The 226,795-nt window shown below is 57.2% G+C and carries 211 protein-coding genes, 8 tRNA genes, 10 pseudogenes and 1 riboswitch (2 of these 230 running past the window's edge); of the genes and pseudogenes, 94 read left to right on the forward strand and 135 right to left on the reverse strand.

Features of this window, described 5'->3' with window-relative positions:
- Positions 1 to 535 carry the 5' end (the start) of an MFS transporter gene (locus tag SPE70_RS16100; RefSeq protein WP_044650293.1) on the reverse strand. 761 nt of this gene lie to the left of the window's left edge, so the window shows 535 of its 1,296 coding nt (coding positions 1-535); the start codon lies at positions 533 to 535; the stop codon falls past the left edge of the window.
- A 305-nt stretch (positions 536 to 840) separates the two neighbouring features.
- Positions 841 to 1,773 carry a LysR family transcriptional regulator gene (locus tag SPE70_RS16105; RefSeq protein ID WP_012541307.1) on the reverse strand — a complete coding sequence of 311 codons (933 nt, stop codon included), beginning with the start codon at positions 1,771 to 1,773 and terminating at the stop codon, positions 841 to 843.
- A 98-nt stretch (positions 1,774 to 1,871) separates the two neighbouring features.
- On the opposite strand from SPE70_RS16105, the gene SPE70_RS16110 reads away from it, so the two are divergent.
- A complete protein-coding gene (locus SPE70_RS16110; protein WP_012541306.1) occupies positions 1,872 to 2,348 on the forward strand; it encodes a GNAT family N-acetyltransferase in 477 nt (158 codons plus the stop codon).
- Positions 2,349 to 2,397: 49 nt separating this feature from the next.
- Here SPE70_RS16110 and pckA read toward each other — a convergent pair whose 3' ends face one another.
- A complete protein-coding gene (pckA, locus tag SPE70_RS16115; protein WP_044614093.1) occupies positions 2,398 to 4,041 on the reverse strand; it encodes a phosphoenolpyruvate carboxykinase (ATP) in 1,644 nt (547 codons plus the stop codon).
- Positions 4,042 to 4,324: 283 nt separating this feature from the next.
- On the opposite strand from pckA, the gene SPE70_RS16120 reads away from it, so the two are divergent.
- Positions 4,325 to 5,218, forward strand: a complete 894-nt coding sequence (locus SPE70_RS16120; RefSeq protein ID WP_008804342.1) for a LysR substrate-binding domain-containing protein — start codon at positions 4,325 to 4,327, stop codon at positions 5,216 to 5,218.
- Positions 5,219 to 5,223: 5 nt separating this feature from the next.
- Here SPE70_RS16120 and SPE70_RS16125 read toward each other — a convergent pair whose 3' ends face one another.
- From SPE70_RS16125 to SPE70_RS16145, 5 genes are all read right to left on the reverse strand, one after another.
- Complete coding sequence (locus SPE70_RS16125) at positions 5,224 to 5,943, reverse strand: ABC transporter ATP-binding protein (protein ID WP_008804341.1); 720 nt, start codon at positions 5,941 to 5,943, stop codon at positions 5,224 to 5,226.
- Positions 5,940 to 6,815 carry an ABC transporter ATP-binding protein gene (locus SPE70_RS16130; RefSeq protein WP_004148803.1) on the reverse strand — a complete coding sequence of 292 codons (876 nt, stop codon included), beginning with the start codon at positions 6,813 to 6,815 and terminating at the stop codon, positions 5,940 to 5,942. Before SPE70_RS16130 ends, SPE70_RS16125 begins: the two co-directional genes overlap by 4 nt.
- Complete coding sequence (gene livM, locus SPE70_RS16135; RefSeq protein WP_012967797.1) at positions 6,812 to 8,098, reverse strand: high-affinity branched-chain amino acid ABC transporter permease LivM; 1,287 nt, start codon at positions 8,096 to 8,098, stop codon at positions 6,812 to 6,814. Before livM ends, SPE70_RS16130 begins: the two co-directional genes overlap by 4 nt.
- Positions 8,099 to 8,107: 9 nt before the next feature.
- On the reverse strand, positions 8,108 to 9,022 hold the full coding sequence (locus SPE70_RS16140; protein WP_008804338.1) for an ABC transporter permease subunit: 915 nt from the start codon (positions 9,020 to 9,022) through the stop codon (positions 8,108 to 8,110).
- A gap of 109 nt (positions 9,023 to 9,131) precedes the next feature.
- Positions 9,132 to 10,190: a branched-chain amino acid ABC transporter substrate-binding protein gene (locus SPE70_RS16145; RefSeq protein ID WP_168443344.1), complete on the reverse strand. Its 1,059-nt coding sequence runs from the start codon at positions 10,188 to 10,190 to the stop codon at positions 9,132 to 9,134.
- 289 nt (positions 10,191 to 10,479) lie between these two features.
- Between SPE70_RS16145 and SPE70_RS16150 the strand changes: the two genes are divergently transcribed.
- Positions 10,480 to 10,626 (forward strand): hypothetical protein, encoded by a 147-nt coding sequence (locus tag SPE70_RS16150; RefSeq protein WP_004225356.1) that lies wholly within the window; start codon positions 10,480 to 10,482, stop codon positions 10,624 to 10,626.
- Positions 10,627 to 10,677: 51 nt separating this feature from the next.
- On the opposite strand, the gene pflB is transcribed toward SPE70_RS16150, so the two are convergent.
- The 5 genes from pflB to tdcA all read right to left on the reverse strand — a co-directional run bounded on the left by pflB (position 10,678) and on the right by tdcA (position 17,612).
- Positions 10,678 to 12,972 (reverse strand): formate C-acetyltransferase, encoded by a 2,295-nt coding sequence (gene pflB / locus SPE70_RS16155; protein ID WP_064170587.1) that lies wholly within the window; start codon positions 12,970 to 12,972, stop codon positions 10,678 to 10,680.
- A gap of 28 nt (positions 12,973 to 13,000) precedes the next feature.
- A complete protein-coding gene (gene tdcD / locus SPE70_RS16160; protein ID WP_136047327.1) occupies positions 13,001 to 14,206 on the reverse strand; it encodes a propionate kinase in 1,206 nt (401 codons plus the stop codon).
- A gap of 27 nt (positions 14,207 to 14,233) precedes the next feature.
- A complete protein-coding gene (tdcC, locus tag SPE70_RS16165; protein WP_004200322.1) occupies positions 14,234 to 15,565 on the reverse strand; it encodes a threonine/serine transporter TdcC in 1,332 nt (443 codons plus the stop codon).
- Between the two features lie 25 nt (positions 15,566 to 15,590).
- On the reverse strand, positions 15,591 to 16,580 hold the full coding sequence (gene tdcB, locus SPE70_RS16170) for a bifunctional threonine ammonia-lyase/L-serine ammonia-lyase TdcB (RefSeq protein ID WP_002910762.1): 990 nt from the start codon (positions 16,578 to 16,580) through the stop codon (positions 15,591 to 15,593).
- Positions 16,581 to 16,673: 93 nt separating this feature from the next.
- Positions 16,674 to 17,612: a transcriptional regulator TdcA gene (gene tdcA, locus SPE70_RS16175; RefSeq protein ID WP_008804334.1), complete on the reverse strand. Its 939-nt coding sequence runs from the start codon at positions 17,610 to 17,612 to the stop codon at positions 16,674 to 16,676.
- Between the two features lie 179 nt (positions 17,613 to 17,791).
- Between tdcA and SPE70_RS16180 the strand changes: the two genes are divergently transcribed.
- The 6 genes from SPE70_RS16180 to SPE70_RS16205 all read left to right on the forward strand — a co-directional run bounded on the left by SPE70_RS16180 (position 17,792) and on the right by SPE70_RS16205 (position 23,083).
- Entirely contained in the window at positions 17,792 to 17,932 is a 141-nt protein-coding gene (locus SPE70_RS16180; protein ID WP_162494490.1) for a hypothetical protein, read from the forward strand.
- Between the two features lie 437 nt (positions 17,933 to 18,369).
- Positions 18,370 to 19,458 (forward strand): ABC transporter ATP-binding protein, encoded by a 1,089-nt coding sequence (locus SPE70_RS16185; protein WP_324726347.1) that lies wholly within the window; start codon positions 18,370 to 18,372, stop codon positions 19,456 to 19,458.
- On the forward strand, positions 19,451 to 20,080 hold the full coding sequence (locus SPE70_RS16190) for an ABC transporter permease (RefSeq protein WP_012967792.1): 630 nt from the start codon (positions 19,451 to 19,453) through the stop codon (positions 20,078 to 20,080). The genes SPE70_RS16185 and SPE70_RS16190 overlap by 8 nt, the downstream gene beginning before the upstream one ends.
- A complete protein-coding gene (locus SPE70_RS16195) occupies positions 20,080 to 20,748 on the forward strand; it encodes an ABC transporter permease (protein ID WP_004203269.1) in 669 nt (222 codons plus the stop codon). Before SPE70_RS16190 ends, SPE70_RS16195 begins: the two co-directional genes overlap by 1 nt.
- Before the next feature lie 60 nt (positions 20,749 to 20,808).
- Positions 20,809 to 21,708: an ABC transporter substrate-binding protein gene (locus SPE70_RS16200; protein ID WP_064170575.1), complete on the forward strand. Its 900-nt coding sequence runs from the start codon at positions 20,809 to 20,811 to the stop codon at positions 21,706 to 21,708.
- A gap of 58 nt (positions 21,709 to 21,766) precedes the next feature.
- Positions 21,767 to 23,083 carry an NtaA/DmoA family FMN-dependent monooxygenase gene (locus tag SPE70_RS16205; RefSeq protein ID WP_226544863.1) on the forward strand — a complete coding sequence of 439 codons (1,317 nt, stop codon included), beginning with the start codon at positions 21,767 to 21,769 and terminating at the stop codon, positions 23,081 to 23,083.
- 47 nt (positions 23,084 to 23,130) lie between these two features.
- Here the strand turns inward: SPE70_RS16205 and SPE70_RS16210 are convergent, their stop codons facing one another.
- From SPE70_RS16210 to SPE70_RS16220, 3 genes are all read right to left on the reverse strand, one after another.
- Entirely contained in the window at positions 23,131 to 23,931 is an 801-nt protein-coding gene (locus SPE70_RS16210) for a phosphate/phosphite/phosphonate ABC transporter substrate-binding protein (protein WP_064170577.1), read from the reverse strand.
- Positions 23,924 to 24,910: a fatty acid desaturase gene (locus SPE70_RS16215; protein ID WP_168443339.1), complete on the reverse strand. Its 987-nt coding sequence runs from the start codon at positions 24,908 to 24,910 to the stop codon at positions 23,924 to 23,926. The genes SPE70_RS16210 and SPE70_RS16215 overlap by 8 nt, the downstream gene beginning before the upstream one ends.
- 74 nt (positions 24,911 to 24,984) lie before the next feature.
- Positions 24,985 to 26,193 carry an ROK family transcriptional regulator gene (locus SPE70_RS16220; RefSeq protein WP_008804326.1) on the reverse strand — a complete coding sequence of 403 codons (1,209 nt, stop codon included), beginning with the start codon at positions 26,191 to 26,193 and terminating at the stop codon, positions 24,985 to 24,987.
- A gap of 214 nt (positions 26,194 to 26,407) precedes the next feature.
- On the opposite strand from SPE70_RS16220, the gene SPE70_RS16225 reads away from it, so the two are divergent.
- From SPE70_RS16225 to SPE70_RS16245, 5 genes are read left to right on the forward strand one after another with little or no spacing between them, the layout of a single operon-like run.
- Complete coding sequence (locus SPE70_RS16225) at positions 26,408 to 27,652, forward strand: extracellular solute-binding protein (protein ID WP_008804325.1); 1,245 nt, start codon at positions 26,408 to 26,410, stop codon at positions 27,650 to 27,652.
- A 9-nt stretch (positions 27,653 to 27,661) separates the two neighbouring features.
- On the forward strand, positions 27,662 to 28,570 hold the full coding sequence (locus tag SPE70_RS16230) for a carbohydrate ABC transporter permease (protein WP_012541290.1): 909 nt from the start codon (positions 27,662 to 27,664) through the stop codon (positions 28,568 to 28,570).
- A complete protein-coding gene (locus SPE70_RS16235) occupies positions 28,560 to 29,399 on the forward strand; it encodes a carbohydrate ABC transporter permease (protein WP_008804323.1) in 840 nt (279 codons plus the stop codon). The genes SPE70_RS16230 and SPE70_RS16235 overlap by 11 nt, the downstream gene beginning before the upstream one ends.
- Positions 29,400 to 29,401: 2 nt before the next feature.
- On the forward strand, positions 29,402 to 30,364 hold the full coding sequence (locus tag SPE70_RS16240) for a carbohydrate kinase family protein (protein WP_046620929.1): 963 nt from the start codon (positions 29,402 to 29,404) through the stop codon (positions 30,362 to 30,364).
- Positions 30,351 to 31,436: an ABC transporter ATP-binding protein gene (locus tag SPE70_RS16245; protein ID WP_008804321.1), complete on the forward strand. Its 1,086-nt coding sequence runs from the start codon at positions 30,351 to 30,353 to the stop codon at positions 31,434 to 31,436. Before SPE70_RS16240 ends, SPE70_RS16245 begins: the two co-directional genes overlap by 14 nt.
- 61 nt (positions 31,437 to 31,497) lie before the next feature.
- Here the strand turns inward: SPE70_RS16245 and SPE70_RS16250 are convergent, their stop codons facing one another.
- The 5 genes from SPE70_RS16250 to SPE70_RS16270 form a co-directional block, all read right to left on the reverse strand.
- Entirely contained in the window at positions 31,498 to 32,244 is a 747-nt protein-coding gene (locus SPE70_RS16250; RefSeq protein ID WP_008804320.1) for a proteasome-type protease, read from the reverse strand.
- 16 nt (positions 32,245 to 32,260) lie between these two features.
- Positions 32,261 to 33,076 (reverse strand): transglutaminase family protein, encoded by an 816-nt coding sequence (locus SPE70_RS16255; RefSeq protein ID WP_008804319.1) that lies wholly within the window; start codon positions 33,074 to 33,076, stop codon positions 32,261 to 32,263.
- Positions 33,073 to 34,002 (reverse strand): alpha-E domain-containing protein, encoded by a 930-nt coding sequence (locus SPE70_RS16260; RefSeq protein WP_002910835.1) that lies wholly within the window; start codon positions 34,000 to 34,002, stop codon positions 33,073 to 33,075. The genes SPE70_RS16255 and SPE70_RS16260 overlap by 4 nt, the downstream gene beginning before the upstream one ends.
- Complete coding sequence (locus SPE70_RS16265) at positions 33,996 to 35,435, reverse strand: circularly permuted type 2 ATP-grasp protein (RefSeq protein WP_004180417.1); 1,440 nt, start codon at positions 35,433 to 35,435, stop codon at positions 33,996 to 33,998. Before SPE70_RS16265 ends, SPE70_RS16260 begins: the two co-directional genes overlap by 7 nt.
- 182 nt (positions 35,436 to 35,617) lie before the next feature.
- Positions 35,618 to 36,532 carry an alpha/beta hydrolase gene (locus tag SPE70_RS16270; protein ID WP_044649605.1) on the reverse strand — a complete coding sequence of 305 codons (915 nt, stop codon included), beginning with the start codon at positions 36,530 to 36,532 and terminating at the stop codon, positions 35,618 to 35,620.
- Positions 36,533 to 36,729: 197 nt separating this feature from the next.
- Between SPE70_RS16270 and SPE70_RS16275 the strand changes: the two genes are divergently transcribed.
- The 4 genes from SPE70_RS16275 (at position 36,730) to SPE70_RS16290 (ending at position 42,712) form a co-directional block, all read left to right on the forward strand.
- The gene (locus tag SPE70_RS16275) at positions 36,730 to 38,463 is read left to right on the forward strand and encodes an alpha,alpha-trehalase (RefSeq protein ID WP_023340388.1); all 1,734 of its coding nucleotides are present in this window, start codon (positions 36,730 to 36,732) and stop codon (positions 38,461 to 38,463) included.
- Positions 38,464 to 38,723: 260 nt separating this feature from the next.
- Complete coding sequence (locus tag SPE70_RS16280) at positions 38,724 to 40,844, forward strand: TonB-dependent siderophore receptor (protein ID WP_008804316.1); 2,121 nt, start codon at positions 38,724 to 38,726, stop codon at positions 40,842 to 40,844.
- A gap of 179 nt (positions 40,845 to 41,023) precedes the next feature.
- Entirely contained in the window at positions 41,024 to 41,875 is an 852-nt protein-coding gene (locus SPE70_RS16285) for a DUF2207 domain-containing protein (RefSeq protein ID WP_012541282.1), read from the forward strand.
- A gap of 12 nt (positions 41,876 to 41,887) precedes the next feature.
- A complete protein-coding gene (locus SPE70_RS16290; RefSeq protein ID WP_023297865.1) occupies positions 41,888 to 42,712 on the forward strand; it encodes a TIGR04222 domain-containing membrane protein in 825 nt (274 codons plus the stop codon).
- Positions 42,713 to 42,760: 48 nt separating this feature from the next.
- On the opposite strand, the gene emtA is transcribed toward SPE70_RS16290, so the two are convergent.
- The gene (gene emtA / locus SPE70_RS16295) at positions 42,761 to 43,372 is read right to left on the reverse strand and encodes a membrane-bound lytic murein transglycosylase EmtA (protein ID WP_008804313.1); all 612 of its coding nucleotides are present in this window, start codon (positions 43,370 to 43,372) and stop codon (positions 42,761 to 42,763) included.
- Between the two features lie 175 nt (positions 43,373 to 43,547).
- On the opposite strand from emtA, the gene ldcA reads away from it, so the two are divergent.
- Both ldcA and SPE70_RS16305 read left to right on the forward strand, forming a co-directional pair.
- Positions 43,548 to 44,462, forward strand: a complete 915-nt coding sequence (ldcA, locus tag SPE70_RS16300) for a muramoyltetrapeptide carboxypeptidase (protein WP_008804312.1) — start codon at positions 43,548 to 43,550, stop codon at positions 44,460 to 44,462.
- A gap of 92 nt (positions 44,463 to 44,554) precedes the next feature.
- Positions 44,555 to 46,222 (forward strand): annotated as a pseudogene (locus SPE70_RS16305) (potassium/proton antiporter); the annotation flags it as partial.
- Between the two features lie 82 nt (positions 46,223 to 46,304).
- Here the strand turns inward: SPE70_RS16305 and dadX are convergent.
- The 3 genes and pseudogenes from dadX to SPE70_RS16320 all read right to left on the reverse strand — a co-directional run.
- Positions 46,305 to 47,375 (reverse strand): catabolic alanine racemase DadX, encoded by a 1,071-nt coding sequence (gene dadX, locus SPE70_RS16310; RefSeq protein ID WP_049140007.1) that lies wholly within the window; start codon positions 47,373 to 47,375, stop codon positions 46,305 to 46,307.
- A 9-nt stretch (positions 47,376 to 47,384) separates the two neighbouring features.
- Entirely contained in the window at positions 47,385 to 48,683 is a 1,299-nt protein-coding gene (locus tag SPE70_RS16315) for a D-amino acid dehydrogenase (protein ID WP_008804309.1), read from the reverse strand.
- A 98-nt stretch (positions 48,684 to 48,781) separates the two neighbouring features.
- Positions 48,782 to 48,916: pseudogene (locus SPE70_RS16320) on the reverse strand (hypothetical protein); the annotation flags it as partial.
- 88 nt (positions 48,917 to 49,004) lie between these two features.
- Between SPE70_RS16320 and SPE70_RS16325 the strand changes: the two are divergent.
- Positions 49,005 to 50,537 carry a SpoVR family protein gene (locus SPE70_RS16325; RefSeq protein ID WP_004203310.1) on the forward strand — a complete coding sequence of 511 codons (1,533 nt, stop codon included), beginning with the start codon at positions 49,005 to 49,007 and terminating at the stop codon, positions 50,535 to 50,537.
- 74 nt (positions 50,538 to 50,611) lie between these two features.
- Here SPE70_RS16325 and fadR read toward each other — a convergent pair whose 3' ends face one another.
- A complete protein-coding gene (fadR, locus tag SPE70_RS16330) occupies positions 50,612 to 51,331 on the reverse strand; it encodes a fatty acid metabolism transcriptional regulator FadR (RefSeq protein ID WP_012541278.1) in 720 nt (239 codons plus the stop codon).
- Positions 51,332 to 51,579: 248 nt separating this feature from the next.
- Between fadR and nhaB the strand changes: the two genes are divergently transcribed.
- From nhaB to SPE70_RS16345, 3 genes are all read left to right on the forward strand, one after another.
- Positions 51,580 to 53,130, forward strand: a complete 1,551-nt coding sequence (nhaB, locus tag SPE70_RS16335; RefSeq protein ID WP_022065916.1) for a sodium/proton antiporter NhaB — start codon at positions 51,580 to 51,582, stop codon at positions 53,128 to 53,130.
- Positions 53,131 to 53,258: 128 nt separating this feature from the next.
- A complete protein-coding gene (gene dsbB / locus SPE70_RS16340; protein ID WP_008804305.1) occupies positions 53,259 to 53,789 on the forward strand; it encodes a disulfide bond formation protein DsbB in 531 nt (176 codons plus the stop codon).
- Positions 53,790 to 53,939: 150 nt separating this feature from the next.
- Positions 53,940 to 54,284, forward strand: a complete 345-nt coding sequence (locus SPE70_RS16345; RefSeq protein ID WP_022065914.1) for a TehB family protein — start codon at positions 53,940 to 53,942, stop codon at positions 54,282 to 54,284.
- 8 nt (positions 54,285 to 54,292) lie between these two features.
- On the opposite strand, the gene SPE70_RS16350 is transcribed toward SPE70_RS16345, so the two are convergent.
- The 3 genes from SPE70_RS16350 to SPE70_RS16360 all read right to left on the reverse strand — a co-directional run bounded on the left by SPE70_RS16350 (position 54,293) and on the right by SPE70_RS16360 (position 55,791).
- The gene (locus SPE70_RS16350; protein WP_008804304.1) at positions 54,293 to 54,739 is read right to left on the reverse strand and encodes a YcgN family cysteine cluster protein; all 447 of its coding nucleotides are present in this window, start codon (positions 54,737 to 54,739) and stop codon (positions 54,293 to 54,295) included.
- Positions 54,740 to 54,833: 94 nt separating this feature from the next.
- On the reverse strand, positions 54,834 to 55,493 hold the full coding sequence (locus tag SPE70_RS16355) for a fumarylacetoacetate hydrolase family protein (RefSeq protein ID WP_063105819.1): 660 nt from the start codon (positions 55,491 to 55,493) through the stop codon (positions 54,834 to 54,836).
- A 16-nt stretch (positions 55,494 to 55,509) separates the two neighbouring features.
- Entirely contained in the window at positions 55,510 to 55,791 is a 282-nt protein-coding gene (locus tag SPE70_RS16360) for a YcgL domain-containing protein (protein ID WP_004203320.1), read from the reverse strand.
- A gap of 126 nt (positions 55,792 to 55,917) precedes the next feature.
- Between SPE70_RS16360 and minC the strand changes: the two genes are divergently transcribed.
- The 3 genes from minC to minE are packed head-to-tail and all read left to right on the forward strand — an operon-like array spanning position 55,918 to position 57,728.
- Entirely contained in the window at positions 55,918 to 56,619 is a 702-nt protein-coding gene (minC, locus tag SPE70_RS16365; protein WP_008804301.1) for a septum site-determining protein MinC, read from the forward strand.
- 23 nt (positions 56,620 to 56,642) lie between these two features.
- Positions 56,643 to 57,455 carry a septum site-determining protein MinD gene (minD, locus tag SPE70_RS16370; protein ID WP_008804300.1) on the forward strand — a complete coding sequence of 271 codons (813 nt, stop codon included), beginning with the start codon at positions 56,643 to 56,645 and terminating at the stop codon, positions 57,453 to 57,455.
- A 3-nt stretch (positions 57,456 to 57,458) separates the two neighbouring features.
- A complete protein-coding gene (gene minE / locus SPE70_RS16375; RefSeq protein WP_004103270.1) occupies positions 57,459 to 57,728 on the forward strand; it encodes a cell division topological specificity factor MinE in 270 nt (89 codons plus the stop codon).
- 77 nt (positions 57,729 to 57,805) lie between these two features.
- Here the strand turns inward: minE and rnd are convergent, their stop codons facing one another.
- The 5 genes from rnd to SPE70_RS16400 form a co-directional block, all read right to left on the reverse strand.
- Positions 57,806 to 58,921: a ribonuclease D gene (gene rnd, locus SPE70_RS16380; RefSeq protein ID WP_023297868.1), complete on the reverse strand. Its 1,116-nt coding sequence runs from the start codon at positions 58,919 to 58,921 to the stop codon at positions 57,806 to 57,808.
- Positions 58,922 to 59,002: 81 nt separating this feature from the next.
- Positions 59,003 to 60,688 (reverse strand): long-chain-fatty-acid--CoA ligase FadD, encoded by a 1,686-nt coding sequence (gene fadD, locus SPE70_RS16385; protein WP_025999236.1) that lies wholly within the window; start codon positions 60,686 to 60,688, stop codon positions 59,003 to 59,005.
- Positions 60,689 to 60,893: 205 nt separating this feature from the next.
- Positions 60,894 to 61,475 carry a Slp family lipoprotein gene (locus SPE70_RS16390; RefSeq protein ID WP_008804297.1) on the reverse strand — a complete coding sequence of 194 codons (582 nt, stop codon included), beginning with the start codon at positions 61,473 to 61,475 and terminating at the stop codon, positions 60,894 to 60,896.
- Positions 61,476 to 61,513: 38 nt separating this feature from the next.
- Positions 61,514 to 62,209: a tRNA (adenosine(37)-N6)-threonylcarbamoyltransferase complex dimerization subunit type 1 TsaB gene (gene tsaB / locus SPE70_RS16395; protein WP_016161378.1), complete on the reverse strand. Its 696-nt coding sequence runs from the start codon at positions 62,207 to 62,209 to the stop codon at positions 61,514 to 61,516.
- A gap of 144 nt (positions 62,210 to 62,353) precedes the next feature.
- On the reverse strand, positions 62,354 to 64,264 hold the full coding sequence (locus tag SPE70_RS16400; RefSeq protein WP_008804295.1) for an ATP-dependent DNA helicase: 1,911 nt from the start codon (positions 64,262 to 64,264) through the stop codon (positions 62,354 to 62,356).
- Positions 64,265 to 64,395: 131 nt separating this feature from the next.
- On the opposite strand from SPE70_RS16400, the gene SPE70_RS16405 reads away from it, so the two are divergent.
- Positions 64,396 to 64,740: a RidA family protein gene (locus SPE70_RS16405; protein ID WP_002910910.1), complete on the forward strand. Its 345-nt coding sequence runs from the start codon at positions 64,396 to 64,398 to the stop codon at positions 64,738 to 64,740.
- Here the strand turns inward: SPE70_RS16405 and SPE70_RS16410 are convergent, their stop codons facing one another.
- Positions 64,741 to 64,944, reverse strand: a complete 204-nt coding sequence (locus SPE70_RS16410) for a YoaH family protein (protein WP_008804294.1) — start codon at positions 64,942 to 64,944, stop codon at positions 64,741 to 64,743.
- Positions 64,945 to 65,032: 88 nt separating this feature from the next.
- Between SPE70_RS16410 and pabB the strand changes: the two genes are divergently transcribed.
- The 4 genes from pabB (at position 65,033) to SPE70_RS16430 (ending at position 70,251) form a co-directional block, all read left to right on the forward strand.
- Positions 65,033 to 66,388 (forward strand): aminodeoxychorismate synthase component 1, encoded by a 1,356-nt coding sequence (gene pabB / locus SPE70_RS16415; protein WP_012541273.1) that lies wholly within the window; start codon positions 65,033 to 65,035, stop codon positions 66,386 to 66,388.
- Positions 66,389 to 66,391: 3 nt separating this feature from the next.
- Positions 66,392 to 66,970 carry a CoA pyrophosphatase gene (locus tag SPE70_RS16420; protein WP_008804292.1) on the forward strand — a complete coding sequence of 193 codons (579 nt, stop codon included), beginning with the start codon at positions 66,392 to 66,394 and terminating at the stop codon, positions 66,968 to 66,970.
- Positions 66,971 to 67,132: 162 nt separating this feature from the next.
- The gene (gene sdaA / locus SPE70_RS16425; RefSeq protein ID WP_004151445.1) at positions 67,133 to 68,497 is read left to right on the forward strand and encodes an L-serine ammonia-lyase; all 1,365 of its coding nucleotides are present in this window, start codon (positions 67,133 to 67,135) and stop codon (positions 68,495 to 68,497) included.
- Between the two features lie 182 nt (positions 68,498 to 68,679).
- Positions 68,680 to 70,251 carry an EAL domain-containing protein gene (locus SPE70_RS16430; RefSeq protein WP_012967761.1) on the forward strand — a complete coding sequence of 524 codons (1,572 nt, stop codon included), beginning with the start codon at positions 68,680 to 68,682 and terminating at the stop codon, positions 70,249 to 70,251.
- Positions 70,252 to 70,284: 33 nt separating this feature from the next.
- On the opposite strand, the gene yoaE is transcribed toward SPE70_RS16430, so the two are convergent.
- Positions 70,285 to 71,844, reverse strand: a complete 1,560-nt coding sequence (gene yoaE, locus SPE70_RS16435) for a CNNM family cation transport protein YoaE (protein ID WP_008804290.1) — start codon at positions 71,842 to 71,844, stop codon at positions 70,285 to 70,287.
- Positions 71,845 to 72,290: 446 nt separating this feature from the next.
- Between yoaE and manX the strand changes: the two genes are divergently transcribed.
- The 5 genes from manX (at position 72,291) to mntP (ending at position 76,490) form a co-directional block, all read left to right on the forward strand.
- Positions 72,291 to 73,262, forward strand: a complete 972-nt coding sequence (manX, locus tag SPE70_RS16440) for a PTS mannose transporter subunit IIAB (protein WP_008804289.1) — start codon at positions 72,291 to 72,293, stop codon at positions 73,260 to 73,262.
- A gap of 56 nt (positions 73,263 to 73,318) precedes the next feature.
- Positions 73,319 to 74,119 (forward strand): PTS mannose/fructose/sorbose transporter subunit IIC, encoded by an 801-nt coding sequence (locus SPE70_RS16445; protein WP_004203359.1) that lies wholly within the window; start codon positions 73,319 to 73,321, stop codon positions 74,117 to 74,119.
- A 12-nt stretch (positions 74,120 to 74,131) separates the two neighbouring features.
- Positions 74,132 to 74,983, forward strand: coding sequence for a PTS mannose transporter subunit IID (locus SPE70_RS16450; protein ID WP_004145526.1), 852 nt, complete (start codon positions 74,132 to 74,134; stop codon positions 74,981 to 74,983).
- Between the two features lie 62 nt (positions 74,984 to 75,045).
- Entirely contained in the window at positions 75,046 to 75,504 is a 459-nt protein-coding gene (locus SPE70_RS16455; protein WP_064170580.1) for a DUF986 family protein, read from the forward strand.
- A gap of 199 nt (positions 75,505 to 75,703) precedes the next feature.
- A riboswitch (yybP-ykoY riboswitch) is annotated at positions 75,704 to 75,806 on the forward strand.
- A 117-nt stretch (positions 75,807 to 75,923) separates the two neighbouring features.
- Positions 75,924 to 76,490: a manganese efflux pump MntP gene (gene mntP / locus SPE70_RS16460; protein ID WP_008804287.1), complete on the forward strand. Its 567-nt coding sequence runs from the start codon at positions 75,924 to 75,926 to the stop codon at positions 76,488 to 76,490.
- A 3-nt stretch (positions 76,491 to 76,493) separates the two neighbouring features.
- On the opposite strand, the gene rlmA is transcribed toward mntP, so the two are convergent.
- The 7 genes and pseudogenes from rlmA to mgrB form a co-directional block, all read right to left on the reverse strand.
- Positions 76,494 to 77,288 (reverse strand): 23S rRNA (guanine(745)-N(1))-methyltransferase, encoded by a 795-nt coding sequence (rlmA, locus tag SPE70_RS16465; RefSeq protein ID WP_008804286.1) that lies wholly within the window; start codon positions 77,286 to 77,288, stop codon positions 76,494 to 76,496.
- A 60-nt stretch (positions 77,289 to 77,348) separates the two neighbouring features.
- Positions 77,349 to 79,097 carry a peptidoglycan glycosyltransferase FtsI gene (gene ftsI / locus SPE70_RS16470; protein WP_008804285.1) on the reverse strand — a complete coding sequence of 583 codons (1,749 nt, stop codon included), beginning with the start codon at positions 79,095 to 79,097 and terminating at the stop codon, positions 77,349 to 77,351.
- A gap of 187 nt (positions 79,098 to 79,284) precedes the next feature.
- Entirely contained in the window at positions 79,285 to 79,494 is a 210-nt protein-coding gene (gene cspE / locus SPE70_RS16475) for a transcription antiterminator/RNA stability regulator CspE (protein WP_001062678.1), read from the reverse strand.
- A gap of 85 nt (positions 79,495 to 79,579) precedes the next feature.
- Positions 79,580 to 79,651 (reverse strand): annotated as a pseudogene (locus SPE70_RS16480) (DUF2627 domain-containing protein); the annotation flags it as partial.
- Between the two features lie 97 nt (positions 79,652 to 79,748).
- Entirely contained in the window at positions 79,749 to 79,958 is a 210-nt protein-coding gene (locus SPE70_RS16485; protein ID WP_153242727.1) for a hypothetical protein, read from the reverse strand.
- 284 nt (positions 79,959 to 80,242) lie between these two features.
- Entirely contained in the window at positions 80,243 to 80,533 is a 291-nt protein-coding gene (locus SPE70_RS16490; RefSeq protein ID WP_002911374.1) for a YebO family protein, read from the reverse strand.
- 74 nt (positions 80,534 to 80,607) lie between these two features.
- Positions 80,608 to 80,751, reverse strand: a complete 144-nt coding sequence (gene mgrB, locus SPE70_RS16495; protein WP_002911375.1) for a PhoP/PhoQ regulatory lipoprotein MgrB — start codon at positions 80,749 to 80,751, stop codon at positions 80,608 to 80,610.
- A gap of 159 nt (positions 80,752 to 80,910) precedes the next feature.
- Here mgrB and SPE70_RS16500 point away from each other — a divergent pair, with 159 nt between their 5' ends.
- Complete coding sequence (locus tag SPE70_RS16500; RefSeq protein ID WP_008804283.1) at positions 80,911 to 81,150, forward strand: YobH family protein; 240 nt, start codon at positions 80,911 to 80,913, stop codon at positions 81,148 to 81,150.
- Positions 81,151 to 81,208: 58 nt separating this feature from the next.
- Here SPE70_RS16500 and kdgR read toward each other — a convergent pair whose 3' ends face one another.
- On the reverse strand, positions 81,209 to 82,000 hold the full coding sequence (kdgR, locus tag SPE70_RS16505; protein WP_008804282.1) for a DNA-binding transcriptional regulator KdgR: 792 nt from the start codon (positions 81,998 to 82,000) through the stop codon (positions 81,209 to 81,211).
- 177 nt (positions 82,001 to 82,177) lie between these two features.
- On the opposite strand from kdgR, the gene SPE70_RS16510 reads away from it, so the two are divergent.
- The gene (locus tag SPE70_RS16510) at positions 82,178 to 83,548 is read left to right on the forward strand and encodes an MFS transporter (protein WP_032731027.1); all 1,371 of its coding nucleotides are present in this window, start codon (positions 82,178 to 82,180) and stop codon (positions 83,546 to 83,548) included.
- A 69-nt stretch (positions 83,549 to 83,617) separates the two neighbouring features.
- Here SPE70_RS16510 and htpX read toward each other — a convergent pair whose 3' ends face one another.
- From htpX to SPE70_RS16530, 4 genes and pseudogenes are all read right to left on the reverse strand, one after another.
- The gene (gene htpX / locus SPE70_RS16515; RefSeq protein WP_008804280.1) at positions 83,618 to 84,502 is read right to left on the reverse strand and encodes a protease HtpX; all 885 of its coding nucleotides are present in this window, start codon (positions 84,500 to 84,502) and stop codon (positions 83,618 to 83,620) included.
- 235 nt (positions 84,503 to 84,737) lie between these two features.
- Positions 84,738 to 86,786 carry a carboxy terminal-processing peptidase gene (gene prc / locus SPE70_RS16520; RefSeq protein WP_008804279.1) on the reverse strand — a complete coding sequence of 683 codons (2,049 nt, stop codon included), beginning with the start codon at positions 86,784 to 86,786 and terminating at the stop codon, positions 84,738 to 84,740.
- A gap of 19 nt (positions 86,787 to 86,805) precedes the next feature.
- Complete coding sequence (gene proQ / locus SPE70_RS16525; protein WP_022066247.1) at positions 86,806 to 87,483, reverse strand: RNA chaperone ProQ; 678 nt, start codon at positions 87,481 to 87,483, stop codon at positions 86,806 to 86,808.
- Between the two features lie 81 nt (positions 87,484 to 87,564).
- Positions 87,565 to 88,078: pseudogene (locus SPE70_RS16530) on the reverse strand (GAF domain-containing protein).
- Between the two features lie 132 nt (positions 88,079 to 88,210).
- Here SPE70_RS16530 and yebS point away from each other — a divergent pair.
- From yebS to SPE70_RS16555, 5 genes are all read left to right on the forward strand, one after another.
- Positions 88,211 to 89,494: a membrane integrity lipid transport subunit YebS gene (yebS, locus tag SPE70_RS16535; protein ID WP_039103966.1), complete on the forward strand. Its 1,284-nt coding sequence runs from the start codon at positions 88,211 to 88,213 to the stop codon at positions 89,492 to 89,494.
- Entirely contained in the window at positions 89,463 to 92,096 is a 2,634-nt protein-coding gene (locus SPE70_RS16540) for a PqiB family protein (RefSeq protein ID WP_016161386.1), read from the forward strand. Before yebS ends, SPE70_RS16540 begins: the two co-directional genes overlap by 32 nt.
- Before the next feature lie 129 nt (positions 92,097 to 92,225).
- Positions 92,226 to 93,659, forward strand: coding sequence for a 16S rRNA (cytosine(1407)-C(5))-methyltransferase RsmF (gene rsmF, locus SPE70_RS16545; RefSeq protein ID WP_008804274.1), 1,434 nt, complete (start codon positions 92,226 to 92,228; stop codon positions 93,657 to 93,659).
- 115 nt (positions 93,660 to 93,774) lie between these two features.
- Positions 93,775 to 94,014, forward strand: coding sequence for a YebV family protein (locus SPE70_RS16550; RefSeq protein WP_002911393.1), 240 nt, complete (start codon positions 93,775 to 93,777; stop codon positions 94,012 to 94,014).
- Positions 94,015 to 94,111: 97 nt separating this feature from the next.
- Positions 94,112 to 94,303 (forward strand): YdfD/YebW family protein, encoded by a 192-nt coding sequence (locus tag SPE70_RS16555; RefSeq protein WP_002911395.1) that lies wholly within the window; start codon positions 94,112 to 94,114, stop codon positions 94,301 to 94,303.
- On the opposite strand, the gene pphA is transcribed toward SPE70_RS16555, so the two are convergent.
- Positions 94,300 to 94,953 (reverse strand): protein-serine/threonine phosphatase, encoded by a 654-nt coding sequence (pphA, locus tag SPE70_RS16560; RefSeq protein ID WP_008804273.1) that lies wholly within the window; start codon positions 94,951 to 94,953, stop codon positions 94,300 to 94,302. The two genes, SPE70_RS16555 and pphA, sit on opposite strands and share 4 nt — an antisense overlap.
- Positions 94,954 to 95,108: 155 nt before the next feature.
- Here pphA and SPE70_RS16565 point away from each other — a divergent pair, with 155 nt between their 5' ends.
- Both SPE70_RS16565 and SPE70_RS16570 read left to right on the forward strand, forming a co-directional pair.
- Positions 95,109 to 96,077: a VirK/YbjX family protein gene (locus SPE70_RS16565; RefSeq protein ID WP_162493241.1), complete on the forward strand. Its 969-nt coding sequence runs from the start codon at positions 95,109 to 95,111 to the stop codon at positions 96,075 to 96,077.
- Positions 96,078 to 96,180: 103 nt separating this feature from the next.
- Positions 96,181 to 96,324, forward strand: coding sequence for an Ecr family regulatory small membrane protein (locus SPE70_RS16570; RefSeq protein ID WP_048268691.1), 144 nt, complete (start codon positions 96,181 to 96,183; stop codon positions 96,322 to 96,324).
- A 644-nt stretch (positions 96,325 to 96,968) separates the two neighbouring features.
- Here SPE70_RS16570 and SPE70_RS16575 read toward each other — a convergent pair.
- The 3 genes from SPE70_RS16575 to yobA are packed head-to-tail and all read right to left on the reverse strand — an operon-like array spanning position 96,969 to position 98,571.
- The gene (locus SPE70_RS16575; RefSeq protein ID WP_008804271.1) at positions 96,969 to 97,307 is read right to left on the reverse strand and encodes a YebY family protein; all 339 of its coding nucleotides are present in this window, start codon (positions 97,305 to 97,307) and stop codon (positions 96,969 to 96,971) included.
- 16 nt (positions 97,308 to 97,323) lie between these two features.
- On the reverse strand, positions 97,324 to 98,193 hold the full coding sequence (gene copD / locus SPE70_RS16580) for a copper homeostasis membrane protein CopD (RefSeq protein WP_060619401.1): 870 nt from the start codon (positions 98,191 to 98,193) through the stop codon (positions 97,324 to 97,326).
- A gap of 3 nt (positions 98,194 to 98,196) precedes the next feature.
- On the reverse strand, positions 98,197 to 98,571 hold the full coding sequence (yobA, locus tag SPE70_RS16585; protein WP_012541261.1) for a CopC domain-containing protein YobA: 375 nt from the start codon (positions 98,569 to 98,571) through the stop codon (positions 98,197 to 98,199).
- Between the two features lie 113 nt (positions 98,572 to 98,684).
- Here yobA and SPE70_RS16590 point away from each other — a divergent pair, with 113 nt between their 5' ends.
- Together SPE70_RS16590 and exoX are read left to right on the forward strand one after the other, a co-directional pair.
- Positions 98,685 to 98,915: a DNA polymerase III subunit theta gene (locus SPE70_RS16590; RefSeq protein WP_012541260.1), complete on the forward strand. Its 231-nt coding sequence runs from the start codon at positions 98,685 to 98,687 to the stop codon at positions 98,913 to 98,915.
- A gap of 78 nt (positions 98,916 to 98,993) precedes the next feature.
- Positions 98,994 to 99,653, forward strand: a complete 660-nt coding sequence (exoX, locus tag SPE70_RS16595) for an exodeoxyribonuclease X (protein WP_012541259.1) — start codon at positions 98,994 to 98,996, stop codon at positions 99,651 to 99,653.
- Between the two features lie 3 nt (positions 99,654 to 99,656).
- Here the strand turns inward: exoX and ptrB are convergent, their stop codons facing one another.
- From ptrB to SPE70_RS16610, 3 genes are all read right to left on the reverse strand, one after another.
- Positions 99,657 to 101,717 (reverse strand): oligopeptidase B, encoded by a 2,061-nt coding sequence (gene ptrB, locus SPE70_RS16600; RefSeq protein WP_012541258.1) that lies wholly within the window; start codon positions 101,715 to 101,717, stop codon positions 99,657 to 99,659.
- A gap of 120 nt (positions 101,718 to 101,837) precedes the next feature.
- Positions 101,838 to 102,500 (reverse strand): tellurite resistance TerB family protein, encoded by a 663-nt coding sequence (locus SPE70_RS16605; protein ID WP_012541257.1) that lies wholly within the window; start codon positions 102,498 to 102,500, stop codon positions 101,838 to 101,840.
- Between the two features lie 141 nt (positions 102,501 to 102,641).
- Entirely contained in the window at positions 102,642 to 102,989 is a 348-nt protein-coding gene (locus tag SPE70_RS16610; RefSeq protein ID WP_012967680.1) for a YebG family protein, read from the reverse strand.
- Between the two features lie 135 nt (positions 102,990 to 103,124).
- Between SPE70_RS16610 and purT the strand changes: the two genes are divergently transcribed.
- Complete coding sequence (gene purT / locus SPE70_RS16615) at positions 103,125 to 104,303, forward strand: formate-dependent phosphoribosylglycinamide formyltransferase (protein ID WP_064170581.1); 1,179 nt, start codon at positions 103,125 to 103,127, stop codon at positions 104,301 to 104,303.
- Between the two features lie 57 nt (positions 104,304 to 104,360).
- Here purT and SPE70_RS16620 read toward each other — a convergent pair whose 3' ends face one another.
- The 4 genes from SPE70_RS16620 to SPE70_RS16635 form a co-directional block, all read right to left on the reverse strand.
- Positions 104,361 to 105,002 (reverse strand): bifunctional 4-hydroxy-2-oxoglutarate aldolase/2-dehydro-3-deoxy-phosphogluconate aldolase, encoded by a 642-nt coding sequence (locus SPE70_RS16620; protein ID WP_002911423.1) that lies wholly within the window; start codon positions 105,000 to 105,002, stop codon positions 104,361 to 104,363.
- Between the two features lie 38 nt (positions 105,003 to 105,040).
- A complete protein-coding gene (gene edd, locus SPE70_RS16625; protein WP_008804261.1) occupies positions 105,041 to 106,852 on the reverse strand; it encodes a phosphogluconate dehydratase in 1,812 nt (603 codons plus the stop codon).
- A gap of 222 nt (positions 106,853 to 107,074) precedes the next feature.
- On the reverse strand, positions 107,075 to 108,550 hold the full coding sequence (gene zwf, locus SPE70_RS16630) for a glucose-6-phosphate dehydrogenase (RefSeq protein ID WP_008804260.1): 1,476 nt from the start codon (positions 108,548 to 108,550) through the stop codon (positions 107,075 to 107,077).
- Between the two features lie 10 nt (positions 108,551 to 108,560).
- Positions 108,561 to 108,710, reverse strand: a complete 150-nt coding sequence (locus tag SPE70_RS16635) for a hypothetical protein (protein WP_004145554.1) — start codon at positions 108,708 to 108,710, stop codon at positions 108,561 to 108,563.
- Positions 108,711 to 108,869: 159 nt separating this feature from the next.
- On the opposite strand from SPE70_RS16635, the gene SPE70_RS16640 reads away from it, so the two are divergent.
- Both SPE70_RS16640 and pyk read left to right on the forward strand, forming a co-directional pair.
- Positions 108,870 to 109,775 (forward strand): MurR/RpiR family transcriptional regulator, encoded by a 906-nt coding sequence (locus SPE70_RS16640; protein WP_162493240.1) that lies wholly within the window; start codon positions 108,870 to 108,872, stop codon positions 109,773 to 109,775.
- A 125-nt stretch (positions 109,776 to 109,900) separates the two neighbouring features.
- The gene (gene pyk, locus SPE70_RS16645) at positions 109,901 to 111,343 is read left to right on the forward strand and encodes a pyruvate kinase (RefSeq protein WP_002911440.1); all 1,443 of its coding nucleotides are present in this window, start codon (positions 109,901 to 109,903) and stop codon (positions 111,341 to 111,343) included.
- A gap of 61 nt (positions 111,344 to 111,404) precedes the next feature.
- Here pyk and SPE70_RS16650 read toward each other — a convergent pair whose 3' ends face one another.
- On the reverse strand, positions 111,405 to 112,739 hold the full coding sequence (locus tag SPE70_RS16650) for a 2-hydroxycarboxylate transporter family protein (protein WP_012967679.1): 1,335 nt from the start codon (positions 112,737 to 112,739) through the stop codon (positions 111,405 to 111,407).
- 419 nt (positions 112,740 to 113,158) lie between these two features.
- Between SPE70_RS16650 and SPE70_RS16655 the strand changes: the two genes are divergently transcribed.
- The 3 genes from SPE70_RS16655 to dcuR all read left to right on the forward strand — a co-directional run bounded on the left by SPE70_RS16655 (position 113,159) and on the right by dcuR (position 116,635).
- Positions 113,159 to 114,106, forward strand: coding sequence for an AEC family transporter (locus SPE70_RS16655; protein WP_049009880.1), 948 nt, complete (start codon positions 113,159 to 113,161; stop codon positions 114,104 to 114,106).
- Positions 114,107 to 114,168: 62 nt separating this feature from the next.
- Positions 114,169 to 115,854, forward strand: coding sequence for an NAD-dependent malic enzyme (locus SPE70_RS16660; protein ID WP_012541252.1), 1,686 nt, complete (start codon positions 114,169 to 114,171; stop codon positions 115,852 to 115,854).
- Between the two features lie 64 nt (positions 115,855 to 115,918).
- Complete coding sequence (gene dcuR, locus SPE70_RS16665) at positions 115,919 to 116,635, forward strand: two-component system response regulator DcuR (RefSeq protein ID WP_008804254.1); 717 nt, start codon at positions 115,919 to 115,921, stop codon at positions 116,633 to 116,635.
- A gap of 30 nt (positions 116,636 to 116,665) precedes the next feature.
- On the opposite strand, the gene lpxM is transcribed toward dcuR, so the two are convergent.
- The 3 genes from lpxM to znuA all read right to left on the reverse strand — a co-directional run bounded on the left by lpxM (position 116,666) and on the right by znuA (position 120,034).
- Positions 116,666 to 117,637 (reverse strand): lauroyl-Kdo(2)-lipid IV(A) myristoyltransferase, encoded by a 972-nt coding sequence (lpxM, locus tag SPE70_RS16670; RefSeq protein WP_060876355.1) that lies wholly within the window; start codon positions 117,635 to 117,637, stop codon positions 116,666 to 116,668.
- Positions 117,638 to 117,754: 117 nt separating this feature from the next.
- On the reverse strand, positions 117,755 to 119,074 hold the full coding sequence (gene mepM / locus SPE70_RS16675) for a murein DD-endopeptidase MepM (RefSeq protein WP_064170582.1): 1,320 nt from the start codon (positions 119,072 to 119,074) through the stop codon (positions 117,755 to 117,757).
- A gap of 15 nt (positions 119,075 to 119,089) precedes the next feature.
- A complete protein-coding gene (gene znuA / locus SPE70_RS16680; RefSeq protein WP_008804251.1) occupies positions 119,090 to 120,034 on the reverse strand; it encodes a zinc ABC transporter substrate-binding protein ZnuA in 945 nt (314 codons plus the stop codon).
- A 110-nt stretch (positions 120,035 to 120,144) separates the two neighbouring features.
- On the opposite strand from znuA, the gene znuC reads away from it, so the two are divergent.
- Positions 120,145 to 120,864 (forward strand): zinc ABC transporter ATP-binding protein ZnuC, encoded by a 720-nt coding sequence (gene znuC, locus SPE70_RS16685; protein WP_229531798.1) that lies wholly within the window; start codon positions 120,145 to 120,147, stop codon positions 120,862 to 120,864.
- On the forward strand, positions 120,864 to 121,649 hold the full coding sequence (znuB, locus tag SPE70_RS16690) for a zinc ABC transporter permease subunit ZnuB (protein ID WP_008804249.1): 786 nt from the start codon (positions 120,864 to 120,866) through the stop codon (positions 121,647 to 121,649). The genes znuC and znuB overlap by 1 nt, the downstream gene beginning before the upstream one ends.
- 63 nt (positions 121,650 to 121,712) lie before the next feature.
- On the opposite strand, the gene ruvB is transcribed toward znuB, so the two are convergent.
- The 6 genes from ruvB to aspS all read right to left on the reverse strand — a co-directional run bounded on the left by ruvB (position 121,713) and on the right by aspS (position 126,979).
- On the reverse strand, positions 121,713 to 122,723 hold the full coding sequence (ruvB, locus tag SPE70_RS16695; RefSeq protein WP_012541250.1) for a Holliday junction branch migration DNA helicase RuvB: 1,011 nt from the start codon (positions 122,721 to 122,723) through the stop codon (positions 121,713 to 121,715).
- An 8-nt stretch (positions 122,724 to 122,731) separates the two neighbouring features.
- Positions 122,732 to 123,343, reverse strand: coding sequence for a Holliday junction branch migration protein RuvA (gene ruvA / locus SPE70_RS16700; RefSeq protein ID WP_002911454.1), 612 nt, complete (start codon positions 123,341 to 123,343; stop codon positions 122,732 to 122,734).
- Between the two features lie 79 nt (positions 123,344 to 123,422).
- On the reverse strand, positions 123,423 to 123,944 hold the full coding sequence (ruvC, locus tag SPE70_RS16705) for a crossover junction endodeoxyribonuclease RuvC (protein WP_008804247.1): 522 nt from the start codon (positions 123,942 to 123,944) through the stop codon (positions 123,423 to 123,425).
- Positions 123,945 to 123,978: 34 nt separating this feature from the next.
- Complete coding sequence (locus tag SPE70_RS16710) at positions 123,979 to 124,719, reverse strand: YebC/PmpR family DNA-binding transcriptional regulator (protein WP_002911459.1); 741 nt, start codon at positions 124,717 to 124,719, stop codon at positions 123,979 to 123,981.
- Between the two features lie 27 nt (positions 124,720 to 124,746).
- The gene (gene nudB, locus SPE70_RS16715; protein ID WP_002911477.1) at positions 124,747 to 125,190 is read right to left on the reverse strand and encodes a dihydroneopterin triphosphate diphosphatase; all 444 of its coding nucleotides are present in this window, start codon (positions 125,188 to 125,190) and stop codon (positions 124,747 to 124,749) included.
- Between the two features lies 1 nt (position 125,191).
- A complete protein-coding gene (gene aspS, locus SPE70_RS16720; RefSeq protein ID WP_008804246.1) occupies positions 125,192 to 126,979 on the reverse strand; it encodes an aspartate--tRNA ligase in 1,788 nt (595 codons plus the stop codon).
- A gap of 267 nt (positions 126,980 to 127,246) precedes the next feature.
- Here aspS and SPE70_RS16725 point away from each other — a divergent pair, with 267 nt between their 5' ends.
- The 5 genes from SPE70_RS16725 to cmoB are packed head-to-tail and all read left to right on the forward strand — an operon-like array spanning position 127,247 to position 130,860.
- Positions 127,247 to 127,813: a hydrolase gene (locus SPE70_RS16725; protein WP_008804245.1), complete on the forward strand. Its 567-nt coding sequence runs from the start codon at positions 127,247 to 127,249 to the stop codon at positions 127,811 to 127,813.
- A complete protein-coding gene (locus SPE70_RS16730; RefSeq protein ID WP_008804244.1) occupies positions 127,810 to 128,628 on the forward strand; it encodes a DUF72 domain-containing protein in 819 nt (272 codons plus the stop codon). Before SPE70_RS16725 ends, SPE70_RS16730 begins: the two co-directional genes overlap by 4 nt.
- Positions 128,629 to 128,680: 52 nt before the next feature.
- A complete protein-coding gene (locus SPE70_RS16735) occupies positions 128,681 to 129,076 on the forward strand; it encodes an MAPEG family protein (RefSeq protein WP_008804243.1) in 396 nt (131 codons plus the stop codon).
- Positions 129,077 to 129,115: 39 nt separating this feature from the next.
- Positions 129,116 to 129,859 carry a carboxy-S-adenosyl-L-methionine synthase CmoA gene (gene cmoA / locus SPE70_RS16740; protein ID WP_008804242.1) on the forward strand — a complete coding sequence of 248 codons (744 nt, stop codon included), beginning with the start codon at positions 129,116 to 129,118 and terminating at the stop codon, positions 129,857 to 129,859.
- Positions 129,856 to 130,860, forward strand: coding sequence for a tRNA 5-methoxyuridine(34)/uridine 5-oxyacetic acid(34) synthase CmoB (gene cmoB, locus SPE70_RS16745; protein ID WP_008804241.1), 1,005 nt, complete (start codon positions 129,856 to 129,858; stop codon positions 130,858 to 130,860). Before cmoA ends, cmoB begins: the two co-directional genes overlap by 4 nt.
- Before the next feature lie 81 nt (positions 130,861 to 130,941).
- Here the strand turns inward: cmoB and cutC are convergent, their stop codons facing one another.
- Both cutC and SPE70_RS16755 read right to left on the reverse strand, forming a co-directional pair.
- Complete coding sequence (gene cutC / locus SPE70_RS16750) at positions 130,942 to 131,685, reverse strand: copper homeostasis protein CutC (RefSeq protein WP_032730726.1); 744 nt, start codon at positions 131,683 to 131,685, stop codon at positions 130,942 to 130,944.
- 76 nt (positions 131,686 to 131,761) lie between these two features.
- Positions 131,762 to 132,331 (reverse strand): VOC family protein, encoded by a 570-nt coding sequence (locus tag SPE70_RS16755; RefSeq protein WP_008804239.1) that lies wholly within the window; start codon positions 132,329 to 132,331, stop codon positions 131,762 to 131,764.
- A gap of 235 nt (positions 132,332 to 132,566) precedes the next feature.
- Between SPE70_RS16755 and argS the strand changes: the two genes are divergently transcribed.
- The gene (gene argS / locus SPE70_RS16760) at positions 132,567 to 134,300 is read left to right on the forward strand and encodes an arginine--tRNA ligase (RefSeq protein WP_012541245.1); all 1,734 of its coding nucleotides are present in this window, start codon (positions 132,567 to 132,569) and stop codon (positions 134,298 to 134,300) included.
- Positions 134,301 to 134,360: 60 nt separating this feature from the next.
- Here the strand turns inward: argS and SPE70_RS16765 are convergent, their stop codons facing one another.
- Positions 134,361 to 135,500: a beta-galactosidase BglB gene (locus SPE70_RS16765; RefSeq protein ID WP_032730728.1), complete on the reverse strand. Its 1,140-nt coding sequence runs from the start codon at positions 135,498 to 135,500 to the stop codon at positions 134,361 to 134,363.
- 4 nt (positions 135,501 to 135,504) lie between these two features.
- Positions 135,505 to 137,088, reverse strand: a complete 1,584-nt coding sequence (locus tag SPE70_RS16770; RefSeq protein ID WP_008804236.1) for an MFS transporter — start codon at positions 137,086 to 137,088, stop codon at positions 135,505 to 135,507.
- Between the two features lie 352 nt (positions 137,089 to 137,440).
- Between SPE70_RS16770 and uspC the strand changes: the two genes are divergently transcribed.
- Positions 137,441 to 137,869: a universal stress protein UspC gene (uspC, locus tag SPE70_RS16775; RefSeq protein ID WP_008804235.1), complete on the forward strand. Its 429-nt coding sequence runs from the start codon at positions 137,441 to 137,443 to the stop codon at positions 137,867 to 137,869.
- A 23-nt stretch (positions 137,870 to 137,892) separates the two neighbouring features.
- Here uspC and otsA read toward each other — a convergent pair whose 3' ends face one another.
- The 5 genes from otsA to SPE70_RS16800 form a co-directional block, all read right to left on the reverse strand.
- A complete protein-coding gene (gene otsA, locus SPE70_RS16780; RefSeq protein ID WP_012967674.1) occupies positions 137,893 to 139,317 on the reverse strand; it encodes an alpha,alpha-trehalose-phosphate synthase in 1,425 nt (474 codons plus the stop codon).
- Positions 139,292 to 140,080 carry a trehalose-phosphatase gene (gene otsB, locus SPE70_RS16785; protein ID WP_008804233.1) on the reverse strand — a complete coding sequence of 263 codons (789 nt, stop codon included), beginning with the start codon at positions 140,078 to 140,080 and terminating at the stop codon, positions 139,292 to 139,294. The genes otsA and otsB overlap by 26 nt, the downstream gene beginning before the upstream one ends.
- A 161-nt stretch (positions 140,081 to 140,241) precedes the next feature.
- Positions 140,242 to 141,222 carry an L-arabinose ABC transporter permease AraH gene (araH, locus tag SPE70_RS16790; protein ID WP_004203438.1) on the reverse strand — a complete coding sequence of 327 codons (981 nt, stop codon included), beginning with the start codon at positions 141,220 to 141,222 and terminating at the stop codon, positions 140,242 to 140,244.
- Between the two features lie 14 nt (positions 141,223 to 141,236).
- Entirely contained in the window at positions 141,237 to 142,751 is a 1,515-nt protein-coding gene (gene araG, locus SPE70_RS16795; protein WP_008804232.1) for an L-arabinose ABC transporter ATP-binding protein AraG, read from the reverse strand.
- A gap of 60 nt (positions 142,752 to 142,811) precedes the next feature.
- A complete protein-coding gene (locus SPE70_RS16800; protein ID WP_002911518.1) occupies positions 142,812 to 143,792 on the reverse strand; it encodes an arabinose ABC transporter substrate-binding protein in 981 nt (326 codons plus the stop codon).
- 889 nt (positions 143,793 to 144,681) lie between these two features.
- On the opposite strand from SPE70_RS16800, the gene SPE70_RS16810 reads away from it, so the two are divergent.
- Positions 144,682 to 145,191: a non-heme ferritin-like protein gene (locus tag SPE70_RS16810; protein WP_012541238.1), complete on the forward strand. Its 510-nt coding sequence runs from the start codon at positions 144,682 to 144,684 to the stop codon at positions 145,189 to 145,191.
- A gap of 64 nt (positions 145,192 to 145,255) precedes the next feature.
- Here the strand turns inward: SPE70_RS16810 and SPE70_RS26445 are convergent.
- Positions 145,256 to 145,420: pseudogene (locus tag SPE70_RS26445) on the reverse strand (succinate dehydrogenase).
- Positions 145,421 to 145,485: 65 nt separating this feature from the next.
- Here SPE70_RS26445 and SPE70_RS16815 point away from each other — a divergent pair.
- Positions 145,486 to 146,997: an MFS transporter gene (locus tag SPE70_RS16815; protein WP_012541237.1), complete on the forward strand. Its 1,512-nt coding sequence runs from the start codon at positions 145,486 to 145,488 to the stop codon at positions 146,995 to 146,997.
- A gap of 37 nt (positions 146,998 to 147,034) precedes the next feature.
- On the opposite strand, the gene SPE70_RS16820 is transcribed toward SPE70_RS16815, so the two are convergent.
- Positions 147,035 to 147,286 (reverse strand): DUF2766 family protein, encoded by a 252-nt coding sequence (locus SPE70_RS16820; protein WP_002911524.1) that lies wholly within the window; start codon positions 147,284 to 147,286, stop codon positions 147,035 to 147,037.
- A gap of 150 nt (positions 147,287 to 147,436) precedes the next feature.
- Between SPE70_RS16820 and SPE70_RS16825 the strand changes: the two genes are divergently transcribed.
- Positions 147,437 to 148,858 carry an MFS transporter gene (locus SPE70_RS16825; protein WP_012541236.1) on the forward strand — a complete coding sequence of 474 codons (1,422 nt, stop codon included), beginning with the start codon at positions 147,437 to 147,439 and terminating at the stop codon, positions 148,856 to 148,858.
- Between the two features lie 36 nt (positions 148,859 to 148,894).
- Here the strand turns inward: SPE70_RS16825 and SPE70_RS16830 are convergent, their stop codons facing one another.
- Positions 148,895 to 149,533 (reverse strand): RpiB/LacA/LacB family sugar-phosphate isomerase, encoded by a 639-nt coding sequence (locus tag SPE70_RS16830; protein ID WP_012967669.1) that lies wholly within the window; start codon positions 149,531 to 149,533, stop codon positions 148,895 to 148,897.
- A 243-nt stretch (positions 149,534 to 149,776) separates the two neighbouring features.
- On the opposite strand from SPE70_RS16830, the pseudogene SPE70_RS16835 reads away from it, so the two are divergent.
- A pseudogene (locus SPE70_RS16835) lies at positions 149,777 to 149,887 on the forward strand (hypothetical protein); the annotation flags it as partial.
- Positions 149,888 to 149,944: 57 nt separating this feature from the next.
- Positions 149,945 to 150,442 (forward strand): non-heme ferritin, encoded by a 498-nt coding sequence (ftnA, locus tag SPE70_RS16840; protein ID WP_049009895.1) that lies wholly within the window; start codon positions 149,945 to 149,947, stop codon positions 150,440 to 150,442.
- Positions 150,443 to 150,478: 36 nt separating this feature from the next.
- On the opposite strand, the gene SPE70_RS16845 is transcribed toward ftnA, so the two are convergent.
- A complete protein-coding gene (locus SPE70_RS16845) occupies positions 150,479 to 150,718 on the reverse strand; it encodes a YecH family metal-binding protein (protein ID WP_064170583.1) in 240 nt (79 codons plus the stop codon).
- A gap of 190 nt (positions 150,719 to 150,908) precedes the next feature.
- Between SPE70_RS16845 and tyrP the strand changes: the two genes are divergently transcribed.
- Positions 150,909 to 152,120, forward strand: a complete 1,212-nt coding sequence (tyrP, locus tag SPE70_RS16850; RefSeq protein ID WP_064170584.1) for a tyrosine transporter TyrP — start codon at positions 150,909 to 150,911, stop codon at positions 152,118 to 152,120.
- 25 nt (positions 152,121 to 152,145) lie between these two features.
- Here tyrP and SPE70_RS16855 read toward each other — a convergent pair whose 3' ends face one another.
- Together SPE70_RS16855 and SPE70_RS16860 are read right to left on the reverse strand one after the other, a co-directional pair.
- Positions 152,146 to 152,814 (reverse strand): YecA/YgfB family protein, encoded by a 669-nt coding sequence (locus SPE70_RS16855; RefSeq protein ID WP_008804222.1) that lies wholly within the window; start codon positions 152,812 to 152,814, stop codon positions 152,146 to 152,148.
- Positions 152,815 to 152,904: 90 nt separating this feature from the next.
- Entirely contained in the window at positions 152,905 to 153,786 is an 882-nt protein-coding gene (locus tag SPE70_RS16860; protein WP_012541232.1) for a dihydrodipicolinate synthase family protein, read from the reverse strand.
- A 329-nt stretch (positions 153,787 to 154,115) separates the two neighbouring features.
- Here SPE70_RS16860 and SPE70_RS16865 point away from each other — a divergent pair, with 329 nt between their 5' ends.
- On the forward strand, positions 154,116 to 154,901 hold the full coding sequence (locus SPE70_RS16865) for a DUF1796 family putative cysteine peptidase (RefSeq protein WP_226544861.1): 786 nt from the start codon (positions 154,116 to 154,118) through the stop codon (positions 154,899 to 154,901).
- A gap of 369 nt (positions 154,902 to 155,270) precedes the next feature.
- On the opposite strand, the gene SPE70_RS16870 is transcribed toward SPE70_RS16865, so the two are convergent.
- From SPE70_RS16870 to uvrY, 6 genes are all read right to left on the reverse strand, one after another.
- Positions 155,271 to 155,357: transfer RNA gene (locus SPE70_RS16870), tRNA-Leu, on the reverse strand.
- Between the two features lie 13 nt (positions 155,358 to 155,370).
- A tRNA-Cys gene (locus tag SPE70_RS16875) sits at positions 155,371 to 155,444 on the reverse strand.
- 40 nt (positions 155,445 to 155,484) lie between these two features.
- Positions 155,485 to 155,560: transfer RNA gene (locus SPE70_RS16880), tRNA-Gly, on the reverse strand.
- 150 nt (positions 155,561 to 155,710) lie between these two features.
- Positions 155,711 to 156,259, reverse strand: coding sequence for a CDP-diacylglycerol--glycerol-3-phosphate 3-phosphatidyltransferase (gene pgsA, locus SPE70_RS16885; protein ID WP_008804219.1), 549 nt, complete (start codon positions 156,257 to 156,259; stop codon positions 155,711 to 155,713).
- Between the two features lie 57 nt (positions 156,260 to 156,316).
- Entirely contained in the window at positions 156,317 to 158,149 is a 1,833-nt protein-coding gene (uvrC, locus tag SPE70_RS16890; protein ID WP_016161402.1) for an excinuclease ABC subunit UvrC, read from the reverse strand.
- The gene (uvrY, locus tag SPE70_RS16895) at positions 158,146 to 158,802 is read right to left on the reverse strand and encodes a UvrY/SirA/GacA family response regulator transcription factor (protein WP_002911539.1); all 657 of its coding nucleotides are present in this window, start codon (positions 158,800 to 158,802) and stop codon (positions 158,146 to 158,148) included. Before uvrY ends, uvrC begins: the two co-directional genes overlap by 4 nt.
- Positions 158,803 to 159,263: 461 nt before the next feature.
- Between uvrY and SPE70_RS16900 the strand changes: the two genes are divergently transcribed.
- Entirely contained in the window at positions 159,264 to 159,488 is a 225-nt protein-coding gene (locus tag SPE70_RS16900) for a DUF2594 family protein (protein WP_004122104.1), read from the forward strand.
- Between the two features lie 67 nt (positions 159,489 to 159,555).
- Here the strand turns inward: SPE70_RS16900 and sdiA are convergent, their stop codons facing one another.
- From sdiA to tcyJ, 5 genes are all read right to left on the reverse strand, one after another.
- Positions 159,556 to 160,278: a transcriptional regulator SdiA gene (sdiA, locus tag SPE70_RS16905; RefSeq protein WP_008804217.1), complete on the reverse strand. Its 723-nt coding sequence runs from the start codon at positions 160,276 to 160,278 to the stop codon at positions 159,556 to 159,558.
- A gap of 318 nt (positions 160,279 to 160,596) precedes the next feature.
- Positions 160,597 to 161,349 carry an L-cystine ABC transporter ATP-binding protein TcyN gene (tcyN, locus tag SPE70_RS16910; RefSeq protein ID WP_008804216.1) on the reverse strand — a complete coding sequence of 251 codons (753 nt, stop codon included), beginning with the start codon at positions 161,347 to 161,349 and terminating at the stop codon, positions 160,597 to 160,599.
- Positions 161,346 to 162,014 (reverse strand): cystine ABC transporter permease, encoded by a 669-nt coding sequence (gene tcyL, locus SPE70_RS16915; protein ID WP_008804215.1) that lies wholly within the window; start codon positions 162,012 to 162,014, stop codon positions 161,346 to 161,348. Before tcyL ends, tcyN begins: the two co-directional genes overlap by 4 nt.
- A 15-nt stretch (positions 162,015 to 162,029) precedes the next feature.
- Complete coding sequence (gene dcyD / locus SPE70_RS16920; protein WP_324726348.1) at positions 162,030 to 163,016, reverse strand: D-cysteine desulfhydrase; 987 nt, start codon at positions 163,014 to 163,016, stop codon at positions 162,030 to 162,032.
- A gap of 95 nt (positions 163,017 to 163,111) precedes the next feature.
- Positions 163,112 to 163,912 (reverse strand): cystine ABC transporter substrate-binding protein, encoded by an 801-nt coding sequence (gene tcyJ, locus SPE70_RS16925; RefSeq protein WP_008804213.1) that lies wholly within the window; start codon positions 163,910 to 163,912, stop codon positions 163,112 to 163,114.
- A 200-nt stretch (positions 163,913 to 164,112) separates the two neighbouring features.
- On the opposite strand from tcyJ, the gene amyA reads away from it, so the two are divergent.
- Positions 164,113 to 165,600 carry an alpha-amylase gene (gene amyA / locus SPE70_RS16930; protein WP_008804212.1) on the forward strand — a complete coding sequence of 496 codons (1,488 nt, stop codon included), beginning with the start codon at positions 164,113 to 164,115 and terminating at the stop codon, positions 165,598 to 165,600.
- Positions 165,601 to 165,646: 46 nt separating this feature from the next.
- Here the strand turns inward: amyA and yedD are convergent, their stop codons facing one another.
- Positions 165,647 to 166,081, reverse strand: a complete 435-nt coding sequence (yedD, locus tag SPE70_RS16935) for a lipoprotein YedD (RefSeq protein WP_074423851.1) — start codon at positions 166,079 to 166,081, stop codon at positions 165,647 to 165,649.
- 371 nt (positions 166,082 to 166,452) lie between these two features.
- On the opposite strand from yedD, the gene rcsA reads away from it, so the two are divergent.
- Positions 166,453 to 167,076 carry a transcriptional regulator RcsA gene (gene rcsA / locus SPE70_RS16940; RefSeq protein ID WP_008804210.1) on the forward strand — a complete coding sequence of 208 codons (624 nt, stop codon included), beginning with the start codon at positions 166,453 to 166,455 and terminating at the stop codon, positions 167,074 to 167,076.
- 32 nt (positions 167,077 to 167,108) lie between these two features.
- On the opposite strand, the gene dsrB is transcribed toward rcsA, so the two are convergent.
- Entirely contained in the window at positions 167,109 to 167,300 is a 192-nt protein-coding gene (gene dsrB, locus SPE70_RS16945; RefSeq protein WP_012541227.1) for a protein DsrB, read from the reverse strand.
- Between the two features lie 133 nt (positions 167,301 to 167,433).
- Between dsrB and SPE70_RS16950 the strand changes: the two genes are divergently transcribed.
- A complete protein-coding gene (locus tag SPE70_RS16950) occupies positions 167,434 to 167,655 on the forward strand; it encodes a YodD family protein (RefSeq protein ID WP_032691215.1) in 222 nt (73 codons plus the stop codon).
- Positions 167,656 to 167,954: 299 nt separating this feature from the next.
- Here SPE70_RS16950 and dgcQ read toward each other — a convergent pair whose 3' ends face one another.
- Together dgcQ and SPE70_RS16960 are read right to left on the reverse strand one after the other, a co-directional pair.
- A complete protein-coding gene (gene dgcQ / locus SPE70_RS16955) occupies positions 167,955 to 169,634 on the reverse strand; it encodes a cellulose biosynthesis regulator diguanylate cyclase DgcQ (protein ID WP_064170588.1) in 1,680 nt (559 codons plus the stop codon).
- Between the two features lie 115 nt (positions 169,635 to 169,749).
- Positions 169,750 to 170,661 (reverse strand): DUF808 domain-containing protein, encoded by a 912-nt coding sequence (locus SPE70_RS16960; protein WP_008804206.1) that lies wholly within the window; start codon positions 170,659 to 170,661, stop codon positions 169,750 to 169,752.
- A 182-nt stretch (positions 170,662 to 170,843) separates the two neighbouring features.
- On the opposite strand from SPE70_RS16960, the gene yedA reads away from it, so the two are divergent.
- A complete protein-coding gene (gene yedA, locus SPE70_RS16965) occupies positions 170,844 to 171,755 on the forward strand; it encodes a drug/metabolite exporter YedA (protein WP_048964990.1) in 912 nt (303 codons plus the stop codon).
- Here the strand turns inward: yedA and SPE70_RS16970 are convergent.
- The 4 genes from SPE70_RS16970 to drpB all read right to left on the reverse strand — a co-directional run bounded on the left by SPE70_RS16970 (position 171,730) and on the right by drpB (position 174,713).
- Positions 171,730 to 172,224: a very short patch repair endonuclease gene (locus SPE70_RS16970; RefSeq protein ID WP_023340419.1), complete on the reverse strand. Its 495-nt coding sequence runs from the start codon at positions 172,222 to 172,224 to the stop codon at positions 171,730 to 171,732. The two genes, yedA and SPE70_RS16970, sit on opposite strands and share 26 nt — an antisense overlap.
- The gene (locus SPE70_RS16975; RefSeq protein ID WP_012967658.1) at positions 172,205 to 173,605 is read right to left on the reverse strand and encodes a DNA cytosine methyltransferase; all 1,401 of its coding nucleotides are present in this window, start codon (positions 173,603 to 173,605) and stop codon (positions 172,205 to 172,207) included. The genes SPE70_RS16970 and SPE70_RS16975 overlap by 20 nt, the downstream gene beginning before the upstream one ends.
- A 76-nt stretch (positions 173,606 to 173,681) precedes the next feature.
- Positions 173,682 to 174,389 (reverse strand): phosphohydrolase, encoded by a 708-nt coding sequence (locus SPE70_RS16980; protein WP_022065155.1) that lies wholly within the window; start codon positions 174,387 to 174,389, stop codon positions 173,682 to 173,684.
- 42 nt (positions 174,390 to 174,431) lie between these two features.
- Entirely contained in the window at positions 174,432 to 174,713 is a 282-nt protein-coding gene (drpB, locus tag SPE70_RS16985; RefSeq protein WP_008804201.1) for a cell division protein DrpB, read from the reverse strand.
- Between the two features lie 538 nt (positions 174,714 to 175,251).
- Between drpB and ompC the strand changes: the two genes are divergently transcribed.
- Complete coding sequence (gene ompC / locus SPE70_RS16990; protein WP_032733299.1) at positions 175,252 to 176,397, forward strand: porin OmpC; 1,146 nt, start codon at positions 175,252 to 175,254, stop codon at positions 176,395 to 176,397.
- A gap of 274 nt (positions 176,398 to 176,671) precedes the next feature.
- Here ompC and SPE70_RS16995 read toward each other — a convergent pair.
- A tRNA-Ser gene (locus SPE70_RS16995) sits at positions 176,672 to 176,761 on the reverse strand.
- Positions 176,762 to 176,851: 90 nt separating this feature from the next.
- Here SPE70_RS16995 and mtfA point away from each other — a divergent pair.
- Both mtfA and SPE70_RS17005 read left to right on the forward strand, forming a co-directional pair.
- The gene (gene mtfA, locus SPE70_RS17000) at positions 176,852 to 177,652 is read left to right on the forward strand and encodes a DgsA anti-repressor MtfA (RefSeq protein ID WP_008804199.1); all 801 of its coding nucleotides are present in this window, start codon (positions 176,852 to 176,854) and stop codon (positions 177,650 to 177,652) included.
- Positions 177,653 to 177,752: 100 nt separating this feature from the next.
- A tRNA-Asn gene (locus tag SPE70_RS17005) sits at positions 177,753 to 177,828 on the forward strand.
- A gap of 90 nt (positions 177,829 to 177,918) precedes the next feature.
- Here the strand turns inward: SPE70_RS17005 and SPE70_RS17010 are convergent.
- The 8 genes from SPE70_RS17010 to SPE70_RS17045 are packed head-to-tail and all read right to left on the reverse strand — an operon-like array spanning position 177,919 to position 185,686.
- Positions 177,919 to 179,109: an ABC transporter substrate-binding protein gene (locus SPE70_RS17010; protein ID WP_022065157.1), complete on the reverse strand. Its 1,191-nt coding sequence runs from the start codon at positions 179,107 to 179,109 to the stop codon at positions 177,919 to 177,921.
- Between the two features lie 4 nt (positions 179,110 to 179,113).
- Entirely contained in the window at positions 179,114 to 180,136 is a 1,023-nt protein-coding gene (locus SPE70_RS17015; RefSeq protein ID WP_032733301.1) for a CobW family GTP-binding protein, read from the reverse strand.
- Positions 180,126 to 180,437 (reverse strand): hypothetical protein, encoded by a 312-nt coding sequence (locus tag SPE70_RS17020; protein WP_016161414.1) that lies wholly within the window; start codon positions 180,435 to 180,437, stop codon positions 180,126 to 180,128. The genes SPE70_RS17015 and SPE70_RS17020 overlap by 11 nt, the downstream gene beginning before the upstream one ends.
- 10 nt (positions 180,438 to 180,447) lie before the next feature.
- On the reverse strand, positions 180,448 to 181,194 hold the full coding sequence (locus tag SPE70_RS17025) for an SDR family NAD(P)-dependent oxidoreductase (protein WP_022065159.1): 747 nt from the start codon (positions 181,192 to 181,194) through the stop codon (positions 180,448 to 180,450).
- 9 nt (positions 181,195 to 181,203) lie between these two features.
- Complete coding sequence (locus tag SPE70_RS17030; RefSeq protein ID WP_016161416.1) at positions 181,204 to 181,980, reverse strand: SDR family NAD(P)-dependent oxidoreductase; 777 nt, start codon at positions 181,978 to 181,980, stop codon at positions 181,204 to 181,206.
- A 9-nt stretch (positions 181,981 to 181,989) separates the two neighbouring features.
- The gene (locus SPE70_RS17035) at positions 181,990 to 183,363 is read right to left on the reverse strand and encodes an MFS transporter (RefSeq protein ID WP_022065160.1); all 1,374 of its coding nucleotides are present in this window, start codon (positions 183,361 to 183,363) and stop codon (positions 181,990 to 181,992) included.
- Between the two features lie 32 nt (positions 183,364 to 183,395).
- Positions 183,396 to 184,277 carry a polysaccharide deacetylase family protein gene (locus SPE70_RS17040; protein WP_016161418.1) on the reverse strand — a complete coding sequence of 294 codons (882 nt, stop codon included), beginning with the start codon at positions 184,275 to 184,277 and terminating at the stop codon, positions 183,396 to 183,398.
- Positions 184,278 to 184,279: 2 nt separating this feature from the next.
- Positions 184,280 to 185,686 (reverse strand): amidase family protein, encoded by a 1,407-nt coding sequence (locus SPE70_RS17045; protein WP_136047321.1) that lies wholly within the window; start codon positions 185,684 to 185,686, stop codon positions 184,280 to 184,282.
- A 319-nt stretch (positions 185,687 to 186,005) separates the two neighbouring features.
- Here SPE70_RS17045 and SPE70_RS17050 point away from each other — a divergent pair, with 319 nt between their 5' ends.
- Positions 186,006 to 187,016 carry a GntR family transcriptional regulator gene (locus SPE70_RS17050; protein WP_016161421.1) on the forward strand — a complete coding sequence of 337 codons (1,011 nt, stop codon included), beginning with the start codon at positions 186,006 to 186,008 and terminating at the stop codon, positions 187,014 to 187,016.
- A 44-nt stretch (positions 187,017 to 187,060) separates the two neighbouring features.
- Here SPE70_RS17050 and ldtA read toward each other — a convergent pair whose 3' ends face one another.
- From ldtA to nac, 3 genes are all read right to left on the reverse strand, one after another.
- Positions 187,061 to 188,002, reverse strand: coding sequence for a L,D-transpeptidase (ldtA, locus tag SPE70_RS17055; protein ID WP_032733302.1), 942 nt, complete (start codon positions 188,000 to 188,002; stop codon positions 187,061 to 187,063).
- A 77-nt stretch (positions 188,003 to 188,079) separates the two neighbouring features.
- A complete protein-coding gene (gene cbl, locus SPE70_RS17060) occupies positions 188,080 to 189,030 on the reverse strand; it encodes an HTH-type transcriptional regulator Cbl (protein ID WP_004180456.1) in 951 nt (316 codons plus the stop codon).
- 106 nt (positions 189,031 to 189,136) lie between these two features.
- Complete coding sequence (gene nac, locus SPE70_RS17065) at positions 189,137 to 190,054, reverse strand: nitrogen assimilation transcriptional regulator NAC (RefSeq protein ID WP_002911729.1); 918 nt, start codon at positions 190,052 to 190,054, stop codon at positions 189,137 to 189,139.
- Positions 190,055 to 190,384: 330 nt separating this feature from the next.
- On the opposite strand from nac, the gene SPE70_RS17070 reads away from it, so the two are divergent.
- Both SPE70_RS17070 and SPE70_RS17075 read left to right on the forward strand, forming a co-directional pair.
- Positions 190,385 to 190,460, forward strand: a tRNA-Asn gene (locus tag SPE70_RS17070).
- 142 nt (positions 190,461 to 190,602) lie between these two features.
- A pseudogene (locus SPE70_RS17075) lies at positions 190,603 to 190,941 on the forward strand (Arm DNA-binding domain-containing protein); the annotation flags it as partial.
- Between the two features lie 119 nt (positions 190,942 to 191,060).
- Here SPE70_RS17075 and SPE70_RS17080 read toward each other — a convergent pair.
- The 11 genes and pseudogenes from SPE70_RS17080 to SPE70_RS17130 form a co-directional block, all read right to left on the reverse strand.
- Complete coding sequence (locus tag SPE70_RS17080) at positions 191,061 to 192,224, reverse strand: hypothetical protein (RefSeq protein ID WP_136047319.1); 1,164 nt, start codon at positions 192,222 to 192,224, stop codon at positions 191,061 to 191,063.
- A complete protein-coding gene (locus SPE70_RS17085; protein WP_064169395.1) occupies positions 192,175 to 193,587 on the reverse strand; it encodes an alkaline phosphatase D family protein in 1,413 nt (470 codons plus the stop codon). Before SPE70_RS17085 ends, SPE70_RS17080 begins: the two co-directional genes overlap by 50 nt.
- Positions 193,588 to 193,757: 170 nt before the next feature.
- Positions 193,758 to 194,847, reverse strand: a pseudogene (locus SPE70_RS17090) (IS3 family transposase).
- Between the two features lie 192 nt (positions 194,848 to 195,039).
- Positions 195,040 to 196,530: a cysteine desulfurase gene (locus SPE70_RS17095; RefSeq protein ID WP_048330523.1), complete on the reverse strand. Its 1,491-nt coding sequence runs from the start codon at positions 196,528 to 196,530 to the stop codon at positions 195,040 to 195,042.
- Positions 196,517 to 197,461, reverse strand: a complete 945-nt coding sequence (locus tag SPE70_RS17100) for a family 2A encapsulin nanocompartment shell protein (protein WP_008804182.1) — start codon at positions 197,459 to 197,461, stop codon at positions 196,517 to 196,519. The genes SPE70_RS17095 and SPE70_RS17100 overlap by 14 nt, the downstream gene beginning before the upstream one ends.
- Positions 197,462 to 197,498: 37 nt before the next feature.
- Entirely contained in the window at positions 197,499 to 198,674 is a 1,176-nt protein-coding gene (gene moeB / locus SPE70_RS17105; RefSeq protein WP_022065165.1) for a molybdopterin-synthase adenylyltransferase MoeB, read from the reverse strand.
- Positions 198,671 to 198,961: a MoaD/ThiS family protein gene (locus tag SPE70_RS17110; RefSeq protein WP_008804180.1), complete on the reverse strand. Its 291-nt coding sequence runs from the start codon at positions 198,959 to 198,961 to the stop codon at positions 198,671 to 198,673. The genes moeB and SPE70_RS17110 overlap by 4 nt, the downstream gene beginning before the upstream one ends.
- Before the next feature lie 59 nt (positions 198,962 to 199,020).
- Positions 199,021 to 199,449, reverse strand: coding sequence for a M67 family metallopeptidase (locus tag SPE70_RS17115; protein WP_012541140.1), 429 nt, complete (start codon positions 199,447 to 199,449; stop codon positions 199,021 to 199,023).
- Complete coding sequence (locus tag SPE70_RS17120) at positions 199,442 to 200,347, reverse strand: PLP-dependent cysteine synthase family protein (RefSeq protein WP_012967642.1); 906 nt, start codon at positions 200,345 to 200,347, stop codon at positions 199,442 to 199,444. Before SPE70_RS17120 ends, SPE70_RS17115 begins: the two co-directional genes overlap by 8 nt.
- A gap of 63 nt (positions 200,348 to 200,410) precedes the next feature.
- Positions 200,411 to 201,340, reverse strand: a complete 930-nt coding sequence (epsC, locus tag SPE70_RS17125; RefSeq protein ID WP_407045599.1) for a serine O-acetyltransferase EpsC — start codon at positions 201,338 to 201,340, stop codon at positions 200,411 to 200,413.
- Positions 201,341 to 201,795: 455 nt separating this feature from the next.
- Positions 201,796 to 203,430 carry a Na+/H+ antiporter gene (locus SPE70_RS17130; protein ID WP_012541138.1) on the reverse strand — a complete coding sequence of 545 codons (1,635 nt, stop codon included), beginning with the start codon at positions 203,428 to 203,430 and terminating at the stop codon, positions 201,796 to 201,798.
- A 559-nt stretch (positions 203,431 to 203,989) separates the two neighbouring features.
- On the opposite strand from SPE70_RS17130, the pseudogene SPE70_RS17135 reads away from it, so the two are divergent.
- The 3 genes and pseudogenes from SPE70_RS17135 (at position 203,990) to SPE70_RS17145 (ending at position 206,718) form a co-directional block, all read left to right on the forward strand.
- Positions 203,990 to 204,815: pseudogene (locus SPE70_RS17135) on the forward strand (TetR family transcriptional regulator C-terminal domain-containing protein).
- Positions 204,748 to 205,668 carry an MDR family oxidoreductase gene (locus SPE70_RS17140; protein WP_231669024.1) on the forward strand — a complete coding sequence of 307 codons (921 nt, stop codon included), beginning with the start codon at positions 204,748 to 204,750 and terminating at the stop codon, positions 205,666 to 205,668. The pseudogene SPE70_RS17135 and the gene SPE70_RS17140 overlap by 68 nt, the downstream one beginning before the upstream one ends.
- A 117-nt stretch (positions 205,669 to 205,785) precedes the next feature.
- On the forward strand, positions 205,786 to 206,718 hold the full coding sequence (locus tag SPE70_RS17145; protein ID WP_040968705.1) for a nucleoside recognition domain-containing protein: 933 nt from the start codon (positions 205,786 to 205,788) through the stop codon (positions 206,716 to 206,718).
- Here the strand turns inward: SPE70_RS17145 and SPE70_RS17150 are convergent.
- Positions 206,629 to 208,251 carry an alpha/beta hydrolase gene (locus tag SPE70_RS17150; RefSeq protein WP_136047316.1) on the reverse strand — a complete coding sequence of 541 codons (1,623 nt, stop codon included), beginning with the start codon at positions 208,249 to 208,251 and terminating at the stop codon, positions 206,629 to 206,631. The genes SPE70_RS17145 and SPE70_RS17150 overlap by 90 nt on opposite strands.
- Before the next feature lie 270 nt (positions 208,252 to 208,521).
- Here SPE70_RS17150 and pmrD point away from each other — a divergent pair, with 270 nt between their 5' ends.
- A complete protein-coding gene (gene pmrD, locus SPE70_RS17155) occupies positions 208,522 to 208,767 on the forward strand; it encodes a signal transduction protein PmrD (RefSeq protein ID WP_008804171.1) in 246 nt (81 codons plus the stop codon).
- A 130-nt stretch (positions 208,768 to 208,897) separates the two neighbouring features.
- Positions 208,898 to 210,352: an AMP nucleosidase gene (locus SPE70_RS17160; RefSeq protein ID WP_008804170.1), complete on the forward strand. Its 1,455-nt coding sequence runs from the start codon at positions 208,898 to 208,900 to the stop codon at positions 210,350 to 210,352.
- 168 nt (positions 210,353 to 210,520) lie between these two features.
- On the opposite strand, the gene SPE70_RS17165 is transcribed toward SPE70_RS17160, so the two are convergent.
- The 3 genes from SPE70_RS17165 to SPE70_RS26450 form a co-directional block, all read right to left on the reverse strand.
- Positions 210,521 to 210,596 (reverse strand) — tRNA-Asn (locus tag SPE70_RS17165).
- A 128-nt stretch (positions 210,597 to 210,724) separates the two neighbouring features.
- On the reverse strand, positions 210,725 to 212,161 hold the full coding sequence (locus tag SPE70_RS17170) for an EmmdR/YeeO family multidrug/toxin efflux MATE transporter (protein WP_016161429.1): 1,437 nt from the start codon (positions 212,159 to 212,161) through the stop codon (positions 210,725 to 210,727).
- Positions 212,162 to 212,169: 8 nt separating this feature from the next.
- Positions 212,170 to 212,349 (reverse strand): DUF5951 family protein, encoded by a 180-nt coding sequence (locus tag SPE70_RS26450; RefSeq protein ID WP_219163281.1) that lies wholly within the window; start codon positions 212,347 to 212,349, stop codon positions 212,170 to 212,172.
- Between the two features lie 5 nt (positions 212,350 to 212,354).
- On the opposite strand from SPE70_RS26450, the gene SPE70_RS17175 reads away from it, so the two are divergent.
- Together SPE70_RS17175 and SPE70_RS17180 are read left to right on the forward strand one after the other, a co-directional pair.
- Positions 212,355 to 212,430 (forward strand) — tRNA-Asn (locus SPE70_RS17175).
- A 161-nt stretch (positions 212,431 to 212,591) separates the two neighbouring features.
- Complete coding sequence (locus tag SPE70_RS17180; protein WP_324726349.1) at positions 212,592 to 213,860, forward strand: tyrosine-type recombinase/integrase; 1,269 nt, start codon at positions 212,592 to 212,594, stop codon at positions 213,858 to 213,860.
- 321 nt (positions 213,861 to 214,181) lie between these two features.
- Here the strand turns inward: SPE70_RS17180 and SPE70_RS17185 are convergent, their stop codons facing one another.
- From SPE70_RS17185 to SPE70_RS17200, 4 genes are all read right to left on the reverse strand, one after another.
- Positions 214,182 to 215,420 (reverse strand): multidrug effflux MFS transporter, encoded by a 1,239-nt coding sequence (locus tag SPE70_RS17185; RefSeq protein ID WP_324726350.1) that lies wholly within the window; start codon positions 215,418 to 215,420, stop codon positions 214,182 to 214,184.
- 206 nt (positions 215,421 to 215,626) lie between these two features.
- Complete coding sequence (locus tag SPE70_RS17190) at positions 215,627 to 218,740, reverse strand: efflux RND transporter permease subunit (protein ID WP_324726351.1); 3,114 nt, start codon at positions 218,738 to 218,740, stop codon at positions 215,627 to 215,629.
- Entirely contained in the window at positions 218,737 to 219,846 is a 1,110-nt protein-coding gene (locus SPE70_RS17195; protein ID WP_324726352.1) for an efflux RND transporter periplasmic adaptor subunit, read from the reverse strand. The genes SPE70_RS17190 and SPE70_RS17195 overlap by 4 nt, the downstream gene beginning before the upstream one ends.
- A 75-nt stretch (positions 219,847 to 219,921) precedes the next feature.
- Positions 219,922 to 220,536, reverse strand: coding sequence for a TetR/AcrR family transcriptional regulator (locus tag SPE70_RS17200; RefSeq protein WP_324726353.1), 615 nt, complete (start codon positions 220,534 to 220,536; stop codon positions 219,922 to 219,924).
- A gap of 89 nt (positions 220,537 to 220,625) precedes the next feature.
- Between SPE70_RS17200 and SPE70_RS17205 the strand changes: the two genes are divergently transcribed.
- The 4 genes and pseudogenes from SPE70_RS17205 to SPE70_RS26455 all read left to right on the forward strand — a co-directional run bounded on the left by SPE70_RS17205 (position 220,626) and on the right by SPE70_RS26455 (position 224,128).
- Positions 220,626 to 222,083 carry an efflux transporter outer membrane subunit gene (locus SPE70_RS17205; protein WP_324726354.1) on the forward strand — a complete coding sequence of 486 codons (1,458 nt, stop codon included), beginning with the start codon at positions 220,626 to 220,628 and terminating at the stop codon, positions 222,081 to 222,083.
- 91 nt (positions 222,084 to 222,174) lie between these two features.
- A complete protein-coding gene (locus SPE70_RS17210; RefSeq protein ID WP_324726355.1) occupies positions 222,175 to 222,660 on the forward strand; it encodes an NAD(P)-binding domain-containing protein in 486 nt (161 codons plus the stop codon).
- Between the two features lie 441 nt (positions 222,661 to 223,101).
- Positions 223,102 to 223,769 (forward strand): annotated as a pseudogene (locus SPE70_RS17215) (beta-ketoacyl-ACP synthase II); the annotation flags it as partial.
- A 299-nt stretch (positions 223,770 to 224,068) separates the two neighbouring features.
- Complete coding sequence (locus tag SPE70_RS26455) at positions 224,069 to 224,128, forward strand: hypothetical protein (RefSeq protein WP_420715783.1); 60 nt, start codon at positions 224,069 to 224,071, stop codon at positions 224,126 to 224,128.
- Positions 224,129 to 224,528: 400 nt separating this feature from the next.
- Here the strand turns inward: SPE70_RS26455 and SPE70_RS17220 are convergent, their stop codons facing one another.
- A complete protein-coding gene (locus tag SPE70_RS17220; RefSeq protein WP_324726356.1) occupies positions 224,529 to 225,092 on the reverse strand; it encodes a TetR/AcrR family transcriptional regulator in 564 nt (187 codons plus the stop codon).
- A gap of 252 nt (positions 225,093 to 225,344) precedes the next feature.
- Between SPE70_RS17220 and SPE70_RS17225 the strand changes: the two genes are divergently transcribed.
- Together SPE70_RS17225 and SPE70_RS17230 are read left to right on the forward strand one after the other, a co-directional pair.
- On the forward strand, positions 225,345 to 226,061 hold the full coding sequence (locus SPE70_RS17225) for an SDR family oxidoreductase (protein WP_324726357.1): 717 nt from the start codon (positions 225,345 to 225,347) through the stop codon (positions 226,059 to 226,061).
- Positions 226,062 to 226,194: 133 nt separating this feature from the next.
- Positions 226,195 to 226,795, forward strand: partial view of an oxidoreductase gene (locus SPE70_RS17230; RefSeq protein WP_324726715.1) — the 5' portion only. 158 nt of this gene lie beyond the right edge of the window; the window shows 601 of its 759 coding nt (coding positions 1-601); its start codon is at positions 226,195 to 226,197; its stop codon lies beyond the right edge, outside the window.

Genomic DNA, 226,795 nt, shown 5'->3' on the forward strand with positions numbered 1-226,795 from the left:
CCGCGTTGAGGGCAAAGCCCATCGCGGCCGCCACCATGATGGCAACCTGCTGACTGCCCGACTGCCAGCTGGTGTAAAAGCCTTTGCGACCCGGTGTGGCGATCTCGGCCAGATAGACCGACACCCCGCCCAGCTCGGCGCCAGCGGAAAAGCCCTGCAGCAGACGGCCGATCAGCACCAGCAGCGGCGCCCACAGGCCAATGGTCTGGTAAGAGGGGATCAGCACGATCAGGAAGGTGCCGGTGGCCATGATCGACAGGGTGACGATCAGCCCCTTGCGCCGCCCCACCTTGTCGATGTAGGCGCCAAGCACGATGGCGCCGATGGGGCGCATCAAAAAGCCGGCGCCAAAGACCGCGAAGGTCATCATCAGCGAGGCGAATTCACTGCTCGCCGGAAAAAAGGTATGTGCGATGTAGGTGGCATAAAACCCGAACAGGAAAAAGTCGAACTGTTCGAGAAAGTTACCGGACGTGACGCGCAGGATGGCGCCGATCCGGTCACGGGTACTCATCAGTGAGGTTGTTGAATGCATGCAGGTCTCCAGTTTGTTATCCACGCGTTGTCGCGCGCCTGTTGCTGAAGACTGAAACAGAACCGGGAACGAAATAAGCGTAATAAACGCATCCATTAATGCATTTTACGCATGAATAACATTTAACTAATTAACATTACTTTTGCATACAATCATTTAACACATACCGTGCTAACCACGCTGCGGGTGACGGCGAAAAAGTCAGTTTTCCGTTTTGTGACCGAGGCCAGGGTACGTCGCCGTGGGTTGACGGCATAAAAACCCTGGCCTGGGGTGAGGATACACGCTGCCGGCCGCAAAGCGCGTCAGGAAGCGGAAGCGGCGGACTCCCCCACCAGCGTCTGCAACAGAGCGATCAGCCAGCGGGTAGCCTCGCGTTTCCCGCTGCGTTGGTGGGCGTAAATCTTGACGTCAAACGGCGGAACCGGAAACGGCAGCGGGAAAATGGTCAGCCGGGCGGCGCGGGCCATCGTCTCCGCCGCTCGCCGGGGCAGCGCCATCAACAGGTCGCTCTGCTCAATAATGAAGGGCGCGCTCAGCATCGAGGGGGTTTTCATCGCCACCTGCCGCGAATAGCCCTGCCGCTCCAGCTCACAGTCCAGCACCCCCTGCTGCTCATTCCACGGGGTCACCACCAGATGACGGGCAGCAAGGTAGGCGTCCAGGGTCAGCGCCGTCCGGTCGGCCTGGCTGATGACCACATATTCGTCCCGCAGCCAGTTAATCTCCTCAAGATCGGGATGGGCTGGCTCGTCAGGGGTATTGAACCCGAGGGCCAGGTCGACCTCGCCCGCCAGCAGCTCGGTCAGCGCCGGGCTGTGGGGCAGATAACGGAGTTCAAACCGCAGCCCGGGCGCCTCACGCTGCAGGTGGTGCATCAGCGTCGGAAAGACGCAGAACGCGGTGAAATCGGTGATCGCAATCTGCATGCAGTCGGTGCTGGCGGCCGGCACAAACGCCGCCGGCGGCGTCAGCTCCTGGTTGAGAAACTTCAGCGCCGAAGCAATAGAGGGCGCCAGCTGGCTGGCATAGACGCTGGGGCACATCCGATGCCCTTCGCGATAGAACAGCGGATCGTTGAGGGCGCTGCGCAGCCGGGAAAGCGCATGGCTCAGCGCCGAGGTGCTCATTGCCAGCTCTTCCGCCGCCAGGCGCACCGAGCGGGAGCGATAGACCGCGTCAAAGACTGGCAGCAGGTTGAGGTCAATCCGGCGCAGGACAGGATGCATAATATTCATCGTTTGCTGATTTCATTGCACTTAATTCTTTTCACAATACCGCTTATCCTCAGGGTCAGCAATTTTGCTCTCTTTTGACTATTGATACAGGACGCCCCATGAGCATCACGATCCGCCAGGCCACCCCGGACGACGCCACCGCTATTTACGACATGATTTATGAACTCGCGGTCTACGAGAAAGCCCCTGAAGAGGTGGTGACGACGGCAGAGGAGATCAGAGAGACGCTGTTTGCCAGCGGCAGCAAAACCGAAGCGCTGATCTGCGAGGTGGCGGGCAAAGCGGTGGGCTACGCGGTGTTCTTCACCAGCTATTCCACCTGGCTTGGACGCAATGGTATCTATATGGAGGATCTGTACGTCACCCCCGACTTTCGCGGGATAGGCGCCGGAAAAGCGCTGCTGAAAACCATCGCGCAATATGCTGTACAGCGTCAGTGCGGGCGTCTGGAGTGGAGCGTGCTCGACTGGAACCAGCCGGCGATTGATTTCTATCTGAGCATTGGCGCGCAGCCGCAGGATGAGTGGGTGCGTTATCGCCTCACGGGCGATGCGCTGCGGGCCTTTGCGGAGTAAAGCGGCTCGCCAGCAGGTCGGCGCAAGGCGTCGACCTGCTGGCCGCGGATCAGGCTTCGACCGCGCTATTCTGCAGCTGCGGACCGGCCAGCGCCAGACGCGCGCCCGCTTCGGTATCGCTGTACTGCTTAAAGTTATCCATAAACAGCTGAGCCAGGCTCTCGGCCTTCTCCTGCCACTTATCCGCTGAGCTCCAGCCATTACGCGGATCCAGCACCGCGCTGTCTACCCCTGGAATGCTCTGCGGGATCGCAAGACCGAACACCGGGATGGTCTCATCGCGCAGCGGGCCGGTAGTGCCGTTGAGGATCGCGCTAATGATGCTGCGGGTATCGCGCAGCGACAGGCGTTTGCCCTCGCCGTTCCAGCCGGTGTTGACCAGCCAGGCTTCCGCACCGGATTCCGCCATCTTCGCCGCCAGGACGCTGGCGTACTGGGTTGGGTGAAGCAGCAGGAACGCCGCGCCATAGCAGGCGGAGAAGGTCGGCGTCGGCTGGGTAATGCCGCGCTCGGTACCCGCCAGCTTCGAGGTGAAACCCGACAGGAAATGGTACTGCATCTGCTCGGTGGTCAGACGGGAGACCGGCGGCAGGACGCCAAACGCGTCGGCGGCAAGGAAAATCACCTTCGACGGATGGCCCGCACGGGACACCGGCTTGACGATATTGTCGATATGCGACAGCGGATAGGAGACGCGGGTGTTTTCGGTTTTGCTGCCGTCGGCATAATCCACGCTGCCGTCAGCGCGCACCACCACGTTTTCCAGCAGCGCATTGCGGCGGATGGCGCCATAAATCTCCGGCTCCGCCTGCGGGTCGAGATTGATGGTCTTGGCGTAGCAGCCGCCTTCAAAGTTAAACACGCCGTCATCGTCCCAGCCGTGCTCGTCATCGCCAATCAGCTGACGATGCGGATCGGTCGACAGGGTGGTTTTGCCGGTCCCGGAGAGGCCGAAGAACAGCGCCACGTCCCCTGCTTCGCCACGGTTGGCCGAGCAGTGCATCGACGCGATGCCTTTCTGCGGCAGCAGGTAGTTCATGACCGAGAACAGCCCTTTCTTCATTTCGCCGCCGTACCAGGTGCCGCCGATGAGCTGAATACGCTCGCTGAGATTAAAGGCGACGAAGTTCTCGGAGTTCATCCCCTGCGCCTGCCAGTTGGCATTGGTGCAGCCTGCGCCGTTGAGCACCACGAAGTCTGGCGTAAAGCTGGCCAGCTCGTCGGCGCTCGGCACGATAAACATGTTTTTGACAAAGTGGGCCTGCCACGCCACCTCGGTGACGAAGCGTACGCCAAGACGGGTGTCCGGGCTGGCGCCGCACCAGGCGTCGATGACGTACAGTTTTTTGCCGCTCAGCTGGCCCGCGACCAGGCTTTTCAGGCTGCGCCACACGTCTGGCGATAACGGTTTGTTGTCATTGCGGCCGAGGCCTGAGTCTGCCCACCAGACGGTATCACGCGTCTGTTCGTCGCGGACGATGTATTTATCGCGCGGTGAACGGCCGGTGAAGATCCCGGTATCAACAGCCACAGCCCCAGACTCGGTCATCACGCCGCGGGCCGCGCCGGTCAGTTCAGGAGCGGTTTCATGTGCAATAAGCAAATCGTAATCAGGGTTGTAAAAGAATTCGCCGCTTGCATTAATCCCCAGCTCCTGCAGAGCCATTTTAACTGATTCAATTTGTTGTGACATGGAACTCCTGACAAACTATTTAAGGTAAGAGGCCTGGGTTATTCATTGCTTTCGTCATCGTCGCCGGCGATTTAATAAGATAAGTCCTGGACAATAAAATAAAGCAATAAATAACCGTGAGTCGCGATTTCATATCGTGCTCATGTAGGGTCGCCGATATGCATTCATAAATCTCAACTTTCCAAAAAATGTTAACACCTGTCGATAATTATGTTAATTGCATAGTTTCTATGCGCTATGCTAAAATTGCATAGCCTTTATTGCGTTTTTGAGGACTGGATCGGTGTTGGCAAATCTGGAAGTAAAATGGCTGTATGATGTGATTGCCCTTGAGGAGTCGCGCAGCTTTACCCTGGCGGCCAAAGCCCGCAACATCTCTCAGTCCTCGTTCAGTCGACGCATCCAGTCGCTGGAGGCCTCCCTCGGATTCAGCATCTTCGATCGTAGCGCCAACCCCCTGCAATTGACCAACCGCGGGAAAATTTTTGTCGGCTATGCGCGAAATATGCTCGATGACATGGATTTTCAGATCAGTCGTATTAAGGGTTTAAATAACACGACCCAGAAAATAAGAATCGACGCGGCCCCTTCGCTGTCGGTGTTATTACTGCCGGAAATCATCGCCGGTTACACCGACCGTAAAAATAAGACTTTTCATGTTGAATCGATTAACGTCAACGACGCCGTATTTAACCTGAAAGAGGGAAAAAGCGATTTTATCCTCTCCTTCTATAATGAAGAATTAATGAACTATCCGTTTATTAATCATAAAATTTTTGATTCTTACCTGCACCTGGTCTCCCCCTGCGACGAACATGGCCGCCCGCTGTTTCATTTACATCGCGGCGTGCTGCCGCTGATGAAATACGCCAACGACAGCTATATGGGGCGCCAGGTGAACCAGGTGATCGACCGTACGCCGGAGATCACCTTCTCCCTTACGTTTGTCTCTTCCATGAGCGAGTTGCTCAAGCGCATGATCCTCAATGGCGACGGCGTGGGCTGGCTGCCGCAATACTCTATTCAGCGCGAGCTGGACGAAGGCCGACTGACGATCCTCGATGACCGCCTGTCGCTGCCGATCGGCGCCTGGCTCTACCGCTCCGGCTCGCGGCTTAACCAGGCCGCCGAACGTTTCTGGCAGCACATTAAAACCCGTAACGAACCGCGGGAATAACCCCCTCAGCCGCTGATCCCCAGATATGCCTTACGCACCTCCGGGTCGTTGAGCAGCGCCTGGCCGCTGCCGCTCAGGCGGATCTGGCCGTTCACCATCACATAGGCGCGGTCCGACAGGTTAAGGGCATGGCGGGCATTCTGCTCCACCAGAAACAGCGTCATCCCCTGGGCCGTCAGCTCGCGCAGGATCTGAAAAATCTGCTTCACCACCAGCGGCGCCAGCCCCAGGCTTGGCTCATCCAGCAGCAGCAGGCGCGGTCGGCTCATCAGCGCCCGGGCGATGGCCAGCATCTGCTGCTCGCCGCCGGAGAGGGTCATCGCCCGCTGTCCCCGCCGTTCTTCCAGCCGGGGGAACAGCTGATACATCCGCGCCTTGTCTTCGGCCTGATAGCGGTTGCCAATAGCAATGGTCCCCATCAGCAGGTTCTCCTCGACGGTCATATCGGGAAAGATGCGCCGCCCTTCCGGGGCCTGGGCGATGCCGTTACTGGCGATAAAGTGGGTCGATTTCCGGCTGATCGCCTCCCCGCGATAGAAAATCTCCCCGCCGGCAATGCGCGGCTGGCCGAAGACCGACATCAGCAGCGTTGATTTACCGGCGCCGTTGGCGCCGATCAGCGCCACCGTCTCTCCCTCGTTGACGGTGAGGGAGACCTGCTTCAGGGCCTGGATCGGCCCGTAGAAGACATCCACCTCATTAAAGGCAAGCAATGGCTGGCTCATCGGCGCGTCTCCTCTTCCTCAGCGCCAAGATAGGCGGCAATCACGCTGGCGTTGGCCTGGATCGCCTGCGGCGCGCCGCGGGCGATGACGTCCCCGTGATCGAGGACGATAATATGATCCGAAATCTCCATCACCATCCCCATATCATGCTCGATCAGTAGTACCGTGATGCCGTGCTGCTGGCGCAGAAAGCGAATAATCCGGCTCAGCGCCTGGGTTTCCACCGGGTTGAGACCGGCGGCCGGCTCGTCCAGACAGATCATCTCCGGGCGGGTACACATGGCGCGGGCGATCTCCAGCCGCCGCTGCTGTCCATAGGAGAGGGTCCCCGCCAGACGGTTGGCGCAGTCCACCATCTCCACCACCTCCAGCCAGTAAAAAGCGCGATCCAGCGCCTGACTCTCCGCCTGCCGATACCCACGAGTATTGAGGATCCCGGCCAGCAGATGGCGGTTAACCTGGGTATGCTGGGCCACCAGCAGGTTCTCAATCACCGACATCTCGCGGAATAAACGTATATTCTGGAAGGTGCGCGCCAGGCCAGCGCGGTTCACCAGATGGGTGCCACCGAACATCTTGTAATAGATCCGCCGCCCCAGCTGCGCCGGGTGGAGAAAATCGTCCGGGTGAAGCTTCTGCCCCAGCACCTGAATGACATCGGTAACCTTTTCCCGCGCCCGCAGCACGATGCTCCCCCCCGTCGCCCGGTAAAAACCGGTCAGGCAGTTAAACACCGTGGTCTTGCCCGCGCCGTTGGGGCCGATCAGGGCGGTGATCGACCCCCGCTCCACCTCCAGATTGACATCATTCAGCGCTTTGATGCCGCCGAAATGCATCATCAGATGCTCAACGCGTAAGATGCTGTCGGTCATGGCGCGACTCCTTTTCGCAACGCAACCCCGCTGCGGCTGGTGCGCACCAGGCCGCGCGGCCGCCAGATCATCATCACCACCATCAGCACGCCGAACAGCAGCACCCGATATTCGTCAAAACCGCGCAGCAGCTCCGGGGTGACCGTCAGGACAAACGCCGCCAGCACCACTCCCAGGGTGGAGCCCATTCCCCCGAGCACCACAATCGCCAGGATCAGCGCCGACTCAAAAAAGGTGAACGACGTCGGGTTAACAAACCCCTGATAGCTGGCGAAGAACACCCCGGCGATGCCGGCGGTCGACGCGCCGAGCATAAACGCCGAGAGCTTCACCAGCACGTGGTTGAGCCCCATCGCCCGACAGGCGATCTCATCCTCGCGCAGCGCCTCCCAGGCGCGGCCGATGGGCATCCGCGTCAGACGATGTTTCACCAGCAGCACCAGCATCACCACCAGGCACAGCACGGCGTAGAGAAAGATGAATTTCAGGTTGGGGTTGTAGCTGACGTGGAAAAACTCATGGATGGGGATGCCGCCATCCCTGGCCCGGCGGGTAAACTCGAGGCCAAACAGCGTGGGCGACGGCACCGGTACGCCGTTGGGCCCCCCGGTGAAGCTCACCCAGTTGTTAAGCACCAGGCGAATGATTTCGCCAAAGCCGAGGGTGACGATGGCCAGGTAGTCGCCATGCATGCGCAGCACCGGAAAGCCCAGCAACGCCCCGGCGAGGGCCGCCATCACCGCCCCCAGCGGCAGCATCGCCCAGAAGCCGAGGCCCAGGTACTGGTAGCCCAGCGCCAGGCCGTAGGCGCCGATGGCGTAGAACGCCACATAGCCCAGATCGAGCAGGCCCGCGAGGCCCACCACAATGTTCAGCCCCAGGCCGAGCAGAACGTAGATCAGGCCGAGGATCGCCACGGTCAGCAGGTATTTGCTGGCGAGAAATGGAAAGGCAATGGCCAGGACCGCCAGCAGCGGCATTATCCAGCGCAGCCGCGAGCGGTATCCCGGCGGCCGGACGTACACCCCGTCATCCGCCCCCTCAAAGCGGGCAATAAAGGCTTTTCCCCGACGGCTCTGCAGCAGCAGGCTGAGCGCCAGCCTGCCGGCCATCACCACCGCCACGAGGATCGCCACCCGCGCGGGCGCGAGGGTAAAACCATACCCTTTGAGCACCACGCCGACGATCGGGCCAAAGACAATTAACGCGCAAAGACCGGCCAGCACGCTGTCGATCAGCGCGCTTTTGATATCCCGCGCAGGCTGGCGCGTAAATTCACCCATAAAGCCTCCTTAGACCTTGGCCACCAGCGGACGTCCCAGCAGCCCCTGCGGGCGAAAAATCAGGATCGCCACCAGCAGCGCAAAGGAAAAGACATCTTTGTAATCCGAATTCACCAGCCCGGCGAACTGGGCTTCGGCCACCCCGAGCAGCAGTCCGCCCAGCATCGCGCCAGGCAGCGAGCCGATCCCGCCCAGCACCGCGGCGGTAAAGGCTTTGATGCCGATAATAAATCCGATATAGAAGTCGAAGGTGCCGTAGTTCATGGTCACCAGCACCCCGGCCAGACCGGCCATCGCCGCACCGATGACAAACACCAGAGAGATCACCCGGTCGGTATTGATGCCTAGGATTGCCGCCATACGCCGGTCCTGCTGGGTAGCGCGACAGATGCGCCCCAGCCGGGTGTACTGGATAATCCAGGTCAGGGTCAGCATCCCCACCAGCGCCGCGACGAGAATAAACACCTTGGTCCAGGTGATCTGCACCACCCCATCGCCCACCGTCATGCGCAGCGCGCCGCTGAGCAGCGTCGGGATCCCCTGCTGGTTCGGCCCCTGGCTCAGCTGGACATAGTTCTGCAGGATCAGCGACATCCCGATAGCCGAGATCAGCGGCGCCAGTCGCGTCGAGTTGCGCAGCGGCCGGTAGGCGATGCGCTCGATCGCCCAGCCGTATACGCCAGTGACCACGATGGTGAACACCAGGGTGGCGAAAATCAGCAGCGGAAAGGAGTGGATCCCGAAGAAAGAGAGCAGCGCCAGGCCGATGGCGCACAGATAGGCGGAGACCATATACACCTCGCCGTGGGCGAAGTTGATCATGCCGATGATCCCATACACCATGGTGTAGCCGATGGCGATTAAGCCGTACACTGCGCCCAGCGTCAGCCCATTGATCAGTTGTTGCAGAAAAAACGCCGTCATAGCCCCTCCAGCCGCCAGGCAGACGGCCGCCGGGTTCCGTTCCCGGTCGACCGCCGTGATGTGACGATTCGCAAGTCAAAAGGACAGAGCGTCCTCAGGTCGTGGCCGATCAGAGCTGATGATATTTGCCCTTGTCGTCCCACTGATAGACCACGTAGTCGGACACCTTGAGGTCGCCTTTGCCATCCCAGGCTTTCTTGCCGATCACCGTATCGACGTCGTGGCTCTTCAGCCAGTCGCTGGCTTTGGCGTTATCGGTACCGACGGCGTTCCAGGCCGCGGCAATGGCCTGAATGGAGGCGTAGGCGTAGAGGGTATAGCCTTCTGGTTCAAAGCCGCTGGCGCGGAACTTCTCGATCACCGCTTTGCCTTCCGGGAGGGTGCGCGGGTCCTGACCAAAGGTCATCAGCACGCCGTTGGTGAACTGCGGCCCGCCGGCGGCCGTCACCAGCTCCTCGGTGACGATACAGTCGCCGGAGAAGAATTTGGCCTGCACCCCCTGCTCGCGCATCTGACGCACCAGCGGGCCCGCTTCCGGATGACAGCCGCCAAAGTAGACCACGTCCGGCTTGAGGGCGCCGATCTTGGTCACCAGGGCGTTAAAGTCTTTTTCACCGCGGGAGAGGCCTTCGTACAACACTTCTTTGGTGCCCCGCTTCGCCAGCGCCGCGCGGGTGGCATCGGCCAGCCCCTGACCATAGGTGTCTTTATCGTGGATGACGGCAATTTTCTTCGCCTTCAGCACGTCCAGCATATAGTTGGCGGCAATCGCCCCCTGCTGATCGTCACGACCACACATGCGGAAAAGGTCCTTCATGCCGCGCTCGGTGATCTGCGGGTTGGTCGAGCCGGGGGTAATGGTCAGGATCCCGGCTTCGTCATATACCTCGGAGGCCGGCATCGTTGAGGAAGAGCAAAAGTGCCCCACCACGGCGGAGACTTTCGCTTCATCCACCAGCCGGTTGGCCACCGCCACCGCCTGCTTCGGTTCGCACGCGTCATCCCCCTGCACCAGCACAATCTTTTCGCCTTTGATACCGCCGGCGGCATTGATATCGGCCACCGCCTGTGAAGCCCCTTTCCAGTACTGGGCGCCGTAGGTGGCGTTGGGTCCGGTAAAGGGCCCGGCGACGCCGATCTTCACGTCTGCCTGGGCGTAAAAGGCCATGCTCATACAACCTGCTATCACAACATGAAGCGTCATTGTTTTCAGTTTCAAAGCCATTCGGATATTCCTCAGCGATGTAAAGCCTGGCGTCATGGAATGACGCAGAAAATATCACTTACCGTGTGGTGCCGACGTTGGCGCAGCGCCAGGACGGCCAGGGTGGAAGAAGCAAAAATCCCGCCAGGTAGAGAGGTCGCGCCGGAGCGCGGACGCCCCGGTCAGTGCGCACGCGACGGCAACCCGTGCCGCATCCGGCAAGGGCGCATTCCCTTTCAGGTCAGGAGATCGGTTGCCATCACGTGGCGAGCCGGACAACGCGGTATCCGTACCGGCCCGTGAGCTAAACATAGATGCAGTTAGCGGTCGCTGCGCGCCAGCGTGGTGCAAAAATGCGAATATGATCAACAGTGGTGATTATTTTGTTGCGGTAATGTGAAGATGATAACAGGAGAGCCCGTTAAAGGCTCTCCTGTGGCCTGGCGGCCGCTCAGAGTTGACTGGTGAACGTTCGGGAGATCACATCCTGCTGCTGCTCGCGGGTCAGCGCGTTAAAGCAGACCGCATAGCCGGAGACGCGGATCGTCAGATTCGGATACTGCTCCGGGTGTTCTATCGCATCGAGCAGCTTTTCCCGGTTCAGCACATTGACGTTAAGATGCTGTCCCCCCTCCACCGTCTCCTCGTGGTGGAAGTAGCCGTCCAGCAGCCCCACCAGGTTGTTTTCCTGCGCCGACGGGGCTTTGCCGAGAGCCGCCGGCACGATGGAGAAGGTATACGAGATGCCATCTTTGGCGTAGGTAAACGGCAGTTTCGCCACCGAAGTCAGCGACGCCACCGCCCCTTTGCGGTCGCGGCCATGCATCGGATTGGCCCCCGGGGCGAACGGCGTCCCCGCCCGACGTCCGTCCGGCGTGTTGCCTGTTTTCTGCCCGTACACCACGTTGGAGGTGATGGTCAGGATCGACTGGGTCGGCACCGCCTGACGCCAGGTGGGGAGCGCCTGAATTTTGCGCATAAAGCGCTCCACCAGGTCGCAGGCGATGGCATCGACCCGATCGTCGTTGTTGCCGTACTGCGGATAGTCGCCTTCAATGACAAAGTCCACCGCCAGCCCGTGGTGATCGCGCACCGGCTTCACCCGGGCGTACTTTATCGCCGACAGCGAATCCGCCGCCACCGACAGGCCGGCGATGCCGCAGGCCATCGTGCGGTAGACGTCGCGGTCGTGCAGGGCCATCAGCGCCGCCTCGTAGCTGTACTTATCATGCATACAATGGATGATGTTCAGCGCGCTGATGTACTGCACCGCTAGCCAGTCCATAAAGTGGTCGAGGCTCGCCATCACGGTGTCATAGTCCAGCACCTCATCACGCAGAGGGTCGGTTTTCGGCCCCACCTGGATCTTCAGTTTCTCATCCACCCCGCCGTTAATCGCGTAGAGCAGCGTTTTGGCGAGATTGGCGCGGGCGCCGAAGAACTGCATCTGCTTGCCGATCACCATCGGGCTAACGCAGCAGGCGATGGCGTAGTCGTCGCTGTGAAAATCGCTGCGCATCAGATCGTCGTTCTCATACTGCAGCGACGAGGTGGCGATAGAGACCCGGGCGGCATATTTTTTAAACGCCACCGGCAGCGCCTGCGACCAGAGCACGGTCAGGTTCGGCTCCGGCGCCGGCCCCATGGTGTGCAGGGTATGCAGGTAACGGAAGGTGGTTTTACTGACCAGGGTGCGGCCATCCAGCCCCATACCGCCCAGCACCTCCGTCGCCCAGATGGGATCCCCGGAGAACAGCGTGTCAAATTCCGGGGTGCGCAGGAAACGCACCATGCGGATCTTCATGATGAAGTGGTCAATGAGCTCCTGGGCCTGCTGTTCATTGAGCCGACCCGCCCGCAGATCGCGTTCGATATAGATGTCGAGGAAGGTGGCCGTGCGCCCCAGCGACATGGCACCGCCGTTCTGCGACTTCACCGCCGCCAGGTAGGCGAAGTACAGCCACTGCACCGCCTCCCGGGCAGTGCGCGCCGGGTGGGCGATATCGCAGCCGTAGCGGGCCGCCATCTCCTGCATCTGCTGCAGCGCGCGCCGCTGTTCGGCCAGCTCTTCGCGCAGGCGCAGGGTGGCCTCCAGCGCCTCGCCGCGCTCAAGGGCTGGCTGCAGGTCGGCAAACTGCAGCTCACGTTCGCGAACCAGATAGCGGATACCGTACAGCGCGACGCGGCGGTAATCACCAATGATCCGTCCGCGGCCATAGCCGTCCGGCAGCCCGGTCAGCACCCCCGACTTGCGACAGCGCAGCATATCCGGGGAATAGACGTCAAATACCCCCTGATTGTGGGTCTTGCGCAGCGCCGTAAACTGATACTCAAAGGCGGGATCCATTTCGCGGCCATAGGCCTCGAAGGCGCTTTTGATCATATTGATGCCGCCAAAAGGATGCAGGGCGCGCTTCAGCGGCTGGTCCGTTTGCAGGCCGACGATCTTTTCCAGCGGCTGGTTGATATAGCCCGCCGCGTGGGCGGTGATGGAGGTGGCGACATTGGTGTCGAAATCCACCGGCGCATGGGTGGCGTTCTCGACGCGGATCCCGGCCATCACCTGCTCCCAGAGGGCGGTGGTCGCTGGCGTCGCGTCGGCGAGGAAAGACTCATCGCCCTCGTAAGGGGTGTAGTTATGCTGAATAAAGTCGCGGACGTCGATCTGCGTTTGCCACGCCGTACCGCGAAAGCCCTGCCAGGCCTCGGCGTATCGTACATCCTGGGTATCGATATCTACTTTCATTAACATCGTCTCTCTACAGAATAAAAAGTCAGGCCAGCGCCGCCGTGTGGATCCGCCCTAAGCGGATCGCATCGAGGGCAATCATGCGCTCTTCATTGGTAGGTATAACCGCGCAGCGCACCCGGCTGGCGTCGGCGGAGATCAGGCGTTCGCCGACCGAATTCAGCTGTTGGTTGCGGGCGACGTCCATCTCAAGGCCAAAGACCGCCAGCCGCTCGCTCACCAGCCGACGGATTAGCACCGAGTTCTCGCCAATCCCGCCGGTGAAAATAATGCCGTCGAGACGCTGCAGCGCCGCGGCGTGACCGGCAATATGACGGGCGATGCGATGGACAAAGGTTTTAATCGCCAGGCGGGCGCGGGCATGGCCCTCATGCCACGCCTGCTCCAGCACCCGCAGGTCGGAGGAAAGGCCGGAGATCCCCAGCAGGCCGGAGGCGGTGTTGGCCACCCGCTCCAGGTCGCTGAGGGTCTGCCGGGTCTCCCCGGCAATCCACGCCATGGCGCCGAAGTCGACATCGCCGCTGCGGGTGCCCATCATCAGCCCCTCCAGCGGCGTCATTCCCATCGAGGTGTCCACGCTGCGGCCGTTGCGCACCGCGCAGATCGAGGCGCCATTGCCCAGGTGGGCGATCGCCAGGCCGCTCTCCTGCTCCGGCAACCCGAGCAGCGCCAGGGCGCGCCGGGACACATAGCGGTGCGAGGTGCCGTGGAAACCGTAGCGGCGTACCCCGAGGTTCTGGTAATACTCCCACGGCAGACCATAGAGAAAGGCTTCCGGGGCCAGGGTCTGGTGAAAGCTGGTATCAAAGACCGCCACCTGCATCACTTGCGGGAACAGCCGCTGCGCCGAGGCGATGCCGCGGAGACTGGCGTAGTTATGCAGCGGGGCCAGGGACGATACCTGGCGAATGTTATTGATAACCTCCTCGCTAATAATGACCGACTCGGTGAAGAGGTCGCCGCCGTGGGCAACGCGGTGGCCAATCAGGGCCACGCTGTCGATGAGGTCGCGTTGGGCTAATGCCCCGGCAATCGCCTGCAGGGCGCCTTCATAGCCGCGCTGCGCCAGCGCCACCGGCTCGCCGCCGTTGAGCGAGAGAAACGCCCGTTCCGCGTTGATGCCCTCGGCCACGCCGTTCAGCAGGCAGTCGCAGCTGGCGGCGTCCAGGACGGAAAATTTGATCGACGACGAGCCGCAGTTGATCACCAGTACTACCGGAAATTCAGTCATGTTGTACTCCGCGTGGCCTGAGCCGGATTAGAACAGTTTGTAAACGATATTGAGGATGGTCAGCAGACCAATGGCGGTCACAAAGAGGTTGTCGAGACGGCCACGGTATTTGGCCAGCGAAGGCGCTTTACGAATGGCGTACATCGGCAGCAGGCACAGCAGCGAGGCGATAATCGGCGCGCCCATGGCCTCAATCAGGTCGAGGATATTGGGGTTGGCATACGCCACCACCCAGGTCGAGCCCATGATGAACACCATGCTCAGGGTATTGAGCTTGCCGCTGGAGACCCGGGTTTTATCCCCTTTATAGCCGAAGCGCAGGATCAACCCGTTCAGCCCCTCGAGGGTGCCGAGATAGTGGCCGAAAAACGATTTGAAGATGGCCACCAGGGCGATGATCGACGCGCCATACTCCAGCAGGGTGGCAAAGGTGGATTTGGTGCCCGACATCGAGGCAAAGTGGTTCGCCAGATAGGAGAGCACCGGGATATTTTGCGCCTTGGCGTCCGCCATGTTCTGCGGCGAGAGGGTAAACAGGCAGCTGAAGGCGAAGAACATCACCACCGCCACCATCAGCATGCTGGCCCGGGAGATGATCTGTGAGCATTTGCGTTCGGTATACTCCCGGCCAAACTGCGCTTCATACTCTTCGCGTTTGGAGACCACAAATGAGGAGACGATCGGCGAGAAGTTAAAGGAGAACACCATGATGGAGATGCCCAGCCATACCGTCACCAGAATGCCGTCGTGACCGGTTAAGGCGATATCGCTGAGGTTGACCTGGTCAATCACCGCGCTATTCCAGTAAGGGATCAGGGACAGGGAGATCACCACCAGGCTGGCGATAAACGGCCACACCAGATAGCTCATCACCTTGACCATCAGGTCTTTACCAAACCAGATGACAAACGCCATCAGCAGCAGCAGGAGCAGCGCCACCACCCCACGGTTGAGGGCCGGCATCTGCAGCTGGTTCTCCCAGAAGGTCATAAAGGTATTGGTGATCGTGACGCCATAAATCCACAGCAGCGGGCAAATGGCGAAGAAGTACAGAAAGGTGATCACCACCCCGCCGGTTTTGCCAAAATGCTCTTCCACCGTTTCGGTGATATTGCCGGAGGGGTTAGCCCCCGACAGGCATAGCCGGGCCAGCGCCCGATGGCAATAAAAGGCGATGGGATAGGCCAGCACCAGCATCACCAGGATCGGGATCAGCCCGCCGAAGCCAGCGCGAATCGGGAAAAACAGCACCCCGGCGCCGATAGCGGTGCCAAACAGGCCCAGGGTCCAGGTGGTGTCAGATTTACGCCAGGACGAAAGGCTTGTCTGGCTGGATGCAATGCTCTCAGTCGTACTCATATCCTGTCCTCACTTATGTATTGAATTAAGCGTCAACAAAACCCGTAATTTGCGATACCCGCGAGAGATCGATATTGCCCCCGGAAATCAGGCTGACCGTTTTGCGGTTCTGGATATAGCTGTCTAGTTTGCCGCTTAATAACGCGGCGCAGGCCAACGCCCCGGCCCCTTCGGTGATCACTTTATTGCGCTGAATTAAGGCGACCATGCTCTGGCGAATGTCGTCCTCACTGACCAGGACGATGTCATCCACCAGCTGGCGGGCGATTTCATAAGTCAGTTTCCCTGGCCGGGCGACATCGCAACCATCGGCTAAGGTGCCGGCGTGGCGATGGCTGGTGATCTCCCCGGCATACCAGGAGGCGGCCATCCCGTGAACATTTTCTGACTGCACGCCAATAATGCGGATCGTCGGGTTAATGGATTTAATCGCAATCGCGATGCCGGCAATTAATCCCCCGCCGCCAATCGGCACGATGACATTATCCACGTCATACAGATCTTCTAATATTTCGAGACCAATCGTTCCCTGCCCGGCAATAACCTGCGGGTCGTCATAGGGGGGAATAAAAATACGGCCCTCAAGTTCAACGATATCGCTGGCTTTGGCGAGGGTATCGTTAAAGTTATCGCCATGCAGGACTACCTCTGCCGAATAATCGCAGGTGGCGGCGACTTTCGATTTCGGCGCCCCTTTCGGCATCACCACTTTCCCGTCAATGCCGAGCATGGCGCAGGAGAGCGAGACCCCCTGCGCATGGTTGCCCGCCGAACAGGCCACCACCCCTTTGCGTTTTTCCGCCGCGGTTAAACCGCAGAGCTTATTAAACGCGCCGCGAATTTTAAATGAGCCCGTGCGCTGCATATTTTCGAATTTAAGGAATATTTCCCCCTGGCAGCGTTCGCTAAAATAATTCGAGCGGGGCATGCCCGTTTTATATATTTTTCCCGCCAGGCGTTGCTTCGCCTCGAGAATATCGTCAATGGATACCGGAAGATCGTAGGTAATATGCATGATGGCCTCTGTATCTTAATATAAAGTCAATGACCGGGCGTCATCCTGCTGATAACAGCGAGGACGTGTGTTGGGTTATTTAATCAATATCAGTCAGGCAATTTCTATTGGCTGCCAGTGGCGGTTTCCCTGCCCCGAAGAGTACTGTTTCGCCATCTCCACCAGCGACGCCGCCGCGGTTTTAAGCCGGTAATTCTTCGACCATACCGCCGCATAGCGCGCCACCGGCAAGGCCTCTTTAATGGGGATGGTGACAAACTGGCTCGAGCCGAACGGCGTGGTCATGTCGCAGGGGATCACCGTCAGAAAATCGGCATTGAGTACCAGGTTATAGATCGTCACCACCGAATCGGTATTGACGATATTTTCGCGGCGGATGCCGCTGCGCTGCAGGGTGGCCAGCAGTTCGCTGTAATAGCCCATATTGGTCTCCGGCAGCACCCACTGCTCATGCTGGAGCGAGGCCAGACGGACGGTGCCGTTGCCGATCCGCGCCCGGTTCGCCACCAGCACAAACTCAGACTCAAACAGCGGCTCGACGTGCAGGTCCTGCAGTTTCATCTCATCGCTCAGCGTCCCGATGGCGAAGTCGAGACGCCCGTCGCGGATCGCCGGTAAAAAAGCGGAGAGCTGCGCTTCATACATCGATACCCGCGCCTTCGGGAAGGTCATTTTAAACTGATGCACCATCTCCGACATAAAGGTAAACCCGACCAGCGAAGGGAAACCAAAGGAGACATCCACCACCGCGCTGTTGGTCAGAGCATTCATTTCATTGACCATATTTTTCATTTCACGGGTGATCGCTTCTGACCAGTTGAGAAATACCTGCCCGGCCTCGGTGAGCGAGACGCCGGTATTTCGCCGGACGATTAATTCGCTGCCAAAATAACTTTCCATGTCACCAATGATTTTACTGACCGCCGGCTGAGTGAGTCCTAACGCTTTTGCTCCGGCCCCGATTGACCCGCTGCGGATCACTTCCTGGAAAACCACCAGATGCTGTGTTTTAGGCAGAGAAAAAGTATTCATCGCGTCTCACTTTCATTCCTTTGTTGACGGCGGAAAGTGTAACAAATCGCGATCACCGGGTTATGTGAGAGCTCTCACAAAGGCTCCGCCGCGGAGGATAAGCAGGAGCCACGAGTCAGAATAAGTAAATTAAAATCAACAAATTACAAGCATCATAAACGCTATTTGCGCGCCTTTTACTGTGGTCGAATGCGGGGATAAAAATAATTGATGGCGATAACATCGACAGCGAAATGGCGATAAAAAATACGCCTTTTGTACGTTATTCGACCCGCGCTATCAGGGTGAGAAGAAAGCCGAAAATTAAATTAATGCTGTAAACAATAAAAAGCAGACGTAATAAACGCCGTTATTTAACGACAAGCCGGTCGGGCATCACATTTTATCCCCGGCGGTTGGGCAAAATGCGCGGTCATTATTTACACGATAGAAACATTAAATTCACAATCTTGTTGTTGTTTTGCGGCGGACGGCGCTGCTTTTTCCGCCATATCGCAGGCGGTCATACTTTGATTAAAATCAACCCTGGTAATTTATCTTTTACGGTGGCCGCTTGAGAGTCATTTGTGTTGCCGATCACAAATCCATAAAACAACTTCCCGGCCTCTCTTCCATAGCAACTGATTAACCAGCTTTTCACTATGCAAATGCAAATAACGTATTTGCCCTCCCCGCAGGCGCTCTGTAGTTTGAGCCAGGATTCCGGCGCCACTTTATCCGGGTCAGGACTTTATTATTCAGAGTGTTGAATTCCGCCATGATTAAATTAACGCATCTTTTTAAAACCTATCCAGGCAGCGCCCAGCCGGCCATTCGCGACCTCAGTCTGGATATTGATCATGGCGAATTCTGCACCTTCGTCGGCCCGAGCGGCTGCGGAAAAACGACTATCCTGCGGATGATTAACCAGCTGGATATTCCCGACAGCGGCGACGTCTATATTCAGGGGGTCCGCCTCGCTGACGCTGATATTATCCAGATCCGCCGCCAGATCGGCTTCGTGATGCAAAGCGCTGCGCTCTTTCCCCATCGTACCGTGGCGCAAAATATCGCGACCGTGCCGCGGCTGGCGGGCTGGAGCAAAGCACGGATCCGCGCGCGGATTGACGAACTGGTGGCGCTGATGTCGCTCGATAGTCATCTGCTGCACCGCTATCCGCATCAGCTCTCCGGCGGCCAGCAGGGTCGCGTGGCCATCGCCCGAGCCATCGCCGCCGATCCGCCCATTTTACTGATGGATGAGCCTTTCGCCGCCATCGACCCGGTGGTCCGCGAACGCCTCCAGGATGAGCTCTTGCTCCTGCAGCAGCGGCTGCAGAAAACCATTGTATTAGTGACCCACGATATCAATGAAGCGATCCGTCTCGGCGATAAAATCGCCATTTTCCAGGAAGGCGGCGTGCTGGCGCAGTTTGATACACCCGACCGTATTCTGGCCCACCCGGCGAGCGAGTTCGTGCGCCGCTTTATCGGCCCGGAGCCCAATCTGAAGCGGCTGGGCATGATACAGGTCGGCCAGCTGCCGCGTCACGATGTCCCCCTGCTCGACGAAGCGCTGACACCGATCGTCAGTACCCATCCACCGCTGGCCAGCCCGCTGCGTCTGGTGCTTGACCGCCAGCGACGCCCGCTGCACTGGTTCGATCCGCAGCGGGGCCTCACCCTGCCGGTGGAGCGCCCACTCGCCAGCAGCCACAGCCTGCGTTTTGCCTACAGCGCGCTGCTCGACGTGGCGACCGGCGTGCTGGTGCATGTGGATGACGAAGGCCAATACCAGGGGGCGGTATCCCACACCCTGCTGCAGCAGGTGCTCGACGGCGCGGTGGGGGTGCGATCTCATGATTGACTGGAGCTGGGTTATCGATAACCACGCGATGATCGGCGATCTGCTCTGGCAGCATGCGCGGATGGTCCTGCTGGCCCTGCTGTTCGGCTCCCTGCTCACCGGCGGCCTGTTAGCGGTGACCTTACGCTGGCCCGCGACGGCGCAGCCGCTCATCACCCTGTGCGGTGTGCTCTTTACCATTCCCTCGCTGGCGCTGTTTATTTTATTGCTGCCGTTTACCGGGCTGTCGCTGACCACCTCGCTGATTGGCCTGACGCTGTACTCCCTGCTGATCCTGCTGCGCAACGTGCTGGCTGGCATGGAGAAGCTGCCGCAGGCGGCGCTGGAGTCCGCGCGGGCGCTCGGCTACACCCGCGGGTTCCGCTTCTTCGATATCGAGCTGTGGCTGCTACTGCCCTCTCTGTTTGCCGGGCTGCGCATTGCCTCGGTGACGCTGGTCGGCCTGGTCACCGTCACTGCGCTGATCGGCCAGGGCGGGCTGGGGCAGCTACTGCTGGCGGGTTTTAATCAGGACTTTCTGACGCCGATAGTCGTTAGCCTGGTCCTGAGCCTGCTCCTGTCGCTGGTCTTTGACGGGCTGATTGCCCGTCTCGGCGACTGGCTAGCGCCGTGGACGGAATGATGACCCTGCTTCTTGCTACTTTTCACTGGCTAACCCAGCCGGAGCACTGGCTGGGTGACGAGGGCATCTTGCTGCGCCTGGGCCAACACCTTTATTACGTGCTGGTCAGTATGGCCGTGGCCTGCGCCATTGCCCTGCCGCTCGGCATCGCGCTGGGCTACTGGCGCAAAGGCGCCTTCGTGGTGATTAACCTGTTTAATCTTGGCCGCGCCATCCCTTCGTTAGGGCTGATTTTATTATGCATCATCGTTTTTGGCTTTAACGATATCCCGGTGCTGGCGGCGCTTATTGCGCTCTCGATCCCGCCCATCCTCACTAACACCTGGGTGGGGATTTATCACGCCGATCGCCCGCTGTGCGATGCGGCCATCGCGCTGGGCATGACCCCCTGGCAAAGCCTGTGGCAGGTGCGGATCCCCCTGGCGGCGCCGCTGATCCTCGCCGGTGTGCGCACGGCGCTGGTTCAGCTTATCGCCACGGCGGTGGTCGCGGCCTATGCCGGTCTGGGCGGGCTGGGACGTTTTCTGATCGACGGCCTCGGGCAGCGGGATATCCCGCAGGTGATCGGCGGCTCGCTGGTGGTTTCCCTGCTGGCGATAGGCGGTGAACTGCTTTTCGCCCGCTGCGCCGGCCGCCTGGTTCATCGCCGTATTGCCGCGCCTTATTAGCGTGAAACTGACATGACCCCAGCGCCTGGGGCTGATTAACCTGAAAATAAAAGAGGTATTATGAAGCAATTATTTGGCAAGGCCGTCACCGCCCGTCGATTTCGTCTCTCGCTGCTGGCCGCCGGGCTCTTCAGCCTGAGCGTTAGCACCTTTGCCGCCAGCGTCACGGTGGGCGGGGCCAATTTTACCGAAAGCTCCATTCTCGCCAACATCTACGCCAGCGCGTTAAAGAAAAACCATATCGAGGCCAACACCCGTCTCAACCTTGGCAACCGGGAAATTATTATTCCGGCGCTGCAGAGCGGTGAGATCGATATCGTTCCGGAATATCTTGGCGCCCTGCTCAATTTCTATAACGGCAAGACCGAGGCCACCAGCCAGCAGGCCGTTAGCGCTGAGCTGGCCCAGGCCCTGCCCGCCGATTTCACCCTGTTGAACCCGGCCCCGGCCACCTCGATCACCGCCTGGGCGGTACGTGCCGAGACCGCGGAGAAATACCATCTGCGCACCCTCTCCGACCTGAAGCCCGTCGCCCCGCAGTTGGTGATCGGCGGACCACCGGAGCTGGCGGTACGCGCCCTGGGCCTGCCGGGGCTGAAGCGCGTCTATGGCCTTGAGTTCAAAGCGGTGAAATCGCTGGACATGGGCGGGCCGCTGACCCGGCTGGCGCTCAATTCGGGCAAAATCGACGTCGCGACGGTCGTCTCCACCCAGGGCAACCTGGCGAAGGAGAAATGGGTGGTCCTCGAGGATGATAAACATGAACAACCGAGTCAGAACGTGGTGCCGCTGGTGAGCAAAGCCAGTCTGACGCCGGAGATCAGCGCCGTGCTCAATGAGGTTTCCGGCAAGCTGGACAATGCCACGCTGATTGCCCTCAACCAGCAGGTGGATCTCCAGCATAAAGATCCGGCAGCCGTCGCCGAGCAATGGGTTAATGCCAACCTCCCCCAACACTGACCGTCACCCCGCCACGGATGGCGTTCAGCCGCGAGTCCACGCTATGTCTACCCGACACATGATCCTGAACCTGTTCTTTTATAACCCGCAGGGGGATTACCGTTTCTCCTGGCGTCACCCTGACGCACCAGAAGCGGAAATATTTACCCTCAACTATTACGCCAGTCTGGCGCGCAAGGCCGAAGCGGCGACCCTCGACGCTATCTTTGTCGCCGACCATATCGCGGTGTGGGATACGGTGCCCAGCGGCCTGACCCACTATGCCAACGCCCGGCTTGAACCCCTGACGCTGCTCTCCGCCCTCGCCGCGGTGACGGAGCATATCGGTCTGATGGCCACCGCGTCGACCTCCTATAACGAACCCTATAACCTGGCGCGCTACTTTGCCTCGCTGGATTTCCTCAGCAATGGCCGGGCCAGCTGGAATGTGGTGACATCGTGGCTGGAAGAAGAGGCGGCAAACTTCGGTCTGGAGCAGCTTCCCCGCCACGGCACCCGCTACCAGCGGGCCAGTGAATTCATCGACGTGGTCACTCGCCTGTGGGATTCCTGGGAAGATGGCGCGGCGATCTTCGATAAAGCGCACGGAGTATTCGCCGATGCCGGCAAGGTGCATCACCTCGACTATCAGGGCGAGTACTTTCGCGTGCGCGGCCCGCTCAACGTCCCTCGCCCGCCGCAGGGCCATCCGCTGCTGGTGCAGGCCGGCTCTTCAGAGGCGGGAAAAGCGCTGGCCGCCGCCTGGTCTGATATGCACTTCGTGTTTATTCACTCGATCGCCGAAGGGCTGGCCTATCGCGAAGAGATGAACCAGCGGCTGCGCCAGCACGGGCGCGATCCGGCCAATTTCAAAATTATCGCCGGGGTCCTGCCGGTGGTGGTGAACTCCAGCGAGGAAAAGGCGGCCCGCCAGCAGCTTAACGAGCAGCTGATGAGCGACCAGATGGCTATCGACCTGCTCTCCTCTTATCTTCGGATGGATCTCAGCACCCTGCCACGGGACCAACCCCTGCCGCCGCTCCCCGATGAAGAGAGCTTTGATGGCATCCGCACGGCGCTGAAGCTTATCCGCCAGTACGATCCGCGGCTCACCCTGCTGGAGTTGGGGAAATTGTTATTACAGAGTTCCGATAGCTGGCTGCTGCTGGGCAGCGCCGAGGAGATTGCCGCCGCCTTAACGGAGACCTGGCAGGCGGGCGCCGCCGATGGGTTCAACCTGATGTTCCCGCTGCTGCCGGGAGACTTTGACCGCTTTGTTGACCAGGTGGTGCCGATTCTGCAGCGTAACGGCGTCATGCGCGATCGCTACCCGCCCGGCACCCTGCGTGAAAAGCTCGGTCTGCCCGCGGTGGAAAACCGCTTCACCGCGCCGTAGCCCGACGTGGCCCGCCCCGGCACAGACCGCTGGCCGGGGCATTTTACCTATAGCTGGCTGACTCCCAGCGCCGCGGCCTCATCCCGCCACGCCAGCAGCGGCGCATAGGCCTCCCGCGGCATATCGCTATAGCCGCAGATCAGCAAGGCATCGCACAGGGGACGATAGCGCGCATCGCTCACTAACTGCTGGAGCGCCTCGCGCAGGCTATTCAGCGTCGCCGCCGGAGTGGCGCCGGCGGTGATCAGCGGCAGCCCTGGCGCGGCCGGGCTCCAGCCGATCGCCACCAGGCCTGCCAGGGCCTGCGGCTGATGGCGCTGCAGCAGCGCGTAGGTCACGCAGTCGATGGCGGCGATATCGGCGTTTTCCTGCTGCAGCTCGCGCAGCGACTGCCGATGGCTGCCGCTGAACACCACCTCCGAAAAAAATCGCCCCTCCCGGGAGAGCGGCGCGACCATTTTACGCAGCACGTTGTAGCCGGACTGCGAGTGCTCGGCATTGCACGCGGCCCGACGGCCAAAAAAGTCCCCCAGCATCCGATGACTATCCGCTTCGCGGGCCACCAACAGGCTGCGGTAGCGGCGCCCTTCACAACCGGGCGCGGCGTAGTGGAAACAGCCCACCGTCTGCACCTCCGGCAGCTGGGTCACCAGCGGGTAGCCGCAGGTCTGGCTCAGCAACAGCGTCGGCTGGCGCCAGTGGTCCAGCAGATCCTCGGGGTCAGCCGTCGGAGGATCTCCCGTCACGGTCACGCCGCGTTCGGCCAGCAGCGACTGCACCGCCTGCCACAGGGCCTGGGTCTGTTGACGGTGGATGGCATACATCGGAAAGGTCATGCGTTCAGCCATGTTCTCCTCCCGCTTGCGCCTGCTCGCCAAAGCCCGGATGGGCGTTCACCGCCACCGCCCGGCGGCCAAAATGGCGTCGCCACTCGCCGTACCCACGCACCAGGAATCCCTGATTACGCTGCAGATAAGCCGTCTGGCGATGCAGATACAGCTGACGTAAAGCGTACCAGGGGACCCCTGGCAGGTCATGATGCACCGCATGGTAGTTGAGATTGAGGAACAGCACCCGCCAGGGGAGCCCGGCCTCGTTGATCACCGAGCGGGCCAGCGGGTCATCCGCGGCGCGGTGTTCGAGAAAAGAGCGCACTTTGGTCAGGGCCAGCGCCGGGTAGCTCACCGCCAGCACAAACCACAGTGGGGAAAAACCCTGCGCCGCCATCCAGGTCAGCAGGCCCGTCAGCAGCAACAGATGCAGACTCCACATGGCGATAGCGCGGCGGTCGCCCTCGCGGAAAGCCCGCAGCGCGCTGTTCAGGGTGTGAATAATATCCATCAGCGGCGCCAGCAGCAGACGCCCCCAGAAGGTGTTGCGCAGGTGGATAAGACGGCGCTGCCAGGCTGAGAAGCGCTGCCAGCTTTCCGCCGTCACATAGTACGATTCGGGGTCGTCCTCGGGGTGCGTCAGCAGATGGTTGCGATGGTGCGCCAGGTGGCTGTCGCGGTAGATGTCATAGGGATACCAGACCGCCAGCGGCAGCGTCCCCAACAGCTGGTTAAACCATGCCAGCCGGGTGGGATGCCCATGGATAAGCTCGTGCTGTAAGGACATATACCAGGTGGTAAACCAGATCAGCAGCAGCGTGGCCGGCATCAAACCCAGCGTCTGCCAGCCCGCCACGCAGGCAAACCAGCCGCCGTAAACCGTCACAATCAGCAGCCATGTCGGCAGCTCGCTGCGCCACAGCCAGCTGCGCGCCAGCTGGCGGATCAGGATGCGCTGTTGATCATCCACATAGACAGCCGTCTTCTTTTCCGTCACTTCCGATACCTTGCCGTGTTGCCTCATTCCCTCCGAAGATGTGAGATAACACGTTAAATAACAAAGTATTTAATTTACTTAGCTTTGCCAAAAAGCGCGTTTGTATTCACCGCTTTCATCAACACCTGAAACTGCGGATTAAATTCATCAAAGATTGGCAGCGCAGCGGCGCCCAGCGCGGCGGTATCGGTGCCGGTCATCCCCATTTTGACACGCTGCGCCGGCAGGTAACGCCCGCGCACAGACTGATACAGCGGCGGCAGCCGCGCCAGCACTTTCTCCAGCAAGGGGGCGGGCATCATACCGCCCACCACCACCGTCTCGGCATCGAAGACGCACTCCAGCAAATTGATCGCCTGACGCAACGGCGCCAGGATGCTGGTGATCCACTGGTCGAAAAGCGCAGCGTCCACCGACAGCAGATCTTCCGGCAGCGCGCGATAGGGGTCGAGGCCGCAAAACTCATAGGCCGCCTGCAGCGAAACATAGCGCTCAAGGCATCCCTCATTCCCGCAATAGCAAGGGCGACCGTTCGGCGCGACCACAATATGCCCGACCTCACCGGCGTTATGGGCATGGCCGGTATACACATGACCATCGGTAAAAATACCGGCGCCCAGACCGGTGCCAATATAGAGATAGACAAAAGAGTTGAGCTGCCGCGCCACGCCGTGAAAGCGTTCGCCAATGGCGGCCACCGTGGCGTCGTTTTCGAGAGTCACCGGCAGGCCGCTGAGTCGCCCGAGCTCCGCCGCTACATCGACCCCTTCCCAGCCGTTGAGCGTCGTGGGCCCCGTCGACGAGATCCCTTCCACGCCAAAGGGCCCCGGCATCACGACCCCCATCCCCAGCACCCGCGACCAGTCCAGCGTCGGCAGCGCACGGATCTCATTCAGCACCTCAGCGAGGCGGGCAAAGGTCGCACCAGGCTGGGGCTTTTGCACCAGAATGAGTCGGCGAAAATGGACCTCGCCGGCCAGATCCACCAGCACCACAATCAGCGTCTGATGATCAAGATGGATGCCAATTGACCAGGCGCTGGCGGGATTGAGGCTCACCGGCACCGCTGGCTGTCCACGGCCGCTGGCGCGCCGCGGTTGGTGGCTGGTCAGGAGATCCATCTGCTCCAGCTCCGCCACAATATTCGACACGGTCTGCGGGGTCAGCGCGGTCAGCCGCGCCAGCTCGGCGCGGGTCAGCTCGCCATGTAAACGCACCGCCTCAATGATCACCCGGCGGTTATGCACCCGGGCATGTTCAAGGTTTGTACCTGATGTTTTCATCGTTTCCCTTCCAGGCTGGACTGGTGAAATTTTAGCCGGCATCACAGATCTGACAACGACCCGCGCAGGCGGGTCTTCGCGATGGCATACCCTTTGCTACGCTTAGTGCTGGGGCCCCTCGGGAGATGTCGCCGATATTGTCGCCCTGATTAAATCAATCAAATTGATTTAATAAATCATAACCCCTTTCAGTACAGCACAGCGGAGAGCAAAGATGAAATACCACAGCGCACTACGGGTCAACGCCTGTCTGCTGGCGATGCTCGTTATCAGCGGGAGCGTCAGCGCAGCGACCCAGATTAATGCCCTGTTCATGACCCAGGCGGCCTATAGCGAAAACGACATTCGCGCGATGACCAGTGACTTCGAAAAGCAACACCCTGACGTGAAGGTCAATCTCGAATTCGTCCCCTATGAAGCGCTGCACGACAAGATCGTCGCCGCCCGCGGCGCAGGGGGTAACGGCTACGACGTGGTGCTGTTCGACGCGATCTGGCCGGCGGAGTTTAGCCGCTTCGATCTGCTGCAGGATGTCTCCTCACGGATTGCCGCCGACGAGCGCGAGAAGATTTTCCCCGGGGCGATGAATACCGTGGTGTATCAAGGCAAAACCCTCGGCATGCCGTGGATCCTCGACACCAAATATCTGTATTACAACAAAGCCATGCTGGACAAAGCGGGGATCAAAACGCCGCCTGCCAGCTGGCAGCAGGTAATGGACGACGCCAAAGTGCTTAAGGACAAAGGGATTGTTAAATATCCTCTGGTCTGGAGCTGGTCGCAAGCGGAAGCGCTGGTCTGTGATTACACCACCCTCGTCTCCGGCTTCGGCGGGAGCTTCTACCAGAACGGCAAGCTCGATTTTTCGACGCCCGCCTCGCTGAAAGCGGTCACGCTGATGAAAACCTCGCTCGATCAGGGGCTGAGCAACCCGGCATCACGTGAATATCTTGAGGAGGATGTGCGTAAGGCTTTCTCCAATGGCGACGCCGCCTTTGCGCTCAACTGGACCTATATGTACAACATGGCCAACGATCCGAAACAGAGTAAAGTCGCAGGTGATGTTGGCATTGTCCCCGCCCCAGGCGATACCCCGGATAAACCCGGCGCCGTCAACGGTTCTATGGGGCTGGGCATCGCCAAAGCCAGTCAGCATCCGGAAGAGGCCTGGCAGTATATTCACTATCTGACCTCCCAGCCGGTACAGGACAAGTATGCCAAACTGAGCTTGCCGGTGTGGAAAGCCTCGTACCAGGATCCTGCCGTTGCCAAAGGCCAGGAGAGCCTGATCGCCGCCGCCGACAAGTCGTTGAACGTGATGCTCTCTCGTCCCGAAACGGCAGATTACTCGCGCCTGTCAAACACCCTGCAACAGCAGCTTCAGTCGGTACTGCAGGGTAAAGCCACGCCCGACGTCGCCCTCAAGGCGGTCGACACCAGCGCGGCCCGTCTGCGTTAAGGAGGCATGATGCTGAGTCTGCAACGACGCGAGCATCGTCAGGCATGGGTACTGTTAGCGCCCATGCTTATCGCGATGTTTATCCTCACCGCATGGCCGCTGGCGCGCACGCTGTGGCTGAGTTTTACCGATACCGCGCTGGCGGGAAGCGGCGAGGCGACCCACTACGTCTGGCTGGATAATTATCTTTATGCCCTGACCGACCCGGACTTTCGTGCGGCCTTCGCGCGAACGCTCTATTTCACCGTGGTCTCGGTGGCGATTGAGGGGGCGATCGGCGTACTGGTGGCGCTGTTGTTGAATCAGCGTTTTGTCGGGCGAAATGTCCTGCGGGTGCTGGTGATCCTGCCGTGGGCGTTGCCAACTATCGTCAACGCCATGATGTGGCGGCTTAACTTTAATCCCGACTACGGCAGCGTTAATGCTCTGCTCAGCCAGCTGGGGCTGATTGACAGCTATCGCAGCTGGCTGGGCTCGCCGGATTCCGCGCTGCACGCGGTGATGCTGGCGGATATCTGGAAAAACTACCCGCTGGTCACCCTGCTGGTGCTGGCCGCCCTGCAGTCTGTTCCCGACGATCTGTACGAGGCGGCGCGGCTCGACGGCGCCTCGGCCTGGCGGCGTTTTCGCGCCATTACCTTTCCGGCCATTGTGGGTCCCCTTGGCGTCGCGCTGGTGCTACGCACCATCGATGCCTTCAAAGTGTTCGACATTATCTATGTTATGACCCGCGGCGGCCCGCTCGACAGTACCAAAACGTTGAGCTTTTTTGTCTATCAGGAGTCCTTCAGCTACCTGCGCGCCGGCAGCGGCGCGGCCTACGCCATGCTGATGAGCCTGATGTGCGCCGTGCTGATAGCCCTGTATCTGTTTTTGCTGCTGCGTCAGCGGCGCCGGAGTGTTGATGATGAAGCGTAAAGGGTACATCGTACTGCGTTACCTGGCGGCGCTGGCGGTGGCGATCTCGATCCTCGCCCCGATGCTGTGGCTGTTTTTGATGAGCGTCAGCACCACCGCGGACCTCACCCGCGTCCCGCTGGAGTGGCTCCCGCGGCAGTGGGACTTCAGCCGATATGGCCATCTGCTGTCGCTGGCCCCTGGCGAACCCGGGGCGCTGTTTCTTCCCGCGCTGGGCAACAGCCTGCTGGTGGCCGCCGGGGCGACGCTGGTGTCGTTGTTGCTGGCGATCCCCGCCGCCTTCAGCTTTTCGCGTTATCCCGGCCGCGACGGCTGGCTGTACGCCGGCCTCGGCATCTATATGGTGCCGCCCGTGGCCTTTGTGCTGCCGCTCTATTTTATTCTTGAACACTTTGGCCTGCTCAACACCCGCAGCGGGCTGGTGCTGGTCTACTGCTCGCTGATCGTGCCGTTTCTGACGTGGATGGTCAAAAACCAGTTCGATACCCTGCCGCAGGATATCGAACAGGCGGCCCGGCTTGACGGTCTGCGCATCTGGCAGGTCCTGCTGCGTATCACTCTGCCGCTGGCGAAACCGATGCTTGGCGCCGCCGCGCTGTTCGGCTGGCTGCTGGCGTGGGACGAGTTTTTCTATGCGCTACTGTTCACCAGCAACCTCGCCGCCCAAACGCTGCCGGTGACCATCGCCGGCTTCACCGCTGGCCGCGCCACCGATGACGGGCTGGTGGCGGCGGTCGGCATACTGGCCTCAGTCCCTCCGCTGTTGATTGCTATCTGGTTGCAAAAATCGCTGGTCAGCGGCCTCACCAACGGGGGAAGTAAAGGATAACTATGAATAACACCAGGACACCTGTGCTCTATATCGTGGGCAATTACAATATTGATTTAGTGATGGGAACCCTGACCCACTGGCCTGCCCAGGGGACTGAGATGATGCTCGAGCACAGCGCTCTGCGGCCCGGCGGCTCTGCCGGCAACTGCGCGCTGGCCGCCGCCGCCATGCAGCTTCCGCACTGCACGGTCGGCTGTCAGGGCGACGACGCGTTTACTCCGTGGCTGGCGGCACAGTTTCCCGGCGGCAGCGCACGCTGGCCGCAGTATCCCTGTGAAACTTCGCTGACGGTGGCGATCACCCATCCCAACAAAGAGCGCTCCTTCCTCAGCAACCACGGACATATTACCCGCCTGACCGCCGGGGATGTGTTGAGCCAGCTGCCGGCCGCCGCTGGCGAGGGCGATATCGTGTTGCTCTGCGGTACCTTTCTCTGTACCGGGCTGCTGTCCGACTATCCGCAGCTGCTCGCCACGCTCCGCCAGCGCGGTTTTGCCCTTGCCGTCGATACCGGCTGGCCGCCTCAGGGCTGGAGCGACCCGCTGCGTCATGAGGTCGACCGCTGGCTGGGCGACTGCGACTGGCTGTTGCTCAACGACGTTGAAACCCTGCAGCTGGCCGGCCACCCGACCCTCGCCGAAGCCGCCGCAGCCCTGGCGGCACGGCTCAGCGGCCGCGGCGGGTGCGTGGTAAAGCGCGGCGCCGACGGCGCGGACTGCTGGACGACCGACGGCCATCACCATGCGCCGACCCGGCCAGTCACCGTGATCGATACCATCGGCGCTGGCGACAGCTTTAACGCAGGATTCCTTGCCGCGCTGCTGAGCGGTAAACCTGCGGCAGCCGCGCTGCGCTGGGGAAATACCGTCGCCGCGCAGGCGATCGGCACCTCCCCGCGCCGCTATCCCGACTGGCATACCCTGCAACATCACCTTGAGGAGGCCACCGATGGCCAGTGTTGAACTGATCGATGTCGCCAAGCGCTACGGCAAACAGACGGTGCTCCAGCCGCTGGACCTCACCATCCCCGACGGCAGCTTTACCGTACTGGTGGGCCCTTCCGGCTGCGGCAAGTCGACCCTGCTGCGCCTGCTGGCCGGTCTCGAAACGCTTTCCGGCGGCACCATTCTGATGAACAAGCGGCCGGTCAACGATCTGGATCCGGCCGACCGCGATGTGGCGATGGTCTTTCAGAGCTACGCGCTCTACCCCCACCTGACGGTGGCGGAAAATCTCGCCTTTCATATGCAGGTCAAAAAGGTGGATAAGCAGTTACAGAAAAGCAAAGTGCAGCAGGTCGCCAGCCTGCTGGGGATTGATAAACTGCTGGCTCGCTATCCGCGAGCGCTCTCCGGCGGCCAGCGCCAGCGGGTGGCGATGGGCCGGGCCATGGTCAGAAACCCCCAGGTTTTCCTGTTCGATGAGCCGCTGTCGAACCTTGACGCCCAGCTGCGGATGGAGCTGCGCGCGGAGATCAAATCCCTTCACCAGCGCATCAATACCACCATGATCTATGTCACCCATGACCAGGTGGAGGCGATGACTCTGGCCGATCAGATTGTGGTGATGCGCGACGGGCAGATCGTCCAGCAGGGGGCGCCGCTGGCCATTTACGACCAGCCCTGCAATACCTTCGTCGCCCGCTTTATCGGCTCCCCGCCGATGAATCTCCTGCCCGGTCAGCGCGCCGTGCGCGACGGCCAGCCCGGCGTCGCCTGCGGCGCGCTGTGGTTTCCGCTGGCCGAACGCTGGCATCAGGCCGTGGCGCAGCAGGGCGATGCCCCGCTGATTGTCGGTCTGCGCCCGCAGGATATTCTGCCGGATGCGCATGGCGCGCCGGCAACGGTAAACATCATGGAGGTGACGGGGGAATCCACCCTGCTGCATCTCGACTGGCAGGGTTTTCCGGTGCATGTGCAGGTTGCCGGCAGGGTGGCGGTCGCGGCGCAGCAGACGCTGGGGCTGACTCTCCGCCGCGAAAACCTGCATCTGTTTGATGCCGCCAGCGGCGAGCGGCTGGCGGAGACGCGCTAAGGGCGAAGGGAGCCGGTCATCATCCGTGTGGCCGGGCTCCGGGCGAGGTCGTGTTCCAGGGCTACTCCTCTTCCCGCTCCGCTGGGGTCCAGGTCGGCAGCGTCTGGAAGGTGTGCAACAGCCCTTCGGACCACGCCTTGCGGATGCGGTTGAAGTAGGGATCGCTGTCGGTGATGCGATGCTGCCCGGCACTGCTCAGGCTGCCGCTGCGGTAGAGCAGCGTATCCAGCGGCAGGCCGACGGACAGATTACTGCGCAGCGTCGAGTCAATGGAGATCAACGCGCAGCACATCGCCTGCTCCAGCGGCGTATCGATGGTCAGCACCCGATCGATGATCGGCTTGCCGTACTTGCTTTCACCAATCTGGAAATAAGGTGTGTCGCGGGTGGCTTCAATAAAGTTGCCCTCCGGATAAATATGGAACAGACGATGGGTTTCGCCGGCGATCTGGCCGCCAAGCAGCAGGTTGCAGTTGAAGTTGGTGTTACTGCAGTTCTGCTGGTTGCTGCTGTCGCGCTGGATCACCTCCAGCAGCGTTTTACCGATCAGCATCGCGGCGTCGTAGAGGGAGGTGACCTGCATCAGATTCGGCTCCTGCTGGGTACGGATGCGCGCGCTGAGCAGGCTTATCACGCTCTGGGTGGTGGCCAGGTTGCCAGCGGATTGCAGCACCAGTACCCGTTCCCCCTCCTGATGGAAAACGTGCAGCTTTTTAAAAGTGGCAATATGGTCGACGCCCGCGTTGGTGCGGGAGTCGGAAGCAAACACCAGTCCATCCGCCAGGCACATGGCCACACAGTAGGTCATTGCGGTTTTTCCCGTATTATTGCTGCTGCGCCTGCTGGCTGTGTTCGCGCACTTCAGCGTTGGTTAACATAATCTCCCCGCCGCCGCCCAGCCGGGTGCCCCGTACCGGGCAGGCGTCGAGATAATCCAGCCCGGTCGCCAGCCGCAAATGCTGATTCAGGCGACGGGTATTATTGGTGATATCAAACGACAGCCAGCGGCCGTCGAGCCAGACTTCCGCCCAGGCGTGCATCGCCACATGCTGAGCGTTATCGCTGTAAACATAGCCGCTGACGTAGCGCGCCGGGATCTCCAGCGCGCGGCAGCAGGCCAGAAAAACATGGGTATGATCCTGGCACACCCCCTTCGCGCGGGCGAAGGCGTCGGCGGCGGAGTCCTGCACCTGGGTCGCGCCGGGGGAGTATGGCATTCTTAACAGCAGATCCGCCATCAGTTGATTCAGACTTTCTTCCGCCGCATCGGGACGATAGAGGCGCTGGGCAAACTCACGGATCGCCGTATCGGCGCGGGTTAACGGCGTACAGCGCAGAAAAACCAGCGGCGACAGCAGCTCGGCCTCTTCATCACGCGTCTCTTCCCCTTCGTCGGCGATATCGACAATCCCGCTGGCGCGGATAGTGATCTCCTTGTGCGGGTTATCCAGCGTCAGCACATGCAGCACATTGCCCCAGCCGTCGGTAGTGGTCACCGCCGCCCCGTCCGGAAGGGTCAGCGTCCAGGCGGTGATGGTCTGCCGGCCGGTACTGCGCGGAGTCAGGCGCAGATACTGGGTGGAAAACTTCACTTCTTCATCGTAGCCATAGCGGGTGAGATGATCGATGACCAGTTTCATAAGGCCTCCAGATAGGTTTGTCTGATGCTGTCGGACAGCGCGTTAATTCTCGCCAGCAGGCCGTTAAGGGTGGTCTGCAGGTCCGCCTGCGCCAGGTCGTCGCGGGTGCTGAAGCGCAGGTCAACGTTGAGCTGATGGGCCAGGCGCAGCGGTTGATAGGAGCGATCGTTGGCGATCTTCTCCAGCTCGCCGACCAGATCGGCAATGCTGGCGCGCAGCGAACGCGGAATATCGTTACGCAGGATCAGCAGCTCCATCACCGTTTCGCGACTGACTGGCTGGCGATAGAGGCTGTTGTAGGCTTCGCGGGCGCTGACCGCATTGAGCAAGGTATCCAGTCGATAGTATTCCCGCACCGGATCCGGGTCGTTGGTCAGTTGTTGATCCTTAATCAGCAGCAGCTGGGTGGTGGCGAAGGCGCGCTCTATCAGCGTGCCGATGCCGATAAAGCTCAGCGCGTCGTTGCGCAGCAGCGTGCCAATCACCGCCCCGCGAAACAGATGCACCCGCTCTTTCACCCACTCGAAAAAGCCGTCGCTGCCGAGTTCGCCCAGCCCCTGCTGGCGCAGGGTTCGCAGCTCGATGCGGGTGGCGTTGATGCTCTCCCACACCTCGGCCGACAGACTGCCGCGCACCGCGTGCGCATTGTTCCACGCCATCTCCACGCAGCTGTAAATACTGCAGGGGTTGTTGCCATCGAGGGCAAAAAAGTTGAGCAGGTTGCTCATGGTAAAGCGGGCATGGCGCGCCTGAAACAGCTCGTGGGTCATCGACAAATTCAGCGGCAGCGCCAGATCCCGCGACTGCTGGCTGTGCCGGGGGATCATCGATAATTTCCAGGTCACGTCCAGTACCCTGGCGTAGCTTTCCGCCCGCTCGAGATAGCGGGCCATCCAGAACAATTCACTCGCCGTACGACTTAGCATGATGCGTCATCCTCCATCACCCAGGTATCCTTGGTTCCGCCGCCCTGCGACGAATTGACCACCAGCGACCCTTCGGTCAGCGCCACGCGGGTCAGGCCGCCGGGCACCAGCCGCATCTCCTGCCCGGACAGCACGTAGGGCCGTAAATCGATATGTCGCGGCGACAGACCTTCATCAACGAAGGTGGGGCAGGTCGACAGCGCGAGGGTGTCCTGGGCGATATAGTTGGCCGGATTGGCCAGCAGGCGCTGGCGGAAGGCCTCTCGCTCCTCTTTAGTCGAACGCGGGCCAACCAGCATGCCGTAACCCCCGGCGCCATGGACCTCCTTGACCACCATCAGCTCAAGGTTACTCAGCACATAGCGCAGGTCCTCTGCTTTCCGGCACTGCCAGGTGGGGATATTGCTGAGGATCGGCTGTTCGCCGAGGTAAAAGCGGATCATCTCCGGAACGTACGGGTAGATTGATTTGTCGTCGGCGACGCCGGTGCCGATAGCGTTGGCCAGCACCACGCCGCCGGCGCGATAGACTGACAGCAGCCCCGGTACGCCGAGCATGGAATCGGCGCGGAAGGCCAGCGGGTCGAGCCAGGCGTCGTCGATGCGGCGATAAATCACATCCACTCGCCGCGGCCCCTCGGTGGTCCGCATATACACCGCGCCGTTCTTAATGAACAGGTCGGCGCTCTCCACCAGCTCGACCCCCATCTGCTGCGCCAGGAAGCTGTGCTCAAAGTAGGCGCTGTTGAAGCGCCCCGGGGTCATCACCACGACGCAAGGGTCATCCACCAGCGAGCTTTCGCGCAGGGTCTGCAGGAGGTAGCTCGGGTAACGCTCCACTGGCGCAATGTGATGCTGCTCGAACATCTCCGGATAGAGGCGCATCATCATCTTACGGTTTTCGAGCATGTAGGAGACGCCGGACGGCGTACGCAGGTTATCCTCCAGCACGTAGTATTGACCGTCGTTATTGCGCACCATATCGACGCCGGTGATATGGGCATAGGTGTTGTTTGGCAGGTTGATGCCCTGCATGCATGGCTGATACTGCTCGTTGGCCAGCACCTGCTCGGCCGGGATCAGCCCCGCGCGCAGAATATTCTGCTCATGATAGATGTCATAGAGGAAGGCGTTGAGCGCTTTCACCCGCTGGCGAATGCCGCGGTCAATGCGCTGCCACTCCCCGGCGGGTATGATCCGCGGCACGCTATCAAACGGGATCAGCCGCTCGGTTCCCTCATCCTCGCCGTACACGTTAAAGGTGATGCCGATACGGTGAAAAAGCAGTTCCGCTTGCGCTTTTTTCTGCCGGATAGAGAATTGATCGGTGTTGCGAAACCATTGCCACCAGGCATTATAGTGCGGCCGCTGTTCACCCTGCGCGGTCAGCATCTCGTCATAATAATGCCCGTCAGGTAGCGTAATTTTAATCATGGCTATCCCCTCCGGTTGTACTCACTTTGTGGTAATCCCGGTAAGAGATAAGCATTAATTATGCCAGGTCATCCACCGCCGCGGCGTTGTGCAAATCTGTTCTGACCCGCCGTCTGATTGTGCAAAAAATCGCCAGAACAGCCGCCCGCGCCCGGCTGCGGTTGCACCGTCGTGAGGCAGCGCTACGATTTTTGCGCCATCGTGGACGCCAGCGCCTTCAGCCAGGCGGCATAGGCCGTGGGCCAGGCGGTCGTCGGCGTTCCCGGGCGCCCCATACCAAAGCCATGGCCACCGCGGGTATAGCGGAAAAGCTGCACAGGAACCTGATGCTGGCGGCAGGCGTTAGCCATCAACAGCGTATTGTGCGGATCGGAAATCGGATCGTCCTGCGCCTGTACCAGAAAACAGGGCGGTGTGGCCGTTGTCACCCAGGTTTGTACCGACCAGGCGCGGTCGGCCGCCTCGCTCGCCTGCGGCCCCACCAGCAGACGATGGGTCGCCGTATGGCTCCAGGGCGGCAGGAGCGTGATCACCGGATAGATCAGCGCGGCGCCGTCGGCGGTGGCGGGCTGGTGGTCCAGCGCATCCTCCGGCGGGTAGCTGGTAAACGCCGGCCGACAGGCGGCCATCCCCAGCAGATGTCCCCCCGCCGAAAAACCGAGCACGCTGACCTGCGATTCCCGGGCGCGGATCAGCCGCAGGGCCCGCTGCGCATCCTGCAGCGGCGCCAGCGCACCGGCCTGCCAGCCCTCCCCCGGCAAGCGGTAGCTCAGGACATAGGCGGTATAGCCGTGCGCCGTCAGCCAGTGCGCCGCAGGCCAGGCCTCACTGCCCATCTCGATCCGCTGGTATCCGCCGCCGGCCGCCACCAGCACTCCGTGGCCAGTGGCCCGGGCGGGTTGCCAGACCGTCAGCACAGGACGAGGGATATGGCTCAGCGCGCCGCGGGCGGATAACCGAGCCTCGCCCCCCGGCCCGCCTCCCCCCGGCGGTTGATCCGGCCACAGCGGCAGCGTCAGCGCCGGAGCAGTGGCCGCCGCGCCCCGCACCGCAGACAGCGCAGCGGCGCTAAACAGCAGAAATTGACGTCGATTCATGACTGGCTCCCGGGCGCGTTGGCTTGCCTGTAAACCAAACCGCTTTGCTGGTGGTTATATCAGAAAACCTGGCAGGTAAATCCTCTGTTTTCGCGCAAAATGTTACCCCTGACACGCGCAGCGGCAGATATTCGTCTAAGGTTTCTGGATGGCCAAACGTCGTGGCCCGCAGTCGATAATGATAAGGAGAACTCCCCATGACGAGTACTGATGCACATCGTCCCGCTGCTTTGCCCTGTACCCTGCGCCTGGCGATCGGCGGCGCCCTGCTCGCCCTGATGAGCCTGAATGTCCAGGCGGAAGACGGCAAAACCGCGCCGCCCCCCTCGCCGGATATTCTGCTGGGCCCGTTGTTCAATGATGTCCAGAGCGCGAAGCTCTTTGCCGATCAAAAAACCTTCGCCGACGCGATCCCTAACAGCGATCCGCTGATGATCCTTGCCGATTACCGGATGCAGAAAAACCAGGCCAGCTTTGACCTGCGCCACTTCGTCGAGCTGAACTTCACGCTGCCGAAAGAAAATGACACCTATGTGCCGCCTAAAGGGCAAACCCTGCGTCAACATATCGATGGCCTGTGGCCGGTCCTGACCCGCAGCACCGTCGAGGTGGAAAAATGGGACTCGCTGCTGCCGCTGCCTAAGCCCTACGTGGTCCCCGGAGGACGCTTTCGCGAAGTCTATTACTGGGACAGCTATTTCACCATGCTGGGTCTTGCCGAAAGCGGTCACTGGGATAAAGTCGAAGATATGGTCGCCAACTTCGCCGCGGAAATTGACACCTGGGGCCATATCCCCAACGGCAACCGCACCTATTACCTCAGCCGTTCGCAGCCCCCCTTCTTCTCCTTTATGGTGAGCCTGCTGGCGACGCACGATGGCGACCAGGTACTGAAAACCTACCAGCCGCAGCTGGAGAAGGAGTATCGCTACTGGATGGCCGGAGCGGACGCGCTGGCCCCCGGCAGCGCCGACAAACGGGCGGTGCGGATGGCGGACGGCGCGCTGCTCAACCGCTACTGGGACGATAACGACACCCCGCGCCCCGAGTCCTGGCTTGACGACGTCAAAACCGCCAAAAGCAACCCGAATCGTCCGGCAACCGAGATCTATCGCGACCTGCGCTCCGCCGCCGCCTCCGGCTGGGATTTCAGCTCCCGCTGGATGGATAATCCGCAGCAGCTCGCCACCATTCGCACCACCTCGATTGTCCCGGTCGATCTCAATGCCCTGATGTTCCATCTGGAGAAAACCCTCGCCCGCGCCAGCAAGGCATCCGGGGACAGCGCCGGCGCTACGCAGTACGATGCGCTGGCTAATGCCCGCCAGCAGGCCATCGAGAAATATCTGTGGAATGATAAAGAGGGATGGTACGCCGATTACGATCTGAAAACCCGCAAGGTGCGCAATCAGCTGACCGCGGCGGCGCTGTTCCCGCTGTACGTCAATGCGGCGTCACGCGAGCGGGCGACGAAAGTGGCCGCCGCCGCTGAGTCGCGGCTGCTCAAACCCGGCGGGCTGACCACCACCACCGTCAACAGCGGTCAGCAGTGGGACGCCCCGAACGGCTGGGCGCCGCTGCAGTGGGTGGCGGTCGAGGGCCTGCAAAACTACGGCCAACAAAAGATCGCCATGGAGGTCAGCTGGCGCTTCCTGAGCAACGTTCAGCATACCTATGACAGCAAGCAAAAGCTGGTGGAGAAGTATGACGTAAGCTCGACCGGGACCGGCGGCGGCGGTGGCGAATATCCGCTACAGGATGGCTTTGGCTGGACCAACGGTGTCACCCTGAAGATGCTGGATCTGATCTGCCCGCAGGAGAAACCCTGCGATGCCCTGCCCGCCACGCGCCCGGCGGCGGCCCCTTCCGCGCAGAGCAAGCCAGCCGCCAACGACCCCGCACCGGCGGCAGCGCAAAAAACCGGCGCCTGACGCTTTTCCGGCCCGTCCCTCCCCCTACCAAAATCAGTAGGGGGAGTTATCTCCCTGCTGACAACGTCCCCGTGCAGCCCCGCTCTGCGGCCCGCGGGAAGCACGTCACTCCCCCCATCGCCCTGAACCGGTCACCTTTCGCTTGATCACATAAATACAAACAATAATAATTCGCATTACTTTTTAACGAACAATGACAGATTCGTTTTTCCCGCGGCGGCGTACAGGAGTACCAGACCGCGTTGGTTCAGGATGATCTTATGAACGTGGCTATTTCCCGAAAACGCCCGAGGCTGCTGTACGCCCTCGTGGTCGCCCTTCCCCTCACCGCGCAAGCTGAAGAGACCGTGGTGGTCACTGCCAGCCCGCCGGCGTCCGCCAGCGCGCCGACTGAAGGCTACAGCGCCAGCACTTCGCTCGGGGCGACGAAAACCGACCAGCCGTTAATCACCACCGCCCAGTCGGTATCGGTGGTCACCCGCCAGCAGATGGCGGACCAGGGGGCGAATACCATCAGCCAGGCGCTGGAATATACCCCGGGGGTCTACTCCAGCTTCGGCGGCGGCGCGACCCGGTTCGACGCTATCTCCCTGCGCGGCTACCACGGCGGCGACGTCGATAACCTGTTCCTCGACGGTATGCGCCTGATGAGCGACGGCGGCAGTCATAACGTTGTGCAAATCGACCCGTGGTTTATCGAACGCGTCGATGTGATCCGCGGCCCCTCCTCCGCGCTCTACGGGCAGAGCGTGCCGGGCGGCGTGGTCAACCTGACCTCCAAACGCCCGCAGTTTAGCCAGCAGGGCCACGTCCGCCTGACCGGCGGTACGCAAAATACCAAAGGCGCGGCCTTCGATTACACCGACGCCATCAACGAGCAGTGGGCATGGCGGCTGATCGGGATGACCCGCAGCAGCGACACGCAGTATGACCATACCCGCGAAGAGCGCTACGCGATTTCGCCTTCCCTGCTGTGGCAGCCGGACAGCGACACCTCGCTGCTGCTGCGCGCCTATCTGCAAAAAGATCCTTCCGGCGGCTACCACGGCTCTTTGCCGCTGGACGGCACCCGCTACGCGCATAATGGTCGTAAGCTCTCCCCCAGCACCAACGAGGGCGATCCGGGAGATGGCTATCAGCGCCGCCAGCAGATCTACAGCTATGAGTTTGACCACCAGTTCACCGACGTCTGGTCGGTCTATTCCGCCGGGAGCTACACCCACACCAACGTCTCCCTCGATCAGGTCTACCAGGTCGGCTGGATAGATGACAGCGACATGCTGGCCCGCGGCTACAGCGGTTCGCGCGGTTCGCTGGACGGCTGGTCGACCGATAACCGCCTGCGCGCCGATTTCAATACTGGCGACCTGGCGCATACCCTGATCCTCGGCGCCGAATATCATCGCTTCCGCAACGATCTGTGGACCGGCGCCGGCGGTGCGGCGCCGCTAAACCCGTTTACCGGCTATACCGCGCAGACCGGGCATACCGTCACCTACAGCGATGACAATCATCGCCGCTACTACCAGACCGGGCTGTATCTGCAGGATGAGATGGTCTGGAACCGCTGGCATGTGGATGTTTCCGCACGCTACGACCGCATCGTTTCCCAGCAGGTCAGCGATACCTTCGGCACCTCAAACCGCCGTTCAGACGACCATATCAGCGGCCGCGCCTCGCTGTTGTACGCCCTGGATAATGGCCTTTCGCCTTATCTGAGCTACAGCCAGGCGATCACCCCGGCGATGCTGCCGGGCGCGGACGGCAAACCGCTGAAACCGACCACCGCCGAGCAGGTCGAAGCCGGTCTGAAGTTCCAGCCGCCGGGCAGCCGCGACCTCTATAGCATTGCAATTTACGACCTGACGCAAAAGGATGTCGCCACCCGCGACCCGAACATCGCCACCGCCACCTATATTCCGGCGGGTAAGGTCCATTCCCAGGGCGTTGAGCTGGAAGCACACCACCAGATCACCCCGCAGCTGAGTACTATCGCCTCGTATACCTGGAATCGTCTGCGCTTCCAGGACACCAGGGACGGTACCGATAACAACACGCCGCAGCTGACCCCGGATCAGATGGCCTCCTTCTGGGCGCGCTATCAGTTCCCGGCGGGGATCTCGGTGGGCGCTGGCGTCCGCTACATCGGCAAACAGTGGGCGGATGATGCCAACACCGCGCGGCTGCCGTCGGTCACGCTGATGGATGCCATGATGCGGGCCGACCTCGGTGTCTGGTCGCCAACGCTGAAAGGCGCTTATGTGCAGGTTAACGCCAACAATATCGGCGACCGCGAGTATATTTCCGGCTGCTACGGCACCGGCAACTGCTACTGGGGAGCAGAGCGCAGCGTCATGGCCACCGTGGGCTACGACTTTTAACTGACCGCAGCAATATAAGCCTCCGGCCATGACGGCGGAGGCTTTCATGAAGACTTTTGTCTCGCTTTTATTGCTGAAATTAACTTAAAAATGCCACCCCATTATTTCACTTGCCCCCCGTGGATGAGAAAGCTTACTATGCTGGCGCAAACCGGTTATAGCGCTCACAAGGAATAAAAGTGAACCCCGTCATTAGCTATATCGCCAATTTACACCCGTTATCATTTATGGGTTATTATGTATTATCCACCACAGTGATATATATTCTGCTGAATATGATTATTGTGAAGACCCGCCCCGCTAAAAATACCACCGCCGTTCCGGCGCCCTATTCTATCTCCCCCTCTTTTTTAGCCTGGCTACGTCATCGCGCCACCCGCGTCATTCAGCTGGCCATGTTCCGGCTGTTAAGAAAAAACTATGTCACCCTCATCCATTCTGCTGAAGATATTCAGCTCTGCGCCAATCAGCAGTATGCCGAATGCAAAATGACCTGCGTGGAAAAAATACTGTTTGACCATTTCGCTACGCCAAAATCCTGTCACCAGGATCTCCCGCTTTCTCTGCACGTCGCTGAACAAAACCACTGGGCTACCGATCCCCACTGCAGTGGGCTACGGCTAAGCCCAACGCACCAAACGTGGAACATGATAGTGATTGCCGCCCCCTCCCTGCTGTTAATCGCTGTGCTCGTCTGGAAAACACTATTTGATCATCAGGCGATAATTCACTCCAGCGTATTGAGCTGGCTGGTGATGTTTATGGTTTCCGGACTGTGGTGGCTGTGGCTATTATGCATCACCTTAAATGCCACCCGGCTCGACCGGGAGGGGATCGCTATTAATATTCTTCACCACTATATTGATACCCTGAAAGAGACGCTTATTGCTGACGCAGATACCCTGACCGATGAAAACGCCGATTATTGCGTGGCGATTGGTACAACCACCCTGCTTCCCGAAAGATTTGCTGAATATGTAAAAATCATCAACCTTATTCAGTATCCCTTTTGTCTGCAGCGCCTGGATTAACGAGGGGACAGTATGTGGAATTTTATGATGCATCTGCATCCACTGCTGTTTCTTGGCGGATTTATGTTTATCGTCCCGGGTATCTATATTGCTATCGGTACGACGATCGTCGTGACACGGCCAGCGGCTCAGCCCCAGCCGCACGCGACGGAGGTCAGTCCATGGCTGCTGGCCTGGCTGACCGGAGAAGGGACCCGGGTGATCCAGCTGGCGATGTTCAGCTTACTCAGTAAAAAGTATCTGTGGATCCCGGAGGCCGGGCAGGTTTTGGCCAACGGACGCTATGCAAACCAGGAAATGAACGTCATTGAAAGAATACTGTTTGACCATTTTGAGGTGCGAAAGCCGTGTCATGAAGATCTGCCCTGCAGCCTGAGTATTGCCGGACGTAACCTCTGGCAGGAACAGATAGCGAGCGCGGGCTTAGCCTTAAGTCCGCTGCGCCGCGGGTGTAATATGCTGGCCATCAGCATCCCTTCGCTCGCCCTCGGCATTATCGTTTTCAGTAAGACCTTTATCTGGCTCGACTTCACCGCGTACAGCATCTTTAGTTGCCTGCTCATGCCCACGGGTTGCGTTTTGTGGGGCGGGTTATGGATAGAAGCCATTAGCAAAACCATTCGTCTCGATATCTGCGGCATCTCACATCATGACGCCCATGCCTGCATCGATGCGTTACGAGAAGCGTTAGCGCTGAAAGGCGATCAGGAAGATGACGCGACAGCCATGCTCTGCGTGGCGGTGAACGGCCCAGGATCCCTTCCCGAGCGCTACCGGGACTATAAAACGCTCATTGCGCCGATGAGCGCTATCTCCTCGCTGCGTACCGAGGATTAGGCGAGTGAGAAGCACTCACCCCGCCAGGTCAGCGGGGTGAGCGTAGGCCTACATGGCGTCCAGCGCTTTCTGCAGTTTCCAGATATAGCGCGGCGCCTGCGGTGCCGGGTGTTTTTTCACCACATGCTCGAAGAACTCATCGGCGTCGAGATCGTTAATCTCATCGATGGCGTCCTGGCGATCCGACGAGAAGGTGCGCAGCAGGGCGCCGGCACCGTTGGCATAGGAGACCACCACCGCGTAGCGCATCACCTGCGGGTCTTTGATCCCCGCCAGCGGACCGTTCTCCAGAATGCTCAGATAGGCGGCCCCCATCGAGATATTACGTTCCGGGTTTTTCAGCTCACTGACCGACGGCTCGCCGCGCCAGCCCATCCGCCGGTAGACATCGCGTCCGGAGGTCGACGGCTTGAGCTGCATCAGCCCGACGGCGCCGGATTTACTCACCACCGCAGGATTACCGCCCGACTCGATGGCGATGATCGCCGTGATCAGCTGCGGGTCCACGCCCCAGGCGGCGCCGGCTTTTTCACTGATCGGCATCCACTGCATCGCCCGCTTCACCGGGACCTCGGGGTTCCACGGCGGGTTAGTGTAATCATGTTTCGAACTACAACCGGCCAGAAAAACGACTAAAATAAGCAACCATCTCAATTTCACACATCTATCCTTATCTACCCAAACGCCATCATGCTGCAGAACGACGGCAGCGGTACGTCCCCCGCCGGCCGACAACCTGAAGGATGACGGGTGCGGACTGAAGTTAGCCACCTGGAGATGACAATCGCCATTCCAGGCGGCATCATAACCCTTTCATTCATAGCAAGGAATTATCATGTCTCAGTTTTATCTGGTCGCGCCTTCGGGTTATTGCATTAACCAGCAGGCGGCAGCCCGCGGCGTCGAGCGTCTGCAGCAGGCCGGACATGAGGTGGCCCACCAGCAGGTCATTCCCCGCCGGCAGCAGCGTTTCGCCGGGACTGAACAGGAGCGCCTGGCCGATATTAACCAGCTGGCCCAGCTGCCCGGGCGCAACCGTATCGTCCTCGCGGTGCGCGGCGGCTACGGCGCCAGTCGCCTGCTGCCGCATATCGACTGGCAGGGACTGATTGCCCGCCAGCAGCGCGACCCGCTGCTGATTTGCGGCCACAGCGATTTCACTGCTATCCAGTCGGGCCTGCTGGCTACGGGCAACGTCATCACCTTCAGCGGGCCAATGCTCGCGGGCAACTTCGGCGCGGAGACCCTCGATCCGTTTACCGAGCACCATTTCTGGCAGGCGCTACGCCAGGCGGAATTTACCCTCGAATGGCCGGGCGAAGGGCCGAACTGCCAGGTAGAAGGCACCCTGTGGGGGGGAAATCTGGCGATGCTGACCTCGCTTATCGGCACGCCGTGGCTACCGGCGATCCGCGACGGCATCCTGGTGGTGGAGGATATCAACGAGCACCCGTTCCGCGTCGAGCGCATGCTGCTTCAGCTGTTGCACAGCGGCGTGCTGGCGGCGCAGAAAGCAGTGATCTTCGGCAGCTTCACCGGCAGCGCGCCAAACGACTATGACGCGGGGTACGATTTGCCGCAGGTCTTTGATTACCTGCGCCAGCAGCTCTCCCTGCCGTTGATTAGCGGACTGGAGTTTGGCCACGAGCAGCGCACGGTGACCCTGCCGCTGGGCGCCCGCGCGCGACTGGTGAATCAGGCAGCTACCACCACTCTGACGATCAGCGGCCACCCGGTGCTGACAGAATAAATTTCCCGGACGCATAGGCGGATCCCCTGCGAATTGTTAAAATAGTGTCACTTTTAGCCATTTTTTCACGCCAGTCAGGGAGTACGTGAACATTGGACGCCGCTGCGGTCATTAGTCTGTTTATTCTGGGTTCTGTTTTAGTAACCTGCAGTATCTTATTGAGCTCCTTTTCTTCGCGCCTTGGCATCCCGATTCTGGTCATCTTTCTGGCCATCGGGATGCTGGCAGGCATTGACGGCATCGGTGGCATCCCCTTCGACAACTACCCCTTCGCCTATATGGTGAGTAACCTGGCGCTGGCGGTGATCCTGCTGGACGGCGGGATGCGCACCCAGGCCAGCTCCTTTCGCGTCGCACTATGGCCTGCGCTGTCGCTGGCGACGGTCGGGGTGCTGATCACCTCGGCGCTGACCGGGATGATGGCTGCCTGGCTGTTCAAGCTGGATATGATCGAAGGCCTGCTGATCGGCGCCATTGTCGGCTCCACCGACGCTGCGGCGGTTTTCTCGCTGCTCGGCGGCAAGGGGCTCAACGAGCGCGTCGGCTCAACGCTGGAGATTGAGTCAGGCAGTAACGACCCGATGGCCGTCTTCCTGACCATCACCCTGATCGAAATGATCCAGCAGCACCAGACCGGCCTCAGCTGGATGTTCGCCGTGCATATCATCCAGCAGTTTGGTCTCGGGATCGCCATCGGCCTCGGCGGCGGCTACCTGCTGCTGCAGATGATCAACCGTATCGTGCTGCCCGCCGGGCTCTATCCACTGCTGGCGCTGAGCGGCGGGATCATGATTTTTGCCGTCACCACCACCCTCGACGGCAGCGGTATCCTTGCCGTCTATCTCTGCGGCTTTCTGCTGGGCAACCGGCCGATCCGCAACCGACACGGTATCCTGCAGAACTTCGACGGCCTGGCGTGGCTGGCGCAGATCGCCATGTTCCTGGTGCTGGGCCTGCTGGTGACGCCCTCCGACCTGCTGCCGATCGCCATCCCGGCGCTGCTGCTGTCGATGTGGATGATTTTCATTGCCCGCCCGCTGTCGGTGTTTGCCGGCCTGCTGCCGTTTCGCGGCTTTAACCTGCGCGAACGGGTGTTTATCAGCTGGGTTGGCCTGCGCGGCGCGGTGCCCATCATTCTCGCGGTGTTCCCGATGATGGCCGGGCTGGACAACGCCCGCTTGTTCTTCAATGTCGCCTTCTTCGTGGTGCTGGTGTCGCTGCTGCTGCAGGGCACTTCGCTGTCGTGGGCGGCGAAGAAAGCCAAAGTGGTGGTGCCGCCCATCAGCTGGCCCATCTCCCGCGTCGGGCTGGATATTCACCCGGAAAACCCGTGGGAGCAGTTTGTCTATCAGCTGGGCGCCGATAAGTGGTGCATCGGCGCGGCGCTGCGCGATCTGCATATGCCGCCGGAGACGCGGATTGCGGCGCTGTTTCGCAACAATGCCCTGCTGCACCCCACCGGCAGCACCCGCCTGCGGGAAGGCGATATCCTGTGCGTCATTGGTCGCGAGCACGACCTGCCGGCACTGGGCAAAATGTTCAGCCAGTCGCCGCCGGTGGCGCTCGATCAGCGCTTTTTCGGCGACTTCATTCTTGATGCCGAGGCCCGCTTCGCCGATGTGGCGCAAATCTACGGCCTCGACGGCGGAGAGGAGTTCCGCGAGCATCAGCAGTCGCTCGGGGAAGTGGTGCAGCAGCTGCTGGGCGCGGCGCCGGTGGTGGGGGACCAGGTGGAGTTCGCCGGGATGGTGTGGACGGTGGCGGAAAAAGAGAACGATCACGTGCTGAAGGTTGGGGTGCGGGTCGCGGAAGACGAGGCGGAGTGATCCGCCCCGGAATAGGTTACAGAGTCACAACCGGCACCCGCGACGCCAGGGCGCACATCAGCTCATAGCCGACGGTGCCGCTGCTGGCCGCCACGTCGTCGATTTTAATCTCTTTGCCCCACAGCTCGACCGGCGCGCCGATCCCGGCCTGCGGACAAGGCGTTAAATCGACCGCCAGCATATCCATCGATACGCGTCCAACGGTAGTGGTGCGTACGCCATCCACCAGCACCGGCGTGCCGCTCGGCGCCACCCGCGGATAGCCATCGGCATAGCCGCAGGCGACGATGCCGATCCGCTGCTCCTGGCTGGTGCGGTACAGGCCGCCATAGCCAATCGCCTCGCCGGGGCGCAGGTTCTGCACGCCGATGATTTCGCTGCGCAGCGTCATGACCGGCTTCAGCCCGGTGTTCGCGATGTCCTGCCACTGCCCGGAAGGCGACGCGCCATACAGCACGATGCCCGGACGCACCCAGTCAAAATGCGCTTCCGGATGCCAGAGGGTCGCCGCCGAGTTGGCCAGCGAGCGCGGGCAATCCAGCCCCTCCGCCGCCTGTTCGATACGGCGCATCGGCTCGACAATCCCCTGCGGGTTCTCCGCCTCCGCGAAGTGCGACATCAGCGTCATTTCGCCGACGTTGCTTATCGCCCGCAGCTGCTGCCAGACGGTATGCACCCGCTCCGGCATAAAGCCCAGCCGGTTCATACCGCTGTTCACCTTGAGATAGATATCCAGCGGCGCGCGCAGCTTCGCCTGCTGCAGCGCCTTAATCTGCCAGTTGCTGTGGACGCTGGTGGTTAAGCGATATTGATCGAGCACCGCCAGCTCATCGGCATGGAAGAAGCCCTCCAGCAGCAGGATCGGACCTTTCCAGCCCTGCTCGCGCAGCAGGATCGCCTCTTCCAGGTTGAGCAAGGCGAAACCATCCGCCCCGCTTAACGCACTCCATACGCGCGCCACGCCGTGGCCGTAGGCGTTGGCTTTGACCACCGCCCACAGGCGCGACCCAGGGGCCGCGCGACGCACTATCTGTAAATTCTGCCGCAAGGCCAGCAGGTCGATGCTGGCCACTACCGGACGGGTCATGCAAGCTCCTTAGTTGTGTGCGCCATGCAGATGCTGCGGACGCGCCGGGGTGAACCCGGGGCTGTAGCGGGCGACCGCCAGATCGTCGTAAGGGATCGCCGGCGTGCGCCCGGAGATCAGATCGCTGATAAGCTGCCCGGAGCCGCAGGCCATGGTCCAGCCAAGCGTGCCGTGGCCGGTGTTGAGCCACAGATTTTTATACGCCGTGCGGCCGACCACCGGCGTGCCGTCCGGTGTCATCGGCCGCAGGCCGGTCCAGAACGTCGCCTGCTCCACGTGGCCGCCGCGCGGGAACAGATCGCGCACCACCATCTCCAGGGTTTCGCGACGCGGCTGCAGCAGCGCTTTGTTAAAACCGACGATCTCGGCCATGCCGCCGACGCGAATGCGCTGATCGAAGCGGGTAATAGCGATTTTGTATGTTTCATCAAGGATAGTGGAAACCGGCGCGCCGTCCTCCTGGGCAATCGGAATGGTCAATGAGTAGCCTTTCAGGGGATAGACCGGTATATCCACCAGCCCTTTAAGCATCGCCGTTGAGTAGGAGCCGAAGGCCATCACATAGGCATCGCCCTTGATAATCTCATCGCCGCATTTCACCCCGGCAATGCGATCGCCCTCCTGTAGCAGGGCGTCCACTGCGGTGTTGAAGCGGAAAGTGACCCCGGCCTGTTCCGCCATTGCCGCCAGCCGGGTGGTAAACAGCTGGCAGTCGCCGGTTTCATCATTGGGCAGGCGCAGGCCGCCGGTCAGTTTATGGCTGACTTCCGCCAGCGCCGGCTCCACCTCCGCCAGCCGCTTCGCTTCCAGCAGCTGGTACGGCACGCCGGCGTCTTCCAGCACCGCGATGTCGCGGGTGGCATTTTCATACTGTTTGGCGGTCCGGAACAGCTGCAGCGTCCCGCCCTGACGCCCTTCATACTGAATGCCGGTGGTGTCGCGCAGCGCTTTCAGGCAGTCGCGGCTGTACTCCGCCAGGCGCACCATACGGCCTTTGTTCTCCATATAGTGGCGGGTGTCGCAGTTACGCAGCATCTGCCACATCCACTTCAGCTGGAACGACGTGCCGTCAAGACCGATCGCCAGCGGCGCATGGCGCTGAAACATCCATTTGATCGCCTTCAGCGGCACCCCCGGCGCCGCCCAGGGCGCCGCATAGCCGGGAGAAATCTGCCCGGCGTTGGCCGCGCTGGTCTCCTCTGCCGGACCAGGCTGACGGTCGATAACCGTCACCTCATGACCCGCCTGACTCAAATACCACGCGCTGGCTACCCCAACCACCCCACTTCCCAGTATGACGACACGCATAGCGACTCCGTAACAGTTAAAGAACAATCATCTAATTACAAATTGATAACTCAGTTGAAAATATTATTCAACATACGCTTTATTTATGGTGACTTAACTCACAGCAAACCGCACCAGCCCTGCGCTGCGAGATTTACGATCTCATGCTGCGCTTTATTTTTACCCAGCATTAAATTCTGTAAATAAGCGCAAAAAACGGCTTTGAGATGGGGAAATCGCGAAGAAAAGAAATTGTCTGACGATACAGTTTGCCATCCGGTGTTCTATGCTTGTTTAGAGGTTTTCCGTTCAGAGAAAACCAACAACAACGAGGGCGCGCTAATGGCTACGATTGACTCCATGAACAGGGACACCACCCGTTTAAGCGATGGACCCGACTGGACGTTCGAGTTACTGGAGACCTACCTGGCCGAAGTGGACCGGGTCGCCAAGCTCTATCGTCTTGATACCTACCCGCACCAGATCGAAGTCATTACTTCCGAGCAGATGATGGACGCCTACTCCAGCGTCGGCATGCCCATCAACTATCCGCACTGGTCGTTCGGCAAGAAATTCATTGAGACCGAGCAGGCCTATAAGCACGGCCAGCAGGGCCTGGCGTATGAGATAGTCATCAACTCCAACCCCTGTATCGCCTACCTGATGGAAGAAAACACCATCACCATGCAGGCGCTGGTCATGGCGCACGCCTGCTATGGGCACAACTCATTCTTTAAAAATAACTATCTGTTTCGCAGCTGGACCGACGCCAGCTCGATCATCGATTACCTGATCTTCGCCCGCAAATACATTACCGAGTGTGAAGAGCGCTATGGTGTCGACGAAGTGGAGAAACTCCTCGACTCCTGCCACGCGCTGATGAACTACGGCGTCGACCGCTATAAACGTCCGCAAAAAATCTCCTTGCAGGAGGAGAAAGCGCGGCAGAAAAGCCGGGAAGAGTATCTGCAAAGCCAGGTGAATATGCTGTGGCGCACCCTGCCGAAGCGCGAGGAAGAAAAAGCGATTGAGTCCGCCCGTCGCTACCCTTCCGAACCGCAGGAGAACCTGCTGTACTTTATGGAGAAGAACGCCCCGCTGCTCGAATCGTGGCAGCGCGAGATCCTGCGCATCGTGCGTAAAGTCAGCCAGTATTTCTACCCGCAGAAACAGACCCAGGTGATGAACGAGGGGTGGGCGACCTTCTGGCACTACACCATCCTCAACCATCTCTATGATGAAGGGAAAGTGACGGAGCGCTTTATGCTGGAGTTTCTCCATAGTCACACTAACGTGGTGTTCCAGCCGCCGTACAACAGTCCGTGGTATAGCGGGATTAACCCCTACGCGCTGGGCTTCGCCATGTTCCAGGACATCAAGCGCATCTGTCAGTCGCCAACCGAAGAGGACAAGTACTGGTTCCCGGATATCGCCGGTTCTGACTGGCTGGAAACATTGCATTTCGCGATGCGTGATTTCAAGGACGAGAGCTTTATCAGCCAGTTCCTGTCGCCGAAGATCATGCGCGATTTCCGCTTCTTTACCGTGCTCGACGACGATCACAACAATTATCTTGAGATCTCAGCGATTCACAACGAAGAGGGCTATCGCGAGATCCGCAACAAGCTCTCGGCGCAGTATAACCTCAGCAATCTTGAGCCGAACATCCAGGTGTGGAACGTTGACCTGCGCGGCGACCGCTCGCTGACATTGCGCTATGTGCCGCACAATCGCGTCCCACTGGACAAAGGCCGGCGCGAAGTGCTGAAACATGTGCATCGTCTGTGGGGATTCGATGTGCTGCTGGAGCAGCAGAACGCCGACGGCAGCATTGAGCTGCTGGACCGCTGCCCGGCGCGCCCGAACGCGCTATAACATTGCGGGACGATGAAAACGACGAAGGGGGCCACTGGCCCCCTTATTGTGTTTATCGATCGCCAATATCCGGCTTAACGCATATTCATGGCTAAATCGCCGGGCAGCGATTTCTGCATCCGATGCCAGATCTCCCCGCTGTCATGGCCGTAGCGACGGACCAGCTCGTACACCTGATCGTGCAGGCCGCCTTCGCACACCTTCGCCAGCTGATGATAAAAGCCCAGCGCGAGGCTGCGCGCTTCCGGGCTGGAGAAATAGTGGCGGCCGATGCGGGTATACAGCCCCTTCATGCCGTTGAGGATCAGGCCGTAAATCGGGTTGCCGGAGGCAAACGCCAGACCGCGGAAGATATTGTAATCGAGGTCGGCAAAGGCGTCGGCGTGATCTTCCACTTCCCGGGCGCTGTCCAGTACCGCCAGCGCTTTATCCGGATGCTGACGGAACGCGGTGCGAATAAAAATCGTGGAAATATTGGTGCGTACGGAGAGCAGGTTATCAATCAGCTGCGGCACGCTGTCGTGATCGAGGCGCGCCAGCGTTTCGAGAATATTCAGCCCGGAGGTCTCCCAGAAGTTATTCACTTTGGTAGGCTTGCCATGCTGAATGGTCAACCAGCCGTCACGCGCCAGACGCTGCAACACTTCGCGCAGAGTGGTGCGGGTGACACCGATCAGCTCAGAAAGCTCGCGTTCAGCGGGGAGAATCGATCCAGGTGGGAAGCGGTTATTCCAGATGCTCTCAATGATATACTCTTCCGCGAAACCCGCAGGGCTCTGCGCCTTAATGACCATAATAATATTTCCATTACACATTGTTGCAATTGCACTCATCATACCAGAGCCGCTATAGCGCAGATAGCATCGCAAGTGAATTAAAAAGGGATCGCCGTTTCATTTTCCGTTTTTACTTTGCGCTTTTCCTTATCACCCGTCACCGCCGCCGCGGTGCGAAGAAAGTTGCTTCTCATTTTGCTCAACTGATACTCTTGCCAATAGTTACGCACAAAATCATGTACTAATTGACGGGGAAGGATTCTGTCGTGGAAATTTCATATGGCCGCGCGCTGTGGCGCAATTTTCTTGGCCAGTCGCCGGACTGGTACAAGCTGGCATTAATCATTTTCTTAATCGTAAACCCGCTGGTGTTTGCCGTGGCGCCGTTTGTCGCCGGCTGGCTGCTGGTGGTTGAGTTTATCTTTACCCTCGCCATGGCGCTGAAGTGCTATCCGCTGCTGCCGGGCGGCCTGCTGGCCATTGAGGCGCTGCTGATCGGCATGACCAGCCCGGCGCATGTGCGGGAAGAGATCGCCGGCAACCTTGAAGTGCTGCTCCTGCTGATCTTCATGGTCGCGGGCATCTACTTTATGAAACAACTGCTGCTGTTCGTCTTCACGCGCCTGCTGCTGGGGATCCGCAGCAAGATGCTGCTGTCGCTGGCCTTCTGCCTGGCGGCCGCCTTCCTCTCCGCCTTTCTCGATGCGCTTACCGTGGTGGCGGTGGTGATTAGCGTCGCCGTTGGGTTCTACGGCATCTACCACCGCGTCGCTTCAGCTCGCCCTGATGATAACGATCTGCTGGACGACAGCCATATCGAGCAGCACTACCGCGAGGTGCTGGAGCAATTCCGCGGCTTTCTGCGCAGCCTGATGATGCACGCCGGCGTCGGGACCGCCCTCGGCGGAGTCATGACCATGGTTGGCGAACCGCAAAATCTGATTATCGCCAAAGCGGCGGGCTGGCATTTTGGCGAGTTCTTTATCCGCATGGCGCCCGTCACCGTGCCGGTGATGGTGTGTGGGCTGTTGACCTGCCTGCTGGTCGAAAAGTATCGCCTGTTTGGCTACGGCGAACCGCTGCCGCCCACGGTACGGAAGGTGCTGCAGGACTTTGACGACCGCAGCCGCGCCCAGCGCAGCCGTCAGGAGCAGCTGCGGCTGCTGGCCCAGGCGGTGATTGGTGTCTGGCTGATCGTCGCCCTCGCCTTTCATCTGGCCGAAGTCGGGCTCATTGGCCTGTCGGTGATCATCCTCGCCACCACGTTTTCCGGGGTGACCGATGAGCACGCCATTGGCAAGGCGTTCACCGAGGCGCTGCCCTTCACCGCGCTGCTGACGGTGTTCTTTGCCATTGTGGCGGTGATCATCGACCAGCGGCTGTTCACCCCGGTCATTGAATTTGTGCTGCAGGCCTCGCCGCACGCGCAGCTGTCGCTCTTTTACCTGTTTAACGGCCTGCTGTCGTCCATTTCGGATAACGTTTTTGTCGGCACGGTCTACATTAACGAAGCGAAAACCGCCCTCGAACATGGCGTTATCAGCCTGCCGCAGTTTGAGATGCTGGCGGTGGCGATCAATACCGGCACCAACCTGCCGTCGGTCGCCACCCCCAACGGCCAGGCGGCATTCCTGTTCCTGCTGACCTCTGCGCTGGCGCCGCTTATCCGACTCTCCTATGGCCGCATGGTATGGATGGCGCTGCCCTACACTCTCGTACTGACGCTGGTCGGCCTGCTGTGCGTCGAGTTCACCTTGATGCCGGTCACCAACTGGCTACTGGCGCACGGCTGGGTGACCACGCCCACGCTGCCCTGACCCGATCCTGGCCCGGATTCATCCGGGCCATTCAATAACCCGTTACGTAATATTTTCTGCCGGGCCGCTGGCGTCGGTTCGGTTTTCGTTTACACTGCCATGATTTAGCATCTTCCAGGGAAATGATTATGTTGCAATATTTAAACCAGTGCTCAAGGGGACGCGGTGCCTGGCTCCTGATGGCATTAACCGCTTTTATTCTCGAACTCGTTGCGCTGTGGTTCCAGCATGTGATGCTGCTGCAGCCGTGTGTGATGTGTATTTACGAACGCTGCGCGCTGTTCGGCATCATGGGCGCGGGGCTGGTCGGCGCCATCGCCCCCAAAACGCCGCTGCGCTATGTCGCCATGGTGATCTGGTTGTACAGCGCAATACGTGGACTGCAGCTGGCGTGGGAGCATACGATGATCCAGCTGCACCCTTCGCCGTTCCAGACCTGTGATTTCGCCGCCCGCTTCCCAACCTGGCTGCCGCTGGATAAATGGCTGCCGCAGGTTTTCGTCGCGTCCGGCGACTGTTCAGTGCGTCAGTGGCAATTTCTGTCGCTGGAGATGCCGCAATGGCTGGTCGGTATTTTTGCTGCCTATCTGCTGGTCGCCATCCTGGTGATCATTGCTCAGCCTTTCAAAGCGAAAAAACGCGATCTGTTTGGCCGCTAAGCCGCTGCGAGTACCGCACACAATGAAACGCCCTGCGGGGCGTTTTTTTATGTCTGCTGCGCATCGTTGCATCGTTTCCTGCCTGTGGTTGACCACAGCCCCTAAAAGGTGCATATTAAATACATCTTTTAAGGCCCCACAGGAGCTCACATGTCATCTTTACTGATCCCCGCAGACTGGAAAGTTAAACGCTCCACCCCGTTCTTTACTAAAGAGAATGTCCCCGCCGCCCTGCTGAGCCATCACAACACCGCGGCCGGCGTCTTCGGTCAGCTGTGCGTCATGGAGGGAACGGTCACCTATTACGGTTTTGCCGATGAGCAGGCGACGGAGCCGGAAAAGAAAGTGGTCATTCATGCCGGACAGTTTGCCACCAGTCCGCCGCAGTACTGGCACCGCGTCGAACTCAGTGACGACGCCCGCTTCAATATTCACTTCTGGGTGGCCGAAGAAACCGACGGTGAAAACGGGCTGTTTCACGCGAAGAAAGCGTGATCCGGCGCTTAACGCGCCCTGTCAGGCAGATTGAGGATATGATCCTGCCAGTCGACGACGGTGGACTCGGGCACCGCAATATGGCGAACAGAGATGCGTTCGCCATGCATCGCCGCTTTTGAGCCGGTCAGCAGCGGATGCCAGGCCGGCAGCGATTTGCCCTCCGCCAGCAGGCGATAGGCGCAGGTCGGCGGCAGCCATTCGAAGGTTGGCAGGTTTTCGCGGGTAAGCTTGATGCAGTCTGGCTCGTACTCGAAGCGACGTTCGTAGTTACGGCACTGGCAGGTTTTGATATTAAGCTGACGGCAGGCGACGTTGGTGAAGTAGATCTCATCGGTGTCTTCATCCATCAGCTTGTGCAGGCAACACTGGCCGCAGCCGTCACACAGCGATTCCCACTCCGCGTCGGTCATTTCATCCAGTGTTTTTTGTTGCCAGAAAGGTTGTTCGCTCATCGGAGTGTCCGTCGTTGCCAGTTAAGGGTGCACCTTATAACCAGTCTGGCACGCCGATGCAAGTTTTGCCGCCCCAAAAGGCGGCAAGCAGCGCTTACAGCACGCGGGTGGTGAGCGACAGGCCGTTGAAGCCAACTTCCAGTTCGTCAGCGCTGTGCAGCGGCCCCACCCCTTCCGGGGTGCCGGTGAGGATCACATCCCCGGCTTTGAGGGTAAAGAAGCGCGACATATAGGCGATCAGCGGCACAATCTTATGGATCATGTCGGCTGTGGTTCCCTGCTGGCGCACTTCACCGTTAATCTTCAGGCTTAACGGCGTATTCTGTGGGTCGCCGTGGAACTCAGCGGCCGGGATAAAGCCGGAGATTGGACTGGCGTTATCGAAGCCTTTCGCCTTCTCCCACGGTTGCCCGGCCTTTTTCATCTTAGCCTGCAGGTCGCGCAGGGTGAGATCCAGCGCGACGCCATAGCCGGCGATCCCTTTCTGCACATGCTCTTCCGTCGCCTGACGCAGCGTGCTGCCGATCAGCACCGCCAGCTCGACTTCGTGGTGCACTGAGCCCAGCCCTTCAGGAAGCACCAACGGCTGACGGAGATCGCACAGCGCGGTCTCAGGTTTAATAAACAGCACCGGCTCTTCCGGCGTCGCACTGCCCATTTCCTTGATGTGTTTTGCATAATTACTGCCGACGCAAACCACTTTGCTCACTGGATAATCCAGAAGCGCACCCTGCCAGTTATGATGTTGGTACATTATTTTCCCTCGTGGGTTAATCGGATTGTTTCCCCTGTTCCGCCAGGTGTTTCTTTAGTAGATTTTCAGATGGCGGGGGAAGTTGCAGGTAATAGCCCTGCTCGCTCAACGCCTGTTTCACTTTTTCCAGGTCGGCGTTAACCAGCTTTTTGCGCCCATCCAGCGGCAGCAGCATCGCCATTTGCGGCGTGCCGAAGCCGCGCATTAGCTCGTCAGGAACGCGTGAGAAATCGTCTTTTTTTTCGACGTATAAATAGGTTTGTTCACGTTTAGTACTTCGATAGATCACACAAAACATAGTTTTACTCGGAATTAGACCCGTGGTCACTTGCCTCAATATATGAGTGACTATAACATGCCTTTTAGTCTTCGGAATATCACCGCACTTCTGCGGTTGATAAACAGCAAATTGAGTAAGGCCAGGATGTCAAATACGCCAATCGAACTTAAAGGCAGTAGCTTCACGTTATCTGTCGTTCATTTGCACGATGCAAATCCCGAGGTTATTCGTCAGGCGTTAGAAGACAAAATCGCCCAGGCTCCCGCCTTTTTACGCCATGCGCCGGTGGTGGTGAATATCGCCAGCGTGGAGGAGGAGGTCGAATGGCGCGCCATTAACGAGGCCATCGCCGCGACCGGTTTACGCATTATGGGCGTCAGCGGATGCAAAATCCCGCGCCTGAAAACCGAAATCGATCGCGCCGGGATCCCGTTATTAACCGAAGGGAAAGAGAAAGCCCCTCGTCCGGCACCGTCCGAACCCACCCCTCCGCCGCCGCCAGTTGCTAACCAGATCACAAAAACGCGTTTGATTGATCAGCCGGTACGTTCCGGTCAGCGCATTTATGCGCCACACTGTGATCTTATTGTTACAAATCATGTGAGTGCCGGTGCGGAACTTATCGCTGACGGCAATATCCATGTATATGGCATGATGCGAGGACGCGCGCTGGCAGGCGCCGGTGGCGACAGAGACGCCCAGATATTTTGTACCCACCTTGCGGCGGAGCTGGTCTCCATCGCCGGGGAATATTGGCTGAGCGATAACATCCCGGCCGAATTTTATGGCAAAGCGGCACGCCTGCGTTTAGGTGAAAGCGCTTTGACAGTTCAACCGTTGAATTAATCCCTTTTTAACAAGGAATTTCTATGGCACGCATTATTGTTGTGACTTCGGGTAAAGGGGGCGTTGGCAAGACCACCTCCAGCGCGGCCATCGCTACAGGTTTGGCCCAGAAGGGAAAGAAAACCGTCGTTATCGACTTCGACATCGGCCTGCGTAACCTCGATCTGATTATGGGCTGCGAACGTCGCGTCGTTTATGATTTCGTCAACGTCATCCAGGGCGATGCCACGTTGAACCAGGCGCTGATCAAAGATAAGCGCACGGAAAATCTCTACATTCTCCCGGCCTCTCAGACCCGGGATAAAGACGCCCTGACCCGCGAAGGCGTCGACAAAGTTCTCGAAGAACTGAAGAAAATGGACTTCGATTTCATCGTCTGTGATTCACCGGCAGGTATCGAAACCGGTGCGCTGATGGCGCTCTATTTTGCTGATGAAGCCATCATCACCACCAACCCGGAAGTCTCCTCCGTTCGCGACTCCGACCGTATCCTTGGCATTCTCGCTTCGAAATCCCGTCGTGCGGAAAATGGCGAAGAGCCGATCAAAGAGCACTTACTGCTGACCCGCTACAATCCAGGCCGCGTCAATAAAGGCGATATGCTGAGCATGGAAGACGTGCTGGAAATTCTGCGCATTAATCTGGTGGGCGTGATCCCGGAAGACCAGTCAGTTCTGCGCGCATCCAACCAGGGTGAGCCCGTGATTCTGGATGCCGCGTCGGACGCAGGCAAAGCCTATGCCGATACCGTTGAACGTCTGCTCGGAGAAGAACGCCCTTTCCGCTTCATTGAAGAAGAGAAGAAAGGATTCCTCAAACGCCTGTTCGGAGGATAAATTATGGCTTTACTCGACTTTTTTCTCTCGCGAAAAAAGAACACGGCTAATATTGCGAAAGAACGCCTGCAAATCATCGTCGCCGAGCGTCGCCGCGGCGACGCGGAGCCGCACTACCTGCCGCAGTTGCGCAAAGATATTCTGGAAGTGATCTGTAAATACGTGCAGATCGACCCGGAGATGGTCAGCGTGCAGCTGGAGCAGCGGGATGGTGATATTTCGATTCTTGAGCTGAACGTGACCCTACCCGAAACGGAAGAGTCGAAACCCTGACCTGCTGTTCCATCCCGAAAAAAAACCGGCTACGCCCTGCGCTGCCGGTTTTTTAATGGCCTGAACCAGACCGCCCGCTAGCGCGGATAGTCGTTTAACAGCGACTTCAGCCGCCCGGCCATCAGTTCGCCACGCCAGCCGGAAATCAGCTCAGGCTCACCGGCTTGCGTTTTCAACTGCCAGTGCCAGTTCAGCAACTGGTTGATCTGCCGACGCGAGGCCAGCAGTTCCGCGCTCACGCCCTTATCGGCGCTCACTTCCTGCACCAGCGCTTTAATATCTTTAAAGGCTTTACGGTAACCCGGCATGTCAATGAGGTTCTGCAGCGGCGCCGGCAGGGCCGACTCCGGCAGCGCCTGGGCTTTCTCGACCAGGCTAATCAACGTTTTGCCGTGGAAGCGAATTTCACTGCCGGACAACCCGAGGCTGTCGAGCTCGCCGAGGCTGGTGGGCATATAGCGCGCCACGCTCCACAGATGCTCTTCCCGCACCACAAAGTTCACCGCCAGGTCGCGCTCACGCGCTTTGCGCAGACGCCACTCTGCCAGCAGCTGCAGGCAGCCCAGCTGGCGGGTACGCAGCTGCCAGGCGTTGCCGATGTCGCGCCAGGCCTCGGCCGGGTCGACCACCTCCTGACGACGCTGCTGCATCAGACGACATTCGTCCAGCGCCGCCGATAGCCAGCCTGCGCGGTCGGTCTCCGCCATTAATTGGCTGGCGATCGGCAACAGGTACCAGACGTCAGCTGCGGCGTATTCACACTGACGCTCGGTCAGCGGGCGCGCCAGCCAGTCGGTGCGGGATTCACTTTTATCCAGCGCCACTCCGGAATATTCTTCCACCATAGAGGCAAAGCCCCAGGACATCGGGCGGCCGCAGAACGCCGCCAGGATCTGGGTGTCAATCAGCGGCTGCGGCATCAGGCTGAACGCGTTGAGGAAGACTTCTAAATCTTCGCTGCCGGCATGCAGGTATTTAGTCACATCCTGGTTGAGCAGCAGCTCGCGCATCGGCGCCCAGTCGCTAATCGTCAAGGGATCGATCAGAGAGACCTGGGTGCCGTCGAACAGCTGCAGCAGGCCCAGCTGCGGATAGTAGGTACGGGTACGGACAAATTCCGTATCCAGAGCGACGGCGGAGGCCGCGCTTGCCGCTTCGCAGACAGCGCGCAGGCCATCATCGGTGGTGATCATCTGATAGTTCAAAGCATACTCTCTTAACTTGCGCCCATAAAAAACGCCGGCGTAGCCGGCGTCAGGCGACTCATTCGTTACTTAGCCTTTATTGTCCACTTTAGCGCGCGCTTCGTCACGCAGTTCTCGCCGCAAAATTTTCCCGACGTTGGATTTCGGCAGTTCGTCACGGAATTCCACCAGCTTCGGCACTTTGTAGCCGGTGAGATGGCGGCGGCAGAACGTAATCAGCGCCTCTTCGGTTAATGCGGCATCTTTCTTGACCACGAAAATCTTCACCGCTTCACCGCTGCTGCCGGACGGCACGCCGATGGCCGCCACTTCGAGGACGCCGCTGTGCTGCATAACCACATCTTCGATTTCATTCGGATAGACGTTAAACCCCGACACCAGGATCATATCTTTTTTCCGGTCAACGATGCGCAGGAATCCCTCTTCATCCATCACCGCGATGTCCCCGGTGTGCAACCAGCCGTCTTTGATAATCTCATCCGTCGCGTCAGGACGCTGCCAGTAGCCCAGCATCACCTGCGGCCCCTTGATACAGAGCTCGCCCGGCTGACCCGGCGCCACTTCGTTATCGTCGTCGTCCACCAGTTTGGCTTCAGTGGAAGGCACCGGCAGGCCAATGCTGCCGCTGTGGTAGTCGATGTCGTGCGGGTTGACGCTGACCAGCGGCGAACACTCGGTCAGGCCGTAGCCCTCCAGCAGATATTGTCCGGTCAGTTTTACCCAGCGCTCGGCCACCGCCTGCTGCACCGGCATCCCACCGCCGGCGGAGAGGTGCAGCGAGGAGAAATCAAGCTGCTGAAACTCTTTGTTGTTCAGCAAGGCGTTGAACAGGGTATTGACCCCGGTCATGGCGGTGAAAGGATATTTCGCCAGCTCCTTCACCAGCCCGGGAATGTCGCGTGGGTTGGTGATCAGCAAATTTTGCCCGCCCAGTTCGATAAACAGCAGGCAGTTCATGGTCAGGGCGAAAATGTGATACAGCGGCAGCGCGGTCACCACGAACTCTTTGCCGCGATGCAGCAGCGGGCCGTAGGTGGCATTGACCTGCTCGAGGTTCGCCAGCATGTTGCGGTGGGTCAGCATCGCCCCTTTGGCCACGCCGGTGGTGCCCCCGGTGTACTGCAGAAACGCCAGATCTTCCGCAACGATCTCCGGCTTCACGTACTGCATGCGGTAGCCATGCTGCAGCGCGCTGCGAAACGAGATGGCATCCGGCAGGTGGTACTTCGGCACCAGGCGCTTGATGTACTTGACCACGAAGTTCACCAGCGTGCCTTTGGCGGTGGAGAGCTGATCGCCCATGCGCGTCAGGATCACGTGCTTAACCTGAGTTTTCGCCACCACTTTTTCCAGGGTATGGGCAAAGTTGGAGACGATGACGATCGCCGCCGCGCCGCTGTCGTTGAGCTGATGCTCCAGTTCACGCGGGGTATATAAGGGGTTGACGTTAACCACGATCATCCCGGCGCGCAGGATGCCAAACAGAGCCACCGGATACTGCAGCAGGTTAGGCATCATCAGGGCCACGCGATCGCCCTTCTGTAATCCTAACCCCTCCTGAAGGTAAGCGGCAAAGGCGCGACTACGCTCTTCCAGCTTACGGTAGGTCATCACTTCACCCATATTGATAAACGCCGGTTGGTCGGCGTAGCGGGTGGTGGCATGCTCAAACAGTTCAACCAGGGATTGATAGCGGTCAGGGTTTATCTCCGCAGGAACATCTGCGGGATAACGGTTTAGCCAAACCTTTTTCACTGCATCACCTCTGAAATAGTTATTCGTCGTCATCACAGCCCCTGGTAAATACATTTTGTTAACATTATATTAACTCAGCGTACCAGTTTATTAATTAGGCAATGAGCAGGTTGCGAAGCGCGTCACTATTTTTTTTCTTATTCGACTGAAAACAAAGAAACAGCGGACCGGCCGCTGTTTCTTTGAACTAACATAAACAACAAAATCATTCGGTTACGACGTTTCTCACCTCAGCAGGGCCGGGGTTGTACCAGCCCCAGCCGCCATAGCCGTAACCCCAGGGGCGCGGACCCAGCATCCACGGATCGATGGGCTGCGGGGGCATCACCACCTGCTGCACCACGTTCCAGCGTTTGTAACCGATGGCGTTCATCAGCATAAATTTATACGGCGTGCTGCCCACTTTGCCGTCGACCACGCCGGCAATCGGCCCGACCACGGTGACCAGCTGGCCGCGGTAGTCGACCGGATCGAGGAAGCCGTTAACGTCGGCATAGATCCGCCCACGAGACGGTTCGCCCAGCACAGGCCGTGCGCCGCTGTCCAGCGGTACGGTGGCGATTTCTAAGCGGGTTTTACCCTGCTGGTTCTGCACATTGACCACTTTGCCGCCAAAGCGTGCTTCCTGGCCAACGTACAGCTGCGGGGCGTTCATCACCCGCACTAAATCCTGCTGCGGCGTAGGGCTGGTGCCTTTGATGGCATCCGGCACTGACACGCAGCCGCTTAGCGCAACGGCAACCGCCGCGGCTAACAGCCAGCGAACGCCCTGTTTTTGACCCGCCATGATGCGACTCCTTTTCTCAGTCTTCTTGTTACTGAGATTCACTCGCGGCCTGGAAGTTTCTTCCACGCCACCTCGTTTCGCAAATAAACCGGCTCCGCTTTCTCCACGGCCACGATTTTCCCCGCCGCCAGCAGGTAACAGGCTAACGGCAGCATATCCTCCGCCGCCGGCAGTGCAATTTCGCCGCTGCTTAAGGTCAGTCCGCTCGCTTTCGCCAGATCCGGCCACGCCTGCCAGCCGGTGCCGACGGTGGCCCATTCGCCGGAAAGCTGTGCCAGCCGTTCGGCTACCGCTTCCGGTTTGAGCACCGCTTCCGTCTCTTCGCCATGCCAGACGCCCTGCTCGTCACGCTGGTACTCGGCCCAGTAGACTTCGCCCATTCGTGCGTCAATGGCCGCCAGCACGCGGGTGGCGCCGGTTTTGCGCCAGGCGCCCTGCGCCATGGTGGCCAGCGTCGAAACGCCGATCATTGGCAGCTCAGCGCCCAGCGCCAACCCCTGAGCGATACCGATGCCGATGCGCACGCCGGTAAAGCTACCCGGACCGCGGCCAAAGGCCAGCGCGTCCAGCTCGGTCAGCGTGGCGCCGCTCTCGGTGAGGACCTCCTGCACCAGCGGCAGGATACGTTGGGTATGTTCGCGGGGACAAATTTCGAAATGAGCACTAAGGGTGCCATCATTCCACAGCGCCGCGGAGCAGGCCTCTGTGGCGGTATCGATAGCCAAAATTCGCATGGGTGGTCACGCTCTCGTTACATAGTTCAGGCTTCAGGCAGCCTGTTTTCCGGCAAACGGCCAACCCGCCGCCATACCGCCCGAAGTCTATTGGGAACCGCTAATTAACAAAATGGCGCGCAGCTTAACACATTTTAGTGCGGATTACCTTGCCGGCGGCACGGCGAGGAAGCGCACCGCCCGGCGGATATCGCGGGTCCGCGGCGCGGGCGGCAGGCTGGCCAGGAACACCGCGCCGTAGGGGCGCATCACCAGCCGGTTGTCGCAGATCACCAGCACCCCGCGATCGTCGATATCGCGGATCAGACGCCCCACCCCCTGTTTGAGGGTGATGACGGCTTCCGGGAGCTGTACTTCATCGAACGGATCGCCGCCGCGCAGCCGACAATCTTCCATGCGCGCTTTCAGCAGCGGGTCGTCTGGCGAAGTAAACGGCAGCTTATCGATAATCACCAGCGACAGCGCATCACCGCGCACGTCGACCCCTTCCCAGAAGCTGCTGGTGGCCACCAGCAGGGCGTTGCCGGCGCTGACGAATTGCTGCAGCAGTTGGCCTTTGCTGGTTTCCCCCTGCAGCAACACCGGTAGCGTCATGGTGGCGCGGAACTGCTCCGCCAGATCGCGCATCATGGCGTGCGAGGTACACAGCATAAAGCAGCGACCGTCGTTGGCCTCGATCAGCGGCTTGAGCATCGCCGCCAGGTGGCGCGCCGCGCCAGGCTGGTTCGGCAGCGGCAGATTGCGCGGCACGCAGAGCAGCGCCTGATGTTGATAATCAAAGGGGCTCGGCAGCAACAGGGACTGCGCCTCGTCGATCCCCAGCCGGGCAGTGAAGTGATGCAGATCGTCGTTCACTGACAGCGTCGCCGAGGTAAAGATCCAGCTCCCCGACTTCTGCGCCATCACCTCTTTAAACTTCTCGGCCACGGTCAACGGCGTCAGGGCGAGAGTAAAGTGGCGCGAGGTGCACTCATACCAGTAGCTGTAGCCCGGCTGGTTAATCTCTTTCAGCCGCTTTAAGCGCCCGCGATAGAGGGTGGCGCGCTCAAAGGCGGCATCGAGCAGCGCCGAGCGGCCCAGCGAAAGTTTGGCGACGTCATAGCATAGCTCGAGCGCGTCATCGAGCAGCAGCAGCGCGCGCTGAATGTGGCTATCCGCCAGCAGTTCGCGCAGGTTGCCGCGATAGCCGGGATCCCCCAGCTGCAGGCGAAAATCCTGAGCGCTTTGCGCCAGGCGGTCGGCGCATTTTTGCAACTGCTGGGTGTCTTTCAGTTCGGTGCGGTAGGCAATGGTGATGTCTTTCGCCAGATCCAGCAGCTGGCGGCTGGAGAGCGACTGACCAAAGTACTGACTGGCGATATCCGGCAACTGATGGGCTTCATCGAAGATCATCACTTCCGCCTCGGGGATCAGCTCGGCAAAGCCGCTCTCTTTGACCACCATATCGGCCAGGAACAGGTGATGGTTGACCACCACCACGTCGGCGTCCATCGCTTTTTTACGCGCCTTCACCACGAAGCAATCTTTATACAGTGGGCAGTCGCTACCGAGACAGTTATCGTTGGTGCTGGTGACCAGCGGCCAGGCCTGGGAGTCTTCCGCGACGCTGGCGCAAGTGCTGATATCGCCATCCTGGGTTTGATTCGACCAGGAGCGCAGGAGGATCACATCGCTGAGGGTTTGTACCGGCAGATCGCCGCCCGCCAGCGCCTGCTGCTCAAGACGTTCAAGGCACAGGTAGTTGGAGCGCCCTTTAAGCAGCGCCAGTTTACCGGTGAATTTGAGCGCCTTGGCGACGGTGGGCAGATCGCGGCTATAGAGCTGATCCTGCAGCGCTTTCGAGCCGGTGGAGATAATCACCTTTTTTTTCGCCCGCAGCGCAGGCGCCAGGTAAGCGTAGGTTTTACCGGTTCCGGTCCCCGCTTCCACCACCAGCGGTCGGGAGGCCTCAATCGCTTCGCTCACCGCTTTCGCCATCTGGCGCTGCGGCTCGCGCGGCTTAAATCCCGGTATGGCTTTGGCTAACTGGCCGTCTGCTGCAAAATCGTCGATCACATTGCCCCCTGGTTATTTGGACAGTGATTATGTCAGGGAGGACGGCGTTTCGCCAGTCCAGGTAGTGACGCGAGCGGAACATTATGGCAGTCTTGCCGCAGCCGAATGGAATGCTCAAAGAGGAAAAAGAAATGACAATTACGCGTATTGATGCCGAAGCCCGTTGGTCAGACGTGGTGATCCACAACCAGACCCTGTACTACACCGGCGTGCCGGCAAATCTTGATGCCGACGCCTTCGAGCAGACCGCCAATACCCTGGCGCAGATTGACGCGGTGCTGGAAAAACAGGGCAGCGACAAGTCGCGTATTCTTGACGCCACCATCTTCCTCGCCGATAAAAGCGACTTTGCGGCGATGAATAAAGCCTGGGACGCGTGGGTGGTGGCCGGTCACGCCCCGGTGCGCTGCACGGTGGAAGCGACGCTGATGAACCCGCAGTATAAAGTTGAGATCAAAATTATCGCCGCGGTGTAATTAGTCGTCCTCATCTTCGTCTTGATCTTCATCCTCATCTTCAAAGCGCGCGACGATCTGCTCGCCGGTATGCGTTGCGCGCAGCTCTTCCGCCACCAGGGCAATCGCCTGGCCGCTGCTCATCCCCTGGGCCATTAGCTCATGGATACGTTCGACCGCTTTTTGCTGTTGCTCGTGGCTCAGCGAAGGTAAACCTGCAAACATCTTTTACTCCTGCTACATTGTGGGGCGTAATTATTTCACGCCGTCCCCGCCTACGCCAGAGGGACGGCAACGTTCAGGATCGAGAAAGATGTTGTCCCCCGCGATTATTACCCTGCCCTGGCGCCCGGATGCGGCCGAACACTATTTTGCGCCGTTAAGCGCCCTGCCCTGGGCGATGCTGCTGCATTCCGGCTTTGCCGACCATCCGCATAACCGCTTTGATATTCTGGTGGCTGCCCCGCGCGCCACGCTGCTGACGCGCGGTGAACAGACGTGGGTCGATGACGGCGAAACCGCTTTTGTCTCCGCGGAAGATCCGCTGCAACTGCTTCAACAGCAGTTGGATCGTCAGCCGTTCACGCCGCAGCCCCATGACGATCTGCCGTTTCTTGGCGGCGCGCTGGGACTATTCGGGTACGATCTGGGCCGTCGCTTTGAGCGTCTCCCTTCGCACGCCCAGGCCGATATCGCGCTGCCGGATATGGCGGTGGGGATCTATGACTGGGCGCTGATTGTCGACCATCAGCGCCAGCAAATTTCGCTGCTCAGCTATGACGATCCGCAGCAGCGCCTGCAGTGGCTGCAGGCGCAATCCCGTCCGGCGATGAAACCTTTCGCCCTGACCTCTGCCTGGCAGTCAAATATGAGCCGCCAGCAGTACGGCGAGAAATTTCGCCAGGTGCAGGCCTATCTGCACAGCGGCGACTGCTATCAGGTCAACCTCGCCCAGCGTTTTCAGGCCCGCTACGTCGGTGATGAATGGCAGGCCTTCCGCCAGCTGAACGTTGCCAACCGCGCCCCCTTTAGCGCCTTTATTCGCCTCGAGGAAGGGGCGATTTTAAGCCTGTCGCCGGAGCGATTTATTCAGTTGCGCCAGGGAGAGATCCAGACGCGCCCGATAAAAGGTACTCTGCCGCGGCTCGATTCGCCGCAGGAAGATGCGCGGCAGGCTGAGAAGCTGGCGAACTCCCCGAAAGACCGCGCCGAGAATTTAATGATTGTCGACCTGATGCGCAACGACATCGGCCGCGTCGCCGTGCCGGGCAGCGTACGGGTCCCCGAGCTGTTCGTGGTGGAGCCGTTCCCGGCGGTCCATCATCTGGTCAGCACCATCACCGCCCGCTTACCGGCGACGCTGCATGCCAGCGATCTGCTGCGCGCCGCCTTCCCCGGGGGATCTATCACTGGCGCCCCGAAGGTCCGGGCGATGGAGATTATCGATGAACTGGAACCTCAGCGACGTAACGCCTGGTGCGGGAGCATTGGCTACCTGAGCTATTGCGGCAATATGGATACCAGCATCACCATTCGCACCCTGACGGCCTGGCAGGGGCAACTGTATTGCTCCGCTGGAGGCGGTATCGTCGCGGACAGCGAGGAAGATGCGGAATATCAGGAAACTTTTGATAAAGTTAATCGTATCCTGCACCAACTGGAGAACTAGACCATGGCGGACCACGCCCTCAATCTGGATGATTTTCTGTCCCGCTTCCAGCTGCTGCGCCCCCAGCCTTCGCGCCATGCGCTCAATCAGCGGCAGGCGGCGGTGCTGGTGCCGATCGTGCGCCGGCCGCAGCCCGGCCTGCTGCTGACCCAGCGTTCGCCGTTGCTGCGCAAGCACGCCGGTCAGGTCGCCTTTCCCGGCGGCGCGGTAGATAATACCGATGCGACGCTTATCGCCGCCGCCCTGCGCGAAGCCCAGGAAGAAGTCGCGATCCCCCCGGAAGCCGTCGAGGTGATCGGCGTTCTGCCGCCGGTGGACAGCGTCACCGGTTTTCAGGTGACGCCGGTGGTGGGTATTATCCCCCCCAATCTGCACTATCATGCCAGCCAGGACGAAGTCTCCGCAGTATTTGAGATGCCCCTCGCCGAAGCCCTGCGTCTGGGGCGCTACCATCCGCTCGACATCCACCGTCGGGGCAACGATCACCGCGTCTGGCTCTCCTGGTACCAGCATTATTTTGTCTGGGGAATGACCGCCGGGATCATTCGCGAGCTGGCGTTGCAGATAGGCGCTCGACCTTAGCTATACTGATTATGAGAGGGCGCTCTCACTATTAGTAAAATCGCGGTTATCCATTAGTTTAATTCATGTGAATAGTTCAACTGGCAGCGCGCTTCCCTCTTACACTATGCGCAGTTATTACATCGTTACCGCACCCGCGGTAACCCTGTCAGGAGTATTATCGTGATTAGTCTATTCGACATGTTCAAGGTGGGGATTGGTCCCTCATCTTCCCACACTGTTGGCCCGATGAAGGCCGGTAAACAGTTCGTCGATGACCTGGTCGAAAAAGGATTGCTTAATGCGGTGACCCGTGTGGCGGTTGACGTCTACGGCTCGCTGTCATTAACCGGCAAAGGCCACCATACGGACATCGCCATTATCATGGGACTGGCGGGCAATCAGCCCGATACGGTCGATATTGACGCGATCCCGGCATTTATCCGTGACGTCGAGGCGCGCGGCCGACTGCTGCTGGCCAACGGCCAGCACGAGGTCGACTTCCCGGCGGATGACGGCATGCGTTTTCGCAGCGACAACCTGCCGCTGCACGAAAACGGCATGACCATTCATGCCTGGGCCGGCGAGAAAGAGATCTACTGCAAGACCTATTACTCGATTGGCGGCGGCTTTATCGTCGATGAAGAGCACTTCGGCAAAGAAAACGCCAATGAATTGCAGGTGCCCTACCCGTTTAAATCGGCGCAGGAAATGTTGGCGTATTGTAAAGAGACCGGCCTGTCGCTCTCCGGGATGGTGATGCAAAACGAGCTGGCGCTGCACAGCAAAAAAGAGATCGAGGACTATTTCGCCAACGTCTGGCAGACCATGCGCGCCTGTATCGACCGCGGGATGAACACCGAAGGCGTGCTGCCTGGTCCGCTGCGCGTGCCGCGTCGCGCCTCGGCGCTGCGTCGTCTGCTGGTGGCCAGCGATAAGCTCTCCAGCGATCCGATGAACGTCGTTGACTGGGTCAATATGTTCGCACTGGCGGTCAATGAAGAGAACGCCGCCGGCGGTCGCGTGGTGACCGCGCCGACCAACGGCGCCTGCGGCATCGTTCCGGCGGTACTCGCCTATTACGACCACTTTATCGAATCCGTCAGCCCGGAAATTTATATCCGCTACTTTATGGCCTGCGGGGCGATCGGCGCGCTGTACAAGATGAATGCCTCCATTTCCGGAGCGGAAGTCGGCTGTCAGGGTGAAGTGGGCGTTGCCTGCTCGATGGCGGCGGCGGGCCTGGCTGAACTGCTCGGCGCCAGCCCGGAACAGGTTTGCGTGGCGGCGGAGATCGGCATGGAACACAACCTCGGCCTGACCTGCGACCCGGTCGCCGGCCAGGTGCAGGTGCCATGCATTGAACGTAACGCCATCGCCTCCGTCAAGGCAATCAACGCCGCGCGAATGGCGATGCGCCGTACCAGCGAACCGCGCGTCTCGCTCGACAAAGTGATCGAGACCATGTACGAAACCGGTAAAGACATGAACGCCAAGTACCGCGAAACCTCCCGCGGCGGCCTGGCGATTAAAGTTCAGTGTGACTAAACTGTTCGTCCCCCCCTGCGCCCGCAAAGCGCGCAGGGGGATAACCCTGGTGACTGAAATCTCCCTGATGCGCCTTCAACGGCGCATTTTCTTTTTTCTATACCTGGCGATATTCTGCCACTACAATTGCTCTATTAAATAAGCCACGCTTAACCACTCGTCCTGTCGACAGGGTGTCGCACATGCAGACTGCACAAAAAGTCATTACGGCCTATCGTCGCAAACGCATTATTGTCTGCCTGCTGGTAGCCCTGCTAACCCTGGGTACCACCTTAGCTATCCGATTTATTTCACAGCGTAGCGTAAATGAAGAGTACATTCGCACTGCCGCCAGCCAGCGGGTCACGGCGCTGGATAACATCCTGCGTCCGCTGAGCGCAGAGCGGGCGACGCTACTCTCCCTGGTCGACAAACCCTGCATGGATATTCATCTCACACTGCGCAAAATGGCGGCCTCGCTGCAGACGGTCCGCTCCGTCGCGCTGGTGGCGTCAGGGATGATCTACTGTTCCAGTATCTTTGGGCAACGGCAGGCGGATCTGCACCAGCTGCAGCCCGCGCTTCCGGCTCACCACCCCTTACTGCTCTTTTCTACCGACAACTCACTGCTCAAAGGCACACCGGTGCTGATCCAGTGGTATCCAGCCTCGGAAAGCGGCTTCGACGGCGTGATGTTAATTGTCAATATCGAGCTGCTGGGAACCTTAATTCTCAAGGAAAAATCGCCCCTGATCAGCGACGTCAGCCTGCAGGTCGGCGACCATTATTTTATCAGCGGCCTCGGCCTGATTGACAAAGCGCACGCCCCGCAGGCGTCGGTGATTTATCGCCAGCGCTCTACAGAATTTCCCTTTACCATCAATATTAACGGTCCGGGCGCCGCGACTATCGCGCTGGAGGAGCTGCCCGGTGAGCTGCCGCTGGCCCTCATCTTCAGCCTGTTGATGACCGGCATCGCCTGGCTGGCCACCGCCGGCAGAATGAGTTTCTCGCGAGAGATAAGTCTCGGCATCACGGCCCGGGAATTTACCCTCTGGTGCCAGCCGCTGCAGGATGCGCGCAGCGGACGCTGCTGCGGGGTGGAGATCCTGCTGCGCTGGAACAACCCCCGCCGCGGCGAGATTTCGCCCGAGGTATTTATTCCCATCGCCGAAGGGGACAATCTGATTATTCCCCTCACCCGCTATGTGATCGCCGAAACCGCCCGCCGCCTGGACGCCTTCCCCAGCGAGCCGCATTTTCATATCGCGATTAATGTCGCTGCCCGTCACTTTGCACACGGTTTGCTGCTGCATGACCTGCACAATTACTGGTTTAGCGTCAATCCGGTACAACAGCTGGTGGTTGAACTCACCGAACGTGATGTCCTGCAGGATGGCGACCAGCACATGGCCGAACATTTGCATTTAAAAGGGGTCCAGCTGGCGATAGATGATTTTGGCACCGGTAACAGCTCGCTCTCGTGGCTGGAAAAACTGCGGCCGGACGTGCTGAAGATCGACCGCTCGTTTACCAGTTCCGTCGGGATAGACAGCGTCAATGCCACGGTGACGGATATTATTATAGCCCTCGCCGACCGTCTGAATATCGTTACCGTGGCCGAAGGGGTGGAGACGCTGGAGCAGGAAAGCTATCTCCGGGGCCACGGCGTCGATGTGCTGCAGGGATTTTATTATGCCCGGCCGATGCCGATAGAGGCGTTTCCGGCGTGGCTGGCAGACAGAGAGGGGCAGAAAAGCGAGGGGGGAGAATAGCTCGCCGGCCACAGGGGCCGACGAGCAGGGCAATTACTCTTCTTCGTCGCTCAGCGGACGGGTGACCACCGCGCGGACCAGGTCGACCCGGTAATCATTCGCTTCCACCACGGTAAACTGCAGCGGCGGTAGCGACACGGTGTCGCCAATGCGCGGGATATGGCCATTGACGGCGATCACCAACCCGGCCACCGTGGCAATATCCTCATCTTCATTGACCAGCGCATCCAGTCCAAGCGCCTGCTGCAGCGCATGCAGGTCGGTCGAGCCTTTGATCAGCCAGCCATCGCCGTCAATGACGATCTCCGGCGTCTCATCGGCATCCGGGAATTCACCGGCGATGGCTTCCAGGACGTCCAGCGGCGTCACCAGCCCCTGCACCATGCCAAACTCGTTGGTCACGATGACAAAGCTGCCGCGCGCGCGGCGCAGAACGCCGAGCAGATTGATCGGGTCCAGCGTTTCCGGGACGACAATCGCCGGGGAGGCGGAGGCCAGCGCCGCAACGTTTTCGCCCGCCTCAAGGGCCACCAGCAACTCTTTCGCCCGCACGATACCAATGATTTCATCCAGCTCTCCGCGGCAGACCGGGAACAGACTGTGCGGCGACGAGAGCAGCTGACGACGAATTTCGTCATCACTCTGTTCGGCGTCGACCCAGCTGATTTCACCGCGCGGGGTCATAATACCGCGCAGGGAGCGCTGGGCCAGCGTCAGCACGCCGTTAATCATGTAACGTTCTTCTTCGGCAAACGCCCCTTCCGGCACCGGTATGGCTGCCGGGCTGTCGGCGTCATGGCTGACGGAGGTCTGTTTCCGGCCGCCCATCAGGCGCAGGATCGCATCCGCGGTACGGGCACGCAGCGGCAGCGTCGACTGATGTCGGACAAAGTTGCGTCGCGCCACCTGGTTAAAGAACTCGATGATGATCGAGAAACCGATCGCCGCGTACAGATACCCTTTCGGAATATGGAAACCAAACCCTTCCGCCACCAGGCTCAGGCCGATCATCAACAGGAAGCTCAGACAGAGCACCACCACCGTCGGGTGCTGGTTGACAAAGCGCGTCAATGGCTTCGACGCCAGCAGCATCATGATCATGGCGATCACCACCGCCGCCATCATCACCGGCAGATGGTTAACCATCCCGACCGCCGTGATCACCGCATCCAGAGAGAAGACGGCGTCCAGCACCACGATCTGCAGTACCACCACCCAGAAACTGGCATACCCTTTACCGTGACCGCTATCGTGCTGGCGGTTTTCCAGCCGCTCATGCAGTTCAGTCGTCGCCTTAAACAGCAAGAAGATCCCGCCGAGCAGCATGATAAGGTCGCGCCCGGAAAAGGAGAAATCAGCGATAGTAATCAGCGGCTTCGTCAGGGTCACCATCCAGGAGATCACCGACAGCAGCCCCAGGCGCATCACCAGCGCCAGCGAAAGGCCGATCAGTCGCGCTTTATCGCGCTGCTTCGGCGGCAGTTTGTCCGCCAGGATGGCAATAAACACCAGGTTGTCGATACCGAGCACAATCTCCAGAACGATAAGCGTCAACAGGCCAGCCCAGATTGAGGGATCCATTAACAATTCCATGTACGACTCCGGTTAGCGGCAAGCTGAGTCATCGCCATGTCATGCATGGGCGCGACAATAGGTGCTGAGAGAAAAGCGTGATGCGTGGAGGTGGCAACCAGGTGCCAGAAAGTGAAAAGACGTCGATGACGGTCCATACTGCGGGCTATGCCCTATACTCCTGAGTAATTAAACGGAAGTTAAACATAGCAAAATATAGATCGAAATTGGAAAAAATTTACCTGAATTTGCAATAACTAAGGCTATTTTTTGCGCTGCAAAATTATTACCAGGCGATGCCTGATTAACGGATCTTCATCACATTAATTATTTTTTCACTGTCTAAAATAATTCGCGGTAGTAACTATTTTCTATCTTACACCCTAACTGAATCGATTTTGTCCTCAAGAGTGATTCAGGATGTATCAAAGCAGATGATGCATTCACGATAATAAAGGAGGTAGCAAGTGACGATTGCTATTGTAATAGGCACACATGGTTGGGCTGCAGAACAGCTGCTGAAAACAGCAGAGATGCTGTTGGGCGAGCAGGAAAACGTTGGCTGGATCGATTTCGTTCCGGGTGAAAACGCCGAAACGCTGATCGAGAAATACAATGCCCAGTTGGCAAAACTGGATACCAGTAAAGGCGTGCTATTTCTCGTCGATACATGGGGAGGCAGCCCGTTCAACGCTGCGAGCCGCATTGTCGTCGATAAAGAGCATTACGAAGTTATCGCTGGCGTCAACATCCCGATGCTGGTGGAAACCTTCATGGCCCGCGATGATGACCCTTCGTTTGATGAACTGGTCGCCTTAGCGGTGGAGACCGGTAGCGAAGGCGTGAAAGCGCTGAAGGCCAAACCGGTGGAAAAAGCGGCTCCCGCGCCAGCCCCTGCCGCGGCGCCAAAAGCCGCCGCGCCGGCCAAACCGATGGGCCCGAACGACTACATGGTGATTGGCCTCGCGCGCATTGACGACCGCCTGATCCATGGTCAGGTCGCCACCCGCTGGACCAAAGAGACCAACGTCACCCGCATCATCGTCGTCAGCGACGAAGTGGCCGCGGATACGGTGCGCAAAACCCTGCTGACCCAGGTTGCACCACCGGGCGTCACCGCCCACGTGGTGGACGTCGCCAAAATGATCCGCGTTTACAACAACCCGATGTACGCCGGGCAGCGCGTCATGCTGCTGTTTACTAACCCGACCGACGTTGAGCGTATCGTCGAGGGCGGCGTGAAAATCACCAGCGTCAACATCGGTGGTATGGCGTTCCGCCAGGGCAAAACCCAGGTTAACAACGCGATTTCGGTCGATGCCAAAGATATTGAGGCGTTTAACAAGCTGAACGCACGCGGTATCGAGCTGGAGGCACGTAAAGTGTCCACCGACCCGAAACTGAAAATGATGGATCTGATCGCCAAGGTTGATAAATAACCCGGCCGATCGCGCCCCAGTTTTCACTTTAAGACTTAATCAACAGGAGAAGTACAATGGAGATTACCCTTCTTCAGATTGTGCTGGTGTTCATCGTCGCGTGTATTGCGGGTATGGAGTCGGTGCTTGATGAATTTCAGTTCCACCGTCCTCTGGTCGCTTGTACGCTGATCGGTGCCGTTCTCGGCGATATGAAAACCGGTATTATCATCGGCGGTACGCTGGAAATGATCGCTCTGGGTTGGATGAACATCGGTGCGGCGGTTGCACCTGATGCCGCGCTGGCGTCCATTATTTCCACCGTTCTGGTTATTGCCGGCCATCAGAGCATCGGTGCCGGTATCGCGCTGGCTATCCCGCTGGCGGCGGCAGGCCAGGTGCTGACCATTATCGTTCGTACCATCACCGTAGCCTTCCAGCACGCGGCAGATAAAGCGGCGGAGAATGGCAACCTGACCGCCCTGTCGTGGTTGCACGTCTCGTCCTTGTTCCTGCAGGCGATGCGTATCGCTATCCCGGCCGTCATCGTCGCCATTTCCGTCGGTACCAGCGAAGTCCAGGGCCTGCTGAACGCGATCCCTGAAGTGGTCACCAGCGGTCTGAACATCGCCGGCGGTATGATCGTGGTTGTCGGTTATGCGATGGTCATCAACATGATGCGCGCAGGCTACCTGATGCCGTTCTTCTACCTCGGCTTCGTCACCGCCGCCTTCACCAACTTCAACCTGGTAGCCCTGGGTGTGATTGGTGCGGTCATGGCTATCCTCTACATCCAGCTGAGCCCGAAATATAACCGCGTCGCCGGTGCGCCGGCTCAGGCGGCTGGTAACAACGATCTCGATAACGAACTGGACTAACAGGTGAGCGAAATGGTTGATATGACTAAAAATACCACCGAGAAAAAACTCACTCAGAGTGATATTCGTGGCGTGTTCATTCGTTCTAACCTGTTCCAGGGGTCATGGAACTTCGAACGTATGCAGGCGCTGGGCTTCTGCTTCTCTATGGTTCCGGCAATCCGTCGCCTGTACCCGGAGAACAATGATGCGCGTAAGCAGGCGATTAAACGTCACCTTGAGTTCTTCAACACCCATCCTTACGTTGCCGCTCCGGTACTGGGCGTAACCCTGGCGATGGAAGAGCAGCGCGCCAATGGCGCAGAGATTGACGATGGCGCCATCAACGGCATCAAAGTCGGTCTGATGGGGCCGCTGGCCGGCGTCGGCGACCCGATCTTCTGGGGTACCGTGCGTCCTGTGTTCGCGGCCTTAGGCGCTGGGATCGCGATGAGCGGTAGCCTGCTCGGTCCTCTGCTGTTCTTTATCCTGTTCAACGCAGTGCGTCTGCTGACCCGCTACTATGGCGTCGCCTATGGTTACCGCAAAGGCGTGGACATCGTTAAAGATATGGGCGGCGGTTTCCTGCAGAAACTGACTGAGGGGGCGTCAATCCTCGGCCTGTTTGTCATGGGGGCTTTGGTTAACAAGTGGACGCACGTGAATATTCCGATGGTGGTGTCAAAAATCACCGGTTCTGACGGACAGGTTCACGTCACCACGGTGCAAACCATCCTCGATCAGTTGATGCCGGGCCTGGTACCGCTGCTGTTGACCTTCGCCTGTATGTGGCTGCTGCGCAAGAAAGTTAACCCACTGTGGATCATCGTTGGCTTCTTCGTCATCGGTATCGCAGGCTACGCTGTCGGCCTGCTGGGTCTGTAATTTCCAGGTTGTACGCCGGGGGCTTGCCCCCGGCTTTTTTTTATCAGGAGGAACGCAAAGCAATGACATTCACGGACCTGGTGATCATCCTGTTTATCCTTGCGCTACTGGCCTACGCGGTGTATGACCAGTTCATTATGCCGAGGCGGAACGGCCCGGTGCTGCTGGCCATTCCCCTGCTTCGCCGCAGCCGCGTTGACGGTCTGATCTTTGTCGGCCTCACCGCCATTCTGATCTATAACAACATTACCCAGCACGGCACCCCGATCACCACCTGGCTATTATCTGCCCTGGCGCTGATGGGTCTCTATTTATTCTGGATCCGTACGCCGAAAATCATTTTTAAACCGCGCGGTTTTTTCTTCGCCAACGTGTGGATAGAATATCAGCGAATTAAAGAGATGAATTTATCCGAGGACGGCGTGCTGGTGATGCAATTAGAGCAACGGCGGCTGCTTATTCGCGTACGAAATATCGACAACCTGGAGAAAATCTACAAACTTCTCGTTTCAACTCAATGAGTTATAAATATAGCCAGCGCTATATTTTCCAGTTTTTCTCTGGAAAAACATATAGCCATGGCTATATTTCCCCTGCCTCCTCTTCCCTTTTTTATTAACTATTTATTTACTTATAAATTCAAATGAAAATCGTTATCATTTGGTTATTAAAATAGCCGTCTTCTGTTATTGTTTTATATTCTAAAAATATGTTAAGGTTGCGCCCGTCGTTGGGGAGTAGCCGATTTCCTGTTTGCCAGGAAATGTACGTGTCAACATACTCGTTGCAAAACGTGGCACGTACGGGTTGAAGTGATTCAATCAGGCGAGACCATAGATACATCACTGCTGTACGTATTGCTCAGCCATTGAGCGGCTCCGCGTATATTTACTGGGGGCAGCGATGTGTCATATGGATTATCCCCGGTCAGGACACGCACATGAATTTATCCGCTACCATTCTTCTCGCCTTCGGCATGTCTATGGACGCCTTTGCAGCCTCTATCGGCAAGGGTGCCACCCTGCACAAACCTAAATTCTCAGAAGCCGTCCGCACCGGGCTGATTTTTGGCGTGATTGAAACCCTGACCCCGCTGGTCGGCTGGGGACTCGGCATGTTGGCCAGCCAGTTTGTCCTCGAGTGGAACCACTGGATTGCCTTTATTCTGCTGGTGTTTCTCGGCGGGCGAATGATCGTGGAAGGTGTTCGCGGCGACAGCGACGAGGCGTGCGACGCGCCTCGCCGTCATGGTTTCTGGCTGCTGGTCACCACCGCCTTCGCCACCAGCCTTGACGCGATGGCCGTTGGTGTGGGTCTGGCCTTCCTGCAGGTCAGCATTGTGACCACCGCACTGGCGATCGGCTGCGCGACGTTTCTTATGTCGACGCTGGGGATCATGGTCGGTCGCTTTATTGGCCCGCTGTTGGGCAAACGGGCCGAAATCCTCGGCGGTATTGTGCTGATTGGCATCGGCAGCGAAATCCTCTGGAGCCATTTCGCCGGTTAAGCCTTACGCCTCGCGCTGCCAGCAATGGATCATGAAGTCGGTCTGGCAGCCAAACGTCGCCTGCTGACGCAGCGCGGCGTGCACCTCAGGCTTAGCCCGCCACGCGAACGGCGTCATCTGCAGCAGCGCCTGCGCTTCACTTCCCGTCAGGGTCATCGGATAGGCCAGCTGCTGCTGAGCGTCCAGGCGGAATCCCGGCATCGCTTCCGTCTTCAGCTCATGCAGGCGTACCTCATCGTAAATCAGCCCTTTTAGCTCCAGCAGATGGCGGGGTCCCGGCGTGGCGGTGATCACCCATCCGCCAGGCCGCACCACCCGCGCCAGCTCTTCGGCGTTGCAGGGGGCGTAAATGCGCACTACCGCATCGAAGCTGTTATCAGAGAACGGCAGACGCTGGCTGGAGGCGACGCAAAAACTGACCTGCGGGTAGCGTTTTGCCGCCGCGCGGATCGCTGGCTTCGACACGTCCAGCCCCCAGCTATGGCTGGCGATGGTGGCAAACGCGTGGGTGTAATACCCTTCGCCACAGCCGATATCCAGTAAATCCGCAGGGGCGTGGTGCCGCAGCCGTTCGGCGATCGCCTCCCGTAGCGGCTGATAATGACCCGCATCCAGAAACGCCCGCCGGGCCTGCATCATCTCAGCGCTATCGCCGGGATCGCGCGACCGCTTGAACTGCACCGGTAGCAGATTGACGTACCCCTCTTTCGCCAGATCGAACTGGTGCCGCTGCGGGCAGGAATAGTGGTTGTCGCCGCGGCTTAACGGCGCGTGGCAAAGGGGGCAACTGTATGACATGACGGCTCCGGTGTTGCTAAAGGGCGAAAGTGTAGCGCTATTCGCCCCTGCAGACCACTGTTACAGCGCCGGCGCCAGCGGATGGCTGTCGTGCATCACGATCAGATTCTCCGCCCCTTGCGGCATGCCGTCCGGCATGACGTTCTCCAGCCGCAGGACATCCCCCATGATCTGGCTGAAGACCGGCGCGGACACCGCCCCGCCGTAATAGGAGCCATTACTCGGATCGTTCATCACCACCACCAGCGCAAACTGTGGACGACTGGCGGGCGCCACGCCGGCGGTGTAGGCCACATATTTATCGATATATTTGCCGTCCGGACCGATTTTCTTCGCCGTCCCGGTTTTTACCGCCACCCGGTAGTCGCGCACTGCCGCTTTGGTCCCGCCCCCGCCCGGGAGCGCCACGCTCTCCATCATATGCTCTACGCTGTGCACGATGTTCTCCGGCATCACCCGCGTACCTATCACCGGCGGATCGATGCGGGTTATCGATAACGGTCGTTCAATACCGAAACCGCCGATAGTCGCGTAGACGTGCGCCAGCTGGAGCGGCGTCACCATTAACCCATAGCCGAAAGCGAAGGTAGCGCGATCCAGCTGCCCCCAGTAGCGACGATGCGGCATCAGCCCGGCGCTTTCCCCGGTCAATCCCAATCCGGTCGGCTCGCCGAACCCAAATGCCTGATAGGTATCAAGCAGATGCTGCACCGGCATAGCGAGCGAGAGATGCGACACGCCGGTATCACTGGATTTTTGCAGGATCCCGGTCAGACTCAGCTCCGGATAATAGCCCACATCGCGGATGCGGTGGCCGTCGAGGACAAACGGATGGGTGTCCACCACGCTATCCGGCTGGACAATCCCCTGCTGGAGCGCGGTCATGATCACCAGCGGTTTGACGGTCGACCCGGGTTCGAAGGTGTCGCTGATGGCGCGGTTGCGGAAATCATCCAGCGTCGCGCTGTCGCGATTGTTCGGATTGAAGTCCGGGTAGCTGGCCATCGCCAGAATCTCACCGGTATCAATTTTGATCAATACCGCCGCCCCGGATTCCGCCTTATTCCAGCGAACGGCATTATCCAGCGCATCTTCGGTCACCGTCTGCAGACGTTCATCAATACTCAGCTGCAGATTATGCGCCGGGACTGGCGGCACTTCGGTAATATTTTCAATAACATTGCCATGTTTATCTTTGCGCACCAGGCGTCGTCCGGGTTTGCCGGTCAGCTGGGCATTAAAGCTTTTCTCCACCCCTTCGATGCCCTGATTATCGACGTTGGTAAAGCCCAGCAGATTGGCAGCCACATGACCAGCCGGATAGAAACGTCGCGATTCATCGCGCAGATAGACGCCCGGGAGATGCAGTTTATCAATCCACTCCGCCTGCTCCGGATTGATCTGACGCGCCAGATAGAGAAAACGGGCGTGAGGATGACTTTGTACCCGTTGGGCCAGCTCACCGAGGTTGAGATGCAGTGCTTCGGCCATTGCCTGCCAGCGAGGACCATAACCAACCCCACCCTTCTCCATGGTGGTCTGCGGGTCGATCCAGATAGCGCTGACCGGTACGCTCACCGCCAGCGGTCGTCCTTCGCGGTCGCTAATCATGCCGCGCTCCACCGCCACAGGCTCTTCGCGCAGAGAACGCATGTCTTCTTGTTTTACCAGGTTATCGGGAGAGACAATTTGCAGCCAGCCCACGCGGGCCAACAGCAGTCCCAGACAACCAAGAATGGCCACACAGAGTAACCCGAAGCGAATCGGGGTAAAGCTGGCGGCGGACTTCATTTTTTTCTTTAGCACCATAGCTCCGGCATCATTTTGCAACCATCTGATTTAACAGAAAATTAGCAAAACAGACTGCTACACAATGCTAATAAAGTTGACTATTTGCAACAAGACGCGACGGAAGGGGGTAAAATGACACGCTTTGCAATAAAAACGCAAAAGCCCCGCGCAGGCGAGGCTTTTATACAAGAAGAGTGGTCTTGTATCAGATAGCAGTTACGTTAACTGCAGCCGGACCTTTCTGGCCGTCCTGAATTTCGAACTCAACGTTCTGGCCTTCAGCCAGAGTTTTGAAGCCGTTACCCTGGATAGCGGAGAAGTGTACGAACACGTCTTTGCTGCCATCAGCCGGAGTAATGAAACCAAAACCTTTAGACTCGTTGAACCACTTAACTTGACCTTTAATCTTTGCCATTTGCAAAATTCCTTAGACTGTTTTCTTCGCCTGCTGGCGTTTACATAGATAAAACTGACACATAACTGCATGAGGCACTAATTTAAGGTTCGGCAGAGAAGCGGTATTCAACGACAACGTGTTTACTCAGGACTTCTTTACTGAAAATGCCACACATAAACAGAACTGTACCTCGTTTAACCCGAAACGTGTTATCACATACTACGTAAATAATGGCAAGCCATTTTTAAACGTGTCACGATCGTTCGCACAAATTATAAGGTAATCATTTGATCGCCTGCACATTTATGCGTCTTTGCCGCTCCTGGCAAGGCGTTATAGCATTCGCTAATATCACCTGGTTGCTGCCTCATTACTGCAACTTTTTTACCATAGCTCAACAACTTCGCTTCGTCCAGGTATGTACGTATACGAACCGCCATGCTGACGGCGCTTCGCTGAAGGCGATGAATATTGATGCGCATAATTACTCATAACAGCAGACGAAAAATCGCTAAAGCCGTACCAGTGTAGTGATAATAAAACCTGTTAGTCGTCACGCTAAAAATAGAGCTAATTCTGCACCTTAATAATGAAAAAATGATGACAGTGTCACATTCCAGGGCAATAAACGCGGCGGGAATGACTTTATTTACAGCGTGTAAAAAAGGGAATAATGCGCGGGGAAAGGAATAATGGAATAAGAATAAGCTATTACTGCCAGCTATCATGCAGGTGCGCATCTTATGATGCACACCTGTGGAGGTACTTAGCGCTCTGCCACCAGGCGGATAAACTCATCCTCTCCTTTCGCCTTGCCTGCGACGGTCGGCTCGGCCACGTCCTCTTTTTCCGGCGCATTAGCTTCGCAAAGGCGACGTAACAGCGCATTCTGCCGCTTTTGCTGATCCAGCAGCGCTTGCAGCAGTTCTATCTGCTCGTTCGCCCGCGAACTGGCGCGGTTGACGAAGAACCATAACAACAGACCGACAAGCAGCAACGCGACGGATACAGCCAGCGAAGCCAGATTTAAGATCCCAGGATTTAGTAACTCACTCATTTCACCACCTCAAAGAGAAGGCGTTCATTCTACCACCCACACCGCAGAAGGAAATCAGTCGTCAGAAAAATGTCTTACCACGGGATGAATTTATTGATAGTGCAAATGCCGCTGAAAAACTGAACATCCTGGTCGCACATTACGTTAAGCATCTGAGTCCACAGCAACAGGCAGCCTGCTATGATGACTATCAGTAAAACCCACCGTAATTTTTTCACTCCACTCTCCGCATTAGTACTTTATCTCACCAGGATAACACGGCCTTCTTAAACCGCGGCTAACTGTAATACGAACGGCAAGTTTAGGAATCATCGACTTGTTTCAAAACGTGTTCGTGTCAAAATCACGGCAAGGATCATACAAATAATGAGGCATCAATGCGATTAATCATTCGTACTATTGTCGTCGTGGCTATCTTATGGATTGGCGTATTATTAAGCGGCTATGGCGTATTATTCCACAGTGAAGAAAACGTCGGTGGTCTGGGTCTTAAGTGTCAGTATCTCACCGCCCGCGGGGTCAGTACCGCACTTTATGTGCATTCCAACAGCGGTGTGATCGGCGTCAGTAACTGTCCCATTCTGCGCAAAAGCGCAACCGTGGTTGATAACGGTTAAAATCACTCCGGCGAGCGCGACAATAGCACCGCGCTCGCCGGATGTTTCAGCTACCGCGTCAGAACGGGTAGTCGTTGTATCCCATTTGCTCAGAAATCTTGCGCGCCGCCTGATGCAGCATCGCCACATACTCATGCAAACGTTCTTCTGAGAAACGTAGCGTCGGGAAAGAGATGCTCAGTCCGGCGATAACCACGCCGAAACGATCGAACACCGGTACCCCGATGCAGCGTAGTCCCTCTTCCTGCTCTTCGTTATCTTCGCCATATCCCTGCTCGCGTACGCCATCCAGCACCTTCAGCAGCGCTTCCGTGCTGGTGATGGTCCGCTCGGTGCTGCGTTTATACTCCACGCCCTCGAGGATCTGCTCCACTTCGCTGCGATCGCGCCACGCCAGCAGTACCTTACCAATCGCGGTACTGTACAGCGGATTGCGACGGCCGATACGCGAGTACATCCGCAGATTGTACATCGAGTCAATCTTGTGGATGTAGACGATGCTGTCTTCATCCAGCGCCCCGAGGTGAATAGTCTCTTTCGTCAGCCGGGAGAGTTCGCGCATCTGAATATCGGCGCTGCGTACCAGGTCGACGTTCTGCAGCGCACGAGCGCCCAGCTCGAACAGCTTGAGCGTGAGGGAGTATTTCTCTGACTCGCCTTCCTGCGCCACATAGCCCAGTGATTTCATGGTCTGTAAAAAGCGATAAACGGTGCTTTTCGACATCATGACGCGCTGGGACAGTTCGGTAATGCCAATTTCACGCTCTTCACCCAGCGCCTGTAAGATGCCAAAAACCTTCAATACCGAAGAGACAGAATCTGGCTGTTTATCCAAATCTGCACCTGCCATTTATCACCTCGCCGTAACTGTTTTATAAAATTTAGAACCGGTTTTTATTATAAATTCGCCGCCTCTGCGCCGCAATCATTCTTCTGCCACTTCGTTACAAATCTGCGACATACTGCGGAATAATCAATGCTAAACTCATCATTCAAAAAACCGTTTCATTTAAGACTTATATTCACCATGGATAAAAATTCTTCCGATGGCGTGCCGCTGCCGCAACGCTATGGCGCCATTCTGACCATCGTGCTGGGGCTGACCATGGCCGTGCTCGACGGGGCTATCGCCAACGTCGCGCTCCCGACCATCGCCAGCGATCTTAACGCCTCGCCGGCGGCGTCAATCTGGATCGTTAACGCCTACCAAATCGCCATTGTCATCGCCCTGCTACCGCTCTCTTTCCTCGGCGATATGGTCGGCTATCGCCGCATCTATAAGATAGGCCTGGTGGTGTTTATCTTTACCTCGCTGGCCTGCGCCCTGTCGCGCAGTCTCGACATGCTGACCTTCGCCCGCGTCGCCCAGGGGCTGGGCGGCGCCGCGCTGATGAGCGTGAACACCGCGTTGATCCGCCTGATTTATCCGCAGCGCTTTCTCGGCCGCGGCATGGGCATCAACTCCTTTGTCGTCGCCGTCTCTTCGGCAGCAGGCCCGACGATCGCCGCGGCGATCCTCTCCCTTGCCTCATGGCAATGGCTGTTTTTAATTAACGTTCCCCTCGGGATCGTCGCTTTTGTTCTGGCCATGCGCTTTCTGCCACCCAACAGCGCGCGCAGCAAAATCATCCGCTTCGATCTGCCGAGCGCCATCATGAACGCCCTCACCTTCGGGCTGCTGATCACTGCGCTCAGCGGGTTCGCCCAGGGACAGTCTGTTCAGCTGGTGCTGGCGGAAGTGGCCGCCATGCTGGTGGTGGGCTTTTTCTTCGTTCGCCGCCAGCTCAGCATGCCCGTCCCCCTGCTGCCGGTCGACCTGCTGCGCATCCCGCTCTTCTCACTCTCTATCTGCACCTCCATCTGCTCCTTCTGTGCGCAGATGCTGGCGATGGTCTCCCTGCCCTTCTTCCTGCAGACGATGATGGGGCGCAGCGAAGTGGAGACCGGCCTGCTGCTGACGCCGTGGCCGCTGGCGACCATGGTGATGGCGCCGCTGGCCGGTTATTTGATTGAGAAATGCCATGCGGGACTGCTGGGGGCCATTGGGCTGCTGGTTATGGCCTGCGGCCTGTTCGGCCTGGCGCTGCTGCCCGAGTCGCCTTCCGATCTGGATATTATCTGGCGTATGGCGCTGTGCGGCGCCGGTTTCGGGCTGTTTCAGTCGCCGAATAACCACACTATTGTCGCCTCGGCTCCGAGCCATCGTAGCGGTGGCGCCAGCGGGATGCTGGGTACCGCTCGCCTGCTCGGTCAGAGCACTGGCGCGGCGCTGGTCGCCCTGCTGTTCAACCTGCTCGGCAACAGCGGCACCCATACCGCCCTGCTGCTGGCCGGCATTCTGGCGACCGTTGCCGCACTGATTAGCGGTCTGCGCGTCACCCAGCCGCGCGCGGCCTGATAAACGGCGGCAAAAAAAATCCGCAGCTTTCGGGCTGCGGATTTTTATTTTTAGCGTCGAACCGACGGATTACTTCAGATACTCACCGCTACGCAGGGCTTCAATACGTTTATCCAGCGGCGGGTGAGTCATAAACAGCTCGCTCATGGATTTCGCTTTACCATTGATGCAGAACGCCATCATGCTGCTGGCTTCCTGTGGCTCATAGCTGGTTTTCAGACGCTGCAGGGCAGCAATCATCTTCTCGCGGCCCACCAGTCGCGCCGAGCCGGCGTCAGCGTGGAACTCGCGATGACGAGAGAACCACATGGTAATAATGCTGGCCAGAATACCGAACACCAGCTCCAGCACCGTGGCGACAGCGAAGTAGATCAGCGGGTTACCATTGCTGCTCTCCCCTTCATCTTCCCGGTTGCCGCCGAGGAAACCGGCCGCAATCTGGGCAATCACGCGCGAGATAAAGATAACGAAGGTGTTCACCACCCCCTGAATCAGCGTCATGGTCACCATATCGCCATTAGCGATATGGCTGATTTCATGGGCAATGACCGCTTCCGCTTCATCACGGCTCATGTTTTGTAGCAGCCCGGTGCTGACGGCGACCAGCGAGGCGTCGCGACGCGCGCCGGTAGCAAAAGCGTTAATATCAGGCGCGTGATAGATAGCAACCTGCGGCATGGCAATGCCCGCCTGCTGCGCCTGTTGGGCGACGGTGTGCATCAGCCAGCGTTCCGTTTCGTTGCGCGGCTGCTCGATCACTTCCCCACCCACAGACTTCAGGGCCATCCATTTCGACATCATCAGCGAAACGATAGAACCACCGAAGCCGAACAGCAGGGCCATAATCAACAGACCGGTCATGCTGCTGGATTGGATCCCCGTGAGGCTTAACACCAGCCCGAACACGACCATTACTGCCAGGTTCGTCAGCAGGAAAAGCGCGATTCGCATCATAATTTTCTTTTTACCTCAATTTAACAAAACGCACTATGCGATTACCCACATCGTATGGGTCAGGCTGCAATTTTCAACCATCAACCCCCGCTAAGTCACGATAAAAACACAACTTTACATTTTGTAGCATCTTGCTGACAGCGGCCGGGCAGGTTGACATTTTGTTAGTTGAGCTGAAAGGTGATGACAAAAGCACAAAATAAAACAGGCACCCTCTGAGGTGCCCGTTTGTTATTTATTTACTGGCTGGCGGTTCCACCGCCGGGCGCGCTTTTTCAAGATGCGCCAGGTCTACCGCGATATGGACCGTTTCATCAAGATACGGATCCGGCTCCTGGTAATCCTTCGGCAGGTCATCCAGTTTTTTCAGCAGCGGTTTGCCTTCGCGTTTCAGGCGATCGTTAATCCGCGCCAGACGAATCGCATCATCCTCTTCGTTCTCTTTCTCACGCTGGGCGTAGTTCAGAGAGACGATGTTACGCTTGTCCTTCATCGCGTTATAACGGGCAATATCCTTCATGATGTACTGGAACTCTGGATCCTGCGCGATACGCTCATCATGGCGCTTGAGCAGTTCCGGTCCAAACGGGGTCAGATCCCCGGACTTCACGTAGGTGGCTGCGTTGATACTATCCCACGGCAGCGCGTTGTCTTCATACTGCTCGCCGGTCTCACGATCTTCATTACCGGTTGGCATCATGATATCCGGCGTCACGCCTTTACGCTGCGTACTGCCGCCGTTAATACGGTAGAACTTCTGGATGGTGTACTGGACGGAACCTAACGCCGGCCAGTCCGGACGCAGCATCTGATCGTAGATACGATTCAACGAGCGATACTGCTGTACCGTCCCTTTACCGAAGGTCGGCTCGCCAACGATCAGCGCGCGGCCATAATCCTGCATCGCCGCGGCGAAGATTTCAGACGCCGAGGCGCTAAAGCGGTCAACCAGCACCACCAGCGGCCCTTTGTAATAGACCACGCCGTCGTTGTCGCTGTCTTCGCGGACCTTGCCATTGTTATCACGGACCTGCACTACCGGGCCGGACGGAATAAACAGACCCGAGAGCGATACCGCCTCGGTCAGCGCCCCGCCGCCGTTGCTGCGCAGATCAATGACGATGCTGCTGACGTTCTGTTTTTCCAGCTTCTGCAGTTGCACCTTCACATCATCGGTGAGACCAACGTAAAAGCCCGGAATATCCAGCACGCCGACTTTTTCTTTACCAACGGTTTTCACCGACATCTTCACCGCACGGTCTTCCAGACGGATCCGCTCGCGGGTCAGGGTCACGATACGCGTCTTGGCCCCTTTGCCTGCCGGCAGGATCTCAAGGCGCACTTTGCTGCCCTTCGGCCCTTTAATCAGCGCGACCACGTCATCCAGACGCCAGCCGATGACATCAACCATCGGCTTCCCGGTCTGGCCAACGCCAACGATACGGTCGCCGACGCTGATCGCTTTGCTCTTCGCGGCCGGACCGCCCGCCACCAGCGAATTGATGACGGTGTAGTCATCATCCATTTGCAGGACAGCGCCGATCCCCTCAAGAGAGAGGCTCATCTCAGTGTTGAACTGCTCGGTATTACGTGGAGACAGGTAGTTGGTGTGCGGGTCGATTTCGCGAGCGAAGGCGGTCATCGCCAGCGAGAAGACATCTTCGCTGTTGGTTTGCGCCAGACGACGGATCGCGAACTTATAGCGACGCGTTAAGGTGTCGCGGATCTCTTTATCGTCTTTGCCCGCCAGCTTCAGGCTTAACTGGTCAAACTTCACCTTGGCGTCCCACAGCGTGTTCAGCTCGGCCTCATCTTTTGGCCACGGCGCTTTGGAGCGATCAAGGTTAAAATTATCGTTGCCGGTAAAGTCCATCGGACGTTCCAGCACTTTGAGCGCATACTGATAGCGCTCAAAGCGACGCTGCTGCGCCAGGTTGTAAAGGTCGTAGAAGACGTCCAGTTTCCCGGTGCGCAGTTCGTCGCCGATTTGATCTTTTTTGGCCGCAAACTTCGCCACATCGCTGGCCAGCAGCACATTGTGGCTGTAGTCCAGCAGGTTCAGATAACGGTCAAAAATCTTTGCCGAGAAGGCGTTGTCGAGATCAAACTGACGGTAGTGAGAACGGGTAAAGCGCGACGTCACGCGCTCGCTCACCGTCGCGTGCTGCGGCTCTTCTTTCAGCACGGGTATTTGATCTGCACGGGTTATTTCATCAACAGCGAAAGCATGGCCTGCTATTGCCAGCAGGCCCGCAAGCGCGGTGATTTTAAAAAATGTGTTCATGCCTGGCCCGGCCTCCGTTTCAGAACACCAGGTGTTCTGCGCGTACAATCATTGACATACCAGAAGTCAGCTGTACACGAACGCCATCTTTGGTGATTTCCAGAACGGTGGCGTCCATTGCGTTATTGCCTGCTTTTACCTTCAGCGCCTGGCCGACGGTCAGAACGGAAACATCCGAAACCGGAGTATGACGCTCTTCACGCGGGGCTTTGGCCGCAACAGGACGCGGTTTACGCTGTTCAGCGCCTTCTTTACGACGCGGCTGCTGAGGACGTGGTTTACGCTCGCGGCGACCCCCTTCATCCTGCTGACCTGCGGCGGCGGCGGCTTCGCGTTTTTTCGCCTGCTGGGCAGCGCGCTGCGTCTGAACGCGAGCTTTCGCTTCTTCCAGCTGCTGGCGCGCATGGGCAATGTGCTGTTCTTCCAGTTCGCCGCACGGGTTGCCGTCCAGGTCAACGCGGATAGCGCCGGCTTTCACGCCGTACAGATAACGCCAGCTGGACGTATAGAGACGTAATGCAGCGCGAAGCTGGGTTTTGCTGAGGTTCATCTCACCACCCACTCGCTCAACGAGATCCTGAAAAATACCAATTTTCAGGGGGCGCGCTTCGCCTTCAGCGCTAAAGCACTGCGGGAAACGTTCGGCCAGAAAGGCGATAACTTCTTTACTGCTATTCAACTTAGGTTGATTTTCCATGAAATTTCCTGATTACAACGGACGTAGCCAACAAGCCGCAGGCATGAACAGGCGACATTATAATGACGTCCTCGCTAAATGCTACGTTATCCGTTGATTATCCCACGACACGGGTAAAGATTTTTTGATAATCAGTGGCCGCGATAAGTTTTTCCAGTTGCTCGACCAGCGTGCGCAACCCCTGCTCATCTTCAGCTGTGAAGCGGCCGTACGCCGTGCTGTCGATATCCAGCACGCCGATAATCTGGTCGTTCACGCGCAGGGGAAAGACAATTTCTGAATTACTGGCCGCATCGCAGGCAATGTGACCATCAAACGCATGCACGTCCTCTACGCGCTGGACCTGGGCTTGCGCCACCGCGGCGCCGCAGACGCCGCGACCAACCGGAATGCGCACACAGGCCAGTTTGCCCTGGAACGGCCCCAGTACCAGGGTATCGCCTTCCAGAAGATAGAAACCGGCCCAGTTGACCTCGCTCAGCCGCTCGAACAGCAGCGCGCTGGTATTGGCGATCATCGCCAGAAAACTGGTTTCACCTGCCATTAATGCCTGGAAATCGCGGTTCAGATCCGCGTAAAATTCTGTTTTGCTCATTATATCTTCACTTGGTTGTCTTACTGCCTGATACGTACAGCCTACTAAAATAAGCATTAAATGCGCTTAGGCTCAAGATGAATTCATTCATAGGTTAAGATAGTGGGATACATTCATTCCTGTACGTAATAAATGCCGATAAAAACACCAACGATTAAACCTGCGAAGAAGTTGGTCGTGCATGCCGTCAGCACACCGCTTCCCTATGCGCATTATCAGCGCTGTACGCAGTGTGACATGCTCTTTCGCTTACCGGTGCTTAAACGCAACCAAAGCGCCTGGTGCCCACGCTGCAACGCCAAGGTGCGCGATGGGCGCGACTGGTCGCTGACGCGTTTGGGCAGCATGGCCGTTGCGATGCTGCTGCTCATGCCTTTTGCCTGGTCGGAGCCTCTGCTGCGCCTGCACCTGCTGGGCGTGCGCATCGACGCCAACGTCCTGCAAGGGATCTGGCAGATGACCGCGCAGGGTGACCCGCTTACCGCCGCCATGGTGCTGTTTTGCGCGGTGGTCGCCCCGGTGCTGCTGGTGGTCTCGATTAGCTATCTCTGGCTGGGCAACGTGCTGGGGATGAACCTGCGCCCGGTGCTGCTGATGCTCGGCAAGCTCAAAGAGTGGGTGATGCTGGATATCTATCTGGTGGGTATTGGCGTCGCCACCATCAAGGTGCAGGATTACGCCTTTCTGCAGCCCGGCATCGGCCTGGTGGCGTTTATCTCGCTGACGCTGCTGAGCATCCTGACGCTTATTCACATGAACGTCGAAGAGCTGTGGGAGCGTTTCTATCCTGAACGGCCGGCGACCCGCGCCGATAACAATTTACAGGTGTGCACCGGCTGCCACTACACCGGCTACCGCGACGCGCGTGGCCGCTGCCGACGCTGCCACTCCCCGCTGCATCATCGCCGGCCGCAGAGCCTGCAGCGCAGCTGGGCGGCGCTGATTGCCTCGCTGATATTTCTCTTACCAGCCAACCTGCTGCCGATCTCGATCATCTATGTTAACGGTGCGCGCCAGGACGATACGATCCTTTCCGGGATCATCTCCCTTGCCAGCAGCAATATCGCCATCGCCGGAGTGGTATTTATCGCCAGTATTTTGGTGCCATTCACCAAAGTTATAGTGTTATTTACCCTATTGGTCAGCATACAATTCAAGTGCGAGCAAGGCTTGCGCACCCGCATCCTGCTGCTGCGGCTGATAACCTGGATTGGCCGCTGGTCGATGTTGGATCTGTTTGTTATTTCACTCACCATGTCGCTAATCAATCGCGATCAGCTCCTCGCTTTCACCATGGGGCCGGCGGCGGTTTACTTCGGCGGTGCGGTAATTTTAACTATTCTTGCAGTTGAATGGCTGGACAGCCGCTTACTTTGGGACGCACATGAGTCAGGAATCGCCCGCTTCGCAGACTGAAGCCAGAATAAAAACTAAACGCCGTATTTCGCCATTCTGGCTGTTGCCGGTCATCGCGCTGCTGATTGCCGCCTGGCTCATCTGGACCAGCTTTGACGACCGCGGATCGACGATTACCATCGATTTCCAGTCCGCTAACGGCATTGTGCCGGGGCGGACGCCTATCCGTTATCAGGGGGTCGAGGTCGGCACCGTCCAGGATATTAGCCTCAGTAAAGATCTGAGTAAGATTGAGGTTTCCGCCAGCATCAAACGCGATATGAAAGATGCGCTGCGCAAAGAGACCCAGTTCTGGCTGGTCACCCCAAAAGCCTCTCTGGCGGGGGTCTCCGGGCTGGATGCGCTGGTGGGCGGGAACTACATTGGCATGATGCCTGGCAAAGGTGAGCCCGAAGATCACTTCGTGGCCCTCGACACTCAGCCGAAATACCGCATCAACAACGGCGAGCTGATGATCCACCTGCAGGCGCCGGACCTTGGCTCCCTGAACAGCGGCTCGCTGGTCTATTTCCGCAAGATCCCGGTCGGGCGCGTGTATGATTTCACCCTGAATGCCAATAATCAGGGGGTCACCATCGATGTCCTGATCGAGCGCCGGTTTACCAACCTGGTGAAAAAAGGCAGCCGATTCTGGAACGTCTCCGGGATCAAAGCCGACGTCGGCCTGAGTGGGGCAAAAGTGCAGCTGGAGAACCTTTCTGCGCTGGTGAACGGCGCTATCGCCTTCGATTCACCTGCCGATTCGCAGGTTGCGGCGCAAAACGATGACTATCATCTGTACGAAGATCTGGCGCATAGCCAGCGCGGTGTGCTGGTCACCCTCGACCTGCCCGACGGCGATGGGCTGAAAGCAGGCTCGACGCCGCTGATGTATCAGGGGCTGGAAGTGGGTCAGTTAAGTAAGCTGAATCTTAACCCCGGCGGCAAAGTGACCGGCGAGATGACCGTCGACCCGAGCGTGGTGACGCTGCTGCGTGAGAAGACGCTGATTCAGATGAAGAAGCCGAAAATTTCCCTCGATAACCCCAGCGTCAGCGCCCTGCTCACCGGCAATACTTTTGAACTGGTACCCGGTGAAGGCGAGCCGCGCAACCACTTCTCCGTCATGCCAGCAGATAAAGCGCTGCTGGAGGAGCCCAACGTCGCCACCGTCACGCTCTCGGCGCCGGAAAGCTACGGGATTGACGGCGGCCAACCGCTGGTGCTGCACGGAGTAAAAGTCGGCCAGGTGCTGGAGCGCAAACTGACCGCCAAAGGAGTGACCTTCCAGGTCGCGATTGCCCCCGAATACCGCGATCTCATTCGCGGTGACAGTAAGTTTGTGGTTAACAGCCGTCTGGATGTCAAAGTCGGACTCGATGGCGTGCAGGTGCTGGGGGCCAGCGCCAGCGAATGGGTTAATGGCGGGATCCGGGTCATTCCGGGAGAAAAAGGCGAAATGCAGAGCAGCTACCCGCTGTACGCCAACCTCGAAAAGGCCCAGGAAAACAGCCTGAGCGAAGTGCCGACCACGACCTTAAGCCTCTCAGCCGAGACCCTGCCTGACGTTCAGGCCGGCTCGGTGGTGCTGTATCGTAAATTCGCCGTCGGCGAGATCATCGCCGTCAAACCGCGCAAAGACGCTTTCGATATCGATTTGCATATCAAGCCGGAGTACCGCTACCTGCTGAGCAACAACAGCGTCTTCTGGGCCGAAGGGGGGGCGAAGGTCAAACTTGACGGCAACGGACTCACCGTTCAGGCCTCGCCGCTGGCGCGCGCCATTAAAGGGGCGATCAGTTTCGATAACCTCAATGGCAGCAGCGCCAACGCGCGGCTGAATAACAAACGTATCCTTTACGCTTCGGAAACGGCGGCGCGCGCCGTGGGCGGCCAGATCACCCTGCACGCGTTTGACGCCGGGAAGATGGCGGCCGGGATGCCGATTCGTTATCTCGGCATCGATATCGGTCAGATCCAGTCCCTGGAGCTGATCACCGCCAAAAACGAAGTGCAGGCGAAAGCGGTGCTCTACCCGGAATACGTCGGTACCTTCGCCCGGGCCGGGACCCGCTTCTCGGTGATCACCCCGCAAATCTCCGCCGCGGGCGTCGAGCATCTCGACACCCTGTTCCAGTCCTATATTAACGTTGAGCCGGGACGCGGGCCGGCGCGCCGCGACTTTGAGATCCAGGATACGACGATCAGCGACTCACGTTATATCGACGGCCTGAACATCGTGGTGGAAGCGCCGGAGGCGGGGTCGCTTGGCATCGGTACGCCGGTCCTGTTCCGCGGCCTTGAGGTGGGGACGGTCACTGGCCTGTCGCTGGGGTCAATGTCCGATCGGGTGATGGTGAAACTGCGTATCAGCAAGCGCTACCAGTATCTGGTACGCAATAACTCGGTGTTCTGGCTGGCCTCGGGTTACAGCCTCGACTTCGGCCTGATTGGCGGCGTGGTGAAAACCGGGACCTTCAACCAGTTTATCCGCGGCGGGATCGCCTTTGCCACGCCACCGGGGACACCGCTGGCGCCGAAGGCCCAGGATGGCAAGCACTTCCTGCTGCAGGAGAGCGAGCCGAAAGAGTGGCGGGAATGGGGCACCGCCCTGCCGCAGTAACCCTCACAACGCCTTCTCCCGCACCGGCCAACGCCGGGGGCGGGAAGATGACTCACCGCACGCCCCGGTGTCCTGCACCGGGGCGTTTGTGCTAAACTGCGCACCCTTTTTTTCTGTGGTGCGCTGCCTGTGGCCGAAAATACTGTCTATTTCCCTGAAGCGTTTCTCGCTCAAATGCGTGCGGCAATGCCCGCGCATCTCTCTTTCGACGACTTTATCGCCGCCTGCCAGCGCCCGCTACGCCGCAGTATTCGCGTCAACACGCTGAAAATCAGTGTGGCCGATTTTCTGTCTCTGGTCGCCCCGTATGGCTGGCAGCTGACGCCGGTCCCCTGGTGTGAAGAGGGATTCTGGATCGAGCGGGACGGCGACGATGCCCTGCCGCTGGGCAGCACCGCCGAACATCTCAGCGGGCTGTTCTATATTCAGGAGGCAAGCTCGATGCTGCCGGTCGCCGCTCTGTTCGCCGATAACCCGCAGCCTGAACGGGTGATGGATGTTGCCGCCGCGCCGGGGTCTAAGACCACCCAGATTGCCGCCCGAATGGGTAACGCGGGCGGCATTCTGGCCAATGAGTTCTCCGCCAGCCGGGTGAAGGTGCTGCATGCCAACATTAGCCGCTGCGGCATCAGTAACGTCGCCCTGACTCACTTCGACGGCCGGGTTTTCGGCGCGGCGCTACCCGAAGCTTTCGATGCCATCCTGCTTGATGCCCCCTGTTCGGGCGAAGGCGTAGTGCGTAAAGATGCTGACGCACTGAAAAACTGGTCGCCGGAGAGCAACCTCGACATTGCCGCCACCCAACGCGAACTTATCGACAGCGCCTTTCATGCCCTGCGCCCTGGCGGGACGTTGGTGTATTCGACCTGTACCCTGAATCGCGAGGAAAACCAGTCGGTTGTTCAGTGGTTACTGTCCCGTTATCCGCAGGCGGTGGAGATCCTGCCGCTGGGAGATCTGTTTTCCGGCGCGGCCGATGCCTTAACCGCAGAAGGATTTTTGCACGTATTCCCGCAGATCTACGATTGCGAAGGCTTCTTTGTCGCTCGCCTGCGCAAGACCGCGGCGATCGATCCGCTCCCGGCGCCAGGCTATAAGGTCGGCAAATTCCCGTTTACGCCGCTGAAGAGCCGGGAGGCCGCCGCGGTAACTGCCGCCGCCAGCGCTGTTGGCCTGGTGTGGGACGCAGGTCATACGCTGTGGCAGCGGGATAAAGAGCTGTGGCTGTTCCCGCAGGCTATGGAGCCCCTGTTTGGTCAGGTGCGTTTTTCACGCATCGGCGTACGCCTGGCAGAGGTGCACAATAAGGGGTACCGCTGGCAGCATGAGGCGGTTATCGCCTTTGCCGCGCCGCAGCGCGCCTTCGAGCTGACCCAGGAGGAAGCGGAGGAATGGTATCGCGGACGCGACGTCTATCCGCAGACCGCGCCGCAGCAGGATGAGGCCATCGTGACCTTCCAGGGTGTCCCGCTGGGTCTGGCCAAGCGCGTCGGCTCCCGTCTGAAGAATAGCTACCCGCGCGAACTGGTGCGCGATGGGAAACTTTTTGCCGGCAAGGTGTGACGCCGCGCAAAAAATGCGCACTTTTTGACTGGCGGTTTTCACCCCATTGACTACGCTGAAAAATGACGGCCTCAACTGGTCGTACCACAACTCAGCTGAAAAATGGGGTGAAGCGATGAGTAAAACCAATGTCCGCATCGGCGCGTTTGAGATAGACGATGCCGAACTGCACGGTGAACATCAGGGAGAGCGAACGTTAAGTATTCCCTGCAAATCCGATCCAGATTTATGTATGCAGCTTGACGCCTGGGATGCCGATACCAGCGTGCCCGCTATTCTCAATGGCGAACATTCCGTGCTCTACCGTAAACATTACGACCGCCAGTCTGATGCCTGGGTCATGCGCCTTGCCTGACTCAAATGAACCCGTCGCCTGAGACGGGTTATTTATTTCCCCGTCCCGCCGTCATCCCCTACACTAAAGAGTATGTGAACCCGAGCATGAGGCCAGGATGTTTGCCTTGGTGTTGTTTATTTGCTATCTGGATGGCGGCTGCGAGGACATTGTGGTTGACGTCTACCGCGAGGAAACGCAGTGCTTAGTGGCGATGGAGGATCAGCGGATCCGCCACGGCGGCTGCTATCCGATAGAAGATTTTATTGATGGCTTCTGGCAACCCGCCAGCGAATACAGCGATTTTTAACCTGCCGATTGTAGCGCCACCAGCGTCAGCGTTCCGCCAAACACGGCGCCCGTATCAATATAGTGTTGATTATCGCGTTCATAAGGCGTGCGAAGCGGCGTATGGCCAAACCAGAAATGGTCTGCTCCGGCGATGGCGCCATGACGTCCCGCCAGATGTTCGCTCAGGCGATGACGGCTCCATAACACCCGCTGGGGATCCACCGGCTGCTGCCAGCGATAGACTGGCGCCGGATAATCGGCATGGGCGATCACATGCCGGGCATCTGCACACCCAACTTCAATAATCAACGGTAGCCGCTGACAACGCGCTAACAGCCGGTCGGCTTCGGCCCGCTGCTGCGCGGTGCCCCGGCCATACCAGTCGCCGCCATTCATCTGCCAGAGTGCCATATCCCCGCTCTCCAGCGCCTCCAGCGCCATCTGTTCATGATTCCCCCGAACGGCCCTGAACCAGCGGCAGCGCAGCAGGCCGAGGCAGTCAGCGCTCTGCGGTCCGCGATCGATCAGATCGCCCACGGAAATGAGCAGATCGGCCCAGGGATCAAAGCGCAGCTGACGCAGGCGGCCCATCAGTAGCGCAAAGCAACCATGCAGATCGCCCATCAGCCAGATATTACGCCAGTCGCTACCATTAATACGTTGATACATATAATTACCTCTCTGCTGTAATTATAGGTAATTGCGCCGAATCCCCGTGATTTTTATTTACACCTCAATCGATTTTAAACAAACGGGAAATATAGTCGGCCAGAGGATTAAGCTTATCAGAAGCTCGCTTTAAAATAGGAGGAAATAACAACGAGGTGTTTATCGTGACAGACAATAGCCTGCATTCAACCAGCGTGCTTGCGCCGCGCTCGCATCTTATTGCCGATCTGGTGATGGGCAGACTAATACCTGCACCTATCTGGCGGCAGAAAAATTTTCGCCTTAAATTTCTGCTGCGTACGGCGTTATTTTATAGCCCCACCAAAGCAATGCTTGAGTCGCTTAGCGCCCGTGACGATTTTAATCAGCTTCTGACCGCGCAGGCGACCTTGCCGGGGAAAGTGCACCGTCAGTACCTGACGCGCGATCTTAACGCCTGGCAGAGGGCGATGGCGGTGATAAGTCATTATCGCTACATCGATACCCTGCAAGGGTCGCTGCTGGCGCATGCCATGACCGCGGTGAGCGAGGTCCCGCTGCTGACGCTGAACGGAAAAGACGACAGCCCGTTCACTCTCTCCGCCTCCTCAGCCGGGAAGGCTGAGCGCGAGGGCGAAACCACATTATGGCTACGCGACGGCGATCACACCCTGTTGGCCAGCGCAACCTTTAGCGTGACCTGGGACGGTGAAGCCTGGCAACTGGTCATCGGCGGCCTGCAGGGGCCACGGCGCCACGTTTCCCATGAGGTGATTAAGCAGGCCACTCGCGCCTGCTTCGGCCTGTTCCCGAAGCGCCTGCTGCTGGAGTTCATTTGGCTACTGGCCGCTCGCAGCGCTATCGAGTCGATTTATGGCGTCAGCGATAACGGCCATGTGTTCCGTGCCCTGCGCTATCGTCTGAGCAAGGGCCGCCATTTCCACGCCAGCTACGACGAGTTCTGGCAGTCCATCGATGGTAAGCCGGAAAGCGCATGGCGCTGGCGGCTGCCGCAGCGTCTGGAACGAAAATCACTGGAGAGTATCGCCAGCAAAAAACGGGCCGAATACCGGCGTCGGTTCCAGCTGCTGGATCAGCTGGCTGAGCAGGTGGACATCCTGACGCAACCGCGCCATGGTGCGTAAATTTCGCTGCGGATAGCGCCGCGCTGACACGCGGCGTTTGCTTATTCGGTCGTTATTTCGCTACTATCATGGCCCCTGGCGCCATTGGATAGTGGTTGGCATGATGAGTAAAACCGAAATTTTCCTGCTGATTCTTCTTGCGGTCATTCTGCTGGGCTGCGTATGGTTTATTTTTAGCGATGAAATTTGGCTTTTGCTCTGCTATCTCGAAAGTAAAATATATCCCACCTTTAGCGTCCCTGAATAATTTTAGCCGCTGTAAATAGCGGCGCATTCGCTTATTATTTTTAGCGATACGGTCGTTCATTGATAGCTAATCGCATGAATTGCCAAACCTATTAGACTTTGCTTATTTTATTTGTCATACAAATGTGTATACTAGCAGGCTTCCGATGTTGGCCCGCCAGTTAACCTGCACGCCGGGCCTGGTTAGGTGCAGGTTTTTTCTTTTCTCTTTCCACCCCAGCTTCAGATCTCTCCTTCCCGACGCCCCCCTTCCTCAGGATGCGATTTGTGTGTAAATGGATTGTGTATGCTAAAAACGGTGTGCTATAACGGGACATCCAGAGGCCAGCCTGGGGTTTGACTGACATGATGTCGCTGGCTATTGCGAAAGCAGAAGGTTACCGATAAAAAGAGACCGAATACGATTCCTGTATTCGGTCCAGGGAAATGGCTCTTGGGAGAGAGCCGTGCGCTAAAAGTTGGCATTAATGCAGGCTAAGTCGCCTTGCACTATAAGAATAGTTTAACGCGTCAGCTTTTCCAGTCCGTGGCCAATGTGGTCGTATAATTCCTGGGAAACGGCTGTCAGCCAGTAAAAAACCGCCACTGCCGTTATCCGGCAAGGGCGGTTTTTTTTATGCTATTACAGTAAGATAACGCGGAACGCTAGCAGAGCTTCTGCGCTCGCTCGATAAATGGCGCAAGGCTCATTTTTTGTCCCGGGTGCTGCGGATCGTCGATCTGGATCACCGAGATCGGCTGCGCGGTCGTCTTGCCGGCTTTAACCTGCTGTTCCGCGACGTCATTGAGCGGATACTGGACCAGCGTACTCGGGTTGATGGCGTAAAGCGCGTTACCCGGACGGCAGGTCAACATCACCTCTTCACGGTTGAACGCCCAACTCTCCTTCCCCACTTCAAAGCGGCTCACGGTGATAATTTGCGGCGCCGCCAGAGCAGCCCCGGAGCTTGCCAGTAACAACATGGTCAGAACAATTTTTTTCATGATTTTGCCAGTTAATTCAATAAGGTTCCCAGGTGGCAAACAGACTGACGGCCAGCAGCGCCAGCGCGCCCAGCCCTATCTCAGCCTGCGTGGTTCGCAGGATCAGGCTTTCCGCCCGCGAACCGCTTGCCGACATGCGCGGTACCAGAACATACCTGTTCACTAAGGCAATTACCACCATCCCGGCGACCAGCGCACATTTGATCAACAGCATGCGTCCCCAGGGCGAGGTTCCGATCACCGCCCCCTGGATCAACAGCGCATTGACCACGCCGCTGGCAAGGGTGCCGGCCACCGCCAGATGTCCATAACGCGAAAAGCGCGCCATGGTATAGACCGCAGCCTGACGCCAGCGCCCCTGCGCCAGACGCAGGCAGTAGATGAAGGGCAACAGGCCGCCGAACCAGCTGGCGACGCAGAAGAGGTGGACGGCATGATTAGTCCGCTGCAGGGCGCCGAGTAAGCCATCGTGCATAGCAGCATGCCCAACCCCGGCGGAAAGCAGCAGCTGGGCCGCCAGCAGGGCCATCAGTTGCCTGGCGCCGTGATGGGGGCGGATCCACACCACGGCGAGAGCAGTCAACGCCAGCAGGATCTGCCAGATCCACACCCCGCCGAAGCGGGTACCCGCTACCGCCTGCCAAACGGCGGGCTGCCAGACATCCGCCCAGCCGTCGCCCATTATCCCCCCCTGCAGCAGATACAGCGCCACGGTTGAGAGCGCGCCAATCAACATCAGGGGGCGTAATAGCGGATAAAAGCGGTGCATCAGCACGCGCCTCAGCGGTACCGGCGCCCACCAGGCGCCATACAGCACGCAGCCAAAAGCCAACGTCAGGGTGATAAAGTGCCCAAAACGCAGCGTGATATAGAGCCCGGTCAACATCGATCACTTCACGCTAAAAGTGTATTGCCCTTTGGTTTTATGGCCGTCAACCGAGACCACATGCCATGCTACGGTGTACTCCCCCGGAGACAACGTTTCCGCCAGGGGTAAGGTGACCTGAGCGGGGTTGTCAGCGCTGCGGGTCAGTTTACCGGCGGCTACCGCGTGCTGCTGCGGACCGGTGACGGTCACGCCGCTGAAGGCCGGTTCGATCCCTTCGGAGAAACTGAGCGTCAGCGTCTGAGGGGGCGCGGTCAGTTGGGCACCCGCGGCGGGGATCTGCTGTTGCAGGTGAGCATGGGCGAAGGCGCCTGCCGCGGTTAATATACCGGCAAACGCAACGGAGAGGCGCAACGCGCGTCCAGCGAGGAGTCGCATATTCGTCATTCCCTTTTGTTATGTCTGTAGGACAGAGAATAACCCTGTATAATGGCAGAGTCGAGCTAAGCGTCAGCGCCTCGACCGGGTTTACCAGCACACTGGAGTTAATAATGGAAAGAAATCTGGCCAAAATTTCGCAAGCTGAGATGGATAAGGTCAACGTCGATCTCGCCGCCGCCGGCGTCGCCTTTAAGGAGCGATATAACATGCCGGTGGTCGCTGATTTGGTCGAGCGTGAGCAGCCCGCCCATCTGCGCGACTGGTTCCGCGAACGACTGATCGCCCATCGGCTGGCCTCTGTCTCGCTTTCCCGACTGCCCTGGGAGCCGAAGCAGAAATAATGCGCGCCCGCCTGCTCCCCATCGGTTGGCAAGACCACCCAATTCCTTTACGCTTGTTGTTTTGCTCTGGAGCGAGCCATGCTGCGCGTCATTGATACCGAAACCTGCGGCCTGCAGGGGGGCATCGTCGAAATCGCCTCGGTCGATATTGTCGACGGGCGAATCACTAACCCGATGAGCCATCTGGTGCGTCCTGATCGGCCCATCACGCCGCAGGCGATGGCTATCCACCGTATAACGGAAGAGATGGTCGCCGATAAGCCGTGGATTGAAGAGATTATTCCGTATTATCTTGGCAGCCCCTGGTATGTCGCGCACAACGCCAGCTTTGACCGCCGGGTGTTACCGGAGATGAGCGGCGAGTGGATTTGTACCATGAAGCTGGCCCGCCGCCTGTGGCCGGGGATCAAATACAGCAATATGGGGTTATATAAATCACGTAAGCTGAATGTGGCGACCCCGCCGGGGCTGCATCACCACCGCGCGCTGTATGACTGCTATATCACCGCCGCGCTGCTGCTGGATATCATCAACGTTTCCGGCTGGACGCCTGACGAAATGGCCGATATCACCGGCCGCCCGGCGCTGCTCACCACCTTTACCTTCGGCAAATACCGGGGTAAAGCGGTGGCCGAAATTGCTGAAAACGACCCCGGCTACCTGCGCTGGTTATTCAACAATCTCGACCGGATGAGCCCCGAACTGCGTCTGACCCTCAAACACTACCTCGGGGAATAATCGTCACACAGCCGCTTTTCCCGGCAGTGTCCCCTGCGCCAGGGCAATGAAAAAGGCATACTCCAGGGCCACCCCTTCATAGCTTTTAAAGCGCCCGGATTTGCCGCCATGGCCGGAATCCATATCGGTACAGAGCAGCAGCAGGTTATCGTCGGTTTTCAGTTCCCGCAGTTTGGCCACCCATTTCGCCGGCTCCCAGTATTGCACCTGGGAATCGTGCAGTCCGGTGGTGACCAGCATATGCGGATAAGCCTGCGCCCGGACGCCGTCGTAGGGGCTGTAGCTTTTCATGTAGTGGTAATAGGTTTCATCCTGTGGATTCCCCCACTCTTCAAATTCCCCGGTGGTCAGTGGAATAGATTCGTCCAACATGGTGGTCACCACATCGACGAACGGCACCTGGGCTATCACGCCATGAAACAGCTCAGGACGTTCGTTAACGGCCACGCCCATCAGCATCCCGCCGGCGCTGCCCCCCATGCCATAGCAGAGCTGCGGATCGCCGTACCCCTGGGCCAGCAGCGCGTCACAGACGTCCAGATAGTCGTTGAAGGTATTTTTCTTACACAGAAATTTGCCGTCCTCATACCACTGCTGCCCCAGCTCGCCCCCGCCGCGGACATGGGCGATGGCGTAGACAAAGCCGCGGTTGAGCAGGCTCAGCCGGCTGGCGCTGAAATCGGCATCGATACTCTCGCCATACGAGCCGTAGCCATAGACCAGCAGCGGATTGCTCCCTTTGCGGAAATGGTCGCGATGGTAGACCAGCGATACCGGAACCTCGACGCCATCGCGGGCGGTCACCCACAGGTGTTCGCTCTGGTAGCAGCTCGTGTCCAACCCCTTCACCTCCTGCTGCTTGATAACCCGCCGCTCGCCGGTATCCATGTCCAGTTCAAACAGGGTGTCTGGCGTAGTCATGGAGGAATACCCGTAGCGCAGGCGCGACGTTTCAGGTTCCGGATTATAGGCAAGCCAGGTGACATAGGCCGGATCGTCAAAGGCGATCCCTACCACCTCCCGGGTCTTGCGGTTAATTTGCCGCAGGCTGGTCAGGCCGCGCTGGCGCTCCTCGACGACCAGCCAGTCAGTAAACAGGGTAAATCCTTCGAGCATCACGTCGTGACGCGGCGGGATCAGCGTGGTCCACTGATCTTCATCGCGCAGCACAGTACGGTAGAGGCCAAAATTCTTCCCCTCGCGGTTGGATCGCAGATAGAACGCGTGCTGATAGTGATCGAGGCTGTATTCGTGATCTTTCCGCCGCGGCAGGAAGCAGACCGGCTCGGCGTCAGGGAGTTCGGCGTTGAGCAGTAATGCTTCACTGGTGGTGGCGCTGGAGAGATAAATCACCACGAACTGCTGGGAAGTGGTCTTATGTACGCTGACGTAGAAGGTCTCATCTTTTTCTTCATAGACCAGCACATCACTCTGCGCCGCGGTACCCACCGTGTGGCGCCAGACCTGATAAGGCAGCAGTGTGGTGGGATGTTTACGCACGTACCACACAAAGCGGGAATCATTGCTCCAGGCAAACCCGGAGGTAACATTTTCCAGGATCTCCGGGTACCATTCACCGCTGCTAAGGTTGCAGAAGCGCAGGCCATACTGGCGGCGGGAAAGATAATCCTCCGCCACCGCCATCAATTGGTTATTCGGCGCGACGCCCAGTCCGCCAAGGGTGTAGAACTCACTCTTCGCCGCCCGCTGGTTGCCGTCGAGCAGGATCTCCCACTCGTCCCACTCCTCTTTGAGCACCGACTGGCGCTGATAGATGGCGTATTCACAGCCCGGCTCGTAAACCTGACGGTAGCGAAAACCATTTTTACTGTAAGGGGCAGAGACTTCCCGTTGCGGAATGCGGTCGATAATTTCTTTCAGCAGACGTTCCTGCAGGCTGAGCTGCGAATCCATCACCCGCTTGCCATAGGCGTTCTCCGCGTGCAGGTACTCCAGCACGTCAGGTCGCGCGCGCTCATCGTCGCGCAGCCAGTAATAGTTATCGATGCGTGTATCGCCATGCAAGGTCATGGCGTGAGGGATCCGTTTGGCTTTAGGTGGCATGTTGTTCTTCTGCTGCTTTATCGTGACACAAGAGCATTCAGGTCACACGGCGGCGCCTGAATGATGACGTGTCTATAAGGGTGGCAAAAGACGCGGGCGATGCAAGCGAAACGTGATAATTTAGACGCTTAGCGCTTGTTTTTGTGACTGGATATCCTGTTCTATATCGGCCCGGACATCCTTTGGCAGTGACAAAGCGTCTCCCAGCGCGTTCAGATAACTGCGTTCCATAAAGTGGTCGATATCAATGACCGCGCAGCTGACGTAGTAGATCTCCAGTGCCTCCTGCGGATCAACGATGCCCTCCGCCAGACGCTGAGGATCCAGCGGTTGGGCCAGCGCCTGGTCGATCAGCACCCGGGCCTGAACGTCGATATTGGCCGCCCGCAGCTGGGCTTCAATATTAGCCCGTTCGTGGTCATCTATATGACCATCGCTCCTGGCGGCAAAAACCAGCGCGGTGATCAGTCGCACGCTGCGCGGATCAACGTCCGCCGGCACGGCAGCCGGCGTGTTCGCCCCCGGGACAGGCGCGTTTTGAGCGCGCATCTTCTGCTGATACTTGTTCCATAACACCGTACCCGCCACCGCCCCACCGCCAGCCAGCAGCGCGCTGGTGCCGTACTTCGCCAGCAGTTTGCGTGAGGATTTACTGGCCACCAGCAACCCGGCCAGCCCGCCAATCGCGCCGGGCAGCAGTGCGCTCCCTTTTGACGACTCGCCTGTCGATGACGCGCCCTGCTGCCCGAGCAGCGACTGCAGTTGATTAAGCCAGTTAGCCATGGTTTTCCTCTCAGGTGATAAAACACTGCTATCAGCCTAAACGACGCGATGTCAGGAAATGTTAGATCTGGCTAAAGATGCGCAAAGGTGGGCGCGGCAGACAAATCCCTGCCCAGCCAGGCCATAGCTGGCTGCCGCCAGTCAGGCCACTTTCGCCTTACGCGCTTTGGTCGCTGGCGCCGCGGCGTCTTCCGCTGGAGAAGCCTCTTCTGCCGCCGACGGCGCGGGTGAGTCGTGCGCGGACGCATCCTGCTCCGGCAATCGGCCGACGCGCAGGATATGCTGCAGCGCCTCTTTTCGCTCTGCCAGCCACATCGCCATGGTGTCACGCTGGGCGTCATCCATCTCCAGCGGCGATGCCACCAGCCAGTCATTCAGCACCTCTGCCAGATCGAGCATTTTGTCGTAAGCGTCGGCCTCTTTTTTGCTGGCAAAAGACATTTTTTCCTCACCTTCGCGGATCACAACATATTTAATTTCAACCGCCATGCTGCAGCCTCTCAATACTGTATTTTTATACAGTGTAACAAATTTCCTCTCCGGACTCAACTCACGCGCGTAAAGACAGACGCAAACGTTTTCGTTTATAATCGGCAGCATCTTTTTTTACTGCGGAAGAGAGTTATGACTGTATTAGGCACCGCGCTGCGCCCGGCAGCCACCAAAGTAATGCTGTTAGGTTCCGGCGAGCTGGGCAAAGAAGTCGCTATTGAATGTCAGCGTCTGGGCATTGAAACTATCGCCGTCGACCGCTACCCCGATGCCCCGGCGATGCAGGTCGCCCACCGCGCCCATGTCATCAATATGCTGCACGACGAGAGCCTGCGCGCTCTGATTGAACAGGAAAAACCCGATTACATCGTGCCGGAGATCGAAGCTATTGCTACCGATACCTTGGTTGAACTGGAACAGGCCGGGCAGAAAGTAGTCCCCACGGCGCGGGCGGCTAAGCTCACCATGAACCGCGAAGGCATTCGCCGCCTGGCGGCAGAAGAGCTGCAGCTCCCCACCTCCAGCTATCGCTTTGCCGACAGCGAAGAAGGCTTCCGCGCGGCGGTCACCGACATCGGTTTGCCGTGCATCGTCAAACCAGTGATGAGCTCCTCCGGCAAAGGTCAGAGCTTTATCCGCTCGGCTGACCAGCTCAGCGAAGCCTGGCGCTATGCGCAGCAGGGCGGCCGCGCCGGCGCCGGGCGGGTGATCGTCGAGGGGGTGGTGAATTTCGATTTCGAAATCACCCTGCTCACCGTCAGCGCCGTCGACGGCGTGCATTTCTGCGCCCCGGTTGGCCATCGCCAGGAAGACGGCGATTACCGTGAGTCCTGGCAACCGCAGCAGATGAGCGACCTGGCCCTCGAACGTGCCCAGGCCATCGCCCGCAAGGTAGTGCTGGCGCTGGGGGGTCATGGCCTGTTTGGCGTGGAACTGTTCGTATGCGGCGACGAGGTGATCTTCAGCGAAGTTTCCCCGCGCCCACACGACACCGGCATGGTAACGCTGATCTCGCAGGATCTCTCGGAATTCGCCCTGCACGTTCGTGCCTTTCTTGGACTGCCCGTCGGCGCTATCCGCCAGTATGGTCCGGCCGCTTCCGCAGTGATCCTTCCGCAGCTGACCAGTCAGAACGTCAGCTTTGGCCAGCTGCAATCGGCCGTCGGGGCTGGCCTGCAGCTGCGACTGTTCGGCAAGCCCGAGATTGACGGTACCCGCCGCCTGGGGGTGACCCTCGCCGTTGCCGATTCGGTTGAAGAGGCCGTAGCGCGGGCTAAAACCGCCGCCGCTGCGGTCATCGTCGAAGGCTAAAGACAAAAAAACCCGGTCGCGTTGCCGCTGACCGGGTTGTCGACCCTGAGGCGCGGTTTACTTCGCGCCTTCCACCGCTTCACGCGCCAGGGTGGTGATGCGATCGTAGTCGCCGGCCTCCAGCGCGTCGGCTGGCACCAGCCAGGAACCGCCGATGCACAGCACGCTATTCAGCGCCAGGTAGTCACGGTAGTTGGCCGGAGAAATACCGCCGGTAGGGCAGAAACGAATGTGGCCGAACGGACCAGCAATCGCCTGCAGGGCTTTCACGCCGCCGTTGGCTTCCGCCGGGAAGAATTTAAACTCTTTCAGACCATACTGCATACCCAGCATCAGCTCGGAAACCGTGCTGATCCCCGGGATCAGCGGAATGGTGCCGTCTTCGGTCGCCGCTTTCAGCAGGGATTCGGTCAGTCCCGGGCTGATAGCGAACTGCGCGCCAGCTTCCGTTACCGCTTTCAGTTGCTCGACGTTGGTGACCGTGCCCGCGCCGACAATCGCGTCCGGCACTTCTTTAGCAATCGCGCGGATCGCTTCCAGGGCGCACTCGGTGCGCAGGGTGACTTCCAGCACGCGCACGCCGCCCGCGACCAGCGCTTTCGCCATCGGTACCGCATGCTCCAGCTTTTTCACCACGATAACCGGGACAACCGGACCGGAGGTGAGGATTGCTTCTGCTGTTGTTTTCCAGTTTTTCATCAGGATTTTCTCTCGCCAGATCTAGAAATAAAATCGTCTTAAAAAGTGATGCAGGTTGCGCCCTGCTCCGCGCCAGAGAGCTTCTCACGCAGCGCCCCAAACATCTCCCGACCGGTTCCCACGCGCGACGCGCTGAGGTCAGGGATATGCGGCTGACGCGCCGCCAGTTCGGCATCGTCCACCAGCAGCGTCAGTTCTCCCGTCTGCCCGTTCACGCGAATCACATCGCCATCGCGCACCTTCGCCAGCAACCCACCATCATAGGCTTCAGGCGTGACATGGATTGCTGACGGGACTTTACCGGAGGCGCCAGAGAGTCGGCCATCGGTCACCAGCGCTATTTTGAAACGGCGGTCCAATAATACACCAAGTGGCGGCATAAGTTTATGTAATTCTGGCATCCCATTCGCTTTTGGCCCCTGATGACGGACCACCACCACACAATCTTTATCCAGCAGGCCCGCTTCAAAGGCCGGCAATACGTCGTGTTGGCTCTCGAACACCACCGCCGGCGCTTCGATCACCTGATTCTCCACCGGGACAGCCGAGGTTTTCATTACCGCGCGCCCCAGGTTGCCGCTCAGCACCTTGGTGCCGCCGTGACGGGAGAACGGTTTCTCGAAGGTCGCGATGACCTGATCGTCAAGCGGCGCTGTCGCCCCTTCACGCCAGTCCAGCTCGCCGTTGTTGAGCCACGGCTCCAGGGTATAACGCGACAGACCAAAGCCAGCGACGGTGTGAACATCCTCATGCAGCAGGCCGCCTTTCAGCAGCTCGCGCACCAGTACCGGAACGCCGCCCGCCGCCTGGAAGTGGTTGATATCCGCCGGGCCGTTGGGATAGAGGCGCGCCAGCAGCGGCACCACGTCTGACAGGTCGGAGAAATCGTCCCAGTTAATGATGATCCCCGCCGCGCGGGCCATCGCCACCAGGTGCATGGTATGGTTGGTGGAGCCACCGGTCGCCAGCAGCGCCACGATGCCGTTGACCACCACTTTTTCGTCGAACATTTTCCCCAGCGGCATCCACTCGTTGCCATTGCCGGTCATGCGGGTGACCTGGCGCGCGGCGGCGGCGGTCAGTGCGTCCCGCAGCGGGGCATCCGGATGGACAAAAGAGGAGCCCGGCAGCTGCATGCCCATAAACTCGACCACCATCTGGTTGGTGTTCGCCGTCCCGTAGAAAGTACAGGTCCCCGGCGCGTGGTACGAGGCAGCTTCGGACTCCAGCAGCGCCATACGGTCAACTTTACCTTCCGCGTACAGCTGGCGAATGCGGACCTTCTCTTTATTAGCCAGGCCGCTGGCCATTGGACCGGAGGGAATAAAGACCGACGGCAGATGGCCGAAAGAGAGTGCCGCCATGGTCAGGCCAGGAACAATTTTATCGCACACCCCGAGGTACAGCGCGCCGTCGAACATGTTATGCGACAGACCGATAGCGGCGGACATGGCGATCACTTCGCGGCTCAGCAATGAGAGCTCCATCCCGTCCTGCCCCTGGGTTACGCCGTCGCACATTGCCGGCACGCCGCCGGCCACCTGGCCGACCGCATTGGCGCTATGCAGCGCTTTACGGATGATGTCCGGATAGTGTTCGTAGGGCTGGTGAGCGGACAACATATCGTTGTAGGAGGTAATGATGGCGATATTGTTGCGCAACATGCTTTTCAGAGAGGCTTTGTCGTCAGCCTGACAGGCCGCGAAACCGTGAGCCAGATTGCCGCAGGCCAGTTGCGCACGATGCACGGTGTCGGTTTTGGCCTGGTTAATCCTTGCGAGGTAAGCCGCGCGGGTGTCACGCGACCGTTCGATAATGCGATTTGTTACCCGTAACATTGTCGAATTCATAAAGGCTCCTCAAATTTGTATCTGTCCGGCCGCTGCGTGATGACGTATTTTTGTGCTAAAGGCCACCAACACCAGCGCTCAGGGGCAAAATGTCTGAAAGCAGTGTAATAAAAAAAGCCCCGTGGGTGAATCCTCACGGGGCTTAAAAGATTAAAAAGCGTGCGACTTTCTGCGTCAGATCATGTTACCGGTAAAATAACCCTGACGGATTAGGCGGCGAGCTTACTCGAACTCGTTCCATGAGCGGCCGTCACGGGTGATCATCGCCACCGACGCAACCGGTCCCCAGGTCCCTGCCTGATACGGTTTCGGCGCATCGCGGTCGGCAGCCCACGCTTCGGTGATGGAATCCACCCATTTCCACGCCTCTTCCACTTCATCACGGCGCACGAACAGCGCCTGGATACCGCGCATGGTCTCCAGCAGCAGACGCTCATAAGCATCGGCCAGGTGCGTCTGGTTGAAGGTCTCGGAGTAGCTCAGATCCAGCTTGGTGATCTGCAGATTATGCTTATGGTCGAGGCCCGGCACTTTGTTCAGCACCTGGATATCCACCCCTTCGTCCGGCTGCAGACGAATGGTCAGCTTGTTCTGCGGCAGCTCCTGCCAGGTCTCTTTAAACAGGTTCAGTTCCGGGGTTTTGAAGTAAACCACTACCTCAGAGCATTTGGTCGGCAGACGTTTGCCGGTGCGCAGATAGAACGGTACGCCGGCCCAGCGCCAGTTATCGATATCGACGCGGATCGCCACGAAGGTTTCGGTGTTACTGGTTTTGTTGGCGCCCTCTTCCTCCAGGTAACCCGGGACTTTTTTGCCCTGGGCAAAGCCGGCGGTGTACTGGCCGCGAACGGTTTTCTCACGCACGTTGGAGCGATCAATGCGGCGCAGGGATTTCAGGACCTTGACCTTTTCATCACGGATGCTGTCGGCGCTGAGATCGGACGGCGGTGACATGGCAATCATGCAGAGGATCTGCAGCAGGTGGTTCTGGATCATGTCGCGCATCTGCCCGGCCTGGTCGAAGTAACCCCAGCGCCCTTCAATACCCACCTCTTCCGCGACGGTGATTTCGACATGGTCGATAGTGCGGCAGTCCCAGTTATTGACGAACAGAGAGTTGGCAAAGCGCAGCGCCAGCAGGTTGAGGACCGTCTCTTTACCGAGGTAGTGGTCGATACGGTAGACCTGGCACTCTTCAAAAAACTCGCCGACCTGGTCGTTGATTTCACGCGAGGTTTCCAGCGAGGTACCCAGCGGTTTTTCCATCACCACGCGCGCAGGCTTGGCATTGAGCTTCGCTTCGCCCAGACCTTTGCAGATCGCGCCAAAGGTGCTCGGCGGCATGGCGAAATAGTTGATGGTGACACGGTTCTGTTGATCCAGCATCTCACCCAGACGCGTGAAGCCGCTGGTGTCATTGACGTCAAGATTACAGAACTCCAGGCGTCCGCTCAGGGAATCCCACAAACCCTCATCAATTTTTTCCTTCATGAAGGTTTCCAGCGCTTCGCGCACGACTTTGGTGTAAGCCGCTTTATCCCAATCGGCACGGCCGACGCCAATGATGCGGGTGTCGGCGTGGATCTGGCCCGCTTTTTCAAGCTGATACAGGGAAGGCAACAATTTACGTCGCGCCAGGTCGCCCTTCGCGCCGAAAATGACCAGGTCGCATGCCTGGGCCGTTTGCGTTACCGCCATGTCATTCTCCTCAGTTGATAGTCTGGTGCTTCTGCCAGGCTATATTTGTAATTTTCTTACACTGCACTGTACTGTGTTTACGTATTTCCCGAAAGCCTTCCCCTTCGTTTGCGGCGGTAAAACCGCACAGGGTGAAAACATTCGGCGATGATTTGGGCATCTGGCTGATATTGTTCGTTGTTTGTACCTGTTTCAGGTCAGTAAAATACGACTCTGATCATGTAATGAAAAAAAACAACATTATTTCACGTCATTCCTCACCGCTTGCGCTTGCGGAGGGGTATATTCTTGCTAAAACGCCCGATGATTTCACCCATTAATGAAATCGTTTCCATTGATGAGCGCCCTGTTACTAATGAACATGCTGGAAAAAATCCAGTCCCGACTGGAACACCTTAGCAAATCTGAACGCAAAGTGGCGGAAGTGATCCTCGCCACCCCCGCGCAGGCCATTCATTCGAGCATCGCCGCCCTCGCCCTTGAGGCCGGGGTGAGCGAACCGACCGTCAATCGCTTCTGCCGCAGTCTCGAAACCCGCGGGTTTCCTGATTTTAAACTGCACCTTGCCCAGAGCCTCGCGCACGGCACGCTCTATGTTAACCGGAATGTTGATGAAGACGACAGCGTTGAGTCATACACGGGAAAAATATTCGAATCGGCCATGGCGAGTTTAGATCAGGTCCACCATTCTCTCGACATGTCGGCGGTGAATCGCGCGGTGGATCTGCTGACTCAGGCCAAAAAAATCGCCTTTTTCGGCCTCGGTTCCTCGGCGGCGGTCGCCCATGATGCGATGAACAAATTTTTCCGCTTTAACGTGCCGGTCATCTATTCCGACGACATTGTCCTGCAACGCATGAGCTGTATGAATTGCGATGACGATGATGTGGTGGTGATTATCTCACATACCGGAAGAACCAAGAGCCTTGTGGAGCTGGCGCAGCTGGCCCGTGAAAACGATGCCATGGTGATCGCCCTCACCTCCGCCGGTACCCCCCTGGCCCGGGAAGCCACGCTCGCCATCACCCTCGATGTGCCGGAAGATACCGACATCTATATGCCGATGGTCTCCCGTCTCGCCCAGCTGACCGTCATCGACGTATTGGCGACGGGGTTTACGCTGCGTCGAGGGGCAAAATTCAGAGATAACTTGAAGAGGGTCAAGGAAGCGCTGAAGGAATCGCGTTTTGATAAAGAACCGTTCGTACCCAGTGATAATCAATAAAAGTTGATAACAAGCAGTACCCCATTACACCTTCGATAACGATCCGGCTGTGCGACGTTGCAGGCTGGCGCTACCGAATCCATGTTCACGCAACACCAAAGTTGTATCAGTCAACGGAGTATTACATGTCCAGAAGGCTTCGCAGAACCAAAATCGTTACTACCTTAGGCCCAGCAACTGACCGCGATAACAACCTGGAAAAAGTTATCGCCGCGGGCGCAAACGTAGTGCGTATGAACTTCTCTCACGGCACCCCGGAAGATCATCAGCTCCGTGCCGACAAAGTGCGTGAGATTGCGGCAAAACTGGGCCGTCACGTGGCCATCCTCGGCGACCTCCAGGGACCAAAAATTCGCGTATCGACCTTCAAAGAAGGCAAAATTTTCCTCAACGTCGGCGATAAATTCCTGCTCGACGCTAACCTTGGTAAAGGTGAAGGCGACAAAGAGAAAGTCGGGATCGACTACAAAGGCCTGCCGGCGGATGTCGTGCCGGGCGATATCCTGCTGCTCGACGATGGTCGCGTGCAGCTGAAAGTCCTCGAAGTTCAGGGAATGAAAGTGTTTACTGAAGTGACCGTCGGCGGTCCGTTGTCTAACAACAAAGGGATCAACAAGCTGGGCGGCGGTCTGTCTGCCGAAGCGCTGACCGACAAAGACAAGGCTGATATCGTCACCGCCGCCAAAATCGGCGTCGACTACCTGGCGGTCTCTTTCCCGCGCTGCGGCGAAGACCTGAACTACGCCCGTCGCCTGGCGCGCGATGCCGGCTGCGATGCGAAAATCGTCGCCAAAGTTGAGCGTGCGGAAGCGGTCTGCGATCAGGATGCGATGGACGACGTGATCCTCGCCTCCGATGTGGTCATGGTTGCGCGCGGCGACCTCGGCGTCGAAATCGGCGATCCAGAGCTGGTGGGTATCCAGAAAGCGCTGATTCGTCGTGCCCGTCAGCTGAACCGTTCCGTCATTACCGCCACCCAGATGATGGAGTCGATGATCACCAACCCGATGCCGACTCGTGCTGAAGTCATGGACGTGGCCAACGCCGTGCTGGATGGTACCGATGCGGTGATGCTCTCTGCGGAAACCGCTGCCGGTCAGTACCCGTCGGAAACCGTGGCCGCGATGGCGCGCGTGTGTCTGGGCGCCGAAAAAATCCCCAGCCTCAACGTCTCCAAACACCGTCTGGACGTCCAGTTTGACAACGTAGAAGAAGCGATTGCTATGTCGGCGATGTATGCCGCCAACCACCTGAAAGGCATCACGGCCATCATCACCATGACCGAATCGGGCCGCACCGCGCTGATGACCTCGCGCATCAGCTCCGGTCTGCCGATTTTCGCCCTTTCCCGCCACGAGCGCACCCTGAACCTGACCGCACTCTACCGAGGGGTGACCCCGGTGTTCTTCGACAGCCAGAATGACGGGGTAGCCGCTGCGCACGATGCCGTCAATCTGCTGCGGGACAAAGGCTACCTGGTCTCTGGTGACCTTGTGGTCGTTACCCAGGGTGACGTGATGAGCACCATCGGCAGCACCAACACCACCCGTATCCTCACCGTCGAGTAAGCCTCGGTGTCGACCTGCCAGCGATGCGCTGGCAGGTTTTTTTTGCCCACTATCTGGCAGATTACACCACCCAGCTCAACAACAGCGTCGCGGCGATCACCGTCGACGCCCCGCCGATCCGCGTCGCAATCTGGGCAAACGGCATCAACCCCATCCTGTTTGACGCCGAGAGGATGGCCACATCTCCGGTTCCTCCAAGGCCGCTATGGCAGCTGGTCACGATAGCGGCTTCCACCGGATACATATTCAGGCGAGTAGCGATAAAGAAACCGCTCAGCGCCATGGCAATAACGATGGAGCCGCAAACCACGACGTAGCCAATGGAGAAGACCGAGACCACGCTCTCCAGCGGCACATACAGCATGCCCAGGCCGATCATCAGCGGCCACACCAGCGCGGCGGAGACAAACTTGTAGCAGCTATGCGCCCCCAGCTCCATCGCCGCCGGGATAACGTTGGTATATTTGCAGAAGACGGCCGCCAGAATCATCAGCACCGGCCCGGGAATATGCACTACCTTCTCCAGCAGACCACCGACGATGAAAAATGCACAAATCATCAGCAACCCGGCGCCCATCAGCTGAAAATCGGTGGGTTGGGTACTCTGATGTTGCGCAAAGACGCTATTATCGTCATGGCTGCGGATCAGCATCCCATTGCCGGAGAGCGCCGGACGACGTGCGCCCATGCGCGCCAGAAAACCAGCGCATATAATGGCGAAAATATTCCCAACCACCGCGGCCGGCGCCAGCTGGGCAACATAGACATCAGGTGTTTGCCCGAGAATGGCCGAATAAGCCAGCGACAAAGGCAGGATCCCTTCGCCGATGCCGCCGCCGATAATCGGCACGATGATAAAAAAGAAGGTGTGGTAAATACTGTAGCCAAATAAGCTGCCCACCAGCAGGCCGGTTAATATTGCCGCCCCGGTCCCGGCCACCAGCGGGACAAACATACGCACCATCCCCTGGATCAGAATAGTGCGGTTCATTCCCAGAATACTCCCGACAACCAGACAGGCGATGACGAAATAGAGGAGATTGGCCTCTTTCATCAGCAAGTGCACAGTATCGAGCGTATGAGCTTCAAACACGCCAAAGTAGACCAATACTGAGGGCATCATCAGACACAATATGGCCGGCCCGCCAATGTCTTTTAGTACTGGCACCATGCGGCCAATCTTAGCCAGCGCGAATCCCAGGGTCATAATGACCGCCAGTCCGCCAATCATATTTTTCGGCAGCAGGCCCGCGCTCGCAGAGAGCGCGACGATCGCAGCGATACCAATAAAGAGCGTTAACGGTACGGCACCAACGTCGATATTGGATAAAAGTCGTGTCGATTGGCCGTTCGGTTGCGTTTTATCTATCGGGTGGTTGAGTGAATTATTTTCCATATTTTTACCTGAATGATAAGGAGGTAGCGTAGGGTAGTAACGCAATATTAAAATTTGCGTAGCAACATAAATGAAATAGCACTAAACACCGGCTCACCAAAATACACTCAAAACGGTAGCACAGGCGTTTAAAACAAAAAATGACAAACGGATTTCTTCTGTTGGCTTTGTGACTAAACTATAAAATTGATTTTAAGTAATTTAATTTATCGTCATAAAGCTAAAGTTTTCATCAATGGTGAAATTTAAATGCCTTAGATACAACCCCATGATTTAACCCTGTTTTCTTTATTTGTAAGTAAAGTATCCGAGACGAAATTATTTAAAGGCAGGCGACTGTGATGACTATCACCTTTTAAATATTACGGGATCGCTAGATTGGCGACACAACAACCCGATAAAATATGTCAGGACATCTTATGCCTTCACTACTCTTACAATCTCTTTTCCCATTGGTATTTATCATGCTGCTGGGATGGCTTAGCGGTAAACTAGGCTATACCCGGCGCGAGGATGCCTCCGTTCTGGCCACGGTGGTGATCCGCTTTGCGCTTCCGTTCCATCTTTTTATCGGCGCGTTAAATACCCATCCCGATAAAATTAAAAACTTCACCTTTATGGCGGTGTTAGTCATTGGCCTGATGGGGTCCTATTTTCTCACGCTGCTGATCTCACGCTATGTTTTCCGTCATGATATTAAAACCAGCGCGATTCAGTCGCTGGTTTGCGCCTTCCCCGATATGGCCTACTTTGGCGCGCCCGTGCTGGCGGTACTGATAGGTCCGGAGGGTTTTCTCGGCGTGCTTATCGGAAACCTGGTGACCAGCGTATTGATGATCCCCCTGACTATTATCCTGATTCGCATGGGAGACAAGCACCGGAGCGCGGATGAACCCCAGCTTCACGCCGGGCAGCTGATCCTGCAAAACCTACTGAAGGCCGTGAGAAACCCCATCGTCTGGATCCCAATTTCCGGCGTATTGCTCAGCCTGGCGGGAGTCCAGCTGCCGCATATGCTCAGTATGCCTATTGAAATGGTGGGTAAAATCGCCGGCGGTCTGTCACTGTTCGCCCTGGGACTGCTGTTTTACGGCGAACGCCCGACGGTCAATATTCAAACCTGTACCAATATCAGTATCAAAAATCTGATCCAACCGGCAATGATGGCCCTGGCCGGACTGGCCTTTGGACTCAGTCATACCTTAATGCAACAGGTTATTATCATCGGCGCGACGCCTTCCGCCATCGCGGCAGGGATGTTTGCGCTGCGCAGCGATACCTATATTGAGCCGGCCTCATCCTCTATTTTGCTGGGTACCGCCATCGGCGTCGTCACCGAAGGCATCATGATTTATCTCATTTCGTAATCACGGAAATAAAACACCAAGACATCAGGCAATGTTTTAATTTGATATTCAGGAGTCATCCAATGTTAGCCACAGAAACCTTATACACTCCCTATAACGGTGCCGTCCTGCTGGAAAATCCGTTATTAAATAAAGGCCTTGCATTTACCGAAAGTGAACGCACAGCATTTAATCTTCAGGGACTGCTACCCCATAATGTTGAAACCATTGAAGAACAAACCGAGCGCGCATGGGGCCAGTTTTGCCAGTTCAAAAAGAGTATTTCGCGCCATATCTATCTCAGGAATATTCAGGATACTAACGAGACATTATTCTATAACCTGCTGCGCAGTCATATGAAAGAAACGCTGCCGGTGATCTATACCCCGACGGTGGGTGAAGCGTGTGAACATTTCTCAGAAATATATCGCCGGGGACGCGGTTTGTTTATTTCCTGGCCCAACCGTCACCAGATTGACGAAATGCTGCAGGGATTTTCCCGCAATGATATCAAAGTCATTGTCGTGACCGATGGCGAGCGCATTCTGGGGCTGGGCGACCAGGGGATTGGTGGCATGGGGATCCCCATTGGCAAACTCTCGTTATATACCGCCTGCGGGGGCATTCACCCGGCATCCACGCTGCCTATCATGCTAGATGTCGGCACCAACAACCCGCAGCATCTGGAGGATCCGCTGTATATGGGCTGGCGCCATCCGCGCATCAGCGACGAGCAGTACCTGGAGTTTATGGACATGTTTGTCCATGCCATTCAGCAACGTTGGCCGAATGTATTACTTCAGTTTGAAGATTTTGCCCAAAAGAATGCCACGCGACTGCTCAACCGCTATCGTCACCAGCTGTGCTGTTTTAACGATGATATCCAGGGCACCGCCGCCGTGACCTCAGGGACGCTGATCGCCGCCGCGGCCGCGGCCGGGACGCCGATCCGCGACCAGCGGGTAGTTTTCCTTGGCGGCGGTTCGGCCGGATGCGGCATTGCGGAAAAAATCATTGCGCTGATGGTGGATGATGGACTTTCGCAGGAGGAAGCACGCCGCCGTATCTTTATGGTTGACCGCTTTGGCCTGCTGACGGATGAGATGCCCAATCTGCTCGATTTTCAGCGCGACCTCGTCACGCCGCGAGCCAGTATTGCCCACTGGGATACCGAGTCCGCCCAACTGTCGCTGATGGATGTCGTACGCAACGTCCACCCTACCGTACTGATTGGCGTGTCTGGTCAGCCGGGGTTGTTTAGCGAAGAGATAGTGAAGGAGATGCATCGGCACTGCCCGCGTCCGATTATTATGCCGCTCTCTAACCCCACCTCCCGGGCCGAAGCCCAGCCGAAGGATTTGCTGGAGTGGACCCGGGGAAGCGCGCTGATCGCCACCGGCAGCCCGTTCGAACCCGTCTTCTACGACGGCAAAACCTACGATATCGCTCAGTGCAACAACGCCTATATTTTTCCCGGTCTGGGGCTGGGGATCCTCGCCAGTAAAGCGCAGCGCGTCACCGAAGCGATGCTGATCACCTGCAGTAAAACCCTGGCAGCCCACTCGCCTTTGGCGAGCCGTGAAACCGGTGCTTTACTGCCGCCGGTTGAAGAGATCGAAATGATTTCCCGGGCTATTGCCGCAGAGGTCGCTCGCGCCGCGCAGCGGGACGGCGTTGCGCCGCAGATTGACGAGGCACAGCTGGCGGCGAATATCGATAAAACCTTCTGGCGAGCGCGCTACACCGCCTATAAACGATCGTCATTCTGATCGTCATTCCTCAACTCATCTTGCGGGAAGCCGGCTGGCTTCCCGCCACACCGGGGAACCACGCATGTTCAATGTGCTGATCGTCGATGATGATCCCATGGTAGCCGACCTGAACCGGCTGTTTATCAGCCGGGTAGCTGATTTTCACTGCTGCGGGGTGGCGGCGACGATCGGCGACGCCAAAGCGATGCTAAGCCATCTGGCGCAGGTCGATCTACTGCTGCTGGATGTCTATATGCAACAGGAGAATGGCCTGGACCTGCTGCCGGCGCTTCGCGCAGATGGGCGGAATATTGACGTCATCATGATGACGTCTGCCGCCGATACGCTCACGCTACAAACGGCGCTGCACTATGGCGTGGTGGATTACCTGATTAAACCGTTTCAGTTTCCGCGCTTTGAGGAGGCCCTGCAGGCATGGCGCAAAAAGCGTGAGGTGACGCAGGCGAAATCCTGTTATGCCCAGGCGGATATCGACACCCTGCTGCGCCGCGGGATCCCGCAACAGGAAAGCGCCCGCCGCCTGCCGAAAGGGCTGACGCCGCAAACCCTTCGCCTGGTGTGCCAGTGGATTGACGACCATCAGGCGCGCGATTTTTCGACAAACGAGCTGGCGGCGGCGCTGCAGATATCCAGGGTGTCATGCCGTAAATACCTGATTTGGCTGGAGCAGATAAACGTGCTCTTCACGACCAATCACTACGGTATCACTGGCCGCCCGGAGTATCGCTACCGGCTTGTCGTCGAGAACCTGATGTTACTGACGCAATATAGCCAGTGAGCCAGGAACGCCCACTGGCTCTCTTTTAGACTACTTCTTTGGGAACAGCTCTTTGCGTTTGTAGGGCTCGATTTCACCCGGCTTGCGCGTTTTCAGCAGCTTCAGGATCCAGGTGTACTGCTCGGTGTGCGGCTTAACAAACACTTCCACTTCTTCGTTCATCCGCCGGGCGATCGTCGTATCGTCTGCGTCCAGCAGGTCGTCCATCGGCGGGCGGACCAGCACCGTCAGGCGATGCGTTTGGCCATCATAGACCGGAAACAGCGGTACGACGCGGGCGCGGCATACCTTCATTAAACGGCCAATCGCGGGCAGCGTCGCCTTGTAGGTGGCAAAGAAATCCACAAATTCACTGTGCTCAGCGCCGTGATCCTGATCGGGCAGATAGTAACCCCAGTAGCCCTGGCGCACCGACTGAATAAACGGTTTGATCCCGTCGTTGCGCGCGTGCATACGCCCGCCAAAACGACGGCGCACGGTATTCCACACGTAATCAAAGACCGGGTTACCCTGGTTGTGGAACATCGCCGCCATCTTCTGCCCACCGGAGGCCATCAGCATCGCCGGGATATCCACGCCCCAGGCATGCGGAACGAGGAAAATCACTTTCTCGTTATTACGCTGCATCTCGTCGATGATCTCTTTCCCCTGCCAGTCGATGCGGGCAAGGATTTTCTGCGGATCGCGCAGGCCCAGCTCGGCCATCATCACCATCGCCTGCGGCGCCGAGGCATACATGGCGTCGATGATCGCTTCCCGTTCGTGCTCGCTTTTTTCCGGAAAACAGTAGAGCAAATTAATCTGCGCCCGGCGCCGCGAGCTTTTCGCCAAACGCCCTACGAAGCGGCCGAGTTTGCCGAGGATCGGATCGCGAAAGGAAGGCGGCGTCAGCGCGATGCCTGCGAAGGCAAAGACGCCCAGCCACGCGCCCCAGTAGCGCGGCAGTAAAAAGGATTTCTCAAACTTAGGGATAAACTCAATATTATTTTTTTTCGTTTCCATGCCCAATCCGCAGGTCGACTGCTTAATCAAGATAATGGGATAGTGTAGCGAGACGTTAGGTAACCTACAAAAGAAAAAGCCGGCGCCCTGGGGCACCGGCTTTCCACTGACCGGTGGTTAGTCAAACCGCAGCTGCGGGACGACCTCTTTGACCTGCGCCAGGTAATCGGTACGGTCGGAACCGCTCAGCCCTTCGGTACGCGGCAGCTTAGCCGTCAGCGGGTTGACCGCCTGCTGGTTGATCCACACTTCATAGTGCAGGTGCGGCCCGGTAGAACGGCCGGTATTCCCCGACAGCGCGATACGATCGCCGCGCTTCACTTTCTGCCCCGGTTTCACCAGCAGCTTACGCAGGTGCATATAGCGGGTGGTATAGGTGCGACCGTGGCGGATAGCAACATAATACCCGGCAGCGCCGCTGCGCTTGGCCACTACCACTTCGCCATCACCCACTGCCAGCACCGGCGTCCCCTGCGGCATCGCGAAATCGACGCCACGATGCGGCGCGACGCGCCCGGTGACCGGATTCAGACGACGCGGGTTAAAGTTAGAGGAAACGCGGAACTGACGCGCCGTCGGGAAGCGCATAAAGCCTTTCGCCAGCCCCGTCCCGTTACGATCGTAGAATTTGCCGTCTTCGGCACGGATAGCATAGTAATCCTTACCGTCGGAGCGCAAACGCACGCCCAGCAGCTGACTTTGCTCGCGCTTGCCGTCGAGCATTTCGCGCGACATCAATACCGAGAACTCGTCGCCTTTTTTCAGCTTACGGAAATCCATCTGCCACTGCATGGCCTTGATCACCGCGCTGATTTCGGTACTGGTCAGGCCGGCATCGCGCGCGCTGGAGACAAAGCTGGCGCCGACGGTGCCCTTCAGCACATTGTTGACCCAGTCGCCTTTCTGCAGCTCGCTGCTCATTTTAAAACCGTTGTCCACACGGGTATAAGTGCGGGTTTCGCGGCGGGACATCTCCCAGTTCAGGCTCTGCAGATCGCCGTCCGCGGTCAGGGTCCAGGAGAGCTGCTGGCCAATCTTCAGATTACGCAGCTCTTTATCGGCGGAGGAAAGCTGGGCGATATCGCCCATATCGATACCGTACTGGTTCAGGATGCTGCTGAGCGTATCGCCAGTCGACACCACATATTCATGACCGCCGGCATCGGTATCGGCCTTCTCGTCGAGTTCATCCTGAGGAATGGCTTCTTCTTCCTGCGGGGCCTGGTCGATCGGCTCGGAGGCTTCCGGCAGCAGGGAACGGATCTCGCTTTTTTCCAGTTCAATGGTTCTGACGATGGGGGCGGATTCCGGGTGGTAAATGTAGGGTCGCCAGACGGCGACCGCTAAGGTAAGAACGCTAAGCGACCCCAACATGACGCGATGAGGTCGTGGCAGATTGTTGAATGCCTGAGTGACAGCGCGGGCTATCTGTTGCACGTATTCACTTCCTCGTTAATCTCCTTTCAGGCAGCTCGAATACTGATTCGCCAGCTGGGTCAGGAATTGCGGGTAACTCGCTTTACCCAACGTAATTCCAGTACCCAGCGGATCCAGGGTTCCCATGCGCACAGACGTGCCCCGGGCAACAGCTTCGATAACCGCTGGCCTGAACTGTGGCTCAGCAAAAACGCACGTGGCCTTCTGCTCAACCAGTTGTGTTCTGATTTCGTGTAAACGCTGCGCACCAGGCTGTATTTCAGGGTTGACGGTAAAGTGCCCCAGCGAGGTCAAACCGTAGTGTTTTTCAAAGTAACCGTAGGCGTCATGAAAAACGAAATAGCCCTTCCCTTTCAGCGGTGCCAGCTCATTGCTAACCTGCTTGTCAGTCGCCGCCAGCGCGGCCTCGAACTGCTGCAGGTTGCTGTCGAGTTTGGCTCGACTCTGCGGCATAAGTTCTAATAATTTATCGTGGATTGCAACCGCCGAAAGCCGCGCTATCTCTGGGGATAACCACAGATGCATATTGTAAATACCGTGATGGTGATCGCCGTCACTTTTTTCTGCTGCGCCGTGGTCATGACCATCATGATCGTCATCGTCATCCGCCCCGGTCATCAGCAGCGGCTTCACCCCTTCCAGCTCCGCGATGGTCACCTTTTTATTCGCCGCAATGCTTTGCGTCGACCTATCCATAAAGGCTTCCATTTCCGGCCCAATCCATACCACTAAGTCTGCGTTCTGTAAGCGTTTTACATCAGAAGGCCGCAGTGAATAGTCATGCTCTGAGGCGCCGTCGGGCAATAGCACCTGAGTATCTGTCACCCCATCGGCGATGGCGGCTGCGATAAAGCCCAGCGGTTTCATGGAAGTCACTACGGCGGCGCTGGCCAGCGGAACCTGCGCGAACAAAAAAACAGCGCCAAGTCCAGCGCAAAGAAGCGTATTTTTATGTAACATAATGCGTCTAGTCATCGAAACGAGTGAATGTGATGTGATATTATAACATTCACTAGCTTGTGCAACCCTAAATTACTATGACAAACCTTGTTACGCTGGAAAATGTGTCGGTGGCCTTTGGCCAACGCCGCGTGCTGTCTGACATTTCGCTGGCACTCACGCCAGGCAAAATATTAACCCTGCTGGGCCCGAACGGCGCCGGTAAATCGACCCTTGTGCGAGTGGTTCTGGGGCTGGTAGCACCAACAGAGGGTGTCATCAAGCGGGAAGACCGCCTGCGGATTGGCTACGTGCCGCAGAAGCTGCATCTTGACGCCACGCTGCCGCTGACCGTCAGCCGCTTCCTGCGTTTGCGCCCGGGTACCCGCAAAGACGACATCCTGCCGGCACTGAAACGTGTGCAGGCCGGGCATCTGATCGACGCGCCGATGCAAAAACTCTCCGGCGGCGAAACCCAGCGCGTACTGCTGGCCCGCGCCCTGCTCAACCGCCCACAGCTGCTGGTGCTGGATGAACCGACCCAGGGTGTTGACGTCAATGGCCAGGTGGCGCTTTACGATCTTATCGACCAGCTGCGCCATGAACTGGACTGCGCAGTGCTGATGGTATCGCACGACCTGCATCTGGTGATGGCCAAAACCGACGAAGTCCTGTGCCTGAACCAGCATATCTGCTGCTCCGGCGCGCCGGAGGTGGTCTCCATGCATCCGGAGTTTATCTCCATGTTCGGCCCGCGCGGCGCGGAACAGCTGGGGATTTACCGCCACCACCATAATCACCGCCACGACCTTCAGGGGCGAATTGTACTGCGTCGGGGAAACAGCCGCTAATGATTGAACTTCTGTTACCTGGCTGGCTGGCCGGGATGATGCTGGCCTGCGCCGCCGGTCCGCTGGGCTCCTTTGTGGTCTGGCGCCGCATGTCCTATTTCGGCGACACGCTGGCGCATGCGTCGCTGCTCGGCGTCGCTTTCGGCTTATTACTTAACATCAATCCGTTTTATGCGGTGATCGCCGTGACTTTGCTGCTGGCCGGCGGGCTGGTGTGGCTGGAAAAACGCCCCCATCTGGCGATCGATACCCTGCTGGGCATCATGGCGCACAGCGCACTGTCGCTGGGGCTGGTGGTGGTCAGTCTGATGTCTAACGTCCGCGTCGATCTGATGGCGTACCTGTTCGGCGATCTGCTGGCAGTGACGCCGCAGGATTTGATTGCCATCGCCATTGGCGTAGTGATTGTGATTGGTATCCTACTCTGGCAGTGGCGACCGCTGCTGGCGATGACCATCAGTCCGGATCTGGCGTTTGTCGATGGCGTGAAGCTGCAGCGCGTGAAGTTGCTGTTGATGCTGGTCACCGCTCTGACTATCGGCGTGGCGATGAAGTTCGTCGGCGCGCTGATCATCACTTCCCTGCTGATTATCCCGGCCGCCACCGCCCGCCGTTTTGCCCGCACGCCGGAGCAGATGGCCGCCGTGGCGGTGGGCGTGGGCATGCTGGCCGTTACCGGCGGGTTAACCTTCTCGGCCTTCTACGACACCCCGGCCGGGCCGTCGGTGGTGCTGTGCGCCGCCGTGCTGTTTATTCTCAGCATGACAAAAAAAGCCGCCAGCTGAAAATGAAAAAGCCCGGTCGCGCTGCTGACCGGGCCTCATAATGAACGAAACATCCGTCGCGAACTACGGCATTTCCGGCGGCGTGATCCCGAAATGATTCCAGGCGCGCACCGTCGCCATTCTTCCCCGTGGCGTACGCTGCAGAAAACCCTGCTGAATTAAGTAGGGCTCCAGCACATCTTCAATGGTTTCCCGCTCTTCGCCGATCGCGGCGGCGAGGTTATCCAGCCCCACCGGCCCACCAAAGAATTTATCTATCACCGCCAGCAGTAGTTTACGGTCCATATAGTCGAACCCTTCCGCATCGACATTAAGCATATCCAGCGCCTGGGCAGCAATGTCGGCAGAGATGCTGCCGTCGTGGCGCACTTCCGCGAAGTCGCGCACCCGGCGCAGCAGACGGTTGGCAATACGCGGCGTGCCGCGTGAACGACGGGCCACTTCCAGCGCGCCTTCGTCGCTCATCTCCAGCCCCATATGGCGGGCGCTGCGGCTGACGATATGCTGCAGATCGGGTATTTGATAGAACTCCAGACGCTGCACGATGCCAAAGCGGTCGCGCAGCGGCGAGGTCAATGAACCGGCCCGGGTGGTGGCGCCGATCAGGGTAAACGGCGGCAGATCGATTTTGATGGAGCGCGCCGCCGGACCTTCGCCAATCATAATATCCAGCTGATAGTCTTCCATCGCCGGGTAGAGCACCTCTTCCACCACCGGCGAGAGGCGATGGATCTCATCGATAAACAGCACGTCGTGCGGTTCGAGGTTGGTGAGCATCGCGGCGAGATCGCCCGCTTTCTCCAGCACCGGGCCGGAGGTGGTGCGCAGATTCACCCCCATCTCATTGGCGACAATGTTCGCCAGGGTGGTTTTCCCCAACCCAGGCGGGCCAAAAATCAGCAGGTGATCGAGGGCGTCGCCGCGCAGTTTCGCCGCCTGGATAAAGATCTCCATCTGCGAGCGCACCTGCGGCTGGCCGACATACTCTGCCAGCAATTTTGGGCGGATGGCGCGGTCAACGGCCTCTTCTGCGCCGCTGCTGTCTGCCGATACCAGCCGGTCTGCTTCAATCATCCCTTACCTCACAACGCGGCGCGCAGCGCTTCGCGGATTAGCGTTTCACTGTTGGCGTCCGGACGGGCAATCTTGCTTACCATCCGGCTGGCCTCCTGCGGTTTATAGCCCAGCGCGACCAGCGCGGCAACCGCTTCCTGTTCGGCATCATCTGCCGTCGGGCCTGCCGGCGAGGTCAGCACCAGATCGGCCGCCGGAGTGAACAGGTCGCCGTGCAGCCCTTTGAAGCGGTCTTTCATCTCGACGATCAGGCGTTCTGCGGTTTTTTTGCCAATCCCCGGCAGCTTCACCAGCGAGGCGACTTCTTCCCGCTCAACGGCATTGACGAACTGCTGCGCCGACATGCCGGAGAGGATCGCCAGCGCCAGCTTTGGCCCCACGCCGTTGGTTTTAATCAGCTCTTTAAACAGCGTACGTTCCTGTTTGTTGTTAAAACCATACAGCAGCTGGGCATCTTCACGCACCACAAAGTGGGTAAAGACTATCGCCTCCTGACCGGCCTCCGGCAGCTCATAGAAGCAGGTCATTGGCATATGCACTTCATAGCCGACGCCCGCCGTTTCCAGCAACACCAGCGGGGGTTGTTTTTCGAGAATGATGCCTCTGAGTCTGCCTATCACGTGGGGCTCCTGCGTTATGGTCTAAGTATCTGGCGGTATCATAAAAAAAGGCTGGATAGATATCCAGCCTGATTTGCGATTATCGTAAGCGCCCTCGCGCCAGATTGAGCCGGGTCTCGCTGACCTGAGCAACATTCTGGCTGATATGGCAATGGGTGATGGCAATCGCCAGCGCATCCGCCGCATCCGCTTGCGGATTGGCAGGCAGTTTGAGCAAGGTGCGCACCATGTGCTGAACCTGGCTCTTTTCGGCGCTGCCGATCCCGACAACGGTCTGCTTGACCTGACGGGCGGCGTATTCAAACACCGGCAGCGACTGATTGGTCGCTGCAACGATCGCCACTCCGCGCGCCTGCCCAAGCTTTAACGCCGAATCGGCGTTCTTCGCCATAAAGACCTGCTCAATGGCGAAATAGTCGGGCTGAAACTGGGTGATGATCTCCGTCACCCCGGCGTAGATCAGCTTCAGCCGCGACGGCAGATCGTCCACTTTGGTGCGGATGCATCCGCTGCCAAGGTAGCTCAACTGCCGTCCGACCTGGCGGATCACGCCATAACCGGTGACGCGCGACCCCGGGTCAATGCCGAGAATAATAGCCATCACGCGCCTCCGGTTAACCGTGGATGCGACTGCATCACAGGGTGGCCGCGACCTCGTCGGAGATCTCGCCGTTATGGTACACTTCCTGCACGTCGTCGCAGTCTTCCAGCATATCGATCAGACGCAGCAGCTTCGGCGCCGTCTCGGCATCCATATCCGCTTTGGTGGACGGGATCATCGAGACTTCGGCAGCGTCGGCTTTCAGGCCAGCGGCTTCCAGCGCGTCGCGCACAGCACCCATCTCTTCCCACGCGGTGTAGACGTCGATGGCGCCGTCGTCATAGGTCACCACGTCTTCTGCGCCAGCTTCCAGCGCCGCTTCCATAATGGTGTCTTCATCGCCTTTCTCGAAGGAGATGACGCCTTTCTTGCTGAACAGGTAGGACACGGAGCCGTCGGTACCGAGGTTACCACCGGTTTTGGTGAAAGCGTGACGCACTTCCGCAACGGTACGGTTACGGTTGTCGGACAGACATTCCACCATTACCGCGGTACCGCCAGGGCCATAGCCTTCGTAAATGATGGTTTCCATGTTCGCGTCTTCATCACCGCCGACGCCGCGCGCGATGGCGCGGTTCAGGGTGTCGCGCGTCATGTTGTTTGACAGCGCTTTATCAACGGCCGCACGCAGGCGCGGGTTGGAAGCCGGATCGCCGCCGCCCAGACGCGCCGCAGTCACCAGCTCGCGAATGATTTTCGTAAAGATTTTACCGCGTTTAGCATCCTGTGCCGCTTTGCGGTGTTTGGTGTTGGCCCATTTACTATGACCTGCCATAAAAAACTCTCCAAAAAGCGCGCCCTTTCAGGCGGCGTTAATTACAAATTCTTCAATCGCCTGCCGGTTGCTCCACGACTTGGTCAGCGCAGCGGCTTCCGTCGCGCTGACCCAGCGGTAGGCCAGATGTTCGGTGAAGGTAATCTCCCGCTCATGAGGCAGCGCAAGACAGAACCAGAATTCTGTATTGCGCTCTACACCCGGCGCATAGCGATGACGCAAATGAGAAAATATCTCGAACTCCACCGTGCGCTGACAGTCAATTAAGGTCAGTTGCTCGCAGGCAACATCAATGGCGACCTCTTCCTTTACTTCACGCGCGGCGGCCTGCAGCGCGGTCTCTCCAGCTTCCAGGCTGCCGGTCACCGACTGCCAGAACGCGGGATCGTCACGCCGCTGTAACATCAGCACCCGTTTCGTATCTTCGGCGTAAATCACCACCAGCACCGAAACGGGCAGCTTAAATGACATATTACTTGTTCTCCAGAGACGCTTTCGCCTCTTTCTCCACAACCTGAATACCCAGTTCACCGAGCGCAGCCGGATTGGCGAAGCTTGGCGCTTCGGTCATCAGACAGGCCGCGGCGGTGGTTTTCGGGAAGGCGATAACGTCGCGGATGTTATCGGTACCGGTCAGCAGCATGGTCAGACGGTCAAGACCGAACGCCAGACCCGCGTGCGGCGGCGTACCGTATTTCAGCGCATCCAGCAGGAAGCCGAATTTTTCACGCTGCTCTTGTTCATTAATGCCCAGAATACCAAATACGGTCTGCTGCATGTCGCCACGGTGAATACGAACAGAACCGCCGCCGACTTCATAACCGTTAATGACCATATCATAGGCGTTCGCTACGGCCTCTTCCGGCGCAGCTTTCAGCTCGTTCGCGGTCATATCTTTTGGCGAAGTGAACGGATGGTGCATCGCCGTCAGGCCGCCTTCGCCGTCGTCTTCGAACATCGGGAAGTCGATCACCCACAGCGGCGCCCATTTGCTCTCGTCAGTCAGGCTCAGGTCTTTACCGAGCTTCAGACGCAGCGCGCCCAGCGCGTCCGCCACCACTTTCTTGTTGTCGGCGCCGAAGAAGATCATATCGCCGTCCTGCGCGCCGGTGCGTTCGAGGATCGCTTCCACGATCTCAGCGGTGAGGAATTTCGCCACCGGGCTGTTGATCCCGTCCATGCCTTTCGCTCGCTCGGTCACTTTAATATAGGCCAGCCCCTTCGCGCCGTAGATCTTCACAAAGTTGCCGTATTCGTCAATCAGCTTGCGGGTCAGAGAGGCACCGCCCGGGACGCGCAGGGCCGCCACGCGCCCTTTCGGATCGTTGGCCGGGCCGGCAAAGACCGCGAACTCCACGGACTTCAGCAGGTCGGCGACGTCCACCAGCTCCATCGGGTTACGCAGATCCGGTTTATCGGAGCCATAGCGACGTTCGGCTTCGGCGAAGGTCATGATCGGGAAATCACCCAGGTCGACGCCTTTAATTTCCAGCCACAGCTGACGCACCATTGCTTCCATGATCTCACGCACCTGTGGCGCGGTCATAAAGGAGGTTTCCACATCGATCTGGGTAAATTCAGGCTGACGGTCGGCACGCAGGTCTTCATCGCGGAAACATTTAACGATCTGATAATAGCGATCGAACCCGGACATCATCAGCAGCTGTTTGAACAGCTGCGGAGACTGCGGCAGCGCGTAGAATTTGCCTTTATGCACGCGGGAAGGCACGAGGTAATCGCGAGCGCCTTCCGGGGTGGCTTTGGTCAGCATCGGAGTTTCGATGTCGAGGAAGCCATGGTCGTCCATAAAGCGGCGCACAAAGCTGGTGATTTTCGCGCGGGTTTTCAGACGCTGCGCCATTTCCGGACGACGCAGGTCGAGGTAGCGGTATTTCAGACGCGCTTCTTCGGTGTTGACGTGATTGGAGTCCAGCGGCAGCGATTCTGAACGGTTAATAATCGTCAGATCGGAGGCCAGCACTTCGATGGCGCCGGTGGCCATGTCCGCGTTGATGTTTTTCTCTTCACGCGCGCGGACGGTGCCAGTGACCTGAATGCAGAACTCATTACGCAGTTCAGAGGCTAATTTCAACGCATCCGCACGATCCGGGTCGAAAAACACCTGAACGATGCCTTCGCGGTCGCGCATATCGATAAAAATGAGGCTACCGAGATCGCGACGGCGGTTGACCCAACCACACAGAGTCACCTGCTGCCCAACGTGGGACTGTCGAAGCTGTCCGCAATATTCTGTACGCATGAGATATCCCTTAACTTAGCCGTCGGCGGATTGTCGTCTGCCCTGCAGGCGACGAGGTCGCAGCTTTAGCTGATGTCACAACTGAATGAAAAAAGGCGGCTATTATACTGGAAATTCTGTCGTTCGATAAGTCCGACGCACGATGTACGCTGCTTTGCTGCGCGCTTAACGTCTACACTCACATAAATTAACAATATTTGTTACCCTTTTGCTGAAGCCGCGCAGGTATTGTAGCCGCCTGACAACAGAAGAAGATACGGGGATACCATGTTAGAACTCAATGCAAAAAAAACGGCGCTGGTGGTGATCGATCTGCAGGAAGGCATTCTGCCTTTCGCCGGCGGACCACATCGGGCTGACGAGGTGGTGGCGCGCGCCGCTCGCCTGGCAGACAAGTGTCGACAACAGGGTTCACCGGTCATCATGGTCCGCGTCGGCTGGTCGGCCGATTTCGCCGAAGCGCTGAAACAGCCTGTCGACGCTCAGGCCGGGGCGCATACGCTGCCTGAAAACTGGTGGACCTACCCGGCCACGCTCGGTAAGCAGGAGAGCGATATCGAAGTGACCAAACGCCAGTGGGGCGCGTTCTATGGCACCGACCTTGAGCTTCAGCTGCGCCGCCGCGGTATCGACACCATTATTCTCTGCGGTATCTCCACCAACATCGGCGTCGAATCCACCGCCCGCAACGCCTGGGAGCTGGGTTTTAACCTGGTCATCGCCGAAGATGCCTGCAGCGCCGCCTCCGCCGAGCAGCATCAGGGCAGCATGACGCATATTTTCCCGCGCATCGGTCGGGTGCGCAGCACCGAGGAGATCCTCGCCGCGCTATGATTTATATTGGGCTTCCCCAGTGGTCGCACCCGAAATGGGTGCGCCTTGGCATCACCAGCCTTGAAGAGTACGCCCGCCACTTTAACTGCGTGGAGGGCAACACTACCCTGTATGCGCTGCCGAAGCCGGAGATAGTCACCCGCTGGTATGAACAAACCCATGATGACTTCCGCTTCTGCTTTAAATTCCCGGCCACCATCTCGCACCAGGCCGCCCTGCGTCATTGCGACGATTTAAGCAGTGAATTTTTTGACCGCCTGGCGCCGCTGGCCTCGCGCATCGGCCAGTACTGGCTGCAGCTGCCGGCGACCTTCGGTCCTCGCGATCTCCCCGCGCTATGGCATTTTCTCGACGGGCTGCCGAAGGATTTCACCTACGGCGTCGAGGTTCGTCACCCCGAGTTCTTCGCCAAAGGCGAAGCGGAACAGCAGCTCAACCGCGGGCTGCACGAGCGCAACGTTAACCGCGTGATCCTCGATAGCCGCCCGGTCCACAGCGCTGCGGCCACCAGTCCGGCGATGATCGACGCGCAGAAAAAGAAACCCAAAGTGCCGGTACATGCGGTGATGACCGCCCGGCAGCCGATGGTACGCTTTATCGGCGGTGACGACATGGCCCACAACCGGGAACTGTTTCGCGTCTGGCTGCAGACCCTGCCGAAGTGGCATCAGTCTGGCACCCCGTGGCTGTTCCTGCATACCCCAGACATTGCTTACGCGCCGACGCTGGTCGATACGCTGTGGAGCGATCTGCGCACCGCCCTGCCGGCGGCAGGAAATGCGCCGTCGATTCCGCAGCAATCCTCCCTTTTCTGATATCCTGCTATCATAATCGGAGCCATCTGCCAGAGTTAAAGGGAGTTTTCGTATGGTCAGCGCGCTGTATGCCGTTTTAGGTGCGTTATTGTTAGTGAAGTTCTCGTTCGACGTGGTGCGGTTACGCACCCAATACCATGTAGGCTACGGTGACGGCGGCTTTAGCGAGCTACAGGTCGCCATCCGCGTTCACGGTAATGCCGTCGAATATGTGCCGATTGGCCTCATTTTGCTGTTATTTATGGAGATGAACGGCGCCCAGACCTGGATGGTGCACGTTTGCGGCATTTTATTGATTGTCGGGCGACTGATGCACTCCTGGGGTTTTCATCACCGCGTCTACCACTGGCGCCGCTCCGGCATGAGCGCCACCTGGTGCGCCTTGTTGCTGATGGTGCTGGCCAACCTCTGGTATATGCCCTGGGAGTTGGTTTTCTCCCTCCGTTAGCGCACAATACGCCGTTTTCGTTTTTTCGGGTTTAACGTTATGTCTCACCGCGATACGCTTTTTTCCGCGCCGATTGCCAGCCTCGGCGACTGGACCTTTGATGAACGGGTTGCTGAAGTCTTCCCGGATATGATCCAGCGCTCAGTGCCCGGCTATTCCAATATCATCTCGATGATCGGCATGCTGGCCGAGCGCTTCGTTCAGCCCAACACCCAGGTTTACGATCTTGGCTGTTCGCTGGGCGCCGCCACCCTCTCTGTGCGCCGCAATATTAGTCATCCGGGCTGTCGCATTATCGCCATCGACAACTCTCCCGCGATGGTAGAGCGCTGCCGTCGCCATATTGACGCCTATAAAGCGCCGACGCCGGTCGAGGTCATTGAAGGGGATATCCGCGATGTGGCCATTGAAAACGCCTCGCTGGTGATCCTGAACTTTACCATTCAGTTCCTTGAGCCGGGCGATCGCCAGGCGATCCTCAATAAAGTCTATCAGGGGCTTAATCCGGGCGGCGCGCTGGTGCTCTCGGAGAAATTCAGCTTCGAAGACGCCCACGTCGGCGAGCTGCTGTTCAATATGCATCATGATTTTAAACGCGCGAACGGCTACAGCGAGCTGGAGATCAGCCAGAAACGCAGCATGCTGGAAAATGTGATGCTGACGGACTCCGTGGAAACCCATAAAGCCCGCCTGCGTCAGGCTGGGTTTGAACATGCCGAACTGTGGTTCCAGTGCTTTAACTTTGGCTCGCTGGTGGCAGTAAAATCCGGGGAGCAGGCATGATCGACTTCAGTAATTTCTATCAGCTGATCGCCAAAAGCCCGCTGTCTCACTGGCTGGAAACCTTGCCAGCTCAGGTAGCCGCCTGGCAGCGCGAGGCCCTGCACGGCAAGTTTCGCGAATGGGAGCGCGCCGTTGAGTTTCTTCCGGAATTAACGCCGTGGCGTCTGGATCTCCTGCACAGCGTCACCGCCGAGAGCGAAACGCCGCTCAGCGAAGGCCATCAGCTGCGGGTAGAAAACCTGCTTAAAAACCTGATGCCGTGGCGCAAAGGGCCTTATTCGCTGTACGGCATTAATATCGATACCGAATGGCGTTCCGACTGGAAATGGGAGCGCGTCCTGCCGCACCTGTCCGATCTTACCGGGCGGACTATCCTCGACGTGGGCTGCGGCAGCGGCTATCACATGTGGCGAATGATCGGCGCCGGCGCGCATCTGGCGGTCGGCATCGATCCCACCCAGCTGTTCCTGTGCCAGTTTGAAGCGGTGCGTAAGCTGCTCGGCAACGACCAGCGGGCGCATCTCCTGCCGCTGGGCATCGAGCAGCTGCCGGCGCTGGAGGCCTTCGACACCGTGTTCTCGATGGGCGTGCTCTACCACCGCCGCTCGCCGCTGGACCATCTGTGGCAGCTGAAAGATCAGCTGGCGCCGGGAGGCGAGCTGGTGCTGGAGACGCTGGTGGTCGAAGGGGATGAAAATACGGTGCTGGTTCCGGGCGACCGCTATGCGCAGATGCGCAACGTCTATTTTATTCCCTCGGCGGCGGCCCTGAAAATGTGGCTGGAGAAGTGCGGGTTTATCGATGTGCGCATCGTCGATGCCTGCGTCACCTCGACCGATGAGCAGCGGCGCACCGAATGGATGACCAGTGAATCGCTGGCCGATTTCCTCGACCCGCAGGATCAGCGCAAAACCGTGGAGGGGTATCCGGCTCCGCTGCGCGCGGTGATTATCGCCACCAAACCGGAAACGCAGCAGTCGCTGGCAAAAAAAGCGAGATAAAAAAAGGCCCCTGTTTAATGGGCAGGGGCCTGGTACGGGCAATCATCATATTGGGCGACATGATGTGCAGCAAAAAACCGTTTAACTTCTCCAGGCGGAGATAATCCCTTTCATCTCCGCCACCGCTTCGCCATTGACGGCGTAGCGCCTGTATTCGTCCGCATCGGGATCGGCTGACATCGAAACGCCTGGATGACGAAAGCGCATCTCCGATGGCAACCACTGGCCTGCAGAGCTATGAACCTCTTTCACCGCCGCCTGCAGCAACAGCGGCAGGTTCGCGGCGCGCACTCCCGCACCGGCCATAATGATTGGAGTATCCCCTGCGGCAATAAGTTCCGTAATTAATGAAATACCTTTCTCCGCCGAGGATTGCTGACCGGAAGTCAGGATACGTTTAACCCCCAGCTCACCCAGCGTCTTCCAGGCCTGACGCGGGTCGGCACACAGATCGAACGCGCGATGAAAGGTCACCGCCAGCGGCCCGGCCGCGGCCATTATTTTTTTCATCCGCGGGATATCGACCTGGCCATCGGCATTCAGTACGCCGGTCACCACCCCGGGAAAGCCGAGCTCCCGCACCATGCGGATATCGCTAAGCATCGCGGCGAACTCCTCTTCGGTGTAGCAGAAATCGCCGCCGCGCGGGCGAACGATCGGATGCACCGGGAGGGTAATCGCCTCGCGGACCGAGACCAGCACCCCATAAGAGGGTGTTAATCCCCCTTCCTGCGGCGCGGCGCAGAGTTCAATACGATCGGCGCCGCAGCGCTCAGCCTCCCGAGCGCACGCCATGCTGTAGCAACACACTTCCAGTACCGCCATTCCTCTCTCCCTGATCCAGACAACCTTTGCAGCATGTCATGATTTCACGCGGCAGACGCCGCGCGGCTTCACACTGTTACGTATCGGCTTGCTCGCTGGCGACGATTTGTTCAATCGACCACGGATGAAATTTCACCGTCACGCTGCCGTCGGTCACCGCCAGGGTGGGATTCGGCAGACGCTCATGCTGCCCTTTCGGCGAGCTGGTTTTGACGACGATCCCCGGCTGGCTGAGTCCATCATCGGCCAGCAGCGCCAGCGCGCGGGCATTTAAGGTTGCCGGATCGCCAGGCAGGACAATTTCAATATGCTCCCAGCCTTCATGGGGATAACGCTTTTCACCCGGCCACGGCAGCTCAATGATATGGAAGCGCCAGTGCGCCACGCAGACCGGCTCCGCCAGCTTGAACAGGCAAATGGGCCGGCCGTTAATCATATTCTCCGACAGCAGGGTTCCGCACTGTTCCAGACCGCGGCGCCAGCGTTCCGCAGTGGTATTCTGATGACAGCGCAGGGAGATATGGTCGGCGTCGAGCCCGGCGATCTCCAGTCCCAGTCGCGCAGTGAAGCGCTGAAGCGCATCGGAAAATCGCGGGAGATCCGCCGTAATATCGGCCAGTTGTTCAATTTGCTGCCAGTTTGCCATGGGTTTGCTCGTCAATGATGCTCGTCAGTAATGAAAAGGTAATTTACCGTGTTTCGGTCTGCGGACCAACCGCCGCCCTGCTGATGGGCAACTGAACGGCGATGGATTGCGCACGCCGCCGCGCCGCGCGCAATGCTGACGGACGGGGACAAATGCAGTATACTCCCGCCCTAATTTGTCCACATTATGGCGCTGCCTCCCTCGGGGGCAGGCGCATTACACGTAAGGTATTCCGGTGAATATTCAGGCTCTTCTCTCAGAAAAAGTCAGCCAGGCCCTGATCGCGGCAGGCGCGCCTGCCGATTGCGAACCTCAGGTCCGCCAGTCAGCAAAAGTTCAGTTCGGTGACTATCAGGCCAACGGCGTGATGGCTGTCGCCAAAAAACTGGGCATGGCGCCGCGACAACTTGCAGAGCAGGTACTGTCTCATCTTGACCTCAACGGCATTGCCAACAAGGTTGAAATCGCCGGGCCGGGCTTTATCAATATTTTCCTCGATCCTGCTTTTCTGGCGGACAACGTCAACCGCGCGCTGCAGTCTGAGCGCCTGGGCGTCACGAAACCGCAGGCGCAGACTATCGTCGTCGACTACTCGGCACCCAACGTAGCGAAAGAGATGCACGTTGGCCATCTGCGTTCGACCATCATTGGCGATGCTTCAGTCCGTACCCTGGAGTTCCTGGGTCATAAGGTGATCCGCGCCAACCACGTCGGCGACTGGGGCACTCAGTTCGGTATGCTGATCGCGTATCTGGAAAAACAGCAGCAGGAAAACGCCGGTGAGATGGCCCTGGCCGACCTCGAAGGTTTCTATCGCGAAGCGAAAAAGCACTACGACGAAGACGAAGCCTTCGCCGAGCGCGCACGTAGCTACGTGGTTAAACTGCAGGGCGGCGATCAGTACTTCCTGCAGATGTGGCGTAAGCTGGTCGACATCACCATGTCGCAAAACCAGATCACCTACGATCGCCTGAATGTGACGCTGACCCGCGATGACGTAATGGGTGAGAGCCTGTACAACCCGATGCTGCCGGGGATCGTCGCCGATCTGAAAGCCAAAGGGCTGGCGGTTGAGAGCGAAGGCGCCACCGTGGTGTTCCTTGATGAGTATAAAAACAAGGAAGGCGAACCGATGGGCGTCATCATCCAGAAAAAGGATGGAGGCTACCTTTACACCACCACCGATATCGCCTGCGCGAAGTATCGCTATGAAACGCTGCACGCCGACCGCGTGCTCTATTACATCGACTCTCGTCAGCACCAGCACCTGATGCAGGCGTGGACCATCGTGCGTAAAGCAGGCTACGTGCCGGACTCTGTGCCGCTGGAGCACCATATGTTCGGTATGATGCTGGGGAAAGACGGCAAGCCGTTTAAAACCCGCGCCGGCGGTACCGTGAAGCTGGCCGATCTGCTGGACGAAGCGCTGGAGCGCGCCCGTCGCCTGGTAGCGGAGAAAAACCCGGACATGTCGGCTGACGAGCTGGAAAATCTGGCGAAAGTGGTCGGTATCGGCGCGGTGAAATATGCCGATCTGTCGAAAAACCGCACCACCGATTACGTTTTTGACTGGGATAATATGCTGGCGTTCGAAGGCAACACCGCGCCGTATATGCAGTATGCCTATACCCGCGTGCTCTCCGTCTTCCGCAAAGCCGGCATCGACGAAAACGCGATGAACGACGCGCCGGTGGTCATCGCCGAAGATCGCGAAGCCCAGCTGGCCGCGCGCCTGTTGCAGTTTGAAGAGACCCTCTCCGTGGTCGCTCGCGAAGGGACGCCGCACGTGATGTGCGCCTACCTGTACGATCTGGCGGGGCTATTCTCCGGCTTCTACGAGCATTGCCCGATCCTCAGCGCGGAAAGCGAAGAGACCCGCAACAGCCGCCTGAAGCTGGCGCTGCTGACGGCGAAAACCCTCAAGCTGGGTCTCGATACCCTGGGTATCGAAACCGTAGAGCGTATGTAACAAACAACCCGGCGAAAGCCGGGTTAGTTTTATTCGGCGCCCCGTCAGCGGGGCCCCTGCTCAGAAATACTTGCGCAGATACTCCGTCAGACAAAGGATCGCCATCGCCTGGCCATAGGGCATCGAGGTAAGCGGGATCTGGCGATAAAAATCAAGGTCTGCCCCCATTCCGGTGCCAAACGAGGTCTGCAGCAGCTCCCCCTGCGGCGAAATATTCTGCACAATCCCGCGAATCGCTTTTTCAGCCACCCCGGCATAGTGCTGCCCGACGTAACGCTTGCGCACCGCTTTGAGAATGCCGTAAGCAAAGCCGGCGGTCGCGGAGGCCTCAAGATAAGAGTGCGGATCGTCCAGCAGGGTATGCCACAGGCCGCTGTCGTCCTGGCATTTTGCTAAGGCGGCAATCTGTGCGTCGAGTACCGTCATCAGATAACGCCGTACCGCGTTCCCCTCGGGGAGATCCACCAGCTCCAGAAAATCCGGGATCACCATGGTGAGCCAGCTGTTGCCCCGCGCCCAGCGCGCCCGGGCAAAGTTGTGCCGTCCCTCATAGTTCCAGCCGTGAAACCACAGCCCGGTCTCCCGGTCCATCAGGTTCTGCACATGGAGCAGGAACTGGTAGGTCGCCTCCTCCACATACTGTGGGCGGTGAAGCAGCTTGCCAATTTTGGCTAACGGCAGCACGGTCATCATCAGCGTGTCATCCCACATTTGCTGATGGTTCTCCTCCGCCAGGGTCATGTGCTGCATGCCGCCCTGCTCGGTGCGCGGCATCTCATGCATCGCCCACTCCGCCCAGCTCTCCAGCCACGGCAGATACGCCATCCGGCCGGTCTCTTCAAAGCGGTATGCCAGGGTCAGGAACGGGGCCATCGTATTGACGTTTTTGGTCGTTGCCCCCTCGGCGAAGCGGTCGGCAAACCAGCGGTCGATGATATCGCGCATCTCGATATCGCCGGTTTGCTGATAATACTGATAGATGCCGTACAGCCCAACCCCGTGGGTCCACTCCCAGCCGGCCCAGCCTTTGGTATCGATCACGCGCCCGTCATCGAGGCGCAGTAAAAATTGCCCGCTCTCATCCTTAATGTTCACCAGGTTTTGCGTCACGTTGCGGATCAGTGCCTGCAGTTCGCTGCGGGCGATAAAACGCTCAGGCTGACACAGTAATGGGCTATGTTTGACCGGCCAAACTTTCATGTTATTAACCTCGGGTGTATGTCGAATTTAAAGCGCCGCCCTGGGTGAGCCCCGGGGCAGCAGGTTTATGACGATTCAGATAGCCAATATTGTTATTGCCCCACAGGCAGTCGTAAGGCATCCCCGCCAGCATTTCGACCACCGCGCGGTGTTCCGCAATGGTCTGTTCCGGCTGGGCACTGCCGAGATCGCGCATTCTGAGGGTTTCACTGCGCAGGATGCTGTGGGTGTGCAGGTTGAGCTTGAAGCGTAGCGAGACGAGGAAGCCGCAGGCTAACACCACCAGGGTGCCGACGCTGAGGATCAGTAAAATGGTATGGCTCACGCCTGGCGGTTGTATTTTTTGCCCGGAGACAAACCCCGACAGCTGCATGATGATACCCACCAGCATGACCGCCCCCGCCTGCGAGGCTTTGCGGGTCAGCGTCATGATGCCGGCAAAAATTCCTTCGCGGCGCTGGCCGGTGATCGCCTCGTCGACGTCGGCAATATAGGTATAGGTATTCCACGGTACGTAGTTAATCCCGCCGCGTCCCAGTCCGGCGACAGCAGAGATGAGCAGCAGTAAGGAATAGACGTCGCTCAGTCCGGCGTAATAGAGCAGCGCATACGAGAGCGAGCTCAGGCCAAACAGGACCACCACCATGCGGTAGGACGGCGCGGGACCAAAGCGAATGCACAACGGGATCATGGCGATCACCGCAATAAACTGGAAGATGGCCATCGTCCCGAGCAGATTCGAGGCGACAGAGGCTTCCTGCATCAGGACAAAAACCACGTAATAGGTAAACACGGCATTGAAGACGTCCTGGGCGATATAGCCCCCCAGATACATGCCGAGGTGCTGGCGGAAAATTTTTATCCGCAGCGTGGAGCTTAGCTCAATCACCAGGCGATTGAGGCTCTGAGCGAGGGTTAAGTTTTGTTTTTCCGCTTCCGCCCGCAGCGCCGCCTCTGACCACGCCTCACGCGGCCGTTCCCACGTGAAGCACCAGACGAAGGTCAGCATCACCGCGCACAGGACCGAGAACACCAGACTGGCATAAAAGAATGAGCTGGCATTGTCTTTCCCGAGCCAGGTGAGGAGGATCCCCGGCAGAAAGGAGGCTAAAATCGCCGACATTTGCGCCATCGAGATGCGCGCGCCAGAAAATTTGGTTTTCTGTTTAAAGTCATCAGTCATCTCTGGCACCAGCGTTTCGTAGGGCACCAGAATCATGGTGTAAACCATATCAAACAGCAGATAGGTGACGAGGTAGTACCAGAAGCCCATCTCGCCGACCCACATCGCTGAATAGCTGAATACGCACGGAATGCCGAGCAGAATAAAGAATTTTCTGCGGCCGAAGCGCTTTCCGAGCCAGGTGGTGCCGAAGTTATCGGTGAGAAAGCCCATCAGCGGGCTCACCACCGCATCCAGCACGCGGGCAGCAGCAAAAATAAGCGTGGCCTCAATCGGGGTCAGTCCGCAGAAGGTCGTGTAAAAGTAGAGTAGCCATGCGGCAGTTAGCGCTGTCGTGCCGGCGCCGAGAAAATCGCCCGCGCCGTAGGCCAGGTAGTTAGCCAGTCCAATTTTTCGTGTTTTCATCGCCGTGATCCTGTGTCTTTTATTAAAAGAACGCCGACAATCGTTCCGGATTTGCCACCGGAAGGGAGTGGGTACCTGGCTACACTAAAAGCAGTGAAACGACGTTACCTTTGTGTTTTTGCCACGGAACAACTGCCGGTGGCAAAATGACAAAGAGACGATGTCTCTACTTCACTCATTTATAAAACAGCATTTCTTTTAAATAAAAAGGCAGGTTCATTTATGTGATCTTGTGGGGAAAACACGGACTGGCGAAGAGCGTCGCAAATCACGGGAGCAGCCCTTGCGCCGCTGGGGAAACAGGAGTAAAGAAGGAAAGAAAGGGTTATTCCGCGTATCTCAAGGAGGCCAGATGCCTTATTCACATCTGCTGGTTGCCGTCGCGCCAACACCGGAGAGTCAGATATTAATTAAAAAAGCGGTGTCGATTGCCCGCCCCGTTAACGCGAAAGTGAGCTTTATCACCTTCGCCACGGATCCGGAGATGTATAACCAGTTCGCCGCACCGATGATGGAAAATCTGCGTGAGCTGATGCAGGAAGAAACGCGGGAGTTTCTCAATGAGCTGGCTCGTCAGGCGGACTACCCGATAGAAAAAATGACCATCGCCTGCGGCGAACTGGGTCACCATGTCAAAGACTTTTGCCAGTCGCACAAGGTTGATCTGGTGATCTGCGGCAATCACAACCACTCGCTTTTCTCGCGCGCCACCTGCTCGGCGAAAAATATCGTCGGCAGTAGCGGCGTCGATGTTCTGCTGGTTTCCCTTGAAAAGGGCTAACGCCGCTTAGCCCTTTTCCTGAACTAGGCCAGTTTAGGGAAGGTGGCTATCTTCCCCCGCAGGCGGCTCTCCTCGCTGCGCGGCGAAATATGCTGCAGATCGTCGACAAAACGCGCCTGCCAGTTATGAATATCATTCTCTCTGATCACGTCCAGCATCGCGGAATGACGGGCGATACGTTCCGGCAGCGGCATGCTGAGAGCACGATCCAGCGCGGTGGCAACCTCATCGCGATCGTAAGGGTTGACGATCAGCGCGCTGGTCAGCTCCTGCGCCGCCCCGGCAAACTGCGACAGGACCAGCACCCCGGGGTTATCCGGATCCTGCGCTGCGACGTATTCTTTCGCCACCAGGTTCATGCCATCACGCAGCGGCGTCACCAGCCCGACGTCAGAGTAGCGGAAGACCTTCATCAGCAGCTTACGGTCAAAATGCTGGTTCAGGTAGTAGAGCGGGGTCCAGCCAAGCTGGCCAAACTGGCCATTGATGCGTCCGGCTGCAGTTTCCAGCTGGTGACGAATATCCTGATAGGCCTGTACATCGCCACGGGAAGTGGGCGCGATCTGGGTATAACGGATCTTGCCATGATGTTGAGGGTACTTCTCAAGCAGCGTCTCATAGGCGAGGAATCGCTCCGGCAACCCTTTCGAGTAGTCAAGCCGCTCCACGGAGAAAATATTCTTCACATTTTTCAGCTCATTCTTCAGCTGAGCCAGCTTCGGCGGCAGCGGGCCTTTGGCGTTGCGCGTAATTTCGTCCGGATCGATCCCAATCGGATAAACCTCGGTACTGAACGCCTTACCCCATGCCTGATAGCGTTTGTCCCCGAGATCGGAGAGTCGGGTCTGCATGGCAATGCTGTCAAGAAAGGCGGTTCTGTCGCTTTCGGTCTGGAAGCCCAGCAGATCGTAATCGCACAGTTGCTCCAGCAGCTCGGCATGCGGCGGTAGCGCGTTAAAAATCTCCGGCGTCGGGAATGGAATATGCAAAAAGAAGCCGATCCGGTTGTTCACTCCGCGCTTACGCAGTTCACTGGCGAACGGCAGCAGATGGTAATCATGGATCCACAGCGTATCGTCTGGCTCGATCAGCGGCAGAAGCTTGTCCGCCAGCATCGCGTTGACCCGCAGATATCCCTCCCAGGCTTCGCGCTGGAAGCTGACCAGGTCAAGACGATAGTGGAAGGCCGGCCACAGCACGGCGTTGGAAAACTGGTTGTAATATTCATCATGGTCCCGTTCATTCAGGTTGAACGACGCCCAGGAGATATTTCCGCGGGAGACCTGCTTCAGCGGCTGCTGGTCATCGCCAATTTCGCCGCTCCAGCCAAACCACAGACCCCCCGCCGCTTTCAGTGCCCCCAGGATGCCGACGGCCAGACCGCCAGCGCTCGATTTTTTATCGTCCGGTAAGGCGATACGGTTAGAGACTACGACTAAACGACTCATGGTCATCCCTCCTTTCGGTTTGCGCGTCATACGCCAGATGTTGCAACCACGTCCTTACAGCGGCGGCATCCGCCAACCGCCAGTGCGCCTGCGTTTCCCCGGCGCCGACTTTTACCGACATTCCCTGCAGTTGATTAACCACGCTAAATCCCGCCTCATCGGTCAAATCATCGCCGACAAAAACCGGTTCGCGGCCGGCAAACGGCGCCTCCTGCATGAAGGCGCTGATCGCCTCCCCTTTGTTCACTCCGCGGGGTTTAATCTCCACCACGCATTTACCCAGCTGCAATGCCAGCAGCGGGTAGCGCTGAACGATGCGCTGAGCCAGCTCCAGTACTGCGCTCTGCTGCTGCGGAGCCTGGCGGTAGTGCAGCGCGAAGGCCATCTCTTTACTCTCCAGCTCGCAGCCGGGGAGCCCCTGCAGCGCCGAGGTCAGCTCAGTCGCGATTTCATCGCGCAGCGCCGACGGCAGAGAAACGATATAGGTTTTACCATTGATATCACGGCGTTCTGCCCCGTGAACGCCGGCCAGCGGTAGCCGCCAGGGATGGGTTAGCGCGTCAAGTTCAGCCATTGAGCGCCCTGAAATCAATGCCACCGCCCCACCCTGCTGCTGGGCCAGCGCGTTGAGCGCCTGCAACGTGTTGTCGGGTATCACCACCTGATCGGGGTGCGGTTGGATATCGGCAAGAGTACCGTCGAGGTCAAAGAAAAAAGCGTAGTTTCCGGTTAGCGCAGGCGGTACAGATATCTGGTTATCCACCCTGTTTCCTCCTTATCATGGCCAGCCGAAGCTGGTTGTTAATTATATGTTAGCCATGTAAGTATAGACAGTGTGACCAACCTCGCCATTTTTGATAGTTACCGCCAGCGAAACGGGCGCTGGCGGTAATTACTCTGTAGACTTAAAAGTTATGCCTGAAATCAGGCCGCGCGTTTGGCTTTTTGTTTGTAGCGGTCAAAAATCACCGCCGCCAGCAGGATCACACCGCGCACGACGTATTGTGAGAAAGGCGAGATGTTCAGCAGGTTCATCGCGTTCTCCACGGTCCCGAGGATCAGGATCCCGGCGACCACGTAGGAGATCTTGCCGATCCCGCCCTTCAGCGATACCCCGCCCAGCACGCAGGCTGAAATAACAATCAGCTCATAGCCAATCGAGGTCATCGGCTGGCCGCTGGTCATCCGCGACGCCAGAATGATCCCCGCGGCGGCCGATACCAGACCGGAGAGCACAAAGATAATAATCTTGGTGCGCACCACCGGGACCCCGGCCAGACGCGCCGCCTCTTCATTGCCGCCAATAGCCAGCGTATTACGGCCAAAGGTGGTTTTGTTTAGTAATAATCCGAAAACCACCAGGCAGGCGACCGTCAGCCAGATTGGCGCCGGCAGACCAAACCAGTTGGCGTAGCCGAGAGTGAAGAAGCGCTCATCTTCGATCCCCACCGCTTTCCCGTCGGAGATAATGTAGGCCAGGCCCCGGACGATTTGCATCGTCGCGAGGGTGGTGATCAGGGCGTTAATCTTCAGGCGCGCAATGACAAAGCCGTTGACCAGGCCACTGACCGCGCCCAGCAGCAGGCCGGCGGCAATCCCCAGCCACAGGCTTTCGCTCAGGTTAATCACCACTGCGGTAGTGACCCCGGCACAGGCGATAACCGACGCCACCGACAGGTCAAAATCGCCGGAGGCCAGGCAGAAGAGCATGCCGCAGGCCACCATTCCGGACATCGAGATCGCCAGCCCCAGCCCCTTCATATTGACGAATGAGGCAAAGTTGGGCACAAAAATTACGCAGCCGATAAACAGCACAGCAAACACCACCAGCATGCCAAACTGATCCCAAATGCGGGCAAAGCTAAAGGCAGAGCGGGTAGCGCCAGACGTAGTCACAGATGACATCATTTACTCCTTACTCAGGCGACAGCCTGACTCACTTTTGGCATCGCAAGGCTTAACGCCTGCTGTTCATTGGCTTCTTCATGCAGCAGTTCGCCGGCGATTTGCCCTTCGCGCATCACCACGATGCGGTCAGCGACGCCCAGCACTTCCGGCAGGTCGCTGGAGGCAAACACCACGGCAACACCTGAGGCGGCGAGGCCATATATCACGTTGTAAATTTCATGTTTGGCGCCGACGTCGATGCCGCGGGTGGGCTCATCGAGCAGGATCACCTTCATCTCTTCCGACAGCCAGCGGCCAAGGATTGCTTTCTGCTGGTTGCCGCCCGACAGGTTCATGATCAGCTGTTCCGGGCCAGGCGTTTTAATGTTCAGCGACTGGATATGCTGATCGGCATTGTCTGCCTCCCAGGCGTTGTTGATCAGGCAGCCAGCGTGAATATGCTTGCGCCGGGCGCTGATATTGATATTGTCGCGTACGGAGTGAACCGGAATAATCCCCTCTGCTTTGCGATCTTCCGGGCACAGCATCATCCCGGCCTGGATGGCCTGGGCCGGTTTACGAATGTCCACGGGCTGGCCATCGATATACACCTGACCGTCGGTGATCCGGGTGCCGCCAAATAAGCCTTTCATCAGTTCGCTGCGACCGGCGCCCACCAGCCCGAACAGGCCGACGATTTCGCCACTGCGTACCGAGAGGCTGACCGGCGTACGCACGCCCGGTGCTTTGACCTCCTCCAGACGCAGCCGCTCTTCGCCATAGGGGCGAGGTTTCCAGCCGTATATATCGCCCAGATTGCGCCCCACCATCGCCTGAACCAGGGCGTCATGACTGACGCTCGGCATATCGTCAAAAGTGCAGACATAGCGGCCATCCTTAAAGACGGTGATGGCATCGCTGAGGGCAAAAATTTCTTCCATCCGGTGCGAAACATAGATGATGACTCGCCCCTCCTCCCGCAGTTCGCGGATAACGCGAAACAGATTGTCGATCTCCCGAGCGGAGAGCGAACTGGTCGGTTCATCGAAAGCGATGATCTTGGCATTGCGCGCCAGCGCTTTGGCAATCTCCACCATCTGCCACTGGCCTATAGAGAGATACTTCAGCGGCGTCTCCGGATCGATATCCAGCCCCAGATGTTCCAGCTGCAGGCGGGCCTCATAGTTGAGCAACGATCGGTTGACGATACCGCCTCTGTGCGGTAGCTGGCCAAGATAGATATTTTCGGCGACGGTCATCTCCGGGATCAGATGCAGCTCCTGGTAGATAATCGCCACGCCGGCGTTCAGCGCCTCCATGGTATTGCTGAACGCCATCTGCTGGCCGCCGATCTGCAGGTGGCCAGCGGTCGGAATATAGTTGCCGCTGAGAATTTTCAGCAGCGTCGATTTGCCTGCGCCATTTTCACCCATCAGCGCGTGGATCTGTCCGGGGTAGCAGTCAAAACTGATATCGGACAAAGCCTTTACGCCAGGGAACGTCATGGTGATGCCGCGAAATGAGAGATAAGGGGTAGACTGTTGCATAACGACTCCGCTCTTCAGCACTCAGCCCCCGCCGCGGCGGGGGCCAGTTCAACCGGGCTGTTACAGCCCTTTTTTCGCCAGCTCTTCTTTGAAGTTATCGCGGGTAATCAGCACCACATCGGTCACCGCCGTGAACTTCGGCGGCTCAACGCCCTTAGTGACCCAGTTGTAGAGCATTTCGCTGGTTTTATAGCCATGAATATCCGGGCTTGGCAGCAGGGAACCATAGAAGCCGGTCGGTTGCGCCTTCGACAGTTCGTTGACCGCATCCACACCGTTGATGCCGATGCCAATCACATCCGGTGCTTTAAAGCCCTGGCCTTCAGTGGCACGCACGCCGCCGAGCACGGTGTTGTCGTTCATCCCCACGATCAGCCAGTGTTTCACCTGCGGGTGCTGGACCAGCATGGAGTTACCGGCGTCAAACGCCCCCGGGATATCGTTAGATTTTGTCGGCACGCGGTAGATTTGCGCGTCCGGGAAGCCGGCTGCCTTCAGGGCATCGATGGAGCCGGTGGTGCGACGACGGGCGGTGTCCAGCTCATCGGCGGTGATAGCCATCACCGCGGTGTCTTTAACATCCCAGCCGCGTTTTTGCATCTCTTTATAGAGTTCCTGCCCCTGGCGGGCGCCGATTTCGCTGGCCGCCATCATCACCAGCGGTACGCTCTCCATCGGTTTGCCTTTCGCATTGACGAACTGGTCATCGACGGTAATGACCTTCATGTCATAGCCGCGCGCTTTGGCGACAATCGCCGACCCGAGCTTGGGATCGGGGGTACAGATGACAAAGCCCTTCGCGCCGCTGGCTGCCAGGCTGTCGATTGCGTTGAGGGTTTTCTCACCATCCGGAACCGCAATTTTAATGACGTCAAACCCTAAATCTTTTCCTGCTTTATCAGCAAATTTCCACTCAGTCTGGAACCATGGCTCTTCCGGCTGCTTCACCAGAAAACCCAGTTTCAAATTTTCCGCCATAGCTGATTGTGACATAACCGCAGCGAGACCAATGGCCGCCAGCGCTTTAGTAAATTTGTGCATGGTAAACTCCAGCTTTAATTCGCTTTCATGTAGGGAAAAATCGGAATTAACAATTTTATCGGCATCAAAACAAGGCATTAGAAAAATCGCATTCCCCACTGCCGTTGTTAGAGTAGTAATACCCGGAAATTATTTCTCCATACGAGAGCATTATCACATCGCGGAATTACAGTAATTGCGTGCATACATTTAGCAAAAAATGACATAAAAAATGACACAATTGTCATACAATTTTACCGGGCTATAGCAGGATCATCTATACCACCAGCAGACTTATCCTTGTGATGTCAGAGGATGTTTAACAGAGGGTTACAGCGCTGTTATCCCCGGCGATTGCCGGCCTCGTAAAGGGCGTTCGCCTCTGTGCCTCTTAAGTGACAACAGCCCCGTATCGCCGGGCGACCGGGACCGCTTAATATCGCGAAAAAACGGATCTTTTCCGTAATTAATACCGAATTGAAAAAATATTCCGCTTCAAATAAAAGCCTGCAACAAAAAATAAAAATAATGATCATTAGCCAGAAACATTACGCTTGAAATAACTTATTCCGCTCTGTTCTACGACAAATTTCGTAGTCAAATACCTATAACTTATCACTAACGCGATGCCAGCAAGCCCCGGCCAACGGCACATGATTTCAGTCCAGATACCCTCTAAAAATAATGGTGTAACAAAACGTAAATTACCGCGATTGAGAGTTTTCTTAATTCCGTTGAGCGAGTATTCTTAAATCGTCGGCAAATGGAAAAAATACCCGACTCATACGGAATGTGTAGAGTTTTATTATTCTGCAACAGTGCCGCGTGTCACTATTTTATCTTGTGGTTATCCGCAGGATCTGTCGACACGCATCAGTAACCCCTTCCCGGTTAATAAGGATATTTTTTTATGGCAGTTCCAGGAATGGCACAAAAGCTAAACACCCAGATGAATCTTGAGTTTCACGCCTCTAACGTTTACCTGAACTTAAGCGAGTGGTGTGCCCGGCATCGCTTCGACGGCGCCGCGACATTTTTGCGCACCCGCGCGCAAAGCAGCATTACCCTCACCATGCGCGTATTTGACTATCTGAAAAAAGCCGGCAGCTGGCCGATAGTGAATCCCGACCGCGCCTGTAATCCCGAATGCACCTCGCTGGAAGATCTGTTTACCCAAACCCTGAACGATTACCAACAGCGAAGCAGTATGCTGAGCGGTCTTGCCGAAGAAGCCAGGGCACAAAGCGACGACAACACCTGGCGATTTCTGACGCTGCTGGCGGAAGAGCAGCAACAGGATGGTCTGCTGTTGCAAAGCGTGCTTGAGGAAATCCGCAATGCCGATAAAGCTGGTCTCGGAATGGAGCAGACCGATCGGCGTCTGATGGCATTGGTCGGAGAACCACGGAAGCCGCATTAGTCAGCCATTTTCGCTCTGTCAGGGGGAGCGTGCCCACGCTGCCCCGTCTCTCGCTTTAAATCAGTTATGTCAATTTTTCCACCTCATTTATTCCCCAATAGAATAAAAAAGTTTTAACGCGATCGCATTCCCTCGTCACCGTTACCCCTTCTCAGGGATTAGTGAGCGCGGTCACTTTTTATCAAGCCACAAAGAAATATAAAAACAGTGTTTCAAAAATATAAAACACGAGGTTTATTTTTTATGGCTAGATACACGGCTTCAGCCCCTGAAGGGCTGCAGGGAAGACCGATCTTGTTACGCCATCAGTTAGCTTACGGCGGTGGTAATCTGTTGGGGAGTGGCGCGCTGGCGATAAGCGGCGCCTGGCTGCTCTATTTTTATACGACTTTTTGCGGCCTGACGCTGATCGAGGCCTCATTTATCTTCTCCGTCGCCAGCATCATCGATGCTATCAGCAACCCGCTGATGGGCTATCTCACCGATAACTTTGGCAAAACGCGCTTAGGCAAGCGCTTTGGCCGCCGGCGTTTCTTTCTGCTGATCGGCATCCCCTTGATGATGTTCTACCCGCTGCTGTGGGTGGAAGGCCTGAGTTTCTGGTACTACCTCTGCACCTATGTGGTGTTTGAGATCATCTACACCTCTATCATGGTGCCTTATGAAACGCTGGCGACAGAGATGACCGATGATTTCTCGCTGCGCTCAAAACTGACCGGCTATAAAGCCATTTTCGGCAAGCTAGCCAACTTCCTTGCGGCGTTTATTCCCGGACAGTTCATTCTGCTGTATGGCAAAGATTCTGCCACCCCTTTCTTCCTCACCGGTCTGACCTACGGCGTTATCCTCATCGTCGCGATTTCCTGCCTGTGGCTTTGCAGCTGGGAACGAAAGCGCGAGGAAGAGATAGAAACCAGCGCCAGGAAAGGGCTGCTGAGCACCCTGCTGTCGCTGGCAAAAGACATGCGTTCCACCTTTTATCTGCGCGTATTCCGCAAACATCTTGGTATGTACCTGTGCGGGTTTGGCGCTGAATGGCTGTTTGCCTCCATCTTTACCTATTTCGTGATATTCGTTCTTCAGCACGACCCGGCGATGGTCGCCGGACTGAATAGCCTGAACTCGATTCTGCAACTGATCTCTACAGCGCTGTTTATCGGCCTGTGCGTAAAAAAAGGCTTCAGTAAACCCTATATTCTGGCGCTGGGGATCGTGATTTTCGCGGTCCTGCTGTATACCTCGCTGTGGTTCTTCCATCTGCCGTCAGGCCTGGCGACGGTGCTGATGTTCGGCATTACCGTACTGTTCGGCCTGGGTACCGGCGGGGTTTACTACATTCCCTGGACCGTTTACACCTTCCTGGCCGATGTCGATGAGATCTACACCGGACGCCGTCGGGAAGGGATCTATGCCGGCGCCATGACCTTCTCAGGGAAAATTCTGCGCTCGATTGTGGTGTTCTCGATGGGGGCGATCCTGAGCTTCTACGGTTTCCAGTCAAAAGCGCACAGCCAACCGGAAAGCGCGGTGACCGCTATCGCGGTGGTATTCTGCGTCGGGGTGATCGCGTTAGCGTTGGCCGCCATCGTCTTCAGCAAGCAGATGAAGCTGGATCGTAAAGCTCATCTGGTGGTGCTGCAGGAAGTCGCGCGGATCAAAGCGGGCGGAAAAATCAGCGATATCGCGCCGGATGTACGAGTTATCGTGGAGGATCTGGTCGGTCATCGCTACGAAGAGTGTTGGGGCAACAGCAAATTGTTCAAAGATGCTGCCCCTGCGCCTGCGCAGACCGTCGTTTCCCATTAAAGAAGAAGGCCCCGCCGGTAAACGGCGAGGCCTGTTATTAATGCGTCTCTTCCTGCGGGGTAAACTTCAGCTCAATCAATGCGATCGCTTTTTGCACCGCGCGAAGGGTCACCGGATCGGCAGAGGCCGGATGGCTGGCGAAGTCGATAGCTTTCAGCTGAGTAGTCATTTTTTCACGCACTTCCACGGGCGCAATGACGTCAATGACATCGAGGATCTGTTTGATAACCAGCTGGCAAGCAACCACATCGGAAACCAGCTCATCGTGTTCGGTAAGATGTTGAGACATTAATTACTCCTTTTTTCAGGAGCGTAATAGTACCCTAAATTTTCACAGATAAAAAAACCTGCCGTCGCAGGTTTTTTTATCTACCCTACTGGCTGGCGGAACTTCTCCTGCCGCTTTGCTCAGGCTCACATTCTTGATGGCAGTGACAACATGAATACCGCGATCTCTTCCAGAGACGAACGTGCTTTTTCAGCGCCTGCGCTGCTGGTGGCCGGTGCTTTTTTTATGGAGTTTCTCGACGGGACGGTGATCGCCACCGCGCTGCCCGATATGGCGAAAGATTTTGGCGTCACCGCGGTCGAGCTGAATATCGGCATCAGCGCCTATCTGATCACCCTAGCGGTACTGATCCCGGCCAGCGGTTGGATCGCCGATCGCTTCGGCGCCCGCGCTATTTTTACCCTCGCCCTGGCGATCTTTACCCTTGCCTCGGTCTTCTGCGGCCTCTCCACCGAGGTGCATACTTTTGTCGCCATGCGTATCCTGCAGGGGATCGGAGGCGCGCTGATGGTCCCTGTCGGTCGCCTGGCGGTACTGCGAACCACGCCGAAACATCTGCTGATCAAAGCCATCGCTACCCTCACCTGGCCGGCGCTGGTGGCCCCCATTATCGGCCCGCCTTTGGGCGGCTTTATCACCCGCTACGCCAGCTGGCACTGGATCTTCTTTATCAATGTCCCGCTGGGCCTCGCAGCCATCATCCTTGCGCTGCGCATTATCCCTGATATTCGCGAAACGGAACGGCGCTCCTTCGATCTCACCGGCTTTATCACCACCGCAGTCGCGATGGTCAGTCTGGTCACCGCGATGGAACGGCTCGGCGATCGCCAGCCGCAGATCTGGCCGACGCTGGCTCTCGCCGTGCTTGGCTTCGGCTGTCTGACATATGCTATACGCCACTTCCGCCGGGCGACGGCGCCCATGGTTCGTCTCGACGCCCTGCAGGTGCCAACGTTCCGGGTGACGATGTATGGCGGCTCGCTGTTCCGCTCCTCCATCAGCGCGGTCCCCTTTCTGCTGCCGCTGCTGTTTCAGGTAGGGTTCGGCATGGATCCCTTCCACTCCGGCCTGCTGGTGCTGGCGGTGTTTGTCGGCAATTTGACCATCAAACCCGCCACCACGCCGCTGATCCGCTGGCTGGGCTTTCGCCGACTGCTGTTGATCAACGGTGCACTGAACGTCTGTTCACTGCTGGCCTGTGCGCTGCTCACGCCGCAGACGCCGGTCTGGGCCATCATGTTAATCCTTTATCTCGGCGGGGTATTTCGCTCGATCCAGTTTACGGGCGTAAGCACGCTGGCCTTTGCCGATGTCCCCGCCGCGCAGATGAGTGATGCCAATACGCTGTTCAGTACCGCGTCGCAGCTGGCGGTGGGGCTGGGGATCACGCTCGGGGCGATTGGCATTCGCCTGGGCGAGCAGGTCGGCGACTGGCTGCACCTTTCCACGCTACCGGGGATCAGCTTTCGTCTGTCGTTTGTCTTTATCGCGGTGATCTGTCTGGTAGGGATGATCGACAGCCTGCATCTGGCCAAAACGGCCGGCAGCAGCGTGTCGGAGAAGAAGAAATAATGATGGAAGGGCCAGCGGCGCTGGCCCTGATGACGGTTAACCGACGATCTGGCGAACGAAGGCTTCGATGGCTTTATCCTGACAGTTTTCGAAGAAGCACTGCTGGAAGCGTGGGCCGGATACCGCGGTTTTCACCAGCTCCGGATCGATGGCGCGCAGGGTGTCGAGATAGTTTTCTTTTACCACTGCCGCTTTAACCTGGTTGAGGATCCCGGCATTTCGTACCTGCGGCTCTTTGCGCTCCGGCGGATAGCCTTCGCCGTTGCGGCCGGTAAACGCTTTTTCAAAGATAAAGCGTACATTCAGCTCCGCGCCCCAGCCGAAACCTTTGGCAAACGGCAGCGACAGCGCATTACCATTGTTGATCTGAGCAAACAGGAACGCGTCCGCCGGATCGATACAGTAGCCGCAGACCACGCCCGGGTGAATATTCAGCGACATCAGCGCCCCCTGACCGGTACCGCAGCCGGTGACCACGAAGTCGACCGCTTTCGAATTCAGCAGGATGCTGGCCATGATCCCGAGGTGAATGTAGGTCAGATGATGATCGTGCTCATCGCTCATGCCGACGTTGAACACCGGGAATCCTTTTTCGTCAGCAACGGCGCTAAGCTCCTTAAGGATGATGGCGTTTTTGTTCGCCTGGCTGTTCTCCATCATCAGTGCAATCTTCATGGTTTACTCTCCTGAATGCTGTGCGGGCCTGCCCGCAGAATGTCATTGGCGTTGACTGCACTCTACTACCTGGAAAACAAACTTTCAAATTTTATGAAAAGTTGTTTTAAAAATTACGCAGCGCTTCACACTTTCGCCCTCTCCGCCAGTCCAGTCGCCAGGTCCCCGCCCCCAGGCATGCCCCCCTCACCTCGCGCGCTCTACCTCGCAGCCCGTTGGCCGGTCATACCATTTTCCACCACAATTAATAATAAATTAAAACCATTCTCATTTATTATTAAATTGCCAATGCGTGTTATTCCCATTAGCATTTTAAATAAAACATTTTTAAATTTACTTTTTGCAAATAATTAAATAACAAATTATAGTGGCAGCCGATAACATCTATTTTTTAATTCCAGGAGCGCGACAATGCTGAAAACGGAAATGATCGACAAACTGAATGAACAGATGAATCTTGAACTTTATTCTTCTCTTCTTTATCAGCAGATGAGCGCCTGGTGCAGTTACCACAGTTTTGAAGGGGCTGCGGCCTTCCTGCGTCGCCATGCCCAGGAAGAGATGACCCATATGCAGCGCCTGTTCGACTACCTGACCGATACCGGCAGCCTGCCGCGCATCAACGCGATCGCCTCCCCGTTTGCCGAATATGCCACACTGGACGAGCTGTTCCGCCAGACCTATGAGCACGAGCAGCTGATCACGCAAAAAATTAATGAACTGGCGCACGCCGCCATGACCAGTCAGGATTACCCGACCTTTAATTTCCTGCAGTGGTATGTCTCTGAACAGCACGAAGAAGAGAAATTATTTAAATCGGTGATTGATAAACTGACCCTCGTTGGAAAAAGTGGCGAAGGTCTGTACTTTATCGATAAAGAACTGGCGACCCTCGACACACAGAATTAATCTTCCGCGCCGCGACACCCCCGTGTCGCGGCCATTTTAATGCCGGCAAATCTTATTTTCTGCGGTAGTAAAACCTTCCTCTCTGGCAATAAATTTGCCTTTTTTCTCTAAAAACGCCACCAGATCTGCGGCGCTTAGATTCTCTGCTGAACAGGTGTGAAACCGCGCCTCTTCGCCAAAGCGGCGGCGAATGGCGGCCTCCAGCGAGGCGACCGTCCAGGACTCACCCGAGGCGAGCATCATCTGTAAAACTTCATGACCATGAATAGAAGACATAACCCCTCCTGAAAACCACCAGCTTAGGCCAGCCATGCCATCGGCGCCTTGCGCCAGCGCAGGCTTTCGCCCCCTTAAATGCGTAAAGATAAAATTACAGGACTTGTAACCCTCATTTGACGAACGCTGTAATATCCCCTACTCTGCGCGGCATAATTTATTGTTATTAGCTGTAGGGATAGCGAAAAGCGTGAAAAACCGCACTCTGGGCAGTATTTTAATCGTAGCTGGCACCACTATCGGTGCAGGAATGTTGGCGATGCCCTTGGCCGCCGCCGGCGTCGGGTTTGCCGTCACGCTGGGTTTACTTTTCACCTTGTGGGCGTTGATGTGCTATACCGCCCTGTTGCTGCTGGAAGTCTACCAGCACGTGCCTGCCGACATGGGGCTCGGTTCCCTGGCCGCACGCTATCTGGGCCGTTACGGGCAGTGGGTTACCGGGTTCTGCATGCTGTTTCTGCTGTATGCCCTCACGGCGGCCTATATCAGTGGCGCCGGTGAATTGCTCGCCTCCAGCCTCAACCAGTGGCTGGACTGGCAGCTGCCGCCGGCGGCCGGCGTACTGTTATTTACGGCGCTGGGCGGGGCGGTGGTGTGCATCGGTACCTCGCTGGTCGACTTATTCAATCGCTTCCTGTTCAGCGCCAAAATCATCTTTCTGGTGATTATGCTGGCGCTACTGATGCCGCATATTCATCAGGTCAATCTGTTGACGCTGCCGGTTGAGCAAGGCCTGGCCCTGTCCGCCATTCCGGTGATCTTTACCTCCTTTGGTTTTCACGGCAGTGTGCCGAGCATCGTCAGCTATCTTGGCGGCGATATCCGTAAACTGCGCCGGGTATTTATTATCGGCAGCTTTATTCCGCTGGTGGCTTATATTTTCTGGCAGCTGGCGACGCTGGGGAGTATCAACCCTCCCGCTTTTACCGCTCTGCTGGCCAAAAAAGCTGGTCTTAATGGCCTGCTGGAGGCGATCCGCGAAGTGGTGGCGTCGCCGCACGTGGAGCTGGCCGTACACCTGTTTGCCGACCTCGCGCTGGCGACCTCATTCCTCGGCGTCTCGCTCGGCTTGTTTGATTACCTGGCCGATGTGTTTCAACGCAAAAACAGCGTCAGCGGACGTCTGCAGAGCGGCGCGATCACCTTCCTGCCGCCGGTGGCGTTCGCCCTGTTCTATCCCCGCGGTTTTGTTATGGCCCTGGGCTACGCCGGGGTGGCACTCGCCATGCTGGCCCTGATGTTGCCTGCCCTGCTGGCAATGAAGAGCCGCCGACAACATCCGCAGGCTGCCTGGCGGGTGGTCGGCGGCGCGCCGGCGCTGTGGCTGGTTCTGCTGTGCGGGATCGGTATTGTGGCGATTCAGTTCAGTATCGTCGCCGGACTGCTGCCTGCGGTGGGATAAAAAAGGGGCCGGCTGGCCCCTGGTTTTATTTTGCTAAGCAGCACTGCTTATACTTTTTTCCGCTCCCGCACGGGCAGGGATCGTTGCGTCCGACCTTCGCCTCATTTCTGACCGGCTGCGGAACCACCACCGGCAGGGGATTCGCCATCCAGTACTGGTAAAGCGCCAGCGCCGCCGGCGTGATACGCTCGATGCTGTCAATAAACTCATCCGCCGTCAGATTATCCAGCGCGGTAAACTGCGCTTCGCTGCCGTGGAGCGCGATAGCGTCCAGCGCCGGCTTAAGTTCAGCGGGCAGCGTCGACCAGTCACTCAGCGCTACGCCGCGCAGGTAGCCAAAGCACCACTCTTCGACGATCGTCAGCTCCTGACCTTCCGCTTCGCGGGTGCCAAACAGCGGTTCGAACTGATCGGGATAGGACTCCAGGCGTTCAGCGATGTCGCTCATATGCTGCAGCGTCAGATCGACAAAGCGATCGCGCTCGCGGTCGTTGGCCCAGCGCGGCACATTATCCGCCCCGCCCCAGATCGCCACCAGCCACTGGGCTGGTTCGATATCGGTCGGTGCAGAGAGGATAGCCGTCAGCAGGCCATCCAGTTCAGACACATCCAGAATAGCGCCTTCGGTGGCGTATTTCGCCAGCGTCTCGTCCAGCCATTCCAGTTCGTTTTCGTTTAAAGGTCCGGTATTCATTCACAGGCTCGCATGGTAAAAATCGGGCCTACAGTAGCCGAATTGCCGACAGAAAGCCACCAGGCGCGGCAATCCGCCTTCCCATGCCCATCAGGCCAGGCCGTGCAGCGCCGCCGCCACGTCGCGAATGGCCTCCTCCCCTAACGGCAGCAAGGGGCGGGGAAGGCAGTCAGGGTCGCACAGCCCCAGAATGGCCGCCGCGCTGGCGATTACCCGCAGGCTGCCGCCATAGCGGTCGAAGCATCGCCAGAGCGGGGCCAGCTGCGCATTCAGCGCCGCAACCCGTGCCGCGTCGCCAGAACGAATCGCCCTTACCAGCGCCCCTGAAAGCTGGGGAAAGAGCCCGCCGCAAACCGAGTACCAGACTTGGCAACCGGCCTGCAATCCCGCCGTCGCCAGGGCATCGCCGCTGGCGCCAAGCGTAACGCGGGCAGGAAGATGACGGCGTAGCGTTGCCACCCGCTCACGCGCCTGCGGCTCAGGCAAGCCGGGAATTTTAATCGAGGCGATGGCCGGCAAGGCGGCGATGCGCCCCTGCAGCTCATCCGCCAGCGTGACGTGAGTGGTGCGGGGATTGTCATACAGGCAAACCGGAACCGAGACGTGCCGACAGACCTCTTCGTAGAAGGCAAAGATCTCCTCCGCAGAAAGCGGCTGATAGGACATCATCGGCAGTAATAACGCATCCGCCCCGGCCTGCTGGGCATCCTCCACCAGGCGCAGCACCTCGCTGGTAGCGATGGCGCCGACGCCAACCATCATCGGGATCGACCCAACATGCGCTTTCGCCACCTGCACCACCCGCTTGCGCTGCTCACGATTCAGATACGCGTAGCTGCCGGTCGAGCCTAAGATGCCCAGAGAGTCGACTCCGGTATCGGTAAGACGAGAGAGAATACGGATAAACGCCTTTTCATCAAGATGCTGCTGATGCAGCGGCGTCAGCGGAAATGCGCAAAGCCCTGTGAACATGATGCCTCCGGCAGGCTGGGATAAAAGTCCGGTTGATAGTAGCAAGGAGAGATCGTTTTGTCCTGGGACAAATGAACGATCGCCGCTGAGCGTGATGGATTCATTCGCCTGCGTGCGATGCTCTCCTCCGGGATATTTTCCCTGTCAGTTCAGGCATCAGGATCCGTAGATTCTGGCGAGCGTCTTCAATAACCGCGTTCTCTGTAGCCGCCCGTATTTCCTCGATTGCCAATATCCTGTCTATTTGACATAATCCCACACGATTTGTATGCCTACCTGTTTTAGCAGCAATAAAATAAAGAAAGACTACAGCTTCAATTGGATAAAAAATGAGATATGACATTAAAGAAAATTACTTAAAAATACATCTAATAAAAACAACCTATAAAACGCTACTCGGTCGACCGGCAGATAGCGATGGTCTGAAAAACTACCTCAACGCCATTGCTAATAAGTCACTTGCAGAATCAGCAGAATTTCTTAACTCATCGCTGATGCATAGCGACGAGTTTATTGCTTTCACGAAATCCAGAATGTCATCTGATAAATTCAGTTACACGCCACAAGCGTTAACAGAGAGTGCTCCTGATGATTCAATGCACGTCAAACATATTGTCTCCCTGGGCAGCCATTGTTTAACTTCATGGACATTGAAAAAATTCAACCTGAAAAAGATATCACTGCCTTTTGACTGGCTATTTTCCTGTCCAGCGATGATTATCGACTGCCTGAGGGATGATTTTACCTCATTTTTAGATAAAAATGAGTACAGCTCATTACGTCGCCAGTCGCGAGAACCCGGAGCACACCACAATAAATACAAAGAAAAATATCGTCTGAATGATATATTCACGCATCGCGACCCAAATACTCCTGCTGATTATGAGTATTACGTCCGCGCGGTTAAAAGATTCAGAAACATATTAAAAAGCAAAGAAGGGAAGCTTTTTGTGATTTGCTGTAGAGAGGAAATAGATATAGCAAAGCAACTCCCTGAATTAGTCACTGAACTTTCTCACCACACGACTAATTTCTATCTGTTGGCTTTTGCCTTGCAGAAACCCGCCTATCTTCAACTGGAGCGTATATCTTCGGGTGAAAATTATACACTATAGAGTTTGACACCTGAGTCTGAAGAAAGATTTACCGGAAAATTCTCCTCGCTTACGGATGAGATGGTAATTATATCGAAAGTCCTTTCGTTCAACCTCGAACTCTAGAGACGGTTTCACCTCCGGCCTCTGGCACGCAGAGTATCGATTTGCCTCCCCCTGCCGGTTTGGGGGAGCGAAATCATCCTAACGACATTATTCCACGAGGCGCGACGGTTTAGCCGGGTGCGGTTATCCTGGGGGAAGAGCAAGGTGGACAAGAAAACTAGTATGAAGTGATATTATGAAATGGGTGGTTTTGAAACAAAAAAACCACCCGTAGGTGGTTTCACGACACTGCTTATTGCTTTGATTATTCTGCTTTTATCCCAATGGTACCCGGAGTGGGACTTGAACCCACACAGCGCGAACGCCGAGGGATTTTAAATCCCTTGTGTCTACCGATTCCACCATCCGGGCTCGGGATAGAAAGTGGAGGCGCGTTCCGGAGTCGAACCGGACTAGACGGATTTGCAATCCGCTACATAACCGCTTTGCTAACGCGCCTTTAATACTGAAGCACCCGCTACTGCCGATGCTGTTAATCTGGAGCGGGAAACGAGACTCGAACTCGCGACCCCGACCTTGGCAAGGTCGTGCTCTACCAACTGAGCTATTCCCGCATTATCAAGTTATTTGCTAATCACTTGATTTTGTTATCGTCTGGAAGACTGTGCCGCCGTTCGATGCGTTGCATTCTACTTATCTCTCGCGGTGAGTCAACGGTATTTTTCGCAACTTTGCATCGTTTGCTGAAAATAACGGCGAAACGATCACTGATCAAGCAAATCGCCGCGCGCCGCGTTCAGATACTGCAGCATCGACCACAGCGTCAGCACCGCCGCCACGAGGAAAAGCGCGATCCCGGCCCACTCTACCCACGGATAAGGACGCCACAGCATCCATACCAGGGCGGCCATCTGTGCGGTCGTTTTAACTTTGCCAATCCACGAGACCGCCACGCTGCTGCGTTTCCCGAGCTCAGCCATCCATTCGCGCAGTGCCGAAATAATTATTTCACGCGCGATCATGGTCGCCGCCGGCAGCGTGACCCACCAGGTGTGATAGTGCTCGGCAACCAGCACCATGGCGATAGCCACCATGACTTTATCCGCCACCGGGTCCAGGAAGGCGCCAAACCGGGTGCTCTGATTCCAGCGACGAGCCAGAAAACCATCAAACCAGTCGGTCACGGCGGCGACAAAGAAAATTAACGCGCAGGCAAACGGCGCCCAGCTAAAGGGGAGATAAAACGCCAGCACAAAGAACGGGATCAGGATGACGCGAAACAGAGTAAGCAACGTAGGGATATTAAATTGCATAGTGACGGGTAACTATCTGTTGTAAGTAAAAATTAGCCCTATGTTGCTACAGAGCCCCTAATGTTTCAACGAGTAGAAGATCTTTTCTGCCAGACCGTGAGAGATGCCCGGTACTTTAGCAATTTCCTCGACGCTGGCCTGCTGCAGCCCCTGCAGCCCACCCATATACTTCAGCAGCATCTGGCGACGCTTCGGCCCCACTCCCTCGATAGTCTCAAGCGAGCTGGTGCTCTTCACTTTCGCCCGTTTTTTACGATGTCCGGAAATCGCATGATCGTGCGATTCATCGCGGATGTGCTGGATTACGTGCAGAGCGGGCGAATCCGGCGGCAGGCTAAACCCCTCGCCTTCCGGTTCAAAGAATAACGTTTCCAGGCCGGCTTTACGATCGCTGCCTTTCGCCACGCCCAGCAGCAGCGGATGATGTTTATCCCAGGGAACATCCAGTTCGGCAAACACCGCTTTCGCCTGCGCCAGCTGCCCCTTTCCGCCATCTATCAGGATCACATCCGGAATTTTATTATCATCAATCGCTTTACCATAGCGACGGCGCAGGACCTGATTCATCGCCGCGTAGTCATCGCCCGGGGTGATGCCGGTGATATTATAGCGCCGGTACTCCGCACGCAGCGGACCATTGCTGTCAAACACCACGCAGGACGCCACGGTCTGCTCGCCCATGGTGTGGCTGATGTCAAAGCACTCCATTCGCTTCACGGCCGGCAGTTCCAGCACGGTGGCCAGCGCCTGCAGGCGCTGATGAATGGTCGACTGCTGAGCCAATTTCGTGGTTAACGCCGTCGCGGCGTTGGTGCGCGCCAGCTTAAGGTAACGCGCTCTGTCGCCGCGCGGTTTAGTCTGCACATTGATTCGACGTCCCGCCAGCTCCGACAGCGACTCGGCCAGCAGCGTCTTATCACCAAGGCTGAAGTCGAGCAAAATCTCCCCCGGCAGGGTACGCATCTGGCTACCCTGCAGGTAGAACTGACCGACAAACGTCTCCACGACCTCTCCCAGCTCAGTGCCGCCCGGCACTTTCGGGAAGTAGCTCCGGCTGCCCAGCACTTTGCCCTGGCGGATAAACAGCACATGGACGCAGGCCATTCCGGCCTCAAAGGCGACGCCGATAACGTCAAGATCGTCGCCGGTATTAGAAACAAACTGTTTCTCCGTCACCCGGCGGACCGCCTGAATCTGGTCGCGAATGCGCGCGGCCTCTTCAAACTCCAGACTTTGGCTCGCTTTCTCCATTCTGGCGATGAGCTGGGTCAGGACCTGATCGTCCTTGCCGGCAAGGAACAGCCGTACATACTCAACCTGCTGAGCATACTCTTCTTCGCTGACCAGCCCCGCCACGCACGGCCCCAGACAGCGGCCAATCTGATACTGCAGGCAGGGACGCGAGCGGTTGCGATAGACGCTATTTTCGCACTGGCGAACAGGAAAAATTTTCTGCAGCAGCGCCAGGGTCTCCCGCACGGCATAGCCGTTGGGGAAAGGACCAAAGTACTCGCCTTTCGCATGTTTGGCGCCGCGATGCATCGCCAGACGTGGATGAGTATCACCGCTGAGGAAAATAAAAGGATAAGACTTATCATCGCGCAACAGCACGTTGTAACGCGGCTGGTACAGCTTGATATAGTTGTGCTCCAGCAGCAGCGCTTCCGTCTCGGTGTGAGTGACGGTCACGTCAATCTGCGCAATCAGCGCCACCAGCGCTTCGGTTTTACGCGACGCGAGATTGCTGCGGAAATAGCTGCTGAGCCGCTTTTTCAGATCTTTGGCTTTGCCAACATAGATGACGGTCCCGCCAGCATCATACATCCGATACACACCGGGCTGGCTGGTCACCGTTTTCAGGAAAGCTTTTGCGTCAAAAACATCACTCACTGGCTTGCTAACGACTCCGCATTACACAGGCCATGGCGAATTGCCAGGTGGGTCAGCTCCACATCGCCATGAATGTTTAATTTGCTGAACATTCGGTAGCGATAGCTGTTAACCGTTTTGGGACTCAGATTGAGCTGCTCTGAGATCTCATTCACCTTCTGACCTTTGGTGATCATCAGCATAATCTGCAATTCGCGTTCAGACAAACTGGCAAACGGCGATTCCGTTTTTTCCGGTTCAATCTGACTTAGCGCCATTTGCTGAGCAATATCGGAAGCAATGTAACGTTGTCCGGACGCCACGCAGCGGATCGCATTCACCACTTCCTGCGGTGCAGCACCCTTGCTAAGATAGCCCGCCGCCCCCGCCTGCATGACCTTGGCAGGTAGAGGATTCTCGGTATGCACGGTGAGCATGATCACTTTCGTGCCCGCCACGGAGCGCGCGATTTTGCGCGTGGCTTCAAGACCACCGATCCCGGGCATGTTCATGTCCATCAGGACGACATCTGCGGAATTAGCCCGGCACCACTTCACGGCGTCCTCGCCGCAACAGGCTTCGCCAGCGACTTTAATCCCTTTTATATCTTCCAGAATGCGTCGTATCCCTGCGCGCACCAGTTCGTGGTCATCAACAAGAAGAACGTTGATCAAAGGAATAATCTCCAGAATGAGGGATAACGCTACTGATACTTTATCTCCCACATATTACCGGGTTTTATTGCTAATTTAAAAGGCAAAAAAATGCCCTCACCTCGATTTGCCGCTCATTTATGGCAATGTCTGTGCACACATAGTGGAAAGTCATTGAGAACAGTCAGTTGCCGTCGTCTTATTTTTTAACAATCCTCATACAGAAAGCACAAAAAACACAACAGATTACGTAGCGCATAAATACGCAGCAAAATATGTAACAAATATTAACGTGCTAAATAGATGGAATAAATTAATGGCGGCATGGCGGCTATTACGTATTATCCGAAGCACTGAATCATTCACAGCTCAGATGAGAGAACAGAAATTAAGCACTCCTTTTTTTCCCGTCGCTTGTGGTATACTGCGCGGCCTTCACATTGGGTAAGGCGCATTAGCGCAGCGAGTAAACGAGGATATCGATGAGCACACCAGATTTTTCCACTGCAGAAAATAATCAAGAACTGGCGCAGGAAGTCTCCTGCCTGAAAGCGATGATAACGCTGATGCTGCAGGCGATGGGCCAGGCGGATGCGGGTCGCGTGATTATTAAAATGGAAAAGCAGATCGCGCAGATGGAAGATGAGGCTCAGGCTGCCGTATTCTCCAGCACCGTTAAGCAAATTAAACAAGCTTACCGTCAGTAATCCTGTACCGGCTGAAAGTATCCCTGACAGCCGGTGTCACGTCTGGCACGCAGAACGACAGGCGCTCTCAGATTAACCCTGTCGCCACCGCGTAACAGGCTATCTGCGTTTTGTTCGGCGCATTGAATTTCCGTTGCATATTCTTCTGGTGGAAATTCACCGTATTTTCCGAAATAGAAAGAATCATCGCCACCTCCGCCGAGGTCTTCCCTTCCGCGGTCCATTTCAGAATTTCCAGTTCACGGCGGCTGAACTTCATCTCCGGCGGCATGACCATCTCATCTTCCAGACGCAGGAGCGCCAACAAGCTTAGCTCCGTCAGCATGCGCAGGCGCATCTCCAGTTCATCATCAGGATAAGAGCCCGGTAAACGGTTATTCGCGGAGACGGAGAGAAAACCCTGCGCATGGTTGGGCAACGTCAGGCACTGGGTCACCCCTTTTTTCAGACCATGATCGCGGGCGCCGTCCCATAATGCCGCCGCATCGCGAAACAGCCCATCCTCCCATGGCAGATGGCCACGCATAAAATTCTCCGGGCGTAATACCGGATCTATCGCGAAATAATTCTCGGCCTGGTAGTGCGACATCCATGCGCGGGGATAGGTCGACTGGAAGGTGACGCGGGGGCGAGTGAAAGGCACCGGGTGGCGTACACAAAGCGTGTAGTAATCATATTCCAGCGCTTCGGTTTCTCGTTGCAGGAGATTATAAACCTCCTCACCAGCGGCCACGGACTGAAATTGATGCAGCATATCCCGCCGCCAGCTGAAAAAATCATTGTCCCTCATAGCTGTGCAAATAACTCCTGATTGATAATCATTATTATAAATACAGAAAACTAACACATAAATCTTATTTATATGTATAAAATATTGTCGGTGTCGCATTTATTAGTCTGAAGGCTTGCCTTTTTCCCGTTCTCAGCGCAGAACCTCGTGCTCACTTTCCCGTCATTTTCTACACCCTACAAGGGGGGATGGGAAGCGGTGTATACGGCCACAGGGAGAAATAGCACAAAGAGGTGACGAGGAGCGTGGCGCGCCGCAGGGAAGACAGGCTGTACGCGGCGGCCCTCCCCCGGGAAAGCCGCCACGTCAGCGCATGGTTTACTGCATCAGAAATTTTTCGAGGAACTGGCGAGTACGCGGCTGCTGCGGGGAGGCGAACAATGCTTTCGCTTCTCCCTGCTCGACAATGCGTCCTTGATCCATAAAGATGGCCCGATCGGCAACGTCGCGGGCGAAACTCATTTCATGGGTCACGATAACCATCGTGCGTTTCTCCTGCGCCAGCTGGCGGATGGTGTTGAGCACCTCCCCCACCAGCTCAGGATCGAGGGCCGAGGTTGGCTCATCAAACAGGATCACGTCCGGACGCATGGCCAGCGCGCGAGCAATAGCCACCCGCTGCTGCTGACCGCCGGAGAGGCGACGCGGATAGCTATTCTCTTTACCGCTGAGACCCACTTTCGCCAGCAGATCGCGCGCCCGCACAATCGACTCCTGCTTATCTTCACCTTTTACGATGACCGGCCCCTCAATAATGTTCTCCAGCACCGTACGGTGGGGAAACAGATTAAAGTTCTGGAAGACAAAGCCGACATGCTGGCGCAGCTGGCGAATGAGTCCTTTCTGCGGCCCCAGGCTGCGACCGGCGTCGATGGTCACATCGCCAACGCGGATGGTGCCGCTCTCCGGTTGCTCCAGCAAGTTGATGCTGCGCAGCAGAGTGGTTTTACCCGAGCCGCTGGGGCCGATGATCGCCACGACTTCCCCTTTCTGTACCTCCAGGTCGATACCGTGGAGCACCGTCTGGCCATGGAATTTCTTCACCAGGCTTTTCACTTCTATCGCACTCATTTCGGATCACGCTCCTGGCGGTTCAGCTGGTTTTCAAAATAGTTCTGCAGCGAGGAGAGGACGGTCGCCATCACCCAGTAGATCAACGAGGCCGCGAGATACATGGTGAAGACCTCAAGGGTTCGCGAGGTGATAAGCTGCGCCTGACGGAACAGCTCTGGCACCTGGATCGTCGCCGCCAGCGAGGTATCTTTGACCAGGCTGATAAAACTGTTGGACAGCGGCGGCAAAGCGACCCGTGCCGCCTGGGGTAAGATGGCCCGGCGCATCGTCTGCCACGGCGTCATGCCGATACTGGCCGCCGCTTCCCATTGCCCTTTGTCGATCGAGGCGATGGCCGCGCGCAGGGTTTCCGCCGCGTAGGCCGCCGTATTGAGCGACAGGCCGATCATCGCCGCCGGAATCGGGTCAAGCTCGATGCCAAACTGCGGCAAGCCGTAGTAGATCATAAACAGCTGGGCGATAAGCGGCGTGCCGCGAAAAATGGAGATATACATGCGCGCCAGCCATTTTACCGGCCAGAGGGGCGACATGCGCATCAGCGCCAGGATAAAGCCCAGCACCAGGCCGAAAAACATCCCGCCAATGCTCAGCTGCAGCGTAAAGACGGCCCCTTTGAGCAGAAAAGGAGCGGAATCGATGACCAGTTGGATACTTTCTTGCATGCTGTCGTTTCTGTATTAAAGGTGAGGATGATAGGCAAACAGCGCCGGCGTCCCGCCGGTATGGACGAACAAAATCGGTCCTTCATCCTTAAAACGCTTCTGCGTAATGCCGTCGATAAGCCCGGCCATCGCTTTGCCGGTATAGACCGGATCGAGCAAAATACCTTCCAGTTGCGCCAGTAGCTTCACGGCGGCCATGCCTTCCTCGTTCGGCGTACCGTAGCCCGGGGCAAAGTAATCATCCCAGAGGGTGATGTCGGCTTTCGCCTGCAGCTCGAGGCTGTTGGCCACGGCCTGCTGCAGCGCCACCACTTTTGGCAGCTGGTCAGCGACGGAGCGCGATACCGTCACGCCAATCAGTTCCGCCTGCGGCATCAGCTGTTCGAGTCCCACAGCCAGCCCGGCATGCGTACCGGCGCTACCGGAAGCCACCACCACCGATGAGATCTCCACCGCGCCTTCACACTGCTGGGCGATTTCCAGCGCGCTTTCCACATAGCCTAACGCCCCGAGCGCATTGGATCCGCCGACCGGGATGACGTAGGGGCGATAGCCCTGCGCCTCGATGCGGGTCGCCAGCTCGTCGAGCTGTTCGGCAGGATTGGTCAGGGCATCGCACATCTCAACCTGGGTATTAAACAGATCCAGCAGCAGGCGGTTGCCATTGCTCAGATAGTTCTCCGCCCCGGTGCCAATGGGGTTTTCCAGTAGCGCCACGCAGTGCAGCCCCAGCTTCGCGGCGACCGCCGCCGTCTGACGCACATGGTTGGACTGGATCGCGCCGGCGGTGATTAAGGTATCTGCCCCTTCCCGCAGCGCATCGGCGGCGAGAAACTCCAGCTTGCGCAGTTTATTGCCTCCCATCGCCAGCGGCGTTGTATCATCGCGTTTGATAAAAATCTCGCGCCCAAGGTGATCGGACAAACGCGGCAGATACTCCAGCGGCGTCGGCGCGCCAATCAATTCCAGACGCGGAAAGCGGGTTAAATTTTGCAGTGACATGGCCCCTCCTGACTCAGTTATGCTTCATTATGCACACAGTTACGCGCTAAATAAAAAAAGGCGCTTCCAGGAGCGCCTTTTTTCACCACTGACCGTTATTTCGTCACGTCAGCGCCAAACCATTTCTCTGACAGCGCCTTCAGGGTGCCATCTTTCTGCATATCCGCGATCGCGGCGTCAATCGCTTTCAGCAGATCGTCGTTGCCTTTGCGCAGCGCCACGCCGGCCTCCTGACGGGAGAATGCTTCACCGGTTACCGCCAGCGTATTGTTAGTTTTCTTCACCAGATCCAGCGCGGCCAGACGGTCAACCAGAATGGCGTCAATACGGCCTACACGCAGATCCTGGTATTTAGTCGGGTCATCATCATAGGTTCGAACATCAACGCCCTGGACGTTCTGACGCAGCCACTCTTCATAGTTAGTGCCCAGCCCGACGCCGACTTTTTTGCCTTTCAGATCCGCCGCGGTTTTAATCGCGCCTTCGTTACCTTTCTTCACCAGCGCCTGCACACCGGAGATAGTGTACGGGGTTGAGAAATCGTATTTCTTCTTACGCTCATCGGAGATAGTGACCTGGTTAATCACCACGTCAATGCGTTTGGAGTCCAGCGAGGCCAGCATACCGTCCCATTTGGTCGGTTTGAGATCGGCTTTCACGCCAAGATGTTTCGCCAGCTCGTTGGCAAACTCCACTTCAAATCCGGTCAGCTTGCCGTCATCGCCCTGGAAGCTGAAAGGAGGATAGGTGCCTTCGAGGCCCACGCGCAGGGTACCGCGCTCTTTAACCTGATTGAGCAGGTTTTCCGCTGCAAAAGTTTTCACGCTAACGCCAGCCATCAAAACAACGGCCATCGCGCCCATCAGCGCCTGACGACCCAGAAGTGCTAATTTCATAGATACCCCGAAGGTTAGGATTTTCCTGTAGTGTAAGGCGCTTAACGGCCCGGCACCAACATCGTTACGCTACATCTTATGCCAATTTATTATATATGATCCCGTTTAGGGTATAGCGAAAATCAGGGCTTTCCTCTCCCGTTTTGCGGGATATCTCCCATACTGCAAAGGTCAGCCTGTTGACGTCTGGAGCATGGAAGATGAAAAACCCCACTTTGTTGCAATGTTTTCACTGGTACTACCCCGCCGGCGGCGAGCTATGGCGTGAAGTCGAAGCGCTAGCCCCCAGCCTGAATGAAATCGGCATCAATATGGTCTGGTTGCCGCCCGCCTATAAAGGCGCCTCGGGCGGTTATTCCGTCGGCTATGACACCTATGATCTCTTCGACCTTGGTGAGTTTGATCAAAAGGGCTCAGTCGCCACCAAATATGGCGATAAAGCGCAGCTGCTGGCGGCGATGAAGGCTCTGAAAGAGCATGATATCGCCGTGCTGCTGGATGTGGTGGTGAACCACAAAATGGGCGCCGATGAAAAAGAAACTCTGCAGGTGCAGCGCGTCGATGAGCACGATCGCACCCAGATTGCCGAGGAGATCATTGAGTGTGAGGCATGGACTCGCTATACCTTTCCGGTGCGGGCCGGGCAGTATTCGCAATTTGTTTGGGACTACAAATGCTTTAGCGGCATCGACCACATTGAGAATCCGACGGAAGACGGTGTGTTTAAAATCGTCAACGATTACACCGGTGAAGGCTGGAACGAGCAGGTCGACGATGAGCTTGGTAACTTCGACTACCTGATGGGCGCCAACATTGATTTTCGTAATCACGCCGTCACCGAGGAGATCAAATACTGGGCGCGCTGGGTCATGGAGCAGACCGGCTGCGATGGTTTTCGTCTTGACGCCGTGAAGCATATCCCCGCCTGGTTTTACAAAGCGTGGATCGAGCACGTCCAGGAGGTGGCGCCGCAGCCGCTGTTTATTGTCGCGGAGTATTGGTCCCATGAGGTGGAAAAGCTCCAGCAGTATATCGACCTGGTCGAGGGCAAGACGATGCTGTTCGATGCCCCGCTGCAGATGAAATTTCATGAAGCCTCACGCCAGGGGCGCGATTATGACATGAGCCAGATATTCAGCGGCACGCTGGTGGAAGCCGACCCTTTTCACGCCGTGACGCTGGTGACAAACCACGATACGCAGCCGCTGCAGGCCCTCGAGGCGCCGGTTGAACCCTGGTTCAAGCCGCTGGCCTATGCGCTGATCCTGCTGCGTGAAAATGGTGTGCCGTCGGTCTTTTATGCCGATCTTTTCGGCGCATCCTATGAAGATACCGGCGGCGATGGACAAACCTACGCCATTGAGATGCCCGTTATCGAACAACTGCATGAACTGATCGACGCCCGTCAGCGCTTTGCCCATGGCGTGCAAACGCTGTGGTTCGATCACCCCAACTGTATTGCCTTCAGCCGTAGCGGCACCGACGAGGATCCCGGCTGCGTGGTGGTGATGTCCAACGGCGATGAGGGAGAAAAAACCCTGACGCTGGGCGAGAACTATGGCAATAAACGCTGGCGGGATTTTCTCGGCAACCGGGAAGAGATTGTCGAAACCGACGCTGAGGGTAGCGCGATCTTTACCTGCAACGGGGGTAGCGTGAGCGTGTGGGTGATGGAAGCCGTGCTGTAGTCAGCTGGCGATGTACCTGGCGGGCCGGAACGGGCCCGCCGGAACCTCAGCGCACGGAAGCCGGCGCGCTGACGGCCCCTGTCGTACGCGCTTTGGCCCACGCCTTTTCGCACTCAGGGGTGAGGCGTTCAACGCGAGTCAACGTCATACGATCGTAGGAGAGGGTATTGCCCTCACGCTCGATTGGATAGATATCCAGGGAAGCGGTAACGTTGTAGATCTGGTTATCGCGGTTCATCAGTTTACCCGGCTGCGCGATCACGCGCTGCCACTGGCGGCAGTCGAAGGTATCCCCTTCTTTAGTGACGATCAGGCTGGCGATCGCGTCAGGGCTCATCATTTCACTCTGCGGCCCTTTCGATTGCCAGTAGCCCTCAAGGCCAGCCGGCGCCGGTGCTTTAACGACGTCATCGTAATGATCAACCTGCACACATCCGGCCAGCGCCACCACCATGCCCGCAAAAACTAACTGTTTCATCATTCATCCCACAAGCCGATAAAAAAGTATTGTGGCATTAAAGCGTTAAGCCTTCCACCCCCGCTCCCGGCGGAAAAACCGGGCAAAACAGGAACGGGCAGCACCGCCTTCATTTGAAATAAGGAAATTCCGAAAATAAAATAATGTTTGGGGCGTAACCATAGCATCTATGGGCACTTTTTGTTTTTAATCCGCTCACACTACCGGTTCTCGACTTTACTTTAAGAGTTTTCCTGGCAAATTATATGCATAGATGCGGAATAGTTTAACGGAACTAATAGGTTCTTTCGTAAACCTACTATTACTGCTCGCAAGGACTGCTTCGCACAATGCGTGTGAAGAGAATATCGTTACGTGTTGATTGAGGATGGGTCATGTCAACGATGATTATGGATTTGTGCAGTTATACCCGGTTAGGCTTAACGGGTTATCTGACCAGTCGGGGAATAAAAAAACAGGAAATCGTTGAGGTCCATTGCGCGACAGATTTGCAAAAACATTGCGCGTCGTGTTGTCCGGCAGTGGTGTTTCTTAATGAAGACTGCTTCGTGCATGATGATGAAAGTAATGGCATTATTCGCCAGATCATTACGCAAAACCCGGCGACGCTGTTTGTTATCTTTATGTCGCTGGCAAACATTCATTTTGACCGCTATTTGCGGGTACGGAAAAACCTGCTGATCAGTTCGAAATCGATAACGCCAAAAGACCTTGATGTTATTCTGGTTAATTATCTAAAATACAAAAATAGCAGTCTGGGGCAATTAAATTTACCGACGTTGTCGCTGAGTAAAACAGAATCAAATATGCTGCAAATGTGGATGGCCGGGCACGGCACGTCACAAATTTCAACGCAAATGAACATCAAAGCGAAGACGGTATCATCGCATAAAGGCAATATTAAAAAGAAAATACAAACGCACAATAAGCAGGTGATTTACCATATCGTTCGGCTGACCGAAAACGTAACGTCAGGTATTCAGGTGAATCTGCGTTAAAACAGACTGGCGGTGGTACCGCCAGTCCCGTTTTATGAGGCTTCTTTTTCGACGAAGATCCCATCCGGATGCCCTATTTCGTTGAAAAACCAGATCCCTAAAGGATAGTCTTCCAGCGAAACCAGATACATCGTCCCTTCACTAAACGACTCAATTGCCAGCACTACCCCCGATCGACGTGGGCCACCGTCGGTCTTCACCGTGACACGATCGTTCACCTGCATATTCACTCTCCTCTATTTTTCAGCCAGTGTAGAACAAAACCACGCAACTCGCAGCGTCGCGGCCCATGACTGGTGTTTTTTTAGACCGACTATACTTAAAGAGGCTTGAGCGACGCTCAGCGAGGGGGTAATGATGAAGAATCGATTGACTGGCCAGGCCGGAAATGACGTTGATGTCAACGTGGATGCGCTACTGGCAGCGATTAATGAGATTAGCGAAAGTGAAATCCATCGCACTCTGGACGACCCACAGCGCGCCAGCATTGATGGCCGCGGGTCACATACCTGGCGCGAACTGGCGGAGGCATTTGAGCTCGACATTCACGATTTCAGCGCCAGTGAAGTTAACCGCTAACGGCAGGCGAAAAAAATCCCGACTCGCAGGAGTCGGGATCAAACTTGCTAATGCAAGAAGCACTTGAAAATTCGTTACACCGGGAAATCCGATGCGTTAAAACATTATCCTCAATTATTTTGCATGACAAGCGATATTCATGACGCAAATTATTGAGAATGTTAGCGCTTTGCTTTGAGCAGGGCTGCAGGGCTGATGCGAGAAGGCTTCGCCGCAAACCGGTTTCATTCGATAGCGCGATCCCCGTCGAACACTTTAAGAAAAATCTCATTTTGCCTGATTCGGGCGAAACGTTTTGCTCACGCTTCGCTGCGAAAACAGACCTGATTGCGGCCGTTCTGCTTTGCCAGATAGAGACGACGATCGGCAACCGACTGTAAGGCTTCAAACTGATACTCCCCCTGCTCTTCGCTGGTACTGACCCCCAGTGAGGCACTGACCCGCAGCGTCACATTGTTATGTAAAAAGACCTCCCGGCCCTGAATTCGCAGGCGTAGCCGCTCTGCCACCGCCACCGCGTCCTGTAGCGTGGTATTCGGCAGCACGACACAAAACTCCTCCCCGCCCACGCGGCCCAGCAAGTCACCCTCACGAACGGTGCTGGCAAGGGTACTGGCCACCGTCGACAGCACTCTGTCACCCGCCTGATGGCCATAGCGATCGTTGATGCGCTTGAAGTGATCCAGATCGAGCTGGATCACCGCCAGCGGCCGTCCACTGCGCTGGCAGGCGCTGGCTACCGCCATCGCCTGTTCAAACAGCGCCCCGCGATTGAGCAGACGGGTTAAGGCATCATGCCATGCCTGCCATTCAAGGGAGGTTTGCAGGACGCTCATATTGCGGACCATGCGGCGGATCACCAGCCAGGAGAGCAACAGCATCAAGGTGAAGAGGACCCACATCAGGGTCAGGGCGATGGTGATGGTGCCAAAATTGCCCCGCACGCCTTCCCGCAGGGTGTGGATCCGCAGCAACACGCCATCAAAATTGCGCAGTTTGGCCCAGCTGATATAGCGTGTCAGCAAGCGCAGTCCCCCCTGGTTATCATGGACAAACGCGCGGCTGAGCAGTTCCTGTTCCCTGGGGGACAATAGCGTCAGGACATTCCCCGGCGCGGAAGAGGCCAGCAGGTTCAAATGGCTATCATAAAGCTGGTACTCCCCCTCCTGACCGCCCTGCATGGCGCTGACCAAAAACGCTTTTATTTCACTGACTGAGAAATCCATCGCCAGCACCCCGCGCCAGTAACCGGCGAAATCCAGCGGTATCGAAGCGGTGGCCACCTGCTCTTCCAGCTGCGGGTCATCGTCAGGAAAGGTTTGCCAGATAACGCCCCGCCCCGGATTATTCCGCTGGCTCTGTCGGGTAAACCAGAGGGCGCTGATGGCTTGCGAATAGTGGGTCATCACCTGCGACTCGTCCCGCAGCGGCAGGGTCGAGGTGAAAAAGCCGCTGCGAGAGATATACTGCATCCGCTCGGCGAAATCGCGGTCATGTTGCGTCAGATTCAACAGATACCCCAGCTCCAGCGTCGCCATCAACTCATCAGCCGCGAGCGGATCGTCCTTCAGCAGCATAGGGTTGTTACCGACGACGCTCCCCGAGACGCCAAACACCGGCAGCGTACGACGATTCGGCAGCGCCACTCGCCAGGCCTCCTGGTGACGCTGGCTCAGATAGCGCTGACTGGCACTACGCAATACGTCGATATCGAGCGGCTGCTCAAGAGCAGACTGCATGCCGTGGCGAAAAAACATCATCCGGTCAATATTGAACTGCAGCACCCCATCCATTTCATGGGCGACATTAGCCAGATTATTGCGCTGGTTGGCCACATAAGCCTCTTCCAGAACGTTGATTTCACGCCAGATCAGTAACGTGGAGAAAAAAAGCACCACAATAAAACAAACGTTAACCACATGCGCCGGGCGAGTCAGGTGGCGGAGCTTGTTTATCTTCAACCGAAGTGGCTTATCCATCATTATCTCGCAGTACGTTGCGCAAACCTGACGACATCAGCGCCCCGGCTGGTGTCGACGCCGGGCGCGCTTTTAGCGTAGACGACGCAGCGCCGTCACGCTGCGTGCAGCCACTCTACTTCACCGACCGGCGCAGACTGCTCACCACTTTCACGCCCGCCAGCACCACTGCGCCAATGATAAAACCCAGCACCAGGTTGGCAATGACCGGCAGCAGGGAAGCCAATATCCCGCCCAGCCCCGCGCTCCAGTGCTCAATGGCATGATGCAGTGGCGCAATGCCGTGAACCACAATCCCGCCGCCGACAAGGAACATCGCCAGCGTCCCAACGATGGAGAGCACTTTCATCAGCCAGGGGGCTACCACTAACAATCCTTTGCCCAGCCATTGCGCCAGCGCAGCGCGTTTCTCTGCCAGCCAGTAGCCCATGTCGTCCAGCTTAACGATCACCCCCACCAGGCCATAGACCCCGATGGTGACCAGAATCGCGATCCCCGAGAGGATCAGGATCTGATTGAGCAGCGGCGCTTCCGCCACAATGCCGAGGGTGATGGCGACAATTTCCGCGGACAAAATAAAATCGGTGCGAATCGCCCCTTTCACTTTGTCACGCTCAAAGGCCAGCGGGTCACGTTCCGCCAGCGCCTGAAGACGCTGCTGCCGTTGCGCAGGGTCTTCCTTGTGCTTACGCGCCTCCAGGCTGTGAAGGACCTTCTCCACCCCTTCAAAACAGAGGAATGCGCCTCCCAGCATCAGCAACGGCGTAATCGCCCAGGGGATAAAAGCACTGATCAATAGCGCCAGCGGCACGAGGATCACTTTATTAATGAACGAACCTTTCGCCACGCCCCAGACGACCGGCAGTTCACGATTCGCTCGCACGCCGGTCACCTGCTGAGCATTGAGCGACAGATCGTCGCCCAATACCCCGGCTGTTTTTTTCGCCGCCAGCTTGCCCATCACGGAAATATCGTCCAGCAGCGTGGCGATATCATCGAGTAATGTTAAAAGACTACTTCCTGCCAAAATAATTTCCTTCTCTTTTCATCAATGTCTCCCTCGAGTATGCGTTAAAAAACGGCCGGTGCCCAAGGTACAATTAGTCAATATAAATTTAACAAACTCGGGCAAATTAAGCGCTCGCCAGCGCGATAGTTTTCACGTTTACTATATGTCCCCTTTCTATCTCTGCACCGTCGTGAGGAAGTATGTCTACCCGTCAGCTGTTACCGCTTATCGGGGCGCTGTTTGCGCTGTATATCATTTGGGGCTCTACCTATTTTGCCATCGCCGTCGGCGTCGCCAGCTGGCCGCCGCTGATGATGGCCGGTATTCGCTTTCTCTCAGCCGGCGTGCTACTGCTGGGCTGGCTGCTGGTCACCGGCCATAAGCTGCCAGCCCGCCGGCCGCTGCTTAACGCCGCGCTGATTGGGGTCTTGCTGCTTGCCGTCGGCAACGGCTTCGTCACTCTCGCCGAACATCAGCACGTTCCGTCAGGGATCGCGGCGGTGATGGTCGCCACCGTGCCGCTGTTCACGCTATGTTTCAGCCGCTTTTTCGGCATCGCCACCCGTAAACTGGAGTGGCTGGGCATTGCCATTGGCCTGGCAGGTATCGTCATGCTCAACAGCGGTGGCAACCTGAACGGCAACCCCTGGGGCGCGCTGCTGATCCTGATTGGTTCGCTAAGCTGGGCGTTCGGCTCGGTTTACGGGTCGCGGATTGAGCTGCCGACCGGCATGATGGCGGGGGCTATCGAGATGCTCGCCGCCGGGATCGTCCTGCTGGTCTCGTCATGGCTGACCGGTGAGACGTTAACCCATGTCCCCTCGTGGTCCGGGATCGCCGCCCTGGCCTACCTGGCTATCTTTGGCTCGCTAATCGCCATCAACGCCTACATGTTTTTGATCCGCAACGTCACCCCGGCGGTAGCCACCAGCTATGCCTATGTTAACCCGGTGGTGGCCGTCTTGCTCGGCACCGGGTTTGGCGGTGAAAGCCTGTCGCTCATTGAATGGCTGGCGCTGGCAGTGATTATTTTCGCCGTAGTGCTGGTGACGCTGGGAAAATATCTCTTCCCCGCCCGCAGCGAGGCTACTCCTTGTAAGGCGGCGAAGTAAACGCCAGCTCGCGGATCCCCTGCGTATCGATCTGCGCGTCGTGCCCGGCGCCGCAGATCCACTCTTCCAGACGCTCGGTGAGCGCCTCATCATTTAGTTTCAACCGGCCGCGCAGGGCGCATTCCCAGATGATAAGCACCCGCCAGCCCTGCTCAGCCAGCTGTTGCCGGTCGCGGGCGTCACGCGCCACGTTGCCAGCGATTTTATCCAGCCAGAAAGCCGTCCGGGTGGCCGGCACCTTAAACAGATAACAGTCATGGTGATGCCAGAAACAGCCGTGAGTAAAGATAACGCAGCGGTAGTCGGGTAAGGCGAAATCGGGGCGTCCTGGCAGCGCGCGATCCTGGGCGACAAAGGTGAATCCCGCCCCGGTCAGCAGCGCCGCTATCCGCTTTTCAATCGCCGTATCGCGCGTGGCGATAGCCCGCATATTTTTACTGCGCGTGGCTTTATCGTGAACATCCGCCATCGTTATCATCCGCTTCGCGACGCGCCACCGCCTGGGCGATACGCGGCGCCAGGAGCTTCGCCACCGCGGCGAAGACCGGAACCACCACCGAGTTGCCGAACTGACGATAGGCCTGGGTATCCGACACTGGAATGCGGAACCGTGAACCCTGGGGCGATTCAAAGCCCATCAGCCGGGCGCATTCGCGCGGCGTCAACCGGCGAGGCCGCCGCTGTTGGTTCTGTGGATCGTCAAAATGCTGCTCGCCCAACGGCCGGTCCCAGCCGCGGTCGACGAGAATTTCGGCACCGTCTTTATAGTAGCGGGCAGAGAGTGTTCGAGCCACGCTGTGGGGATTACCGGGGTCTACCAGGCCATAACCAAAGCCATTACCCCGCGCCTGATGCTTGCGGGCATAACGATAGAGATATTTCCACAACACCGGCGTAAGGATAAATTTGGCATCCACCGTCGGCTCCAGCAGCTCGCCAAACGTCGGCCGCACCGCCGGATAGAGCGCAGCGATATCGCGCAGCGTAAATCCTTCATGCAGCTGCAGGTCGCGGCGGAAACCCACCAGCACGATGCGCTCCCGGTGCTGTGGTAAGAAATGGCGCCCGTCGATGACCTTAGGGTCATCCGGCCCGGTATGCCCGGCATCGGCCACCTCATACCCCAGCTCATCCAGCGTCTGCATGATGATGCGGAAGGTGCGCCCCTGATCGTGGCTTTTGAGGTTTTTGACATTCTCCAGCACAAAAATCGCCGGCTGACGCGCGGCGATAATTCTCACGACATCAAAAAACAGCGTCCCCTGGGTTTCGCAGGCAAAGCCGTGCGCGCGCCCCATGGCATTTTTTTTGGAGACGCCGGCGAGTGAGAAAGGCTGGCAGGGAAAGCCAGCCAGTAAGACATCATGCTGAGGAATCGTCTCGCGGATATGCTGCGCCGCTTCTTCATCGCTGACATCGGGGCGGTGGCTGAGCGTGACATCGCGGATATCTTCATTAAAACGATGCTGTTGCGGATCACAGTACCAGTTGGCCTTGTAGGTACGCACCGCGTGCTTGTTCCACTCGCTGGTAAAGACGCACTGCCCGCCGATGGCTTCAAAACCGTTGCGGATCCCGCCGATACCGGCAAACAAATCGACAAAGCGGAACGCATAATGCGGGTGATGAGCTGGCGGCGCCGGCAGCAGCGTCGCCAGATGGGCGATCTCCTGCGGACGCAAACGCCCAGCCGCGCGGGAGAGCGCCGCCACGCGCTTGAGGATCGCCGCGCTCCAGTGCTGTTCGCCGACGCTTACCAGTTCGGCGACCAGCGTTTTCACATCATAGATCGTCATCAGCTGACGCAGCAGCGCCTGAGCCTCTTCCCCGGCCTGCTCAGCCAGCGGCAACGACCTGTTTTCCTTAATTAACTTTTGCGGCATATCCTCAACCAGCGCGGACGATTTTTGCAGAGAGTACCATAAATCACCGGTCGGTTGACGCCTGCGGTGCAAAGCGGCGTAAAACCGCTTCATCCAGCGCCAGCGGCTCCCCCTGCAGCTCCGCGCTAAGCTTGGCCATAAATTCGACGAGGAAGCGGGCATTGTGCTGCGCCATCTCTTTTCCTCTGGCCGTCTGCATGGTTTCCGGCAGGCGCAGGAGTTTGCACTGGAAATGATCGAGGGCATATTGGCGGTCATCCAGCGCCCGCCGGTCAGCAAATGGATCTTCAGCATCAAACAAGATGGTATTCAGGGCGCCGGCGACGGCGAAGACGCGCGCCAGACCAATCGCCCCCAGCGACTCAAGACGGTCGGCATCCTGGACGATTTTCGCCTCCAGCGTGCGCGGCGGGATCGCCGCGCTGAAGCTGTGCGCCTCAATGGCATGGCTGACCGCCGCGTAACGCTCCGCGGGAAAATCGGCAAATGACGACTGTAGAATAGCGAGGGTTTTCTCAGCGGCCATCATCGAGGAACGGCTTCGCTCCGGATGATTCTTCGGCAAGCTGACGATGTCATGAAAATAGCAGGCCGTGAGGAGTACCAGTCGGTCGACCTCCTCCCCGGCGGCCAACTGGGTAGCCGTGGCCCAGACGCGACGAAAATGGGACAGATCGTGTGCGGCATCATCCTGCGCGTGGTGCGTCAGTATCCAGTGCTCATATCGTTGCTGCCAGTCAACCAGGTTCATAGGCTTTCCTTTATGTGAAGGTCAGCCTCGAGCATAGCAACTTTACCGCTGATGATCCCGCTCGCCGCGAGACGGCCGGGTATACCAGACAACCGCCCCGAGGATCGCGCCAATGCCCGCAAGGACTAACATCCCCAACAGCGCGCCAAGCCATTTTCCCGCTGTGGTTCCCAAATCGCCCTCCACGCTGGCGCCGGGAACGCTGTGAATTTTTCCGACCACCCACCAGTAACGCACGATGACCCAGACACAATATCCGCAAAAAGCATACAACGCCCATAACGCGAGCTTCCCTCCGGGGCTACGTTTTGCCTGCTCTTCCATCTCATTCCTCTCCGTGACACAACACACTACCGCCACTCAAAACGTGACAAGCATCACATTATACCGCCAACCTGTGCAGCAGGCAGCAGTTTCATCCCCATCTTCTGCGTCAACCTGCGACTTATGCTGCCGGTGAGCGGGCGCTGAAGTGCTTTATTTATTCTTCTCCCCATGCAAAAAGTTTATTCCGGCGCGGGAGATCGCGTGTTGTATTGATAATCTATTGACTATTTTTGCCGGCCAAAAAGCAATTTTCGTGATGAATGATGTCTTGATGTTAATTCATACAACTCATTTCATTAAGTTAACAAAATCAATCAAACCAAGTCATATCACATTGCTATATAACAAAATAATACCTCACTAAAAATCATCCATAAAAAATATAAAGAACCAAATGGAAATAAATTGAAATATTTTACATTATTTATTTACATATTTTATTTTAAATAAAAATGAACTTAGTCGTTAGTATCTGATAGTCATTCCGGAGGGATTGTCATAATTCATAGAAATTATTATTAAAAGGGAATATATAATGAAAAGAAAAGTACTGGCACTCATGGTACCGGCATTATTAATGGCCAATGCCGTTAATGCCGCGGAAATCTATAACAACAACGGCAACAAACTGGACCTTTACGGAAAAGTCGACGGCCTGCACTACTTCTCTGACGACACTTCAGAGGATGGCGATCAGACCTATGCTCGCTTTGGTATAAAAGGCGAAACGCAGATCGCTTCCGAGTTAACCGGCTACGGTCAGTGGGAATACAACATTCAGGCAAATACCACTGAAAAAGAAGGCGCAAACTCCTGGACCCGTCTGGCCTTCGCTGGTCTGAAGTTTGCCGACTACGGCTCACTGGATTACGGTCGTAACTACGGCGTGGTGTACGACATTGAATCCTGGACCGATATGCTGCCGGAATTCGGCGGCGATACCTACACCCAGACCGACGTCTACATGACCGGCCGTACCAACGGCGTGGCAACCTACCGTAACAGCGACTTCTTCGGCCTCGTCGACGGTCTGCATTTCGCTCTGCAGTATCAGGGTAATAATGAAAACGCCGGTTCTGGCGAAGGCACTAATAACGGCGGCAAACGTAAGCTGGCGCGGGAAAATGGCGACGGTTTCGGTATCTCCAGCTACTACGATCTTGATATGGGGATCAGCGTAGGGGCAGCGTATTCGTCTTCTGACCGTACCCATAACCAGCAGGCAGAGGCTCGTAGCAGCCAGCGCTACGCCAATGGCGATAAAGCCGACGCCTGGACCGTCGGCGCGAAATATGACGCCAACAACATCTATCTGGCCGCCATGTATGCTGAAACCCGCAACATGACCTTCTACGGCAACGATAGTTTTGGTGGGATTGCCAACAAAACGCAGAACTTCGAAGTGGTCGCGCAGTATCAGTTTGACGACTTTAATTTACCGCTGCGTCCGTCTGTCGCCTATCTGCAGTCGAAAGGTAAAGATCTCTACACCTATTCTCGCTACGGCGACAAGGATCTGGTCAAGTATGTCGACGTGGGCATGACCTACTACTTCAACAAAAATATGTCCACCTATGTGGATTACAAAATCAACCTGCTGGATGAAGACGACCGCTTCTACAAAAACAGCGGTATCGCGACCGATGACATCGTCGCCCTCGGCCTGGTCTATCAGTTCTGATCCCCGTCAAAGCCCGCGTTCAGCGGGCTTTTTTATGTTCCCGCTCCGTTGAGATCACTCTTTTCGACATTGCCGCTTTCCAGGCGTACCTTCCCTCTTTATGATGCGTTTAAGCTCGTTCGGGCAAAAAGCGGCGATAAGGTCCTAAAAGGATAAAGCGCGCTACCGCGTCTCTACGCTGAAACCAGGACGATGATGATGGCGATACCCCAGCGCAGGCGTTATACCTGAAGCTAACGGTGTGATTGAAGGGGAATGGTCATTAAGAGAAAAGTGGCGGAGAGAGGGGGATTTGAACCCCCGGTAGAGTTGCCCCTACTCCGGTTTTCGAGACCGGTCCGTTCAGCCGCTCCGGCATCTCTCCGCTGTTGTGGTTGCTATAATGCCAGGATCTTTGGCATTTTAATAGCTCCCGTTTCGGTAATCGTGTTCAAGTGACGACTTTGCGAGCAATATGATGTTTAAATGGCCCTGGAAAGCAGATGATGAGTCCGGCAACGCAGAGATGCCCTGGGAGCAAGCGCTTGCCATTCCGGTTTTAGCCCATCTTTCTCCCACTGAGCAGCGCAAGCTTACTCAGTTGGCTGCCCGTTTCTTACAGCAAAAACGTCTGGTGGCACTGCAGGGGCTGGAGCTCACCCCGCTGCATCAGGCACGCATTGCCCTGCTCTTTTGTCTGCCAGTGCTTGAGCTGGGAATAGAGTGGCTGGACGGTTTCCATGAAGTGCTGATCTACCCAGCCCCGTTCGTCGTGGATGATGAATGGGAAGATGATATTGGTCTGGTCCATAACCAGCGAGTGGTGCAATCGGGACAAAGCTGGCAGCAGGGGCCTGTAGTGCTGAACTGGCTGGATATTCAGGACTCCTTTGATGCGTCAGGCTTTAACCTCGTGGTGCACGAGGTGGCGCATAAGCTGGATGCGAGGAATGGCGATCGGGCCAGCGGCGTGCCGCTTATCCCATTACGCGAGGTTGCCGGCTGGGAGCACGATCTCCACGCGGCAATGAACAATATACAGGATGAGATAGACCTGGTGGGGGAAAGCGCCGCCAGCATTGACGCCTATGCCGCCACCGATCCTGCGGAGTGCTTTGCCGTCCTCTCGGAATATTTTTTCAGCGCGCCCGAGTTGTTCGCGCCCCGCTTCCCCGCCCTGTGGCAGCGTTTTTGCCACTTCTACCAGCAGGATCCGCTGCAGCGGATACGTGAGAATGGCCTGCAGGATGAAGACAATCGGCGCATTGTTCACTAAAACAACGCCCTGGGCTAAATTTAGCCAGTTGAATCAGCAAGTTAATTTTAGTGTTGACACAAAAATGCGAGGCCAGTAGTATGCGCCTCGTTCACACGATTCCTCTGTAGTTCAGTCGGTAGAACGGCGGACTGTTAATCCGTATGTCACTGGTTCGAGTCCAGTCAGAGGAGCCAAATTTAAAAAAGCCTGCTTTCGAGCAGGCTTTTTGCTTTTTAGCTTCCGTCAGGTCTGCCTCAGTTCTGTCCGGCCCAGCCGCATAAGAGCTAGCGGCGCATCAGCGCCTCCTGCCAGCGTCGCGTCAGATAGTTATGTTCATCCATCACCGAATTCCATACCGCAATATGTCCCATCCGCTGCTCGTAGCTACCACCATCCCGACGCTCACCCGCAGGAATAAGCGGCGCGCCAGAGGCATCGAGGAGTAATTCAGCTGCCGGTTTTCCTGCATACCAATAGTCCCATTCGGCCTGAGACAGAAAAGCGCGGCTTCGCTGAGGGTTGGAAATATAATACCCCTGCCGGGCCATTACTGCGCCGGGCCAACCAGACTGCCACCAGTTAAGGTAATCATAGGCCGCTTCTTTTACCTTCCCAGTCACGCAGCGAGACAGCGACATGCCGCCATACCACGCCCGATAGCCTTCACGTGGGCGCGCCATTTTATAGCCTCGCTGATGGAAATGGTGCCGGAAATAGATGGGAGCCCATAAGCTCTGGACCTCAACGCATCGATTATCGATTAAATCGCATGCCTGCTCCTGGGACGACCAGAATGCGGCAAAGTGTCCCTGGCGATTAAGATGGGCTAATCCTTGTGTCAAAACATCGATCTCTTCCAACGTCAAATTGCCAATATCGGCAAACTGCGCCATCCCCGCGCCCTGCATGGCCAGAGCGGCATCGATCCCTCCCATAGCTGCATCCTCTTGCAGGGCGACCGCGCCAGTAAGCGCGCTATGCAGCAACCATCCCCAACTCTCTTCTTCCTGCTGAAGCGCCTCGGGAAGACGGTCGACATGATAAGCAAAGCTATCGGCATTATGCGTCAATGGCAGCATGCTGATGAGATCGCTCGGCTGGTTGCTTAAATGGCGATCCCGTTGAACGTACAAGCGCTGGGACGGTACGCTGCCATCGGCCACAACGCCGTTCAGGGTGCCCTGCTTCGCCAGTTCGTTCACCTCGTCCCAATATTTCAGCCGCTTCACCTCCAGCGGCTGAATAGCACGGGCCGGCCAGACAAAATCGATATTATGAAACCACTGGTCATAGAGATCGTAACTGTCAGGCTGCATAACCGCGATGCGCTGGGCATCTTCCACGCTATGCAGCAGGTATTCGATCTTAATCCCCAGCTCCTGCTCAGCGCGAACACGCAATATCTCCAGTAATGTCACCGACGTGCCCAACACCCGAAGCGTTAATGGAGGAGAAATAATCGCCGCAGAACTCATCCCTTCAGGACTCCTGTAATACTTGCATAAAGCGGCTAAAGGCCTGCTGCAAGCGATGCGCCTCCAGTCCACGTAAGATAAATACCAACGTTGAATGGCTTAAGGCTCCAGGCCAGTCATCCAAATGCACCGGAGGATGCAACGTGTGCTGTACACCATGAATAACCACCGGAGTCTCACTGTCGCTTACACGCAAAATGCCTTTTATTCTCAGCACCGCGTTACCATGGCAATGTAATAGCATGGATAACCAGATAGCAAAAGCGGGCCAGTTTAACGACTGCTCAAGCGAAATCACGCATGTTTCTGTCGTGGGATGCGCCCCGCCATCGCGCTTTGGCACCAACGAAAACGTGTTGTCAACACATGAGCCTAACCAGCGGAAACGCTGTTCATAAGAGCCGCGAAATACTTCACTTCGGAACAGCCAGTCCGGGGTATCCTGCGCCAGCCGCGTAGTGCTCACTTCCGCCAGCGGATTAAGCTGACGCAGCCACTGCTCGAGCGTCACCGTCTCCTCGGGGGCAACGCGATCGCTTTTACTCACCAGCAGTTTGTCCGCCGCCGTCACCTGCGCAAGCCACTCGGGCTGAAGATCGGCTTGACGGTGGGCATGTTCCGCATCGACGAGTGTGACCAGCGTCCCTGGCGTGAAATGGCTCTGCAACTGACGATCGTGGAGAAGTGTCGATAAGATGGGAGCCGGATCGGCCAGCCCGCTGGTTTCCAGAACGACGTAGCGAAACGCCGGGATCAGGCCGCGCGCCCGCCGTTCATAAAGCGCCAGCAGAGCGGCCTGCAATTCCCCACGAATCTGACAGCATACGCAACCGCTCGGCAATAACACCGTATCCGGCGCGACTGCGTGAAGCAGATGATGGTCGATCCCCACCTCGCCAAACTCATTCACCAGCAGAGCAATATCGTTCACGTCCTGCCGGGCGAGCCAGTTTTTCAGCAGCGTTGTTTTACCGCTACCCAGGAACCCGCTCAGCACATGGAGGGGTAATTTCTCTTCAGCAAGCATCGTTTTCCCCTTTGGCCTCAAGCGAGGCTAACCAGGCATCATCGAGCGGATCGATCGCCTGATGCAGCATGTTCTCGGCTTCTTTCCACAACCGATCCAGGGAGTGGACCAGCACCTGTTGTCCCGTCGGGCTGGCCAGCAGCCATTGACCATGAAACTCCGTCAGCGAGAGGCGCCAGGGCTTCAGCGTACGGTTTAGTAATGCCAGCTGCCGCAGACGCAGCTGGCGTAGGGGAATATCCTGCCGCAGCGGATCGCTCCACTGCGGCCCGTTATCAAGCAGGCCGCACACTCCGCACATCATCCACTCCTCAAGGCATCACATCACCCGAATTTGGCCCCAGCGTCTGGCCAACGAACAGGTTACCCCCAGGCTCGCTGGCCAGCAGCAGCGCCACCGGCGCCACTTCTTCTGCTCGCCCAAAGCGCCCCAGCGGCAGCTCCGCCGTTTTGGCCGTTTTCCACGCCTGGTGAATACCCTCAATAAGCGGGGTTTCAATCGGTCCTGGGGCGATAGCGTTAACCAGCACATTTCGGCTGGAGACTTCCAGCGCCAGAGATTTCGTCAGGCCGATCACGCCAGCCTTAGCGGCCGCATAGTGACACAGCTCTGCCCCACCTTTGATGCCCAGTTGGGAAGCGATATTGATAATGCGTCCCCAGCGTTGGCTTAACATCACTGGCAGAGCTCGCTGGCAGGCCAGAAACACGCTGCGCAGATCGACGGCCATCATGGTTTCCCACATATCCAGAGTGATATCGGTGCAGGGAGCCTGGGTAAGCATGCCTGCATTGTTGACCAGCACGTCAATCCCTTCATAGTGCCCCAGGCAGGCATCCACGCCAGCCGTTGCCCCGTCGACCTCGCCGACATCAGCCACCACGCCATAGCAATGCGCCCCAATTAACCGACAACGCTGTACCACCCCTTCCAGTTTATTACGGTCCCGGTCGGTGAGTATCAGTCGAGCCCCTTCGCCAGCAAAAAGCAGTGCGATAGCCTCGCCGATACCACTTGCCGCGCCCGTCACAACACAACGTCTGTTTTGCAACTGCATAGTGGCTCCTTAATCCGGCCAGCGGACGGTCAAACCACCGTCGACAATAAGGCTTTGCCCGGTCAGATAGCGGCTTTCGTCGCTGGTGAGAAAAGCCACTACGCGAGCGATATCATCCGGACAGCCAACCCGTCCCAGTGGAATCGATCTGGCTGCTTTTGCCAGCCCCTCCGGCCCCAGAGAGTTCTGCTTATCCAGCGACTGTGGGGTTTCAATCAATCCGGGGATCACGGCGTTGCAGCGAATACCTCGCGGTGCAAGCTCAACGGCCAGTGAGCGACAAATCCCTGGGACTGCGGCTTTCGCCGCCGCGTAGTGGGCGTGCTCCTGCCAGCCATAGACGCCCCCGGCAATCGATGAGATTGCGACCAAACTCCCACCGCTGATCAGTCGTGGCGTAGCCGCCCGGAAACACCGCATCACGCCGGTCAGGTCCACATTAAGCATTTCGTTCCAGCGGTCGTCGTTCATCTCTTCAATAGACGCGCAGCGTAAGATCCCCGCATTGGCGATGACATAATCAAGACGGCCATAATGAGCGACGCCTTGCGCTATAAACGTATCAACCGACGCCGTATCGGCGACATTCAGCGGCAGCCAGAGTGCATCGCCACCAGCCTCCTCAACCTGTGCAGCAGCGACAGTAGGGTCATGCGGATCGTCCGGGTAGTAACCGGCGATCACCCGTATTCCGCGGCGGGCATACAGGGTGGCCAGCGCCAGACCAATGCCGCTTGCCGCACCACTGATTGCCGCTACTCGCTGACTGATGTTTGTGGTTTCCATCATCGCTCCTTACGCCTGAGGTTGTGTGTTAACGGTCTTGTTCATCCCTGACGCGCGCTGGACATCGCCACGCGCCAGCCACATCACCACACCTGAGATAAAGCAGGGTATGGCGCCAAACCACAGCGCAGCATCCTGCCAGTGCCCTCCATGGCTTAACACTGCGGTGGTACCAACGCTGGCGATGATCGCCCCGACCGGTCCCATCGCGCCAATCAACGCCCCTGCCGTAGCACGGATGGCGGTAGGAAAGCTTTCACTAATGAAAAACAGCGCTGCAGCGTAGGGACCAATCAGGAAGAACAAACCAATACTGTAGAGCGTGACGATAGTGGCAAAGTTGTCCGGGCAGTAGAGCATGCCAGCAAACGCCACCCCCCCCAGCATCCAGCCGACCGCGATAGTATTACGACGCCCAATCCGGTCACCCAGCCAGCCATGGGCCAGGTAACCGCAATAGCCCACCAGATTGGACAGGATTAAGATAAGCAACGAGTTGTTAAAAGAAACATCATGGGTTTTGGTGATGACCGTCGTACCGAGCACGCTAAAAATCTGAATGGCAAACCAGTTGATCAGTACCGCCGCCCCCAGTACCAGGGTGGCGCGCAGCGATGTGCCTCGAAACGCTGCGGCAATCCCACCGCGGTGATGTTCCTCCCATGAAATCTGATAATCCTGGGCTACCTGACGGGCTTCGGCGACCTGCCCTTGTTCACGCAAATGTTGGATTTTCTTTTGTACCTGGAATTGAGGTGTTTCTTTAAGTTTTAGCGCCAGCACAGCGATAACCAGTGAGGGTAATGCTGCAAAAATGAAGCTGCCCTGCCAGCCGATGATGGGCATTAAAATGGCGGTCAGCGCTGAAGCGACTAGTGCACCGACCGGCCAACCACCTTGCACAAGACTGTAGACAAACCCTTTACGTTTATTGAGTTTTGGATCGTCGAGCGCGGTATACAGTTCTGATAAATAGGTAGCGTTCACCGTTTGTTCCGCGTAGCCCAACCCCGCGACAGAGCGAATGGCCGTCAGCGCCCCTTTCCCCCATGCACCGCCCACAGCGGTCAATAATGAGCACAACGCGGCACCGCCAACGGTAATGACAATCCCCATCCGGCGTCCCAGACGATCGACCAGCGGACCAATCGCCAGCGCAATCACTGCGCCGCCAACCGCCACCCAGGTGGCGATTTCCGCTTGCTCTACCTCATCCCAGCCAAAATGGAGACCGATTTCCGGCAATAATGTGCCAAAAAGGATGAAATCGTAGACAGCGAAAACCCAGGCAAAAAAGGCAATCCAGGTGGCAAATTTCACATCCTTGATGGTTAACTGCTGCGGCTGCCAGCCGTTTACGGAAGTTTTGTTAAAAATGCTCATAGCGTAATCCCTCTGTCAGGGGGTAAATGACATTATGCCGAGCGCGGTTTGCGCGCTTTAAAATCATCTGCAATTTCGTCAAAGGTCACGAAGCGAACGCCATCGTGGCTACGGATGTACTGAATCAGGCGTTCAAGCATTAACAACACCTGAGGACGGCCGGAAACATCGGGATGGATAGTCATGGTGAAGACGGCGTACTCATTTTCGCGATAGACCCAGTCGAACTGGTCGCGCCACATCTCCTCCAGATGACGAGGGTTAACGAAGCCATGGCTATTAGGGGATTTTTTGATAAACATCATCGGTGGTAGATCGTCGAGGTACCAGTTGGCTGGAATTTCAACCAGATCCGTCTCCTGTCCGCGCTGCAATGGTTTCATCCACGCATCGGGATGCTTGCTGTAGTCGATTTTTGTCCAGCTGTCGCCAACCCTGACATAGTACGGATGGAAGTCGTTGTGCATCAGACTGTGGTCGTATTTAATGCCCTTTTTTAACAGCAGCTCGTTAGTCACATTGCTAAACTCCCACCACGGCGCCACATACCCGGTTGGGCGTTTACCGGCTAACTGCGTCACCAGTTCGATGCTACGATCCAGCACCGCTTCCTCCTGGGCAGGTGTCATGGCAATCGGGTTCTCATGGCTATAACCATGGATCCCCACCTCATGTCCTGCCTCCACAACCGCTTTCATCTGCTCCGGAAAGGTTTCTATCGAATGCCCGGGAATAAACCACGTCGTACGTAATTGCTGCTCCGCGAACAGTTTCAGCAGCCGCGGCGCGCCCACTTCCCCGGCAAACAAGCCGCGTGAAATATCATCCGGAGAATCTTCGCCACCGTATGACCCCAGCCAGCCGGCAACGGCATCAACGTCCACACCAAATGCGCAAAGGATTTCTTTGGCCATGTTTATTTTCCTTTTGAGTTGAGGGATAACGAATTAGCGCCATCACCTTTGGAAGGCGCCAGCAGATGCGCTACCGCACAGGCAGCGCTTAAAAGCGAGCGATCTTCACCGTTCGGTGAAGAGAAAAGCAGACTGGTATACAGGCCGTTCGCGGTCGTACCGCTTGGCACAGCGAGACCGGGCATATCCAGTAAACTGCCTGGCATGGTTAAGCGCAGCGTGGCGCTATTGGCGAAGGCAAATGCCTCGGCATCCGCATGCAAGGGCGCCAGCCGCGGCGCGGTATGCGCGACCGTTGGTGTCACCAAAATCGCGCCATTGAGTTCTTCAGCCAGTGCCTGCTGCCAGATCGGACGTAGACGCAAAAAGGTGGTGAGCACCGCCGGATCAATCGTGCCGGAGGCCAGCAGTCGGCGGCGAATGAGGGGATCCATCGCTGTTGCTGCCGGTGACGCCAGCAGAGAGGCATGTAACTGAAAGGCTTCAATCGCCCCTGGCCAGCCATGGTGAGCAATCCAGTTAAGTGCTTCATATAAGGCTGGCAGGCGCCGATATTCAACAACGACGCCTGACGCCGCTAATCGGGACAGCAACGAAGCACTGTTGTCACGGACGCTAATATCAGCGGCATTGAGAATTTCCGGATCGACAATTAACCGTGACACCGTCGACGACGACGTCTCCTCGCCACAGAGAATGACATCAAGGGCGTAAGCATCACGGACGCTGCGACAAAGAGGCCCGAGCGTATCGAGAGACGCCGCCAGGGGAAACACTCCGCTCGCGTCATAGCGATGACGGCTGGCGCGAAAACCGATCACTCCGCTAAACGCAGCAGGGATGCGCACGGAACCCGCGGTGTCCGTTCCTATTGCAATGCAGGCCACCCCTTGAGCAACCGCTCGCGCCGCGCCGCTGGAAGAGCCGCCAGGAACATGTTCCTCGCCATCGGTTGCCAGTAATGCCGGCGTGGTAAACGTTGGGTTAATACCCAGACCGGAAAAGGCAAACTCACTCAGATTGGTTTTGCCGATAGTCACCATTCCCGCCTGCGTCAGGCGCGCCACCATTCCGGCATCGTGTGTCGCGAGAGGCGCATCCAGGCGGGTTGCGGATCCTGCAGTGGTTCGGGTCCCGGCGATATCGAATAAATCTTTCCAGCAGACCGGAATACCATCCAATGGGCTCAGCGGCGCGCCCTCGCGCCAGCGCTGCGTCGAGGCGGCAGCCTCCTGACGGGCGCGTTCGGGAGTCAGCGTAATAAAAATCCCCTGGGTCTCTTTGGCCGCCGTCAGGCAGGCTTCCGTAAACGCAAGTGGCGAAAGCTGACCTCTGGCAAACAACGCCGCAATGGCACAGGCATCAATCTGGCCCCGCTGAAATTGCAGGCGAATCGTATTCGCGTTCATATCACCCTTAAATGTATATTTAAATAAAAATCCATTTAAACATAGCAAAACAAGTGCCAGAAGAATGACAACAAAGTGTCTAAAATGTGATCATATCGTATTAATTTTGTTTTATTGCAGTAATTTCAAGAAGATACAAGTGGGTAGGGTAATGAGATAACAAGTGTAGAAGAGCATCATGAACAGGAGTTATAAATGTATATTTTATGTAATGATCCATTAATGGGCAGCCTGCACTACCGCGGTGCTAATGATGGGGGTTGGTATGACACCGCTCAGGATGTGATAAGGTAAGTTTGATGAGGTAAGGATCGAAAATATGGTCATGCAGACAAACCCTTCGCATGCGGCAACGGAAGATACCGCCGCTGCGCGCTATGAAGTTATTCGTCAGTTTTTACGTCATATTCTGGTTGCCCAGCGAGTGCCAAAGGGGCTGGTACTTCTGGAGGGTCCGTTAGCACAACTATTCGGTACCAGCCGGGTGCCGGTGCGTCGGGCGCTCAGTCTGTTACATGAAGAAGGGTTAATTACCCGCTTCGAGGGGCGTGGTTTTATCGTGGCACAGCCTGACGAAGAGGTCGAGCCATTGCGCCTCGCCTTGACCAGGGAGCTCTTCGGCCTTGATGAACAGCAGCCATTGGTGGATACCCGCACCAGTGGTGAAAAGGTGCTGGAGAACCTGCAGGTTGTACTCTCAACAGCCATGGTATTTGGCTGTTATTCGGTAAATGAGCAAAAAGCGGCACAATATTATAATGTTAGCCGCTCGGTAATCCGTGAAAGTCTGATGCGTTTGCGCGACAAGGGACTGGTAGAAAAAGAGCCTTACTCGCAATGGTTGACCGGGCCACTTACCGCGCGCGAAATCGCCGATCACTTCGAGATCCGCGCCAGCCTCGAACCCGCAGCGTTGTGCAAGGCTGGACCTCACCTTTCGTCGGCGTGGCTGGCGTCCATGCTGCAAAAGACGCAAGGTTATAAAGGTCGACAATTGACTGCCGCGGAACTGGAGTTACTGGAAGAAGATCTTCACATCCGCTGCCTCGAGCCCGCAGGTAATAAGCTGATGATGCAGATCCTGCGCCAGCATCAGTCTCCTTTCATCATCACGCGTATCTTCTATGATTTACTGGCCATTCCGGTAGAAACCGCCACCCTGGAAGAACACGCTCTGGTGTATGACATGTTGCTGAAAGGAAACTGGGCGCTGGCGGCCGCCTGCCTGAAAGATCACCTTGAACGCGCGCAATCCCGGACCCTTCAGCGCTTAAAAGTGCTTTCCGTGCTGCCTGTCCCCGACTTACCCAACTTTATGGAAGCGAACTAAGCAGAGGGCGGTCAGCCCGCCAGGGACAGCCAGTCGTTCGACACTTACAAACTCCCCTGCACCGCTGAGGCGCTGATATTCACCGGCATGCCGGAGCGGCGCTGCAGGGTTTGCTCGGCCTGCGAAGGACTCACTCCCGGCCCCTGAGTAAACTCGCGCAGCGCCGAGGTCATCGGTAGCGGGACCTTTCGGTCGGATTCAAATTCCGCCCGGTTGCGCGACAGCGGCTCGTGCACCTCCAGCCAATGGCTGCCGTCCGGCTCCACGGTGTACTTCACCGGCTGATCGATTAGCTGGACGCGCGTCCCCACCGGTACGTTATCAAACAGGAATTTAATATCGTCATTGCGCAGGCGAATGCATCCCTGGCTGACGCGCAGCCCAATGCCAAAGTTAGCGTTGGTGCCGTGGATGGCGTACAGCCTGCCGATGTAGATCGCATACAGCCCCATCGGATTATCAGGCCCGGGCGGCACCAGCGCCGGCAGGGTTTTGCCCTCTTTCGCATACTCGCGCCGGGTATTGGCGGTCGGAACCCAGGTCGGTCCCTCCTGCTTGCGCTCTACCGCCGTCACCCAGTTACGCGGGGTTTCGCGTCCGGCCTGGCCAATGCCGATTGGCAGCACTTCCACACTATTGCCCAGCGGCGGGTAATAATAGAGACGCATTTCGGCGACGTTGATGACGATCCCTTCGCGCACGGTGTCAGGCAGGATCAACTGTTGCGGAATAATCAGCGTCGAACCGGAGTGCGGCAAATAGACATCGACGCCGGGGTTGGCCTCCAGCATATTGCTCAACCCCTGGCCGTACTGGGCAGCAAAACTTTCCAGCGGTTGGGTGTTGTTCTCCGGCACGGCGATGGTAAATGCGCTGCCCACCAGACGACTTCCCTCCGGCGGCAGCGGATAACTGACGGCCAGCGCGCCGTGGCTGGCGAGCAGCATCAGCGCAGAACAAAGTAATTTCACACGCCGCATCGTCATTTTCCCTTCCTCAGTCGCGACTCTCGTGTGTGAATTATAGCGTTATTTCCTCGCCTCGATCCGCTGACCGCGATGGCTTAAATCTGATAGTCGATAGCGGCCTCTTCCGGCTCCATCGCCTGACGCTTAATTTCATCCAGCGACAGTCCGGCATTGCACAGTTCGATAAAGCGCCAGACGTAGTTACGCTGCAGCTGGCCCCGCTTCAACCCCAGCCACACGGTATTGGCATCGAACAGATGACGAGTATCGAGACGCGTAAAGGTGTCCGCTTCCCGGGCATCTCCGGACTGCTCGGCAACCAGCCCTACGCCCAGCCCCAGCTCGACATAGGTCTTGATGACATCGGAATCCTGGGCGCTCAGCACGATATCCGGCATCAACCCCTTGCGGTTGAAGGCCTCATCGATTCGCGAACGGCCAGTGATCCCCTGGCGGTAGGTGATTAACGGCCAGCGGGCTATTGCCTCAAGCGTCAGAGGAGAAACCTGCGTCAAAGGATGATCCTTCGGCACCAGCAGGCTGTGATGCCAGCGGAACCAGGGGAAAGCCGCCAGCGTCGGGTCGTTGCTCAGGCGCTCGCTGGCGATACCGATATCCGCCCCGCCGTTATGCAGCAGCGCTTCGATTTCCTGCGGGGTGCCCTGCACCAGCTCGACGCGAACATCTGAGAACAGCTCGCGGAAGGCTTTAATCACCGGCGGCAGGCTGTAGCGCGCCTGGGTGTGGGTGGTGGCGATGGTTAAGACGCCGGAGGCATCATTGGTAAAGAGATCCGCCAGCCGCCGGACGTTGCTGGCTTCATTGAGGATGCGCTCGGCAATGGATAACAGCGCTTTACCCGGCTCGGTCATGCCTAACAGGCGCTTACCGCGACGGATAAAGATCTCAATCCCCAGCTCCTCTTCCAGTTCCCGGATATGGCGGCTGACGCCTGACTGCGAGGTATAGAGCATATTCGCGACTTCCGTCAGGTTGTAATCCTGACGGGCCGCCTCACGGATAATTTTCAGTTGCTGGAAGTTCACCCTTTCCTCCGGGCCAATGGACTTAACGTATCTGCTATTGTTAAAGTCTGTTGTCCCAGGTAACAAATAATAAAAACCAGCAACTTATTCCTTAAGAGAATATAGCCTAACTAACCAGCTGCAGTTCACGGTTCTCCAGCGACGGGCGGCTCACCAGAGACAGCAGGATCTCTTTCACCGCCTGCGCCTGCGGCGACAGACTGCCGCGTGCCGACATATTCAGCGACAGCGACAGGCTCATCGACGGCGTGCTAATCCGCGCCATCCAGCCGTTTGCCGCGCCGCACAGGGAGCGGGCAGCGGATTCCGGCAGGACCGTCGCCCCCATGCCGCTGGCGATAGCCGCAGTCAGGGTGGTAATGGATTCGATCTCGCCGATAATTTTCGCCGACAGACGACGCAGGGTGAACGCCTCGGTGACCCGCGCCCGTACCGCGCTGTAATCCCGCGGCAGGAACAGGTTCATCTCCGCCACCGCCGTGAGATCCACGCTCTGTCCCGGGCAGTCGCGGGTACCCACCAGGTAGAGATCCTCTTTCAGCAGCGGCTGGCTGACGATACCGGCCACTGGCGAACGCTCATACAGCACCGCCATATCCAGCTGACCCGCCAGCAGCTTGTCATTCAGCGCAGTGCCGCTGCTCTCCTGCAGATAGACCATCACCTCGGGCAACTCATTACGCACCGTCTGCAGCAACGGCATGGTAATGGCAGAAGCTGCCGTGCCCGGCGCCAGGCCAATCGAGACCTGACCACGCAGCGTCTGGCCGACGTTATTGACCGCCAGCTGCGCCTGCTCACACTGGCGCAGGATGGTTCGCGCATGGGTGTAGAGTATTTTACCGGCTTCCGTTGGCGTGACCCCTCGCTTGGTGCGTATCAGCAACTGCTGGTCCATTTCACCTTCCAGGGTCGCGACCTGCTGGCTCAGGGCCGGTTGTGCGATGTGCAAGACTTCAGCGGCCTGGGTCAGACTGCCGATATCGACGATTTTCACAAAATATTTCAGTCGTCTTAAGTTCATTTTGCCTCCTGTAAGGAACGCCAGCGTCAACGCTGGAAGTATGATGCAACTGGTTCTGCAATTTGCTTGCCAGCTTTTCAATTGCGCTGCCGCTGCCCGCCAGAGGCCGTGTTATAAGGGATAGTGATAACAATCCAGCTTTTATTTGCCCGGTAAGCAGATTGTGGTATGCCCCATTAGGGGTATTTTTGCACCGCAACGGTGCGTAATGGTGAAAAAAGCGGCGCCCAGCCAGGGGTTGTTGAAATTGTCAGCAGTTGAACGCAATTCTTTGAATCAGGCTTTGACAAGGCCGGATGGCATCGTTAATATGCGCCCCGTTCACACGATTCCTCTGTAGTTCAGTCGGTAGAACGGCGGACTGTTAATCCGTATGTCACTGGTTCGAGTCCAGTCAGAGGAGCCAAATTAAAGAAGCTCGCTTAGGAAACTAAGCGGGCTTCTTGCGTTAGGCAACTGCCGTTGGGGAGAAATCTGGCGGTCTGATTGGGGGGTCATTTGCGGTGCGATAATAACGCGGCCAGCAAAGGTGTCTTGGTGACAAAAAAATCCGCAGTTTTAAACCTTCTGATAAACCCTTTACAGTCTTCTATTCCAACGGACTATACCTTTTAATATATCCTAACGGTTCTCGTCTCTGTTATCTCAAGTACCGCATCAATACTAAAGAATCTCGCCTTGGTTTAGGGGCCTACCCCGAAGTTTGTCTGGCGGATGCTCGCCAACAACGTGACGGTATCCGCAAACTGCTCAAGCAAAATATCAATCCCGCACAGCAGCGTATTGCCGAAAAGGCCGCTAACTCGCCAATACCCTCCTTTAAATCGGTAGCACCCGAGTGGCATAAAAATAACAGAACCTGGTCAGAAAACCACGCGTCACGCTTGTGATCTCCTCCCAATATCGATACCAGGATAAATCAGAGATTCCGGCCTTTTTGCAGGCTTCGGATAAATTCCTCCGGAGTCTGGTTATTTAACGAGGAGTTGGATGGTACTGCAACTTGTTATCGTAATTTTTTCGGCGCCCCAGTAAGGGGCTTAGATTTTATGACTGCGTGTGCCGGGTTTTCAGCAATACGAACGACTGCCTCCAGTAACTGGACTCTTGGAAAATGGTTACGATTAACCAAGGTTGCGGCCAGTGAAGGTTGCTGAAATTCAAACGGTAGTGCAATAGCCCAGTGATCGGCATTGGCATAACCAAGAAGAGTACTGCCGGGAATGATGGCGTCGTAGTGGATCACCTGACTATCATTGTTAGGGTCGCTGGTCGCGAGTTGCAGATAAAAGGGCAGAAGTATTGCAGATACGCGCTGTAATTCGGGGAGCGCCACAATGGAATAATAACGAATGTTGACCGGTAGTGGGTGACTAGCCAGCCAGGACAGACGTATATTTCGGGTAAGGCTGGTTATCTCGTTGTGATCGGTTACCGGACAATGCTCGTCAGGGAGACGGGACAGTATTTTAGTGTAAGGGCGACTGATCTGGTCGGCCAGAGGAGTACCGTTCACGGCGCCAGCCAGGCTTATCACTGCCGAGATATGGGGTTGCATTTCTGGATAGAGTGTTAAGGCGGTAAGAAAATCACTGACGCCTTTTGAATACGCGATAACCAGAAAGCGTTTTTTAGGATTGGTTCTGGCAGCTGAAATAATCGTATCTAGTATGATTCGCGCATTTACTATATCACTGGCACGACCTTTGACGGCTACCGTTGTGCTCTGGTATCCCAATCGGGTGAGATGGCTGATTGCATCTCCCAAAACGGTGACCTGATCCTGGACGCATTCACCAAAAATCCCAGGAATGATCAGCAATGGCGTTTTTTGCAGAGGATATTCTGTATTCCCTTCATCAGGGCCACTATTATCTTCACCCTTCAAGCGTCGTAACCAGTCTGTGCAGTCCTCGTTACTTTTTATGCCATCTCGATGAATAAGCTGGCAAAACAGATTTCTGAACTGCCCTCGTTCATCTTTGACATTGCTCAGCGCTACAGGCACTGACACCGTAGGTGTCAGATCGGCCGGGGATGCCGAGGGCGTTGAGCACCCTGTCAAAAGAAGGGCGAATAAGGCAACGTTTAACCAATCTCTGATATTAATTGTGTATGGCTTAAAATACCAGTTTGATCGGGCGCCCAAGCGCGCTGCCTTTACGTTCATAGAATGTCACCGTCACTGCGTCTGGAAACACTTCGAGTCGGGCAAAGTTATCTTCAGAATAAATTTGTGTTGAGTTGGTGACGGTATACTGATTTTGGCTGTTGCTGGTGAGTGCTCCCTTAAGAACAAAGTCGTTTTGCTCCATATGGGGATAAGGCCAGAATAATGAGGATGAAATAATACTCAGTACCCGAAAGTCTTTGTCGACAGGACTTGTTAGTTGAGTGGTAAATGAGCAATGCACGTCACCTGACACAAAGCAGACCTTCCTGATTTTATTCTGCAGTATGTAATCAAGTATCTGTGTGCGCTCTCGTTGGTACCCGCCCCATTTATCCTCTGCATCGCTATTGAGATCCGGGAAAAATGGAACAGAGCTCACAATCATTTTAACCCTACCCGGATTTGCAGCTAACCAATCCAGCAGCGCTTTCATTTGCGACTGTTTTATCATCTGGCGTTTGAGAGGATCATCATTCCAGATCCGCTCAGTGCGCACATCCATCACAAACCAATCAGCACAGCCGTCACTAAAGGTATACCAGAGGTGGGTCGGAGTACCGGTTATCCAGCCACTGTTGTCCAGGCTAAAGACCGGGCTATGGCTGGCCTGATAGATCTGGTAAGCATGGATAGCGCTGGGATATTTTGTAACCATATCGGCGGAACAGGCATGAGATGGCCAGTTATCTTCTATTTCATGATCGTCCAAGATCATATAGGTCGGGATCTGGCTCATGAGCCTGGCGATATTTTCTTGGGTAAATGCGGCCTGGTAGCGGCTCAGAAATGACTGTACGTCCCGATCTGCGCCCATAAAGTTAAGGTCATCGGCATAGATCTGATCACCTACCATAAGCACTGCGTTCACCTGCGTCTTTTTATGAAGCTCCAGAATGGATTCAAAAGTTTTATCACCCCGATCATCAAAAATTAGTCCGCCAAACAAACGCAGCAAATATCGACATGAGCCAACCGCATAGACACGAGAGCGATTTTGGTCAGTTGTTCCTGCCGTGAAGGTGAAAATCTCGAGATCGCTCCAGTCGAACTGAATGATCGTACGAGCGGCATCCAGTTCAGAATCGGCAAGAAACCACCCGACCTGATATTGGTAAGTACACTCGGATTTAAGGCCGGTAACCGGGAAAACTCCGGTCATATCGAAATTAGGTGAAAGCTTACCCACTTTTGATGACCATTCAGTGACTTTTTTGGTTTTTTCACCCCATCTAATTACGCCAAAACACCGTCTGTAGCTGTTGGGAGATACTGGTTCAAACTGACCTCTAAACCAGATACGCGATTCATTGGGTGTAGTGAAACCGACAATAGGACCAACGGTGGGGCGAGATAGTTTCATGGCGCTTACTCCCGAAAAAAAGAGCAAATCACATAGTTACATATAGAAATAAAATGTAGTACAAAGATCGAGGTAGTAATTGTAATTCTTTGGTTTTATGTATTAAAAATTCTCAACCATATGTTTATTAGATAAATAAATTATGTTGTGACGATGTAAGCGCACCCGTTTTAGTTCCACGCACTTTTTGAGATTTCCGGGGTTTCAGCCATCAGCCGGTATTCTTCCGGCGTCAGGTTATTCAGGGATTCATGGGGGCGCTCGCTGTTATATTCAGCCAGCCAGCGCTCTGTAATTTCACGTGCTTCGTTCAGTGTTCTGAACAGATAAAAATCCAGTATTTCTGTCCGGTACGCCCGGTACGTCCGGTTGAATCGTTCGATAAAGTCATTATGTGTTGGCTTGCCGGGCCTGATAAATTCCTGCATCACACCATGCTCTTCTGCCCATTGTGCCAGCGTCAGCGAGACCAGCTCCGGACCGTTATCCATCCGCATCTTCAGCGGATATCCGCGGTTTGCCACGATCCTGTCCAGCACTCTCACGACCCGCTGCGCCGGGTTATTCAGGTCAATTTCGATCGCCAGCGCTTCCCGGTTATAATCATCCATCACGTTGAAGGTCCTAAAACGTCTGCCACACACCAGCGCATCGTGCATAAAATCGATGGACCAGCTCTGGTTCATCGCCTCTGGTGTTGCCAGCGGAGCCGGATTGCGCACCGGCAGGCGCTGTTTTCCCTTACGGCGAAAATTCAGTTTCAGCAGGCAGTAAATCCGGTGAACGCGCTTATGGTTCCAGGCGTTGCCCTACCTGCGAAGGACCTGAAAAAGTTTTTTTAATCCGTATCGCGGATAGCGTTCAGCCGCCACGGTCAGCGCCATCATTACCGGCTCATCCCGTCGCGTATCCGGCTGATAACGAAATACCGTCCTGCCCACCGACAATGTCCTGCATGCCTGACGTAAGCTCATGGCAAACTGTGCGGTCAGATAGCTGACCAGCTCACGCTTTATCGCTGGTTTTAAAGCTTTTTTTGAATAACGTCTTTCAGGGCGCGGCATTCGAGGCTCAGGTCCGCAAACATCTGTTTCAGCCGGCGGTTTTCATCCTCAGGGTCCTTCATCTTTTTGATATCAGAGGCTTCCATACCGCCGAACTTCGCTTTCCAGTTGTAATAGCTGGCTTCGGAAATTCCGGCTCGCGGCAGACATCCTTAACGGTACGTCCGGCTTCGACAGACTTCAGAACGGCGATGATCTAGTGTTCGGTGAATCGGGCTTTGCGCATGGTGATCTGCTCGAGGGATATATTCAGTATGCCGGAAGATCTCTAAATGTGAATGGTCCGGTTTACCGGGATGCTTACAAGAGGAGCCAAATTTAAAAAAGCCTGCTTTCGAGCAGGCTTTTTGCTTTTCGGTTTTCATGCGGCCTTACGCGGTTTACGGCGTCATTGCCGCGCGGCAAATCGGGCAACCTGTTCGGCGAGAAAATCGATTTCCTGCGGCGTGTTATAAAAAGCCAGCGAAGGCCGGACGGTACTCTCATAGCCCAAACGACGCAGGATCGGTTGCGCACAGTGATGCCCGGACCGCACAGCGATGCCAACCTGACTGAGATAGCGCCCCACGGCTTCATTTTCATGCCCCGCCAGCACAAAAGACAAGACGCTGGTTTTGTTCGCCGCGGTGCCGACCAACGTCAGGCCCGGAATAGCCGACAGCTTCGCAATCCCATACTCCAGTAAGGCATGCTCATACTGCGCAATATTTTCAATCCCCAGTGAGGTCACATAGTCGATGGCCGCCCCCAGCCCGACGGCATCGGCAATATTGCCCGTTCCCGCTTCAAATTTATTCGGCGAAGGCTGGTAGCGCGTCAGCTCAAAGGTCACGTCGGCAATCATGTTCCCGCCGCCCTGGTACGGGCGCGCCTCTTCCAGCACCTCCTGCTTGCCATAGACGACGCCGATCCCGGTAGGTCCAAAAATTTTATGCCCGGAGAAGACAAAGAAATCGGCATCCAGCGCCGTGACGTTGGTCGGGATATGTGAGATAGACTGCGCGCCGTCGATGGCGATACGCACGCCAAAACGATGGGCGATCTGCACCAGTTCCTGAACCGGCGTCACGGTCCCCAGGGCGTTGGAAACGTGAGTAGCGGACACAAAACGGGTTTTATCGTTGAATAACCGAATATACTCCTCGACAATCAGCTGTCCGTGCTCATCAACCGGCGCAACGCGGATCGTCGCGCCCGTCTCCTGCGCAATAAGTTGCCACGGCACAATGTTGGCGTGATGCTCAAGCTGCGTGAGGATAATTTCATCCCCAGGGCGTAGCAGCGGCTTCACGTAGCTGTGCGCGATAAGATTGAGTCCCTCCGTGGTGCCGCGCACGAAGATAATATTCTCCGGGCCGCGGGCGCCAATAAAGCGCGATACTTTCTCCCGCGCGGCTTCATAAGCATCGGTGGAACGAGCGGCAAGCGTATGCGCCGCCCGATGAACGTTCGAGTTCTCGTGCAAATAATAATGGCTGATGCGATCGATAACCTGCTTCGGGCGCTGGGTCGTCGCGGCATTATCCAGCCACACCAGCGGATGCCCCTCCACCTGTTCGGCAAGGATCGGAAAATCTGCACGGATCCGCTCAACCGGGATCTGCCCAACCCGCGCCGCTGGCGCAGGCCGGGAGCCGAAAGCAGGCAATGTTGCAAACCCGCGAGGGGTGATATCCGCCCTGCTCTCCTGGCCCAGTGGCACCACCCGCGGCGCGTAGGCCGTCTCCACTCCGCGCGGACGGGCGGGCGTATCGCTCAGCAACCCTTGCAGATCCCGCGCGTCGGGCAGACCATAATCGCGTGCAGAGGGGGCGTCATCCGCCTCGCCGGGCCATCCGCCCGGCGCAAAGGGAAGCGTGAATAAATTACTCGTAGTCATAATATTCACCCACTTCAACATCTTCCAGCACAGCAATGGCATCATCGGCCAGGATCGCGGCGGAGCAATAAAGTGAGAGTAAATAAGAGGCCACGCCGTTATCATCGATCCCGCGGAAGCGCACCGACAGCCCGCGAGACTGCTCGTTTGGCAGCCCTTCCTGATAAAGCCCCAGCACGCCGCGTTTACTTTCCCCGGAGCGAATCAGCAGAATATTGGTTTTCCCGCCCTGGCTTTTTGGGTTCTTCAGTCCGTCGACAAACAGTTTATCGGAAGGGATCAGCGGAATACCGCGCCACAGAATAAAAGTCCCGCCATGCAGGTTCACCGTGACCGGCGGCACACCGCGTCGCGTGGCTTCACGCTGAAAGGCGGCAATGGCCCGCGGATGGGCGAGGAAGAAGGAAGGCTCTTTCCACACTTTTGACAACAACTCATCCAGATCATCCGGCGTCGGGCGGCCGTTGCGGGTCTGAATGCGCTGCGAGTCATCAATATTTTTCAGCAGTCCATATTCATCATTATTAATAAGCTGGCTTTCCTGGCGTTCACGCAGGCTTTCGATCGCCAGCGCAATTTGCTCTGACGCCTGGTCATAGGGCGAACTGTAGAGATCGGCGATTTTGGTATCGACGTTAATAATGGTCGAGATCGAATCCAGCTGATATTCACGCGGTGTGGTCTGATACTCAATATAGCCCTGCGGTATCTCTACGCGCGAAGGATCCTGGCTGCATAATACGTCCAGCGGCGTCTCCCCCTCCACGACCTTGTTGACGCGATAAATTCCCGACTCCAGCCCTTTATAATCGAGAAAACGACTGACCCAGCGCGGAGTAATTGCCGCGAATTGCGGCGCCGTTTTGGTCACATTCGCTAACTGATACGCGGCTTCACGCCCCAGTGCATTAATGCTTTTTTGTTCTGCCATGATAAGTCCTTAGTGTTTGAAAGAGTGGAGCTGAAAGTTAGTACTGCGGTAAACGGGTATCGACATCCCGCGCCCAGGCGTTTAGGCCATCTTTTAAATTCATCACGCGCCCCTGATAACCTGCGCGCTGGAGTGCCCGAATGGCGAAAATACTGCGCTGCCCTATCTTGCACAGAAACACCGCATCGACCGTCGGATCGAATTCATCGATACGTCTGACTATCTGGCCCAGCGGCATCACTTTGGCCTGCGGAAATTTTGCGATCGCTCTTTCGTGGGGCTCACGAATGTCGATCAGTTGCAGGGGTTTTCCCTCCTCTATCCACGCATGAAGCTCAAGCGCCGTGACACTTTCAATGGGTGCTTCTGACTCATCAGGTTTCAGCCCGCAAAACTCCTCATAGTCGATGAGCGCATGGATCGACGGATGCTCACCGCAGACCGGGCAGCCGGGGTCCCTCTCCAGCCGCAGTTCACGTTGCTTCATCTGCCACACATCAAAGAGCAGCAGACGGCCGATCAGGCTCTCGCTGCCGCCGACGATAAGCTTGATGGCTTCCGCGGCCTGAATAGTGCCAATAATGCCCGGCAACACACCGACCACGCCGCCTTCCGCGCAGGAGGGCACCAGCCCCGGCGGCGGTGGCTCGGGATAAAGGCAGCGGTAGCAGGGCCCTTGCCCGGCATAAAAAACGCTGGCCTGCCCTTCAAACTGGAAGATGGAGCCGTAGACCAGCGGCTTACCCAGTAACACGCAGGCATCGTTGATCAGATACCGGGTGGGATAATTGTCCGTGCCGTCGACCACCAGGTCGTATTCGCGGATGATCTCGAGCGCGTTTTTACTACTCAGGGTGGTGTTATAGGTTTCCACCTGAATCTCGGGGTTAATTGCTTTAATCTTGTCTTTCGCCGAAGCGACTTTGGGGCGGTTAATATCTTTGGTGCTGTGAATAATCTGCCTTTGCAGGTTGGAGATATCGACAAAATCAAAGTCGACAATCCCCAGCTTACCAACCCCCGCCGCGGCCAGATAAAGCGCCACTGGCGCCCCCAACCCGCCGGTGCCAATAAGTAACACGCGGGCGGCCTTCAGACGCTTTTGCCCCTCAAGCCCGACTTCCGGCAGCAGCAAGTGGCGGCTGTAGCGGGCAATCTCAGCATGCGTCAGCTCCGACAGACGGTCGTCCGGGATAATGCTCGGTCTGCTCATATCGCCTTCCCGACGCCACCGGCAATGGCGGGAACCAGCAACACTTCCGCCCCATCGCTAACCGGCGTCTCCAGCCCACCGGTAGTTTTAATATTGTGCTCACCCACATACAGATTGATAAAGCTGCGCAACGCGCCTGCGTCGTCATACAGATGCGGCTGAATGTCCGGATATCGCGCCGCCAGCGCCGCGACCAGTTGCCCAACGGTGTGACCTTCGAGGGTCACCTTCCCCTGACCGTCGGTGAACGCGCGTAGCGCAGTGGGGATCAGTAATGTCGATGCCATAGTGATAATCTCTCCGTGTTTTGCTCTGGTTTCCGGCAACGTTGTGCCTGTTATTCACGTCATGAAACGATGTGCACTTCCTCCTGCAAAAAGCGCAGGCGGTCCTGCGTGAGCCGCCAGCTGGTCAGCGCCCCCGCCTGCCGCTGCGCGACCGCCACGATGATGTAGGCGTAAAACGGCAGGGCATGTTCACGGTCAAATTCCGATGGAATGGCCGGATGATCGGGGTGCGAATGGTAATAGCCGATGACATCCACACCTTCCGCCAGCGCAGCACGCTCCGCCCGCAAGGCGTCGTCGGCGGTGATAACAAAGCGGTGGTACTGCTCTTCCGATTCCCGCGCGTTGACGATGGGGAAAATCGCCGTCACGCGGCCATCGCCCTGCGCAGATAAATGACCAAAAAGCGCACCACAGCATTCATTGGGATAGGTCTTTTCCCCTTCAGCGCCAATCTGTCTGGCGATTTCACGAGTCAATTCAATCATGGGTTTCATTCCAGAAAGGGTCGGTCAAATAGCGGGAGCCCACATCGCACAGCAGCGTGACCACCACCGAACCAGCCGGCAGCGTGCGGGCCAGCCGTGCGGCGGCGGCAACATTGGCGCCAGATGAAATACCGACAAAAATGCCGTCCCGCCGGGCGAGGCGTCGCGCACTCGCATAGGCCTCCTCGGTGGTGACGGAAATCACATCATCAAACAGGGTTTCGTCGAGAATGCCGGGTTTAATACTGCTGCCCATATGCTTAGTCCCTTCAATGCCATGGAATGGCGAAGCGGGCTGAACGGCGAGGGTTTTCACCCGCGGATCCTCAAACTTCAGCCGCCGGGCGGTGCCGACAAAACTGCCTGACGTGCCCATCCCGGCGACAAAATGGGTGACTTGCTTTCCGCTTTGCTCCCAGATCTCTTTCCCGGTGGTCGCGAAATGCGTTTGCGGATTAACGGGGTTGTTATACTGGTCGGGATAAAAATAGCGCTCCGGGTGTGCGGCGACCTGGGCCTGAACTTCAAGATAAGCGCCATCGGAACCTTCAAGCGGATCAGTCTCCACAATCGTGGCGCCATACTGACGAATTATTTTTTTACGCTCCGGGCTGGTATTCTGCGGGAGATACAGCCGAACGTGATACCCCAGCGCGGCGCCGATCATCGCGTAAGCAATTCCGGTATTACCGCTGGTCGCATCAATAATAGTTTTATCCGGCGTCAATAACCCCCGCGCAATTCCGTCCAGTACCATCGCTTTTGCCGCGCGGTCTTTCACCGAGCCGCTGGGATTCATAAATTCAGCTTTCGCCAGCAGCGTGACACCCGATAATTCTGCAGAAAAAGAGGGCAAGGCTATTAAAGGCGTCTCGCCAATCGTTTCAAGTAAATTCATAATAATGATCACGCTGCTATTTTAATGGTACGGGAACGATAGGTTTATTTATTCTTGTAATGATTAAATGCCGTCGCCGTCGCTGAAATGTCTCTGCTGTATTCGCGCCTGTTGAACATTACTGTCCGGTGGCACATCACGGGTTAGCCAGATATTTCCTCCGATGCTGGAGCGCGCCCCAATGGTAATTCTCCCGAGGATTGTCGCGCCGGCATAAATCACAACGTCATCTTCAATAATAGGGTGGCGAGGATAATTTTTTTGCAATTGTCCGTCCTCACCGACGAGGAAACGTTTGGCCCCCAGGGTGACGGCTTGATAAATACGTACTCGTTTACCGACGATGGCGGTTTCACCAATGACCACGCCGGTTCCGTGATCGATAAAGAATCCGTCATCAATCTGCGCACCGGGATGAATATCGATTCCGGTCTGGCTATGCGCCTTTTCCGTGATGATGCGCGCCAGCAGCGAAAGGTCGAGCTGATGCAGCTCATGGGCCAGCCGATAGTGCATCACCGCATGAATTCCCGGGTAGCAGAGCAGCACATCATCCATGCTGCGCGCGGAGGGGTCACCCTGATAAGCGGCGAGGATATCACCGTCAAGACGCTGACGAATCACCGGTAAACGGTTGGCAAACTGCTGAACGCGTCTGGCCGCCTCCTGCAACAGGACCTCATTTTCCGCCTGCTCATCCGACTGATAATAGAGTTCCAGAAGTGCTTCTTCGGTGAGCCTGTCCAGCGCTGTGCCCAGCAAATGGCCGACGTAATAATCTTCCCCCTCTTTGCGTAAGTCCACGTCGCCTAAGCGCATCGGATAAAGCACTTTTATCAATGTATCCGCGACGGAATTAACGCTTTCCCGGGAAGGTAAACTCCGTTTATTACGATAATTATTCTTCGCGTGCTCATCGCGCCACGCCTGGCGAACGCGACGCAATTCATTGACGACATTATTTAAATGCCAGTTATTTTCTCTTTTCGGCAAGAGATACAATTCACCCGCTTCCGGCATAATAATATCCTTCATAAAAGCACATCGATAAAATTCTTTTTGGCGTTACCTCACTTTTATGCATTACCCACATTAAAAACAAATAACCTTATTGACTTTAAATAGCTGAAAAGAATAAATAGTTAAAAATCAAGGTATTCTTCCCCCCTCACCTCGCTCAGTCGTGACATCGCGTCCCGCCTGGTCAAGCATTGTAGGCGTCAAACCCCAGTGAGATGGGGAAAAGCAGGTTCCTTGCAATAAGTAGAGCCAGAGGTTTGCTTTCAGAGCAACTCGCCCCATCTGCCACTGTTCGCCAGTCCAGGCCGCCAACATAAAAAAAGCCTGCTTTTCCAGCAGGCTTTGTTTTATACAGCGGCAGAACACCTCTTCCGGAAGGCGAACCAGCCCCTTTCAGCGCTTACGCCCCGGCCCACCGGCCATGTTTGTTAGCGCAAGCTTTCTTCCTTGAGGTCTATCTCCCGCAGCACTTCATAAAAGGTCGTATCACTGATGTTATGGGCGCGCCGCAGCCGGAACAGCTCCTGGCGCTGAGCGATAATGACCTCCCTTTGCATATACTTCTCCAGCCTGGCGCGCTTCGCCAGCTCCAGCCCGACGTCCTGCTCCTCGTCACTGTCGTTATAGTGCAGCCGCCGCTGGTACGTTTCCAGCAGCATATTGCCCGCATCGACCCGCAAAGCCTGCTCATTCGGATCGTCCACCGACTCGTCCAGCAGCGCATTCAGGCGGTTAATCGCCACTTCGGTCATCACCGCACCGATATTGTCTTTCCCGGTGTCATGGGGTAAATCATCGGCCAGATACTGGGTCATGTACGGCAGGCCGACGGCCGCCACGATGAGCGACATCAGGATCACCGCCATTGAGAGAAAGATCAGCAGTTCCCGCCCCGGAAACGGCGAGCCATCCGCCAGCAATACCGGTAGTGTCAGGATACCGGCAAGGGTGACGGAACCTTTTACCCCCGCCAGCGCCATGACGGCCATAATGCTGAATCGCGGACGAATAGTGATAGCCTTGCCCCGGCGCTTACGGCGGAAAATCGTCAGGGTCATCGACAGCCATACCCAGGCAAAGCGCATCAGGCCAAGCGCCAAGGTGATGGCCACCGCGTACAGCAGCAGATACCAGGGAGACGAGACGCCGGCCTGACTGGCCACCGCAGGAAGCGTTTTCAGCATGCGCGGCAGCTGCTCGCCCAGCATGAGAAAAATCATGCCGTTGAGGGTGGTCTGCAGCATGGTCCACACCGCGCTGCTTTTCATACGCGTCGCCGGCAGTCGGGGACCCGACAGCTGCTCATAGTGCATCGCAATGCCGGCGGCCACCGCAGCAAGAATGCCTGAGACATGGAACGCCTCGGCCAGCAAATAGGCAGCGAAGGGGATAAGCAGGCTTATCAGGATCTGAATTGCCGGCTCCTCGCGGGTGCGCCGCACGAGAAAGTTGTTGCATTTGCCGGTGACCCACACCACCACGAGGCCACTGAGGATCCCCCCAAACGCCATCAGGAAAAACTTCACCACTGCGTCTCCCGGCGAGAAGCTGCCGGTCAGCACCGCGGCGATGGCGAAGTTAAAGGCGACAAGGCCTGAAGCATCGTTTAACAGCGACTCCCCTTCGAGAATATGCGCCATCCTTGAGGGAAGCGGTGAGCTGGCGGTCATTGCCGATACCGCCACCGGATCGGTGGGTGACAGAATAGCCGCGAGGGCGAACCCCGCGGCCACGGTGATAGCCGGGATCAGCCAGTGTATAAACAGACCAATGCCGAGGATCGTCACCATCACCAGGCCTATCGCCAGCGACAGAATCGGCTTCATATCCCTGAAAAAGGCGTCTTTGGGGATCCGCCAGCCATCGAGGAAAAGCAGCGGCGGAATAAACAGCAGCAAAAAGATATGCGGATCGAAATCGACCTGAAATCCGCCGGCGGCCAGCGCAGCGCCTGCGGCGATCTGGATCAGCGGCAGCGGCACCTTAACGGGCAGAAGATGAGACACGAACACGGTCACGACGATGGCCATCATAAAGACCAACACAATAGTAATTAGCGACATTCGCCCCCTCCTCTGACGGCAATACTCATTCTGTACATCACGCTTTTATTCCTTTCCTTGCAGGTGTTGTTTCATCGCCGGTTTATTGCTTCAGACGCCGATAATAGAGCTCAGCAATCTCTGTATGATGGCGATGTTATTTAAACTACGGTGCGCCTCATGCCGAACCAGGGGTGACAATGTGTTTTATCGTACCGCCTTTGTCAATCCGCCATCGTCTGCAAATAATTGACAATCCGCGTCTGCGACAGCGCAATGCAGGTATCTCTGGCGCTCGTCTATCCCACCTGATGGTAATCACGGATCAATATATTTTTATATTATTAGTTCTTCTTATCGTATTTCGAATACGGATATTACCAGGCAACCTAATAGAATTCGCAGAGTAATATTTCACTGCCGAAAACAACGGTTATCGCCGTACAGTGCCAGAACATGCTCATGCCAGGCCGCCTTCCTGACCCTGGTTTTCGACATCCCTCTCCTCCGCCACGCTGCGCTTGCCCCATCCCGGGTTTGGGCGTACCCTGACCGACAATTAAACCACACGGTCTAAATGATGAATCCCGATACCTCCGCCGTCCTGAAGCCCCGCCGCGGTCGTCCACCCAAGGTCGATCGCCAGTTTGACGATACGCGCCAGGCGCTGATTCGCTCAGGCCTTGAAGTGCTGACCGAAACGGGCTATCTCGCGGCAGGTATCGAGGCCGTTATCAGGAATATCGATGTGCCCAAGGGATCGTTTTATCACTGCTTTAAAAGCAAGGAGGCCTTTGGCCTGGCCGTGCTTAGCGCCTATGGCGACTTTTTTGCGCATAAATTAGATAAATTCCTGCTGGACGACGCCGTGCCGCCGCTGGAACGGATGGCGGCTTTTGTGCGTCATGCCGGCCAGGGGATGGAGAAATACCAGTTTCGCCGCGGTTGCCTGGTGGGCAACCTGCTGCAGGAAGCCCCGCTGTTACCCGACACCTTTCCCGGGCGATTAAAAGCGATTCTGACGGCATGGGAGTCGCGCGTGGCCCGCTGCCTGCACGAGGCGCAGGCTGCCGGAGCGATCGCCCGCGACGCCTCACCGGACGCGCTGGCCCAGGTCTTCTGGATCGGCTGGGAAGGCGCGGTGATGCGCGCCAGGCTGTGCCAGTCCGCCGCACCGCTTCACCAGTACTGGGAATTTTTTGCGCACAGTATGACAACAAAAACACCTGCACAGGACGGCGTTAGCGCCGATAACCCCCTTCCGACGAGGAATACTCTGTCATGAAAGCATTAGTTCTGGACCAGATCGACAACCGCACCGTCGCCGCCATCAAAGCGATCGACCTGCCCGCCCTTGCCGAAGGCGACGTTCGGGTCGCTATCGACTGGTCGAGTCTCAACTATAAAGATGCCCTGGCGATCACCGGCAAAGGCAAAATCATCCGTCAGTTCCCGATGGTGCCTGGCATCGATTTTGCGGGACGGGTGAGTGAAAGCCGCGATCCGCGCTTTGTTCCCGGTCAGGACGTGATCCTGACCGGTTGGGGCGTAGGCGAAAACCACTGGGGTGGCCTGGCCACCGAAGCCTGCGTCAAAGGCGACTGGCTGGTTGCCCAGCCGGCGGCGCTCAGCGCGCGCCAGGCGATGATCATCGGCACCGCCGGCTTTACCGCAATGCTGTGCGTTGATGCCCTCGTCAATGCGGGCGTCACTCCGGAAAGCGGGGATATCCTGGTTACCGGCGCCAGCGGCGGGGTCGGCAGCACCGCCGTGGTGTTGCTGAAAGCGCTGGGCTACCGGGTGACGGCGGTATCGGGCCGGGAATCGACGCACGATTACCTGCGTCAGCTGGGCGCCGATGCGATCCTGCCGCGCAGCGACTTCGCGGAGACCCGTCCGCTGGAGAAACAGCTGTGGGCGGGCGCGGTGGATACCGTTGGCGGCACGATGCTGGCCAAAGTGCTGGCGCAGACGCAATACCGCGGCTGCGTCGCCGCCTGCGGTCTGGCCGGGGGCTTCGATCTGCCGACCACCGTGATGCCGTTTATTCTGCGCAACGTGCGCCTGCAGGGGGTGGACTCGGTGATGGTGCCGACCGCTGAACGCGACGCCGTCTGGCAGCGTCTGGCCCAGCTTCTGCCGGAGAGCTACTACCAGCAGGCGGCCACCGAAATCACGCTGGAGCAGGCGCCAGCGTATGCCGCAGATTTCCTCAGCAACACGATTCACGGCCGGACGCTGGTCAATATCGGCCAGTAATCCTCTTCTCCCGGCGCCCGTGGGGCGCCGGACTTCGAGAGGATCAAGGCATATCATTTCCTTCCCCACGGGATTATGATGACGCGAACCGATGCCTTTGCGAGTGGTAAAAAGTAAATGGATGTCATAAGCATCATTATGGCGGCGGGTAAATCATCCGTTGACGTTGCACTGTATACGCTGTTGCCGATTATGGTGATCATGCTGATCATCATGAAATATCTGGAGGTCCGCGGCATCCTCGATGTGATTGTTCGCTGGGTTGCCCCGCTGCTGAAGCCCTTCGGCTTAACCGGGATGAGCGCCTTCGCCCTGATCCAGATTAACTTTGTCAGCTTTGCCGCCCCGCTTGCGACGTTGTCGATTATGGACAAACGCGGCGTCTCGGACCGGCAAATGGCCGCCACGCTGGCCATGGTGTTCGCCATGGGGCAAGGCAACGTCTTTTATCCCCTCACCCCTTTTGGTCTGCACTGGCTGGCCTCGATCGTTATCTCGGTGATCGGCGGGCTGTGCGCGGCCGCCGTCGCCTGGCACGTCACCGGACGGCGCTTATCGGTCGCCGAGAATCCCCGCGCGGAAGCGCTGCCCAACGCCGAGCAAAACAGCCAGGGCATACTGGCGGTGATCAACAGCGCCGGCTCCGACGCCATCCGCCTGGCGCTCGGTGCAGTCCCGATGCTGATCCTGTCGTTAACCATCGTCGGACTGCTGCAGGGCGCCGGGGCCATTGACCTGCTACAGCAGGCGCTGAAGCCGGTACTTGGCTGGCTGCATATCCCGCAGAACTTTGTGCTGCCGGCGCTGGTGAAGTGCGTCGCCGGGGGCACCGCCTACTTTGGCGTCATTTCTGAGCTGATCCAGCAGGGCAAAGTGACCGTCAGCCAGGTCAACGCCTCAGCCGGCCTGCTGATCCAGACCTTTGACCTCCCCGGTATCGGTATTTTTCTCGGCATCAGCTCACGGTTTGTGCGCCTGTTCCGCTTTGTCGTTCCCGCGGCGATCGTCGGCATCCTGCTGCGTACCGTTCTGCACCTGCTCCTGTTTTAACGCCTCTGCTCTGGCCTGCGCTTTCAGGCAGGCCGCCACCGCCGCCTGTTCGCCGCAGGTGATGTGCTCATCGACGCGCGCCAGCATCCACGGAAAGAAAGGATTGGAGGTGACGCGCATTAACGTCTCCAGCCCCACGCTCAGCGTTCCGGTTTCCCCTCGCAGTGAAATGGTGCCCAGGCTGATGCCGTAGCGGTTCTTCTCGTCCGGCTCGCGACCGTACAGCGAGTCGCTCAGGGGAAACGGCACCGCCACATGCGACAGAGAGTACATATCCGCCGGCCAGGCGAGATGCAACGGATAACGATGCTCATCCCGCTCCTGCGCCAGCGTGGTACGGGCGATGGTCTGCAGCGTGTGCGCCGTCGCGTTGGTCACCACCGTAGTGGTATAGGCCCGCGGCGCCGGGGGCAGCAGCGTATTGACTGCCGCATAGAGCGCGGGACGGAACAGGACCCGGAGATCCGCCGCCTGGTTAATGTCGAACACCACCAGCTCGCTGCCGTTATCCGGCAGGTAACGATACAGGGACTCCACCACCGCGCGGGTGCTGACCGTGGAATCCATCACCGACTGAAAGGTCAGGACCGGCGGCAGCGCTTTCAGCTCGCCCTGACGGGACGCGCGGATAATCTGCTGCTGCAGCGCCTGGCTCAATAACCAGGACTGTCTTGCCGCCTTGACCGGAAAGGAGTTGTACTTGAAGGGATTAAACTCAGGCGCCACGTTCAGCCAGGCCGCGCGGGCGAACGCCGGGAAGATGGACGGCAGCCCGGCGAGGCCAGCGAAACGGGCAAACGCGGTCACACCGATCATCGGCGACAGCAGGATAATCTGCTGCGGCTGGCGCAAGTGATTGTCTTCCAGGCTATCAAGAGCATACTTGAGCGCCAGTGCGCCGCCGTTAGAGTAACCGACCAGATGCAGCGGCACGTCCGCCCCGGCCAGGCGCGTCGCTTCGCGCACTGCCAGACGCGTCGCCGCCAGCCAGGTCTCCCAGTCCACCGCCGTTAACGCCCCCGGCGCGGTGCCGTGTCCCGGCAAACGCGGCACCACCGCCACATAACCCCGCTGCTGCCAGAGTTGCGCCAGATAGCGCACGCTGTAGGGCGAATCAGTCAGGCCATGGAGCAGCACCACGCTGCCGCGCGGCTTGCCCTGCGGCAACAGCACAAAAGAACGATTCCAGTCCTGCTTAAACTGCCCCGGCCAGACCCGGCTGTGACGATAAAAGCGGTTGACCGGGGTTTTATCTTCCTCCGGCAAAGCCTCTGTCACCTCGTGCTGGAGATCGGCGAAAATCGTCTTCTCCCGCGCCAGATACTGGGCAAAGGTCGCCTGGTCGATCTCTTCGGCCGACATCTCGTTGGCGCTCCAGGTATGCCAGCGATGCAGGGCCGGGCCACGCTGGGACTCGTAGATCCGCCCGGCGAGAAAGACCACCAGCAGCACCAGTACCGCAATGATCCCTTTTTTTAGCAGTGAGCCAATCACGGCGCCCGACGTTCGCCAGTGGCGTAAAACATGCTTCATGACGCTCCCTCTTATATTTTTCGCGTAGCCGAACTCATCTGCCCTATTCCTGACAGGCTATTTTCACTGTCTGCTTCTCAGCATAGTCATCGGTTCCGGCAAATTAAACCCGGCAGATCATTCATGTTCGGTGAAAAAAAGCCTACCGATGAGATCAACGTTCGGTCGCGTATTTTTAAACACTGTATAAACCAAGGGGATAATCTTATTGTCAGACCTTGAGGAAACATGAATTATCGGCAGGGACGCGATCAGGACAGGAAGATATAGATGGAGTGGTGGGTAAAAAAAGTACGAAAAAATTCAATGACCAGCTCCTGCTGCGTCGTGCTGCAGAGCGGTGCGCTGGAGATGATTGCGGAAATTGAAGCTTGTCGCCTCCACCTGCAGGAAGGCGATAAACTCACTCCGCTGGCCAATGCTCGTTATTGTCTGAATAATAACCCGGCGCAGACGTTGAAGATCCTCAAAGCCACTCATTATAGCAGTGAGCGCTGGGCCAAACTCGGCGGATAAAGAGCACGTCCGGCCCTTAGCCAGTTATAGTCTCAGTATCTTCGCATCCAATATATAAATTCCCCTTCGTCCTTTTCACGCTGTGACATACTATCGGGAATGTCAGCAGACCTGAAACAAGGAGCGAATAATGAATCACAAGGCCGCCAGTCTGACCCCGGAACAAGCGCTTGCCGAGCTGGAAGCGCGCTATGAAGCCTCGGTCACGGCGTTACGCAAGGCCATCGGCGACTATATCGACCATAATACGCTCCCTGATACCGAAGCCCGTGCGGAAGGCCTTTTTGTCTACCCGCAGCTGTCGGTCTCCTGGGACGGCGCCGATCATAAAGCCCTCAAAACGCGCGCCTGGGGACGTTTCACCCATGCCGGTTGCTATACCACCACCATTACGAATCCGAAACTGTTCCGCCACTATTTGCTGGAACAGCTGACCCTGCTGTATCAGGACTATGGCGCGCATATCAGCGTCGAGCTGTCGCAGCATGAGATCCCCTATCCTTATGTGATAGATGGCTCCACCCTGACCCTCGACCGCTCGATGAGCGCTGGTCTGACGCGCTATTTTCCCACCACCGAGCTGTCACAGATTGGCGATGAGACCGCGGATGGCCTGTTCCACCCTACCGAGTTCTATCCGCTGTCGCACTTTGACGCCCGCCGCGTCGATTTTTCGCTGGCGCGTCTGCGTCACTACACCGGCACGCCGGCGGAACACTTCCAGCCCTACGTGCTGTTCACCAACTATACCCGCTATGTGGATGAGTTCGTCAGCTGGGGCTGCAGCCAGATCCTCGATCCCGACAGCCCCTATATCGCCCTCTCCTGCGCCGGCGGGATCTGGATCACTGCGGAAACGGAAGCGCCGGAACAGGCCATTTCCGATCTGGCGTGGAAGAAGCACCAGATGCCAGCCTGGCATCTGATCACCCACGACGGCAAAGGGATCACCCTGATTAACATTGGCGTCGGCCCGGCTAACGCCAAAACCATTTGTGACCATCTGGCGGTACTGCGCCCCGATGTCTGGCTGATGATTGGCCACTGCGGCGGCCTGCGTGAAAGCCAGGCTATCGGCGACTATGTGCTGGCCCACGCCTATCTGCGCGACGACCATGTGCTGGATGCGGTACTGCCGCCAGATATTCCGATCCCCAGCATTGCCGAAGTGCAGCGTGCGCTGTACGACGCCACCAAGCAGGTGAGCGGGATGCCCGGCGAGGAGGTGAAGCAGCGGCTGCGTACCGGAACGGTGGTCACCACCGACGACCGTAACTGGGAGCTGCGCTATTCTGCTTCGGCGCTGCGCTTTAATCTCAGCCGCGCGGTGGCTATCGATATGGAGAGCGCGACCATCGCCGCCCAGGGCTATCGCTTCCGCGTGCCTTACGGCACGCTGCTCTGCGTCTCGGACAAACCGCTGCACGGTGAAATTAAGCTTCCCGGCCAGGCCAACCGTTTCTACGAGGGCGCTATCTCCGAGCATCTGCAGATAGGCATCCGGGCGATCGACCTGCTGCGCGCCGAGGGGGATCACATGCACTCGCGTAAGCTGCGTACCTTCAACGAACCGCCGTTCCGCTAACCGGTGACGCAGAGCTAGAAAGGAAACACGCTGGCGTTCCCCGCAGGGGATCGTCAGTGCCGGGATGAGCGAAACGAACGGCCCGGCGAGAACTTTGGATGTGCGTCCACAGGGAAGCGTGGCGCGCAGAAAAGCAAAAAGCCTGCTCGAAAGCAGGCTTCTTAAATTTGGCTCCTCTGACTGGACTCGAACCAGTGACATACGGATTAACAGTCCGCCGTTCTACCGACTGAACTACAGAGGAATCGTGTGAACGGGGCGCATATTATCGATGACGCCCGGCGCTGTCAAAGCCTGTTTTCAATAAAATGAATCGTTTGCCGAATTATTCTTCACTTTGCGCAAAAAATGGCGTTCATCCCCGCAAACGGCTCAGGTTTCCTCCGACGTGGCCTTCACGCGCGGGTACTTCCACAGCCAGCGACCGCTCACCATGCGGAAGTAAAACAGCACGCCGCGCACCGCCCAGTCGAGCACCATCCCCAACCACACGCCTATCACGCCCATCCCCAGCACGATACCCAGCGTATAGCCCGCCACCACCCGGCAGCCCCACATGCCCAGCATCGACACCCACATGGTATAGCGAACGTCGCGGGCCCCCTTAAACGCGCAGGGTAAGGTCCACGACAGCGACCAGATTGGCATAAACAGGGCGTTGAGCCACAGGAGCTGCTTCACCACCTCTTTCACGTCGTCTTCATGGGTATAGAACGAGGCAATGAAGCCGGCGAACGGGGCGCTGCCCCAGGCGATCAGCGTCAGAATGATCGTCGACAGCCAAAATACGTGCCAGGCCTGGAATTCAGCCTGACCAATCTGCCCTTTTCCCAGCCGCTTACCGGTGATGATCGTCGAGGCGGAGCCGAGGGCGTTGCCCGGCAGGTTAATCAGCGAGGCCACTGAAAAAGCGATAAAGTTGCCGGCGATAACGTTGGTACCCATCCCGGCGACAAACATTTGGGTCAGCAGCTTGCCGCCATTGAACAGGACCGATTCGATACTGGCCGGGATGCCGATCCCCATCACCTCCCAGATAATGGCGAAGTTAAAGGGTTTGAAGTAGCCCTTCAGCGACAGCCTCAGCGCCGGATTGAGACCCACCATCAGCACCCAGATCGTGGCTATCGCGCCAATATAGCGGGCAATGGTCAGCCCAAGACCGGCGCCGACAAACCCCAGCCCCGGCCAGGAGAAGATGCCGTAGATGAGCACGCTGCTGATTAAGATGTTGAGGATATTCATCCCGCCATTGATCAGCAGCGGGATTTTGGTGGTTCCGGCGCCGCGCAGTGCACCGCTACCGATCAGCGCAATCGCCGCCGCCGGATAGCTCAGCGCCGTCAGCTCCAGATAGGTCAGGGCCAGGGCCTTGACCTGCGCAGTGGCGTCACCGGCGACAAAATCAATAATCTCCTGCCCAAAGGCATGGATCACTCCCGCCAGCAAAATGGAAAACAGCGTCATAATGGCCAGCGACTGACGCGCGGCCGCTCTCGCCCGCCGCCGATCGCGCTTGCCAAGGCTAAAAGCCACCACCACCGTGGTGCCAAGATCGATGGCGGCAAAGAACGACATGATCACCATGTTAAAGCTATCGGCCAGCCCCACCCCGGCCATGGCCTCTTTTCCCAGCCAGCTGACAAGGAAGGTGCTCAATACCCCCATCAACAGCACACAGGCATTTTCCAGCAGAATGGGGACAGCGAGAGGGCTGATTTCGCGCCAGTACAGCACACGATAACGCTGACGTTTTTTAAACCAGGATGTCCGTTCGACGGCCTGGCGTACGGCGGAGGTGACGTTCAAGAGAGACCTTAGTGAGAGATGTTGAAACAACATTTCAAATGATGATTGAGAAATGGATATCCTGCAAAGTATTTTTCCTGAATAATTGTCGGAAATGACAACAAATTGTTGATGGAAGCGGCAGTTGCACCTGAACAGGCGAATTGATGTTTGACAAAAGATTTTTCGCCGCTAAGATACGACTCCACACGATTCCTCTGTAGTTCAGTCGGTAGAACGGCGGACTGTTAATCCGTATGTCACTGGTTCGAGTCCAGTCAGAGGAGCCAAATTCTTGTTTTCATGCCGCTTTGCGAATCTCTATGTGATTAAGCTTCAATAAGTTAGCGTGAAAAGTCTTCCCGATGCATTTTCAGTTTTCCCTCCGCATCGGGAGAATTTGGTGGTCAGATTTGGGGTCAAGTTGGTTCGATGACGGAGTGACCCCCAAATGTCTCTTAACGACTCAAAAATCCGCAACTTAAAATCATCCGCAAAACCCTTCAAAGTTTCCGATTCTCACGGTCTGTACCTGCTGGTTAATCCAGGCGGTTCACGTCTCTGGTATCTCAAATATCGTATCAATAAAAAAGAATCCCGCCTCGGCTTAGGTGCCTATCCTGATGTCTCTCTGGCCGATGCTCGTCAACAGCGTGAAGGTATCCGCAAGCTACTGTCTCAGAATATCAATCCAGCACAACAGCGCGCTTCTGAAAGAACCACTTCCTCACCAGAGAAAACCTTCAAGCATGTGGCATTGGAGTGGCATAAAAGCAACCGCTCATGGTCAGAGAACCATGCCATCCGTCTGCTTGCCAGCATGAATAACCATATCTTCCCGATTATTGGACACCTGCCGGTCACAGAACTAAAAACTCGCCACTTCATCGGTCTGCTGAAAGGAATTGAGAAAAAAGGCTTGCTGGAAGTAGCGGCACGAACCCGACAGCATATGTGCAACATCATGCGTCATGCCGTACATCAGGAATTAATAGAGAATAATCCGGCGGCGAATCTTGACGGTATAATCGCCGCGCCCGTTAAACGCCACTATCCTGCCCTTCCGCTGGAGAAACTACCTGAACTGTTGACTCGTATTGAGGATTACAAGCAAGGGCGAGAATTAACCCGTTTAGCAGTATCACTTACTCTGCACCTGTTCATCCGTTCCAGCGAGTTGCGTTTTGCCCGTTGGTCTGAGATCGATTTTAGAAACAAAATCTGGACCATTCCTGCCAATCGCGAGGCTATCCCCGGTGTCCGTTATTCCCGGCGTGGAGCGAAAATGCGCACACCGCATATTGTTCCTCTCTCCAGCCAGTCCATCTCTATTCTGAAACAGATACGGGAAATATCCGGGCATCAGGAACTGGTATTTCCGGGTGATCATAATCCGTATAAGCCCATGTGCGAAAACACGGTCAACAAGGCACTACGGCTGATGGGCTATGACACGAAAGATGAAATTTGCGGTCACGGATTTCGGGCAATGGCCTGTAGTGCTCTGATGGAATCTGGCCTGTGGTCACAGGATGCGGTTGAGCGTCAAATGAGCCATCAGGAGCGCAATAGCGTTCGAGCGGCTTACATTCATAAAGCAGAATATCTCGATGCCCGAAAAGCGATGATGCAGTGGTGGTCGGATTATCTGGATATGTGCCGGAAAGCGTATTTCCCACCTTATATTTGTGGGAAGGAAATCAGTTGCAGAATGGGATAACGCCACTGACAAAATAAACCACAAAATTAGCCGTATCAATCTGTACTGGTACGGCTTTTTTCTTACTTCAATTAGGAGAAATTGTTAAACCGTTTATGAACCTCTTAAGGCAAACGGTTCTGGGTGAATCGAAAGTGTAATGTCCGCTTCTCATACAGAATTATCCACGCAAACGGATTAGTTCTGTTATGAGCTGTGAGATCAACAGGTTGATGCAACTTTTTCCCTAAACAAGGGATAGTCGCGCCAGGTAGTAAAAGTTAATCCTGTACTAGCTCATTTTCTGCCAAAGAAATAAACCCCTATTCCATCTTGTAATTTTCACGTAGCCGATGCTGATAATTTTCCTCGCAGCAGGAACAGTAAAAGCGCGATCATACAGGCAGTTGTCTGTATACCTCCCAGCGTTGCCACTGCGGGGAATGTCATTACAGAACTGAGCCAGGTTGCAGTTGCAGCAGCCCCCATAGTAAGAAAACCAAGCAAAGCGGATGCCAGCCCGGCCTGTTTCCCGAAGGGCCCAAGTGTAATTGCCGTTCCCAATGGATTAGCCAGCCCCATCCCCCAGAGGTACATGACCATCGACAGGGAATACCAGCCTAATCCCGGAGACTCAGGCCCAATCAACAACATGCCACCACCGAGTAACGCAGTAAGAATACCTGCCGAGGTAATAATTTGCGCGCCATAGCGCCGCGCCATTCGAGGGGCCGCCATACCTGCGCCGAAGACCACAAACACTGTGGCGGCAAAGTAAAAACCGACTTGTAATGATGATAACCCTATCCCCTTTATCAGGATTGCAGGTGCGGCACCGAAGGAGGCAAATAAACCGCTCATCAACAGGCTCACCGACAGTGCCGGAAGAAGAAATTTCCCATTCACTGCCAGCCTAAAATACGCAACAACCACGCCCGGAATTGAAACTTGAGCACGCCTTTCAGTTGGATGCGTTTCTCCCAATGTAGCGGTATAAAAAATGGCTACAGCAAAGGCCGCAAGGCCAACGAGGATGAAGATCGCACGCCAGCCTAAAGTGGTGGTCAGCACGCTACCCACCAGCGGTGAAAAACCGGGGGCGGCCGCTGTGGCGATCATGGTCAGAGACAGTGCACGTGCCAGTGTTTCACCATCGAACAAATCACGCGCAATGGCTCGGGCCAGTACTGCAGCGGCACAGACACCTAACGCCTGGATGACGCGTCCGATAATAAGCGTTTCAAGTGAGCCAGCAAGTCCCCCCACGACAGTCCCTACGATGAATATTGACAGCCCTCCCAATATCAGTTTTTTGCGGCCATAGCGGTCTGCCAGCGGACCAACCACTAATTGAGCCAGAGCAAAAGTGATAAAAAAACTGGAAAGCGTAAGTCCCAGTTCACGTGCTGATACCCCTAACTGCTCGCCGATATCCGGAAATGCGGGGAGAATGATATTTGTGGATAAGGTGCTGATAGCCGAGAGTCCCGCCAACAAAACGATAATCTTCCCTGTTAATCGCGGATTTTCAGAGATCTGGTCACATGCCTCAATGCCCCCCGGAAAGCTTTGTGTCTTCATAGTAAAATCTCACCGAAAATTACTGACACACAAATACCACTCTTATCCGTCAGAGCGAGAGCACTACGACAGGAAGATGTTCTGCAACTGGGCTTTTGACCTATATACGTCATCCTCAGATTCCTTAATTTCTCAGTCGACAGGGGAAACCACAGACCATCACCCGGTGACAATGGTCTGTGGTGAGACGATGCGACAAAAGCGATTCACTGATTCGCAGTGGAAACAGGCCTGCCCGGTGTCGAACTTCCACTCTGCGGCTGATTGTGAGGCCGTATCCTAAACCAGATGGCATACATTGCTGGCAGGAACACCAAGGTGATAATGGTGCCACCAAACGTTCCCCCAATCAGGGTATAAGCCAGCGTTCCCCAGAACACCGAGTGGGTCAGCGGGATAAACGCCAGAATGGCCGCCATCGCCGTCAGCAACACCGGTCTGGCCCGCTGCACCGTTGCCTCCACCACCGCATGAAATGGCGGCAGCCCTTCCTGTTCGTTGTGATGGATCTGCCCTATCAGAATCAGGGTGTTACGCATCAGGATGCCCGACAGCGCAATCAGTCCTACCAGCGCATTGATGCCAAATGGCTGGTTAAAGAGCAGCAGCGTGGGCACCACCCCAATCAGCCCCAGCGGCGCGGTGAGGAAGACCATCACCATCGCCGACATCGACCGCACCTGCAGGATAATAATCAACAGCGTCATGGCAATCATGATCGGGAACAGCGGTGCCATCGCCTGGGTGGCTTTCCCAGATTCTTCAATAGAACCCGCCTGCTCAATACGGTATCCGACCGGCAGCGTATCAATGACCGGCTGTAAGGCTTTAGTCATTGCCGTGGAGATATCCGGCGGCTGCAGATTTTCGGCAATGTCCCCCCGCACGGTAATGGTCGGCGTTCGATCGCGACGGCGCAGAACAGGATCTTCCATTTGCACCTCAACCTCCCCGATCTGCGACAGCGGAATGCGCTGGCCGGAAGACCCCACTATGGTGAAACCGGCGATTTTTTCCGGATCAAGCCGGATATCTCCTGCCGCCCGCCCCATCACCTGCACCGAACGGATATCTTCACGTACCGAGGTGATCGGAACCCCTGAAAGCAGGAACTGAAGCTGCTGCGCGACCGCATTCGATGTCAGCCCCACCGCCTGCAGACGATCCTGACTGAGCGTGAAATGGAGCGCCGGTACACGCGGCCCCCAATCTGTGTTGACGGTCCTCATCATCGGGCTGGCCTGCATCACCTTTTCGACCTTGTCTGCAATTTCGCGCAGTTTATCAGGATCCGGCCCCATCACCCGGTAGGCCACCGGATAAGGAGAATACGGACCGAACACCAGTTGGGTCACACGCACGCGCGCCTCAGGTGCCAGGCCGCTGGCCGCCGCTTCACGCAGTCTGAACTTGAGCGCCTCGCGTGCTTCCTGACTGTCCGTCAGCACGACAATTTTCGCAAATGACGGATCGGGCAGCTCAGGCGCCATGGCCAGATAAAAACGCGGTGAACCCTGCCCGATGTAGGACGTGACGATTTTTGCCTCTTTCTGCTTTCTCAGCCAGGCTTCGATTTTCGCCGTGGTGGCGCTGGTCTGCTCAATAGAAGTGCCATAAGGCATCTGCACTTCAACCAGTACTTCCGGGCGGTCAGAGGTCGGGAAAAATTGTTTTTTCACCAGCCCCATGCCGAGTATAGCGACCGTAAAGACGGCAATAACGGTACCGGCGACTATCCACTTGCGCGCGATGACGCGGGTCAGCACCCGGCGAAAACGGTTGTAATGACGGGTGTCGTAAATCGCCGCATGCCCGCCCTCCACCGTTTTGATTTTCGGCAACATTTTCACGCCCAGATAAGGCGTAAACACCACCGCCACAATCCAGGAAGCAATCAGGGCGATACCGACAATCCAGAACATGTTGCTGGTGTATTCACCGGCAGTCGACTGGGCAAAACCGTTGGGCATGAATCCGACGGCGGTGACCAGCGTGCCTGCCAGCATCGGGGCTGCCGTGTGACTCCAGGCATAGGCCGAGGCTTTGATGCGGTCGTAGCCCTCCTCCATTTTCACCACCATCATCTCGATGGCGATGATGGCATCATCGACCAGCAACCCGAGCGCCAGGATCAGCGAGCCCAGGGTAATACGGTCAAAGTTTTTGCCGGAAGCCTCCATCACCACAAAGACAATCGCCAGCGTCAGCGGCACCGCGGCGGCAACCACCACGCCAACGCGCCAGCCCATACTGACGAAGCACACCACCATCACCACCAGCAGCGCGACGAAGAATTTGATCATGAACTCGTCAACGGCGGAGCTGATGTTGACTGACTGATCGGTGACCTTGGTCAGGGTCATGCCCAGCGGCATGCCCTCATTGATGTTGGCCGTTTCCGCATCCAGCGCCTTACCCAAATCCAGACCGTTCCAGCCGTCGCGCATAACGATGCCCAGCAGCAGCGCCGGTTCACCCTGATTGCGGATCAGAAAGGTCGCAGGATCTTCGTAGCCCCGTTCAACGGTTGCCACGTCAGAAAGCTGCAAGGTTCTGCCCTGTACGACGATGGGCGTTTCGCGGATTTTCTCCAGTTTATCGAAGGCGCCATCAAGGCGGATAAAGACCTGCGGCCCCTGGGTATCAATCGAACCGGCGGGCGTCAGGACGTTCTGGCTGTTGAGGGCGGAAAAAATATCCTGAGGCGAAATACCCAGCGTGGCCAGCCGGTCATGCGAGAACGAGACAAAGATGCGTTCGGCCTTTTCGCCGATGATATTGACCTTCTTGACCCCCGGCACATGCAGAATTTGCTGGCGCAACGATTCCGCATCGCGTACCAGCAGTCGCTGTGGCTCCCCTTTGGCCTTCAGCGCAAAGAGCGCAAAGGTCACGTCGGAGAATTCATCATTGACCATCGGCCCGATGACGCCTGCCGGCAGGTTTTTGGTCTCATCTCCCAGCTTCTTACGTGCCTGATAAAACTCTTCCTGCACCTGTGAAGGCGGTGTGCTGTCCTTCAGCGAAAGCATGGTAAAAGCCAGACCGGGACGCGTGTACGTCTCGCTTCGGTCATACCACTTCAGCTCCTGCATACGCTTTTCCAGCGGTTCAGCCACCTGATCCTGCATTTCCTGCGCGGTGGCACCCGGCCAAGCAGAAATAATGGTCATCTGCTTGACCGTAAACGGCGGATCTTCAGCCCGTCCCAGTTCAAAAAACGAAAGAATACCGGCCACGGTAATCAGGATAATCAGGAACAGCGTGATTGAGCGCTCACGCACGGCGAGCGCTGAAAGATTGAATCGCCCCCCGCTCATGGCTGGCTCCTGGCGACGCGGGTGTCGCTTTGTTCGGCCAGGCGTACGGCCTCACCGTCATGCAGCAGATGCGCCCCGAGAGCGACCACCTGCTCTCCCGGCTTAAGGGAACCGGTCACCCTCGCCGCATCGTCCCCCACTCCCTGCACCTGCACGGGCCGCCATGACACTTTGGCCGGCTTACCCGAAATCTCCCAGACTCCCGGCCCTTTGCCCGGATCATAGATGGCCGCTAAAGGCACCTGCATCACCTGGCCCGGTAATTTATCGTCTGCAATATGCAGCGTCACGGTGGATCCCAGCGGGGCATTCGCCAGTGCTCCCTCAAGCACATATCTCGCCTCGAAGGTACGGGTTAGCGGATCTGCCGCATCGGAAAGAAGCCGCAGCTTCGCAGGGACTGCCTGTTTACCCGTACCATACAACGTTGCCTCGGCCTCGCTTCCGGCAGCCGGGCGTAGCGTCTCGGGCAACTGCACGATGGCCTCGCGCTGCCCTGCTCTGGCCAGGCGAACCACCGGTTGCCCGGCACTGACAACCTGGCCGGGTTCAGCCAGCGTTTCCATCACCACGCCGTCGGCATCCGCCAGCAGCACGGCGTAACCCGTCGCGTTTTGCGCCACATTCGCCTGTGCCTGCGCCGCACTGAGTTCAGCTTTGGCCGTGTCGGCGGCGGCTTTTATCTGATCGTAGGCCGAGGCCGACACAGCACCTGAGGCAACCAGCCCGCGGTAACGCGCCTCGTCATCCTTCGTTTGTTTTGCACGAGCCCGTGCCGCCGCGACCGCCTGTTGCTGAGCCTGGGCCTGCAGGCTCAGGTCAACCGGATCCAGACGCATTAATGGCTGGCCGCGTTTAACGGTCTGGCCGGTATCAACCAGACGTTCAAGGATTTTGCCTTGCACTCTGAAACCGAGATCGCTTTGAATTCGGGCGACAACAACGCCGGTAAATGAGCGGGAGACATCGGCAGCACTCACCACGGTCGCAGACCTGACCAGAGGAGGCTGAGTACGGGGATCGTCGGTGACGGAAGTGTCACCACAAGCCACAAGGGCAAGTGGCAACAGGCAAACAGCAAAGGTGGCAGGATTAAGCCTGAGCATGGGTTCCCTTCATTAAGTTAGCAGGAGAGTAACCGCATTCTCAGACCAGTGACCAATAATGTCAATAGTCACAACTCAGGGTGACAAACTTCTCAGTATTAGTGAGGACAGGAGCGCCGCAGCCGCCGGTGCCGTTTCCAGATTGTATTGCAACTGTACCGGACTGATGTAGGGCCGCATGACCAGATATATCGCGTGCGCCGCCTCATCCAGCGGCGTTTTTCGTTCAAACTCGCCCGCCTGCCGCCCTTCTACAATGATTTGCTCAATCAGTGTTCTCAGACGCTCTTCATGAGCCTCTGCCGACGGCCACTTATCCCGCGCCGCCACGGCAGCAATGTCATAAAGCTTGCGATCGTGAAAAAACAAATCACTGCCGGCTTCAGTCAGTGCCTTGAATAAAAGCCGCAATTTTTCGGAGGCCGACGGGGCATCTGCAATCGCTGAATTGACAATCGCCATGATCATCGCCAGCCGGTTAGTGCAGATCACCTCGCCGATCGCCTGCTTGGAATCGAAAAATTTATAGATATAGGATTTTGAAAATCCTATTGATTTAGCCAGTTCTGACACCGTGGTTTTCTCGTAACCAAAATGCCCGAAATGCTCTGTGGCAGCGTCAACGACCTGATCACGCACACTGTGATCCGATGGCCCCCTTAGGGGATGTACATTTATGTGTTTAGTCATTTTTCCAGCTTAGCTCAATGAGCCCTGATTGACAACGAGTGACCATTTGGTAATGTAGTCACACTTCAAAACTGACTCAAGGAATATCAATGTTCCCCCTTCGTACTCTTGCACTGGTGGTGAGCAGCGTCGTACTGGCGGGTTGCGCCGTCGGGCCGGATTATCATCGCCCGGATGCCCCCCTTCCTGAACGCTATCAGGCACAGTCTGCCGTCCAGCAGAGAAGCGCCTCCAGACCCGCCAGTTTTGCCGTCTGGTGGGATGGCTTCGGCGATCCTCTGCTAAGTCAGTACGTTACCGACGCCCTCGCGCAAAATCTCGATCTCGCACAGGCCACCGCCCGCATGGCACAGGCACGCGCCGGACTGGGCGCGGCCACAGCAGCGCTGTTACCTTCAGGGAACGTCAGTGGGCAAGCGGCACGCGCTTATCAGTCGGCCGAAACCCCGCTGGGTCAGGTTCTCAGCGCAACGCCGGATTATAATCGCTACGGCAATAGCTATGAAACCGATCTCAACGCAAGCTGGGAGATTGACGTATTTGGAGGGCTGCGACGCGGGCGTCAGGCTGCACTGGCTGACTATCAGGCTTCCGAAGCGGGCGTCGCGGCCACCCGTCTTGCCGTCGCGGCTCAGACTGCCGATACCTATATCACCCTGCGCGGATTACAGACCCGGCTGTCCATTGCGGAGAAACAGGTCAGTACGCAGCAGGAGCTGCTGGAAAAGGTACAACTCCTGAACGCTAAAGGACTGGCTCCGGCGTATCAGGTTCGCCAGACCGAAGGGGAACTGGCGCAGGTTCAGGCAACCGTACCGGTTCTCCGTACGGGGCTTGATGCGGCCATGAATGCATTAGATGTCATGCTCGGCACGCCTCCCGGGACCCATCGCAGTCAGTTAGCGTTGCCGGGTGCAATACCGCAGGCTCCGCAGATAACTTCAACGGGCACACCTGCCGACCTGTTGCGCCGCAGACCCGATATTATCGTGGCGGAGCGCCATCTCGCGGCGTCGAGTGCACGCATCGGCGTGGCGGTCAGTGAGTATTATCCGAAGTTTTCACTCAGTGCACTGCTCGGCAGCGCAACCGCCGTGTCGGGCGACAACCTGTTCTCCGGCGGTGCCAGCCAGTCGGCAGCCGTGCTGGGACTGCGCTGGCGGCTCTTCGATTTTGGTCGCATTAATGCCCAGATAGATCAGGCGAAAGGCCAGGAAGCCGAAGCGCTCGCGGCCTATCGCCTGTCGGTATTACGCGCCACCGAAGACGTCGAAAATGCTTTCTCTGCCCTGGTCAATCGTGAAACACAGGCCGCCACGCTGACCCGCGGTGAAACCGCCCTGGCCAGCGCCCGCCAGTCATCTTTTATCGCTTACCGGCAGGGAACGGCCAGCCTGATGGACGTCCTGCACAACGATGAAACCCTGTTACAGGCTTCCGACGCCAGGGCGCAGGCGCAGACAGAATCTGCGCGCGCGGCTGTTGCTACGTTCAAGGCGCTCGGCGGAGGCTGGCAGCCGCCAGAAACGGCGCCGAGGAGTTCATAAACCCGGTACCTGGGTTCTCATGCGGCCAAAAGCATGACAAACCTTTTACCGCTGATAACTTCACATAACCGTACTGATAACTGGGGGACTGATGAAAAGAATAGGCATTCTGGGCGTTGATGCGTTAACCGAAAAACTGATCGCAGGATTCTTTCATGCAGTACCTGACGCCCAGGTGTTTCTGTCCCCGGCAAACAGTGAGCGTGCTCAAAGACTAGCAAGAGAATTTCCCTGCTGGACCCTGGACAATCACCAGGCAGTTATTGATGAAGTGGATGTTATTATTATTAGCGTTGACCCCGATAACTTAAATGAACTCGCCCGCGGTGTGCAGTTGCGCAATTCACAAACCTTGATTTCTCTTGTACCGGGTATTCAGTCCCGAACTCTACGCGTCATGTTTCAACATTCAGACTGCATCAGATTACAGTTGGCATATAGTGATGTAATAAATAAATTCGCGGTAATACTGACCTCAGCAAATGAAGATATTCAGAGTCTGTTTTCCCCGTTTGGCCCACTTTTAGTGCTAGCCGAAGAATCGGACTTTGATTCGTCAATCGGGAGCACTGTATGAACGATAATTTTTGTTTAATTTCATTAAAATACCGAAAAACATCTGAATCATTAGAGCCTAAATATTTATAATCTGCACCTTCCGATAAATTTAACGGCTTTCTACATGCTGCATAAATAACGACCGGAGTAATTAATATAGCTACAAAATAATGGATGGATACTCATCACCGGGGCTCCAGGCGGATTTGGTTAAGAGTTCGTGCGTCAATATGCTGCTCAGTGAAAATCACTTATCCTTGTAGCCCGGAGAGTTGATAAGCTCGAAGCCCTGGCTGATGTACTACGCACGCGTTTTAATATTGACGTGATGGTTGAGCAGGTAGATTTTGCAGATATTACCGCCATAAGCGAGCTGCACAACCGCTTGCACGAGCGGAATATCATCGTTGATATCTTAATTAATAATGCTTGTCAAGGGTTACAACGCAGCTTTTTGGATCAATCACTGGATGATTCGCTTGGCATGAACAATATGGACATAGCCATCTGTGGCGGGACAGAGGCAGCAATCCATCGCATCAGCTTGGGTGCCTTCGCACCAGCTCGCGCTTTGGCCACCGCGTTCAATGATCATCCCCACGAAGCGTCACGCCCATTCGATCAACAGCGCGCGGTGCTAGCCCCATCTCCGAGCTGGTCGGTTACGGAGCCAGCGCGGATGCCTATCACCTGACAGCCGGTCCTGAAGACGGCAGAGGCGCCCGGCGATCCATGGAGGCTGCTCTTCGGCAAGCGGGTGTTGCGCCCAACGAGATCCAGCACATCAACGCGCACGCCACGTCCACGCAAGTTGGTGACCGCGGCGAACTTGTAGCGATTCGTTCACTATTTGGCGTAAGGTCGAGCGTGGCGATCTCGTCGACAAAGTCAAGTACCGGACACTTCCTTGGCGCTGCGGGCGGGATCGAGGCGATCTTCACTATTCTTGCCCTGCGCCACCAAATCGTGCCTCCAACTTTGAACCTGCATCACCCGGATGCTGCTGAGGGGCTTGACCTGGTTGCGCTTGCCGCACGGCCAATGCCGATCGAGTTCGCCTTGTCGAATGGCTTTGGTTTCGGCGGGGTCAATGCCAGTGTGCTCTTTCGCCAGTGGCAGGGGCAATGAAACGTTTATCGTGGGGGTCACGACTTTCAGCGCTTCAGTCGCGTGAAGGCCGTGGTGGCCCGAAGTGCCGACAGCGTGAAATTTATGCACTTCCGTGCACTATGCGACGCGTCAATGCGCCAGTTGAACTGCATGTTGGCGCCGACGCGTGAGGCGACGTGTAAATGACGGCGGGACGGAGCATGCGATCGCATGTTGGCGGGGGGTGGGCTAAAACGATGCATGCCAGGAGACAGGCGCTTATCAGGATGGTTGCCCCTGTGTTTGTCGAGCATGGCTATGAGAGCTCGACCATGAGCATGCTGGCTTTGGCCGCAGGTGTTACGAAAGCGACCTTCTACTCTGATTTCAGCGACTAGAGTAAGCTATTTGAGGCTGTTCAGGTGTCTTGGCTCGTTGAGTTGCCTGCTTTCACCCTGCCTGCGATTGAAGACTCCAGTTTGCGCGTCCAGCTAGTCGAGCTCGACCACATGCTGAGGAATCCGGCATAAACTACTATCGCGCGCACCGTATCTTGGTCGTTAGATACACGCTCTGACCAGCTCAAACGCTGGCATTAATATCAGGAAGGGTTGATCACGCGCCTCAATTCAGCATTCTCAAAATGTCCGCGGTGAGATGCTCCTCGTAGCACGGCTCACAAATTTGTAGCGCTGCTTATACAAAATTTGATCCTCCCGGGCGAAAGAGAAGATGATGCACTATTGGATTCTGAGGACCTTATCGATCTTTTTTCGCGCGCTTATGCCGAAGAACCTGTCACCGATCCAGCAGCTCATCCTGGACGGAAGACAAGATGAGCTCGGAAAACTCAGGGTCATCCACGGCCCTAGACAGCACCATTGCGCCGACGATTGCGGCAGTAAAACAGATCGCCTGGCGCTGCTTCGGTCGCCCAAGCTTCCACGGAAGACTTTGCGCGAATGTGGTCAGCATCGACTTCAGTCGTGTGGTGAAGCTCGGCTGCAACGCAGGTTCGCGGGCGATATCAACGGCAAGCGCTGCCATCGCGCACCCAGCCTCAGGGTGGTCCCGGTGATCCTTGCTCAGATAGTGGGAGAGAAATTTCTCGATCGAACCTTCGCCCGTAGTTGCCATGCGACGAACTGTTTCGTGCATCTGCTCCATCGCCTGATCCAAGCTTGCGCACGCCAAAGCCTCCTTGGATTCGAAGTGTGCATAGAACGCTCCGTGAGTGAGGCCTGCGGCCTTCATCACATCGCCAATGCTGGCGCCCGCAATACCTCTAGCCCTGAACAGATGCGATGCTTGATCCAGGATCTTCTGATGTCGCTCTGCGGTCTCGTGTGCTGGATAGCGCATGACGTTTCTTCCTCATAGTTGATGCTTGACACGTTTCATGATGATCATCATACTTCGGATTAAGCATGATGACCATCATAGATGGTGTTAAACCTGCCATGTGTGCAAGTGTTACGCACTTTGGCGTCGGTCGATCCGTCACAGGATCCGAGTCGCGGTCTGAGAAGGTCACGCATGAGCCGCTGGTTTACGCGTGAGAGACATGCCTCGCGAAATGAAAGTCCATTCGTTTCCACTCGTTAGGAGAATGAAATGCAAATCAAAGGAAGCGTCGCGTTTGTTACAGGAGCCAATCGCGGTATTGGCAAGACATACGTCAAGGCTCTACTTGAGGCCGGAGCGTCCAAGGTCTATGCCGCCGCTCGAAATCCGACGAGCATAGAAGCGGCACCGGGCGTCGTGCCGGTTAAGCTGGATGTCACCAGTGCCGCAGACATCGCTGCTGCCGTTGCGCTGGCGAAAGATGTCACGCTGGTCATCAACAACGCTGGGATCAGCACTGGCAATTCCTCCGAGCAGTCTCGGCTTGTCAATGTCGCCAGCTTGCGCCAGGAGTTAGAGGTTAATGCGATTGGCCTGCTGGAAGTCAGCCTCGCATTCTCTTCGGTACTTGCAGCCAATGGCGGTGGTGCCATTGTTAATATGCACTCTGTACTCAGCTGGTTCAATCTGCCGAGCACGGTGAGCTACTCGGCTAGCAAAGCAGCCGCTTGGTCCATTACCAATGGCCTGCGATTGCTGCTTGCCCAACAGGGCACACAAGTCGTGGGTGTGCACGTCGCATTCGTCGATACCGATATGACCGCTGGTATCAATGGCGTGTCGAAGGCTATGCCTGAGGAGGTGGTGCGTCGAGTGCTAGAGGGGGTGGAACGCGGTGAAGTAGAAGTTCTCGCCGACGCTGTTAGCGAGCAGATCAAACAGAATCTGAGTAATGGCGTCTATCTGAGCCCAATCTCTTCTACCTAGTTGTGGGCTAACTTGAAACAATTCATTCGGTAGACTCACTCATTACTCGGTAGCGAAGTATGCCTGTCAACGTGCATGGGTTCGTATTTATGTCGAAAATAGAATAGCTCTTGTTACGGGCGCCTCATCCGGTATTGGTGCTGCTGTCGCAGCAAAGCTGGCCGAACGCGGATTCAAAGTCTTTGGAACTGCCCGCAATATCGCGAAGGCGCCGGCCTTGCCCGGCGTTGAGTTTGTCCAAATGGATGTCACAGATGACGAAACTGTAAGACATGGTGTCGATCATGTTCTCGAAAGGGCTGACCACATCGACGTGCTAATCAACAACGCCGGAGCGGCGCTACTTGGAGCGATGGAGGAAGCTTTCATCGACCAAGTCAAGGCGCTTTTCGAAACCAACGTATTCGGCGTATTTCGCGTAACCCGAGCGGTGTTGCCTGGCATGCGATCCCAGAAATCTGGCCGGATCGTGAATATCAGTTCGGTCTTGGGTTTCGTTCCTGGGCCTTACCTAGGGCACTACACTGCGTCCAAACACGCGCTGGAGGGGTTTTCTGAGTCGCTGGATCACGAATTGCGTGATCTTGGCGTACGTGTTTCGATCGTTGAACCTGCCCACACGCGGACCAATCTGGATGCGCAATCTGCGCAGCCAGCAAACACTATCAATGACTACGACAAGGATCGAGGAAACGCTGCCCGCGCATTTGCCGCGAAACTGGCAAAAGCTCCCG

The sequence above is a fragment of the Klebsiella sp. ZJOU C1 genome (assembly GCF_035620215.1).
Classification (GTDB): domain Bacteria; phylum Pseudomonadota; class Gammaproteobacteria; order Enterobacterales; family Enterobacteriaceae; genus Klebsiella; species Klebsiella variicola.

What these genes read in the sequence shown, in the direction of transcription:
- SPE70_RS17150 (WP_136047316.1), bottom strand. Translation starts at nt 208,251, where the DNA reads ATGAAGCATGTTTTACGCCACTGGCGAACGTCGGGCGCCGTGATTGGC.
- SPE70_RS16105 (WP_012541307.1), bottom strand. Translation starts at nt 1,773, where the DNA reads ATGAATATTATGCATCCTGTCCTGCGCCGGATTGACCTCAACCTGCTG.
- sdiA (WP_008804217.1), bottom strand. Translation starts at nt 160,278, where the DNA reads ATGAGGGACAATGATTTTTTCAGCTGGCGGCGGGATATGCTGCATCAA.
- fadR (WP_012541278.1), bottom strand. Translation starts at nt 51,331, where the DNA reads ATGGTCATTAAGGCGCAGAGCCCTGCGGGTTTCGCGGAAGAGTATATC.
- SPE70_RS17120 (WP_012967642.1), bottom strand. Translation starts at nt 200,347, where the DNA reads ATGAATTTACTTGAAACGATTGGCGAGACGCCTTTAATAGCCTTGCCC.
- SPE70_RS16950 (WP_032691215.1), top strand. Translation starts at nt 167,434, where the DNA reads ATGAAGAATCGATTGACTGGCCAGGCCGGAAATGACGTTGATGTCAAC.
- SPE70_RS16205 (WP_226544863.1), top strand. Translation starts at nt 21,767, where the DNA reads ATGATCCTGAACCTGTTCTTTTATAACCCGCAGGGGGATTACCGTTTC.
- SPE70_RS16200 (WP_064170575.1), top strand. Translation starts at nt 20,809, where the DNA reads ATGAAGCAATTATTTGGCAAGGCCGTCACCGCCCGTCGATTTCGTCTC.
- SPE70_RS16130 (WP_004148803.1), bottom strand. Translation starts at nt 6,815, where the DNA reads ATGACCGACAGCATCTTACGCGTTGAGCATCTGATGATGCATTTCGGC.
- ldcA (WP_008804312.1), top strand. Translation starts at nt 43,548, where the DNA reads ATGTCTCAGTTTTATCTGGTCGCGCCTTCGGGTTATTGCATTAACCAG.
- SPE70_RS16325 (WP_004203310.1), top strand. Translation starts at nt 49,005, where the DNA reads ATGGCTACGATTGACTCCATGAACAGGGACACCACCCGTTTAAGCGAT.
- araH (WP_004203438.1), bottom strand. Translation starts at nt 141,222, where the DNA reads ATGTCATCTGTGACTACGTCTGGCGCTACCCGCTCTGCCTTTAGCTTT.
- yebS (WP_039103966.1), top strand. Translation starts at nt 88,211, where the DNA reads ATGCCGATAAAAACACCAACGATTAAACCTGCGAAGAAGTTGGTCGTG.
- kdgR (WP_008804282.1), bottom strand. Translation starts at nt 82,000, where the DNA reads ATGGCAGGTGCAGATTTGGATAAACAGCCAGATTCTGTCTCTTCGGTA.
- rlmA (WP_008804286.1), bottom strand. Translation starts at nt 77,288, where the DNA reads ATGTCATACAGTTGCCCCCTTTGCCACGCGCCGTTAAGCCGCGGCGAC.
- SPE70_RS16240 (WP_046620929.1), top strand. Translation starts at nt 29,402, where the DNA reads ATGAATAACACCAGGACACCTGTGCTCTATATCGTGGGCAATTACAAT.
- pgsA (WP_008804219.1), bottom strand. Translation starts at nt 156,259, where the DNA reads ATGCAATTTAATATCCCTACGTTGCTTACTCTGTTTCGCGTCATCCTG.
- yedD (WP_074423851.1), bottom strand. Translation starts at nt 166,081, where the DNA reads ATGATGAAACAGTTAGTTTTTGCGGGCATGGTGGTGGCGCTGGCCGGA.
- yobA (WP_012541261.1), bottom strand. Translation starts at nt 98,571, where the DNA reads ATGCGACTCCTCGCTGGACGCGCGTTGCGCCTCTCCGTTGCGTTTGCC.
- SPE70_RS16410 (WP_008804294.1), bottom strand. Translation starts at nt 64,944, where the DNA reads ATGTTTGCAGGTTTACCTTCGCTGAGCCACGAGCAACAGCAAAAAGCG.
- SPE70_RS17040 (WP_016161418.1), bottom strand. Translation starts at nt 184,277, where the DNA reads ATGGCCAAAGAAATCCTTTGCGCATTTGGTGTGGACGTTGATGCCGTT.
- SPE70_RS16360 (WP_004203320.1), bottom strand. Translation starts at nt 55,791, where the DNA reads ATGTTTTGTGTGATCTATCGAAGTACTAAACGTGAACAAACCTATTTA.
- tcyJ (WP_008804213.1), bottom strand. Translation starts at nt 163,912, where the DNA reads ATGAAATTAGCACTTCTGGGTCGTCAGGCGCTGATGGGCGCGATGGCC.
- SPE70_RS16575 (WP_008804271.1), bottom strand. Translation starts at nt 97,307, where the DNA reads ATGAAAAAAATTGTTCTGACCATGTTGTTACTGGCAAGCTCCGGGGCT.
- SPE70_RS16500 (WP_008804283.1), top strand. Translation starts at nt 80,911, where the DNA reads ATGCGATTAATCATTCGTACTATTGTCGTCGTGGCTATCTTATGGATT.
- edd (WP_008804261.1), bottom strand. Translation starts at nt 106,852, where the DNA reads ATGAATTCGACAATGTTACGGGTAACAAATCGCATTATCGAACGGTCG.
- otsA (WP_012967674.1), bottom strand. Translation starts at nt 139,317, where the DNA reads ATGAGTCGTTTAGTCGTAGTCTCTAACCGTATCGCCTTACCGGACGAT.
- SPE70_RS17085 (WP_064169395.1), bottom strand. Translation starts at nt 193,587, where the DNA reads ATGAAACTATCTCGCCCCACCGTTGGTCCTATTGTCGGTTTCACTACA.
- ruvB (WP_012541250.1), bottom strand. Translation starts at nt 122,723, where the DNA reads ATGATTGAAGCAGACCGGCTGGTATCGGCAGACAGCAGCGGCGCAGAA.
- mntP (WP_008804287.1), top strand. Translation starts at nt 75,924, where the DNA reads ATGAATTTATCCGCTACCATTCTTCTCGCCTTCGGCATGTCTATGGAC.
- pabB (WP_012541273.1), top strand. Translation starts at nt 65,033, where the DNA reads ATGTTGTCCCCCGCGATTATTACCCTGCCCTGGCGCCCGGATGCGGCC.
- nac (WP_002911729.1), bottom strand. Translation starts at nt 190,054, where the DNA reads ATGAACTTAAGACGACTGAAATATTTTGTGAAAATCGTCGATATCGGC.
- SPE70_RS16570 (WP_048268691.1), top strand. Translation starts at nt 96,181, where the DNA reads ATGAGTAAAACCGAAATTTTCCTGCTGATTCTTCTTGCGGTCATTCTG.
- SPE70_RS16420 (WP_008804292.1), top strand. Translation starts at nt 66,392, where the DNA reads ATGGCGGACCACGCCCTCAATCTGGATGATTTTCTGTCCCGCTTCCAG.
- SPE70_RS16445 (WP_004203359.1), top strand. Translation starts at nt 73,319, where the DNA reads ATGGAGATTACCCTTCTTCAGATTGTGCTGGTGTTCATCGTCGCGTGT.
- SPE70_RS16900 (WP_004122104.1), top strand. Translation starts at nt 159,264, where the DNA reads ATGAGCACACCAGATTTTTCCACTGCAGAAAATAATCAAGAACTGGCG.
- SPE70_RS16405 (WP_002910910.1), top strand. Translation starts at nt 64,396, where the DNA reads ATGACAATTACGCGTATTGATGCCGAAGCCCGTTGGTCAGACGTGGTG.
- SPE70_RS16550 (WP_002911393.1), top strand. Translation starts at nt 93,775, where the DNA reads ATGAGTAAAACCAATGTCCGCATCGGCGCGTTTGAGATAGACGATGCC.
- SPE70_RS17225 (WP_324726357.1), top strand. Translation starts at nt 225,345, where the DNA reads ATGCAAATCAAAGGAAGCGTCGCGTTTGTTACAGGAGCCAATCGCGGT.
- nudB (WP_002911477.1), bottom strand. Translation starts at nt 125,190, where the DNA reads ATGTCATTTAAGCTGCCCGTTTCGGTGCTGGTGGTGATTTACGCCGAA.
- tdcA (WP_008804334.1), bottom strand. Translation starts at nt 17,612, where the DNA reads ATGAATACTTTTTCTCTGCCTAAAACACAGCATCTGGTGGTTTTCCAG.
- SPE70_RS17130 (WP_012541138.1), bottom strand. Translation starts at nt 203,430, where the DNA reads ATGTCGCTAATTACTATTGTGTTGGTCTTTATGATGGCCATCGTCGTG.
- dsbB (WP_008804305.1), top strand. Translation starts at nt 53,259, where the DNA reads ATGTTGCAATATTTAAACCAGTGCTCAAGGGGACGCGGTGCCTGGCTC.
- SPE70_RS17035 (WP_022065160.1), bottom strand. Translation starts at nt 183,363, where the DNA reads ATGAGCATTTTTAACAAAACTTCCGTAAACGGCTGGCAGCCGCAGCAG.
- SPE70_RS16490 (WP_002911374.1), bottom strand. Translation starts at nt 80,533, where the DNA reads ATGAGTGAGTTACTAAATCCTGGGATCTTAAATCTGGCTTCGCTGGCT.
- SPE70_RS16485 (WP_153242727.1), bottom strand. Translation starts at nt 79,958, where the DNA reads ATGCGCATCAATATTCATCGCCTTCAGCGAAGCGCCGTCAGCATGGCG.
- minD (WP_008804300.1), top strand. Translation starts at nt 56,643, where the DNA reads ATGGCACGCATTATTGTTGTGACTTCGGGTAAAGGGGGCGTTGGCAAG.
- ptrB (WP_012541258.1), bottom strand. Translation starts at nt 101,717, where the DNA reads ATGCCACCTAAAGCCAAACGGATCCCTCACGCCATGACCTTGCATGGC.
- SPE70_RS16555 (WP_002911395.1), top strand. Translation starts at nt 94,112, where the DNA reads ATGTTTGCCTTGGTGTTGTTTATTTGCTATCTGGATGGCGGCTGCGAG.
- tdcD (WP_136047327.1), bottom strand. Translation starts at nt 14,206, where the DNA reads ATGACTGAATTTCCGGTAGTACTGGTGATCAACTGCGGCTCGTCGTCG.
- SPE70_RS16195 (WP_004203269.1), top strand. Translation starts at nt 20,080, where the DNA reads ATGACCCTGCTTCTTGCTACTTTTCACTGGCTAACCCAGCCGGAGCAC.
- SPE70_RS16110 (WP_012541306.1), top strand. Translation starts at nt 1,872, where the DNA reads ATGAGCATCACGATCCGCCAGGCCACCCCGGACGACGCCACCGCTATT.
- lpxM (WP_060876355.1), bottom strand. Translation starts at nt 117,637, where the DNA reads ATGGAAACGAAAAAAAATAATATTGAGTTTATCCCTAAGTTTGAGAAA.
- minC (WP_008804301.1), top strand. Translation starts at nt 55,918, where the DNA reads ATGTCAAATACGCCAATCGAACTTAAAGGCAGTAGCTTCACGTTATCT.
- SPE70_RS16450 (WP_004145526.1), top strand. Translation starts at nt 74,132, where the DNA reads ATGGTTGATATGACTAAAAATACCACCGAGAAAAAACTCACTCAGAGT.
- SPE70_RS17100 (WP_008804182.1), bottom strand. Translation starts at nt 197,461, where the DNA reads ATGGCAGAACAAAAAAGCATTAATGCACTGGGGCGTGAAGCCGCGTAT.
- SPE70_RS17110 (WP_008804180.1), bottom strand. Translation starts at nt 198,961, where the DNA reads ATGGCATCGACATTACTGATCCCCACTGCGCTACGCGCGTTCACCGAC.
- SPE70_RS16730 (WP_008804244.1), top strand. Translation starts at nt 127,810, where the DNA reads ATGATTTATATTGGGCTTCCCCAGTGGTCGCACCCGAAATGGGTGCGC.
- tdcC (WP_004200322.1), bottom strand. Translation starts at nt 15,565, where the DNA reads ATGAGTACGACTGAGAGCATTGCATCCAGCCAGACAAGCCTTTCGTCC.
- htpX (WP_008804280.1), bottom strand. Translation starts at nt 84,502, where the DNA reads ATGATGCGAATCGCGCTTTTCCTGCTGACGAACCTGGCAGTAATGGTC.
- SPE70_RS16980 (WP_022065155.1), bottom strand. Translation starts at nt 174,389, where the DNA reads ATGAACCTGGTTGACTGGCAGCAACGATATGAGCACTGGATACTGACG.
- dgcQ (WP_064170588.1), bottom strand. Translation starts at nt 169,634, where the DNA reads ATGGATAAGCCACTTCGGTTGAAGATAAACAAGCTCCGCCACCTGACT.
- aspS (WP_008804246.1), bottom strand. Translation starts at nt 126,979, where the DNA reads ATGCGTACAGAATATTGCGGACAGCTTCGACAGTCCCACGTTGGGCAG.
- SPE70_RS16765 (WP_032730728.1), bottom strand. Translation starts at nt 135,500, where the DNA reads ATGAAAGTTTGGCCGGTCAAACATAGCCCATTACTGTGTCAGCCTGAG.
- yoaE (WP_008804290.1), bottom strand. Translation starts at nt 71,844, where the DNA reads ATGGAATTGTTAATGGATCCCTCAATCTGGGCTGGCCTGTTGACGCTT.
- SPE70_RS16235 (WP_008804323.1), top strand. Translation starts at nt 28,560, where the DNA reads ATGAAGCGTAAAGGGTACATCGTACTGCGTTACCTGGCGGCGCTGGCG.
- SPE70_RS16185 (WP_324726347.1), top strand. Translation starts at nt 18,370, where the DNA reads ATGATTAAATTAACGCATCTTTTTAAAACCTATCCAGGCAGCGCCCAG.
- znuA (WP_008804251.1), bottom strand. Translation starts at nt 120,034, where the DNA reads ATGTTACATAAAAATACGCTTCTTTGCGCTGGACTTGGCGCTGTTTTT.
- SPE70_RS16350 (WP_008804304.1), bottom strand. Translation starts at nt 54,739, where the DNA reads ATGAGCGAACAACCTTTCTGGCAACAAAAAACACTGGATGAAATGACC.
- SPE70_RS16315 (WP_008804309.1), bottom strand. Translation starts at nt 48,683, where the DNA reads ATGCGTGTCGTCATACTGGGAAGTGGGGTGGTTGGGGTAGCCAGCGCG.
- SPE70_RS17205 (WP_324726354.1), top strand. Translation starts at nt 220,626, where the DNA reads ATGTTCCCCCTTCGTACTCTTGCACTGGTGGTGAGCAGCGTCGTACTG.
- cutC (WP_032730726.1), bottom strand. Translation starts at nt 131,685, where the DNA reads ATGGCGGTACTGGAAGTGTGTTGCTACAGCATGGCGTGCGCTCGGGAG.
- SPE70_RS16860 (WP_012541232.1), bottom strand. Translation starts at nt 153,786, where the DNA reads ATGTTCACAGGGCTTTGCGCATTTCCGCTGACGCCGCTGCATCAGCAG.
- uspC (WP_008804235.1), top strand. Translation starts at nt 137,441, where the DNA reads ATGCCTTATTCACATCTGCTGGTTGCCGTCGCGCCAACACCGGAGAGT.
- SPE70_RS17185 (WP_324726350.1), bottom strand. Translation starts at nt 215,420, where the DNA reads ATGAAGACACAAAGCTTTCCGGGGGGCATTGAGGCATGTGACCAGATC.
- SPE70_RS16820 (WP_002911524.1), bottom strand. Translation starts at nt 147,286, where the DNA reads ATGTCTCAACATCTTACCGAACACGATGAGCTGGTTTCCGATGTGGTT.
- SPE70_RS16620 (WP_002911423.1), bottom strand. Translation starts at nt 105,002, where the DNA reads ATGAAAAACTGGAAAACAACAGCAGAAGCAATCCTCACCTCCGGTCCG.
- SPE70_RS17095 (WP_048330523.1), bottom strand. Translation starts at nt 196,530, where the DNA reads ATGACTACGAGTAATTTATTCACGCTTCCCTTTGCGCCGGGCGGATGG.
- SPE70_RS16830 (WP_012967669.1), bottom strand. Translation starts at nt 149,533, where the DNA reads ATGAAGATTGCACTGATGATGGAGAACAGCCAGGCGAACAAAAACGCC.
- SPE70_RS16230 (WP_012541290.1), top strand. Translation starts at nt 27,662, where the DNA reads ATGCTGAGTCTGCAACGACGCGAGCATCGTCAGGCATGGGTACTGTTA.
- SPE70_RS17030 (WP_016161416.1), bottom strand. Translation starts at nt 181,980, where the DNA reads ATGGAAACCACAAACATCAGTCAGCGAGTAGCGGCAATCAGTGGTGCG.
- tdcB (WP_002910762.1), bottom strand. Translation starts at nt 16,580, where the DNA reads ATGCATATTACCTACGATCTTCCGGTATCCATTGACGATATTCTCGAG.
- mtfA (WP_008804199.1), top strand. Translation starts at nt 176,852, where the DNA reads ATGATGTTTAAATGGCCCTGGAAAGCAGATGATGAGTCCGGCAACGCA.
- cmoA (WP_008804242.1), top strand. Translation starts at nt 129,116, where the DNA reads ATGTCTCACCGCGATACGCTTTTTTCCGCGCCGATTGCCAGCCTCGGC.
- pmrD (WP_008804171.1), top strand. Translation starts at nt 208,522, where the DNA reads ATGGAGTGGTGGGTAAAAAAAGTACGAAAAAATTCAATGACCAGCTCC.
- moeB (WP_022065165.1), bottom strand. Translation starts at nt 198,674, where the DNA reads ATGAGCAGACCGAGCATTATCCCGGACGACCGTCTGTCGGAGCTGACG.
- minE (WP_004103270.1), top strand. Translation starts at nt 57,459, where the DNA reads ATGGCTTTACTCGACTTTTTTCTCTCGCGAAAAAAGAACACGGCTAAT.
- yedA (WP_048964990.1), top strand. Translation starts at nt 170,844, where the DNA reads ATGTCTACCCGTCAGCTGTTACCGCTTATCGGGGCGCTGTTTGCGCTG.
- SPE70_RS16755 (WP_008804239.1), bottom strand. Translation starts at nt 132,331, where the DNA reads ATGGCAAACTGGCAGCAAATTGAACAACTGGCCGATATTACGGCGGAT.
- exoX (WP_012541259.1), top strand. Translation starts at nt 98,994, where the DNA reads ATGCTGCGCGTCATTGATACCGAAACCTGCGGCCTGCAGGGGGGCATC.
- SPE70_RS16260 (WP_002910835.1), bottom strand. Translation starts at nt 34,002, where the DNA reads ATGCTAAGTCGTACGGCGAGTGAATTGTTCTGGATGGCCCGCTATCTC.
- tsaB (WP_016161378.1), bottom strand. Translation starts at nt 62,209, where the DNA reads ATGCGAATTTTGGCTATCGATACCGCCACAGAGGCCTGCTCCGCGGCG.
- rnd (WP_023297868.1), bottom strand. Translation starts at nt 58,921, where the DNA reads ATGATCACCACCGATGATGGCCTGCGCGCTGTCTGCGAAGCGGCAAGC.
- amyA (WP_008804212.1), top strand. Translation starts at nt 164,113, where the DNA reads ATGAAAAACCCCACTTTGTTGCAATGTTTTCACTGGTACTACCCCGCC.
- SPE70_RS16145 (WP_168443344.1), bottom strand. Translation starts at nt 10,190, where the DNA reads ATGGCCTTTTACGCCCAGGCAGACGTGAAGATCGGCGTCGCCGGGCCC.
- SPE70_RS17010 (WP_022065157.1), bottom strand. Translation starts at nt 179,109, where the DNA reads ATGAGTTCTGCGGCGATTATTTCTCCTCCATTAACGCTTCGGGTGTTG.
- SPE70_RS16210 (WP_064170577.1), bottom strand. Translation starts at nt 23,931, where the DNA reads ATGGCTGAACGCATGACCTTTCCGATGTATGCCATCCACCGTCAACAG.
- tcyL (WP_008804215.1), bottom strand. Translation starts at nt 162,014, where the DNA reads ATGCAAGAAAGTATCCAACTGGTCATCGATTCCGCTCCTTTTCTGCTC.
- drpB (WP_008804201.1), bottom strand. Translation starts at nt 174,713, where the DNA reads ATGGAAGAGCAGGCAAAACGTAGCCCCGGAGGGAAGCTCGCGTTATGG.
- SPE70_RS16355 (WP_063105819.1), bottom strand. Translation starts at nt 55,493, where the DNA reads ATGTACCAACATCATAACTGGCAGGGTGCGCTTCTGGATTATCCAGTG.
- SPE70_RS16510 (WP_032731027.1), top strand. Translation starts at nt 82,178, where the DNA reads ATGGATAAAAATTCTTCCGATGGCGTGCCGCTGCCGCAACGCTATGGC.
- proQ (WP_022066247.1), bottom strand. Translation starts at nt 87,483, where the DNA reads ATGGAAAATCAACCTAAGTTGAATAGCAGTAAAGAAGTTATCGCCTTT.
- SPE70_RS17020 (WP_016161414.1), bottom strand. Translation starts at nt 180,437, where the DNA reads ATGTGCGGAGTGTGCGGCCTGCTTGATAACGGGCCGCAGTGGAGCGAT.
- dcyD (WP_324726348.1), bottom strand. Translation starts at nt 163,016, where the DNA reads ATGTCACTGCAAAATTTAACCCGCTTTCCGCGTCTGGAATTGATTGGC.
- SPE70_RS16865 (WP_226544861.1), top strand. Translation starts at nt 154,116, where the DNA reads ATGAGATATGACATTAAAGAAAATTACTTAAAAATACATCTAATAAAA.
- SPE70_RS16770 (WP_008804236.1), bottom strand. Translation starts at nt 137,088, where the DNA reads ATGAAAACACGAAAAATTGGACTGGCTAACTACCTGGCCTACGGCGCG.
- cmoB (WP_008804241.1), top strand. Translation starts at nt 129,856, where the DNA reads ATGATCGACTTCAGTAATTTCTATCAGCTGATCGCCAAAAGCCCGCTG.
- SPE70_RS16650 (WP_012967679.1), bottom strand. Translation starts at nt 112,739, where the DNA reads ATGGAAAATAATTCACTCAACCACCCGATAGATAAAACGCAACCGAAC.
- SPE70_RS16140 (WP_008804338.1), bottom strand. Translation starts at nt 9,022, where the DNA reads ATGACGGCGTTTTTTCTGCAACAACTGATCAATGGGCTGACGCTGGGC.
- SPE70_RS16610 (WP_012967680.1), bottom strand. Translation starts at nt 102,989, where the DNA reads ATGGCGGTTGAAATTAAATATGTTGTGATCCGCGAAGGTGAGGAAAAA.
- tcyN (WP_008804216.1), bottom strand. Translation starts at nt 161,349, where the DNA reads ATGAGTGCGATAGAAGTGAAAAGCCTGGTGAAGAAATTCCATGGCCAG.
- SPE70_RS17050 (WP_016161421.1), top strand. Translation starts at nt 186,006, where the DNA reads ATGGTCATGCAGACAAACCCTTCGCATGCGGCAACGGAAGATACCGCC.
- SPE70_RS17080 (WP_136047319.1), bottom strand. Translation starts at nt 192,224, where the DNA reads ATGAACGTAAAGGCAGCGCGCTTGGGCGCCCGATCAAACTGGTATTTT.
- SPE70_RS16265 (WP_004180417.1), bottom strand. Translation starts at nt 35,435, where the DNA reads ATGATTAAAATTACGCTACCTGACGGGCATTATTATGACGAGATGCTG.
- SPE70_RS16800 (WP_002911518.1), bottom strand. Translation starts at nt 143,792, where the DNA reads ATGCACAAATTTACTAAAGCGCTGGCGGCCATTGGTCTCGCTGCGGTT.
- pckA (WP_044614093.1), bottom strand. Translation starts at nt 4,041, where the DNA reads ATGTCACAACAAATTGAATCAGTTAAAATGGCTCTGCAGGAGCTGGGG.
- SPE70_RS17015 (WP_032733301.1), bottom strand. Translation starts at nt 180,136, where the DNA reads ATGCTTGCTGAAGAGAAATTACCCCTCCATGTGCTGAGCGGGTTCCTG.
- dadX (WP_049140007.1), bottom strand. Translation starts at nt 47,375, where the DNA reads ATGACCCGTCCGGTAGTGGCCAGCATCGACCTGCTGGCCTTGCGGCAG.
- SPE70_RS17045 (WP_136047321.1), bottom strand. Translation starts at nt 185,686, where the DNA reads ATGAACGCGAATACGATTCGCCTGCAATTTCAGCGGGGCCAGATTGAT.
- SPE70_RS16810 (WP_012541238.1), top strand. Translation starts at nt 144,682, where the DNA reads ATGGCAGTTCCAGGAATGGCACAAAAGCTAAACACCCAGATGAATCTT.
- SPE70_RS16845 (WP_064170583.1), bottom strand. Translation starts at nt 150,718, where the DNA reads ATGTCTTCTATTCATGGTCATGAAGTTTTACAGATGATGCTCGCCTCG.
- zwf (WP_008804260.1), bottom strand. Translation starts at nt 108,550, where the DNA reads ATGGCGGTAACGCAAACGGCCCAGGCATGCGACCTGGTCATTTTCGGC.
- SPE70_RS16590 (WP_012541260.1), top strand. Translation starts at nt 98,685, where the DNA reads ATGGAAAGAAATCTGGCCAAAATTTCGCAAGCTGAGATGGATAAGGTC.
- SPE70_RS17025 (WP_022065159.1), bottom strand. Translation starts at nt 181,194, where the DNA reads ATGCAGTTGCAAAACAGACGTTGTGTTGTGACGGGCGCGGCAAGTGGT.
- SPE70_RS16660 (WP_012541252.1), top strand. Translation starts at nt 114,169, where the DNA reads ATGTTAGCCACAGAAACCTTATACACTCCCTATAACGGTGCCGTCCTG.
- livM (WP_012967797.1), bottom strand. Translation starts at nt 8,098, where the DNA reads ATGGGTGAATTTACGCGCCAGCCTGCGCGGGATATCAAAAGCGCGCTG.
- SPE70_RS17195 (WP_324726352.1), bottom strand. Translation starts at nt 219,846, where the DNA reads ATGCTCAGGCTTAATCCTGCCACCTTTGCTGTTTGCCTGTTGCCACTT.
- SPE70_RS17115 (WP_012541140.1), bottom strand. Translation starts at nt 199,449, where the DNA reads ATGATTGAATTGACTCGTGAAATCGCCAGACAGATTGGCGCTGAAGGG.
- pphA (WP_008804273.1), bottom strand. Translation starts at nt 94,953, where the DNA reads ATGTATCAACGTATTAATGGTAGCGACTGGCGTAATATCTGGCTGATG.
- SPE70_RS16290 (WP_023297865.1), top strand. Translation starts at nt 41,888, where the DNA reads ATGTGGAATTTTATGATGCATCTGCATCCACTGCTGTTTCTTGGCGGA.
- copD (WP_060619401.1), bottom strand. Translation starts at nt 98,193, where the DNA reads ATGTTGACCGGGCTCTATATCACGCTGCGTTTTGGGCACTTTATCACC.
- SPE70_RS17200 (WP_324726353.1), bottom strand. Translation starts at nt 220,536, where the DNA reads ATGACTAAACACATAAATGTACATCCCCTAAGGGGGCCATCGGATCAC.
- SPE70_RS16970 (WP_023340419.1), bottom strand. Translation starts at nt 172,224, where the DNA reads ATGGCGGATGTTCACGATAAAGCCACGCGCAGTAAAAATATGCGGGCT.
- SPE70_RS16275 (WP_023340388.1), top strand. Translation starts at nt 36,730, where the DNA reads ATGACGAGTACTGATGCACATCGTCCCGCTGCTTTGCCCTGTACCCTG.
- SPE70_RS16855 (WP_008804222.1), bottom strand. Translation starts at nt 152,814, where the DNA reads ATGAATACCGGACCTTTAAACGAAAACGAACTGGAATGGCTGGACGAG.
- SPE70_RS16345 (WP_022065914.1), top strand. Translation starts at nt 53,940, where the DNA reads ATGTCATCTTTACTGATCCCCGCAGACTGGAAAGTTAAACGCTCCACC.
- ruvC (WP_008804247.1), bottom strand. Translation starts at nt 123,944, where the DNA reads ATGGCTATTATTCTCGGCATTGACCCGGGGTCGCGCGTCACCGGTTAT.
- SPE70_RS16255 (WP_008804319.1), bottom strand. Translation starts at nt 33,076, where the DNA reads ATGAAACTGGTCATCGATCATCTCACCCGCTATGGCTACGATGAAGAA.
- SPE70_RS17180 (WP_324726349.1), top strand. Translation starts at nt 212,592, where the DNA reads ATGTCTCTTAACGACTCAAAAATCCGCAACTTAAAATCATCCGCAAAA.
- SPE70_RS17145 (WP_040968705.1), top strand. Translation starts at nt 205,786, where the DNA reads ATGGATGTCATAAGCATCATTATGGCGGCGGGTAAATCATCCGTTGAC.
- prc (WP_008804279.1), bottom strand. Translation starts at nt 86,786, where the DNA reads ATGAACACATTTTTTAAAATCACCGCGCTTGCGGGCCTGCTGGCAATA.
- SPE70_RS16655 (WP_049009880.1), top strand. Translation starts at nt 113,159, where the DNA reads ATGCCTTCACTACTCTTACAATCTCTTTTCCCATTGGTATTTATCATG.
- znuB (WP_008804249.1), top strand. Translation starts at nt 120,864, where the DNA reads ATGATTGAACTTCTGTTACCTGGCTGGCTGGCCGGGATGATGCTGGCC.
- SPE70_RS16725 (WP_008804245.1), top strand. Translation starts at nt 127,247, where the DNA reads ATGTTAGAACTCAATGCAAAAAAAACGGCGCTGGTGGTGATCGATCTG.
- dsrB (WP_012541227.1), bottom strand. Translation starts at nt 167,300, where the DNA reads ATGCAGGTGAACGATCGTGTCACGGTGAAGACCGACGGTGGCCCACGT.
- rcsA (WP_008804210.1), top strand. Translation starts at nt 166,453, where the DNA reads ATGTCAACGATGATTATGGATTTGTGCAGTTATACCCGGTTAGGCTTA.
- SPE70_RS16280 (WP_008804316.1), top strand. Translation starts at nt 38,724, where the DNA reads ATGAACGTGGCTATTTCCCGAAAACGCCCGAGGCTGCTGTACGCCCTC.
- SPE70_RS16125 (WP_008804341.1), bottom strand. Translation starts at nt 5,943, where the DNA reads ATGAGCCAGCCATTGCTTGCCTTTAATGAGGTGGATGTCTTCTACGGG.
- ftnA (WP_049009895.1), top strand. Translation starts at nt 149,945, where the DNA reads ATGCTGAAAACGGAAATGATCGACAAACTGAATGAACAGATGAATCTT.
- ftsI (WP_008804285.1), bottom strand. Translation starts at nt 79,097, where the DNA reads ATGGTGCTAAAGAAAAAAATGAAGTCCGCCGCCAGCTTTACCCCGATT.
- SPE70_RS16245 (WP_008804321.1), top strand. Translation starts at nt 30,351, where the DNA reads ATGGCCAGTGTTGAACTGATCGATGTCGCCAAGCGCTACGGCAAACAG.
- SPE70_RS16220 (WP_008804326.1), bottom strand. Translation starts at nt 26,193, where the DNA reads ATGAAAACATCAGGTACAAACCTTGAACATGCCCGGGTGCATAACCGC.
- ldtA (WP_032733302.1), bottom strand. Translation starts at nt 188,002, where the DNA reads ATGACGATGCGGCGTGTGAAATTACTTTGTTCTGCGCTGATGCTGCTC.
- pflB (WP_064170587.1), bottom strand. Translation starts at nt 12,972, where the DNA reads ATGAAAGTAGATATCGATACCCAGGATGTACGATACGCCGAGGCCTGG.
- SPE70_RS16455 (WP_064170580.1), top strand. Translation starts at nt 75,046, where the DNA reads ATGACATTCACGGACCTGGTGATCATCCTGTTTATCCTTGCGCTACTG.
- SPE70_RS16735 (WP_008804243.1), top strand. Translation starts at nt 128,681, where the DNA reads ATGGTCAGCGCGCTGTATGCCGTTTTAGGTGCGTTATTGTTAGTGAAG.
- SPE70_RS16635 (WP_004145554.1), bottom strand. Translation starts at nt 108,710, where the DNA reads ATGCCCAAATCATCGCCGAATGTTTTCACCCTGTGCGGTTTTACCGCC.
- SPE70_RS17210 (WP_324726355.1), top strand. Translation starts at nt 222,175, where the DNA reads ATGAAAAGAATAGGCATTCTGGGCGTTGATGCGTTAACCGAAAAACTG.
- SPE70_RS17160 (WP_008804170.1), top strand. Translation starts at nt 208,898, where the DNA reads ATGAATCACAAGGCCGCCAGTCTGACCCCGGAACAAGCGCTTGCCGAG.
- SPE70_RS16710 (WP_002911459.1), bottom strand. Translation starts at nt 124,719, where the DNA reads ATGGCAGGTCATAGTAAATGGGCCAACACCAAACACCGCAAAGCGGCA.
- SPE70_RS16640 (WP_162493240.1), top strand. Translation starts at nt 108,870, where the DNA reads ATGAAATCGTTTCCATTGATGAGCGCCCTGTTACTAATGAACATGCTG.
- SPE70_RS17190 (WP_324726351.1), bottom strand. Translation starts at nt 218,740, where the DNA reads ATGAGCGGGGGGCGATTCAATCTTTCAGCGCTCGCCGTGCGTGAGCGC.
- purT (WP_064170581.1), top strand. Translation starts at nt 103,125, where the DNA reads ATGACTGTATTAGGCACCGCGCTGCGCCCGGCAGCCACCAAAGTAATG.
- cspE (WP_001062678.1), bottom strand. Translation starts at nt 79,494, where the DNA reads ATGGCAAAGATTAAAGGTCAAGTTAAGTGGTTCAACGAGTCTAAAGGT.
- SPE70_RS16390 (WP_008804297.1), bottom strand. Translation starts at nt 61,475, where the DNA reads ATGGCGGGTCAAAAACAGGGCGTTCGCTGGCTGTTAGCCGCGGCGGTT.
- pyk (WP_002911440.1), top strand. Translation starts at nt 109,901, where the DNA reads ATGTCCAGAAGGCTTCGCAGAACCAAAATCGTTACTACCTTAGGCCCA.
- SPE70_RS17220 (WP_324726356.1), bottom strand. Translation starts at nt 225,092, where the DNA reads ATGCGCTATCCAGCACACGAGACCGCAGAGCGACATCAGAAGATCCTG.
- SPE70_RS16430 (WP_012967761.1), top strand. Translation starts at nt 68,680, where the DNA reads ATGCAGACTGCACAAAAAGTCATTACGGCCTATCGTCGCAAACGCATT.
- ompC (WP_032733299.1), top strand. Translation starts at nt 175,252, where the DNA reads ATGAAAAGAAAAGTACTGGCACTCATGGTACCGGCATTATTAATGGCC.
- SPE70_RS16190 (WP_012967792.1), top strand. Translation starts at nt 19,451, where the DNA reads ATGATTGACTGGAGCTGGGTTATCGATAACCACGCGATGATCGGCGAT.
- SPE70_RS16250 (WP_008804320.1), bottom strand. Translation starts at nt 32,244, where the DNA reads ATGACCTACTGTGTGGCCATGTGCCTGGCGGATGGACTGGTGTTTGCT.
- SPE70_RS16540 (WP_016161386.1), top strand. Translation starts at nt 89,463, where the DNA reads ATGAGTCAGGAATCGCCCGCTTCGCAGACTGAAGCCAGAATAAAAACT.
- dcuR (WP_008804254.1), top strand. Translation starts at nt 115,919, where the DNA reads ATGTTCAATGTGCTGATCGTCGATGATGATCCCATGGTAGCCGACCTG.
- SPE70_RS16825 (WP_012541236.1), top strand. Translation starts at nt 147,437, where the DNA reads ATGAATACCGCGATCTCTTCCAGAGACGAACGTGCTTTTTCAGCGCCT.
- SPE70_RS16225 (WP_008804325.1), top strand. Translation starts at nt 26,408, where the DNA reads ATGAAATACCACAGCGCACTACGGGTCAACGCCTGTCTGCTGGCGATG.
- araG (WP_008804232.1), bottom strand. Translation starts at nt 142,751, where the DNA reads ATGCAACAGTCTACCCCTTATCTCTCATTTCGCGGCATCACCATGACG.
- SPE70_RS16605 (WP_012541257.1), bottom strand. Translation starts at nt 102,500, where the DNA reads ATGGCTAACTGGCTTAATCAACTGCAGTCGCTGCTCGGGCAGCAGGGC.
- SPE70_RS16270 (WP_044649605.1), bottom strand. Translation starts at nt 36,532, where the DNA reads ATGAATCGACGTCAATTTCTGCTGTTTAGCGCCGCTGCGCTGTCTGCG.